This is a genomic window from Nocardia sp. SSK8, from assembly GCF_037034205.1.
Lineage (GTDB): Bacteria > Actinomycetota > Actinomycetes > Mycobacteriales > Mycobacteriaceae > Nocardia.
This window is the reverse complement of the sequence record NZ_JBAGKD010000011.1, coordinates 56615-219241: the sequence shown is the minus strand read 5'-3', so window position 1 is coordinate 219241 and position 162627 is coordinate 56615. Positions and strand designations below refer to the sequence as shown.

Sequence of the window (162627 nt, the reverse complement as noted above, 5' to 3'; positions counted from 1 at the left end):
CGTCCACGCGCACACCACGCCCGTGCTGGCTGACCCGCGACCGGCATCGACACCACTGCCGTCGGGCCGCGAGCCTTCCTCCGTCCGTGCGGCGCGCCGCCGCGCGGTCCACGCACACACCGTGCCCGTGCCGGGCTGACCCGCGACCGGCATCGACACCAACCGCTGTCGGGCCGCGAGCCTTCCTCTGTCCGAGCGGCACGCCACCGGCTGGCATCGGCACCGGTGGCCACTGCGGTCTGTGCCTACGCCCAGATACTGTCGTGCCCTGATCGTCACGGCCGAGCCGAGCTGACCTGTCCCGGCCATGACATCGGCGCTGTCGACCGCGACGTCTGGTGCTGTCACCCGGCCGACGACCGCGACGTCTGGCTCAGACTGCCCGACCAGCCGCCAGTCCGGCCGTGACATCGGCGTACCGCGGTCGCCAGCCCAATTCCTCGTGGGCCAGCGCGCTCGAGATCCGCATCGACGTGTCGACCATGAGCGCGCTCAGGTAGGGGACGGCCAGGCGGATGGCCCAGCCGGGCAGGCGGATCGGGCGGGGTGTGCCGTGGCTGCGGGCGACCTCGGTGAGGAAGCGCTCCCAGGTGATGGGGGTGTCGTCGGCGATGTTGTAGGCGCGGCCGGGGGTGCCGTGGTCGAGCGCGGCGACGGTGGCGGCGGCCGCGTCCTCGACGTGCACCCAGGTGTTCACCCCGCCCGGCCCCAGCGGACCGACCGGCACGCGCTTGCGCATCATCCCGGCGAACAGGTCGCTGAACGCGCCCGGCCCGTAGAACAGCCCGTACCGCAGCGCGATCCCGTCGACGCCTGCCGCGTCGAACACCAGCCGCTCCCCGTCGACGCACGCGCGCACCACCTCGTCGGCGACGCCGCCGTTGTACACGCCGAACTCCGCGCGCTCGGTGACCGGCTCGGTGCCGTGGTCGTGATACCCGTAACCCAGGATCAGCGACTGGGTGACGAAGCGCCGCGCGCCGGTCACCTCGGCCGCGGCCAGCAGGTTCGCGGTGCCGACCGTGCGCAGCAGCCCGGTGGGATCGTCGGCCGGAATCCGGCGCGTGGCCTTCACTTCGCGCAGCGCGGTGGCCTCGTGCAGTACGGCGTCGGCGCGCAAGCCGTCCACCGCGCGCAGCAGCCCGTCGCGGTCGAGCGCGTCGGCGGTGATCGGCTCGGCGCCCAGTTCGCGCACCAGGGGATGGGCCTCGGGGGAGCGCACGATGGCCGTCACCGAGTGTCCGCCCGCCGTCAGCGCGCGAATCAGCGGACGGCCGATGGCGCCGGTCGCGCCCGCCAGCAGAACCTGCATGATGATTCCCTTCCGGTTGTGCGTTGTCGTTGTGCACAGGACGGGTCACGACACGCGTTTGTGACGGCTTGTGACCCGCCTCACGTGCGATGTCACGGCGGGTCGACGGCGTGTCGGTGTGTATCGTGCGGCTCATGCGAGTCGACGGTCGGGAGATTCCGGTCACGGGAAGTCTCCTGCAGCCGCTGACCCGGCGTACCAGCGACATCGTCCGGGTCGCGCTGGCCGGGATCGGTGTCGCCGTGGTGATCGCGGGGTCGCTGATCACCCGGCCGGAGTGGCTGGCCCTGGAGCGTTCGGTGTCCAAGATCGTGGACTTCCTGAGCCCGGATCAGTCCACCCTGGTGTACTTGATCTACGGAATGCTCATCCTGGCACTGCCGTTCGCCATCCTCATCGAGTTGATGCTGCGCAGGCAGTGGAAGCTGCTGGCAGGCTACGCCGCCGCCGGACTGCTCGCGGTGCTGGCCCTGTCCATCACCGGTTCGGGCATCTCCACCCCGAAATGGCACCTACCCGTTCCCGACCGTTTCGACACCTTCCTCTCCCAGTTCCTCGACGACCCACGCTGGATCGCCATGCTCGCGGCCATGCTCACGGTGTCGAGCCCGTGGCTGCCGGTGCGGCCGCGGCGCTGGATGTGGTTCCTGCTGTTGATGTTCGCGCCGATGCACCTGGTGGTGAGTTCGGTGGTGCCCGCGCGGGCGATGCTGGGGCTGGTGGTGGGGTGGCTGGTCGGCGCGGTGATCGTCTGGCTGGTCGGCACGCCCGCGCTGGAGGTGCCGCTGGAGGCGGCGGTGCGGGTGCTGGCGGGGCGCGGCTACACCGTGCGCTCGTTCCACGTCGACCGGCCCGCCGGGCGCGGTCCGCTGCTGCTGGCCACCGAGGTCGACGGGCCCGAGTCCGAGATCGTCGTCGAGATGTACGGCAAGAATCAGCGCAGCTTCGGCGCCATCCGCCAGCTCTGGCGCTGGATCACCTTCCGTTCCAGCGAGACCGCGCCGCTGCACGGGTCCATGCACCGCGCCGTCGAGCACCGCGCGCTGCTCGGCATCGCCATCGGCGAGCTGGGCATGGCCGATTCGCACCAGGTCGCGGTGGCCGGGCTGGAACGCGGCTGGATGCTGTTCGCGCACACCGTCCCGCGCGGCACGCCGCTGCGCAAGCTCTCCGCGCAGGTGCTGCCCGGCGTGTGGCGTTCACTGCTGCGGCTGCACGAGAACCAGATCAGCATGGGCGATCTGCCGCCGGACTATGTGCGGGTCTGCCAGGGCGACACCCTCTTCGGCGGTTTCGCCTTCGCCGAGTTCGGCGCCTCCGACGCGCAGAAGCAGTCCGATATCGCCCAGCTGCTGGTGACCACCACCGCGCTGTTCGGCAAGCACGAGGCGGTGTCGGCAGCGATCGAGGTGCTCGGCGAGGCCGCGGTCGTCACCGCGGCCCGGCGGCTGACCAAATCGGCCATGCCCACCGGCATCCGCAAGTCGGTGCCGCAGTGGAGCAAGGTGGTGGCGACCGCGCGCGAGGAGGTGCGCGAGCAGACCGGCCACGACCGCATCCAGTCCGAGCAGCTCACCCGGTTCAACCGCAACCAGATCATCCAGCTGGTGCTGCTGGTCGGCCTGGTCTACGTGGCCTACCCGTTCTTCAGCCAGGTGCCCACCTTCTTCAGTCAGCTGCGCACGCTGAACTGGTGGTGGGCGCTGTTCGGCCTGGTCATCTCGGGCCTGACCTATCTGGGCGCCGCCGCCGCGCTCGGCGCCTGCGCCGACGGGCTGGTCCGCACCCGCGACCTGATCCTCGAGCAGCTGGCCAATACCTTCGTCGCCACCACCACCCCCGCAGGTGTCGGTGGTCTGGCGCTGAGCGTGCGGTTCCTGCAGCAGGCTGGCATGTCGACGTTGCGGGCCACCGCGGCGGTCGCGCTGCAGCAGTCCATGCAGGTGATCACGCACCTGGTGCTGCTGGTGATCTTCTCGGTGGTGGCGGGCACCTCGACCAACCTGGCCCACATCGTGCCCGACGCGACCGTGCTGTATCTGGCGGCGGGCGTGGTCGGCGGGCTGATCGGCGCGTTCATGTTCGTGCCCAAGTTGCGCCGCTGGGTGAATCATTCGGTGCGCCCGCAGCTCACCGAGGTGCTCGGCGAGCTGGGCGACCTGGCCAAGGACCCCAAGCGTTTCGCGATCATCGTCGCGGGCTGCGGCGCGATCACCCTGGGTCAGGCGCTGGCGCTGTGGGCCAGTGTCGAAGCCTTCGGCGGCGGCACCGATTTCGTGGCGGTCACCATCGTCACCATGATCGGCGGCACGCTGGCCTCGGCAGCCCCGACGCCCGGCGGTGTCGGTGCCGTGGAGGCGGCGCTGATCGGTGGTCTGGCGGCCTTCGGCGTGCCCGCCGAGATCGCGGTGCCCGCCGTGCTGCTCTACCGCGTGCTCACCTGCTGGATCCCGGTGGCACTTGGCTGGCCGATCATGCGCTGGATGGGCAACAAGCAGATGATCTGAGACCTGTCTGATCCAGACCGGCGGCGCTCATCGGCCGATCCGCGCGCCCACCGCGGCAGGTTGCGCGGGATTCCGGTGTTGCCGAGGGATTGCCGAACATGCTGTTCGGTTGGTTCCCGACCGTGATCGGCCAGCTGACGTGAACCATCCCACAGCGCCCGCTGGTGCGTGCGAGGTGCGGTTTCAGCGCCTAAACTGTCTGGGACGTAACCGGAGCATGATCGAAAGGTGTTTTCTCGATGGGATCCCGGACGGTGGTCGCCGACGTCGCCGATGAACTGGCGCGTCGTGTCGCCACCGGCGAGTACCGGCCCGGCGAGCTGATGCCCTCGGTGCGTCAGGTCGCCGACGAGTTCGGGATGAACCGGGCCACCGCGCAACTCACCCTCGGCAGGCTCGAGTCCTACGGCTTCGTCGAGGCCCGCCGCGGCAAGGGCTTCACCATTCGCGACGTGCGCGAAGAGGGCGGCATGGACTCCTACCGGCACCTGTTCCGGTTCTCCATCACCGCCCCGGCCGTGGCCGCCGAGATGTTCACCGACATCGTCGCCGTCGAGCGTGGCATCGTGCTCGACGCGCTACTCGCCTACACCGCCGCCGAGAAGGTGCTCGATCCCGGCGAGCTCGCCGCCGCCGTCGACGAGCTCGAGGCGATGGCCCGCAACGCCGTGCCCGACTATCCGCGCATCATCGCCACCGAGATCGCGCTGATCCGCCGGGTGCTGGGTGTGCTCGGGATGACCATGCAACGCGCGGTGCTCAATTCGATCGCCGACATGGTCGTCGAGGTGCCCGAGGCGGTCACCGCCTACTTCGCCGTCGCCGCCGACCTGCACGTCCTCGTCTGGCGGGCGTTGCTGGCGGTGTGGGACGCCGAGTCCGCGCCCAGCGAGGCCCAGCTGGCCCTGTTCGAGGACCTGTTCGCGCTCTACCACGAGAAGGTGATCGCCCGCTTCGACGAGCTGGTCGGCGTGCCGGGCGTCGAGGAGACCGCCGCGACCGCCTGACCTGCCGGTCAGCTGTCTGAGTCGGATTCGCCGCGTTTCGGCGGATGATGCCAGGGCAGATGCCTGCCCTGCGGCACCTGCCCGAGCGGGCTTATCCGTTGAGCTTGGTCAGGCGGTCGTAGGCGGTGACGTACTCCTCGACCAGGCGGTTGATCACGTCCGCGCTGCGCTCGACCTTGTTCATCATGCCGACCACCTGGCCGACCGGATTGAAGTTCACGTCCTTGGCGGCCTCGGGGTAGCGGTGGCCGCGCTTGACGCCGTCGAGGGCGACCATCATCTGCAGCGGCATGGGCAGCGGGTCGGGCGTCTCGGCCGATTCCCACGCGTCGGTCCAGTCGTTGCGCAGCATGCGGCAGGGCTTGCCGGTCCACGAGCGCGAGCGCACGGTGTCGTGGCTGGTGGCGCCGAGGTAGGTGTCCATCTGCGCGGGCGGCACATTGGCCTCCTCGACGGTGAGCCACAGCGACCCGGTCCACGCGCCCTGCGCGCCCATCGCCAGCGCGGACGCGACCTGCGCGCCGTTGCCGATGCCACCGGCCGCGAGCACCGGCATATCGCCGACGGCGTCGATCACCTGCGGCCACAGCACCAGCGAGGACACCTCACCGCAGTGCCCGCCGCCCTCGGTGCCCTGACACACCACGAAGTCCAGCCCGGCCGCCTTGTGGTTCATGGCGTGTTTGACCGAGCCGCACAGCGCGCCGATCACCCGGCCGGAGTCCTGGATGCGCTTGACCACGTCCTCGGGCGGGGTGCCCAGCGCGTTGGCGACCAGCTTGGCCTTGGGGTGGTTCAGGATCACGTCGACCTGCGGGCCCGCGGTGGTCGCGGTCCAGCCCAGCAGCTCGTTGTGGTGCTCGCCCTCGGGCAGTGCGGGCACGTCGTGGTCGGACAGGATCTGCTGGGCGAAGTCGCGATGCCCCTGCGGAACCATCTGCGCCAGCTGCTTTTCCAGCTGCTCGGGACTCAGGCCCTCGACGCCCTTGCCCTCGTACTTGGACGGGATCACCAGGTCGACGCCGTAGATGCCGTTGACGTGCTCGTCGAGCCAGGCCAGTTCCACCTCGAGCTGTTCGGCGGTGAAGCCGACCGCGCCGAGCACACCGAGCCCGCCCGCGTTGCTCACCGCGGCCACCACGTCGCGGCAGTGGGTGAAGGCGAAGAGGGGGAACTCGATGCCGAGCTGTTCGCAGAATTCGGTACGCATACCGAACTGTAACACGTTCTAGTTTATTCGAGAATGGGAATTTTCAGGTCGCCGCGTCCTCCAGCGCCGTCAACGAGTCCTCCAGATGATTGAGCAATCGGTGCAGGTCGGGCAGGGTGCGGCGGCAGCCGACCAAGCCGAAATCGAGATTGTCGCCGTGCGAGGTGAGGGTGATGTTCACGGCCTGGCCGTCCAGCGGGATGGACAGCGGATACCCCGCGTCCAGCCGCGCGCCGTTCCAGTACATCGGCTCGCGCGAGCCCGGCACATTCGAGATGACGATATTGAACGGCGGCGTCCCCAGCGCCGCGAAACCCGGCAGCAGCAACGCGGCCATCGGGCTGAGCATCAGCCCCGCCACCGCCAGGGTCTGGGCCGGGCTCAACGACCGGTAGACATCCTTGCTCCGCCGTGTCGACTCGCTCACCACCCGCAGCCGCTCCAGCGGATCGGCGATATCGGTGCCCAGATTGCACAGCAGCGCCGCGATCTTCACACCCTGGGTATCGGTGTCGTCGGCATCGCGCAGCGACATCGGCACCATCGCGATCATCGGCTTGTCCGGCAGCGCGTCCCGCTCGAGCAGATACGTCCGCAACGCCCCCGCCGACATGGTCAGCACCACATCGTTGACCGTGGTCCCGGTCGCCTTCTTCACCTGCTTGATCCGGTCCATCGACCAGGTGCGCACCGCGCACTTACGCGCCCCGCCGATCGGCACATTGAACAGCGTGGGCGGCGCCGCGAACGGCAAGGTCAACTGCTGTTCGAGCAGTCCGGTGCGGGCCGCGCGCAACAGCGCCGCGGTCGACGAACTCGCCGCAGACAGCCCGCCGAGCACCCCACCCATCCGCGAACGCGCTGGCCGGGATTCGGGCCGCTGCTTGCGCGGCAGGTTCCACGGCACGGTGACCCCGGCGTCCGGATCGGTGCTCAGCGTCCGGCGCAGCAGCCGCTGGGCGGAGACGCCGTCGATCAGGGCGTGGTGCATCTTCGAGTACAGCGCGAAGCGGCCGTCGGCCAGGCCCTCGACGAAATGCAGTTCCCAGAGCGGGCGATGCCGGTCCAGCAGCGCGCTGTGCAGCGCGGAGGTGTGATCGAGTAGCTGATCCATGGTGCCCGGCGCGGGTAAGGCGCTGCGCTGGACGTGGAAGTCCAGGTCGATGTCGGTGTCGTGGGTCCAGGCCAGCTGGGGCGCGCCGAGCCAGGTGGCCGGGCGCTTCCGGAAGGTCGGCCGCAGGGTGTCCTCGGCCAGCAGAATGTCGCGGAACTCGCGCAGATAGTCCGGCCCGGCGTCTTCCGGCGGCTCGAACAATTGCAGTGAGCCCACATGCATCGGGTGCTCGCGCGACTCCGCGAGCAGGAACAGCGCATCCAATGGTGCGATGAATTCCATGACAGATCGCCCCCTGACGAGAGTGGTTCGGTGCAAGTCTGTAGACGATCGACCACGCTGTCGGGTCGGCCCGGCGAAGAATCGCCTGCCACTGCCCAAGTTACCCGGCCGTACCCCTTCGCGTCAGGTGAACGGCCACCGCGAGTCAGACCTGAGCGGGTTCGGCCTGTCGCTGCTCGGCGGGCACGGCGACGGCCTCGGCGGGCGGGTTGTCCGGATCGGTGACCACGCGCAGCACGGCGGTGTGGTGTTCCTCCGGCGCGGGCGCCGGTTCCGGTTCGGCGACAACGGTTTCGGCGACCGGTGCCTCGGCGGCCGGTTCGGGCGCGGGCGGCTGCGGTGCCGGAACCGGCGGCGCTACCGGACCTTTCGAGGCGATCACGACCCCCAGCTCCAGCCGGGTGATCTCCACCAGCGCGCGCTCCTGCTCGGCGGCGTGCCGCATGGCCTTCTGCCACAGCGAGGCCATCTCCTCGAGCTCCTCGACGGTGGCCTCCACATCGATGTGCAGCTTGAGCCGCTGCATGGTGATGTGCTGGGCGGCGGTCAGCGTGCGCAGCAGGTCCTCGCACTTGTTCGGGATGCGACGGTGCGCCACCACGCGCAGCCGGGTCAGCATGCCGCCCGGGCGATCCCAGATCACCTTGTGGATCTGCGCGCCCACATTGTCGATCTCCTCGGCGGTGACCAGATCCCACTCCCCGCAGTTGGCCAGATCGGCGCGCACCGAGGCCGAGGTCTCCAGGATCGAGGCGACCGCGGCCAGCACCGCCTCACGCCGCCACGCCTCGTGATCGCGCTGGTCACCCACCATGTTCGACAGCTCGACATGGCGCTGCGCGGCATCGAGCGCCTGCCTGCCCCGCTCGTCTGCGGCCGCGATGCCCTCGCGGTGCGTGCGGTTGTTGGCGAACACGCCGACCAGAACAGCGCCGGCGACAGGGAGCGAGCCGAGGAGTGGGAGCCACTGAGTCACCAGCCGATCATTGCATCGCGGCAAGCAACAGTCACCATGATCGGCGCGTTGCCCGAAGATCGCACCGGGGTGTCGCGCCCGCCGCGCCCGCGCTGAACGGCTGATTCCGGGTGATTCGCGGGGCGGCTGTGCGATTCGCGGGCTGCGTGGATTCGCGGGGTTGCTGCGTCTCGGTTCCTGGGGCCGCGTGGATAGGTGGGCTGCCGCGTGGTTCGCGAGGCGGTTGTGTGAATCGCCGGGGGCTGTGTGGATTCGGAGGTTGCTGTGTCTCGGTTCCTGGGGCTGCGTGGATTGGTGGGCGGCCGCGTGGTTCGCGGGGCGGTTGTGTGAATCGCCCGGGGCTGTGTGGATCAGCTGTGGCGTGTGGATCAGCGGGTGGCGTGGATTCGCAAGGCCGCCGCGCGGTTCCGGGTGCTGCGGAGGACCGCGGATGCGTGCGGTGATGTCGGTGGATCAGCGGTGGCGCACAGCGAAGTCCCCGGTGCGGCAACCGGTTCAGCTGCCGCACCGGGGACTTGTGTTCTCGCTGTTGTCAGTTCGACGGCGTCGTGGTGGTCGGCTCGCCGGTGGTTGTGGTCGGGGCCGCCGTGGTGGTGGGGGCCGGGGTCGTGGTGGTGGTCGGCGCGGGGGCCGCGGCCTGGTTGGTCGCGGGCTCCGGAGCCGGGGCCGGAGTGGTCGTCGTGGGCTCGGCCGGAGTGGTCGACGGAGTCGTGGTGGACGGCGTCGTGGTGGTCGGCTCGCCGGTGGTTGTGGTCGGGGCCGCTGTCGTGGTCGGCGGCGTGGTCGAGGTGGTCGTCGACGGTGCGGTGGTCGTGGTCGACTTGCTCGTGGTGGTCGACTTCTTGGTGGTGGTCGTCGGCTTCGCCGTGGTGGTCGTGGCCGGTTTGGTCGGCGCGGCCAGCGCGGCGGTCACGTCCTCGTCGGCGGGCGCCGACTTCTTGTCCACCGGCTCACCGGCCTGGGCCTGCTTGGCCAGGTGGGTCAGCCAGGCCGCCGCGTACTCCGCCGAGGTCAGCGGCTTGCCGTTGGCGGCGTCGGAATCACGCCAGTAGTCGAAGTGGTGACCGGTGCCGTTGGGGCCCAGGGTGAGCTGGTACGGATCGCTCATCGCCACCGGAATGGTGTTCTGGTTGGTCACGATCAGCCCGACGATCTCGTTGAACACCTTCTGCGGCAGGTACGCCAGCGGCGAGACCTGCTCGGCCGCGATCGTGTCCGCCTGCGACGGCGCCGGGGTCTGGCCCGGCACGTAGTCCGGATCGGAGACCTTGAGCAGCACCTCGAGGAAGGTCTCGTCGCTGGCCATCCAGTTCGGGTTGGCGGCGATATCGGAGAAGGCGGCCATCGCGATGCGGCCCAGCGTGAAGGCCATGTCCTGGCCGGTGGCCGGGGTCAGGCCGTCGCGCTGCAGGTCGTCGATATTGATCTGGCGGCCGACATTGGCGGCCAGCTGCAGCAGCGAGATGTTCTCCGGCGCCGCGCAGGTCAGGTCGCCCTCGGAGCAGAACGAGGCGATCTTGCCGTTGAGCGCGCCGAAGTCACCGCCCGTGGTCACGCCCTTGCCCGAGATCGGGTCCACACCGTTCTGGTACTTCTGGTCGAAGCCGTCCGGGTTGGCGAAGGGGTCCTCGGCGCCGATGAACGGGCCGTCCCCGGCCGCGCGCCCGGCGTCGGCGAACATCACCACGCCCAGCACGTCGTCGGGGTCGACCACCGAGTAGCCGTCGGCCGGGTCGTCGTTGCCGATGCCCTCGGCGACGCGGCGCACCACATCGGCGCCCTCGCTGTAGCCGACGATGGAGAACTTGGTGTCCGGGCAGGCCGCCGAGATCTCCCGCATCACCTGCTGGGTGTTGGCGACGCCGGTGTTCACGGCGTCCTCGTAGGTGCGCATATCGGCCGGGTAGGCGATGTAGACCGCCGCGTACTGGCCGTCGGCCACCGCGCTGGCTGGCGCGTTCACCACCGGGTCCACCCAGACGCTGCTGTGATCGCCCGACAGCGCCGCGGGCAGCGGGTTGCCGTTGGCGTCGAGCAGCATGGCCGTGGTGCCCTCGACCGGGGTGTCGTTGCGCCCGGCCACCGAGATGGTCACCATCTCGCGGCACTCGGTCACCGAGGTGGTGAGCTCGTAGCTGGGGGACTCGGGTTGCTGCGACGTCACCGCGAACGACGCCGCGACGATCGCCGCGACGCCCAGGGTCGCCGGCGCGGCGACAGCCGATGCGATGCGATGTTTCGCAAGGAACTCACGCAGATTCATGTCATGATCCCGTTCGAATGACCTACAGGTGGGCAGGCCCCCCGACGGGCCGCGATGTCACGAACTCTGTCGTGGGCCACCTGCGGATCGTTACTAGCGCGAACGGGCACCCCGTGCCCCGGATTCCGGGGGCACGGCAGTCGGCAGGGGGGAAACACGCATGTCAGCGATGGTGAAGGGACAGAACGGGCCGGTCGGCACCGATGTGGTGGTCGTCTCGGCGCGGGTGAACGCGCCGGTCACGCTGGCGGCGCTGCTGGTCACCGAGCAGGGCCGGGTCCGCTCGGACGGCGATCTCGTCTGCGAATACCAGCCGTTCGCGCCCGGGGTGCGCTTGCAGGGCGGCACGATCTCGGTGACCCTGTCCCAGGTGCCCGCCGAGATCGCCCAGGTCAGGACGGTCATCGCGCTCGCCGACCCCGGCGGCGGCTTCGGCCGGATCGCGCCGCCGTCGGTGCGGCTCGCCGGAGCCGACGGGACGGCCATCTACGACTTTCGCATCGACGGACTCACCACCGAGTCGGCGGTGCTCGCGGTCGAGTTCTATCGACGTCAAGGAGCCTGGAAAGTTCGCGCGCTCGGGGCGGGGTACGCGGGTGGATTCGGCGCGCTCGTCAGTGATCACGGCGGACGGTTGATCGAGGCGCCACGCCCGGCGGCGCCGCAGTACCCGGCCGCACCTCAGTACCCGGCCGCGACGCCGTACCCCGCTGGTCCGGCGGCGGCCGGGTCGGGCTCCGCGGCAGGCGGAGGTTCGGGTGCGGCAGGTCCGGGGCGCGGCGCGTCCGCGGCTGGGTCGGGCGCCGCGGCGGGGAGGTCCACAGCGGGAGGGGGTCCGGGTGCGGCTGGGTCGGGCCCGGCGGGGTGGAATCCCGGAATGACCGGGAGCCCGGCTGCCGCCCCCGGCTTGCCACGTCATCGGCCCGTCAGCCTGGCCAAGGGCCAGCGGGTCACCCTCCGCAAAGACGGCGGCGCCGCCCTCACCTTCGTCCGCATGGGCCTGGGTTGGGACCCGGTCATGCGCGGGCGCCTGTTCGGCCGCCGCCCGATCGAGATCGACCTCGACGCCTCGGTCGCCATGTTCGCCGACCACACCCTGGTCGACCTCGTCTGCTTCGGCCAGCTCAGCTCCAAGGACGGTGCCATCCGCCACCAGGGCGACAACCTCACCGGCGAGGGCGACGGCGACGACGAGGTGATCCTGGTCGACCTCACGCGCGTGCCCGTGCACGTCACCACCCTGCTCTTCTTCGTCACCTCCTACCAGGGTCACACCTTCGAACAGGTCACCAACGCCTTCTGCCGCCTCGTCGACAACACCACCGACCGCGAACTGGCCCGCTACGCCCTCACCGGCGGCATGCCCTACACCGCCATCACCATGGCGAAACTCTCCCGCGCGGGCCGCGAATGGACCATGCAGGCCATCGGCGAACCCTTCCACGCCCGCACTCCCGGCGACGCCATCCCCCAGCTGGGCCAGTTCCTGCTGCGCTGACCTCACCCGCGCGCGGCGACCTCCCGCACCGAATCCGCGATCGCCCAGAAGTCCTTACGCAGAATGGCGCCGTGATTGCTCGACACCTTCGCCGCGACAAGGATGTTCGGCTTGCGCGAAGTCACCGCGTCGAGCCCACCGCGGATCTTCTCCTGCTCGTCCTTCTTGCTGCCGAACGAGGTCCCCGAGGCCACCACATACCGCACCGGCGCCGTGATCGCGTCCAGCACCGGCCCCAATTCCTCAGTGCGCGAGAGCGTCCCGAGCTCGATATTGCTCTCGGCCTGCTGCGCGGCGTTCATCCGCGGCACCAGCCCCGTCGGCCGCAACAGCGGCATGACCCAGCTCAGCCGCTTGAACAGCGTGCGAATCCGCTTCTCCATGGCCTCGTCGAGCCAGTCATACGGGAAGGCCCCGTCGACCAGCACCGCCCCGATCACCCGCTCCGGATTCCGCGCCGCCCAATGCGCCCCGACGACGGCCCCATAGGACCACCCCACGAGCACCGCCCGCTCCACACCCCGAGCCGCCAGCACCGCGTCCACATCCCGCACCGCCGCCTCGAACGAATAATCCGCCGACAACCCCGACTTCCGCCCCCGAGCCCGCTCATCGAAGGTGATGTGCCGAAACCCGTCCCCCAACTCGGCGATCGTCCTCCACCAGTACCCCTGCGTGGCGAACTGCCCGTTCAGATAAACCACCGCGATCCCGTCACCCCCGGTATCGGTGACGGCCAACGCCGTATCGTCGACGCTCACCATCCCAGTCCACGTGCTGGTCGGTTCGATGTGTCGCGCGGTCATGGAAACCACCCCTCTCGGTCGTGCTCGTTGATTGAGACCACTGTCCCGCCCGCACCTGACACCGCCCTGACACGTCCCTGATGCCCGCTGACGCCCGGAATCAGCTGTTCGAGCGATGCGTGTACCGGCGAATTCCGGGACAGTCGAATGCCAGGAAGGTGAGGCGATGGCCGACTGGGACGGCGCGGGCTACGCGCACATCAGCGGACTCCAACGCGCCATGGCCACCGACGCGGTGTCCGCGGTCCCGGTCGCGGGCACCGAGCGTGTACTCGACGTGGGTTGTGGCGACGGCTTCGTGAGCACATCGCGGCGGCCCTGGCACCCCACGGCCGGGCACTGGTGCAGTACGTCTGCGCAGGCCCGCGCCCGAGCATCGAGGACACCGCCATGGCCGTCACCGCCGACCCCACCGAAATCCCGCCCTTCGTCGCCGAAGTGGTCACCCGCTACGAATCCCTCACCGGCACACCAGGACTGTTCCGATTCCTCCAGCTCCGAACCGAATTGTCACACGCCACACCCGAATAGCCCCTCACCAGATATCAACCCACTGCGGCCGCGCCGCCACATCGAACCCAGCCGCCCGCCCCCGCACCAACATCGGCAACTCCGCCCCCACCGGAAACCGATCCATCAACGCCGAGGCCGTGGACTTCCGCAGTTCGTTGAAAGCGAACTCCTTCTTCATCCCATATTCCGCCCCGGTCGCCGGATGCGTGAACCGCACCTCGAGCCGAACCCGATGCGTCGACAACGGATTGTTCGACGACCGCGTCACCCGCCGCCCGGCCCCGACCACCGTAGCGACGACCGCCTCACCATTCCTACGCAGATAAGCCCGCCGACCCCGCCACACCACCCCCAACACGAACGGCCAACTCACCAACCCGAACACCAACCCGACAATGAGCGCCACCCCGATCAACGCCCCACCATCCCGCTGCCCCACCCACACCACCCCCCGCAACACCAACGAGAAATACCCCACCGCCGCCACCGCCGCCACCCAATACCCGAACACCACCGGGTTGACCAGCAATTTCATCTTCCCCGCCCCGCCCCCGATCCGACAAGCCACAACGATCGTAACCAGCCCTTCCGACAAGCAGCGTCGTCCGCGAAACTGTTCACAATGAAGCAAGAGTTGCGCGTCGCCGCTTACGCGGTGTGCGTCCGTGAATCCGAAGGCGTAGCCGAAATCCTGCTCGCCCGATGGATAGCACCGGACGGCAGTAAACAGTGGACCCTCCCAGGCGGTGGAATGCACCACGGCGAGAACCCGATCACCACAGCGATCCGCGAGGTCACCGAGGAAACCGGCTACACCGCCGAGCCCATCACCCTCCTCGGCATCGACTCGATGAACCGCCGATACCCACGCCCCCACGGCGAATTCGCCGACTTCCACGGCCTCCGAATCGTGTACGAAGCCCACATCACCGGCGGCGAACTACGCAACGAAACCAACGGCTCCACCGACCTGGCAGCCTGGCACCCGATCGCCGATATCACCCTCCTCGACCGCGTCGACCTCATCGACACCGCAATCGAATTGTGGCGAACCAGACCACCTCTCGGCCGCGCAAACGGCTGACCGATCAGCCTCTGGCCATATCCACGAACCGGCTCAGATGCAGCTGATGCGCCACGGTGATGGTGGCGGTCGGGCCGTTACGGTGTTTGCCGACGATGAGGTCGGCCTCGCCGCCACGCGGGTCGTCACGTTCGAACGCGTCGGGCCGGTGCAGCAGGATGACCATGTCGGCGTCCTGCTCGAGCGAGCCCGATTCGCGAAGGTCGGAGACCATGGGCCGCTTGTCGGTTCGCTGTTCCGGACCACGGTTCAGCTGCGAGATCGCGATCACCGGAACTTCGAGTTCCTTGGCGAGCAGCTTGAGATGGCGCGAGAATTCCGAGACTTCCTGCTGTCGGGATTCGACTTTCTTACCCGAGCTCATCAGCTGGAGGTAGTCCACCACAACGAGTTTCAGGTCGTGGCGCTGTTTGAGCCGCCGCGCCTTGGCGCGAATCTCCATCATCGTCAAGTTCGGCGAATCGTCGACGAACAGTGGCGCTTCGCTGATCTCGCTCATCCGGCGGGCGAGTTTGGTCCAGTCGTCGTCGCTCATCCGGCCCGAGCGCATGTCGCCCAGTTTGATCTTCGCCTCGGCGGAGAGCAGGCGCATCACGATCTCGGTCCGGCTCATCTCGAGCGAGAAGATGACGCTGGCCATTCCATGCTTGATCGAGCAACTCCGCATGAAATCCATGCCTAGCGTGGAATTGTGGGTCGGCACCATCGAGTGACCCGCGAGATACAGGTGGTCGGCATTGTCGACCTCGACGCAGCGGACCGGCACGGACTCGATCCGCCGAACATCTACGATATAGCGGGAATTCGACCGAGTAGTATTACGCGCTGCACGACGTTCCTTGTGTAGCAGCGCCTTTCGGTACAGCCCGAAGACTTCGTCGTCGGTGGCGAAGGTGAGGGTGAAGCAGGTCGACGTCTGCTCCGACCGTCCACGGACCCGCTTGGTGGAAACACCACAGCGATAACCCAAACTGACGACGAGCTCCCGCACATCGCGGAACAGCCGCTCATCGGTGACAGCGAACTGCACCGACCCGCCATGGGTGACGGTGCCATCGGTATCGAGGAGCCCGGCGAGCAGCGCCCGGCGCTGCGCCTCCGATCCACGCAGATAACTCATCGGAATGTGCTTGTCGCCGAGCACACCCAGCGTGCGTAACCTGGCCTGCACGCTGCCGACCGAATTACGGCACGACTGGCACAGCCGCAATCCGATCGACGGCCCGCCGCATTCGGCGCACGTTGGCGCGGGCACCGGCGCGGAAATGAACCGTGCACGACCGCCACAGGAGCGGCCGCAGGTGCGAACCTCGCTCGTGAAGGGAACGAACTCGGTACCGCACACCACGCAACTTCGTGCCTGGACCGGCTCGGGTGCCGGGAGAGTCAGCTGGAAGCGGCCGGGAGCCGACGGTGAGGGCGTGGCGATGATGCCTTCGCCTTCGATCCGCGCGACGATCTCCGGGTCGAAGCAGGTGAGCTGGGCGGCGGCGGAGGTGCCGTCGCCCAGCCAGGCGCCGAGGGTGTACGGCGGTACCAGCAGATCCTGGGTGGGCAGTTGCAAGGGCCGGGTGTTGGTGACCGAGTGGTTGAGGCGGCGGTCGGCGGTGGCGCAGCGGAGGGTGTTCGCGATCTCGGCGGTGGTGCGCACCCCCGGGGCGGTCGGGTTGCGGCGTGGGCGGCCCGCTGCCGCATCCTGGGCCGAGCGCCGGGATTCGCGGGTATCGGTGAGCCACTGGTGCTGTTCGTCGGCGACGAGCACGGTGCCGTCGGAGAATTCGACTTCGTAGCACGGCCGGTCGGTCATGACCTCGGTCGCCGCGACGACGCGCGTCGGCTGCCCGTCGGCATCGAGCAGTTCGTCGCCGACGCGCACCTCGCCCATCGTCGTCCACCCGGACGGCGTCGGCAGGGGGGTGTCGAGCGCGAGCGCCTTACCCACACCAGGTCGGGCGGCGACGATGATCATCTGGCCCGCGTGGAGGCCGTTGGTGAGTTCGTCGAGTTCGGTGAAGCCGGTGGGGACGCCGAGGGAGATGCCGCCGCGGGAGGCGATGGAGTCGATTTCGTCCATGGTGGGCTGGAGGAGTTCTTCCAGCGGGGTGAAGTCCTCGGTGGTGCGGCGCTCGGTGACCTCGTAGATCTCGGCCTGGGCGCGGTCGACGACCTCGGCGACGTCCTGGCCGTCGGCGCCCGCGTAGCCGAACTGCACGATGCGGGTGCCCGCCTCGACGAGGCGGCGCAGGATGGCCTTCTCGGCGACGATCTCGGCGTAGAAACCGGCGTTGGCGGCGGTGGGGACGGTCTGGGTGAGGGTGACCAGGTAGGGGGCGCCGCCGATGCGCTTGAGTTCGCCGCGACGATCGAGACCGGCGGCGACGGTGACGGGGTCGGCGGGTTCGCCACGGCCGTAGAGGTCGAGGATGGTGTCGTAGACGGCCTGGTGCGCGGGACGGTAGAAGTCGCCGGGGCGCAGCACCTCGACCACGTCGGCGATGGCGTCCTTGCTCAGCAGCATGCCGCCGAGGACGGACTGCTCGGCCGCCATGTCGTGCGGTGGCTGCCTGCCGAAGTCCTCGCCGGGCGGCTCGGGCGGGAAGTCCGTTTGCGCGCGGTCGCCGGTGGTGGTCACCAGACCGTCCTCTCTGCCCTCGTTGTACTCCCGGGCTCCGACACGAAGTCAGCAATCGGTTGCCTGCGTGATTCCCGGGGTCGCGCGCAGGGCAATGCGACGAACCTAGGCGACGTTTTCGGCAGGTGCCAAGCCGACATGTGCACACAACTGTGGATAACTTGGGGGTAGTTCACCCAGAGTTGTGCAGCTCCTGTGGAAAACATGGGGAAAACCCAGGTCAGTGCGGTGGAACGCCCTGCTAGGCCGGGTATTACCCGACTCTCGACCTGTGGATGAAAGAAGTTCCGGCGTGTCGGTCAAGGTGAACGGCCGGGCGTGTTGGGTTAACAGCACGCATGCACGGTATGACCGGAGTCACAAATGTGCCGGTCGGTTTCCGCGGTAATCCACAGGCGGAATAACGGGAGGTCAGCGAGTTGCCGACCGGAGGCCACCGGGGGAGGCCGTCACCACCCCGAAAGGCGGCTATCGGTCAGCTACCACTGCTGAAGGCAACGGAAACCACCCCCGTGCGAACACAGGGGTGGTTTCCAGCGAACTCAGTTCGCAGCAACCTCAAGGTTGAACTTGGCAGCCACATCGGGGTGCAGGTGCACCACGATGCCGTGCTTGCCGGTCGACTTGATGTGCGACTTCGGCAGCTCGATGCTGCGCTTGTCCACCACGGGGCCACCGGCGGCCTTGATGGCACCGGCCACGTCGGCGGTGGTGACCGAACCGAACAGCTTGCCGCTGTCGGCGGTCTTCACGGCCAGCGAGACCGACTCCAGGCCCTCGATGGCCTGCTTCAGCTCGTTGGCGTGGTCCAGGTCGCGCACCTTGCGGGCGTCCTGGGCGCGACGGATGCCCTCGACCTGCTTCTGGGCGCCACGGGTGGCCACGATGGCCAGGCCGCGGGGCAGCAGGTAGTTGCGGCCGTAACCGTCCTTGACCTCGACGAGATCGCCCGGCGCACCGAGGTTGTCGACATCAGCGGTGAGGATGAGCTTCATCTGTCTGACTCCCTTTCTCAGCGAGCGGTCGACACGTAAGGCAGCAGGGCCACCTCACGCGAGTTCTTGACGGCCACAGCGATGTCACGCTGGTGCTGCACGCAGTTGCCGGTGACGCGGCGAGCGCGGATCTTGCCGCGGTCGCTGACGTACTTACGCAGCAGCGTGGTGTCCTTGTAGTCGATATTGACGATTCCGGCCTTGGCTTCCTTGCAGAAAGCGCAGGCCTTCTTCTTCAGTACCTTTTCGCGCGCGGGCGCTTTAGGCATGGTCTTCTCTCCGTACTATGCGTGCCGTTCCTCAGAACGGCGGTTCGTCATCCATGCGGCCGCCGCCCCCGAAGGAGCCGGCCGCGGGCGCGCTACCCCACGGATCGTCGTTGCCTGCGTTGCCGCCGCCCGACTGTCCGCCGCCGTTGTTGGCGTTGTAGCCGCCTGCGCTCGCACCACCACCGGCATTACCGGAACCGCCACCGAAGCCGCCGCCTCCGCCGCCGCGACCGGCCTTGGAGACCTTGGCCGTCGCGTACCGGAGGGAGGGGCCGACCTCGTCGACCTCGAGTTCGACGACCGTGCGCTTCTCACCCTCGCGGGTTTCGTAGGAGCGCTGCTTGAGCCGTCCGCTCACGATCACGCGAGCGCCTCGGGTCAGGCTCTCGGCGACATTCTCCGCTGCCTCACGCCAGATGTTGCAGCGCAGGAACAGGGCCTCGCCGTCTTTCCATTCGTTCGAATTGCGATCGAACACGCGGGGAGTCGAAGCGACGGTGAAATTCGCCACCGCTGCGCCCGCGGGCGTGAAACGAAGCTCGGGGTCTGCCGTCAAATTGCCGATGACGGTGATGACCGTGTCGCCTGCCATGGGGGTTCCTCCTGCTCGGGGGTGCAGTCCGCATCTCGGGATTTGCGCTCGAGCCTAAAGCTAGGCTCTGACACGAAATTCGAGAAGTGGTTGCGGACTACTTGTCGTTGCGCAGAACCTTGGTGCGCAGCACCGTCTCGTTCAGGCCTAGCTGGCGGTCGAGCTCGCTCACGGTGGCCGGGGTCGCGGTCAGTTCGACAACCGCGTAGATGCCCTCGGCCTGCTTGGCGATCTCGTAGGCGAGCCGACGACGGCCCCAGATGTCGACCTTGTCGACCTTGCCGCCCTCGGTCTTGACGACGTTGAGCAGGTTATCCAGGGACTGCCCGACGATGCGCTCGTCCAGGCTGGGGTCGAGGATGACCATCACTTCATATTGACGCACGGACCAATCACCTCCTGTGGACTAGGAAACGGCCATGGACTTTCCATGGCAGGAGGGTTCGTTGCGTCAGCAACCCGACAAGGCTACCTGAGCGCCCTGGGTGCGACGAAATCGATCATGAGCGCGGGTTGACCGCCGGACAACAGCGCCTCGCCGCTTAGGGTGATTGCCATGACGAACGACCCGCTGTCCCGCGCGCGTACGGGCGCGGCGCGGGCCACGGCGCTGGCCTTCGTCGTGCTGCTGCTGTGCGGGCTCACCCTGGCGGTGGCGTACGCGAACAAGGCGCGCTGTGCGGGCGGACCGGTCGACGAATACGGCCGCAGCGAGGTCTTCGATATCCGCAAGGACCGCGATGTCTGCTATTCGGATATCCAATTCCTGTGGCAGGGAAGAGAAATCGACAATCACGTCTTCCCGTATGTCGACGGCGCGATCACCGATGACGGCGTGCTCATCGGCGGCGCGGTGGAGTATCCGGTCCTCAGCGGCCTGCTCATGTGGGTGGGCGCGATCGGCGTCGACAACGACGCCGACTTCCTCTGGCACTCGGCCCTGCTGCTCGCGCCGTTCGCGCTGCTGACCGCCTGGCTGCTGGCCCGGGTCGCGGGCCCGGCGGCGCTGCTCTGGGCGACCGGCCCGCCGCTGGTCTTCTACGCCTTCCACAACTGGGAACTGCCGGTGGTGTGCACGGCGGTGGCGGCGGTGGCGGTGCTCGCGCTGCCATCGCGCCTGTCCGTGCGCACCCGGGGGATCATCGCCGCGGTGCTGCTCGCGCTGGGTTTCTGCCTGAAGATCTACCCGGGCATCTTCGTGCTGCCGCTGGCGTTCTACGTGCTCACCGAGGGCGCCCCGCGCGGTACCCGGCGGTGGCGCGAACTCGATGTGGCGGGCGCGGCCCAGACTCTGCTGGCGGCGATGGCCACGGTGGCGGCGGTGAATCTGCCGTTCGTGCTGGCCGGGGTGGAGGGCTGGCGCGCCTCGGTCACCTTCCAGCGGCTGCGCCAGGCCGACATCACCACCAATTCCATCTGGTACTGGGGTCACCAGGCGATCTTCGGCCGCGCCGCCGAGACCACCCAGACCTGGCACGACTTCGTCGCGGTGGCCTCCCCGCTGCTCATGGCCGCCGCCTTCGCGCTGGCCCTGTGGCTGGGGACGCGCCGCTGGACCCCGGCCGCGCCGTACCCCTGGGTGGGCGTGAGCGCGGCGATGCTGGCCGGATTCCTGCTGTTCCACAAGGTGCACTCACCCCAGTACACCCTGTGGATCATTCCGTTCCTGGTGCTGCTCGAGGTGCCGTGGTCGATGGTCGCGGCCTATCTGGTCGCCGACGCGGCGGTCGGCATCGGCGTGTTCCGCTACTTCTGGACGATGGGCCAGGGCGAGGACTACGACACGCTGGAAGGGGTCGTGCAGTTCGGCGTCTGGTTGCGCAGCGCCCTGCTGCTCGCGCTGTTCTTCGTGTTCCTGCGGGCGCGGATGCGCGGCACGCGGGCACCGGAGCCGATCGGCCCGCCGCCGCGCGCGCTGCGACCGGTGGCCTGACAGACGACAACGGCGGCGAACCCCCGAAGGGATTCGCCGCCGTCGCGGAAGACGAACCGATCAGCTGACCGGCGCGGTCTCCTTGGCCTCGTCGACCTCGTCGGGCTCGGCGTTGCGGTTGCGGATCACGCTGGTGATCAGCGCCGCGCCGATGAACGCCACACCGATCAGACCGGTGATGAGCTCGTCGACGTGCACGCCGATCGAGATCAGCAGGATCGTCGCCAGCGCGCCGATCGCCCAGTGCGCGCCGTGCTCGAGGTACACGTACTCCGAGAGCGTGCCCTGGCGCACCAGGTAGACCGTGATCGACCGGACGAACATCGCGCCGATCAGGCCGAGGCCCAGCGCGATGATGATCGGGTCGGAGGTGATGGCGAACGCGCCGATCACGCCGTCGAAGGAGAACGACGCGTCGAGCACCTCGAGGTAGAGGAACAGGAAGAACGCGGCCTTACCGGTCGCCTTGACCAGCTTGGACGGGCCGCCGGACTCGAGATCCTCGGTGTGGAACATCGAGCCCAGACCGTCGACCAGGATGTAGACGATCATGCCGAGCATGCCCGCGACCAGCACGGTCGAGCGCTTGTCGTCGGTGGCGAGGAACTCCGCGACCAGCACCAGACCGGTACCGGCCACGACCACCGAGAGCATGTCGAGCTTGCCCGCCTTGGCCAGCGGGCGCTCCAGCCAGCTCAGCCAGGTGATCTCACGTTCTTCGAAGATGAAGTTCAGGAACAGCAGCGCGAGGAACATGCCACCGAACGCCGCGATCTGCGGGTGCGCGTCGGTGAGCAGGGTCTCGTAGCTGGGGCTGCCGTCGGGGAAATAGGCCGCGTCATCGGCGGGCGGGTTGAGGGCCAGGTCGAAGGCCTGCACCGGGTTGAGGCCCGCGGTGATCCACACGATGGCCAGCGGGAAGACCAGCCGCATGCCGAACACGGCGATGACGACGCCGACAGTCAGGAAGATCCGCTGCCAGAACTCACTCATCCGCTCGAGGATGGTGGCGTTGATGACGGCGTTGTCGAACGACAGCGACACCTCGAGGATGCCGAGGATCGCACACAGTGCCAGTGCCGTCGCGCCACCGTAGAGGTAGGCCACGACCAGCGAGGCCACCGTGATGAGGATGGACAGGCCGAAAATGCGCGTAATCACGCGGAGGACCTTTCTGTGTCACACGAACAGGGGGCCCGAAAGTGTCGAGCCCCCTATCCGCGATGGTGACTAGACGTTGACGCCGTAGTCGCGGGCGATGCCGGCCAGACCGGAGGCGTAACCCTGCCCGATGGCGCGGAACTTCCACTCGGCGCCGTTGCGGTACAGCTCGCCGAAGACCATAGCGGTCTCGGTCGAGGCGTCCTCGGACAGGTCGTAGCGCGCGAGCTCGGTGCCGTTGGCCCGGTCGACGACGCGGATGTAGGCGTTACGCACCTGGCCGAACGACTGCGCGCGGGTGTCGGCGTCGTAGATCGAGACCGGGAAGAAGATGCTCTCGATGGTCGGCGGGGTGTTGGCCAGGTCGACGTTGATGACCTCGTCGTCGCCCTCGCCCTCACCGGTGGTGTTGTCACCGGCGTGCTCGATGGCGCCTTCCGGGGACTTCAGGTTGTTGAAGAACACGAAGTGCTTGTCGGAGACGACCTTCTTGTCGGCGCCGGTGGCGATCGCGCTCGCGTCGAGGTCGAAGTCGGTGCCGGTGGTGGTGCGCACGTCCCAGCCGAGACCGACCGCGACCGCGGTCAGGTTCGGGGCCTCTTTGGTCAGCGAAACGTTGCCGCCCTTGGACAGACTGACACCCATGCGGGAATCCCTTCGGTTGGTCCGGTGTGTCGTTTCCCAGCATGTCCGAATCGCCGGGTACGGCTACGACAGTAATAGGTTTCGCGGATCTTGCGTAGGAACCGTCTGCAGCCCAGGTGAACCGGGGGAATCTCCTACCATCGGGCAGTGTGCGCCCGGCGACGGCGCACTGTTGGGGAAAGGACGTGACGGTGACACCTCGCAGACGCGGCTGGTTCAGGTCCGGGGCGGACCATGGCTGGATCAGTGGTGCGCGAGCCGCGACGTCGGCGGCGTTCCTGGATATGGATCGCAGGCAGACGGCGGCGGAGGCGGGTGTGGTGGCCAGCGAGCAGGTCTTCCCGGAACGTCGGGTCGAGGCGCTGTGGGAGCCGGTGCGGGCGCGCTGTTACGCGGCCGCGGGCGCCTATCTGACCTTCACCGACGAGCTCGACGCCGCTGAGGCCGCGGGGACGCCGGTGCCCGACGGCCCGGCTCGGGCCGAGGCGCTGGTCCAGCAGCTCACCGCGGCCGCGCGCGGGGTCGACGACTTCTATCACGCGCAGCGCGCGGGGCTCGAGCACGCGGCGAGCGTGCGGTCCTCGGTGCCGCAACTGCTGCGGCAGGTCCGCCAGGAGGGTGAGCAGGCGCTGGCCGCCGCGACCGGTTCGGGCTTCGCCGGATACCCCTCGATCGAGGCGGGCGTAAGGCGGCTGAATGAGGCTCTGGTCACAGCCTCCGCGGTGGATCCGCTCAGCGCGGTGACGGCCGCGCGCGAGGCCGCCGCGGGGGTGCAGCAGGCCACCAAGGATCTGTCGGATGCGTTGGCGCAGGCCCCTTCTCGCGCCGAGGCGGCGACCAAGGCGATCGCCTCGGTGACTACCCGGCTGGCCGCCGTGCGCAACCGCGGCGCGGCCCTCGGACCTGCCTACTCGGCGCTGCTGCGCGAGTTCAACGCTGCGAGTTCGGCGGATCTGACCAACAATGAGCGAGACAGCCGCCGCGACATCGACGCCGCAGACGTCGCGCTGGGGCAGGCGCGGGTCGCGGCCGCCGACCACGACCCGGAGACCGCCCTTGATCTGACCGCCACCGCGCGTGAGCACCTCGCCGAGGCCGAACAGCTGGTCGACGCCGTCACCCGACGGCTGGATCTGCTGCGCGGGGTGCGTGCCGATCCCGACGCGAAGGTCCGCACCGTACGATTCCGGCTGCGGGACGCGCAGATGCTCGCGGTCGACCGAGGGCTGGTCGCCGAGTGGGGTTCGGTGCTCGATGCGCAAGCCGAGCGCCTCGATCGCATCACTTCCGGACTGACGGGTCGTCATCCAGACTATTGGGCGTACGTGACGGAACTGGATACCGTCGCGACGTTCATCGCCGGGGTAGTCGACCGCATGAGAAAACACGACAGCACATAGGACCTTCAGTAGAGATGATCTGGCACGAATGAGGTGGGGGGAATGACCGCGGGGTACGCCGTAGCGTCGGAGGTTTGCCTGCACAAGCAGGTACCGCTGCGACACTTCCGGCAGTTGCAGGGCCCGCGCAGACGGGAACTGTTCCTGGTGGAACCGGAACCGCTGATCAGTTCCGAGGACCGCGAACTACTCGCCACCGCGCTGGGCGCGACGCTGTATGTGCCCGCGACCCGGCCCGACCTGGCCGACACCATCCGCAAACGGACCGCGCGCGGTGTGTGCTCGATGGTCATCGACCTCGAGGACGCCGTCGCCGATCACCAGGTGGAGGCCGCGAAGCAGCACGCGGTGGACACCTTGGACCTGCTCGCGCACAGCCTCGACCCCAACCCGCTGCTGTTCGTGCGGGTGCGTGACCCGCACACCGTGGTCGAGCTGGCCGAACGCCTCGGCCGTGGCGGCGAGGCGCTCACCGGCTTCGTCTTCCCCAAGTTCGACGCCGTCACCGGGCCCGCCTACCTCGACGCGCTCGACCTCGCGAGTCGCGTGCTCGGCCGCCGCGTCTACGGAATGCCGGTGCTGGAATCGGCGAGCCTGGTGCACCGCCAGACCCGCGACGAGCAGCTGGCCGCCATCGCCGAGCTGCTCGCCGCCCACCGCGAGCGGCTGCTGGCCGTGCGCATCGGCGCCACCGACATGTGCGCGACCTTCGGCATCCGCCGCGACCGCGACCTCACCATCTACGACGTGCGAGTGGTCGCCGATGTGATCGCCGACATCGTCAACTACCTCGGCCGCGCCGACGGCACCGGCTTCATCATCACCGGGCCGGTGTGGGAGTACTTCGCCGACCACGAGCGCATGTTCCGGCCGTTGCTGCGCACCGCGCCGTTCGAGGAGTCCGACGCGGTCCCGTTCCGCCAGTACCTGGTCAGCCGCGATCTGGACGGCCTGCTGCGCGAGATCACCCTGGACCGGGCCAACGGCATCCAGGGCAAGACGGTGATCCACCCCTCGCACGTGGCCGCCGTGCACGCGCTGTCGGTGGTGACGCACGAGGAATACGCCGACGCGCTCGACATCATGCAGGCCGATGTCGGCGGCGTCGCGGCCTCGGAATACCGCAACAAGATGAACGAGATGCGCCCACACCGCAGCTGGGCCCGCCAGACCCTGGTCCGGGCCCGCGCGTTCGGCGTGGCGAACAAGGGAGTGTCCTTCGTGGATCTGCTGACAGCGATGATCGCCGAATGAGTGCGGTCGAAACCCCCTGGGCCACCGCCCATCTGGGTATCGAACTCCACCACGGCGAGTCCTTCACGGCTGGCACCGCAACTGCTGGCGGAGCCGCCACGCGGGATGGAGCTGGTGCGCATGGCGATGTCGCCGTGCACGACGACGCTGCCGTGCAGGCTGAGGCTGCTGCGTGGGGCGGCGTTGTTGCCTCGCGCGACGCCGCTGGTGCGCGTGGCGGTGCGCAGCGTGACGCTGATGGCGCGGTGGGCGGGGACGGGCTGCTCGGCGAGTTCACGATTGGTGGGCTGGTGGTGCCGGGTCTGCGGCGCAATCCCCGGCGTGCGCATCTGCTGGTGTCGACGGTGCTGGGTAAGCATCTGCCGACCGATCCGCGCGTGGTGATCGGCGCGGGGGAGCGGCTGGCGGATCTGGTGTGCGAGAAGCTCGGGGAGCGCGAGCCGGTGGTGCTCGGGTTCGCCGAGACCGCGACGAGTCTGGGGCACTGCGTGGCCGCGCGCCTCGACGCCACCTGCTATCTGCACTCCACCCGCAGGCACGAGCCGCGCGCCACCACGCTGACCGGGTTCGAGGAAGGGCATTCGCACGCCACCTCGCATCTGCTCCAGCCCGCGCCCGCGAGCATCTTCGTCAACGATCGGCCGCTGGTGCTCGTCGACGACGAGATCTCCACCGGCGACACCGCCATCGACGCCGTGCGCGCCCTGCACGCCTTCGCCCCGCGCGCGCACTACGTGCTCGCCTCCCTGGTCGACATGCGCACCGCCGCCGACCGCGCCAAGTTCGAGGCCGTCGCCGCCGAACTCGGCGCCCGCATCGACACCGTGTGCCTGGCCGCGGGCCGCACCGAGCTGCCCGACGGCCTGATCGACACGGTCACCGCGCTACCTGACCCGCAGCTCAATCCGGTTGCGGCCCAGCGCGGTTCCGTAGACCGTATCGACCTGGCCTGGCCCGCCGAGGTCCCCGAGGGCGGCAGGCACGGCACCCTGCGCGCCGATGTCGACGCCTTCGACCTCGCCCTGAAATCGGCCACCACCGAACTCGGCGCGCGCCTGGACGCGGAATTCCCCGGCCGCCCGGTCATCGTGCTCGGCCACGAAGAACTCATGTACCTCCCGCTGCGCCTGGCCGCCGAACTGGCCGCCACGGGCACCCCCACCCGCTTCCAGACCACCACCCGCTCCCCGGCCTACGTCCTCGACGAACCCGGCTACCCCCTGCGCCGCGGCTTCCGCTTCACCGCCCCCGAGCCCGACCCCACCGCCGCCCGCTACCTCTACAACGCCCAGTGGCCCGACACCACCGAGCCCCCACTCCTCCTGTTCGTCCTCGACCCACCCGCCGACACCCCCGAACTGCACGCCCCCGGCGGCCTGGTCGACGTCCTCACCGCCTCCGGCGCCGACGTCCTCCTCGCGGTAGTCCCCGGCGCCGACCCCCGCACGCTCCACACCCACCGCACCCAGAACCCGACCACACCGGTCGAGAGCTCCGGCCCAGACACTCCCGTGTCTCCGGAGACCGCCACTGCGCCGACACGGACTGCCGCGCTGACGGGCCCCGTCGCACCGACCGCTGCCGCGTCGACCTCCGCCGCATCGACGGCTGCCGCGTCGACCTCCGCCGCATCGACGGCTGCCGTGTCGACCTCCGCCGCGTCGACTGCTGCCGCGCCGACACGGACTGCCGCGCCGGTGGCGGCCCCGGCCGCAGCAGCGATTGACGCAATGCGAACGGCTGGGGCAACCGGCGTGTCGAGCTCGGCTCCGGAGTCCCCGGGCGGCCGGTCGAGGTCATTGTCCGCCCTGCACGGCCCCGAATTCGGTTCCTACGCGGCCGCAGACGTCTCGTGGCTGCTCAAAGATCTCTCCGACGTGGACCTGGAAGCCGATGTGGCCGAACGCGAGCGGCGGATTCAGGCGGGGCTCGCGCACTACGCCGAATCGCTGCCGGTCGAGTTCCAGCCCGATGCCGAGTACCGCGAGCTGTTCGATCGTGTGCTGGCCGAGAGCGCCGAGCGGCTGGCGCTGGCGGTGGCGACTCTCGCCGAACTCGTTGTCGCCGAACGTGGTGAGGACATCGTGCTGGTGTCGCTGGCCAGGGCGGGCACCCCGGTCGGGGTGCTCATGCGGCGATGGCTGGCCAGTGGGATCGGTCGACGAGCCCTGACCGTCCCGCACTACGCGGTCTCCATCGTGCGCGCGCGTGGCATCGATGCGGCGGCGCTCGATTACCTCGCGCACCATCACGATCCGTCCTCGATCGTGTTCGTCGACGGCTGGACCGGCAAGGGCGCCATCACCCGCGAACTCACCGAGGCCCTCGACGCCTATCACGCGGCGGGTGGCGCGCGGTTCAACGACGAGCTGGCCGTGCTGGCCGACCCAGGCAACTGCGTCCGCACCTACGGCACCCGCGACGATTTCCTCATCGCCTCAGCCTGCCTGAATTCGACCGTCTCCGGCCTGGTTTCGCGCACCGTGCTCAACGACACCCTGATCGGCCCCGGCGAGTTCCACGGTGCCAAGTTCTATCGCGAACTCGCGCACGCCGATGTCTCCAACCGGCTGATCGATTCGGTCACCGCCGCCTTCGACACCATCCGGGAGCAGGTCCCCGGCGCGGTCGCCGCCATCCGGGAATCGGACCGCACCCCGGACTGGTCCGGCTGGGCCTCGGTGGAGCGGGTGCGGGCCGAATACGGCATCAGCACAGTCAATTTCGTGAAGCCGGGCGTCGGCGAGACGACCCGGGTGCTGTTGCGCCGCGTACCGTGGCGGGTGCTGGTTCGTGACGCGGATGCGCCGGAGCACGCCCACATCCGCCTGCTCGCCGCGGCGCGCAATGTCCCGGTGGAAGTGGTACCCGACCTGGCCTACTCCTGCATGGGCCTGATCAAGGAGCTACCCCAGTGACCGGTACGGCACTGTTCGCCACCGATCTGGATCGCACGATGATCTTCTCGCACAATGCCTTCGGCGGCGCGGAGACCATCGCGAAGGAATGCGTCGAGTACTACCAGGGCGAGCCCCTGTCGTACATGACCACGACCGCCGTGGACCGCCTGCGCGCGCTGGCGGCCCTGGCGCCGGTGATCCCGACGACCACCCGCACCATCGAGCAGTTCCAGCGGATCACCCTGCCGGGTGCGCCCTGGCGCTACGCGATCACCAGCAACGGTGGGAACATCCTGGTCGACGGTGTCCCGGATCCGGCCTGGCGCACCGCCATCGACGACCAGGTGCGCGCCTCGGGCGCCACCCTCGCCGAGGTGGGTGCCGAATTGCGTTCCCGTATCGACGATTCCTGGGTCACCAAGTACCGCGAGGCCGACGACCTGTTCTGCTACCTGGTGGTTCGGATCGACGCGGTGCCCACCGGCTTCCTGGCCGAGTGGGACGCCTGGTGCCGCGCGCACGGCTGGTCGGCCTCCCAGCAGGGCCGCAAGATCTACACCATGCCCGACGCGGTCTGTAAGAGCCTGGCCGTCACCGAGGTCCGCCGCCGCTTGCGCGCGACCGGCGAATTATCCGAGGACGCACCGCTGTTCACCGCCGGTGACGGCGCGCTGGACGCCCCCATGCTCGAGATCGCTGACGCCGCCATCCGCCCCCGGCACGGCGAACTCGAGGAACTGGACTTCACCGCCCCCGCGCTCACCGTCACCGAGACCGCGGGCATCCTGGCCGGTGTGGAGATCCTGGACTGGTTCCACGCCGCCGCCGAGCGCACCGCCCCGGTGGCCGACCCCGCCTGACCGGAAACCCGGGCGCCACAACGGCGTCCGGGTCACTCCTGCGGGAACAGCCCCTCGGCCAGCACCGGCCACGAGGTCTTGAAATCGTCCTGCCAGTACCCCCACGAATGGGTGCCGCTGTCGCGGAACACGAAGGTGCCGGGAATCCCGAGCTGGTCGAGCCGCGCGCGCAGGTTCTGCGCCGAGAGCCACACCGCGCCCTCGATCAGCGCGCCCAGCGCGACGGTCTTGGGTGTCTCCGAGGGCTTCTCCATCCGGAACGGCCCGCCGGGCTGATCGTGAATACCCGGAATGCCATTGCCCGTCGACACGAAAAGATGAGTGCCGCGCAGCTTCTCGGCGTTCACCAGCGGATCGTTGGCCGCCCAGCCGGGTCCGCCGAGCGGGCCCCACATATTGCGCACATCACCGCCGCCGTACATCTCGACGGTCATCTTCACCGCCTGCTGCCCGGCGGGATCGCTCACCTGGGTGAGCCCGCTGTACACCGCCGCGCTGCGGAACAACCCGGGATGCGCGATGGCCAGATTCAGTACCGGCACTCCTGACATCGACAGTCCGGCAATGGCATTGACGCCATTGGTGCCCAGCGCCGCGTCGATCAGCGGCGGCAGCTCCGCACCGATATAGGTCTGCCACTTGTTCACCCCGAGCACGGGATCGGTCTGCTCCCAGTCGGTGTAGAAGCTCCACGCGCCGCCGATGATCTGCACGACATTGACGTCCTTGTCGGCCAGGAAGTCCAGCGCGTCGGTGCGCAGCTGCCAGGACGCGCGGTCCAGACCGCCGCCCGCGCCGTTGAGCAGATACAGCGCGGGCTTGGGCGCGCTGGTGTCGGCTGGGCGCTGCACGTCGACCGGGAAGGTCCGGTCCATGGCCGCGGAGTGCACGTAAAGCCGCACGTGCCGGGCGTCGGTGACCTCCATCTTCTCGATGTAGGACCCGTTGGGCGCGGTGGCGGCGGCGATGTTCACACCCGGCGCGGTGGGCGGGACCGCGGACACGGTGGTCTCGCTGACGAACGACACGGTGACGGCGCACAGCGCGGCCGCCACGATCCGTCGGATGCTGCGACGCTGCACGGCGCCCACTCCTCTGATCGAACTCTCACCGGCGTGTTCCTCCCGGCGGAGCCCACGGTAGCGGTCGACCCACCGCCTCCGTCAGATTTTGGCGCGTTCTCGTTTCAGATCAGTAATGCTGCTGCTGACCAGCCAACTGCTGACTGATCACGCCGTGGATGCGCTGCAACCCGCCGACGCTGATCCCGCTCTGCAACTGGCCCTCGATCGTGCGCACCAGGGCGTTGTCGCTCATGATCTTCTCGGTCGACTGGATCAGCACCGTGCCCGCGCCGGTGAAGTCGAACTGGCGCTCCTCGCCGGAGTTGGCGCCCATCCTGGCCGCGCCCGCCGCCAGGAACCCGCTGATCCAGCCCTGGTCGTAGTGGTGGCTGGGGGAGGGGCAGTCGGCCCAGCCGACCAGCGATTCCGGATCCACCCGCAGCGGCGGCTCGGCGAAGATCACCGGGCCGTTGGAGGAGGCGAGGAACTTGCCGGTGCCGATCAGGGTGAGGAAGCCGGGCACGATCGACTGCTTGAGCGCCAGGCCGGGCTCGAAGGCGAGCAGGTTGGCCGCGCGGATGGTGAGGTTGCCGTCGTCGAGGTCGAAGGAATTGATGTCGTAGCCGCGGTCGCCGATGATCAGCTTTCCGTGCCCCTCGGCCACCACGTAGTCGCCGGTGAACAGCGGCGCGGAGAACTGGCTGCTCACCATGTTCATCAGGTGACCCTGCAGGCCGTGGGTGAGCAGCTGGAACTGGATCTGGCCGTAGTAGGCGATCATCGCGCCCTTGCGCATGAACCACGGGCCGGTCAGGTCGATGCAGTAGGCGTAGTCGTTGCCGGGGATGTTGTCGCTGGCGCCGAGCGTCATCGGGGACAGGATCTGGCTCATCGGTTCACAACTTCTCTTCGGAGGCCTGCACGTACACCACTCCCTGTCCGTGGCAATGCAATTGCATCGCCTCGCCCGCGCCGCGGCCCACCGCGTCGCGCCAGCTCATGGCGGCCTTGAGTTCGGTCTGCACATTGCCGTAGGCGGCGACGAACGCCTGCGGGTCGACGACGACCGGATTCGGCCCGCCCACTTGCAGTTCCAGGAAGCCACCGTGCGCCAGCAGCACCGCCGCGCCGTGCCCGCTGAGCTGGGTGGTGAACATGCCCTGCCCGGTCGCCACCCCGGCGGCCGCGCCGCGCAGCGCGCCCATCAGGCCACCGCCGCCACCGCCACCGCCGCCGGAACTGGCCACCGAGACCACCGAGGCCTGCAGACCGGCGGTGTTGGCGAGCAGCCGCGAGGCCTCCGCGCGCAGCACCGCGCCCTGCTGCATGTGCACCACGTGCACCTCGAGCCCCGCGAAACCGTAATGGACGACGCCGTTTCCGCGCGCGAGCATGGTGCGCTCGTGCTCTCCGGCCATCATCGCCCCGGCCATCCGCATCAGCCCGCCGCCGCCGGAGCCCGCGCCCGGGATCTGATGCGGCGCGAACGCGACCTGCCCGGTGTAGAACAGCATCGCGCCGGTCCGCGCGACCACGCCGCCCGCCTGCCCGACGTCGACCTTGACGACCTTGCCGTTGACCTTCTCGAACATCGCCCGCCTACCGTTCCGCCGGCTGGATCAGCACTACGCCCTGGCCGTCCCACCGCAGTGAGAACGCCTCGCCCGCGTCCTGCCCGACGACACTGCGCCAGGACACATCGGTGACGAAGGACTGATTGAGATTGCCGCGCGCCGCGACGAACGCGTCCGGATCCACGATCAGCGGATACTGCGGCGAGACCTCCAGATGGATCAGCGGCCCACCGGCCGACAGCAGCGCCACCTGACCCTGCCCGGACACCGTGGTGGTGAACAGGCCGTTGCCCGAGGACATCCCGCCGACCCCGGCGAACCGCACGTCGGTGCGCAGATTGCCCGCGAAGGCGAGCAGCTGCTGCGACTCGACCTGGAGTGTCTCGTTGTTGAGGTTCACCACGGTGACGTTCTGGCCGTTCACCGCGAAGAACACCCGGCCGTTGCCCGCGCACTCCATCAGCGACAGCTTCTCGCCGGTGGCGCGGCGCTTGAGCCCGGCGAGCACACCCTCGCCGCCGCCGAACCCGGCCGATTTGAACTGGACATTGCCTTCGTAGGCCACCATCGAGCCCGCGATCGCGCGCATACTCGTCCCCGCGAGATGCGCCTCGATCACCTTCTTCGACTGTTCGAACAATTGCGCCATGACCGGCCCTGATGCCCCTTCTCCGCTAGTGCGAGGCCACCCTAACCGATTCCGGCCGAACCTGCGGTGGCCGCGGAGCGCGGACGCCACCCGCCGCTTTCTCGTAGAGTGACTAGCAAGACCACCGGCAAGCAATAACGACAAGCGAAGGGTCAACCTTGTCCGCAACACTCGCCAAGGGCCAGAACGGACCACTGGCCGTCAGTGACGTCGTGATCTCGCTCCAGCTCACGGCACCGGCCGATCTGTCCGCACTCCTCGTCACCGAGCAGGGCAAGGTCAGGACCGACGCAGATTTCGTCTTCTACAACCAGCCCAGCGGGCCGGGTGTCGATCTGCGGCCGGGTCCGGCGGGTCAGCCCGCCTCCCTTGCGGTTTCGCTGCCGTCGGTGCCCGCCGAGATCGATCAGATCCGCGCCGTCATCACCCTCGACGACGCCACCAGCAACTTCGGCCGCTCCGCGCCGCCCACCGCGATCGTCTCCGACGCCGCCGGAAACCAGCTGTTCGAGTACCGGATCGAGGGGCTGAACTCCGAGTCGATCGTCATCGCGCTCGAGCTGTACCGCCGTCAGGGCACCTGGAAGGTGCGCGCGGTCGGCCAGGGCTACGCCGGGGGATTCGCCGCGCTGGTCACCGATCACGGTGTGCAGGTGGATGATTCGCCCGCACCGGCCGCCGCCGCGCAGCCGGTCGCGCCGCCGCCTCCGCCCCCGGCACCCCCGGCCTACCCGCAGCAGGCCGCCCCGAGCTACCCGCAGCAGGCCGCGCCCGCCTACGCGCCGCCCGGTGGGGGCTACCCGCCGCCAGCGCCGCCGCAGCAGCCGCCCGCCGGTGGCGGGTACCCGCCGCCGCCCGGGGCCGGGTACCCGCCGCCCACCCAGGCCCCGCCGCCGCCTCCGCAGCAGCCAGCCGGGGAGATCAGCCTGAGCAAGAACGGGCCGGTCAGCCTGCAGAAGGGTCAGCGGGTCACGCTGCGCAAGGAGGGCGGCGCCGCGCTGACCTTCGTGAAGATGGGCCTGGGCTGGGACCCGGTGCAGACGCGCGGCATGTTCGGCAACCGCACCGTCGATGTCGACCTGGACGCCTCGGTCTGCCTGTTCGCCGACAACAACCTGGTCGACGTGGCCTACTACGGCCAGCTGTCGTCCAAGGACGGCTCGGTGCGCCACCAGGGCGACAACCTCACCGGCGAGGGCGACGGCGACGACGAGATGATCCTCGTCGACCTGACCCGTATCCCCGCGCACATCTCCACGCTGCTGTTCATCGTGACCTCCTACAAGGGCCACACCTTCGAGCAGGTGCAGAACGCCTTCTGCCGCCTGATCGACGGCGGCAACAACGGCGAGCTGGCCCGCTACACCCTCGCGGGCGGCATGCCGTTCACCGCGATGGCCATGGCCAAGGTGTACCGGGTGGGCGGCGACTGGAAGATGCAGGCGCTCGGCGAGGGCTTCCAGGCCAAGCACCCCGGTGAGGCCGTTCCGCAACTGGGCCGATTCCTGGGCGGGAACTGAACGATCGTGATCCACCTCGAGGCGGGGCAGAACATCGGGCTCACCGCCGATATCGTGCGTTTCACCGCGCAGACCACCGGTGCCGTCGAGCTCGGCGCGCTGGTGGTCGGCGCGGACCTGCGGGTCCGGGACGAACTCGACCATGTGGGCGCGGCCCGGCCCGCGGCACCCGGCGTGCGCTACGCGGGCGACGCGGTGGAACTGACGCTCTCACAGGTCAGGGCCGACGCGCATGCCGTGCTGCTCTACGTCACGGCCGGGCAGGTGCTCGGCGCTGTCGCGGCCGCGCTGGCCGAGAACGGCAGTCCGGCAGCGCGATTCGCCATCACCCCGAGCGCCGGGGAGAGCGCGCTGATCTGCCTCGAGGTGTATCGGCGCGGCGGTGGCTGGAAGCTGCGCGCGCTCGGTCAGGGGTACGCGGGCGGCAGCGCGCAGCTGCTGAGCACGCACGGCGTGCCGGTGCCGGTGCCCGCGCAGGCCACCGCGCCGACCCAGACCGCGCCGCGTCCGGCCGCTCCGGCGGCGGGCATCCCGCTCGAGATCGACCACGGCCTGCAGCGCATGTGGATGATCTTCGAGGACGCCGCCCGCTCGGCCGCCGCGCTGGTCTCGGCCCGCGACTACGCGGCCAAGCGGCTCGATCAGGAGATGTCGGAGGCGGTGTCGAACCCGGCGACCCGCAACACCCCCGCCGCCGACGCCGCCCGCGACGCCGCCCAGCGCAGGCACGACGAACTGGTCGCGCTGGCCGACGCCGATCACCGGCGCGACAGCGATCAGCTCGGCCACGAGATCGGCGAGGCCGACGCCGTGATGCCCGCCGCGCTGGCCTCCTGGCTGGCACCGGCCTGGACCACCCGCGCCCAGCGCGCCGACGGCATCCGCCTCGGCGAGCTCTACGCGCTCGATCGCGGGGCGCTGCGGGTGCCGTATTGCGTTCCGGTGCCGCTGAATCGGCCGCTGTGGGTGGATACCGAATCCAGTGCCGCCGCCTCGCGGGTGGTCGGCGCCCTGGTGGCCCGGCTGGTCGCCGCACTGCCCGACAAGCCCACCCGGGTGGATCTGATCGATCTCTCCGGCGGTCTGCGCGGGCTCGCCGCCCCGCTGGCCCCACTGCTGGCGGGCCCGGTGATCAGCGATCACGGCGACATCTCCGCGCGCCTGGGCGAACTAGCGCACGCCGCCGAGCTGGCCGAAATCGCTTACCACAGTGGACAAGCCGTGCCACCGGCCGAACACCGCATCCTGGTGGCCGCCGATTTCCCGCACGGCTACCAGGCCAGCGATGTGGTGCACCTGGGTCAGCTCATGGTGCGCGGCGATCTGATCGGGCTGTCGCTGGTGGTCGTCGGCAGCGGCAGCGAATTCGCCGACGGGCCGCTGGCGCTGCTGTCGCAGTCCTGCCGTCATCTGCCGACCATTCCCGGCACCCCGCTGTTCGATCCGTGGACCGGCAACGCCTGGGAACTCGACCTGGACATGCTCCCGGCCGAACCCGAACTCCAGGCCCGTTACCTGCGGATGTAGCGGGCGCTACTCCAGCATGGAGGCCGGGCGGGAGCTGGTGCAGGCGTGCCGGGGCCGCAGGAACTCCGGCAGCCAGGCCAGCAGCGGGTCGGGGGCGCGGTCGAGGATGCCGCCCGCCGGGTCGTCGACGAAATCGCGGCGGACCAGGTCGTCGCCCGGTTGCAGGATCTGGTGCACGATCAGCGCGCACAGGCCGAGGACCGCGAGGTCGCGCAGGATCACGGTGCCGGTGAACCACTGTTCGGGCAGGCCCTTGGCGTCCTCGCCGAGGTAGTAGTACATCCGGGGCGCCCAGACCAGCGCGTCGATCGTCATCCAGGCCAGCAGGATGCGCCGGTGCGGCAGCGCGAGCACGGCCAGCGGCACCAGCCACAGCGAATACTGCGGGCTCCACACCTTGTTCGTCAGCAGGAACGCCGCCACCACCAGGAAGCACAGCTGGGCCAGGCGCGGGCGCCGGGCGGCGGTGAGCGCCAGGTAGGCGATGCCAGCGCAGGCCAGCGCGAACAGCAGCAGCGAGACCGAGTTGAGCACCGTCGGCGGCTGGCCGTGCGCGAGCTCGCCGTCGAAACCGCCCCAGCCGGTGAACGAGGTGATCACGTTGTAGATCGAGTCGGGGTCGGCGTGCCGGGTGGTGTTGAGGCGGAAGAACTCCCGCCAGCCCTCGGGATAGAGCACCGCGATCGGCAGGTTCACCGCGACCCAGGTGCCCACGGCGGCGAGCACGGTCAGCGTGGCGGCGCCGAGCGGGCGCAGGCCGAAAAGGTGGACGCGGGCGGGGGTTTCGCGCAGGTAGGTGCGCAGCGAGTCCAGGCTGTCGATCTCGCGCAGGCGCAGTCCGGCCTGGGCCGCGGGCAGCCGCCGCATCGGGTCAGCGCGCAGGCACAGCACCACGATCGGGCCGAGCAGCAGCAGCGGATACAGTTTCGCGGCGCCGCCGAGGCCGAGCAGGATGCCAGCCAGCACCGGTTTGCGCCGGGCCCAGGCCAGCAGGCCGGTCGCCGCGAAAGCCGTTGCCAGCGCGTCGAAATTGGTGAAGGCGTGCACGATCACCAACGGCGACACCGCGATCAGCGCGGCATCCCAGACCCGGCGCCCGGCTAGTCGCGAGGACGCCCACACGGTGATCAGCCAGCCCATCGCCAGCCCGAGCGCGACGATATTGAAGTACACCACCACCGACAGCGCGCCCGGCAGCGGCAGATGGTCCCAGATATTGGCGATCTGCGCCGCCGCGTACTGGTAGAGGCCCGAGAGCACCGGGTACTCCATGTACCGGGTCTCGGTGCCGCCGTCGGGGGTTTGCTCGATCCAGAACTTCTTGTACGGGAAGGCGCCCTCGTTGAGGCGCTCGGCGCCGTAGAGCGGGACCGTGTCCGAGTAGCACATGGCCACGTACTGGCGGCCGTTGTTCCAGTCGAGCATCAGCCCGCCCGCGCCGTCGTCGGTCTGCTGGATGCAGCCCGCCTTGGCGAACCAGCCCAGCGCCAGGAACACCACGGTGCAGGCGAACAGCACCCGCAGCGGCGTCCAGAACCGCACCCGGCCGATCAGCGCGTGCTCGCCGACCGGGCCGCCGACCACGCTCGACAGCTGGGCGGTCAGCGAATCGTTGCGGCTGGGCCGGTCGCGCGCGTCGACCGAGCGCAGGTCCGGGGCCAGCGCGGCGGGCGCGACGTACTGCACCACACGGCCCGGCCCGTTACCCCTGGAAGCCGGCGGGTCCGTGAGTTGCTGATCGGTCACGACATTCGAGGCTACCGGTGACTATCGCGAACGGGTCGGTGTGGCTCCCGCGCCGCTGTTCTCGTCGTCGTCACCGCCGCCGGGCCGGGTGCCCGGCGTGTTGCCGTTGTTGCCGCCGGTTCCGCCGTTGCCGGGCGAGCCGTCGGACGGTGCCACCGGCTGACCGGGCAGCGGGCCGGTGGTGGTCTCCGGCTCCTGCCGCGTCTGCGGCGTCGCGGGCTGCTGCTGGACACCGGGCACCGGGATCCGGACACCGGGGAAGATCTCCACCTCCGAGGGCACGATCACCGGCGGGGCGAAGGTCGGGGCGGTGGTGGAGGGCGCGGTGTAGGGCGCCGACCACTCCGGCACACCGGCCTGGCCCTTGATCGGGGCGGGCTTGGGGAACGACTCGTTGCTCGTGCCCGACAGTGCGCCGTCCATCGTGTCCTTCCAGATATCGGAGGGCAGACCCGAACCGTAGATGCTGCCGCCGCCGTAGTTGCGCAGCGGATCGCCCTGCTCGGTGCCGACCCACACCGCGGTGGACAGCGACGGGGTGTAGCCGACCATCCAGGCATCGCGGTTGTTGCCGGTGTCGCCGAGCTGGTGGGTACCGGTCTTGGACGCCGACTCCCGGCCACCGGCCAGGTTGTGGTTGCGCGAGTAGGCCGCGATCGGCTTCATCGCCGCGGTCACGTTGTCGGCCACGGCCGCGCTCACCCGCTGCTCACCGGCGGGCTCGCCGCGGTCGAGCAGCACCTGACCGTCGGCGGTCACCACGCGCTGCACGAAATGCGGGGCGTGGTAGACGCCGGAGGCGGCCAGCGTGGCGTAGGCGGAGGCCATGTCCAGCGGACGGGTCTGGTACTGGCCCAGCACGATGCCGTTGTTCGGCCCGGCGCCGCCCGGCTCGGTCAGCGTCTCGCCGATGCCCGGCAGTTCCTCGGGAATGCCCAGCTTGTAGGCCATTTCGCGGATCTTCTGCGGGCCGCCCTGCATATCCAGCTGCATGCGGTAGAAGCTGGTGTTCAGCGAGCGCTTGAGCGCCTCGGCGATGGTGCACATGCCACACGATTCGCCCTCGACATTGCCGATCTCGATGCCGTTGACGGTGATCGGCGAGCTGTCGTAGAGCTGCGAGAGCGGGATGCCCAGCTCGAGGTTGGCGGCCAGGCCGATCACCTTGAACGAGGAACCGGTCGGCAGCCCGGCATTGGCGAAGTCGAAGCCCTGACCGTCCTCGCCGCCGTAGTAGGCGCGCACGGCGCCGCTGCGCGGGTCGATCGAGACCACCGCGGTGCGCAGGTTCTCCGGTTCGCCCTCGAGGTTGCTCTGGGCGGCGCTGACCGCCGCCTCCTGCGCCTTCGGGTCGATCGTGGTGGTGATCTGCAGGCCCTCGGTGTTGAGCTGCTGCTCGCTGATGCCCGCGGCCGAGAGCTCCTGGAGCACCTGGTTCTTCACCAGGCCACCGGGACCCTCGTCGGCGTCGCCCTCGTTGAGCGAGGCCAGGGTGACCACCTGCGGGTACTCCATCGATGCGCGCTCGCCGGGGGCGAGGTTGTTGCCGCTGACCATGCCGTCGAGCACGTAGTTCCAGCGCGACTTGGCGCCCTCGGGGTTCTTCTCCGGGTCCAGCAGCGAGGGCAGCTGGATGGTCGCGGCCAGCACCGCGCCCTCGGCCACGGTCAGTTCCTGCACCGGCTTGCCGAAGTAGGCCTTGGCGGCGGCGTCGATGCCGTAGGCGCCGCGGCCGAAGTAGATGGTGTTGAGGTAGGCGGCGAGGATGTCTTCCTTGCTCCACTGGCGGGCCATCTTGGCCGAGATGACCAGCTCGTGCATCTTGCGTGTCATCGACCGCTCGTCACCGACCAGCGCGTTCTTCACGTACTGCTGGGTGATGGTCGAACCACCACCGGCGCTCTCCTTGCCCAGGATGTTGTCGCGGGCGGCGCGGGCGAAGCCCGAGACCGAGAAGCCGGGGTTGGTGTAGAAGTCGCGGTCCTCGGCGGCGATCACGGCATTGCGCACGTGCGGCGGGATCTGATCGATCGAGACCTCGGTGCGGTTGCCCTGCGGCGGGACCACCTTGCTGATCTCGGTGGTGCCGTCGGCGGCGTAGATCATGGCGACCTGGTTGGTCTCCAGATCGCCCGGCTTGGGCACCGACACTGCCGTGTAGGCGACCAGGAACACCGCGCTCGGCACGACGATGGCCAGCGCCATCAGGACGTAGAGGGTCCGGCGCACGCCCCGCCAGGGGAACTTCTTCTTGGTCACCGAACCATCACTACCGGAGCCGTCGTCGCCCCCGCCACCGTCGCGGCGGTTGCGCGGACCGGTCGGCGGCGGGGTGCCGCCGCTGCCGGTGGCCCGTCGTTCGCCGGTGGTGGGCCCGCCGGGACGGCGTCCGGCACCCGGACGCGCGGCGCCCGCGGCACCCGCGCGGGTGGTGCGGTTCACATCGTCGGCGCGCACCGCGCGGCCCGCGCCGGTCTGCCCGGAACGCACGGTCGGTTCGTCGGGGGTGCCGGGACGCGGCAGCTTCTGGGTGGCACCGGCCGCGGGCGCGGGGCGACCCGGCTGCGGCGGCCTGCCCTGGCCGCCCTGCGGGCCGTTCGGGCGCACGCGCTGCGTCGGCCCGCTCGACGGGTTGTTGACGCGCTGAGTCGGACCGCTGGCCGGACCACCGGCGCGCTGAGCCGGGCCGCCCGCGCGCTGGGTGGGATCACCGCCGGGCCGCGGGGCTGGCCCGCCGGGTCGCTGTGGGGGCGGGCCCTGGCGCCGCGGCGGCATTCCGCCCGGCGGCGGGCCCTGTTGCCGGTTCGGCGGCGGACCGCCCTGTGGACCGCGCGCGCCCGGCGCCGGTCCGCGTCCGCCCGGTCCGGGAGCGCCCTGGCCGGGTCCGCCCTGGCGCGGCCCGTTCGGCGGCATCGGCCTGCGCGGCGGCTGACCGCCCCGCGCGTCGTCACCGAAGGGGGAGGGCTCGTAGGGCGAACTCACTGACCAGATCTCCATAACTTGTAAGGTTCAACCGGCACACGACATCCGCGCCGGAGCACCGGCGCGGATACCTTGCACCCTGAACAGCAGTGCCTCACGGGGTGGTCATTCGGCGACCTGTCACTCGGCGACAGAACGCCGCCCCGCTCGCGAACTCGTCCGGCGCCGGGCCGGCGCGGGCGCCGATCCGAGCACATACGACTGCACCAGGTGGTTCCAGCTGCACGAGCGGCACACCTCGACGACGTGCACCGAGAACTCCTCGCTCGATTCCGCCATCCGGATCAGCTCCTCCGGTGTCCGCGCCGACCCGGCCGCCTGGCCGAGCCCGTCGCCGAACACCCAGGAGACCAAGGTCAGCTGCTCTTTCCGGCAGATCGGGCAGGTCACCTCACTGCCCCGGCCGTGGAACTTGGCGGCCCGGAGCAGGTACGGATTCGCATCGCACACCTCGGCGACACCCACCCGGCCCGCGTAGACGTCAGCCAGCAGCGACCGGCGCCGGAGCGCGTAGTCGACCACCTGCCGCTGAATTCGCACGATCACCAGAGTAGCGGGGTTTGATTTGCGCCGCCGTGGGCACCGCGTCATCGGTGCGCTCGTCGTACACTCCCGATACCGGGGAGTGCCCGGATGTTTCCGCAGGTGAGGCGTACCAGGGCAATGGCTGATTCCGGGCGGGCCCGCGGGGCCGCCGATTCCGCGCTGCGAGCGCGTGATATCGATCGCGCGCAGGTGTCGACCGTGCTTGACGCGGCCTACGCCGAAGGCCAGCTGGGCGCACACGAGTACCACGATCGCGCCGACCGTGCCCGCACCGCGAAAACCCTCGGTGAGCTGCGGCGATTAACCGCAGACCTACAGTCTCCCGAAGCCCTCGGCGCCCGACCTGTCCCACGAAAACCGTTGGGCCGCAAGCACCCCGGCGAATATCCACCCCACACCAGAGCGCGTGATTCCGATCGCGCCGCCATCCGGACCGTCCTGGACGCGGCCCGCGCCGACGGCCAGCTGGACGCCGAGGAGCACACCGCTCTGTCCGGCCTGGCCGAGGACGCGCGCACCCTGGGCGATCTCGCCACCCTGGTCGCCGAGCTGCAACAGCGCCCGGCCGCCCCGGTGAAACCCCGCGCCCGCCGCACCGCCCGCCTGGTCACCGTCGCCGCGGCGGCGCTGGTGGCGGTCGCCGCCTTCGCCTGGACGGTCCGCGACGACAACCCGCCCGTCCCCGATCCGGGCATCACCGCCGAGCCCGTGTCCATGGAACCCGTCGTCATCCCCACGCCCGACCTCACCACCGGCGCCGGATTCCGCCAGTTCCGCACCGACTACCTCGCCAAGTTCGGTGACACCCTCGTCGACGAGGCCGTCCTGCACGACGAGCACGCCTCGGTCGATCGCCGCGCTCCGGACAAGCCCACCTGGACCGTCGACTACACCTATCGCGGCGGTTTCGACCGGTCCACCTCGCAGCTCACCACCCGCGCCCGCGATGCCGTCGACATCGACCTGGCGCTGGTGGACGCCACGGCCCTCGACACCGCCTTACGCGAGGCCGCGACCACGGTCCGCGTCCCGGACGGCAAGGTCACCCACCTGCGGATCGCGAAGGACAGCTGGACGGGCGGCCACCCGGCCATCACCGTGTTCGTGCGCAACGAACTCGGCGAGGCGGGCGATTTCGTGCTCGCGCTCTCGGGCGAACTGCTCTCGATCGATCCGTACGAAGGATGAGCCCGCGATGAAGCCGAAGAACCTGCGGGCCACCGACGCCGACCGCACCGACGCGTGCGCCCTGCTCGACGCCGCCCTGGCCGACGGCCAGCTCACCGCCGCCGAGCACGACACCCGCACCGCCGCCGCCCTGCGCGCGGAGACCTTCGGCGCCCTGGACCGCCTGGTCGACGACCTGCAAACCCCCGCCGACCTGGCCGCCACCCCGCTGGCCAGGGGCATCCCCCGCGCACCCCGCCGCTGGTGGCTCCCGGTCGGCGCGGTCCTGCTGGCCGGGCTGACCGGTGCGCTCGCGGGCCTGCTCGGCCGTACCGTCGGCGACACCGTGGCGGCCGACCCGCTGCCCGACTTCACCACCGGCCCCGGATTCGCCCACTTCCTGGCCGATTACCGGGCCGAGTTCGACTCCACCCTCGTCGACGAGGTCACCGTCTTCCCCGACCGCGTCACCGTCCGCCGCGCGGCGGGCCCGGGCAAACAGGTCCACATCACCTACCGGGGCGATTTCGACACCGCCGGTTCGCCGACCTCGCGCCAGCCGAAGACGCCCACCCTCGACCTGGCCGAGATCGATGTGGCCAAGCTGTCGGGCTACCTCGCGGGCGCCCCGGAGACGGCGAAGGTCCCGGGCGGCGCGGTCTGGATGTTCGACATCGAGGTCGACGACCCGACCGAGAAGCCGCAGCGGGTCGAGGTGAGCATCCACGTGAAGAACGCGCATGAGGAATCGGGCCACTTCATCGTCTCGGCGGCGGGCGAGCCGGTCGCGGTGCATCCCTTCAAGCCCTGACCAGGGCATCTCACCTGGCACAACGCAGTGATGTGCGTCATTCGGCTATGCCTTGTTATATCGCTCCGATATAGTTGGTACTCGCATCCATCGGTTAGGTCTGTTCGGTCTGTCGGGCCGACATAGTGCAGGGAGTGAGGTCGGCAGTGCTCGAATTGGCGATTCTCGGCCTGCTCCTGGACGCACCCATGCACGGCTACGAGCTGCGTAAACGGCTCACCGGCCTGCTCGGCGCGTTCCGGGCCTTCTCCTACGGGTCGCTCTACCCCACGCTGCGCAGAATGCAGTCCGACGGGTTGATCGCCGAGGAGATTCCGGAGGGCGCGACCGCGCGCCGTGCGCGCCGCGTCTACCGGCTGACGCCGGTCGGGCGGGAACGGTTCAACGAACTCCTCGCCGACACCGGTCCGCAGAACTACACCGATGACGGCTTCGGCGTTCACCTCGCCTTCTTCAGCCGCACCCCTGCCGAGGCAAGGATGCGGATTCTCGAGGGCAGGCGACGTCAGGTCGAGGAGCGCCGAGAGGGACTGCGCGAGGCGATCAAACGGGCTTCCGGCTCGCTGGATCGCTACACGAGCCAGCTCCACCAGCTCGGATTGGAATCAAGCGAGCGCGAAGTGCGCTGGCTCAACGAGTTGATTGCGGCGGAGCAATCGACGAAGGCGGCACCACAGAAAGAGGGAAAGAGCGGCCATGAGTGATGTCAACAAGGTTGGGTCCGGCGAAGTTCGCGTCGCGATCGTCGGTGTGGGCAACTGCGCGTCGTCGCTGGTGCAGGGCGTGCAGTACTACAAGGACGCCGACGAGAACTCGACCGTTCCGGGCCTCATGCACGTCAAGTTCGGTCCCTATCACGTCAAGGACGTGAAGTTCGTCGCCGCGTTCGACGTCGATGCCAAGAAGGTCGGTTTCGACCTGGCCGAGGCAATCTTCGCCAGCGAGAACAACACCATCAAGATCTCCGATGTGCCACCCACCGACGTGACGGTCCAGCGTGGCCCGACCCTCGACGGCATCGGCAAGTACTACGCGCTGACCATCGAGGAGTCCGAGGCTCCCGCGGTCGACGTGGTCAAGGCGCTGAAGGACGCCCAGGTCGACGTCCTGGTCTCCTACCTGCCCGTCGGTTCGGAAGAGGCCGACAAGTTCTACGCCCAGTGCGCCATCGACGCGGGCGTCGCCTTCGTCAACGCGCTGCCGGTGTTCATCGCCTCCGACCCGGTCTGGGCGCAGAAGTTCGTCGACGCGGGTGTCCCGATCGTCGGTGACGACATCAAGTCCCAGGTCGGCGCGACCATCACCCACCGCGTGATGGCCAAGCTGTTCGAGGACCGCGGCGTGGTACTCGACCGCACCTACCAGCTCAATGTCGGCGGCAACATGGACTTCAAGAACATGCTCGAGCGCGAGCGTCTGGAGTCCAAGAAGGTCTCCAAGACCCAGGCCGTCACCTCCAACCTCAACGGCCCGCTCTCGGGCAAGGTGCACGACCGCAACGTCCACATCGGTCCCTCGGACTACGTGGAGTGGCTCGACGACCGCAAGTGGGCCTACGTCCGCCTCGAGGGTCGCGCCTTCGGTGACGTGCCGCTGAACCTGGAGTACAAGCTCGAGGTGTGGGACTCGCCGAACTCGGCGGGCATCATCATCGACGCCGTCCGCGCGGCCAAGATCGCCAAGGACCGCGGCATCGGTGGCCCCGTCATCCCGGCCTCGGCCTACCTGATGAAGTCCCCGCCGGAGCAGATCGCCGACGATGTGGCTCGGACGCAGCTCGAGGCGTTCATCATCGGGGCTGAGTAGGTTCTGACGTGAAGGCCGGTGGTTGCGAGATTTTCGCGGCCACCGGCCTTTTGTCTACATGTCCCCCGGGAAGTGGACGCTGTGTTTGTTGGAGCGCTGGCGCGCTTGAGTCGCGGCCCCTAGGGGCCGCCGGTCAGCGCTCGAGACTCGCGCCTGCGGCGCATGCGCTTCGAGCGCTGACCGGCGACCCGGCCGCGACCGGCCGACTTCGTCGGCCGCCGCTCCTCGGGGTCGCGGGTGCGGGGTTGGGAGTGCGGTCATGGCGGTGTTGTTTGGTGCGCTGGCGTGGGTGGGTCGGGGTTCCAGGGCTGCGGGCAGGCGATCTTGCTTGCTGGCCCTGCTGCTCCTCGGGGTCGCGGGCGGTCAAGGCCTTTCAGTCCAGGGAGACGTAGACCTCGACGCTGGTGGGGCCGGTGTAGCGCTCTAGTTCGGCGGTGTGGGAGCGGGTGATGGTGCCTGCGTTCTCGGCTTTGATCACTTGGGCCCAGGCGGTGCGTAGGAGGTCGTAGGGCTTGTCGGAGACGACGAACTTGGCGTAGCGGCCCGCGGGGATGCGGGTGAGTACGTCGCCCTCGTCGATGTCGTCGAGGCCGTCGACCTCGTAGCCGAGCACCGCGACGGCGTGGTCGTTCTGGCCGATGTAGGCGGCCGCGCGCGGCACGGACTTCTCCCGCGAGAGGTAGCGGTCCCAGGTGAAGTTCACCAGGTCCAGGTCGCGGGCGGTCACCTCGCGCCCGGCCAGCGGCACGGTCAGGCCCGCGATCAGCCCGTCGTCGAGGGTGACGATCTCGAAATCGACTGCCATGGTCACTCGGCGCCCTTCTCGTCGGTCAGCGACACGTAGATCTCCACCGAGTTCTCGTCCGGGTACTGCTCGTAGTCGCCCGCGTAGGCGCGGTCGAACTCGCCTGCCGCCTCGGCGTCCCAGATCTGGCGCCACAGCGCGACGATGGTGTCGCCCCGGTTCTCGCCGGTGGCGCTGAACACCGCGTAGCGGCCCGCGGGGATGCGGGCGAGGACGTCACCGACCTGCAGATCCGCGAGGGTCTTGCACTCGTAGCCGACGATATGGGTCAGGTAGGAGTTGATCTCCGCGGCGAAATCGACGTACCCGGTCGCGACCGGTCCCGGTAACTGCGGCCGCGCCAGCAGATGCCGCCACGCTTCCACCACTTTGGCTCGCCGCGGACCCTCGACGGCGAGCGCCGGGCTGCGGAGCACCGTGCCCGCGATCAGCGTCTCGGGACGGTCAACGACATTGAAATCCACCTGCGTAGCCCCTATGTCTAGTCTCGTCGTCGCTCGAGCGCGTCCATCTTCCCGCATCGCTACGACAGGTTCCGCGCCGGGCTCGTTCGCGCTCTGGCCAACGATGTTGCCATGTCCGCTCTAGCGCGGGGTCCCGGTGGCCAATCCGTGATCTATCGTCCCCCGCCACCGAGCCCGGGGAAGAGTTCGCCGGGCTGCGCGGGGGTGGGCGCGGGCGGGATGATGATCACCGGCGCGGGGGTGCGCGGCGTGTCGGCGGGCGGGTCGAACAGGCCGGGTGTCGAGGTCGGCGGGGTGGTCGGGTCGAGGATGCCGGGACCGGCCGCCGGTGGCGTGATGATCAGCGGCGGCGGACTGCGCCGGGACGTGGGCGGATTGAGGATGTCGTAGTCGCCGCCGCTGCGCGAGGGCGCGGGCACCACCGGATTCGACAGCGGTGGCACCTCGAACTGCTCGACCGGGGTGCCCGCCAGCGCGGTGTCCATGGTCTGTTTCCAGATGTCGGAGGGCAGCCCGGAGCCGTAGATCGCGCCGCCACCACCGGTCCGCAGCGGTTGCGGCTGCTCGGTACCCACCCACACCGCCGTCGACAGCGAGGGCGTGTAGCCGATCATCCAGGCGTCCTTGTTGTCCTTGCTCTCGCCCAGCTGCGTGGTGCCGGTCTTGGCCGCCGACGGCCTGCCCTCGGCCAGGCCGTGCCCGTTGGAGTAGTTCGCGATCGGCAGCATGGCCTGGGTGGTCGCGTCGGCGATGCCCGCGGTGATGCGCTGCTCGGGTTCCGGTGCCGAGCGGCCGAATCCGTAGTCCACCGAGCGATCCAGCAGCACCTGCCCGTCGCCCTTGGTCACCCGCTGCACGAAATGCGGCTGCCGGTAGACCCCGTGATCGGCCAGCGTCGCGTACGCCGAGGCCATATCGATCGGCCGAACCAGGTACTGGCCGAGCACGATTCCGTTCAGCGGCGGCCCACCGGCCTCGGTGAGCGTCTTCTCCTCCAGCCCGGGAATGTGTTCCGGGATCCCGGCCTGGTGCGCGGCGTCGGCGATCGAGCGCGGCCCGTCGGCCATGGTCATGGTGAGCCGGTAGAAACTGGTGTTCAGCGAGCGCTTGAGCGCCTCGGTCAGCGGGCACTGGCCGCAGGAATCGCCACCGTCGTTGGTGATCTCGGTACCGCGGTCGTGGATGGGGGAGCTGTCGATCGCCCTGGTCACCGGGATGCCCTGCTGCTGGGCCGCCACCAGCGCGAACACCTTGAACGAGGACCCGGTCTGCAGCGGCGCCTGCGCGAAATCGAAGCCGGTGCCGTCCTCGCCGCCGTAGTAGGCGCGCACCGCGCCGCTGCGCGGATCGATCGAGACCACCGCCGCGCGCAATTGCGGTGGCTGCCAGGACAATCGCTCACGCACCGCGTCGACCGCGCCCGCCTGGGCGGTGGCGTCGATGGTGGTGGTGATCTGCAGGGCTCCGGTATTGATGTCGGCGTCGGTCAGGCCAGCGGCGCGCAGCTCGCGCAGCACCTGGGTGCGGATGTGGCCCTCCGGGCCGAGCGCGGCGGGCTCGGCGGGCAGGTCGGGCAGCGGCAGGATCTCCGGGAACTCGGTGGCGTCGCGGTCGCCGGGGGCGAGCACGTTCATCTCGACCATGCCGTCGAGCACGTACTGCCAGCGCGCGCGCAGCTGGTCGAAGTGGGTTTCCGGGTCGAGCACCGAGGGCGAGCGGATCACCGCGGCCAGCACCGCGCCCTCGGCGAGGGTCAGCTCCGGAACCGGTTTGCCGAAGTACGCCTTGGCCGCCGCGGCGATGCCGTAGGCGCCGCGCCCGAAATAGATGGTGTTGAGGTAGGCGGCGAGGATGTCTTCCTTGCTCCACTGCCGCGCCATCTTCGCCGCGATGATCAGCTCGCGCATCTTGCGGGTGACGGTGCGTTCCGAACTCAGGAAGGCGTTCTTCACATACTGCTGGGTGATCGTCGACCCGCCGCCCGCGTTGTCGTTGCCGAGCAGGTTGTCGCGGGCCGCGCGCAGGAAGCCGCTGGTGGAGTAGCCGGGGTTGGTGTAGAAATTGCGGTCCTCGGCCGCGAGCACCGCGTCGCGCACCGGCACCGGCACCTCGGCGAGCGGGATCGGGATCCGATTGCCTTTGGGCGGAATGAATTTGGTGAGCACGGTGGTGCCGTCGGCGGCCAGCACGGTGGCGGGCTGCTCGACCGCGACCTCGGCCGGTTCCGGGATCTCCGCACTCCAGTAGATGGCCGCGAACAGCAGCGCGGGCACGCAGAAGAAGATGATGAACAGTGCCAGCAGCAGTCGCCGGATGCGTTGCGCGCGCGTGCGGGGCGGGCGGTCGGAGGGTAGCGGCGTGTCGTCGTCGGGATCGACGGCGGCCAGCCGGGCGGCCTGCGCGCGCCGGGCGGCGCCCTTGCGTGGCTGGTCGCGTGCTGCACCCTCGGAGGCCACGACCATCCCCTTCCCGCGCGAGGAGAACACCACCTGCCTAACGATGCAGGCGACTCTACCCGGCGGGGGCCGCCGAACCCGGGAACCGCGATGGGGGCGGCGAACGAGCCGCCCCGCCGCCCTCAGCTCTTCACACCACCCGCGGTGAGCCCGGAGATGATCCGGCGCTGGAAGATCAGCACCATGATCACCAGCGGCACCGTGACGATCACACCCGCCGCCATGATCGCCGCGTACGGCTGCACCAGCGGGTCGTTACCGGAGAAGCTCGCGATGGCCACGGTCACCGGCCGGGTGTCCTCCCCCGAGAGCAGCCGCGCCAGCAGGTACTCGTTGACCGCGGCGATGAACGCCAGGATCGCGGTGGTGAACACCGCGGGCGCGGCCAACGGCAGCATGATCAGCCGGAACGCCTGCGCCTTGCTCGCCCCGTCGATGCGCGCGGCCTCTTCCAGCTCCCACGGCAGTTCGGCGAAGAACGAGGCCAGGATGTAGACCGTCATCGGCAGCACGAAGGAGATGTTCGGGATGATCATCGCCTGGTACTCGCCGATCCAGCCCAGGTCGGTGAACAGCTGGAACAGCGGCGTCACCAGCACCACGGCCGGGAACATCGAGGCCGACAGGATCAGCCCCGATACCAGGTACTTGCCCGCGAAGGTCATCCGGGCCAGCGCGTAGGCGGCCAGCACGCCGAGCACCAGCGCGATCGCGGTGGTCGCCGAGCCGATGATCACGCTGTTGAGCAGCGCCTTGCCGAAGTCGTTGCCGCGGCTGGTGTCGAACGCGTTGCGGAAGTTCTCCAGCGTGAGATGGGTGGGCCAGGGCGTGGAGTCGAAGGTGTGCGCCGGATCGCGGAAGGCCACCACGGTCATCCAGTAGAACGGGCCGAGCCCCCACACCAGCACGATCAGCACGCCCAGATACATCCGGACGGTCCCGAGGCGCTTGCGCCACGACACCGGCGGCACCGCGACCTCCGCGCGTGCCACGTCGGGTTCCTTGGTCATCGAGATGCTCATCAGTGCGCCTTCCGCTGTTCTTCCTGGGTGCGGACAGCGTTGGCGCCCAGCACCTTCACCAGCACGAACGCGATGGCGAAGACCAGTAGGAAGGTGATCGTGGAGAGCGCGGCCGCGCTGTTGGGGCCCTGGCGCACCTGATCGACCACCAGGATCGACAGCGTGGTCGTGGCCGGGTTGGAGCCGGTCATGATGGCGGGCAGGTCGTACATGCGCAGCGCGTCCATGGTGCGGAACAGCACCGCGACCAGCAGCGCGGGCTTGAGCAGCGGCAGCGTGATGTGCACGAACCGCTGCCAGGCCGAGGCGCCGTCGACCTTGGCCGCCTCGTAGACATCATTGGGGATCACCTGCAGGCCGGCCAGGATCAGCAGCGCCATGAACGGCGTGGTCTTCCAGACATCGGCGAAGATCACCGCGAACCGCGAGGCCCACGGGTCCGAGGTCCACAGGATGTGGGTGCCGAGCACCCGGTTCACCACGCCGTCGTACTGGAACATGAACTCCCACAGCCGCGCGGTGACGGCGGTCGGAATCGCCCACGGGATGAGCACCGCGGCGCGCAGCAGGGCCCGGCCGCGGAAGGTCTTGCCCATCACCATGGCCATGCCGAGGCCGAGCACGGCCTCGAGCGTCACGGTCACCACCGTGAAGAACAGGGTGATGCCGACCGCGGCCCAGAACTGCGAGCCCAGCGTGCCGGTCGGGCACGACTCGGTGCCCGCCAGCGTGGCGCACTGCTGCAGCAGCCAGTGCGTGTAGTTGCTCAGCCCGGCGCTGCCGCCCTCGACGAACATGCCGGTGGCCGGGTCGATACCGGCGTCCTGCTGGAAGGACATCCAGATCGCCTGGAACACCGGATATCCGATGACCACCGCCAGCGCGACGAGCACCGGCGCGACGAACAGCCAAGCCTTGCCGGATCGTCGCAGTTCCAGCGCAAGCCCGCGCTGCTTGGCTCCCGAAGGATCCGACACCGTTAACTACTCTCCTACGGTCTGGTCGGGTCCGCTGCCTGCGCTACGAACCGGAACCGGCTGTCTCGATTCCCTTTTGCATCCCGGCCACCGCGTCGTCGACCGACTTGGTGCCGTTGAGGGCAGCATAGGCGTTGTCCTGGATGGCCTTCGACACCGCGGGATAGAACGGGGTCACCGGACGCGGCACCGCGCTGGCGATGGACTCCTTGAGCGCGGGCAGGTACGGCATCTTGGCGATCAGGGCCGGGTCGTCGTAGAGCGAGGCGCGCACCGGAGGCAGGGCGCCGGAGGCGATGATCTGCTGCGCCTCCTCGCTGATCAGGAAGCGCACGAAATCGGCCGCGGTGGCCTTGTTCTTGGAGAACGCGCTGATCGCGGCGTTGTAGCCACCGAGGGTGGAGGCGCCGACACCGGTGTTGCCGGGCAGCGGGGCAACGCCGAACTTGTCCTTCACCACCGAGGAATCGGCGTTGGCCTGGGCGTAGAGGTAGGGCCAGTTGCGCAGAAACAGCAGCTTGCCGGACTCGAACGCGCTGGCGCTCTCGCCTTCCTTGAAGGTGATGGCTTCCTTGGGGATGTCACCGTTCTGGTAGGCGTCGACGAGGACCTTCAGACCGGCCTTGGACTCCGGGCTGTTCACGGTCGGGGTCTTGCCGTCGGCGCCGACGAAGCTGCCGCCGTAGGCGTTGATGATCTCGGCGGTGTTCACGGTCAGGCCCTCGTAGGGGAACAGCTGACCGGCGTAGCAGCCGAGGTTGTTCTCGCGCGCGATCGGGCACTGACCGAGCATCTCGCTCCAGGTCTTGGGCGGGGTCGGCACCAGGTCCTTGCGGTAGTACAGCAGGCCACCGTTGGTGTTCTTGGGCGCCGCGTACAGCTTGCCGTTGTAGGTGGCGCTGGCCACGGTCGGCGCGAGCAGCGGAGTGGTGTCGATCGAGAAGCTGTCCTCGAGCGGCTGGATCCAGCCCTTGGCCGCGAACTCGGCGGTGTTGGGCACGTCGAGGGCGACCACGTCGTAGCCGTCCTGCTTGGCCCGGAAGTGCTCGGCCAGGTCGTCGTGCTGCTGGGTGCCGTCGGCCGACTGCTCCTTGAAGGTCACCTGCTCGTCCGGGTGCGCGGCGTTCCACCGGTCGATGAGCTGCCGGACCACCCCGGTCTCGGTGGTGTCCTTGCCCTCGACGTAGGTGATCGGGCCACGGCCGGTCAGATTCTGGCCCAGCGCGTTGCCCCCATTGTCGCTGGAGCAGGCGGTCGCGAACGACGCGGTCAGCAACGCGATCGAGGCAGCAGCCATCGCCGCTCTGGGGACAATCTTCAAGGCCATCGCAGACACTCCAGGGTCGAGACAGTGAGCAGCAGCACACCGTGCGGTGCAACAGGGAACATACATGGTGGGCGGTGTTCACGTCCGATCGTCCTGCCCAATCGCGTACTTTCGAGTCAGTTCCCTGATCCGGGCCTGTCGGTGGGGTGTCCTAGGCTCGTCGCGTGACGAGTCCATCGCCGTCGACGCCCGACCGGATGCTCACCCGGATCGGTGGTTTGCTGCGCAAGGCCGAGTCCACCGACAACGAGCACGAGGCCGAGGCGTTCCTGGCGGCGGCGCAGCGGCTGGCCACCAAGTCCTCGATCGATCTGGCGGTCGCGCGCTCGCATGTCAGCAGGCGCGAGCGCAGGTCGGTGCCGGTGCAGCGGATCATTCCGATCGGTGAGCCCGGCCGCAAGGGGTTGCGCACCTATGTGCAGCTGTTCGTGGCCATCGCCACGGCCAACGATGTGCGCTGCGATGTCGCCCGCAGCTCCACCCAGGTCTACGCCTACGGGTTCGCCGCCGATATCGACACCTGCGAGGCCCTCTACGCGAGCCTGCTCATCCAGATGGTGCGGGCCTCGGACCACTACATCAAGTCCGGCGCCTATCGCGCGGCCACCGTGGTCAAGGTGGTTACCGAGAAGCGTCTCGGCCGCACCGTGCGGCGCAAGATCGAAGCGCCCGTCGCCGGGGTCACCGCTCGCCTCAACTTCCAGATGGCCTTCGCCGCCCGCGTCGGCGCCCGCCTGGCCGAGGTGAAGGCCGAGGTCGTGGCCGAGGAATCCGCCACCGTCGCCACCGGCACCGCCCTGGCCCTGCGCGACAAGGAAGTAGCCCTCACCGACTTCTACACCGCCACCTCCGAGGCCCGCGGCACCTGGCGCGGCCCGCAAACCTCCACCGGCCATTCCGCCGCCGCCCGCCGCGCGGGTGACCGGGCAGGCCGAACCGCGCGCCTCGGCCCGTCACCCGAATTGCCCGCCGCGCGGGGAAAGCTGGACCGATGAGCGCTGCCCGCACGGTCGGCCCCGTCGCGAACAGCCTCCATACGGGCCGCCATGGGAGTCGGGTTCGGTCGCGCCCCGGCGCGAACAGTGGCCAGGCGAGCCGCCATGGGAGTCGGGTTCGGTCGCGCCCCGGCGCGAACAGCGGCGAGATGGGCCGCGACGGGGGCCAGGTCTGGGCGCGCCCCGGCGCGACGTGGGTCCATCGGGCGCGAAGGGTTTGGGCGGGCCGACGTGTCTGGTGAGGGGGTGCGGCGGGCGCGCGATACCCAGCGGGCGAAGGTGTACGACGCGGAGCACCTGGTGCGCGGGGTATTCGACCGCGCGGAGGAATTCGGGCACCGGGGTATCGATGCGTATGGCTCGCGATTGACCCTGCCGGTGGAGCGCAAATTCGCGTCGGTCGAATCAGTGCAGTCCTATACCGACAAAGTGCTGTCCCTGAATTGGGTTCGTACGCAATGGGATCGCGCGTCGATACCGATCATGGTCCGCGCGCGATCAGGCACTTCGGCCGCGCACTACGAGCCGGAAACAGCTGTCATGGCCGTCCCCTTACATACCGGCTCGACCGCCTGGGCCCTGCGCGAACTCGTCGTCCTGCACGAACTCGCCCACCACCTGGCCCCGGACGCTTCGGAGGCGCCGCACGGTCCCGAATTCTGTACCCGCTATGTGGAATTGGTCGATGGCGTGATCGGCCCCGAAGCAGCCTTTGTGGTCCGCGCGACGTTCAGCGGGTGCGGTGTCCGCTTCGGATGACAGATGGCGAGATCGTGCAATTCGACACCGCGCAGTCGAAATACCGACTGCGCGGCGGTGGGTTGCACGATCAGGCCGGAGTCGGCGGATCAGTCCTCCGCTACCCGTACCTCGACCTCGATATTGCCGCGGGTGGCGTTGGAATACGGGCACACCTGGTGCGCCTGGTCGGCGAGGGCCTGGGCCTCGTCGCGGGTCAGGTGGGGGAGCGAGATCTCCAGGGTGACGGCGAGTCCGAATCCGCCCTTGTCGTTCGGGCCGATCGAAACCTGGGCGCCGACAGCGGAATCCGCGATATTCGCGCCCGCCTTCTTCCCGACCAGGCGCAACGCGGAATGGAAGCACGCCGCGTACCCGGCGGCGAAGAGCTGCTCGGGATTGGTGCCAGCGCCATCGCCGCCCATTTCCTTCGGCGGCGCGAGCACCACATCGAGCTTGCCGTCGGTGGTGCGGGCGGTGCCGGTGCGGCCTTCGCCGCTGGCGAGGGCTTCGGCGGTGTAGATGACCTGCATGGGAGCTCTCATTTCTCGGTGAGGGTGTCGGTGAGTTTGCGCAGCAAGCCGCGCAGGGCGACGGCCTCCTCGCCGGTGAGCCCGGCGAGCTGGGCCATCTCGGCCGGAATCCGGCACGCTTCGGCGCGCACGGCCCGGCCGCTGTCGGTGAGCACGATGTCGACGCGCCGCTCGTCCACGGCCCCCCGCCTTCGCTCGATATACCCCGTCGCCTCCAGCCGCTTGAGCAGCGGCGACAGCGTGCCCGAGTCCAGGTCGAGCGCCGTGCCGAGCTCGCCCACACTGCGCCCGTCGCGCTCCCAGAGCGCGAGCATCACCAGATACTGCGGATAGGTCAGCCCGAGCCGTTCCAGCTTCGGCCGGTAGACCGCCGTCATCGCCCGCGAGGCCGCGTACAGCGGGAAGCACAGTTGCTCATCGAGGGTGAGTCCGTCGGTCATGCCAACAAGATAGCGCACAATTAAGTTGTGCACAACTAAAATGTGCGCGATGGCGCGCACGCGGGGATGCGCTTATTTCTCGTCGAGCAGTGCGCGCACGCGTTCGTAGCGCCGCATCCACCAGTCGACCCGCTCCGGGTCGGGATGGCGATACTTCGCCAGCAGTTCGGGTTCGGGCTCGGGTGGGGTAGTCGGGACCGGGAGCCAACCGTCGACGGGCAGTAGGGATTCCGCGACGAGGTCGCCCTCGAAGAGGGCGAGAGTGCCCAGCCCGCAGGCGAATTCGAGCGACGGCAGTGTCCCGGCCAGTGCCAGCTGAGCCGAGAGCCCGACGCTGGTCTCCAACGCCGACGACACCACCGTCGGCAACCCCGCCGCCTCGGCCACCGCGACGGCCCGCCGCACGCCACCCAGCGGCGTGCACTTGAGCACCGCCACATCCGCCGCCCCGGCCACCGCCACCCGCAGTGGATCCTCGGCCCGCCGGATCGACTCGTCCGCCGCGATCGGCACCGTCACCCGCCGCCGCACCTCGGCCAGCTCCTCGACCGTCGCGCACGGCTGCTCGACATACTGCAATCCTCCAGCGGCCCGGTCGATCTCGCTGATGTGCCGCACCGCCGTCTCCACATCCCACACCGCATTGGCGTCGACCCGGACGGCCCCGTCCCCGATCGCCTCCCGCACCGCCGCCACTCGCGCCAGATCCTCGGCCAGCGAATCCGGATGATCTGCGACCTTCACTTTCGCTGTCGCACAACCGGATTCCCGCACGATCCGCCCCGCCCGCACCGGGTCCACCGCGGGCACCGTGCAATTCACCGGAATCCGCTCCCGCACCGGCGCGGGCCACCCCACCTCCGCCTGCTCCACCGCGGTGGCCAGCCACCCCGCCGCCTCCCGATCCCCGTACTCGGGAAACGCGCAGAACTCCCCCCACCCCACCCGGCCCCGAATCAGCATCCCCTCGCGCACAGTGATCCCCCGAAACCGCGTCCGCAGCGGAATCGCATAAACCAACGTGTCAGCGCCCATTTCCCGATCGTAGAACGCCCCCGATTCCCCAAGGAGTCGCGGTGCGCGGCGGCCGGAACCGCCATGCACCATGAGTTCAGAGGCGTTCGTAGATGGTCGCGTTAGCCAAACCGCCTGCCTCACACATGGTCTGCAGCCCGAATCGCGCTTCCCGCTGATGCAGCGCGTGCACCAGCGTGGTCGCCAACCGGGCACCCGAAGCCCCGAGCGGAAATGACGGCGGTGAGCATGAGCAGCGGGTCGTCCCCGGCGACGGCGAAACTGTGCACCCGGGCCAGCGGCCGCAGCCCGAGCTGGGCGGCACGCTCGCTGGTCATGATGAGCACCGCGGGGCGCTAACTATCATTGACTCAAGTCAGAAATGGGTATGATGTCCGTTATGGCAGCCGTGATGGAAGGACCCCTGGCCGATCTGAACCGGTGGAACACCGAGGGCTGTTCCATCGCCAGAGCCATGGACCTCATCGGCACCCGCTCGGCCATGCTCATCCTGCGCGAGGCCTACTACGGCACCCGCCGCTTCGACGGCTTCGCCCGCCGCGTGGGCATCACCGATGCCGCCGCCGCCAACCAGCTCCGCAAACTCACCGCGGCCGGACTCCTGAAAAAGCGCCCCTACCAGGAAGAAGGCAAGCGCACCCGGCACGAGTACGTGCTCACCGCCATGGGCCGCGACCTGCTCCCCGCCGTCGTGGCGCTGTGGCAGTGGGGCGACACCTACCTCCAGCCCGGCCCCCCGCCGCTGCTGCGCGTCGACGCCGAGACCGGCGAGCCCGTCACCGTCGACCTGCGCACCACCGACGGCAAACCGGTCGACCTCGAACACCTGACCGTGCGCGTCAACGAGGACTACCTGCGCGCCCGCAAACGCCCCGAGAAATAGGAACGGCCCCCACGGCACTCGCCGCGGGGGCCGGACAGCTCAGCGCAACCGGCTGCCGGTCTCGGGATGGAAGAAGTACACGTGCTCGGGATCGGCGGTGAGCTCGAGCTGCTCACCCTTGGCCGGGGGATTGCGCCAATCCACCCGCGCCACAATGGATTCCCCGGTCTGCCCGCTGGCGTCGGCCGAGAGCGCGCGCCCGTAGACGTAGGCGTCGGAGCCGAGCTCCTCGACCACGTCCACCTCCATCCGTAGCCCGCCCGAGCCCACCTCGAGGTGCTCGGGCCGGATGCCCAGCACCACCGAGCCCTCGGCCGCGTCCACCGCCGCGCGCGGCACCTTGATCGGGTACCCGCCGATGGTGACCGCGCCGTCGGCCACCGGCAGCGTGAACAGGTTCATCGCGGGCGAGCCCATGAACCCGGCCACGAACATATTGGCCGGGTCCCGGTACAGGTCACGCGGTGACGCGCACTGCTGCAACAGCCCGTCCTTGAGCACAGCCACCCGGTCACCCATGGTCATCGCCTCGACCTGGTCGTGGGTGACATACACCGTCGTGGTGCCCAGGCGCCGCTGGAGCTGGGCGATCTGGGTGCGAGTCTGCACGCGCAGCTTGGCGTCGAGGTTCGACAGCGGCTCGTCCATCAGGAACACCTGCGGCTGACGCACGATCGCGCGCCCCATCGCCACCCGCTGGCGCTGACCGCCCGAGAGCGCCTTGGGCTTGCGGTCCAGGTACTGCTCGAGATCGAGCAGCTTGGCCGCCTCGAGCACGCGCTGCTCGCGCTCGGCCTTGGCCACCTTGGCCAGCTTGAGCGCGAAACCCATGTTCTCCGCCACCGACATGTGCGGGTAGAGCGCGTAGTTCTGGAACACCATCGCGATATCGCGATCCTTGGGTTCGGCGTGGGTCACGTCGTCGGCGCCGATGAGAATGCGCCCGCCGTTGACCTCCTCGAGGCCCGCCAGCATGCGCAGCGAAGTGGATTTGCCGCAGCCCGACGGCCCGACCAGCACCAGGAATTCGCCGTCGGCGATCTCCAGGTCCAGGGCGTCGACGGCGGGTCGGTGCGCGCCGGCGTAGAGCCGGGTCGCGCGATCGAAGGTCACGGTAGCCATGCGTAGATCAGTCATCCCATCCCGGCAGGAACGTGCCGGACGATCCGAGAACAGGGTCGTCACGGATGGTAGCGGTAACCTCGATGACGGCCCACGCCCGCGAGTGCACAGGAGCACGGATGAGTCGTCGCGTTCGAATCGGAGTCCAGCTGCAACCCCAGCACGCCCCCGACTACAGCCGCATCCGCGACGCGGTGCTGCGCGCCGAGGACGCCGGGGTCGACATCGTCTTCAACTGGGACCACTTCTTCCCGCTCACCGGCGACCCGAACGGCGCGCATTTCGAATGCTGGACCATGCTGGGCGCCTGGGCCGAACAGACCGAGCGGGTCGAGCTCGGCGCCCTGGTCACCGGCGGCGGCTACCGCAACCCCGACCTGCTCGCCGATATGGCCCGCACCGTCGACCACATCAGCGGCGGCAGGCTCATCCTCGGCATCGGCGCGGGCTGGTTCGAACGCGACTACACCGAGTACGGCTACGAATTCGGCACCCCCGGCACCCGCCTGAACCTGTTGAAGGACAGCCTCGCCCGCATCTCCGCCCGCCTGGGCAAACTCCAGCCACCCCCGCTGCGCCACATCCCGATCCTCATCGGCGGCAAGGGCGAGCGCAAAACCCTGCGCTTGGTCGCCGAATACGCCGACATCTGGCACTCCTTCTCCGACGTCGACGCCCTCGCCCACCGCAACCAGGTACTCGCCGCCCACGCCACCGCCGCGGGCACCGACGAATCCCGCATCGAACGCTCGGTCCAATGGCTCGGCCGCCCCGAGGCCGACGCCCTCCACGCGGCAGGCGTCACCCTGTTCACCGTCGGCGTCTCCGGCCCCGACTACGACCTGACCACCGTCCGCGAGGCCATCGACTGGCGCGACGGAGTCAACCCCGAACTCCTCGAGGGCCTGGCCTAGTCGTACTCCAGCCAGCTCTCGCGCTGGAAGTACTCGTCGTCGGCGTCGTCGTCCTCGGGGGTAGGTGCAGAACGCGCCGCCGCCGGGGTGGTGTTCCAGCCATGTTCGGCAGGTCGAGGCTGGGCCTGCCCGACGGTGTTCCAGCCGTGCTCGGCAGGCTGAGGTTGGGCCTGTCCGGTGGTGTTCCAGCGAGGTTCGGCAGGCTGGGGCTGGGTCTGGCCGGTGGTGTTCCAGCCGTGCTCGGCGGGCTGAGGCTGAGTCCGAGCGGCAGTGTTCCCGCTCTGCGCGGCGGGCTGAGGTCGGTGCGGTGTCGCGGGCTGCGGGGTCAGCGGGGACTGGGCTGACGGTGGCGCCTGGCCGAGCGCGTCGACGTATCGTTCGCGCCGGTCACGCAGGCGCGGGTCAGTCTCCAACCGCGCCACGGCCGCCATCACCGCCGCGCGCGACTCGGCCAAGGCCGCGGCGTGCAGGCGGACGATCGTCGCGACGAGCGTGTCCGGGTCCAGCCGCCGAGCGGCCTCGGTGAGGTGCACCGCCTCCAGCGCACCGTCCGCACCCACCCGCACCGTGGCGATATTCCCCGCCGCCGAGGCGCTGGCTGGCTGGTTCAGTCCGGCGTGCAGACGCCCGGTGTCGGCGTCGAGTGGATCGAGCGCGCCTGTCATCTGATGTCTCCCCTGGTCGATCATCCCGTTCCGCAATGCCATCTATAGATGGCATTGCGCGGTGGATGCAATCTATAGTTGGCGCAGTCGATAGCGGTGGGGTGCGTCGCCGACACCCCGTGGGGAGGGAACCGAGTGAGTCCGACGCCGAGTACCGAACAATTCGATCTGGACCCAGACGCGGTGCGCGCCCTCGCGGCGGGCATGGGCACCGCCGGTCAGGAAGTGCAGGTCATCGGCAAGGGCGGCGCCCTGGCTGACGGCGTCTTCGAGTGCATGCCCAATGGCGACGCCCCGCGGGCGTATCAACTCGCCGCCCGCCGCGCCGACAAGGCCATGGGCGCGGTCGGCACCGCCCTGGCCGAACTCAGCGGCAAGACCATCGCCGCCGCACTCACCTTCCAGCAGCAGGACGACGGCCTGGCAGGCGCGCTGAGCGGGGTGACCCCGCGATGAGCCAGCACCTGACCGTCTCCCAGGTCGAGTCGTGGAAACCGGCCGCCTTCGGCACCCAAGCCACCGAGTTCGCGCGCCAGGCAGCCGAATTGCGCACCAAGATCCAGGACCAGTACCTCGCCGCCGACGCCTCCCGCGACACCTTCCGCCGCGAAACCGGCGACGCCATGCGCACCCGCTTCGACGAGATCCACACCAAGGCCCTGCTCATCGCCGACGCCCTCGACCGCGGCCGCGACGCCGCCACCTCCGCCCAGTGGACAATCAGCTCCGCCCAGGGCTTCCTCGCGTCGAAGAAGTCCGACGCGCTCGCCAAGAGCTTCGAGGTCCGCGACGACGGCACCTGCGTGATCTCCGAAACCGCCAAGCAGCGCCTCTATTCCGCGATCGCGAGTCACACCACCGACCCCACCGAGGTCGCCGACAAATACACCGTCGGTATGGCCGCCCTGCAACTCGACGCCAACACCCACACCGCCGCCGTCCAGGGCGCGCTGACCGGCGCCATGAACGCCGACACCGCTGCCGAATCCGCCATCGAGTCCGCCTTCGAAAACCTGCCAACCCCAGACTCTTTCGGCAACGCGACCACGCCCGCGACAGTTACTCCGCAGCCCCCGGCCAACGGCACACCGCAGGAGAACCGGCGATGGTGGGACTCGCTGACCGCCGCCCAGCAGGCCGAGATGCAGGCCACTTCGCCGAAGATCATCGGCAACCTCGATGGATTGCCCGTCGAAGTGCGGGACAAGGCGAACCGGGCGACGATCCCGGACGAGCAGGCCCGCCTCGACGGCGAACTGACCAAGTATCAGGACGCCATGGTGACCGCCGCCGCCACGGGCGACATGGCCGGGGTCGCCGCGGCACAAACCGGGCTGGACCGTACCGAACAGAAACTGAAGGACCTCGCGGCGGTGAATACTGCCATCGGGCAGAGCGCCACCGCGACCGACCCGCCGCGCTACCTGATGGCGCTGGATATGGAGTCCGGCCGCCAGGGCCGCGCGGCGGTATCGGTCGGCAATCCCGATACGGCAGACCACATTTCGGTGACAACGCCAGGTCTCGGTTCCAACCTCGACGAAACCCTGCTCGGTGGTGGGGAACCGAAGAATCCCAACGGGGGAATGGTCGGCGAGGCACAGAATCTGATCAGAACCTCTGAGGCGCAGCTGGAGTCGGCCGGTCGGGGCGGCGAGCAGATCGCGTCGATCGCGTGGTTCGGCTACGACCCGCCACAGGGTGGCATGTCCAGTTGGTCCGACCTCGAGCCGGACACGATCAATGTGCTCAACGAGGGCAGGGCACAAGAGGCAGCACAACCACTGTCGTCGTTCTACGCGGGTCTCGACGTGGCCAGTGCGAAAAACGACCCGCACATCACCGCGCTGGGTCATTCCTACGGCTCATTGGCGACGAGTCTCGCGCTGCAGGAAAAGGGCGGCGGAGTCGACGATGTGGTCTTCTACGGCTCACCCGGATTGGGCCGCGAGATACCGATGCACGGCGCCCTGGCGCCCGTTCCGGCGATTCTGGCGGAGGCAGGTGTCAACGACACCGTCTCCGGTGCCAGCGATCTCGGCTTGTCCGACAACCATGTCTACGAGATGACCGAACACGGCGACCCGGTCGCCAATATCGATGGATTCGGCCGCAGCCCGCACAAGATGGACTGGGTCACCCACCTGAGTACCGACCCGATCACGGTCGGCGGGCAGCATTACGAGAGCGGCGCCGACAATCCGCATTCCGAATACGGGCGCTCGGGGTCGAACGGCAATCTGAACCGCTCCGGATACAACCTGGCCGCCGTCGTCGCCGGTCTTCCCGAATTGGCCACCGATCCGAAGACCGACCGGTGAACCGGCGCCGGACCGGCCCGAAGGTCGCAGTGTCGATCTGCTGTTTGGCCGGGATGGTCGCGCTTTCCGGGTGTGACGCCGCGCGCACCCACCCGGCGATCACCGGGCCGGAGGAAACCGCCGCCGCGACACAGCGATTGCGTGAACTGCCCGGTATGGAAACAGAATTCACCGCGATGCGCGCGGTCGCGGTGGAACTCGGCGCGGTCGCCGCCGAACTGGTGCCAGGGGTCAGCTTCGAGTGGTCGAGAAGCGATTCTCTCGATAGCAGGCAATGCCCCGCACCCTACGACCAGACCGGCGGGCAGACCATCGGCCTCGAGCCCTATCGGTCCACCGATCCGGTCGCCGTTTCCGACGAAGTGTGGCAGCAGTTCACCCGTCGAGCCGGGACTGTCGTCAGCCGGGTGGGTGCGACGCCCAGCGACCCCGCGCCGGATCCGCGGGCGAGTAGCCAATCGTTCGGAAGCGCGGAGACCGGCACCACGATCTCCGTGAGCAGAGGCAGCGTCATCTCGATCGATGCCCACATCGGTTGCCGCCTGTCCCAGGCGGACCTCACCGGCGCCGCGCAACCGGATGATCCGACAGGTCCCGAAGAGACCGCCGCCGCGGAACAACGCCTGCTGGAGCGTCGCGACCTCGAATCCGAACTGGCGGAAATGCGGTCCGCTGTCGAGGAGATCGGCGCCGCCGCCGACGGTTTCCTGCACGCCGAGAAGTTCGCATGGGAGCCCGGGAACTCCTACCAGCCGAAACCTTGCCAACGTCCCTACGACCAGACCCAGGGAACGGCGCTCGAGCTCGAGGAATACAAGGTCGACGTCGTCTTCCGCTCCGACATTCCCGACGCCGGTTGGCAGCAGGTCACCGATCGCGCCCACGATGTCGCGGCCCGCTTCGGCGCGGCCCTGCCCGCGATCAGCGTGATGCCCGGCAACTACTTCCAGAACTTCGTCAACGACGAGGACGGTGCCCGCCTCACCGTCCGCAAAGACCAGAACACCGTGACGATCTCGGCCCGCACCGGCTGCCGCCTCGCCCACGATCCCCACCTGCGCAGCTCGGAACTGTCCCCCACCGCGGCACCCATCCCGTACGCGACCCCCGTCCCACCACCGGCAACCCCGACAGGACAGCCGCGATGATCAACGACACCTCCCCATCCGGTCTCTGGCAGGCGGCCTGCGAGGGACGATTCCGGCTCGACGCCGACGCGGCCAAGGAATGCGCGGCGCACTACGCCTGGCTGGCCGATCAGTTGGAGGCTCGGATCAACGAGACCGAACGGCTCAATTCCCTCGGCGGATTCGGCGGGTTCGTCTCGGCGCAACAACTGCAGGACGGCTTCGCGAGCAAGGCCGATCAAGGTGCCGACGCATTGCGAAGCATCCAGCAGGAAGTGCTGGAGTTGCAGGCAGCGGTGCTGAAGGCTGGTGCGGTTCTCGTCGAGACCGACTTGGCTGTCGCCGCACGGATTCTGCACGAGGCGTCTCGGGTGGCGTCATGAGCTGGATCAAGCGGTATCCGATTCCGGCTGTGTTCGTGATCGGCCTGACGGTTGCTGGATGTACGGGCGCGGAACCTGCAGATCCACCGTCGGCGACGGGTGCGGGCGGCTCACCGGCGGAAAGTTCCAGCACGGTCCGCCCGACATTGACCGACGCGAAGCTGCAGCCCCCCTCTCAGGACAACAAGTACACGAAGGCGGGTGGGCGCCCCGCAGTGGTGGTCGACCCCTGCACCTGGATTCCTGATGACACGATCCGCGCACTGAACCTCGATCCAGCGACTCGAAAGCGGGGTCGCGACTTGATCGCTGAATATTCTTTCCTTACCTGCGATTTCGCCGCGAACCCACCGCAGGAGAAGTGGCGACTTCGAGTCGATTCCGGCAACGTGACGCTCGATGAGGTCCGGCAGAAGTATGCCGGGAAGTACGAGAACGTCGACGTCAACGGCCGGGAGGCGGTGCGAACCGTCAAGAACGGCGATCCGACGTGCGCCATCGATATCAAGACAGCGGTCGGATACTTCGGTATCGAAGTCGCCGATGTGGCTGGTTCCGGCTCGGCGACACCCTGCGACAAAGCGATGGAATACGCCCGCGCACTCGAACCAGTGATCGGCGATGACAACTGACATGTTCCAAGCGAAGGGTGGGGACCTGTGACAGGGGAGATTCCGCTGATCCCGGGCGTGATCGGGATGACGACCGCGCAGCAACCGGCGTCGACGGCCGAGGCGGCGGTGGCGTTCGACGCGGCGACCGCGTCGCAGCGGAAGGCCACGGAGCTCGGGGTGGGGGCGGCGGGGGCTGATCCCGCCTATATCCGGACGATGGAAGAGTTCGCCGCCATGCCCCATGCGGAGATCTACCGGCGTGCGCAGGAAATGCAGCCGGGGGTGATGACACAGACGGCCGAGTCGTGGAAGGCGATCAGTACCGCGCTGACGGGCAATGTCATCGGGATCAACGCCAAAGTGAACGCGACGATCGCGCAGGGGTGGGAGGGGCAGACGGCGCAGGCCGTCAGCGCGGCCACGCGGCTGTTGACCGGGCGGTTGACCGAGTTGCAGAACGTGACACAGGTGGTGGCGTGGCGGGTGGACGCCGCCGCGCGTGGCGCCGAAACGGTGAAGGCGCAGATCCAGCCGCCGCCGGTGACGGTGCCGGGGCCGACAGTGCTCGGGGCCGAAAACCCCGTCGGCGCGGTCGGTTCCACGCAGGCGCAGTCCGATGCGTGGCAGGCGGCTATCTGGACGATGCGCAACAACTATCAGCCCACCTACGAACCCGCGGGGCAGGACGTCCCCGTGTTCCCGATATCGAATGGGTTGGGCGGCAACGAGATTCCGACGGGCACCGGATCGCCCGCACCGAACGGAGGCGGCACCGATACCGATCCGGTGGCATCCGGCCCGGTCCAGCCGACCGGCACAGACGACAGCCCGGCTACCGGTGACACGGCCGAGCAGGGGGCGACCTCCACCACCGGCGATACCACCGGCACGGACACCTCGACAACCGGCGACGACACATCCGGCACAGACGACCAGTCCACCGACGACGACACCACCGCCGCCAGCACCCAACAGCCATCCACGTCCGGCACCCCTTCGGGTAACCCGAAGGGCACCGGTTCGCCCGGTACCGGCGGCCCAGGCGGCGCGGGCAATCCGGGCCCCGGCGGTCCCGGCGCCGCAGGCCCTGGCAACCCGGGTCCCGGCGCCCCGGGAACCCCGATCAGAGGTGGCTCCCCGATCGTCGCGGGCGCCCCGGGCAATCCGGGCAGAACCGGTGTACCGGCCGCCGCGTCCACCGGCACCAGGAGCGCGGCGGGCATGCACGGTATGCCCGGCATGGGCGCGCCCGCCGCGGCCCGTCAGAACCAGAAGGGCGACGACGAGCACCAGGGACGCCCGGAGCTGCGCATCCACCCCCGCAACCGCGTAGACCTGGTCGGCCCACCCCAGGGCACTGTCCCCCCGGTGCTCGGCGCCCAGTCCCCCGAGCGCCGCCGCCCCACCGATCGCGAGCTGTAGTGCGGTGGGAATTCACCGCCGACGAGTTCCTCTACGTCTGGGGCGAGACCGGCCTCGATCGAATTCCCGCGCCCCTGACCGTCGTGCCGTCGGTCCGGTGGCGGCACGAATGGGATGACCTGGCGGCGGAGCTGCGCGTTCGGCTTCCGGTCGCGCGGGACCCGGACCTGTCCGCGGTATTGCGGCTGGCCGCGGCACCGGAACTCGCGGTCACCGTGGTCGGCGCGCGCAATGACAAGTCGATCCGGCTGTACTGCGCGGTGACGCATCGCAGCGCGGTGGCGCTCGCCCAGCTGCCCGGCTCATCGGCGGGTCGCACCGTGGTCGTCCGCACCGGGAACCCCGAGTCCGTCCCGGTATGGGTTTCGCTGTTCGCCGGGGAGCGACGAGCCGGTACCGCGCCGCCGATGACGGAATCGGTCGATGCGCTCACGACCCCGACGCAGGCCGTGACCCTGGACTACGGGGAGGCGTCGACCGCCGACCGTGTGCACGATCTACTCGCGGCACCACGTTCCGGCGCCGGGCATGTGGAGGTGGTGCGGGGCAGGCCGGGATCACCCGGTGGTCGGTACCTGAGTTGGTTCGATGTGGCCGAGGACGGCCGCTACGCCTACCGGTACCGGCACGGTGACCTGATGATCGAACCGTGCTCGACCACCAGGTTCGAGAAGATCCTCGCGCGGATGACGTGCACGCGCTAGCCGCGACGTGACCCCGGCGACACGAGGCTTGCCCGCGTGTTGCCGCTCACCGCCCAGGCGCGTGTACCCTGCGCCGCGCGAGGTAGCGGCTAGGGTCTATCGCCATGGCGAAGGTGCGTGCTGTCCGGACCCGGGCGCGGATCGCCGCGCTGCTCCTGCTCGTCGGCGTGGCCGCGACCGGCTGCGGTTCCGGCGACGACACCGCGAACCGCGACCTGTGTTCCCCACCGGGACCCGCCGCGGCCGCCGCCGCCCCGACCAACCTGGCCGCGGGCGAGACCGCGGGCGCCGACCGCTACACCACCGCCACCACGGTCCCGCTCGACTCGATCGACACCGCCGCGCTCGGCCTGCTCACCCCGGGCAAGCTCAGCGTCGGCACCCTCTCCGACGCCCCGCCCAGCATCTGCGTCGACAGCTCGGGCAGCTTCACCGGCTTCGACAACGAACTGCTGCGCGCGATCGGCGCGAAACTCGGTCTACAGGTGGAGTTCTCGGGGACCGAGTTCGCGGGGCTGCTGGCCCAGGTCTCGGGCAAGCGCTTCGACGTGGGTTCGTCGAACATCACCACCACCGATGCCCGGCGCGAACTGGTCGGCTTCACCAACGGCTACGACTTCGGCTACTTCTCGCTGGTGGTGCCGCAGGGCAGCGCCATCACCGGCTTCGACGACCTCGGGCCGAGCAGCCGGATCGCGGTGGTGCAGGGCACCGTGCAGGACGAATTCGTGGTCAACCAGCTGCATCTGGACCCGGTGAAGTTCCCCGACTACAACACCGCCTACGCGAATCTGAAGTCCGGCCAGGTCGACGCCTGGGTGGCGCCGTCCGCCCAGGCCGAGGGCGCCATCGCCCCCGGCGACGGAATCACCATCTCGCAGAACACCTTCAGCCTCGACAACTTCGTCGGCTACGCCGTCGCCAAGAACAACCAGCCCCTCATCGACGCGCTCAACGCGGGTCTGGACGCCGTGATCGCCGACGGCACCTACGCGCGCCTCTACACCGACTGGGTGCCGCGCGAACTCCCGCCCGGCTGGAAGCCCGGCTCCAAAGCCGCACCGGTACCGCAACTTCCGGACTTCGCCGCGCTGGCCGCCGAACGCGGCCCGGAGGAGGCCGCGCAGTTCGCGCAGAAGTCCACCTTGCAGCAACTCGGTGACACCTTCTTCGATTGGTCGCTGTACCGCAAGGCCTTTCCCGACCTGATCAAGACCGGCCTGCCCAATACCCTGATCCTGGCGGTGGTCTCGGGCGTGCTCGGCACCGTGCTCGGCATGATCCTCGCGGTCATGGGTATTTCCCGCACCCGCTGGCTGCGCTGGCCCGCCCGCGTCTACACCGATATCTTCCGTGGCCTACCCGCGGTGGTGATCATCCTGCTCATCGGTCTCGGGGTCGGGCCGGTGGTCCGCGATATCACCGGCGGCAACCCGTACTGGCTGGGCGCGGTGGCGCTGGCGCTGCTGGCCTCGGCCTATATCGGCGAGATCTTCCGCTCCGGCATCCAGTCGGTGGAGCCGGGCCAGCTCGAGGCCGCGCGCGCCATCGGCTTCGGCTACCGCCAGGCCATGACGCTGGTGGTGATCCCGCAGGGTGTGCGCCGGGTGCTGCCCGCGCTGATGAACCAGTTCATCGCGCTGATCAAGGACTCCTCGCTGATCTACTTCCTCGGCCTGCTGGCCTCCCAGCGCGAGCTGTTCGCCGTCGGCCGCGACCTCAACGCCCAGACCGGCAACCTGTCGCCGCTGGTCGCGGCGGGCCTGATGTACCTGGTGCTGACCATCCCGCTCACCCACCTGGTGAACTACATCGACCGGCGGATGCGCACCGGCAAACCGGCGCCCGCCGCCCCCATCGACCCGGTCGAGACGGCCGTCATCACGGAAGGGCGCTGATGAGTGCATCTTTGACCGGCTCCGGGCTTAATCTCACCCTGGGCAACAACCACATCCTGCGCGGCGTCGACATCCATGTCGAGGCGGGCCACGCGACCACCGTCATCGGCCCGTCCGGTTCCGGCAAGTCGACTCTGCTGCGGGTGCTCAACCGCCTGCACGAACCCGATTCCGGTGACGTCCTGCTCGATGGCAAGTCCGTCCTGCGCGACAACCCCGACAAGCTGCGCCAGCGCATCGGCATGGTGTTCCAGCACTTCAACCTGTTCCCGCACAAGACCGTCGCCGACAACATCGCGCTGGGCCCGCGCAAGCTGCGCGGCCTGTCCGCCGAGCAGGCCAGGGCGCTGGCCGTCGAGCAGCTCGAGATCGTCGGCCTCGCCGACAAGGCCGACGCGCGGCCGGGCGCGCTGTCGGGCGGCCAGCAGCAGCGAGTGGCCATCGCCCGCGCGCTGGCGATGAAACCCGAGCTCATGTTCTTCGACGAGGCCACCTCGGCGCTGGACCCGGAGCTGGTCAAGGGCGTGCTCGCGCTCATGGCCGACCTCGCCGCTGGCGGCATGTCGATGATCGTGGTGACCCACGAGATGGGCTTCGCCCGCAGCGTCTCCGACAGCGTGGTGTTCATGGATCAGGGCGTCGTGGTGGAGACCGGCACACCCGACGCGCTCTTCGACGACGCCCAGACCCCGCGCCTACGCCGCTTCCTCGACCAGGTCCTCTGACCAGGTACGACGGGGTCGCGGCAACCCATGCGCAACTGCTAATGTCGGCATCGTTCCAGCTCCACTGACGAGTACAGGAGAGCACGATGACCACGGCACACGCCGAACATCTCGAACATTCCCATATCCACGGTCCCACCTGCGGACATGTCGCCGTTCCCCACCAGGATCACGTCGACTACGTCCACGACGGGCACCTGCACCGCGAACACGACGGTCACTTCGACGAATGCGAGCCCGCGGCACACGTCGAGCACACCGCGCACGACCACGAGCACGGACCCGGCTGCGGTCACGTCGCGGTCCCGCACGGCGACCACGTCGACTACATCCACGACGGTCACCGTCACGCGGCCCACAACGGCCACTACGACGACCACTGACCGACCTGTAGGACCCCGCGGCCTCGACCACCCGCCCGGCGTGACCACCGCGTCGCCCGGCCGGTGATCGAGGCCGTTCGCTATCGGCGCGCGCCTTGCGTGGAGCTCGGCCGAGTCGCCGCTGACGATCGTCTGCCCGCAACGCAGCAGCGCACCGAGACACACCGACCGGCGGGAGCGCGGCGGCACGTCTCATGGGTCATCCGGTGCGCGGGGGCCTGCTCGATCCGGCGCGGTCGGCTCGGCTGCGGAGGCGCTCAGTCGCTGACGGTGGCGAAGGCCGCCCAGAGCAGGGGGGAGTTCGCCGGGATCGGGTCGGCCTGCCAATCCGCCAGGCGGGCGCGTTGCCAGGCCAGCAGCGTGGGGATGGGTGTGGATGTCTCGTGAGCGGCGTCCACGGCACAGACCGCGGCCTGGAGCGGATGCGTGGTGGTGGCGGTGAGGGTGTGGAAGGCTTGGTCGGTGGGCAGCGGCCAGCGGGTCGCGGTGACCAGTTCGGCACCGGCGGCCAGTGCCGCGTTGGTGAGGCCGAGCGCCTCGGTGAAGCGCAGGTCACCGCCAGTTTCGCAGGCGATGAGCGCGACCCGGCTCGGCATCGGCCACAGCTCGCGGCCCGCCACCGGCGACGCGTCGATGGTGTGGGTGCCCAGCAGCAGGTCCTTGGCCGAGAGCGACCGGTGCGTGCGTTGCGCGGCGGCGAATCCCCTGGTCTCGGCGGTGCAGCTCAGATGCAGTTGCGCGTGTTCGCTCTCGCCGGCGGCGGGCCCGGTGACGTGCCCGACGTAGACGAGCCTGCTCGCCCCGGCCCGCAGCGCCGCCGAGAGCCACGCGCGGTCGGTGTCGGCGCGGCGGAACAGGTCGACCGGATCGTGCGCCGTCGGCATCAGCCGGTCCCCGTAGCTGGCGAAATGCCGGGTCACCGCGCTGTCCGCGTTCGGTCTGCCCAGCACCGAGCCCAGCTCCGAGTCCGCGCGAAACCCCGGCACGCGCGGGTCGAGCACCGCGACCACCGGCAGATCCCGGGTCTTGGACCAGCGGCGCACCGTCCGGCCCTGCGCGCGCACCACCGACACCGGCGCCAGCAGACTCACATCGGCGATCTCGAGCAGCCGCACCCGCGGATCGGGCGCGATGATCTCCCATGGCACCCGGGCCAGCCGGGGCGAGGGCTGGACGCGCAGGTGCGGGCGGATGCCCCGCTGCCGCATCTCGGACAGCTGCACGGCCAGGCCGTAGGGCAGGAGTGTGCGCGAAAGGCGCTGCGCCAGCGCATGTTCCGACACCGGGTCGACGAGCGCACCCTGTGTCATGATCCGCCGCAGTTGCTCGGGGCGCGCGGGATCGGGAACGGCGGCGGTGAGCTGGCGGAGGGCTTCGCGCACCTCGTCACGGGGGAGTGTCGCCACTCCGCGTGCGGCCAGGTCGTCGACCCAGCGCCAGGACACGTAGACATCCCCCGCGTCGGCCATGCGCAGGAGCGCGGTCGGAACCTCGCGATGCGCCGTGCCGCGAGTGCTTCGCATTCGACCAGGTTAACGGCATCGGCGCCCGATCCACCGCGCGGAAATCCGTAACACGTACCGTCGAGGCAAGCCCTGCCGGTCAACGCGTGATGACCCAGTTTTGGTCGGGCGTTCATCTTCGCGTTCCCGGCGCCTCGCCTGGGCTGCTTACCGTGCCGGAGTCCGCACTACCCGGGAGTCACCGTGAGTCCGAAACCGCTCGCCCTGTTCGTCACCCATGACGGGCAGTCGGCACGCGCCGCCCTGACCTGTGAATACAAGTGCGGCAACGCCTGTTTCCACGAGCCGCCGAACACCTCCGACGGCGCCTACTTCGGTGACATCGTGAGCAGCCTCAACCGCCGCGGCCTGATCAAGGGCGGCGCTGCCGCGGTGCTGGCGGTCGGCGCGGCGAGCGTGCTGGCGGCCTGCGGGGACGACAGCTCCGGCGGCGGCGACACCCCGACCGCCGCGGGCACCCCCGCCACCGGCACGGATTTCCCGGCCGTCGCCCCCAACAAGGACGACGCGCTGGTCATCCCCGAAGGCTACGAGCAGCAGGTCGTGCTCCGCTGGGGCGACCCGCTCTTCGCCGACGCCCCCGCCTTCGACTTCGACAAGCAGACCGCCGCCGCCCAGCTGAAGCAGTTCGGCTACAACAACGACTTCGCGGCCCTGCTGCCCATCGAGGGCCAGCCCAACAGCTTCCTGCTGGTGGTCAACCACGAGTACACCACCGGCCCGATGATGTTCCGCGGCTACGACAAGGACAAGCCGTCCGACGAGCAGATCGCCATCACCAAGGCCGCGCACGGCCTGACCGTGGTGGAGGTGAAGGGCGAGGCGGGCAGCGGCAAGCTGACCCCCGTCTTCGGCAAGTACAACCGCCGCATCACCGCCGACACCGAGTTCGTCCTCACCGGTCCCGCCGCGGGCAGCGAGTTCACCCGCACCGGTGCCGACTCCTCCGGCGCCAAGGTGCTGGGCACCTTCGCCAACTGCGCGGGCGGCGTAACCCCGTGGGGCACCATCCTTTCCGGCGAGGAGAACTTCAACGGCTACTTCGCCAACGGCGACAAGGCCGACGACCCGAAGGGCCGCCTGAAGCGCTACGGCCTCACCGAGGGCACCACCGCCAACCGCTGGGAGCGCACCGACAAGCGCTTCGATCTGGCGCAGGAAGCCAACGAGGCCAACCGATTCGGCTATGTGGTCGAGGTGAATCCGTGGGATCCCGCCTCCACGCCGATCAAGCACTCGGCGATGGGGCGGCTCAAGCACGAGGGCGCCTCGATCTATGTCACCGCCGCCGGTGATGTCGTCTCCTACACCGGCGACGACGAAAAGTTCGACTACATGTACAAATTCGTGTCCAAGCGCAAGGTGCAGCCGGGCACCGGCGCCGCCGCCATGCGGCACAACCTGACCATCCTGGACGCGGGCACCCTCTACGTCGCCAAGCTCACCGGCGATCACGCCGATCAGATCGACGGCAGTGGGAAGGTCCCCTCCGACCAGGGCTTCACCGGTAAGGGCCAGTGGATTCCGCTGCTCGAGACCGGCGAGGACGGCCAGGCCAAGTCGCTGGTCGAGGGTCTCAGCGCCGCCGAGGTGGCGGTGTTCACCCGCCAGGCCGCCGACAAGGTGGGCGCCACCAAGATGGACCGCCCCGAGGACTTCGAGGCCAACCCGTTCACCGGCAAGGTCTATGTGGCGCTGACCAACAACGACAACCGCGCCAAGGACGGCAAGCCCGGCGTCGACGAGGCCAACCCGCGCAAGCTGAACAAGAACGGCCAGGTCCTCGAACTCACCGACAACCACACCGGCACCGACTTCACCTGGTCGCTGCTGCTGGTCTGCGGTGATCCGGCCGCCGCCGACACCTACTTCGCTGGCTTCGACAAGTCCAAGGTCAGCCCGATCTCCTGCCCCGACAACCTGGCCTTCGACCCGCACGGCAACCTGTGGATCTCCACCGACGGCAATGCGCTGAAGACCAATGACGGCCTGTTCTCGGTGACCCTCGACGGCCCCCGCCGCGGCGAGACCAAGCAGTTCCTCACCGTGCCCAAGGGCGCCGAGACCTGTGGTCCGATCGTCACCGAACAGCGCGTCATCGTGGCGGTCCAGCACCCCGGCGAGGACGACGAAGCCACCCCCGACAACCCCCAGTCGCACTGGCCCGACGGTGGTACCAGCCAGCCGCGCCCGGCCATCGCGGTGGTCTGGAAGCAGAACGGTGGCCGCATCGGCATCTGATCCGTCCGGCCACGAAACCGCTACTCGACTGGGCGAGTAGCGGTTTCGCGCTAGCTGCTGCCGAACAGGCCGGACATATTGGCGAAGCGCGCGAAATCACCCTGGGCGCCGCTGTAGACATTCACGTCGGTGGCGCCGCCGATGCCGGGGACGCTGCCGCGGTCGGTGGTCTGCCAGAAGGTCCAGGTGGGCCAGCCGCCGGGGACCTCCGGGTGTTCGTTGCCGCTGTAGTCGGCGATCCAGAGGGGATAGCGGGTGAAGGCGGTGGAGTCGGCCATGGCCGTCTTCCAGAAGTTCGGGTAGGTGTAGATGATCGGGGTGCGGCCGGTCAGCGCCTGGAGGGCGTTGAGGTAGCGGTGGGTCCACTCGACCAGGGCGGTGGGGGTCAGGCCACCCGAGGCTTCCAGGTCCAGCACCGGGGGCAGATCCAGCGGGCCGTTCTGCCCGAGCACCGTCGCCGCGTACAGCGCGGCCTGCGGTTCCGGCGGCAGTTCGGGCCGCGCGTAGTGATAGGTCCCCCGCGCGACGCCCGCGGTCCGCATCAGCACGCTGTCCGGCACGAAGTACGGATTCACGTAGTGCAGCCCCTCGGTGGCCTTCACCATCGCGAACTGATGCCCCGCCGCCCGCACCGCGTGCCAGTCGATCATCCGCCCGTCCACGTGCTGCCACGACGACACATCCGGCCCACTCGGCACCGCCTGCGCCACCACCGGCACCATCGCGCCCACCGTGACCACCGCCATCACGGACCCCCGCCGAACCGCCGCCTTCCACCGCTTGGTGTCCATGAGCCACGACCGTAGGTGATCACCGCACCCCTGACCAGCGCCTCGCCGGGGTGTCTACGAATCGAGTCACCGCAGGTCGGCATACTCGCCCTGTGCCCGACGAACCGATCGCCACGGACGACGACCGACGTGTACCGAATATCGGCGGCTATCGCAGCGACAAGCCGCTCTCTGCCGAGGAAATCGACCGGGAACTCCGAACCGCTTGGGCTGATGGCCCGCACCGAGACGATGTCGATCGAGCGTAGTTATGCCCGGTAGATATCGCGACGGTGGTTCACGTCGACGACTGTCACGACCATGCGTTTGTCATCGATGCGATAGATCACGCGGTATGTCCCTCGACGGGCCGAGAAGCGGTCGTCCAGCGGGGGCTGGAGGCGTTTGCCGACGCGGTAAGGATCGTCGACCAACGGGCCGGTCATGAATTCGAACGCGGCCACGGCCACGGTTTCCGGAAGCCGCTCGGTGAGCATGCGGCGAACTGTCGGGCCCGGCTGGTCGACTGAATCAGCCGAGCCAGTCCAGGACCGAGGCGGCGGTCCAGGATTGCTGCATGCTGCCCAGGGGGGCGCCGGTGAAGGGCTCGTAGTATTCGGCGAAGCTGCCGTCGGAGGCTTGGCGCAGGCCCTCGGCGCGCAGCATGTAGGAGCGTTCGGCCCAGCCTCGGCGGGCGAAGGCCCAGGAGAACAGCCAGCTCATCACCGGCCAGACGGGGCCGCGCCAGTATTCGCGGGGGCGGAAGTCCTTGGCGACAGGGGAAGTAGAGGGCGGCAGGGCGTAGCGCAGGTCGGGGTGGCCGCAGAAGCGGGGGCCCTCGAAGGTGGTGAGCAGGGCGCGTTCGGCGGGGCGGGGCAGGCCGCCGGAGAGCAGCGGGGCGAACATGGCCAGGGTCTCGGTGCCGATCCAGCGGCGCAGGCGCACGTCGTAATCGCGGGCGGCGCCGGTGCGTTCGTCGGTGGTGGCGACCACGCCCGCGCGGAAACGCTCGGCCCACTGGTGCAGTTCGCGCACGTCGGCGTGCGGCTGCTTGTACTCCTCGCCGATATCGGCGAGCACCTCGCAGGCCAGCGCGAAGATGGCCGAGACGAACACGTCCTCCACGGCGAAGCTCATCACCGAGGTGAGCTGGAAGTCGTCGTAGTTCGCCCGGCGCATCTGCTCGACCAGCCACAGGTAGCGGTCGTATTCGCGGTCGCTCGGGCGCTGGGTGGGATCGGAGATGATCGCGGTGTCGGCCCGGCGGTACGGCGGAAGATCCGCGCCGGGAACCACATTGGCGTAGGCGCGGTCCCAGCGCGGCGAGTTGTCCATCCCGGATTCCCAGCCGTGGTACAGCGTGATCCGGCCGTTCTCTTTGGGGTCGCGGGCGTGCGCGAGCCAGCGATGCCAGCGCACCAGATCCGGCCAGCGCCGGTTCAGGAACTCCTCGGCCACGGCTCGGGTGGAGCGGCCGTGCCTGCGGGAATGGTCGAGAATGCGCTGCACGGCGATGGCGTGCACGGGCGGCTGGGTGATGCCGGAGGTGTCGGGGCCGTCGGGCGCGTTGGCGGCCAGCTTGCGGCACTCCCAGCGCGCGGGCCCGGGGAAGTAGCCGTCGACGCCGTTGGCGAAGACGATGTGCGGGATCATCCCGTTCTTCCACTGCGCCGAGAGCAGCGTGTCGAGCTCCACCACGGCGCGCTCCACGCTCAGCGGCGCCAGCCCGACCGCGACGAACGCCGCGTCCCAGCTCCACATGTGCGGGTAGAGGCGGGGCGCGGCGCTGGTCATCGTGCCCAGGTCGTTGCCACGCAGCAGATAGGCCGCGCGCGCCGCGAGCTGCGTGGGGGTGAACCCGGGGTCGGTCATCGCTCTATTCTGCGGCCGACCAGGCCGGACGGCATCCCGGCACGGCTGTGACGGTCAGTACCCCGGCCGGGAATCATCGTTCTGGGCGGCCGCGCCGACCGAGCTGAGCATGGTGGTTATGCACAGGCCGACGAGCAGATTGATCACCGCGGTCGCGATCTTGGCGTCCATATCGGCGACCAAGGTGAACGGCAGGATCACCGCTACCGCCGTCACCAGCAGGCAGATCCAGGTGAAGAAGGTCAGCGGGCTGGGCATGGCCAGCAGCAGCACCATGAGCAGCGCGGTCGCCAGCAGCGCGGCCCCGGCGGCGGCCATGGCGTAGGAGGTGGTGGACACCGTGCCGTACGCGCCCGCGCCCTCCGGCGAGAGGATCGCGATGCCGAGCACCCCGCGCACGAGCATGATCGCCACGACGACGAGTAGCGCGGCCACGACGGCGGTGCCGATCCCACCCGCCCAGAGCTTGCCGATGTTCACCGCCGGTTTGGGCGGCTGCTGCCCCTGATTCTGCGGATACTGGGGATTCGCTGGATCGTAGTTGTACCGAGGATCGGTCATACCCCGACGGTACTAGCGACCACCCGTGATCAGCGTCGAAACCACCCAGGTGTCACCCCCCGAATACCCGTATCGCCGGATTTGCCGGAATCCTCCACTCCGGCCGGGTTGGACATGTGATCACCACGCTCTGATGACGGCATCGCCCGAGCGGCCGCCGCCACCAGCGCGTGATGATCTTGATCGAGGCGTTTAGCGTGGGGGCATGACGGTGACCAACACGCCTGCCGCGACGGCCTTGATCACGGGTGCGAGCCGGGGGCTCGGTGCGGCGATCGCGCGGGAACTCGCGCCGACGCACGAGCTCTTGCTCGGCGCGCGCTCGGCCGACGCACTCGCGCCCATCCTCGCCGAGCTACCCGACGCCACCGGCTGGCCGGTGCCGCTCACCGATTACGCGGCCGTCGCCGAGGCGGCGGGGCGGCTCGAGCGGCTCGATGTCCTCGTGCACAACGCGGGGATCGCCGATCTCGGGACGGTCGCGCGGTCCTCGGTCGAGCAGTGGCGAAACACCCTCGAGGTCAACCTGATCGCGGTGGCCGAGCTCACGCGGGTGCTGCTGCCCGCGCTGCGTCGGGCGAACGGCCATGTGGTGCTGATCAATTCGGGTGCCGGGATGCGCGCGCATCCGGGTTGGGGTTCCTACGCGGCGAGCAAGTTCGGCCTGCGCGCCTTCGCCGACGCGCTGCGCCAGGAGGAGCCCACGCTGCGGGTCACCTCGATCTTCCCCGGCCGCATCGACACCGATATGCAGCGTGAGATCGTCGCGGGCGAAGGTCGCGAGTACCACCCGGCGGAGTTCCTCACTCCGGAGACGGTGGCGGCGGCGGTCCGCAACGCGGTGGACACCCCGCGCGACGCGCACCCGACAGAGATCGTGCTCCGCCCGGCGTAATCGTGCGATCGGCGCCGCGAACCGGCGAATACTGATTGGAACGGCATCGATTGCACGAATGTGCCGGGCGCCGGGCCCGGTCGCTCCTCCCGAGTGTTGTGGCCCGCGCCGAAAGCCCTGGTCGGCTAGCCTCGCGCAGGTGGACAGACGTCGAATGCTGGCATTGCTCGCCACAGGTGCCGTGGCGCTGACGGGCTGCGCGACGGCCGAGGGCGAGACGGTCGAGGCTGGTTCCGGAGGCGAGATCCCCGTCCCACCGCCCGCTCCGGCCCCGGCGATGCTGCCGCCTCCGCCCGGCGGTCCCCGGTCGATCATCCCGCCGGGCACCATCACCGCGCTCCCCGGTCACAGCACCAGCATGGCGCTCACCGTCGACGACGGTGCCAGCCCGGAGGTGGTCGGCGCCTACATCCAGTGGGCCAGGGATACCGGCGCCCGCTTCACCTTCTTCGTCACCGGCTACTACGAGTCCTGGACCATCCACCGCGACGCCCTGCGCCCGCTGGTCGATTCGGGCCAGATCCAGCTCGGCAACCACACCTGGGACCATGCCGCGCTCACCAAGCTGAACGCGAGCGGCGTCGCCGACCAGCTCGGCCGCACGAAGACATTCCTGCACAACACCTTCGGCGTCGACGGCACCCCGTTCTACCGCCCACCCTTCGGCTACCACAATGCCGCCGTCGACAAGGTCGCCGCCGACCTCGGCTACACCGTCCCGACCATGTGGTACGGCTCGCTCTCGGACTCCGGGCTGATCACCGAGGAGTACCTGATCGAGTGCGCGCGAAAGTATTTCGCGGCCCAGGCGATCGTCATCGGGCACGCCAACTTCGCCCCGGTGACGCGCTGCTACGGACAGCTCGTGGACATCATCCGCGAGCGCAATCTCTCCCTGGTCACCCTGAACGACGTGCTCGAGGTGCGCACCTGACGCTCAGCGCCGCCAGTGGAACAGGCGGTAGAGGTTCACGTCGTAGCCCCAGCCGAACGCCTTGGGCGTGAACACGCGGGGATCATCGGGATTCCACGACCGGGCCTTGATTCGCGCCCAGGTGGGGCGGCGCCAGTCGTAGGGCATGCCCGCGAGCTTGCCCTGGGGTTCGGGCACCCGCTCGCCGTCGGATTCAGTCATCGGTGCTGCTCCTCACGTCGAACGGGTTTCCCCTGGTCAGGGGACGATATTGACCATCTTGCCCGGGACAACGATCACCTTGCGCGGCGCTTGACCTTCGAGCAGGGCGACGATCTTCTCGTCGGCCAGCGCGGCGGCCTCGATGGCGGCCGGGTCGGCGTCGGCGGGCACCTGGATACGGCTGCGCACCTTGCCCTTCACCTGGATCGGGTACTCGACCGAGTCGGCAACCAGCAGGGCCGGATCGGCGATCGGGAAGGGGCCGTGGGCCAGGGAAGCGGTGTGCCCCAGGCGTTCCCACAGTTCCTCGGCGATGTGCGGGGCCAGCGGAGCCAGCATCAGGACCAGCGGTTCCACGGCGGCGCGGGGGGCGCCGTCGGGGTAGGTCTTGGTCAGATGGTTGGTCAGCTCGATCAGCTTGGCGCCTGCGGTGTTGTCGCGCAGCGCGGCCAGATCCTCGTCCACACCGGCGATGGTGCGGTGCACCAGGCGCAGGGTCTCGTCCGAGGGCGCGGTGTCGGTGGCCTTCGCCGCGCCGGTCTCCTCGTCGACCACCAGGCGCCACACGCGCTGCAGGAAGCGGTGCGCGCCGACGACATCCTTGGTGGACCACGGGCGCGAGGTGTCCAGCGGGCCCATCGACATCTCGTAGAAGCGGAAGGTGTCGGCGCCGTACAGATCGCACATCTCGTCTGGCGAGATGGCGTTCTTCAGCGACTTGCCGATCTTGCCGTACTCCTGGTTCACCTCGATCTCGACGCCGTCGGCGCCGGTCCAGAAGAACGTGCCGTCGCGCTCGACCACCTCGGCGGCGGGCACGTACGCGCCGCGCTCGTCGGTGTAGGCGTAGCCCTGCACGTAGCCCTGGTTGTACAGGCGGCGGTACGGCTCGTTGCCCGAGACGTCACCCAGGTCGAACAGCACCTTCTGCCAGAAGCGCGCGTACAGCAGGTGCAGCACCGCGTGCTCCACGCCGCCGACGTACAGGTCGACGCCACCCGGATCGTTCGGGCCGTGTTCGGCCGGACGCGGGCCAAGCCAGTACTTCTCGTTGGCCTCGTCGCAGAACGTCTCGGTATTGGTCGGGTCCGCGTAGCGCAGCTGGTACCAGGACGAACCCGCCCAGTTGGGCATGACATTCGTGTCGCGGCGGTACTTACGCGGCCCGTCGCCCAGGTCCAGTTCCACGTTCACCCAGTCGGTGGCCTTGGCCAGCGGTGGGGACGGCTCGGAGTTCGCGTCGTCGGGGTCGAAGGTGACCGGCGCGAAGTCCGCCATCTCCGGGAGTTCCACGGGCAGCATGGATTCCGGCAGCGCGTGCGCCACACCGTCTTCGTCGTAGACGATCGGGAACGGCTCGCCCCAGTAGCGCTGACGCGCGAACAGCCAGTCGCGCAGCTTGTACTGCACGGTGCCGGTGCCGTGACCCTCGGCCTCCAGGTGACCGATCATGGTCGCCTTGGCCTCATCGACCGAAAGCCCGTTCAGGAAGCCGGAATTCACCAGCTCACCCTCCCCGGACCAGGCGCCCTCGGTGATGTCGCCGCCGGAGATCACCTCGACGATCGGCAGACCCAGCGTGGTCGCGAACTCCCAGTCGCGGTGGTCGTGGCCGGGCACCGCCATGATGGCGCCGGTGCCGTAGCCGCTCAGCACGTAATCGGCGATGAAGATCGGCACCTGCTTGCCGTCGGCCGGGTTGGTCGCGTAGGAGCCAAGGAAGACGCCGGTCTTCTCCTTGTTCTCCTGACGCTCCAGATCCGACTTCGCGGCGATCGACTTGCGGTAGGCCGCGACGGCTTCCGCCGGGGTGGCCGCGCCGCCGTTGGTCCAGCGGGCCTCGGTGCCGTCCGGCCAGGCGGCGGCGGTCAGCTGGTCGACCAGCTCGTGCTCGGGGGCCAGCACCACGTAGGTGGCACCGAACAGGGTGTCGGGGCGGGTGGTGAACACCTCGATGGTCTCGTCGCCGGGCGCGTCGAAACGCACCTGCGCGCCGCGCGAGCGCCCGATCCAGTTGCGCTGCATGGACTTCACATTGTCCGGCCAGTCCAGCGTGTCCAGGTCGTCGACCAGGCGGTCGGAGTACGAGGTGATGCGCATCATCCACTGCCACATGCGCTTACGGAACACCGGGAAGTTGCCGCGCTCGCTGCGGCCGTCGGCAGTGACCTCTTCGTTGGACAGCACCGTGCCCAGACCCGGGCACCAGTTCACGATCGAATCCGACTGGTACACCAGGCGATAGGAGTCGATCAGCGCGCCGCGCTCGGTGGCGCTCAGCGCGTTCCAGTCGCCCTCGGGCACCGGGCGCGCGCCGGAGGCGAACTGCTCTTCCAGCTCGGCGATCGGGCGGGCCCGACCCGCCTCCTGGTCGTACCAGGCGTTGTAGATGCGCAGGAAGATCCACTGCGTCCACTTGTAGTACTCGGGATCGGTGGTGGCGAAGGAACGCCGCGGATCGTGGCCCAGGCCCAGCCGGTCCAGCTGACGCTGCATGGTGGCGATATTGGACTCGGTGGTCACCCGGGGGTGCGCGCCGGTCTGCACCGCGTACTGCTCGGCGGGCAGGCCGAAGGCGTCGTAGCCCAGCGCGTGCAGCACATTGCGGCCGTGCATGCGGTGGTAGCGGCCGAACACATCGGTGGCGATGTAGCCCAGCGGGTGGCCCACGTGCAGGCCCGCGCCCGAGGGGAACGGGAACATGTCCTGGATGAACAGCTTGTCCGCGGGCGTGTCACCGGCGAGCGGCCCGACCGGGTTGGGCGCGTGGAAGGTGCCGCGCTCGGTCCAGTTCTGCTGCCAGCGCCGCTCGATCCGTCCCGCCAGCTCGGCGTTGTACCGGTGCTGAGGTACGTCACTCTCGGTGATACGAGTGTCCTGCACGGTCCTGCCTTCTTGTTCTCGCCGATCCCCGGTAAACATCGTCTAACAGGGTAGATCGTCGGTGCCAGCCGTTTTCCCACGACCCGCGCGGTGTGTGGGCGGTCACCTCGGTGGGGAGCGCTCGATCCGGGGGTGGCGCGGGTGCGCTAGCCTGCAGGAATGGTCGTCGTCGTCGCTCTCCTGTTGTTCGCGCTGGCCGCGGTCGCCATCGTGACCGGTGTGCTCGGACTGCTCGGCAAGCTGCCCCGCAACCGTTTCCTCGGCGTCACCACCGAGGCCGCCCTGCACAGCGACGACAACTTCCGCATCGCCAACCGCATCGCCGCCCCCACCTCGGTCGGCGCGGGCGCGCTGCTGTTCGCCGGTGGGCTGGTCGCCCTGATGGCGGGCGGGCTGGCCGCGGTCGGTGTCGCGGTGGTCGTGGCCGTGATCGCGGTCTTCACCCTCGGCGCGGGCGCCAACGCGGCGGCGCGGGCCGTCGAGCCGCTGCTGCCCCCGGCGCCGGTCGGCGGTTGCGGCTCCTCCTGCGGTGGCTGCTCGCTGCGGGAGACCTGCGCCCCCGCCAACTGATCCGCCTTCCCCGGGCCACCTGTTATCGGTGGCTGATCAGGCTGGTCTTCGGGTACAACGGAGACAGGTATCTGAACGGGGGAAGTTCATGAAGATTCTCATTGCGTCGGTTGTCGTCGTGGTGCTCGTGGTGGTCATCAATCTCGTGCCACCCGCTGTCGGGGGTCTGATCCTGCTCGGCGTGGCGGTGCTGCTGCTCGCCGCGGGCGTGTGGGCCGTCATCCAGTACAAGCAGCGGCCGAAGACGCGGCGGCAGCGCTGGCGGGCCGGGTCGGGGGCCGCGGGTGGGACCGGTGCGGCCGCGAGCGGCGGCGGGTTCCTGTGGTTCGGCGGCGGTGGCGGCGACAGCGGTGACAGTGGCGGCGGAGGTGGTGGCTGCGGCGGTGGCGGGGGCTGCGGTGGCGGCGGCTGACGCGCCGTGGCGGATGGTCCGGCCACCCGCCACCGCTCGGGTCAGCGGGTGCCGAGGTACTCGATGTAGCCGGTGCCGCTGATCTCGATCAGACCTACCGCGGGGGCTCGGAGTGGTGGGGTGTGGTGAGGGCGGTGTGGACGGCTCGGGTGGCGGTGGGGGTGCCGATGGCTATGCGGACGCTGCCGTCGGGGTAGGGCTTGGCTTTGATGCCTGCGCGGCGGAGGGTGGTGGCGGTGCCGGGGCCGGGGATGTAGAGGAAGTTGGCGTGGCTTTCGGGGGTTTCTATGCCGGTGGCGCGCAGGGCGCTGCGGAGGCGGGTGCGTTCGTGGGTGATGCGGGCGACGCGGTCGAGGAGTTCGGGTTCGGCGGCGTAGCTGGCGCGGACGGCGGCCACGGCGGCGGTGGGGACGCCGAAGGGGAGTTGCTGGTGGCGGATGCGGTCGATGAGGGGGGAGCGGCCGAGGCAGTAGCCGATGCGCAGGCCCGCCAGGCCGTAGGCCTTCGAGAAGGTGCGCAGGATCAGCAGATTCGGGTGTTTGCGCAGCAGTTCGTGGATGTCGAGGCGGGCGGTGGGGGCGAGGAATTCGACGTAGGCCTCGTCGAGCAGGACCGGGATCTTGCGGCCGACGGCGGACAGGAACGAGCGGACGGCGGCGGCGTCGAGCAGGGTGCCGGTGGGGTTGTGCGGGCGGCACACCACCACCAGCTGGGTGCGGCGGTTCACCGCGCGGCGCATGGCGGGCAGGTCCTGGTTGCCCGCCGCGTCGAGGGGTACGGGGACCAGGGTCATCCCGGCCATGTCCGCCAGCACCGCGTAGCCGTCGAAAGTCGGTGTGGCACTGACCAATTCGCCAGTTCCCAGCGCGCGCATCACCTGGAGGGCGACCCCGGTGGCGCCCGCGCCGACCACCACCTCGTCGGGGCTCATACCGAGATGCTCGGCGATGAGTCGCGGTAGCTGCTCGGGCAGGAACTCGGGATAGCGATTGGCCGATTCCAGCGTTTCGCGCACCGCCTCGATGACGGAAGGCAATGGCGGAAACGGGTTCTCACTGAGGCCGAGGTCGAACCGGGTACTCCCGGCGGCGAAACGCCGTGACGGGATGGTGGGTTCGGCGAGCAGAGTCATCGGGCCGCTCCCCACCGCACCGCCGCCGCACCGGCGAAATCGCCCGCGTGCGCGAAGGCCGACATCAGCACCACCGAGCCGTTGCGCAGACGGCCCGCCCGGTTCTCCACGTCGAGGGTCACCGGAATGCCTGCGGCGAAAAGGTTTCCGCACTGATCGAAGGTGTCGGGATGCCGGTCGGCGGGGAGTTCGAGCGCGTCGGTCCAATTGCGCAGGAACAGCCGGTTGGGCTGATTGGTGACGAAGGTGTCGATATCGCGGCCCTTCACCCCGATGTGCCCGCACACCGCCAGCGCCACCTCCGGGACCAGGCGATTGCCGCGCGCGAACACCTTGGTGATCTTCGATTCGGTGAAGCTCACACAGCCCTGGCCCTCGCCGGGCTCCCAGTACTTGCGCGGGCCGTTGGTGGAGAAGTCCATATCACCGGCGAACTCGGGGTAGGTGCGGCATTCGATATCGAGGATCGGTGCCGAATCATCCTTGCGCAGCAGGCCGATACCGCAGCCGTCGCCCGGCACCGGCGCCTGGGCGAGCTTGCGGATCTCGGGCTGGGTGAAGACCGGACCGGCGCAGTTCTGGGTGGCGACGATGAGCGCCGTCTTCGCCTCGCTGGTGGCCATCATCATCCGGGCCAGTTCCATCATGTGCACGAAGGCCGCGCAGCCGCCGTTGTGCACGTCGAGCACATGGGTGGGGTGCGCGCCGAGGCGCCGGGCCAGCTCGGGGCCCGCGCCCATGACGGGATTGTCGGGGAGCTGGGTGTGCGTGATGAGGATGTCGATCTCGGCCGCCAGGCCGTCGCCGTGCCGCTCGCGCAGCGGGGCGTAGGCGCGTTCGGCCAGGTCGACGGCGGTGTCGTCGCGGGAGATGTGGTGACGCCCGGTCGGCGAACGGAACATCACGTTCTTGGCCATGCGCTCCGACCGCGAGTACTGGGTGAAGTAGTCGGTCGGGACCGGGTCGCCGGGCAGGTAGCTCGCGACATCGACCAGGCTGACCGTCGGCATGTTCACTGCATCCACTCCGGCTTGACGGGCAGCCCGTGGGCCGCGCGGTATTCACAGATGGCCTTGAGGTTGTCCAGCTCGAGCTGGTGCCCGGCGGAGAACATCTCCCAGAAGTCGCCCACCCACACCGGGCGCTTGGGCGGCGCCGTCTCGGGATAGCCGTTCTCGTCGTAGAACGGGTGGCGGCAGTTCACCCACAGCACCACCGAGCCCGGCTTGTTGAACACCACCTGCGCGTCGACCACCCGCATCAGATAGATCATCCACAGGTGTTCGGACTGGTCCCAGGCGCAGTGGTAGTCCACGGTCATGGCCTCGGGATGGGCGACGGTGCGGGTGTAGCACTTGGTGGTGTCGCCGAGCCGGTCGTAGGACAGCCACAGGCCCGGCTCGTCGGTCTCGGTGAAGCCGCGCAGGCTGTAGGTCCACTCCTCGAGCGAGCGGGTATCGGCCAGGTACTCGAAGACCTCCCGCGGCGGCGCGGCGATATAGGTCTGCACCGGGCAGTACTCGCCGAAGATCTGGTCGTGCGGATACACCGACCGCAGCATGTCCATGATGATCGGCGTGGTCGCCTCGCGGTCGGAGTTCTCGATGCGCAGCACACCGGGCACCACCTGGTCGGGGATGTCGCTGAGTGCGGGCAGGGCGCTGGTCGTCACGGTGTTCTCCTCGCGGATTCGATGGTCGACAAGAAGGGCTGGAACGGCGGGACTTCGTCGGGGTCGCAGAGGATTTCGAGGAAGGCGGGTCCGTCGGCGCCGAAGCCGTCTCGCAGGGCGTCGGCGAGATCGTCGGCGTGCTCGACGGTGTGGGTGCCGAGCCCGGGGAACATAGCGGCGATGCCCGCGCCGATGCGGGCCGGGCGAAAACGGTTGAAGCTGTAGCGGTCTCGATAGAACAGCTGTTCGCGGGTGACGCACATGGCGTGCGCGTTGTTGTTGAACACCACGAAGGTGATCGGCAGTTCGTGCTCGACGGCGGTGTGGATCTCCATGCCGTGCATGAAGAACGCGCCGTCCCCGGCGATCACGACGGTGCGGTGCTTGCCGTCGCGGCGCGCGAAAGCGGAGCCGATCCCGGCGCCGAACGCGTAACCCATCCCGCCCATCCCGAGCGCCACCACGAAACGCCCGCCGTCGGGGACTCGCAGATGATGGACGACCGAGGCACCGGTATTGCCCGCGTCGGCGAAGACATCGGCGCCTGCGGGTAGCGCGGCCTGGATCGCTTCCACGACCGTGCGATAACGCAGGCCCGGGCCGTGAGATTCGGGAACCGGGAGCGGTGTGGGCCCGCTGGGTCCGGGGGTCGGCGATGGGGCTGGCCGCACGCGGCGGCTGTCGAGGCGGGGGAGGAGTTCGGTGAGGGTTGCGGCGAGGTCTGTGCTGGTCAGGTGGGTTGCTGACAGGAATGGAGGGAGGGCGCCGATGCTCAGCAGGGGGAGGTCGGCGAGGGCGGATTCGAGCCCGGCGCGGGTGGTCACCGGGAGGCGGGTGCCGATCAGCAGGCAGACGCTCGCCGATCCCAGCGCCTCGAGGAGACCGGGATGGCCCATGCTCCCCGCCACGCCGCGATACCCGGGGTCGGTGTTCGGGTAGACGTCCTTGGCATCCGGAGCCAGCCCGATCGACGCGCCGAGAGCGTCCACGAGGGCGGCCAGTTCGCGGCGGGCATTGTCACGGGCGACCTGGTCACCCGCGATGACGACGACTGACCCGCCGAGCAATCGGTCGACGAAAACACTGTCGATGCGGGGGCCGACAACCGTGTCCCGCGAGCGAGCCGCCCGCCCAGATCCCGCGAATCCGCCTGTGCTGTCGAGCGGAGCACGGCCGTCGATCGGCGTGACGTTGGTGGGCGGCTGCTCCCGGTGCGTGTCGATGGTCGAGGCTCGCGAGAGCGTACTGGTGGACTGTCCGAGGTCGGCGCCGTTTCGGTTGACGGCGGGCGGTATCGGTTGCTGTTGAATATCCTTCGGCAGTAGCAGGACTGCGGGTCCGCCTGTCTCGGCGGCGGTGATGGCGGCAGCGAGCTGGGCGGGTAGGGCGGCAGGGTCGGTGACCCGTGCGCAGTAGCGGGTGATGGTCGCGAAAAGTGCTTGTGCGTCCAGTGATCCGGCCAATCCGCTCGAATCCTGAAATGCCCCATGCCCTTCCAGCGCGGTAGGCGCCTGGCCGATCAGCGCGAGGACCGGTACCCGGGACGCGTATGCCTCGGCCAGTCCGGCCACCAGGTTCATCGCCCCGCCGCCGGAGGTGGCCGCGACCACGCCGAGGCCGTTGGTGCTGCGGGCGTAGCCATCGGCCATGGTGGCGGCGGAGAACTCGTGTTTGGCGACGATGCCCTCGGGGCGGCCGCCCGCGTCGAAGAGCGCGTCGTAGAGGTCTTCGATATTGGCGCCGTCGACGCCGAAGATCTGGGTGATTCCCCGGTCCGCCAGTTCCCGTACCAGGTAGTCCACCACTCGGTCCGGCATTCGGCACTCCCTCACGCGGCGACTCTCGGACGGCCTGTGGGCCGCCTTCATCGGGTACTACGGGCCGCGCGCGGGGGTGGTTCACCGGGACGAGGAGAATTCACCTCTTGTGTGTACGTATACATCTACGTATAGTCATGGGCATGCCCAACAAGACGATCTACGTGGCCGACGACGACCTGCCCCTGTTCCAGCGGGCGCAGGAACTCGTCGGCGGCAATCTCTCCAGCACGGTCGTCACCGCCCTGCGCAAGCTGATCCACCTGGAGGAAGGCCGCGAGGCCGGTTTCGAGGAGATCGTCTTGCAGGTGGGCCGCGACGGCGTTCGCCAGGTGCGGTTCCAGGGCTCACTGCTGGGTGAATGGCAGGAGATGAGCGACAAACAGGTCCGTCAGCTGGCCGTCTACCGCAGCCGCAAAGGCAAGATCGTGCTGCACACCCACACCGCGGTCTGGACCGACTATCCGACCGGCCCTGCCGCTGGCGACATGACCGAATGGAAATACTGGCGCCGCTTCTTCGGCATCGGTGACCGCGCCTTCGACTGGGGCGACTACGAATACGAGATCCTCGACGACGTCGCCGCGGTGAAGGATCGCATCCCCGACAAGCTCTACCGCAAGGTCGCCGACATCGTCGACCACCCGCAGATCGAGGAGCTCGACATCTAGCTCCCCGCACCCGACAACCCCACCACGGCCCCCGAGGGGGCACGTGTCGATAACTCATGCACTTATTCGCAGCTATGAATGTACTTCTCTGGAACTGGAAAGGGACGACCATGGTCAACTCGGCCATCACCGCACGGGGTCTGCGCAAGACCTACGGCGACCACACGGTCCTCGACGGCATCGATCTCACCGTCGCCGAGGGCACAGTCTTCGCCCTGCTCGGCCCCAATGGCGCGGGCAAGACCACCACCGTGCAGATCCTCACCACGCTCATCGGCGCCGATGACGGCCGGTGCGCGGTCGGCGGCCACGATGTGGTGGCCGAGCAGGCGGGCGTGCGCGGGCTCATCGGCGTCACCGGGCAGTTCGCCGCCGTCGACGAACTGCTCACCGGCCGCGAGAACCTGCACATGATGGGCGATCTCCACCATCTGCCCCGCCGCGCGACCCGCGAACTGGCGACCGACCTGCTGACCCGCTTCGACCTGGTCGAAGCCGCCGACAAGCCCGCGGGCACCTATTCCGGCGGCATGACCCGCAGGCTCGACCTGGCCATGACCCTGGTCGGCGAGCCACGGGTGATCTTCCTAGACGAGCCGACCACCGGCCTGGACCCGCGCAGCCGCCGGGCGATCTGGGAGATCATCCGCGGCCTGGTCGACGACCTGGGCGTCACCGTCTTCCTCACCACCCAGTACCTCGAGGAGGCCGATCAGCTCGCCGATCGGATCGCGGTGCTCGACCACGGCCGCATCGTCGCCGAAGGCACCGCGGCGGAACTGAAACGGCTCGTCCCCGGCGGCCACATCCGCGTCGACTTCGCCGACCGGGCCGCGCTGGACGCGGCGCGGCACGCGCTCGGCCCGGCCGCACGCGTGCTCGACGGTGGCGACGGGCTCACCCTCGCCGTGCCGAGCGACGGCGGCGTGCGCTCGCTGCGCGCGGTGCTCGACCGGCTCGACGCCGAGAACATCGAGGCGGGTGGCGTTTCCGTGCACACACCGAACCTCGATGACGTTTTCCTCACCCTCACCGCCACCGAACAGGAGTCCCTGGCATGAGCGTCCAGACCCTCACCCCGAATCACGCCCTCGCCGACACGCTGACCATGTTGCGGCGCAATGTGATCCACGCCAAGCGCTACCCGAGCATGGTCTTCGGCATCCTGGTGATGCCGACCGTGCTGCTGCTGGTGTTCAACTTCGTCTTCGGTGGGGCGCTGGAGAAATCCTCCGGCGGTGAGTACATCGACTATCTCGCCCCGGGCATGCTGCTGTTGCTGCCCGCGTACATGACGGTGTCGGTGGCCGTCTCGATCGCCACCGACAAGAGCAAAGGCATCGTGAATCGCTTTCGGGTGATGGCGATCTCGCAATCGGCCATGCTCACCGGGCATGTGCTCGGCGCGCTGGTGCAGGCACTGGGCGGCATGGCGATGATGACCGGTGTCGCGCTGCTGATCGGCTTCCGGCCGAACGCCGACCCGGTGGAATGGATCGCCGCCCTCGGCCTGCTCACGCTGGTGACCTTCGCCTTCAGCTGGCTGGCCATCGCGCTCGGGCTGCTCTCGCCGACCCCGGAAAGTGCCAGCAACACACCGTTTCCCATCGTGATGATGCCGTTCCTCGGCAGCGGCCTGGTGGCCACCGACACCATGCCGGTCGGCCTGCGGCAGTTCGCCGAGTACCAGCCGTTCACGCCGATCACCGAGACGCTGCGCGGGCTGCTGATGGGCACCGAGATCGGCGCCAACGGCTGGGTGTCGCTGGGGTGGTGCGCGGTGATCGCCGGTGGCGGGTACCTCTGGTCGAAGTCCATCTTCCGTAAGCAGACCGCCTGACCGAAGCCGAGTCCGGTCGTCCGTAGGGCGACCGGACTTCGCGCGTTCAGATCTCGGCCAGCAGGATGGTGCGGCCGGAGTCCATCGAGGTGATCTCGACGGTCTCGATCGACTCCGGGGCCGCGTCGATCGTGCGCTCGACGGTGAGCTCGGTGCCGGGCCCCGCGGGCCACTGGTCCAGCTCCAGCCGCTGTTCGCCCGCGGTGACCACCAGGCCGTAGGTCCAGGTGTAGCCGGAGCCGTAGGCGCTGGGGGCGTAGCGGCAGGTGAGCACCAGGCGGGTGCGGTCGCCGTCGCGCAGCAGTCTCATCTCCGCGCTGACCGGGGTCTGCTCGACGGGCCGCAGCTGCTGGGCGGCCACGACCTGCGCGGTGGACGGGTCCGAGCGCGCGACCGTCATGGTGACCGGCACGGCGATGGCGACGGCGGCCGCCGCGGCCGCGACCGCGCTGCCGATTCCCAGCCACCGGCGGCGCTGCCGCTTGCGCTGCGCGGCCGCCGCCAGCGCGGGTAGCAGATCGGGGACCTGGGTGGGTGGCGGTTCGGGGGCGATCATGGCCAGCGCGGTCTCGCGCTCGACCAGGGCGAGCATGCCTGGCAACCCGGACAGCTCGGCCACGGACTGCTGGCAGTGACCGCAGTCGAGCAGGTGCGTCTCGTACTCCCGCCGTTCGGTGGCGCCGAGCGAACCGAGGACATAGGCGGCGTCCCAGGTGCTGTACTCGTCGGCGAGATCGGTCATCGGTTCGTCACCCCCATCTCCTGTAGTGCCAGGCGCATCGCGCGCATCCCGTAGTGCAGGCGCGACTTCACCGTGCCCGGCGGAATGCCCAGCTCGTCGGCGATCTGCCGCATGCCGAGGCCGCGGTAGTAGGCCCGCACGATCACCTCGCGATGGTCGACGCTGAGCGTGCTCAGCGCGTCGGCGACCAGCCAGCCGTCCAGGGCGCGATCGGACTGGTCGGGGCTGACCTGCTCGGGCGGGGTGTCGGTGCCGAATTCGCGGCGGTGCCGGGCGCTGCGATGCTCGTCGACGGCGAGATTACGGGCCACGGTGAACAGCCACGCGCGCGGGGAGGTCTCGGTCTGCTCGAGCACCGCGGGCCGCTGCCAGGCGCGCAGCAGGGTCTCCTGCACGATGTCCTCGGCTCGGCCGGGATCGCGCACCAGGCCGAGGGTGAAGCGCCACAGCGCGGGCGCGTGCTCGGCGTAGAGCGCGCGCATCAGTTCGTCGCGACCGTCGTCCATCGCCGGTCCGGGTCACTGCTCGATATTCATGGGGTCACTCCGCTCTGTCGATGGAGTAACGGGTTCAGTTGCGTTCGAGTTCAATCGGGTGGGTGGCCAGCAGGGCCAGCGGCAGCGGCTGGCGGCGCAACACGCTCGCCCACAGATCGTGCTGGTCGGTGGCCAGCGGGTCGCCGGGCAGGGCCGAGACCACCAGCCAGTCGTCGTTGTCGAGCTCGCCGCCGAGCTGACCCATCGACCAGCCCGCGTACCCGGCGAAGATCCGGATGCCCTCCACCAGCGGGCCGATCTCGGCCGGATCGGCGTCCAGATCCACCAGCACCACCCGTCCGTCGACGCGGCGCAGCCCGCGCACCTCGCTGATGTCGGCGCCGGTGCGCAGGGTGGCCAGGCACAGCGCGGCATCGCGTTTCACCGGGCCGCCGATGTAGAGATCCGTCGGGGAGGCCGCCAGGTCGGCCCAGTCGGGCAGCACATCGGCCACCGGGGTCTCGCTGGGGCGGTTGAGCACCACACCGAGGCTGCCCGCGTCGTTGTGCTCGATCACGTACACGACGGTGCGCCGGAAGGTCGGCTCGACCAGGTCGATCGCCGACACGAGCAGATTGCCCGCCCGGACGCCCCGCGCGGGCTGTCCGGGTCGCCGGTCGTCCCCGCGCCCGTCGCGCGTCCGGCGTTCGTCCGGGTCGTCTCCGCGTGCCACCGAGCCATCATCGCATTGCCACGGTGGGTCGCGCTTCCCACGGACCGGTCGGAACGGTAAAAATTCTGGTCCGGAGCCGCTCCGGCCGCGCCCGGTAGGGTCGCGTCATGCATGTGCCCGAAGTTCTGCTCGAAGACGACGCCGCCGTGTACGACTACTACCTGCGACATCAGCAGAACCGGTGGCAGGCGCTGGCCTCCTACGCGGTGCTCGCCCGTCGTTACCGGCCCCGGGTGTTCTTCGCCGAGGGCGCCAAGGCCGGGCTGAAGGCGCTCATGCGCAGTGGACGACCGGTCATCTACGCGATCAACCACCTGTCCACCAGCGATCCCTACACCGTCGCCGCCACCGCCTGGCGCTCGCCGCTGCGCGGCAAGATCGGCCGCGTCCGGGTGCTGGCCAAGGACGAGCTGTTCCTCGAGCCCGAACAGCGCCGCAAGGTGGACATGATGGGCGGGATCCCGGTCTTCCGCGGCAAGGACCACGGCATCCGCGCGGTCAACGCCGCCGGTCAGCGCATGATGGACGTGTGCGCGCAGCGGCTCTCGCGCGGTGACCACCTGGCGATCTTCCCGGAGGGCACCTGCAACGACGTCGACCCGGCGGCGGTGCAGTCCATCGGCAGCGGCATCGGCCACATCGCCTTCCGCGCGGCCAAGCTGGACGCGCCGCCCGCGCTGGTCGCGCTCGGCATGAGCTACGGACCGCGCCCCGACCCGAAGGTCGAACCCAGCGGCGCCGAGGTGGTCTCGGCCGCGGTCTACTTCCGGGCGCCGGTCGCCGAGCTACCCCAGCGCCCCGGCGATATCGCCCGGTTCGTCAAGGAGGAGTTGCAGCACGCCGTGGACGGCGCGGTCGCGCGCTACTGAGGCAGCCCGAACAGCTCGCGCGCCCGCTGCGGCACCAGCGAGATGTAGCCGGGATGGGTCTCGACGAAGTGCAGCACCACCGCGCACAGCGGCAGCACGCTGAACCCCTCGGTCCGGCTGGCCGCCAGCGCGGCCTCGACCAGCACGTTCGCCAGGCCACGGCCCTCGAAACGGGGATAGATCTCGGTGTGCACGAGGGCGCGTTCGGCCCCGGTGTCCTGGTACTCGATATAACCGGCGGGCTGCCCGTCGGCGGTGAGTTCGAACCGCTCGAGCGCGGTGTTGTCGCGGACCTCGGTCGCCATGGGTCGAAACTACCCCGCCGACCGGTCGTGGACTGTGTATGGCGGGTTTCGGTCCGAGCCCGGACAATGGCCAGATGACCATCGGACCGCGCGTGGTGCTCGCCCCGGACAAGTTCAAGGGTTCTCTCACCGCCGCCGAGGTCGCCGAGGCACTGGCGACCGGAATCAGCAGGCGCAGGCCGCTCGCGGACGTGCGCCGGGTGCCGGTCGCCGACGGTGGCGACGGCATGGTCGACGCCTTCGTCGCCGGGGGCTGGCAGGCGGTGCCGGTGGCGGCGCCCGGCCCCACCGGGGAGCCATCGACGGCGGTCTACGCCCGGCACGGGGACATCGCGGTGGTCGAACTGGCCGCCGCGGTCGGCCTGGTGAAACTGCCAGGGGGCAGGTTCGATCCGCTCGGCGCCGACACCTTCGGGCTGGGTGTGGTGGTCGCGCACGCGCTCGACCACGGCGCCCGCGACATCGTGCTCGGCCTGGGCGGCAGCGCGTCCACCGACGGTGGCGCGGGGTTCCTGCGCGCGCTCGGACTGCGCCTGCTCGACGGTTCCGGCCGTGAATTGGGTCTGCGGTCGGCGGGGTCGAATGTCTCGGCGCTGCTGGCCGAGGTGGTCACGGTCGACCGGGCCGGGCTGCATCCGGCCATCGCGCGGGCGCGGTTCACCCTGGCCTGCGATGTGGACAATCCGCTGCTCGGCCCGTTGGGCGCGGTCGCGGTGTACGCGCCGCAGAAGGGCGCGAGCCCGGCGCAGATGCTGGAACTGGAAGCGGCCTTGACGAATTGGGCCGCCGTGCTGGGCACCGGGTACGCCGAGATCGGCGGCGCTGGCGCGGCGGGCGGCACCGGATTCGGCGCGCTGGCGGTGCTCGGCGCGCAGGTGCGCAGCGGGATCGATGTGGTACTCGAGCTGCTCGAGTTCCACGCGCTGGTGGACGGCGCGGCGCTGGTCGTCACCGGGGAGGGCTCGCTGGATCACCAGAGCATGCACGGCAAGGCGCCGGTCGGGGTCGGCGCGGTGGCCAAGGCGGCCGGGGTGCCGGTGGTGGCGGCGGTCGGGCGAACGTTGTTGTCGCCCGGGGAGATCCGGGCCGCCGGGTTCCGGCGCTGCTATCCGCTCAGCGATCTGGAATCCGATCCAGCGCGCTCGATGGCCGACCCGGTGCCGCTGCTCGAGCGCATCGGCGAACGGATCGCGCTCGAGCACCTCTAGGAAGCGACTCGCGGGCTCAGTTCGGCGCGGTGCTCGTTGCCCCAGGTCTCCAGCGCGCCCAGGGCGGTGCGCAGGGTCTCGCCGAGCGCGGTCAGCGAGTACTCCACCCGGGGTGGGATCTCCGGATAGATCTCGCGGTGCACCACGCCCGCGGCCTCGAGCTGGCGCAGGTTCTCGGTGAGCACCTTCTCGCTCACCCCGTCCAGCAGCCGCCGGATCTGCCCGAACCGCTGCGGGCCCTCGCCGAGCACCCACATCAGGTGCATCTTCCACTTGCCACCGACCACGTCGATGGCCAAGCTCATGCCACAGATGGCGTGATCTACGTCACCATTCATGCTCCGCGCACCTCTCCCGACCGTATTTCGGACCTCCAGGTAAGCAACCACACTCCCACGTGCGCTCTTCCCGCCGCTGCCCGCGCCGCCCACCATGGAGTCCGGCGCCGAACCCATCCAGCATCGAGAACCGAAGGGACACCTGATGTCCGAGCAGAACACCCCCCGATCCGTCTCCGTCCTGGGTCTGGGCCCGATGGGCCAGGCCATGGTGCGCGCCTTCCTGGCGGCCGGTGTGGAGGTGACGGTGTGGAACCGCAGCAGCGCCAAGGTCGACGCCATGGTCGAACTGGGTGCCAAGCGCGCTGCCACCGTCGCCGAGGCGCTGACGGCCAACGAGGTGGCGGTCCTGAGCCTGACCCACTACGCCGCCATGTACGACGTACTCGGCCAGGCGCCGGAAGCCTTGGCGGGCAAGGTGATCGCCAATCTGTCCTCCGATTCGCCTGCGCAGGCGCGGGCCGGGGCGGCCTGGGTGCGCGAGCGCGGCGCGCAGTTCCTCTCCGGCGGCGTGATGTCGGCGGGCGACAATATCGAGCACCCGGCCTCCTACATCTTCTACAGCGGGCCCCAGGAGGTCTTCGACGCGCACGCCGCGCTGCTGCGCCCGCTCAGCCCGCAGGAATACCTCGGCACCGATGACGGCCTGGCCCAGATCTACTACCAGGCCCTGCTGACGGTCTTCCACCCCTGGCTGCTGGCCTTCGACCAGGCCACCGCCATGATCGCCCGCTCCGGCCACGACATCACGCGGTTCCTCCCCTTCGCGGTGCGCTCCAGCGAGGCCTACCCGTACTTCATGCAGGAGTTCGCGGAGGCCAACCAGCAGGGCGGCTGGGCCGACCTGGCGAGCCTGAAGATGATGGTCGCGGGCGCTCAGCACATCATCGACGCCAGCGAGGAGGTCGGCGTCGACGCCGCGTTCTCCCAGCTGTCCCAGACCTACTGGCGCAAGGCCGTCGCCGCCAGCGAGAAGGCGGGCAAGCCGGTATCGACCTTCGAATTGATCGGGGGCACAGCATGATCCACGCACGTCGCCGTCCGGCACCGGGGGGTGCCGGACGGCGGGGTCATGCGGTGCCGGTGCCGAGGCGGGGAAACGGTTCGACGGCGAACACCACCTCGACCGCCACCTCGAAATAGGCCGCGATGCGCAGGGCGAGGTGCAGGCTGGGGCTGTATTCGCCCCGCTCCAGATAGCCGACGGTCTGGTAGTGCACGCCCAGCGCCTCGGCGAGGTCGCGCCGCGAGATGCCGCGCTCGGCGCGCAGCATCGCGATGCGGTTGTAGATGACCTCAGAAGGCACGCTGCATCGCCTTTTCCCTTCGCTGTGCCATGGCGGCGCCGGACTCGTGTTCGGCCATCCGCCGCAGGACGATCGGTGCGATCGCCAGCCCGGCGACCGCCCAGATCCCCAGTACCGCAGCCGTTTCCAGATGCCGCCAGGACTGGTCGAGCTCGATGACCACGGCCTCGCCCGGCAGCAGGGCCGAGCGCATGCCAAGGCCGAGCCAGTACATCGGGAACACCTGGGCGAGCGTCTGCAACCAGCCCGGCAGCGCGGTGATCGGGTAGAAGATGCCGGAGATGGCGATCAGACCCATCAGCGGCATGGTGAGCAGAAAGGCGGTGCGGGTATCGAGCACACTGCCGAGGATCGCACCGAAGGGCAGCACGGCCAGCATGCCCAGCGCCAGCACCCATAGGAAGGTCGCCACCGCGCCCGCCCCGCTCAGCGAGGAACCTCCGATGATCAGCATGCCCACACCGAGCACGATAACCACCTGCGCGACCACCGCCCCGGAGGTGGCGACGACCTTGCCGACGACGTAGGCGCCCATCCCCTTCGGCACCGCCTTGGCGCGCAGCAGGGTGCCGTCCTCCCGGTCGAGCACCAGCACGTTGAGAATCGCGTACATGCCGTTGAACGCGATGATCGAGCCGAGCAGACCGGGCAGGGCCAGTTCGGCGATCGAGAGCTCGCCGCCGTCGTACCTCCGGTCGCGCAGCAGGTAGAGCACCCCGAGAGTGATCGCGGGAGTGAGGAACTGCCCGATCAGGTCGGGGGCGTTGGTGTAGGCCTGGCGCAGTTCGATCAGGCCCCGCCGGATACCTTGCCTGCTCATCGGGTGACCTCCGCGAGAGTGTGGACGGGCGCGCTGTCCTCGCCGGATTCGGCGCGCCGGACCAGGGTCATATAGGTGTCTTCGAGCGAGGCGCGGCGCACCTCGAGCTCCCCGATGGCCTCGCCGTGCTGCTTGAACAGCTCGTGCACGAACTTGGTCGACTCGGCGGTGGTGTGCACGAAGCGCTGGTCGTCGACGGTCCAGCTCACCTGGGCCTCCCCGGCGATGGCGCGGGAGAGTTCGTCGGGCGAGCCGTCGGCGATGATGCGCCCGCCAGCCAGGATGAGGATCCGGTCGGCCAGCTTCTCGGCCTCGTCCAGGTCGTGCGTGGTGAGCAGGACGGTGGTGTCCTCCAGATCGGCCAGCCGGTGCACCAGGTCGTGGAAATCGCGCCGGGCCGCCGGGTCGAAACCGGCGGTCGGCTCGTCCATGAACAGCAGGTCGGGCTTGCCGACGACGCCGATCGCCACATCCAGCTTGCGGCGCTGGCCGCCGGACAGCGTCGCGATCTTGGCCCCCGCCTGCTCGGTGAGCCCGACCAGGGCCAGCAGCTGGTCGATGTCCCACGGCCGCTCGTAGTACGAGCCGAGATGCGTTAGCAGCTCGCGCACCCGCCATTTGGCGTGGTCGCGCCAGGATTGCAGGACAACGCCGATGCGCGCGCGCCAGGACTCGTCACCGTGTTCGGGATCGGCCCCCAGCACGTCGACGCGACCGGCCGACCTCCTGCGGAACCCCTCGAGGATCTCGATCGTGGTGGTCTTGCCCGCGCCGTTGGGCCCGAGCATGACGAGTACTTCGCCGCGCCTGGCCTGAAATGTCACCTCGTGCAGCACGTCGATGTCGCCGTAGCGCATCTGCAACCGCTGGACATCGAGAACGACGCCGTTCTTCGAAGTCATGATTCCTCCCAGTCATCGACCTTCGATGATATGTAGCATATGTACTACATTTCATCGCGGCAATACTTCTGGGCGAAATCGCATTTTCCGAAAACGAGAGCACTGCTCTTGACAAGCCGTCGGGTAGCGCGCATGCTTGTACACAACAGAGAGCAGTGCTCACAGTTCAGGAGTGATCAGCATGGACAACGCCACCCGCTACCTCGGCCCCACCGGCATCGACCCGATCATGAACAAGGTCCTCAACTGGTTGCCCCGGCTCGGCATCAGCGTCGCGGGCGGACGGCTGCTGGCCGTGCGCGGCCGCAAGAGCGGCGAATGGCGCACCACCATGGTCAATCCGATGACCGCCGCCGACGGCGCGCGCTACCTGGTCGCCCCGCGCGGTCACACCCAGTGGGTGCGCAACCTGCGCGCGGCCGGTGACGGCGAACTGCGCCTGGGCCGCAAGGCCGAACCCTTCACCGCCGTCGAGATCGCCGACGCCGACAAGATCCCGCTGCTGCGGCTGTACCTGGAGAAGTGGGGCTGGGAGGTCGGCCGCTTCTTCGAAGGGCTCGACAAGAACGCGACCGACGCCGAATTGGCCGAGATCGCACCGGGTTTCCCGGTCTTCCGGATCGCCTAGGCCAGCGCGAGAAACTCGATCGCCGCCGCGTAGCCCTGGATGCCCATCCCGGCGACGACCGCGACGGCGATGGGCGAGACGAAGGAGTGGTGCCGGAACTCCTCGCGCGCATGCACATTGCTGATATGCACCTCGACGATCGGCACCTCGGGAATCACCAGCGCGTCGCGCAGCGCCACCGAGGTATGGGTCAGCCCGCCCGGATTGATCACGATGGCCGACACCTCGCCGCGCGCCGCGTGGATCCGATCGATCAGCGCGCCTTCGTGATTGGACTGGAAGGCCACCACCTCGCGCCCGAACCTCGCGGCCGTGCGCTCGCACAGCGCGATCACGTCGTCGAGGGTGTCGGACCCGTACACCTGCGGCTGACGGGTACCGAGCATGTTCAGGTTCGGCCCGTTGAGCACGAGAATCGGGCCGGTGGCCTGCACGGTATCTGCCATGCAGGCCACTCTAGGTCACAGCCCGGTCGGGCCCTCCGAACGCAGGTCGTCGACCTTGCGCATGGCCTCGCGCAGTTCGGCGAGCCAGCTCTCGGCGTGCTTGCCCGCCAGTTTCACCGTCCAGGCCAGCGCGTCGGCGCGGGAGCGGGCCACGCCCGCGTCGATGAGGGTGTCGAGCACCTGGCGTTCGGGCTGGCGCAGGCGGGTCATCACCGGGACCGCGAGGTGGGTGAACAGGATTCGCTTGCCGTCGAGATTCACGCCCCAGGCCACGCTGCGGCCGTAACGGCGCTGGGCCTCGTCGGCGATCTGCATGCGGGCCGGGCGGGTCGCTTCGCGCCAGCGGGCCAGTGCGCCCTCCCTGGTCGCCGTCGAGGCGCCCTCGGTGTCGGGCAGCACGCCGACGACCACGATCTCGTCGCGGTCGATCTCCAGCTCCGGCGGGCCGGTGAACCAGTCGTCGGGCAATCGTCCGGCGAACCAGTCGGCGGCGTCGGCGGGATCGGGGAGATCCGCTTGCTGCCAGCCGCCCGGGCGGCCGAATCCACGTTCGCGATGGCCGTTGCGCATGGCGATCACCTGCTCTCCGCGTTGCATGTATTGCGCTGATTACAAGATTACGCCCATTCGGAACTGCCGGATTCCGCTCTGCGAGAACGGTCGCGGAATCGCCGTGCGCGCGGCGGCGGCCAGAGGTTGGCTGTCGGAGGCGGTGGGTACCCTCGGGTTGAATCGCCGGACAAATGCGAGATCCGCACAACTGCGCGTGCCCGCCGGTACCGTTGGTGCGCCAGATGTTGCCACTGGCTGGGCGAGGTTCGAAATGTAGTCCTCATCGGGCGAGATTTCGGGCACAATCAAGGTGCTGAGGTCGAGTAGCGTCCCGTGTTACCGGGGCATCGGAGACGGGTCAACTTCCGGTACGGTGGAATTGTTACCGGAGTGGCAAGAGTGAAGAGTGGGCGATATGGATGTGTGGGGATCCCGCCGCTTTCGCGTCCGGGGCGCAATGGCGATCGCGGGGGTTGCGACCCTCGCCCTCGCGTTGTGCTCGTGCGGAGTGGGTGGGAAGCCGAGTGCGGCGGAGTCGGTTGTCCAGCGGTTCACCGACCTGCTCGACGATCAGGACTACGCCAAGGCCGCCGACCTGACGTCCTACCCCGCCGCCGCGTCCGCAACCATGAAGCAAATGTTCGAGGGGTTGCGGACGGGCACCGTCGACTACGAGAAGTCGCAGGTCATCGATCTGGACTCGCAGTCGGCTATCTTCAGCATGGATGTCGGCTGGAACTTCGGGGAGCGCAAGGACTGGACCTACACACTCCAGGGCACCGTGCGAAAGCTCGCCATCGGCTGGCGCATCTCCTGGGACCCGGCCGTGGTGATGCCGCAGCTGGCCGACAATCGCACCGTCAAGCTCGTGCGCACCACGGCCACGCCGCCGCCGAAGGTCGTCGACCTGTCCGGTGAGCCGCTGATGACCGAGCAGACCATCAATGTCATCAAGATCGACCCGAGCCGCACCGGCGACCTGGTGGCCTCCACCAACGCGCTGGCCGACGCCATCGAACCGGTCGCGCCGCTGATCACCGGGCCCTCGCTGATGCAGAAACTGGCCGCCGCGCAGGGGCAGCCGGTCGTCGCGGTGAACCTGCGCGAAGGCGATTTCGCGATCCTCGAGCCGCGCATGGCCAAGGTGCCCGGCGTGGTGATGGAGAAGCAGCCCAAGCTGATCTCCGCCGACCGGCGCACCTGGTCGCCCATGCTGGACGCGCTCACCAAGGTGTGGCAGTCCAGCCAGGAGGCCACCGCGGGCTGGGGCGTGCAGATCTTCGAAGCCGACGGCAAGTTCGTCAACCAGGTGGCGGGCTACCAGGGCCCGGCCGGGCCGGATATCGCCGCGACCATGGACCAGCGCCTGCAGCGCGCCGCCGAGGACGCGGTGGTCAGCGTGGGCACGCCCGCCAGCGTGGTGGCGATCCAGCCGTCCACCGGCGCGGTCGTCGCCGTCGCGCAGAACTCCTACGCCTCGGAGAAGGGGCCCATCGCCTTCACCGGGCTGTTCCCGGCAGGCGGCACCATGGACCTGTTCCGCGCCGTCGCGGCCGCGAAGCTGAAGAAGGCGCCGCAGGACGTCACCGAGCAGGAAGCCGCCGACGCGGCGACCGCGCTGGGTGTCGGCGTCGACTTCAAGGTGCCCGGCCTCGACGAGGTCACCGGGCGGATCAGCGCCCCCGGCCGCAATACCGAACAGGTGCGCCAGGGCGCGGGTTCGGACGCGGTGCTGGCCAGCCCGTTCGGGATGGCGATCGCCGCGGCCGCCATCTCGCGCGGCTCGGTGGTGCCGCCGATGATCGAGGCCGGTCATCCGAGCACCACCGACACCCCGATCCCCGCGCTCGAACAGCCCGCCGTCGACCGGCTGCGCGCCATGCTCCAGGAGGGCATCGGCAAGCCGGAAACGGCTGCGCTGCGCGGCTTCCGCGATGTCACCGCCTTCGCGGCGACCGGCGGCACCGACGGCTGGCTGCTGGCCACCATGGGCGATCTGGTCTTCGCGGTGCACATCGCCGATGTCGACAGCGGCGACGCCACCTCGCGGATGGCCGCGGTGCTGCTGAAATCGCTGGCGACGCCGGAGCCCTGAGCCGCTCCGCGGTGGCATGAACACTGGTCAGTGGGTATCGACCCGATCTCGATCTAGATCAACAACGGTTACGCTGCTCGGGTGAGGAGATTCGCGCCGCTGCTCGTCGATGCCCTGTTGGTGATCGTCTTCTGCGCGATCGGGAGGCGCAGCCACGACGAGGCGGTGCTGGCCGGACTGCTGAAAACGGTGTGGCCCTTCGGGATCGGGCTGCTGCTCGGCTGGGCCGTCGCGTACGTACTGGCCCGCGACTCGCGCTTCGACGCGACCAGCCTGTGGCCCAGCGGTCTGGTGATCTGGGTGTGCACGCTGGTCGGCGGGATGGCGCTGCGCGCGGTCAGCGGGCAGGGCGTGGCGGTGAGCTTCGTCATCGTCGCCGCCTGCGTGCTCGCGCTGTTCCTGCTCGGCTGGCGGGCGGCCATCAGCGCGTTGCGGTGATATTGGCGGCTGGTGCCGCGGTTCTTCAGCCGCAACTAGATTCGTCGCTGTTTGAACTCCGCTTCCAGCGCTTCGTCGTCGTCGTGCGGGGTGCGGAACAGGAACGCGAAGACGATCCAGCCCACGATCGCCACCAGGATGAAGCTCACCAGCCGGTAGATGAACGCGGCCGCCACCGCCTGCGAGGCGGGTAGGCCCGCGCCTGCGGTGAGGCCGTAGATCAGGGTCGCGTCCACGTAGACGATGCCGCCCGGCGCGAACGGGATCGAGCCCACCGCCTTGCCCGCGGCGAACGCGATGAGCAGCCCGGACAGCTTGGGATCGGCGCCGATCGCGAAACAGGCCGCGCCCAGGCAAGCCACATCGGCGAAGCGGTGCACCAGCGCCCAGACCCCGACCAGGCCCGCGTCCTTCTTGCCCAGATCCACCGACTCGAGCTGGTCGCGGATCTCGGCCAGCTTGGCGATGCCGTGATCGGCGGGCTTCTTGCGCCACCGGTTGACCAGCGCGAGGATCCGGCGCAGCAGCGCCTCCAGCGTGCCGGGATGCCGGGCCAGATAGTTGCCCACGAACAGCAGCACGGCCAGCGCCACCAGCGAAGCGATCAGATTGAACCCGATCCGGTTGCCCACCAGCGCCGCCCCGGCGATGCCGAGCAGGGCCAGCCCCGCCGTGGCCACCACCCCGGAGAACACCAGCTGCCAGGACGCCACGATCGGGCTGGCGCCCCAGCGGCGGGTCTGGCGGTAGGTGAAGGCGGTGGAGAACACCTGGCCCGCGGGCAAGGTCAGCGACATGGCCGTGGCGCCGTAGACCACCGACACCGACTTGCGCTGGCTGACATCCACCCCGCCCGCGTGCAGCAGCTGCTTCTGCACCCGGCCGAAACCGCTCATCGACACGGCCTGCAGGAAGATACACAGGACCAGCCAGCCCCAGTGGATCTCGGTGAGCGTGCGCCAGGATTCGTGCAGCCGGGGCCAGAGATAGGCGCCCTCGCCGATCAGCAAGGCGAGCAGGGCCGTGCCGAGCACCCACTTCACCCACCGGAACCGGCGGCGGCGCTCGGCCACGGGCAGCGCGGGTTCGCCCGCTAGGTCGCCGTCGGCCGTCACGATCTCAGCCTAACGAACGAACCTGTTCCCCTGGCTGCGCGCCGAGCTCGGTGGTCACGCTCTTCGGCCAGGCCAGCCGGGTTTTTCTGCGTCTGCCACGCAGCTGGACCTCGTCGCCGGTCTCCCAATGGTCTTGCTCGCTTTCGTCGGCGAAGTACAGCGCGCTGCCCGAAGCGAGGACGCGGCCGGGATGATCTTTGGCCAGTTCGGTGAGTCGCGACGCCTCGTTGACGGGGTCGCCGATCACGGTGTATTCGAAGCGGTTGGCGGCGCCGATATTGCCCGCGACGGCCAGCCCGGCCGACACGCCGATACCGACATCGAGGCTGGTCACCTCGCGCAGGGCCTCGCGCAGATCGCGCGCGGCCGCCAGGGCGGCGCCGGGTGCGTCGGGGCGGTCCAGCGGCGCGCCGAAGATCGCCAGCGCCGCGTCGCCGACGAACTTGTTGACAAAGCCGTGGTGGCGGTCGATCACGTCGACCACCACCCGGAAGAACTCGTTGAGCAGGCTGACGACCTCGGTCGGCGGGCGTTCGGCGGCCGCGGCGGTCGAGCCGACCATGTCGACGAACAGCACCGCGACGAACCGGGTCTCACCGCCCAGCTCGGTGCCGTAGTCCAGCGCGCGCTGGGCCACGTCCTCGCCGACGTGCTGACCGAACAGTTCCTGCAGCTTGCGCCGCTTGGCCGCCTCCTCCATCATCCGGTTGAAGCCCACCTGCAACAGCCCGATCTCGGAGCCGTCGTAGACCTCCACCTGCACGTCGCGCGCGCCGCCCTGCACCCGGTTGATGGCCTGTGACAGCTGCCGCACCGGGTCGGAGATGGACGAGCCGGTCAGCATGGACAGCGCCAGCGCCTGCATGATCACCACGCCGCACAGCAGCAGGATGGAGATGGCCAGCGAGTTGGCCGAGAATTTCACGTCCGAGGAGATCTGGGTGACGCACAGCAGCACGATCGCGATGGTCGGCGCGAAGGTGCCCATGCCCCAGGTCATCGCCATGCGGGTACCGACCCCGGGCGTGAGCGTGTGGTCGAAGGTGCCCTCGGTGAGCGCCTCGGCGGCCACCGGGCGCAGGATGCGCTCACCGAGCATGTAGGTGAAGCCGAACACGATGGTCGCGGCCATACACTCGGTGACGATCACCGCGCCGCCCAGCTCGGGCGATTCGGCGATGATCAACCCGGCCAGGATGCCGCCGCCGATGATCCACAGCACCAGGTGCACGATCGACTGCCGCAGCGGCACGTGCAGCGCCGCCATCTGCTCCCGCCTGCTCGGCGGACCCCCGCGCATCTGCCAGCGCATCACCGGCCGCAACATCAGCGCGGCGGCGACGATACTGAGAATCGCCGCGATGCCGAACACCAGCACCGGCGCCAGCAGCCCCGTCTGCCGCACCCCCGTCGGGTCGCCCTCCGGCACCGGCAGCCCGTACTGGATGAACGCCCAGACGAGTACGGCGCCGAACGCGTTGGCCAGCAGTATCGACGTCAGATACAGCGGCCAGCGCGTTCGCATGGTCTGTTTGACCGCTTCCAGAGGCGCCGACACGACCACCAATCTAGCGTTCGGACCGATAGGCTCTCTCGAGTGACCGTGTTCCGCAGCTCAACGCCCCCGTCAGCCGGGGCTGAGCCGGTTCATAGCTCACTGCTATTGTCGCCGCGTGCAGTTGAGATATCAGTTTCGTATCGAGCCGACCGCCGAGCAGCGCGTAGCGCTGGCACAGGCTTTCGGCTGCGCGCGGGTGGTATTCAACGATTGTCTGCGTCTTCGGCAGCAGGCATACGCCGGAGGGTCGATTCTCTCCGATACCGAACTGCAGAAGCAGGCTGTCACCGAAGCGAAGCGAACACCTCAGCGTGCCTGGCTGACCGATGTGTCCTCTGTGGTCCTGGTCCAGGCGTGTCAGGACGCGCACCGATCCCATCGGAACTGGCTGGATTCGATCTCCGGCAGGCGCAAGGGACGCACGATGGGTGCTCCGCGTTTTCGCTCACGCAAGGACAACCGCCAATCCATCCGGCTGACCCGGAACGGGTTCAGGATTCGGGCCAACCGCAAGCTCTACCTGGCGAAGATCGGCGAAGTGGCGGTGCGGTGGTCTCGGCGCCTGCCCAACGATCCGTCGAGCGTCACCATCGTTCGGGACGCGGCAGGACGATTCTTCGCCAGCTTCGTGGTCGAGGTGTCACCGGTTGTGCTCCCGGCGGCCGACTCGGAGGTCGGGATAGACCTGGGTCTTACCACCTTCGCGGTGCTGAGCGACGGCACGACGATCACGTCGCCGAAGTTCCTCCGGCGGGCGGAACGAAAGCTCCGCAGGGCACACCAGTCGCTGTCGAGAAAGCAGAAGGGCAGCAGAAATCGCGCTGCGCAACGTCTCCGGGTGGCGCGTGCGCACGCCGCGGTTGCCGACGCACGCCGGGATTGGGCCCACAAGCAGTCAACGAAGATCATTCGCGAGAACCAAGCGGTGTTCATCGAGGATCTGCCCGTGCACGGGCTGGCGCGTTCCCGGATGGCGAAGTCGGTGCACGATGCCGGGTGGGGCATGTTCATCCGCATGCTGGTGGAGAAGGCGGCGCGTTATGGCAGAGTCCTCGGCAGGGTGGACCGGTTCTACCCGTCGAGTCAGATCTGCTCTTCGTGCGGGGCACTCGACGGACCCAAGCCGCTCTCGATCCGGATCTGGCAGTGCGCGTCCTGCGGTACGGTTCACGACCGCGATCTGAATGCAGCCAAGAACATCCACGCCGCCGGACGGGCGGAGTGGCTAAACGCCTGCGGAGAGTCGGTAAGCCTGTCCGCCTAGCGGGGAGCGCGACTCTGTGAAACAGGAACCATCCGATGCGGCGCCCGGCGTCGCCACGGGAAACCAGGTCGTTCGCGACCGAGGGGACGTCAACGACCAGAAGGTAGATTCGGGGACCGCGTCGGCGCTGTGGCGTGGGGATGCCGAGGCGGTTCATCCGCTGGTTCGTAAGGCGGCGGCGTGGAGCTGGCGGCTGCTGGTCATCTTCGCGGCGCTGCTCGCGGTGGGGATGCTGGTGCAGAAGTTCGCGACGGTGGTGATTCCGTTGGCGATCGCGCTGCTGGCGGCCGCGCTGCTGGCGCCGCTGGTGGACTGGATGCAGCGGGTGGGGATTCCGCGCGGGCTCGGCGTGTTCGTGGCGCTGGTCGGCTCGATCGGGTTGCTCGCCGGGATCATGACCTTCGTCGTCGAGCAGTTCGTCGACGGTGTGCCGGGGCTGTCCAACGAGGTCACCAACAGCGTCCACAAGGTGCAGGACTGGCTGATCAACGGCCCGCCGCATCTGAGCGATCAGCAGATCCGCAATGCCGGTGACACCATCGTGCGCACCATCCAGGACAACCGCGAGAGCCTTACCAGCGGCGCGCTCACCACCGCCACCGTGATCGGGCACATCCTCACCGGCGCGTTCCTCATCCTGTTCATCCTGATCTTCTTCCTCTACGGCGGCGACCAGATCTGGCACTTCGTCACCCGGATCATCCCCACCGCGCACCGGGACAAGGTCCGCACCGCCGGGGAACTCGGCTTCGGCACCCTGGTCGGGTTCGTGCGCGCCACCGTCGTGGTGGCCGCGGTGGACGCGATAGGCATCGGCGCCGGATTGGCGATATTGCACGTGCCGCTGGCGCTACCGCTGGCCTCGCTGGTCTTCATCAGCGCGTTCATCCCGATCATCGGCGCGTTCTTCGCCGGGTTCGTCGCGGTGTTCATCGCGCTGGTCACCAAGGGCCTGGTGACGGCCCTGATCGTGCTGGGCATCATCATCGCGGTGATGCAGCTGGAAGGCCATGTGCTGCAGCCGTTGCTGCTGGGCCGGGCCGTGAGCATCCACCCGCTGGCCGTGGTGCTGGCCATCGCCGCGGGTTTGGTCGTCGGCGGGATCGCCGGTGCGCTGCTGGCGGTGCCGCTGATCGCGGTGGGCAATACCGCGATCCGGTATCTGCTGGCCGACAGTCCCGAGGAGGTCTACGGCGAACTCGCCGGTGGTGAGGACCGGCGCCTGTTCTCGGCCGAGCCGGACAAACCCGAGCCCGGCCGCTTCGACCTCTACCGCACCCTGCGCAAAGACGAAGAGCGCGAGTCCGGCGATGCGGACCCACACAGCTGAGCTGAGCAGTGCCGACGCGGCGACCGCGCCCCTGTGGCGGGCCGCCCAGGCGTTCCGGCTGGTCACGCTGCTGTACGCGATCGGTCAGCAGATCGCGTCGGTGCCGTACTACCAGCATCCCCGGCTGAGCTGGGTGCTGATCGCGCTGATGGCGATCTGGTCGGGCGTCTCGGCGCTGCTGCTGTCGCAGTGGTACTTCCCCACGGCCACCGGCCGGATCCGCGGCTGGGTGGTCTTCGGCGACCAGGTGGTGACGATCCTGCTGATCGCTTCCACCCGCCTGGTCGCCGATTACGGCTGGTACCACGGACATCAGACGCTGCCGACCACGCTGTGGATCGCCAACGCGGTGATCTCGATGGCCATCCTGCGCGGCCCGGTCGCGGGAGTGCTTGCTGGACTTGGCATGTCGGCAGTGGTGGTGACGGTGCGCGAGCAGTGGGGTCAGGACGTGTGGGGCGATGCCACCGCGCCGGTGCTGGTCTCGGTCGGCCTGGCGCTCGGCCTGGCGGCCAATACCGCGCGGCGCGCGCAGGGCCAGCTGGAACAGGCGCTGCGGATCACCGCCGCCGCCGAGGAACGCGAACGGCTCGCCCGCGAGGTCCACGACGGGGTGCTCCAGGTGCTCGCGTTCATCAAGCGGCGCGGCGGTGAGATCGGCGGTCCCGCCACCGAACTCGCGCAGCGCGCCGGGGAGCAGGAGGTGGCGCTGCGCGTGCTGATCTCCGAGCAGGGCGCGCGGCCCGATGCCGGGGCGGCGGAGGTGGATGTGCGGCCGCTGCTCACCGTGCAGGCCACGCCCGCGGTGTCGGTGGCGACGCCAGGTGACCCGGTGCCGATCGGACGGGCCGCCGCGCACGAGATCGCCGCCGCGGTGGGTACCGCGCTGTCGAATGTCGAGTTGCATGCCGGTCCGGGCGCAAAAGCCTATGTGCTGCTGGAGGACACCGGTGACATGCTGGTGGTGAGTGTGCGCGACGACGGGGTTGGGATTCCGGTGGGACGGCTTATGGCCGCCGAAGCCGAAGGGCGGATGGGGGTGTCGCGCTCGATCGTCGGCCGGATCGCCGCGCTCGGCGGCACCGCCGAATTACTCACCGAGGGTGAGGATTTCGGCACCGAATGGGAGTTCCGGATCCCGCGCCGACCGGCGCGCTGAGAGGAGAGCTGATGGACGAGCCCATCACCGTGATGGTGGTCGACGACCATCCGATGTGGCGCGAGGGCGTCTCGCGCGATCTCACCGAGGCCGGGTTCGCGGTGTCCGCCACCGCCGACGGCGTCGGCACGGCCACCCGCCGGGCCGCCGCCGTGCAACCCGACGTGGTGCTGATGGACATGCAGCTCACCGACGGCAACGGCGCCACCGCGACGGCCGAGGTGCTGCGGGTCTCGCCCGGCAGCCGGGTGCTGGTGCTCTCGGCCTCGGCCGAACGCGACGACGTACTCGACGCCATCAAGGCCGGGGCCAGCGGATATCTCGTCAAGAGCGCGTCGGCGGCCGAGCTGATCGAGGCGGTGCGGGCGACCGCGGCCGGTCAACCCGTGTTCACGCCCGGGCTGGCCGGGCTGGTGCTCGGCGAGTACCGCCGGATGGCGACCGCGCCCGCCGTCCCCGACGAGCCGCACCGGCCCTCGCTGACCGAGCGGGAGACCGAGGTGCTGCGGATGGTGGCCAAGGGGCTCTCGGCCAAGCAGATCGCGGCGCGGCTGAACCTGTCGCACCGGACGGTGGAGAACCATGTGCAGGCCACGCTGCGCAAATTGCAGCTGGCCAACCGGGTGGAGCTCACCCGATACGCCATCGAGCAGGGGCTGGAATAGGGGTTTGCCCTGATGTGTAGGGGCGGAGTCGTCGCTACCCTCGATCACATGGGCGGTCCCGAATCCCTCTCCGTACCCGGCGCCCCGACGGCCGGTCCCGTCGGCGACCGTGACCTGCGCGTCTCCGACGCCGAACGCGAACACGTCGGCCAGCTGCTGCAACGCGCCGTCGGCCTGGGCATGCTCTCGCTCGGCGAGTTCACCGAACGCATGGATACCGCCCTGGCCGCCAAGACCCGCGGCGAACTCAACGCCGTCCTGATCGACCTGCCCGGCATGCGGGTGGCAGGCGCGCCCCAGCCCGCCGCCATGCCCCGGCCCAAGCACGTCCCCGTGCCGCCCGGCGGCGCCGACCCGGCGATGATCCGCAGCAGGCTCTCCGGCGTGCACCGCCGCGGCCCCTGGCAGGTACCGCCGGTGCTGCACCTCAACAACCTCATGTCCGGGGTCACCCTGGACTTCACCGAAGCCGTGATGGAGACCCAGATCGTCGAGATCCAGGTCGACGACTACTGCACCGGCATCACCCTGCTCGTCCCCGCCGCCGCCACCGTCGACCTCAACGGCCTCGACCTCATCGGCTCCAGCGCCAACAACAAGGTCCGCACCGGCCCACCCATCGGCCCCCTGCACCTGGTCGTGCACGGCCGCATCCGCTTCGGCTCCATCACCGCCAAATACCCCCTGATGGTCCAATGGCGCCGCTTCCTCGGCGCCTGACCACCGTTTTCAAGTAGGAACCGGCCCCCACCCAGGGGTTTCTACTCATGTCCCACGCCCGCCCCGCGCCGACGATGAACACATGAGCCGCACCACCATCGACCCCACCCTCATCGCCCGCCTGTCTGCCGACTTCACCACCCTCGGCGCCCATATGGGGCGGTTGGGTGATGATCTGGATGTGCTGCGGGGGCAGTTGCAGGGGGAGCTCGCCCGCCAATCGAGCGAATCCTCCGCCGATCCCGGTGTGCGGGCGGACGGGCCGTCCTGGGTGACCGGGCGCGCTGGCAGCGATGCGTCGCTCTCCGGTGGCGAGCCCTCGCCGGGCCCTGAGGTGGCCAGTGCGGCGCGGGCGGAGTCGGGTTCGAGTGCGGATGTCGGAGCGGCGGCAGTGCGTGCGGAGTCGTCGGCCGAGATCAGTGCGCCCGCAGTGAGCGCGGCCGTTGGAGTGGACGCTGAATCAGGTGATGGCGGTGGTGGTGTAGGCCGCGTGGCTCCCGGTGGCCAGGCGCATGAGGGAGGTGCCGCGTTGGGGGCGGCTATTGCCAGGTCCGCAGAGGCGGGGCGGCCGCCGGTTCCGGGGTTGGCGGGCGTGCCGCCGCAGCCGACTCCGGGATGGGTGGGTGGCGTTGCCGGGCGCGGGGGTGCCTGGATGGCTCCGGGCGTGCCGGGCGTGCCGGGCGTGCCGGGTGTGCCGGGTGTGCCGGGCGTGCCGGGTGTGCCGGGCGTGCCGGGCGTGCAGGGTGGACAGGGTGGACAGGGCGTGCCCGGTGGGCAGGGTGGACCGGGAATGCCTGGTGGGCCGGTGCCGGTCGGGCCGGGCTGGGTGCCGGGGGCGGGATGGCCTGCAGGAGGCGGTGTTTGGAGGGCTCCGGGTGGGGTGCGGCCGGGGTCGCGGCCTGTGGGACCCGCTGGTGGCTGGGCGGTACCGGCTGGGGTGGCCGGTCAGGGTTGGGGGCCGGGTGCCGGGCGGCCCGGTGGGCAGGGGGCGGGGGAGCGGACGCCGTGGTGGCAGCGGGAAGGGGTGATTTCCCGGGTGCTGGCGGTGGCTGGGGTTGGGGTCACCTTGATCGGGGTGTTGATGTTGTTGGTGCTGGCCGCGCAGGCGGGGTTCTTCGGTCCGGTGGCGAGAGTTGTTGCTGGTGGCATGCTTTCGCTGGGGCTGGTCGGCGCCGGATGGCGGGTATTCGGGCGGCCGGGCGGTCGGGTCGGCGGTATCGCGCTGGTGGCCACCGGTATCGCGGGGGCGTATCTGGATGTTGTCGCGGTGACCGGGTATTACGAGTGGGTTCCGACGGGTGTCGGGCTCGCCGTGGCGCTGGGCGTCGCGCTGGCCGGTGTCGGGATGGCGGTGCGGTGGCAGTCGCAACCACTGGCGGTGGGCGTGGTGCTGGGGGCCGCGGTCCTCTCGCCCGCATTGACCACCGAGCTGTCGCTGCTCGGATTCCTGGTGGTATTGCAGGCGGCCGGGGTGCCGGTGCAATTGCGACGGGTGTGGCCGGTACTGCACGTCGCGCGCACCCTGCCCATGGTCCTCGCGACGCTGGCGATGATCGCGGTGACCGGCCTCGACGCGGCGATCTCCGGAACCGAGGCGACCAACACGATCGGTCTACTGATCGCCGCCCTCGCATGCGCCCTGGTCGGCCTAGTCGGCGCGGTACTCGCCGTGCGGCACCGTCCCACCGACATCACCGCGAGCATCACCATCGCCCTCACAGCCCTGCCCGTCCTCGCGGCGGCGATGCTGTTCGACCGCCTACCCGCAGTGGTCATCACCAGCGGATTCGCCGCCATCCTCCTCGGCCTCGCCGCGACAGCCCTCGTTCGTGGCCCCGCCGTCATCGCCGCCTCGCCTGGCTCCACCGCGACTGGTCCCACCGGGCCTGATCCCGCCGTGCCTGGCTCCGCCGCGTCCGGTCCCGCCGCGTCCGGTCCCGTCGTGCCTGGCCCCGCCGCGTCCGGTCCCACCATGTCTGGCTCCGCCGTGCCCGGTCCCGTCGTGTCCGGCCCGACATCGCCCGGTACCGCCGTCCCCGGCCGCGCCCGGCTCGGCATCCCGCCACACACTGCCCTGGTCAGCGCACTGACCGGCGCCGTGACCCTCCTGCTGACCTGCGTCATCGGCACCGGCGCCCACCTGCACCTGCTGCCGACCGCCCTATCCACGGTCGCCCTGGCCTTCCTCGCCGTCGCCGCGACCACCCGCAACCGGGTCAGCGCCGCCCTCGGCACCGCTTTCGCCCTGTTCGGCGGCCTGGCCCTGCTGACCATCGCCTCCCCGGAAACCCTGGGCCTGCACCGCCTCGCCGACCAGGACCTCGACCTGGCGACCGCGCTCGCCGCGGTGGTCGGCGCCGCGACCGCCGCCATGACAGCCTGGACCGTCGCCCGCCTCCCACGCGGCACCGACACCACACTCGTCACCGCCGCGTGGGTCGTGGCGAGCCTCGCCGGGCTGTACTACGTCCTGGTCACCGCCGTCTCGCTGGGCGTCGCCCTCGGCACCCCCGACGGCTTCATCATCGGCCACAGCCTGGCCACCATCATCTGGATGATCGCCGCCACCACCGCCGTCTTCTACGGCCTCCGCCGCCTCACCACGTCCCCCACCACCGCCAAGGTCTACCTGGTCACCGGCCTCCTGGTAGCCGCCGCGGCCCTGGCCAAACTCTTCCTCTTCGACCTGGCCACCCTCTCCGGCATCATCCGCGTAGCAGCCTTCCTGGCCGTCGGAATCCTGCTCCTGCTCACCGGAACTCGCTACGCGCGAGCCTTCGCCGACTCCACTCCCACCGAACCCAGGCGATAGATGCGTGCGGTCGCCGATTCGAGTTCAGCGATTGTCTTGTAGAACTGGCGAAATGGCGGAAACCCTGCGGCGAAGAACCGGGCCGACCGATCTCGGTCTCCCCACGTGAAGGCACGATCGCGGGACTGCGCGCGCCGACCAGCAGGCGCGGTCGGTCAGCCGACGGGGAGTCGCTGATCCAGCGGCAGCTCGAGCGTGACCAATTGCGTGAGCTCATCGACGACGCCGAGATCGAACACGGCCCGGTGGACAACGCGACCGTCGAAGCCAAGCGGGCAGTTCTCCGCTCGGCGCCCGCTGGTCCGGACGACGCCACATGAACGGCACTCAGGTACCTGACACCGTGCCGAAATAGTGGTATCTAGCTGCTGTGATGTATGAGCATCTTTCGAAATGATGCTATGATGTCCTCATGCGCACCACGGTAACTCTCGACCCCGACGTCGCGGCCCTGCTCGCGAAGCGGATGCGCGAGACCGGGGCGTCGTTCAAGAAGGCGCTCAACGACGCCCTCCGCGCCGCGTTGTCGCCGCAGCAATCACGCCCCGAGCTCCGCTTGCCGACCCGCGACCTCGGCACACCGACAGTCGACCTCGTCAAGGCGTTACAGCTGGCAGCTTCGCTCGAGGACGAGGAGATCGTCCGAAAGCTGGAGCTGCGTAAGTGAAGATCGTCGACCTGAATGTGCTCCTGTACTCGGTCAACACCGCATCGCCGCACCACGCCGACGCGCATGGCTGGTTGACGAAGGCGCTCAACGGCCAAGAGCCGATCGGCTTCTGCTGGGCAGTCATCCTCGGCTACGTCCGGATCAGCACGAACCCCCGCATCTTCCCGAACCCCGCCACATCGGCAGAGGCGATCGAAGACATCCGCTCCTGGCTCAGCAGTGAGATGTCTGTCGTCGTAAGCCCCGGCTCCGGTCACCTGGATGTGCTCGACGGCATTCTGCAACGCTGCGGGACCGCGGGAAACCTCGTGACCGACGGCCATATCGCGGCTCTCGCAACCGAACTGGGAGCCGAAGTGGCCACCTTCGACACCGACTTCCACCGGTTCGACGGCGTCCGGGTCTTCCGGCCTGCCGGATGACGAGCCAAGGTCACGCCTTCAGCGCCTGAACCATTCGCACCAACGTTTCCGCACCCGAACGCGCCGCACTGTCGGTTCCACCCATGAAGGTCAGCTCGCCAGCCCAGTCGTCAATGGCGACGTTCAGCGTGTATGAGGGATGTGCGGTCTCCGGGTCCATGTACACAGGAATTTTATTAATGTATACGGCGACAGCGTGCTGACCAATTTGAATATGACTGGAGGGTTCACCTTCTGCAGTTGACATCGATCCTTCGCCGCCGTTCCACCAGATCGATGAGGTTCCGAGAAAACCCTGCCGCGTGTCCGAGTTGGCGGAGTATGAACATCCATTGCCATAATGTATCGGAGATTCCACTGGCTTAGTTATGATAACGCTAGTGGCTATCTCTTGCACGTTGAACTTCTCCTGAAAGAAGTGCAGCGGAAAGTCGCACAGTTCCCTGAGCCTGTGGCTGCTTGAGTATTGGTTGATGTCGGGCGCTGGGTTTCCGCAGCTGGTGAGCAAAATTGCCAAGATAACTGTGCTGCCGATCTTCGTCCTCAACGTGCCGACCACTTCTCATCGTTCGGTTTGTCTATATTCAGTTCGTCGGCTCCGATTTCAGGCCATTTGTCCTTGTGGAATGTTCGGGGGTTATCTATGTCGCTACTCATATTTTTGATCGCCAGCGCCTGTACCATCAGAACTGCGCCAAGCTTGACGCCGTAGTCCATGACCTTTTTGATGATTGCGGCAAGGGCGTCGATGACATCACTGATTCCTATTGGTGCCGCCACTCCAGTCGCAATCTTCGTAAGCGCGGCAGTGAAATCAACGAAGAAGGACACAAGGTCTGCAGCTACGTTAGAATAGAATTCCCATGCGGCATCGGACACAATTCCCAGCTGGTTGCTTACTGATCCGCAGATCTCGGACGCGGTATCGGTTGCTGCAATCTGGAGCTGCATCTTTCCGAGATATGCCTCAGCTGCCCCTCCGCTCCAAAAGCCGCGAAGTTCAGCTTTGGTGAGAATCCAGTTCCTTGCTTCGTTCACCTGTGTCTGAACGTTGGTCCATTCCTTGCTGGTATTGAGGAGAGCGATCGGGGCCTGTAGTGCATCGATTGCGCCCTGCAGCTCTGTAAGGAGGTCTGTAATTTTAGATTTCACCTCCTTCTTGTCTCTTTCCATAACGAGGGCTGTGCCGATGCCGCTTGCATTCCCGAGTAGATTGGTGGCGGCCATAGCGATCTGCGCCTTGCGGAAGGCCTTATCCACATCGCTGGGCGAATTTCGAATCTTCTCGACTTCTGTGGAAAAGTCCGCTAGTGCTGTATTGATGTCGTCGAGTGTTTTTACTGCGCCCATCTCGCTGCTCCTCTACATCTCCAGGCTGAGTAGGATGCCTGCGAAGTTTGCATCCTGTTCAAGCAGGACTTTTCCCACATGGTTGAGGGTGACGGCCATCTCGTCGGTTTCTGTTTGCCCCTCGGTGAGTCGAGACTTCATGTATTGAATTGCCTTGAGGTGTGCGTCCCAGGTGTCCTGGAAGATCGACCAATTGATATTGGTGTTGCTGTATTCTACTTCCTGTGCCTTCTTCGCTCCCTGTGAAAGGTCGTTGGACGCGCAGTTCCATACCCTGGAAACCTGCATCAGCTTGTTTATATCGGCCTTGAAATCTGGCATTATTTCGATCCCTTGAGGTAGTCTCGGTACTTCCGGAGTTCGGACTCGAGGTCGATGTCGGAATGGATTGCCCATGTGCTGGTTTGGTCGAACTTGGGCCGCTGCTCTCGAATCGATTTGGTGCAGGAAATTAGGTCCGCGCTAATATGCCACGGATCGGCCTGTGCTGCCCACTCCTCCGAGATTTCGATTCGTGTGATCCACGATAGGTTCGCATGCAGAGCCATGGATGGTGCTCCGGTATGCGTAATGGGACCATCCGCCTTGAATGTGCTGCGGCCTGCGAAGGCATTCTCAAGAGTTTCGAACTCTTGAAGAGATCTCGTCTCGAGCAGGCTGATCATCTGTAGTCTATGGGATTGCTGGGATCGGAGATCGGATAGTGCGCCACCTCGTTGCAGTAAAGGGATGGCGCGATCCCATATCGCCAGCTGATATCCAGTCGTCGCGGCCTCCGAGTATCCGGTCGTCGAAATCCTGTTGTGGATGTTTCGATCGACGTGCACTTCGGTTGGCAGATTGTCGGCATCGAGCTTCATCTTTATTAGATTGCTCCCGGCAAAGGCGGACTCCGCACTATCGGCAATAGTTGAGTGACCTTGGCCGCTAGCATTCTCGGTAGCGGAGGCGGGAAAATATGCCGCTCCTATGGCACGTTCTACCGGTTGTTCCCGGTGTGGAAATGCTGTTTCCATTCGGTGGTTCGAACCCGCGTGGGGTGGATCGTCCCAATACTCGTCGTCCGGATCGTCATAGTGGTTGAACCACCCTTGCGTTGACATATGTTTACTTCTCCCGGTGTTCCTGAACGGTGTTTCGGGCCGATCGTCTACCAGATTTCCCTGGACTAATAATCCGAAGTTGGGACTTGCCCGGTTGCCTCGTCGATCCACACGCTGAACCTTCCTGCTTGATTCTGGGCTGTCGCGGGGGAAACGGTGAGATCCCCATACTTGCGGATGAAGTTGTAACGCCCGTCGTCGGTGAAGTCGCGCCATTCGAGGGTGTGGGTGGGGGTGGGGCGGTCGAGGATGGTGCCTTGGTAGAGGGCTGCGGAGCCGCCGCCGTGGGTGGGGCGGTTGATGAAGCGGCGGTAGCGTTCGTGGGGGGAGTTGTGGGCGACGTCTTCGAAGTAGGTGTCGTGGCTGGGTTTGGTGTCGCGGGTGGGGAAGGTGACGGCGGGGTGGGTGCCGGGGGCGAGTTTGGGGAGGTAGGTGGTGAGGCGTTGGGGGAGGTTTTCGGGGCGGCCGAGGTGGATGGTGATGGGGCCGTCGTGCCCGTTGCGGATGATCTGGTCGAGGATGACGGCTTGGTAGCCGTTGTGGGTGGCGTGGATGCGGTATTGGGCGGTGGTGTTGTCGCGGGTTTTGGTGGTGCTGCCCGAGATTTCGATGTGCCAGGTCGCGGTGGTGACGGTGTCGATCGCGCGGCGGATTTCGATGAGGTCGTCACGGGTGTAGCTGTCGAGGAGTCGGGCGCGGTGGTTGTCGAAGTCTTGTTGGTACTGAAACCGGGACAGGTAGTGCAGGGGGCGGGGGAAGCGGTCTACGGCGTCGCTGTACCAGTGGGCGGCGAAGTCGTCGGGGTCGAGAGTCCAGGCGGTCATTGGGCCCCGCCTTCGGGTTCGACCGGCCGGGTTTGAGCTGCGAGAAATCGCGAACCGAGCGCTTGGGGGGTGGCCTTGGCGATCTCGCCGAGGAGTTCGCGAGTGTTCTCCTCGTTGATCAAGTACTCCGGAATCTCGTGGGTCGACTCGTCGTCCTTGCCGCGGCCTGCGCCCGCGCCGCCCATCATGCCCGGTGACATCATTCCGCGTCCGCCGGTAGCACCTGTGGTGGTCACGCCGGTGACCGTGGTGGGTGCGATGGTGGTGGGCATGCCGGGGGTTACGCGGCCGGGGTTGAGGGTGGTGCCGGGGGTGCCGCCCGCTGGGGTGCCGCCGCCGGGGCTGCTGGGTGAGCCGGGGGAGCTGGGTGTGGTGGGTTTGGTGTCGGGGGTTGTGGCCGGGGTGGTGCCAGCTGGTTGGGTGCTGGCCGGGTTGGTGTCGTCGTCAGCGTCGTCGGTGGAGTCGTCGTCGCTGCTGTCGTTACCGTCGTCGCTGGTGTCGTCATCGTCGGTGGTGTCGTCGGCTGTCTCGTCGTCGCCGTCATCGGTCGGGTCTTGCGGGGTTTCGTCGTCTCCGGTGGTGGTGTCGTCACCGTCGTCGGTGTTCTGGTTGGGTTTTCCGCCGCCACCGGTGTCGTCGTCATCGCCACCTCCGCTGGGGACGTAGGAGTCGTCGATGAGGCTGGTGGGGTGGTCGAGGATGGGCAGGCCGTTGTCGATGGTTTCGAAGGGGGCGACGTAGGCGGCGGCCATGATCGCTTGGGCTTGTTCTTCGTCGTCGTCGCGTCCGCGTTCGAACTCGTCGTTGTTGATCCAGCGGTCGTTGATGTCCCAGATGTCGGGGTCGTCTTTGCGTGGGGGCAGTGATGTTTTGGTGTTGGAGGCGGCCAGGACCGAGTCCGAGATCAGGCGGGCGACGGTTTCGAAGGTGCCGGTGAGGGTGTCGGCTTTGGTGGTGTAGGTGTTGATCGCGGTTTTGGAGGCTTCGGCGGCGTTGCCTTCCCAGGCTTGGGCGATGGCGGAGTTCATGCGCTGCCGGAAGGTTTCCAGGCCGATGGTCCAGTCGGTTTTGGCTTGCCAGTAGACGGCGACGGCGTCGAAGGCGGGGTCACCGTTGATCGGGGTGAACCGGTCGATGATCTCGTTGTGTTTCAACGCTTTCGGGCGTTCGGTGTTCGGGGGGATCTTCGCGCCCTCGGTCCCGGCCATCAGTGGGCTCCGGGAAGCTGGTCCAGGCGTTCGGTTTCGGCGGTGAAGCGGGCGGCGAATGATTCGTCTTCGGCGATGAAGCGGTCGCGGATGGCTACGTGGAGCAGGCGGATGTCCTCGACAGCGTTCCAGTGTTCTTGCAGGACGGTGTGGAAGTCGTTGCCGTCTTCCTGGCCTTTGGATTTCTTGCGGAACCGGTCGGCCATGGTGGTGGCGGAGGTGAGCTGCGAGCCGTCGTGGTCACCGAAACCCCAGGTCTGAAGTGCGGACAGATCGCCGATCTTCGTCTGGATCTGCTTGATCGTGGTCTGGAATGCTGCGCATTCGTATTCGATCTTGGCGAACTCTTCGGGGTCCATGCGGACGGTGAGGCTGCCGTTCTTCGCTTCGGTGATCAGCGGTGCCAGTGGTGTGTCGGCCATCGAGTAGTCCCCCTTGTGTCGATCCGGTGTTCAGTTTGAGAAGTCAGGCTCCGGCGGGGATGGCCGGTGCGATCTTCTCGGCCAGAGTCCGCGCGATGGTGCAGGCCGGAATATGCGCGGTCGCGGGTGACGACTTCTTCGGGTTCGTAACCGCGATGTCGAGGCTGCCGCCATCCATCTGTATGTTCGCCGTGCAGCTGTCGTCCAGTTCGGGCACCGCGGCATCGCTGGCTCCCTGCCGAGAGACGATCGCCGAACGGTCGCCCGAGACGACGAACTCTTCGGCATCGGCGAAGTTGCGCGCGCGGATCATCTCAAGAGTGAGGTTTGTCGTGCGAATGGCCGTGCCGTAGCCTCGTCCACCCTTGTAGACCCATCCGCAGCCGCGCCAATACGGCCTACCCGGTCCGCCAAGCGTCGACTCCCCGGTCGAGACCAGGTTCTCCGACTTGATCACCTCATCGGGGATCTGTGTGCACGGATCGAACCCGGTCGGCACCTCCGCCGCGTAGGTCGGAGAAGTGTTGGCTGGTGCTGGTTCGTCCTCGGATGGACCGCACGCGGAAACCATCACCACGGCACCAATCAGTGCGATGAGCCCGCCCCCACGCGTCTTCGCCGCCCCCACCCATAGCCCTTCGATTGGCAGCCCCACCCGGGCTGATGCCGGACGAAGTTATCAATTTCATCGGGGGGGGGTCAAGCTTCCAGGGCGGGAGCGGTCAGATGGTCGCGTGGTAGAAGTCGATGCCGGAGTCGGGGTCCTCGATCAGGCGTTGGGCGAGTTCGGCGTCGGCGATGAATTGCCGCATGGCTGTGAGCAGGGGCGATGGTGGCATGCTGGCGGCGAGTTGGCGGAACGGCGCGATCAGGTCGATACCGAAGCGCTGGCATTCGGAGATGATCGAGGGGATGCCGGTGTTCTCTGCGCCGAGTTCGGCGCGCATCCTCGCGATTGCTTCGCCTTGGACGGTTTCGCGTTCGCGGACAAGGTGAACGAGCCTGGCGTAGAGCTGGATTCGTCGGCGTTCGACGGACTCCGGGTCGGTCCCTCGGGGGTGGTCTGGAAGTGCGATCAGGCCGCTCGGCGTCAGCTCGAAGCCTTCGGCGACAAGGGTTTCGGCGAGGTCGGCGAGTTCGCCGGTCTTGTCGGCCATGAAGGCCATGGCCTCGCCGAGGGTGCACAGCATCGCGGCCAGCCGTTGTCCGACCTGGCGTGCGGTGTGCTCCCGTTCTTTCAGCCGTGCGGAGCGGTCGCGGAGTTCCTGTTGGAGCCAGCGGGTGATGTGCAGTGCGGTGCCGAGCAGCCAGCGGTGCTCGGTGTCTTCGGAAAGTCGTTGTCCGCTTTCCTGATCCAGGAAGGTGTTCCAGACTCGCAGCTGGGCGATGATCGTGGCGTTGTCGACCTCAGCGCGGCAGTACCTGTCGCGGAAGTCCAGACCAACCTGTTCAGGTGTCAGTGCGCGGATACGTGGATCGAGTTGCCGGTGGTTGTCCCCTCCCATCCGGTCATCATGGCACGCGGGTTTCACGATCTGAATCGGATGCCTGCGGCGCGGCCTTGAACCGATCGGAGCACCCAGGGGTGCCGGTGTCGTAACCCCCTGCCCCGGACTCCCGATCGCCATGCCCCGATAGACCCTCTCGGCCAACACTTCTGGCCCCGCGTCGGAATCGGCGCGTGGCTTGGTTGGACCGTGTCGAAGGTGTGCACTCCCGGGCCGACACGGTGCGTACGTGCGAGGCGTACGACGGTGGTACTCGCAGACGGCTGAGTAGTGGGGTGTTTGTGGATCCCCCTGGTCGGGCTCGTCGATGACGACCATCGAACGGCCGGGGCCCGGGGTGGCGAGACAGCGGGTCATCTCGACCGCGTGGGCGGTCACTCCGCGGGAAGTGCCTGGTCCGAGAGTGAACGTCTGGTGCGGGAGCCGTGGGGCTCGTGGATGACGGCTCGGCCATGGAGACGCCGAGGTGTTGCAGGGTAGGGTGTCCCCTACGGTGCGAACAGGTGGTGCTGTTTCGTACCCAGGCCCTCGGAGAGTGTTGGACGCACTCCCGGGGGCCGATCTATGTGCGCGACAGTACACCTCGAGTAATCGATCGGCAAATAGGGTGGCGCGGTTGGCATCTCGATTGTTCGAGGTAGACGAGTCGTGGCGGCGCGACTGGGAGTTGCCGGACATTTCGCGGTGCCGGTTGCGTACTGCGAGAGAGGGACTCGCGCCTGGCCCTCAGAACGCGAGAGCCGACCAGGGGATGTCTATCGGGAACGGGTAGGCGAAGGTCACGGCGGAGTCGTCGGTTGGCGTCCATTCGCCGACGATCAGGTAGTTCGCCGGACGCAACGGCGTGACCCCCTGCGGTAGTTCGGCATGACCGGTCTCGAGCGCGTACGCGCGGATCTGGGCGATCGAGCTCGTCTCGCGGTGTAGGCCGACCTCCCAGTACCAGGGAATGCCCGCGCCCGCGTAGCGCGCCTTCTTCGCTTCCATGTCGGTCTGGGTGTTCGACGGGGAGAGGACTTCGCCGACCAGGACTGTATCGCCCGCTCGCACATCGGCGAACGGTGGCAGGCACCGGTGCACGAGAAAATCCGGCGTCAGGAAATCGGACTTTCCGGCTGCGCCGAGAAAGACGTTGGTCTCGGATTCGACTTCCCAGCACTGCTCGGGGCGGGCCGTGGTCTCATCGCGAGCGCACCGCTCGATCTCGTTCGTGAGTCTGCGGGTGAACTTCTGGTGCTCGCGCGGGCCACGCGGCAGCCACACGACACGCCCATCCCAGAGCTCGATCTGATCGGCGAGGTGCTCAGGCAGCAGTTCGAGCTCTTCCCAGGTCATGTACTCGGGGAGCTCATCATCCTCGGCGTTCTGCCTGGACATGCTCCTAGGCTACCCGCCCGCAGGTCTAAGGCTAGTCGGAGTCGTCCTCGCGGCGGCGGAGGAGTTCGTTCACGCTGACGGTGCGGCCCTCATTGCCGGTGTGGCGGCCTTCGTCGGCGGGGGTGCCGCGGCGGGAGGAGCGGAGCTGGGCCATCCAGTTCTCGATCTCGTTGCGGTTGTCGGACTGGGGGTCGTCGGAATCCGGTGTGGGGGTGGCGGATTCATCGTGGGTGCCGTTGGTGGCGGATTCCGCCGGGACCGCGGTGAAGCCGTCGGGGGCCTGCCAGTGGGGTGTCCGGTCCGGATCGGGGCGCCGCACGATCGGGTCGGTTGGCTCGCGGGGCGGGGCCCAGCCGACCGGGCCCTGTGGCGGGGTTTGGGTGCGGCGGGTGGGTGGGGTGCCGAGGGAGCCGCGGGCCGGTTCGGAGGCGCCGTGCCAGGTGGTGGACGGGGTGTCGTCTGTGCTGGTGGGGGCGTTGTCCGGTCGTGCGGAATCGGCCTGCGGGGCAGCGAGATCCGAGGCGTTGTTCGCGGTTGAGCCGGTGTCGACGGTGGGGATCGTCGGCGTCGCGGACTCGCTGTCGGTGCCGGGATCGGTGGCGGCCTCGGTCGGGGTGACCGGGGTGAACGGCGAGGTGACCGGGGAGAAGACGGGGTCCGACGCGAAGGTGTTGTCCGCGAAGGACGCTCGCGCGCTGCGCCGGTCGTCGTCGGTCGCCGGAGCGCCCGTGGGGAACGACTGGGTTCCGTTGGGGGAACCCGGAATGTCGATGGCGGGGGTGGTCTGACTCCGGTCGGTGGACTGCGGGTTGTCGGCCGGAACGCGTCGTGGCGGACTCGACTCCCCACTGAATGCCGAGGCGGAACCCTCGGTCACCGGAGGCTGCTCAGCTGCCGACAGGCTGTCAGCGGAGGTGTGCGACAGGGGATGCTGCTCACCGCTCGGTGCGGCAGAGGAGTCGGCTGGGAAGTTCGGCTGCTCGGGGGAGATCTGCCCTGGGGCGGTGGACTGGGTGGTGTCGGAGGGGATGCGCCGTGGGCGATTCCGCTCGCTGTCGGTGTCGTCGCCGAGGACGACCGGCCGGACCGGCGGAAGTGTCGGCTCGCCGGGGGTGACCGGGGTGAAGATCGGGCCCTGGTCGGCCGTCGGGGTACCGGTGGTCAGGGGGTCCTGTGGTTCGACCGGGACCGGAGTGCCGAAAACGTCTCGGGCGGCGGGGGTTTCCGGGGCGCCGTGGGTTCGCGGTGTGGTCGGCGGGGTGACCAGCGAAGGCATGGACGGCGGCGGTGTGGCCGGGGCCTCGGCGCGGTGGGCGCCGGGTGTCGCCGAGAGGTCGGTGGCCGGGGGGATGACCCCGGAGTCCGACTCGCGGGTGGGCTCTTCGTCGTCCGCCGGGCGGGCGCCGAAATCGTGATCCGGCGTCGGCAGGGGAGTGAAGCCGCTGAAGGTGCCACCGGCGGGGGGCTCAGTGGGGCGCGGCTGGGGGGTGATCATGCTCGGCCGCGACGGGTTGACGATGCCGGGCGGGTTGACGATGCCGGGGGGCGGCGAGCTCAGCGTGCTCGGGCGCGTCGGGGTGACGATGCTGGGTCGCGGCGTCGGGTCCTCGCCGAAGCCACTCGTGTCTGGCGTGGAAACCTGCGGTACGGACGGGGATTCGCCGCGCGCGGGAATGTACCCGCTGGGCGGCTGCACCCGCTCCGCTCCGCGCGGCGCATCGGCACCGGCATCACGCTGCCCCGCGGCGCCGGGGTCGCGCGGCGGCAGGCCGCCGCTGCCGAACCCCTCCGCGCCAGCGGACGGGTCGACGGGAGACCCGATCACGCCGGGAACATCATTCGGGCGGTGACCGGACCCGATCACACCATCGTTGTCCGGGGCAGCGGTCCCGCCGCCGATGACACCAGCGCCACCGGCCGATCCGAGGCCGCGACCACCGGCGAGGCCGCGTTCCGCGGCACTGAAGCCGTCGGTCGCGCCGTTGCGCCCACCGGAATCCGCACCGCCACCGGAACGCGGCACCGGCCGACCCGGCAGACTGATCCGGCTCTCGCTCGGCGAACCGGCGCCGGGACGACCCGTGCTCCCGGGCAGATCGAGACCGGTATCGCCCGAGGTGTCCGCCTCGGAAGTGGGCGCGGAACCATCCGTATCGGGCAGATCCAGACCGGACGACCGTGAATCATCCTGCCCCGCAGAACTTTCCGGAGCATCCGGCTTCACCACCGGCAGAATCTGCGTCGGCTCACCGGAATCGGGCGCCTGCGCACCGGGCTTGACCACCGGCAACGTCCGGGTCGGCTCGTCGGCGAGCATCGACGCGCGCGGCCGGGTGGGATCGGGCGACTTGGCCATGCGCGGGCGCGTGGGCTCCGACTCGCCTTCGGTGATCTTGGTGATGTGCTGGGTCGGCGCCTCGGCCTCGATCTCGGCGACCGTGCGCGGGCGGCGCGGGGTCTTGGCCAGCTTGCTGTCGGGGACCGCCGTCATCTGCATGGTCGGCGGGTCGGTGATGGGGGTGGTCTTCACCAGGTCGACCACCGCGCCCTTCTGCGGGCGCTCGTCGTCGAGGATGGGCTCGCCGAGACCGATCTTCTCCTGGATGCGCTTCATCCACTTCGGCGCCCACCAGCAGTCGTCGCCGAGCAGCTTCATGATCGCGGGCACCAGCAGCATGCGCAGCACTGTCGCGTCGATGAACAGCGCCGCGATCATGCCGTAGGCGATGTACTGCATCATCACCATGTCGGAGAACGCGAACGCGCCGGTCACCACCAGCAGGATCAGCGCGGCAGCGGTGATGATGCGCCCGGTCTGGGCGGTGCCGATCCGCACGGCCTCGGTGGTCGAGGCGCCCTGGGCGCGGGCCTCCACCATGCGCGAGAGCAGGAAGACCTCGTAGTCGGTCGACAGGCCGTAGATGATCGCGATGATCAGCATCAGCACCGGCGCGCTGATCGGCTGCGGGGTGAAGTTGAGAATCCCGGCGCCGTTGCCGTCGATGAAGATCCAGGTCAGGATGCCCAGCGTCGAGCCGAGGCCGAGCGCGCTCATCAGGGCGGCCTTGATCGGCAGCACCAGGGATCCGAAGGTCAGGAACATCAGGATGAACGTGCTGAGCAGCACGATCAGGATCATCCACGGCATCAGTTCGAGCAGCGTGTCGATACTGTCGGCCATCAGCGTGGGCTGACCGGTGACATACATCGTCACGCCGTCGGGGATCTCGATCGAGCGCAGGTAGTCGATGGTCGGTTCGGCATTGCCGGTGGGGTCGACCAGGGTCGCCGAGGTGCGGAACACCTGCGGGTCGCTGGGCGATTTGACCGGCACGTCGAACGGGCCGACCAGCCCGGGCGCCTGATTGGCCGCCTTCCAGACCTGCCCGATCGCGGTGGTGTTGTCGGAGACGAAGACCAGCTGGATCGGGTCGGTCTTCTTCTGCGGGAAGACCTCGTAGAAGTGCTCGAGCGCGACGCGGGTCTCGTTGTCCGGCGGCAGGTACTTCTCGTTGATACCGCCGAAGGCCAGGTTCTTGACCGGGATGATCAGCAGCAGCAGACCCACCGTCACCGGGATGGCGATCTTGAGCGGGTGCTTCATCACCCAGCGGGTCAGGCGGCCCCAGAAACCGTTCTCGATCTGCTCGGCGGTCTTGGTCTTGCGGAAGCGCTTGAGACCGAGCATGTCCACGCGCGGGCCGAGCACGGCCAGCATGGCGGGCAGGATCGTCACCGCGGTGAGCGCGGCCAGCGAGACCGTCGCGATGGTGCCGTAGGCGACCGACCGCAGGAAGCCCTGCGGGAACAGCAGCACGCCGCCGAGGCTGGCGATGATCATGGTCGCGGAGAACACGACCGTGCGTCCGGCCGTCACCACCGAGCGCCGCACGGCGGCTCTGGTGTCGTAGCCCTCGGCCAATTCCTCGCGGAAACGGCTGACTATGAACAGGCCGTAGTCGATGGCCAGACCCAGGCCGATCATCGAGACGACACCGGTGACGAACGAGTTGACCTCGGTGAAGTTGGTCAGCACCATCACCAGACCGGTGGCGCCGACGATGGTCAGACCACCGATGATCAGCGGCAGCGCGGCCGCGACGATGCCACCGAAGATGAAGAAAAGCAGCACGGCCACCGCGGGCAGCGCGAGGACCTCCATGCGCTTGGTGTCGTGCGCGATGGTGTCGTTGAGCGTGACCGCGAGCGGCTGCAGGCCCGAGACCTCGACGTCGACGCCGGGGATGTAGAAGATGTCGGCCACGGCCCGGTAGTTGGCCATGATCGTGGTGTCGTCGTCGCCGACGATGGCGATCGAGGCGAACGCGTGTTTCTTGTCCTTGGTGCCGAACGCCGAGGGCACGGCGGGCGCGTCGCCCACCTTCCAGTAGGTGCCGTTGATCTTGCCGATCTGGTCGGGGTGCTCGGTGACGGCGGCCGTCAGATTGTCGACGATCTGCTGGCTGAACGCCGGGTCGTCGATCGTCGTGCCCTCGGGGGCGTTGTACATGACGATCACGTCGGCCATGTGGTCGCGCCCGTAGGAGGCGTCGGCGATCTCCGCGCCCTGCACCGACTCGGAGCCGGGGTCGAACCAGCCGCTCTGGGTCAGCCGGTCGCCGAGACCGGTGCCGTAGGCGCCCAGCGCCAGCAGAGCCGCGCCGACCACACCGATGACGGCGAAGCGGAACCGATAGACCAGATCGCCCCAGCGGGTGAACACTTAAGCGACTCCTTGACCAGGGCGAGAAGTGAGCAGCGCCGACAGCGGCCGGAACGGCTGCAGCCAGGCGCCCTCGTCGGGCAGCGAATCGAGGCTCACCCGCGGCAGCGGTTCCCGGAATACGCCCGGGATGTCCTCGAGATCGACGAACTCGAGAGTATCGGAAGTGACGGCCCAACTCGCGTGCTCGCGGAATCCCAATACCTGAGCTGGGATTCCCTTGGCGGCGATGGCTTCCAGCGGCTCCCGGAACGCCTGTCCGTCGGCGGAGGCGACCATGATTCCGGCCAGCCCGTCGTGATCGCGCATGGCGATGTGGGCGAGCATGTCGGCGTCGACGTCGGAGTCCTCGTCGATCTTCGGCTTGGCGAACACCGCGAAACCGACATTGCGCAGCGCCTCGACCCACGGGCGGACCACGTCGGCGGTGCCGGGCGCGATATTGGTGAAGACGGTGGCCTCGGGCTCGACCCGGCTCTTGGTACCGGCCGAGAGTTCGGCGGTGCGGGCCAGCAGCCAGCGGCCGAGCGCGTCGAAACGGGGGCGATAAGCGGCGGTAGGACGCCCACCGAGGATGGCGCCGAGTCCCATGTCGAGGTTCGGTGCGTCCCAGACCAGCAGGACGCGCCGGACCTCGGCGCCGGAACGGGGCGCCTCGCTGCCGGTTCCCTGGGCGATATCCGGCATCTCGGTGGCGATCTCACTCACGCTCATCTGTCGATCTTCCCCCATATGAACTCGTTGATGGCGCTACCGGCACGCAAGCCTTTGCCCTCGAACTTGGTGACGGGCCGTTCGAAGCCGATCGGCGCGGTGACGCGGTTGGCGGCGCTGTCGCCGCCGGTGGTGTCGTTCAGGCCGGTGAGCAGCGGTTCGGCCGAGCCTACTGCGAGGATGTGCTCGGCGTAATCGGCGTGGTCGGTGGCCACGTGCAGCACGCCGCCCGGCTTCAGCCTGCTGGCGATCAGCGCGAAGGTCGGCGCCTGCAGCAGCCGCCGCTTGTGGTGGCGCGCCTTGGGCCACGGGTCGGGGAAGAAGACGCGCACGCCGGTCAGCGACTCCGGGGCAACCATGTTCTCCAGCACGTCCACGGCGTCGCCGCGCAGCAGCCGGATGTTACCGATCTCCTCGCGCTCGATCTGCTGGACGAGCTGGGCCAGGCCGGGCTGGTAGACCTCGATGCCGATCAGGTTCAGGTGCGGTTCGGCCTGGGCCATCGCCGCGGTGGCGGTGCCGGTACCGCAGCCGATCTCGATGACCAGCGGGGCGCTGCGGCCGAACCACGAGTCGGCGTCGAGCTGCTCGTTGGCGACATCGCGGCCGATCACCGGCCAGGTGCGGGCCCAGGAGGTCTGCTGGTTCGGCGTCAGGGCGCCGCGGCGGGAGCGGAAGCTCGTGACGCGCGGGTACAGCCGGGAACCGGTGGTGGAGCGGCGGCCCGCCTCGTTCGGCATCTCGGAGAGTTCGAGGTGCTTCGAAGCGGTGGACGGCGGCTCCGGAACCGACTCGACAGGGTGGTTGGCAGCGTCGTTCACGTCGTCCATTGTCCAGCATGCGCGCGGGTGCGCCGCAGCCGAGTGCTGCGCCGCGAACCCGGCACCGCAGATCGGCGGGTCGCGGGCGGGTTGTCGGCCCAGGTGGGCTCCCGGTTCTCCGCCAGCCGCCATTGCGCCGATCTGACAGAATGCCCTCTCGACAAGGGGGTGCAGAATGCCGACAGCCACCGAATCCGTGCAGACACGGTCGCCCGACCAGCTCGACCAGCTGATCTCGGCGCTCCGATCGGGCCGGGGCGGTGATCCGGCGACCGCCGACCGGCTCGCCGCCGCCGTCGCGCGCAGGCGCAGGCCGCTGAAGATCCAGGTCGCCGGGCGGGCCCTGAGCGGTCGCACCACCGTGCTGCGCGCGCTGGCCCTGCTCTCGGCCGAGGAGACCGCGCCCGTCGACCAGCCCGAGCTGCCCGACCCGGTGCTCGACGGCGATCTGGTGATCTACGTGCTGGCAGGCGCGCCGCAGGCCGCCGACCACCGCCTGCTGGCCACCCTGCCCGCCGGGCGCGGCGTGGTGGTGCTCAACAAGGCCGACGCGGTGGGCGCGCGCTGGGGCGAGGCGGTCGCGGCCGCCGAGCGGTACGCGCAGGAACTGAAGTTGCCGATCATTCCGGTGGTGTCCTCGCTGGCCGCGCGGACCAGGGCGGGCGCGGTCGACGCGACCGACCTGAGCGATCTGCGCACGCTCGCCGAGAGCGCCGAGGTGCCCTCGGTGCTGGCCGCCGAGCTGTTCATCGGCACCGGCGCCGACCAGGACACGCGCCGCAGACTGATCGAGAACTGGGACCTCTACGGCGTGGACTGCGCGCTCGCCGCGCTGCGCGCCGACCCAGAACTGCCCGCCGCCGCGCTGATCCAGATCCTGCACTCGGCCAGCGGCATCGACCCGTTGCACCGGCTGGTGCACCGCCGCTACGAGCAGGTCGAGGCCGTGCGCGGCGGCGAACTGCTCGACGAGCTGGTCCGCCTCGCGGCCGCCGCCGTCCCGCTCGACGGTGCCCGCGGGCGCGAGATGATCGAGCACTACCTCGCCGGTGACGAGGCCCTGTGGGCCGGTCTGTGCGCGGGCCTGGCCTGCCCGGCCGTGTCCCACCTGGCCGCGGGCTACCCATCCCCGGCCCCCGCCGACGCCGACGAGGCCCTGGCCCGCGCCACCCGCTGGCGCGCGGTCGTCTCCAGCGATATGCCCCCCAACGCCCGCCGCGCGGCCCTGCGCGTGCACAACGGCTACATCCGCGCCTGGGAACGGATGAGCAGTGCCGGACTCTGACCAGCCCGACATCGCCCCGTCGCCCGAGGTCGAGGCCGTCATCGAGCGCTGGAACCCGCAGGGCGTGGCGCTGCTCCGGGCCATGGAGCAGACCGGCACCGGCAACCAGGTCGTCCTCTACGCCGTGGACGACGCCAATACCACCCTCGTGCGCACCGAGTTGGCCCGCTTCGAACCGCGCATCGATCTCGCCGATCCGGCCACCTTCACCCAGGTCGACGAGCCGCCCGCCGCGCTGATCCTGTTCGACGCGGGCAGCGTGCTCGGCGCCGACGTGCTCGCCCTGATCGAACGGCTGCGCGCCGCGAAGCAGCCGATCCTGCTCGCCATGAACGGCTTCCACGCCTATCAGGACTGGCGGGCCACCCGCGAACGCAGCCTCGCTCTGCTCGCCACCCGCGGCATCACCGACCTCGACGTGCTCGCCGTGTCCGCCAAGCTCGCCGCCGCCGCCCGCGCCGCCGACGACTCGGCCCTGCTCGACCGCTCCGGCCTGGCCGGGCTGCACGCCGCCCTCGCCGCCGCCACCGCCGCCGAACCCACCGACGGCGCCCGCCGCCGCAATGCCGTGCTGACCCGCGTCCTCACCGACACCAGGGCCCGCGTCGAGGAACAGATCGCCACCCTGCGCGCGGGCACCGAGTCGCAGCGGATCCGGGAGGAGCGGGTGGCCCTGCTCGCCGGGCGCGACGGCGGCCGCCAGACCGGGCTGTCGGCGGTGCGCAGTCAGGTGCAGCTGGCCCGCGTCGACCTGACCACCGAACTCGGCGGCCTGGTCCGCACCCTGCACACCCGCTCGCGCGCCGAACTCGACCGCTGCGACCGCACCGAACTGCGCGCCTACCCGCGCCGCCTCCAGCAGGCGACCAGCGAACTCTCCGTCGCCGTCGACGCCGCCATCGACGAGCGCGTGGCCGAGACGGCCCGCCGGATCGGCACCGCCGCGCCCGAGCCGCGCAGACGCGATCCGGCGCCCCGTGTCGGTCCCGATCCCGAACCGAGACACCGTGGTGTCGAAGATCACCTGATGATCGCGCTCGGCGCGTCGGCCGGTGTCGGCCTCGGCAGGCTGATCGTGGCACCCCTGTCGCTGGTGCCCACGCTGGACGTCGCCAGCGTCCCGGTGACGCTGCTGCTCGGCGCGGGCGCGGCCGCCTGGGTGGTGCGCGCGCGGGCCCAGCTGGCCGAGCGCAACCACATGTCGCAGTGGGTCGCCGAGGCGCTGGTGAATGTGAAAGCCCAGCTGGAGCAGCGTGTCGCGGCCGCGCTGGTGGATGTGGAGGCCGAATTGGCCGAGCATGTGGTCACCGAATCGACGGCCAGGGCGGTGGCCGTGGACCGGCGTGTCGCCGAGCTCGACGCCTTGGCGCGTCGGCTCGTCGCGGAGCGTCCGGCGCAGCTGTCGGCCTGTGAGCGCGATGTCGCCGTGCTCGATCGCTTCGACGCCACGATTGCCTGAGCGACCTGTGGGTAATCGGAAACGAACCCGATTCCGTCCCAGTCGTCATATCGCGTTAACCTGGAGGCAGGAACCTGGGCGTCCGCTCCGTGCCGGCTGATGCGCGGCCCCCGTCCGTGGACGGTGCTGTACACCGTCCATTTGGGGTTGTGCGGTGGTTAGCTCGCTGCGGACGTCTTCCCGCCCTTGGGGGAACCACCCATCTCAGGAGAGTTTTCATGACCTCAGCGACCATTCCTGGTCTTCGTGGATCCGACGGCACCGCGCCGACAGAGCACAGTGAACTGCTCGCCTGGGTACAGGAAGTCGCAGAGCTCACGCAGCCGGACCGCGTCGTCTGGGCCGACGGCTCCGATGCGGAATGGGATCGCCTGACCGCCCAGCTGGTCGAGGCGGGCACCTTCAAGAAGCTCGACGAGAAGAAGAAGCCGAACTCGTTCCTGGCGCTGTCGGACCCCTCCGACGTCGCCCGCGTCGAGTCGCGCACCTACATCTGCTCCAAGACCGAGGCCGACGCCGGTCCGACCAACAACTGGGTCGACCCCGCCGAGATGCGCGCCACCATGACCGAGCTGTACCGCGGCTCGATGAAGGGCCGCACCATGTACGTGGTGCCGTTCTGCATGGGCCCGCTCGGCGCCGAGGACCCCAAGCTGGGCGTGGAGATCACCGACTCCGAGTACGTCGTCGTCTCGATGCGCGTGATGACCCGCATGGGCCAGGCCGCCCTGGACAAGCTGGGCACCGACAAGCCGTTCGTGAAGGCCCTGCACTCCGTGGGCGCCCCGCTGGCCGAGGGCCAGGCCGACGTGCCGTGGCCGTGCAGCGACACCAAGTACATCACCCACTTCCCCGAGGACCGCGAGATCTGGTCCTACGGTTCGGGCTACGGCGGCAACGCGCTGCTCGGCAAGAAGTGCTACTCGCTGCGCATCGCCTCGGCGATGGCCCACGACGAGGGCTGGCTGGCCGAGCACATGCTGATCCTCAAGCTGATCTCGCCCGAGAACAAGAACTACTACGTCGCCGCCGCGTTCCCGAGCGCCTGTGGCAAGACCAACCTCGCGATGATCCAGCCGACCATCCCCGGCTGGCGCGCGGAGACCCTGGGCGACGACATCGCCTGGATGCGCTTCGGCGCGGACGGCCGCCTCTACGCGGTGAACCCGGAGTTCGGTTTCTTCGGTGTCGCGCCGGGCACCAACCACAGCTCCAACCCCAACGCGATGGCCACCATCGAGGCGGGCAACACCGTCTACACCAACGTCGCGCTCACCGACGACAACGATGTGTGGTGGGAGGGCCTCGAGGGCCAGCCCGATCACCTCATCGACTGGAAGGGCAACGACTGGGTCGAGCGCGAGACCGAGACCCTGGCCGCGCACCCCAACTCGCGCTACTGCACCCCGATGTCGCAGTGCCCGATCCTGGCCCCCGAGTGGGACGACCCGCAGGGTGTGCCGATCTCGGCGATCCTGTTCGGCGGTCGCCGCAAGACCACCATCCCCCTGGTGACCGAGTCCTTCGGCTGGGAGCACGGCGTGTTCATGGGCGCCACCGTCGGCTCCGAGCAGACCGCCGCCGCCGAGGGCAAGGTCGGCACCGTGCGCCGCGACCCGATGGCCATGCTGCCGTTCCTCGGCTACCACGTGGGCGACTACCTCAACCACTGGATCAACGTCGGCAAGAACGCCGACGCGGACAAGCTGCCGAAGATCTTCTACGTCAACTGGTTCCGTCGGGGCGAGGACGGCCGCTTCCTGTGGCCCGGATTCGGTGAGAACTCCCGCGTGCTGGAGTGGATCGTCGGCCGCATCGAGGGTCGCTCGGGCGCCGAGGCCACCGCGGTCGGCAACGTTCCTTCGGCCGCCGACCTCGACCTCGAGGGCCTGGATGTCGAGGCCGCCGATGTCGACGAGGCGCTCGCGGTGAACGCCGAGGAGTGGCGCAAGGAGATCCCCTCGATCGAGGAGTGGTTCGAGTTCATCGGCGACAAGCTGCCCTCGGGCATCCGCGACGAGTTCGAGGCCCTCAAGGAGCGCCTGGGCTGATCCCCACCCGAACAGCGAACCGCCCGTACCGTTCTCGGTACGGGCGGTTTCGTCGTTCAGGTGCGGGGCTCACACCCTCGGCGTATCGCCGCGCCCGTCGTCGATGAGTCGCGGTCGGTTCGAGGCGAGGTTTTCGGACTGCGAGTTTCCCGAATCGATCTCCGGCGGACGATTTCCCGGCTTGTCAGCGGGTACCTCGGTAGATGTCAGAGAGTCGTCCACACCGGAGAGTCATCGTCACTTATATTCCTCTCAGCTCCCGAGTACGTCGCATCATCTGAGCTGACTCCCTTTTCGATCCGCCGACGTGGACCACGATGAGATCGACGCTGAGAGGTGATTGACGCATGACCGATCTGGTGACCGGATTCGAGTCCGACACCTACTCGAGCACACCGCTGCAGCGGGTAGCGGGCCGCTTGCAGCGCGCCCTGCCCCCGGGCTGGCAGGTCGACGTGGTCGACCTACCAGCCAAGGGCGAAGTAGCCGCGCAACCGGTGCTGCGCGTCCAGATGCCGGAGGACTAGCCGGTCCATCCCATTGGCATCAGCACCGACTTCTGCTCGCAGAACGCGTCGAGCCCCTCCGGACCGTTCTCGCGGCCGATGCCGGAGTTCTTGTAGCCACCGAACGGCGCGGTCGGGTCGAAGGCGTACCAGTTGATCGCGTAGGTGCCGGTGCGCACCCTGGCCGCGATCTCGGCGCCGTGCTCGATATCGGTGGTCCACACCGACCCGGCCAGGCCGTAGTCGGAGTCGTTGGCGATGGCGACGGCCTCGTCCTCGGTGTCGTAGGGGATCACCGACAGCACCGGCCCGAAGATCTCCTCCTGGGCGATGGTGCTGGAGTTGTCGACGTCGGCGAAGATCGTCGGCTCGACGAACCAGCCCTTGTCCAGCCCGGCGGGCCGCCCGCCGCCGAGTACCAGCCGGGCGCCCTCGGCCTTGCCCTTGGCGATGTAGCTCTCCACCCGATCGCGCTGCTTCTCGCTGATCAGCGGGCCGAGCTGGGTGGCGGGGTCGCCGGGGTCGCCGGTCTGCATCGTCTTGACGTGCGCGACCAGCGCCTCGACGATCTCGTCGTAGCGGCTGCGCGGGGCCAGGATGCGCGTCTGCGCGACACAGCCCTGCCCGCTGTTCATCAGCCCGGAGAAGGCGAGCACGGGAATGCTGGCGGCCAGGTCGACGTCGGGCAGCACGATCGCGGCCGACTTACCGCCCAGCTCGAGCGAGACGGTCTTGAGCTGCTCGCCCGCGATCGCGGCCAGCTTGCGGCCCACCGCGGTGCTGCCGGTGAAGGTCACCTTGTCCACGCCGGGATGGCTCGCCAGGTATTCGCTGGCCTCGGCCTCGGCGGGCAGGACGGAGAGCACGCCGTCGGGCAGCCCGGCCTCGGTGAAGATATCGGCGAGCAGGTTGGCGGTGAGCGGGGTCAGCGGTGACGGCTTGAGCACCACGGTGCAGCCAGCCAGCAGCGCGGGCCCGAGCTTGTTCGCGGCCAGGAACAGCGGCACGTTCCACGCGGTGATCGCCGCGACGACGCCGCGCGGTTCCCGTGAGACGCGCGAGGTTCCGAACAGGCCGACTCGAGTCTCGTTCCATGCGAACGTCTTCGCGAGCGCGGCCCACGCGTCGAGCGCGGCGACCGCCGGAATCTGATTGAGTGTCAAGGCGGCTGACGCGGGCGCGCCCATCTCCGCGGTGAGCGCGGCGAGCAATTCGGGCGAACGCTGCTCGATGAGCCGAGCGGCCTTGCTGAGTACCTCGGCTCGTTCCAGTGGGCTTGTCGATGGCCACGGTCCGCTGTCGAACGCGTCGCGGGCCGCGGCGACCGCCGCGTCCACGTCGGCATTCGTTACCGCGGGCACGCTGCCGACGGTCTCCTCCGTTGCGGGTGAGACCACGGAAATGCGGTCACTACCGGCCGGGGTGGTCCACTTCCCGCCGATGAACAGACTGTCGTAGTGCATAAGAACACGTTACAGTTTTGCCGCCGGATTGTCTGCAACATGTTCTAATTCGCTGTCCCGCAACGACTGTGAACAGGGCGAATTCCAACCTGTCGGTTCGCTTTTCGGGTAAACGCACTATTGCGTTCTGTTGGTGAAAAGGGGATGCTTTAGCTACTGATCAGCTCGCTCGATTCATCGGACCTTTACAGCGAATTGGGGAGACCGACTCATGGCTGTGCAAGTGATCGGCCGATCGTTGATGACCAGCGACCAGACCGACCATCAAGCGAAGAGTGTGGGCAGCGGGGGATGGGTTGTGTCATTCCTGCCCGGCCGCACACTCACCATCGAGCAGGCAACTGCCGCCATCCAGGCCGCTGAGGCGGTCGCGCAGGTGGGAATGCTCGCCGATCAAGTCGGCTTGACGACACTGGAGACAGTGGGTCTCGCCATCCAGGAATCGCCGTGGGCGAGCGCGCTGCCCGCGCCGGTGCGCCGCACGCGGCGGCTGAGCTGGCTGGCCTGAACGCTACTTGGTCGCCACCACGACGAGATTGCTGACGAGTAGCTCGCGCAGTACCGGAACGCGGACCAGCCACCACGCCCAGCGCGGGTGGTAGCGCGGGAACACCGTGCGAACATCGGCTGAAGTCGTTGCCGCCCAGCGCAGCCCGTCGGCCGCCGACACCGCGAACAACGACCGGCCGAACCTGTTCTTCGGTTCGTATCCGTGCTTGCGCCGGTACCGACGCGCCGCGTACTCGCCACCGAGGTAGTGCCAGAGCCCGGTCTCGTGACCACCGAAGGGCCCGTGCCACACCGTGTACGAGAACACGATGAGGCCGCCGGGCTTGGTCACCCGCACCATCTCCTCCGCCATCACCCACGGATACGGCACGTGCTCGGCGACATTGGACGAGAAGCAGACGTCGAAGGCGTTGTCGCGGAACGGCAGTGCCATCCCGGAGCCGCGCACCGAGCCTGCCACCCGCAGGCCCGCTGCGTGCATCTCCGAGGGGTCCGGCTCCACCGAGACGTAGCGGGCGCCCGCGGCGCTGAACTCGTCGGCGAAGTAGCCGGGGCCGCCGCCCACGTCGAGCACCACGGTGCCGGTGAGGTCGCGGCCGGTGTTGTCGGCGTAGAAGTCGCCGATCAGCTCCGCGCTGTCGGTGGCGATGCCGCCGTAGAACCGGCCGGGGTCGGACTGCTCGAACCGGAAGCTGGTGAGCAGGCGCAGCGAGCGGCGCAGGGTCGCGCGGCGGGCGAAACGCGACGTCTCGCGTCGCTGGACGGGCTGCGCGGTTCTCGGCAGTGATGCGGTCGGCACGGCAGGAGTTTAGGGGCTCGCCGCGCGGGGCTCACCGCCGGACACTCTGCGGCGATAGTGGCCGCGCATCTCTGTCGTGCAGAACACACTCCGCTAGGGTGGGGGCCGACGTCTGTCCGAAACCGACCCGAAGGCGAGCCCGACCGTGCGTGAAGTCCTCCTGCTGTGCTGGCGTGACACGGGGCACCCGCAGGGCGGGGGCAGCGAGCGGTACCTGGAGCAGGTGGGCGCCCAGCTGGCGGCCCGCGGGGTCAAGGTCACCCTGCGTACGGCCGGTTATCCGGGTGCTCCGCGCCGCGAGCGCGTCGACGGGATCGACATCAGTCGCGCGGGCGGCCGCTTCACCGTCTACCCGCGCGCGCTGGCCGCCATGCTGGCCGGTCGACTGGGGATCGGCCCGCTGCGCGGCATCCGGCCCGACGTGGTCATCGACACCCAGAACGGCATCCCCTTCTTCGCCGGTGCCACCGGCGTGCCCTCGGTGGTGCTGGTGCACCACGGGCACCGCGAGCAGTGGCCGGTGGCGGGCAAGCTGGTCGGGCGGATCGGCTGGTGGATCGAGTCCAGGCTGTCCCCGCGCGTGCACCGCGACCACCAGTACCTCACGGTGTCGCTGCCCTCAGCCGAGGAACTGGCCGTGCTCGGGGTCGACCGAGAGCGCATCGCTGTCGTCCGTAACGGCGCCGAGCCGGTGCCCGCCGAGGTCACCCCCGGTGACGCCACCACCCGCGCCACCCACCCCCGCGTCGCGGTGCTGTCGCGCCTGGTTCCACACAAGCAGATCGAGGACGCCCTCACCGCCGTCGCGCACCTGCGCGAGCAGTTCCCCGACGTGCACCTCGACGTCATCGGTGACGGCTGGTGGGCCCCCAACCTGCGCGAATGCGCCGCCACCCTCGGCATCGCCGACGCCGTCACCTTCCACGGACACGTCGACGAACGCCGCAAGCACGAGATCCTGTCCACCGCGTGGGTGCACGTGATGCCCTCCCGCAAGGAAGGTTGGGGCCTGGCCGTCATCGAGGCCGCCCAGCACGGCGTCCCCACCATCGGCTACCGCAGCTCCCGCGGCCTCACCGACTCCATCGTCGACGGCGTCACCGGCCTGCTCGTCGACGACGCCCCCGCTCTCGCCACCGCCGCCGCCGACCTCCTCGCCGACCCGGAAACCCGCCAGGTCATGGGCGAGAAGGCCCGGGCCAGAGCCCACGAGTTCTCCTGGGAACAAACCGGCTCCGGCGTCTACGAAGTCCTCTCCGCGGCCGCCACGGGCACCTTCAAGACCGGTCTGGTAGCTCCTCCCGCCCAGCACTGACCCTCAGTTGCTGAACAGGTCCTCCACCGTCCGGGCCGTAATCGCCCTGCTGAGCCACCCAGCACGGCATCAGCCCGCCGCTCGATCGGTTCGATCTCGGTGAGGTCGACCGACAACTGCTCGACTGCTATCGCACCGGTGTTCTGCTGGCTCGGCAATGTTCGGTGACATGCGGTGGCGCACCGGGGGAGGGCACGCCGTTTCGGGGTCAGCGGCGGCGGAGGGTAGTGGTGAGTAGGGCGGTGAGGAGGAGGGTGACCCAGAGGAGGTGGGCCGCAGTGGAGAGGTGCCGTTGGGTAGGCGTGGCGGTGTCTCGGAGGGTGGGGGTGGGGACGCGGTAGAGGGCGAGGTCGTCGTCGGTGTGGACGAGTTGGGTTGCGGCCAGGGTTTTCTCGGCGTCGCCGAGGGGGCCGGGGGTGGTGCGTTCGACGAGGATCCAGCCGACGCCGAGGTCGGCGAGGGTGGTGGGTGGGGCACCGGCGAGGAGGGCTTCTTCGACGGTGCGGGCGCGGTTGCCCTCGCCGTTGACGGCGTAGCCGCGGACGCGGAGTTCACCGGTTTGCAGGACGTCGTTGGGGAGGATGCGGGGGGCGGGGTCGAGGACGGGAGCTGTTCCGCTGTAGGGGAATCGGCGGAACATGCCGCCGGGGAGGACGGCTACGTCGCCGGGTCCGTCGATCTTCTCGACCGCCTGTGCCCAGCCGCCGGGGTAGCGCACGGGACGCATCTCGTTGCCGACGCCCCACGCGAGATCGGCCAGGGGAAGGATGAGCAGCGCGATGAAAAACGCTGCGACCAGCGAGCTTTCGTCCTTCGATGGCTGGCCGTCGGCGCTGCGCCGGATGAACCATCGGCCACCCGACTGACATGCCGCCGCCGCGCACAGCGCATACGCGGGCATCGCCAGCGCCACGTACTTCTGCGTATCCCGCAGCAACCCGGCCCCGGGCACATGCACCACCAGCCACTCGCCCACCGCGAGCCCCCACGGCGTCGCGCCGAGCGCGGGCAGCACGATCGCCACCACCGCGATGATCAGCAGGGTCCGCCCGTCGCGTCCGCGCGCCCACACCGCGCGCACCCCGAGCGCCACGATGGCGAGCAGCAGAACGGTCGCGACCAGCGCCAAGGGCGTGGTCCGGCTGGCGGGCACCGCCTCGCCGTTCCAGATCCCGCCCAGTCCGGCCAGGCTGCCCAACGTGCCCAGCCACGGTTCGGCCCGCGCCGCGAACGCCGCGACACCGGCGGGATCGGACGGTTCGGCCCCCGAGCCGAGGGCGGTCGCGGTCAGCCACGGCGCGCAGCTCACCAGCCACAGCGCGATGGCCGGAACCAAGGCCCGGCGACCCACCAGCGCCAGCCCGATGATCGCCGCCAGCAGCGACCCGGTGGGCGTCAGCCCCGCGGCGGCGAAGCTCGCTGCCAGCGCGGCCCAGGCCCCGAGCCGCTCCGGTGCGAGGGCCCGCCGCACCCGCACCGCCGCCAGCACGGTCCACGGCAGTGCCGCGTACCCGGCCAGCAGACTCCAGTGACCTTGCAGAAGGCGTTCGGCGACAAAGGGATTCCACAGCGCGAGGGTCGCGGCGACCAACTGCGCGGGCACCGCCGCGTCGAGAAACCGGCGGACCAGCACGGCCGCGCCATAACCCGCCGCCCACAGCGCGACGATCAGAATCGCCTTGACCAGAATGCCGCCATCGATCACCGGCGACAGCACCGCGAGCAGCGCGTCCTGCGGAACCGCGCGCGGCGCGGCGGCGCCGAGCCCGAGCGCGGAGTCGGTGAGATACGAGCGCGGCGTGCTCACCGCGTCGCGCAGCAGCAGATACCCCGAGCCCGCCAGCGGCCCGACGATGATCAGAGTGAGCAGCGCACAGTATCCGGCGACCCAGGCCCTCGCGCGCGAACTACTCATCACCTGCACCTTACGTCCCGCCCCGCGGCGCGCAGACCGGGGGCGACCCGGCTGGGTCTGGTGATCGCGTCGATCGGGCGGCTGTATTGGATGCCGGTTCGAGCGGCGGACACGCCAGGGTGAGTCCGGTCGGACTCACATTTTCGGGGTTGTCGTACCGCCACGCGCGAGCAGGTGCGACGATGAGGCGTGTCCTCGGTCCGTCGCCCCCCTGTCGTTGCTGATCTGACGTGGGTGACGGCTGGCGCGATGACCGCCAACGTCGCCGGTTACCTGCTGCAACTGCTGGCCGGGCGCTGGCTCGGCGTCGCGGGCTACAGCGAGTTCGCCAGCCTGTTGGCGGTGCAGCTGCTGTGCGCGGTTCCCGCCCTGGCCATGCAGAACGTGGTCGCCCGCGAGGTCGTGCGCGGGGCGAGTCTGTCGGCGGTGCGCGCGATGCAGTGGCGCTGCGCCGCGCTGGTCGCCGCTGTCGCGGTGGTGTTGATCCCGGTGGTCGCCGGGGTGCTGCACGTGGGGGTGTGGGCGGCCGCGGGTGCGCTTGGCGCGGCACCGGCGCTGGTCATCCTGTCCGGCGAACAGGGAATCCTGCAGGGCAGCAACCGTTTCCGTCAGCTGGCGGTCGTCCTCGCCATGGCAGGCACCGCCCGTGTCGCCCCGGCGCTGGTCGCCCTGGCCCTCGGCGGCGGCGCGGCGGGAGCCCTCTGGGCCGGGGCCGCGGGCATCATCGCCGCCGCCGCCCTCGCCGCCCGCATCGCCCGTGCCATCCCCACCAGCGCCGACACCCCTGCCCGCCGTCCGGCCATCGGCGTTCTGCCCGTCCTGCGCGCGGTCCAGGTCCAGGCCGCCCTCATGGCCCTGTCCTCCGCCGACCTCATCGTCGTGCGCATAGTCCTCGACGACGTCGACGCCTCCCGCTACTCCCTCGGCACCATCGCCACCAAGATCGCCTTCTGGCTCCCACAGGCCGTCGGTGTGGTGCTGTATCCGCGCATGGCCCAGCCCGCGCATTCTTCGCGCGCCATCCGCGACGCGCTGTCGGTGCTGTCGGTGATCGGCATCGTCGCGGTGCTCGGTGCCGCGGTGGCCGCGCCGCTGGCACCGCTGTTCGCCGGGCAGGACTACGCGCCGATCCAGGGCCTGCTGTGGATGTTCGCCCTGCACGGCGCCATCCTGGCGGTACTCCAGGGCGCGCTGCTCTCGGCCATCGCCGTGGAGCGGACCGCGCTGGCCGCGGTCACCTGGGTGGGGCTCGCGCTGGAAGTGGTCCTCATGCTCGCCTTCGCGCGCTCGATCGGGACGCTGATCGGCACCGCCGTCTCGGTCGCCGCCGTCACCACGACGATCGTCGCGGTGGTCGTCCTGCGCACCGCCGCGCGCGTCACTCCGCGCGAACCGGTCACCGCGTAATCCCACTTCAGCAATCCACAACCGGCACCCTGTGGACAACCGCCTGTGGATAACTCCAGTTCATCCACAAACCCCCAGTTGGGGCCGGAGGACACCCCGCGCGACCACCCGCGGACCCTTCATCCACACACCATCCCCCGAACCCCTGTGGATAACCTGCAAACCGCGAGCGCAACCAATCCGCTGCCCCGGAAACGCCGACGGCCCCGGTCATGAAGACCGGGGCCGTCGGGTTGGCAGAGGCGTCAGGGACGCTTGTTGGTGTCGATCTGCTCGGTGGGACCGTCGTAGTCGCCACGCGGGAACTGCGTGGTCGGCGCGTCGTCGTCATCCCAGCTCGACGCGGCCGTCTCGGGCTCCGGCGCCGGGGTGGGCGCCGGGCGACCACCGCGCGGGCTGGCGTGCGCGGGCGTGCCGCCCCCGCCGCGCAGGCCGAGGAACAGACCGGCCAGCAGCGCGATCACACCGAGGATGCCGAACACGATCGGCACGATCCGGCCGAACAGCGAGAGCTTGTCGGTGTTCTCCTTGGCGATGGCGAGCTGCGACTCGATGGTCGCCTCGTCGAAGACGATGTGCGACTTGAGCGCGGTCACCTCGGGCTTGTCCGCGGTGCGGGCGTAGAACAGGTGGATCGACTCGCCGCCCTTGACGACGGTGCCGGTCTGCGGCTCGACCCACAGGTCACGCACATTGGTGTAGTAGCGGGTCATGGTGACCGGGGTGTCGTCGTCGCCCACGCCCCACTTGTTCGCGGGCAGGGTCAGCCGGTTGGTCGGCGACTGCACCACGTCCCAGGTGCTGGTGACCGGCGCGATCATCTGGAACCGGTAGACCTTCGTGCTGTTGATCTCGGTCTCTTCGATGAAGTTGGCGTCGAAGGACTTGCGCACGTTGATGTCGAAGTACGGGTAGGTCTTCTTCTCGGTGCCGATCGGGAAGCGGTAGCCCAGGCCGGTGTGCTGCACCGGCTCCATCACGCTGCCGTTCTTGTCCACGGTGACCGCGATCGAGCCGTTGGGGTCGGCCGCGACCGGCTCGCCGGTGGTGCGCGAGATGGTGACGCGGTCGACCATGGCGCTGAGCAGCCCGGTGTCGCCCTGCACGTCGGTGCGGCGCAGCGTCTGACCGGCCTGCAGCGTCATCTCGTCGGCGTCGGAGGGCTCCTCGACCGTGACGAAACGCTGCGAGATCAGCGGCACGTCCTTGTTCACGACGGCCGGACCGTCGCCGGTGGTCAGCGACTTGGAGTCGAGCACGAGGCTCTCCTCACCCGGCTGGTTCTCGGCGATGGTGGTGATCTCGAGGTCGAGCGGAGTCTTGGCGACCTTGCTCACCGTGTAGGTGGGGATCATCAGCGCGGCGACGAGTAATGCCGCGCCCAGACCCACGAGCACGCAGGCAACCGTCCTTCTGGTTCCGGCACTCAGTGCCATGCAAACTCTCCTCGTCGTTCGAACACGGATCATCCGGCGGTCTGGTAGTGCGACCACAGGCCCTCGTGAGCCCCGACACTAACAGCCCACACCCACAGACCGGGGCCCTGCGCCCGGTAAATCGCCGACACGCTCGCCCAGGGAATTACCGACACGGCAGACTGGACCTCGATGACGATCGCCACAGCTCCCGCTCCGCCGCCGCGCGCCTTCATTCCGGCTCTGGAAGGAATGCGCGGGATGGCGGCACTCGGCGTGCTGCTGACGCACGTCGCGTTCCAGACCGGCAGCGGGCACATCCCCGTGCTCGGCCCGATCCTGGCACGTTTCGACATGGCGGTCGCGGTGTTCTTCGCGCTGTCGGGGTTCCTGCTGTGGCGCCCGCACGCGGCGCTCGCACACGGGTTCGGCACCGCGCCGACGGTCGGGCGCTACCTGCTGCACCGCTTCGCGCGGATCATGCCCGCGTACTGGGTCGTGGTGGTGTTCGTGCTGGTCCTGCTGCCGAGCGCGGCGCAGTCGGCGAACCTGCGGGTGTGGGTGTCCAACCTGTTCCTGCTGCAGGTGTTCGTCCCGCTGACGCTCACCGACGGCCTCACCCAGATGTGGAGCCTGTCGGTGGAGATGGCCTTCTATCTGGTGCTGCCGCTGCTGGCGTGGATGTTCGTGCGACTGCGCGGCCGCGCGGCGCGCTGGCGGGTGCCGGTGCTCGGCGTGCTCATCGCGGTGAGCCTCACCTGGAATCTGTGGCCGGTGCCGACCCCCGACGCCATCCACGCCGACAACTGGCTGCCCGGCTATCTGCCCTGGTTCGGCGCGGGCATGGTGCTCGCCGAGCTGATCCACGTGATCGTGCCCGCCTCGCGCTGGGGCCGTGTGCTGTCGAATCAGCTGCTCATGTGGGGGATCGCGCTGGCGGCGTTCCTGGTGGCGGCGACCGAGTACGGCGGCCCGGCCGGGCTCGAACGCGCCGAGCCGTGGCAGTACGCGGTGAAGATGCTGCTCGGCATGATTCTCGGTTTCGGCCTGCTCGCACCCTTGGTTCTGCGCACCGTCTCGCTGAAACCGCACCGCTGGCTGGAATCACGCACCGCCGCGCTGCTCGGCCGCTGGTCCTATGGCATCTTCCTGTGGCACCTGGTGGTCCTCACCATGGTCTTCCCCGTTTTCGCCATCCTGCCCTTCAACGGCCACCTGACCTACGTCCTCATCCTCACCGTCCTCGGCACGCTCCCCCTGGCCGCCGCGAGTTACGCCCTCATCGAGGACCCGGCCCGCCTGTGGGCCCGCCGCGTGGACAAGCGCGCGGCCGAAGCCAAGGCCGCCCGCCGCGCCCGCACTTCGTCGCCCACGCCCACCCACTGACCGCTGGCCGCCCTCTCACCGCGTCTGACCAGCGGATTCTCCGCGCCGGACCGGTCTGGGGTGCCCGACTCACGCTCTCCGATTCAGTCCCGGCGGCGGGGGAGGGCCGCGACCCCGACCGCGATGACGGCGAGGACCGCGGGCGCCTGGGCCCAGATGGATCCACCCATATAGGGAGTTCCGGAGCGCCAGGTACCCGTCGACAGCGCCGCCGCCGAGATCAGCGTGCCCGCACCCGCGATCCACGGCAGCGTCCGGGCGGTCACCGCGCCACGGAAGTGGCTGCACGCCAGGGCGATCAGGGTGAACGCCGCGCCGATCGGCCCGCTGATGACCGAGATCGCGGCCGTGAGCCCGACCGCGCCGATCCAGCGCACACCCCAGGTGGTGGGGGGCGGGCCGTAGTCGGGGAGTGGGCGTCGGCGGGGAATCGCCAGCAGCACAAGGGGAATCAACAGCAGCAGGCCGCCGAAGATCGACAGGCGGTACCACCGGTCGGCCGGGAACGAGACGGTGATCTCCCCGGTGGTTCCCTCGGGGATCAGCCAGCCCTGCTGCCACCCGTCGACGACCACCGGCTCCAGTTCGGTCCCCGAGGCGGTCCGTGCTTCCCACCCGACATTGGTACTGAGTGGCAGCACCAATAGCTGTGTCCCAGAGGCATTACTGATGGGGGCGCGCTCTGGGGCTCCGGAGGAGTCGCCGGGTAGGTCCGGGCCGGTGGCGCCCTGTGCGGGGAAATCCGCGCGAGCCTGGTCGTCGGCAGCGGGCGCACCGGGATAAGGATCGGTGCGCGGGAGCCGCAGACGGTCGACCGTGAACAGCTCCGTGGGGACGACGGTGAGATCGGGGTGCCCGGGCAGCAGCTCGATATCGGCGGTGTCGCTCTCGCAGGGGCGCGCCGAAACCGGTGCACCGGAACGAAGTTCATCGGCAGTGGCGGTGATGGTGGTGTGCACCGCACGCCCACCGACCGCGATCACCGGCCCCTGCTCACACCCGATGGTGACCAACCGGTCGCCGGGCGCCGGAGCCGGATAATCGGGACCGAGCACCTCGACCTCGGCGAGCCCGGGCGGTTGAGTGAGCACGAACCCGAGCGCCGTGCGGTCGAGGACCTCACGCCAGGTCCGGATGCTGATCTCCACCCGATCGGTGACGGTCGGATGCAGCGAGATCCGAGCGGGCTCACCGTGTTCGCGCTCGGGCAGCTCGCGCACCTGCGGGCCATTGCCGAGGTTCACCACGACGCTGGTCGCGGTGGCGGGCAGGCCGCCGAGCGCGGTGGTGATGTCGAGGCCGGTGACCAGCGCGGGTTCGGGCAGTTCCAGTACCAGGGTCGGTTTGCCGCCGAGCGGTTCGCGCACCGTGGATTCCGGTGCTGTCCAGGTGGTCTTCGGGTCGCCGTCGGTGGCCGCGAAGGCCGCGCCGCGCAGGTCGGCGACATCGGCCTTGCCCCGGGCGACCGGCCGGTCGGGGTCGGTGAGCAGGGCCTCGAGTGCCGGTCCGGGACGGGTGCGCACGGTGAGATCGGTGCCGACGGTCAGCGGTTCCGGCACGGCCAGCGTGCGGGTGAATACGCCGGGCTCTTCGGCGGGCAGGCCGAGTCCCTTGCTGCAGTGCACCCGTCGGGGTCCGTCGAAACAGTTACTGCGCCCGGGGAATTCCTGTCCGAGATCCCAGCTGGTCGGCACCGTGCCCGCGGGCACGTCGGGCAGCACGATCCGGTGCCGGATATCCACCCGCACCGGCGCCTCGCGCACCGAATAGTCGTCGAGGGTGAGCTCGCTGATCCCGAATTGCCCACCGGCCGTGCCGGTCTCGGTGCGCGCGGCGGTGATCATCACCCATTCGGTTGACCCGGCGGGCAGCGGAACCGCCACCGGCTCACCGGGTTCGGTGATCCGCGCCGACACCGTGCCGCGCGGCGTGCGCACCTCGACCCACTTCACCGGATCACCCAGCGCGGCCGCGGTGGTGGTGAAACGCAGCGAGCCGGAGGTGATCGGCTGATCCAGGTCCATCCGGATCCATTGGCCGAGCGCGGGTTCGGAGCCATTGCTGATCCACGCGGTGCTCGGATCGCCGTCCACGGCGGCGGCGGTGGAACTGCCGGGCGCCGCGCCGCCGATCTGGGTGGCGTCGGCGGCCGAACTCGACGCGGTCACCTTCGCGCCCGACCATTCGCCCTGCACCAGGCCCGCGCCTTCGACGGGATAGTCCGGCACCAGGTTGTGGGTGCGGCGCGCGTCGTCGGCGGAGCGCACGGCGGAATTGTGATTGTCGACCCGGCCGAAATCGGCTTCGCGATCCATCGGGGTGTCGGTGAGCAGCACCGGGCGCGGGGGGAGCCCGGCGCGGCGCGCGTCGGCGTCGAGAAGTACCGGCGCGGTGGGGTTTCCGGCATCCCGGCGGACCCGCTCCAGCACCTCGGGGCCGCCCTTGACCACGGGAACCTGGTCCAGCGGCACGGTGTAGGCACCGGGGAAGGCGGCCGGCGCGCCGGTGCCGCTACGCACTTCGACCGGCGTGCCGGGCCCGGGCACCTCGACCCGGTAGATCTCGATCGCCGGATACGGCGGGAGCAGGTCGTTGTCGACGACCAACCCCTCGTCGGACGCACGCGGCCCGATCGGCGCGCCGAACTCGGCGACCTTCGACAGGCCCGGTGACCCCTCGATGGCGGCGTGCGCGAGCATCGGCCGGGTCGAGCGCGAGGTCTCGGGGTCGAGGTCGTTGCGCAGCACCAGCACACCGATGCCCTGGTCGGCCAGGGTGGCGGCCAGCCCGGTCGACGGGCGGCCGTCGGCGATCAGCCGCTGCACGGAATCCATCGCGCGGATGGTGCCCGGCGGGTTGAGCGGCACCGAATCCCGGACCGCCCAGGGGGTTTCGGCCAGGGCTTGCAGCGGTTCGTCGCGGGTGAGTCCCCAGATCTGGCTGCCGAAGGGCGCGCCGGGCACGATCAGCGCGCGGGTGTCGGCGGCATTGTCGGCCAGCCACTGCGCGGTATCGGTCCAGTACTGCGGCACCTCGTCGTAGGCGCCACGCGGCGCGAGTCTGCCGGTCCAAGCGAGCGAGGTCGCCAGCGTGAGGGCGGCCAGCACGAGCGCGGACACGGCGACGAGCCGATCGCGCTCGGGATGGGCGAAGGCCGCGCGGCACTGGCGCAGCGGCGCCGAGGCGGGCAGAGCCACCCGGCCGAGCAGATGCGCCAGGCCCAGCACCAGCGGCAGCCGGATCAGCGGCTCGAGCTTGTGCACATTGCGCAGCGGCGCGCCGCCCGCGTCCAGGAAGACCCGCACCGATTCGGCGAACGGGCCACCCATCGTGCCGACATATCCCGCGCAGATCCCCGCCAGCCCGACGCACAGGATCAGCACGATCCGGCCCCGGTACGGCATGGACTTGCGGGCCAGCCCCGCCATGCCCGCCGCCGCGAGCAGCCCGGTGGCCAGCACCGCGGCGGGCTGGGTCACCAGCACCGCGCCCGCGATGCGCTCGGGCGAGACGAACGGTGTCCAGCTGTCGGTCCCGCGCAGCACCTCGCTCAGCGAGGCCCACTGCGTGGTCACCCCCGAGGACTCGATGTAGTCCAGGAACGGCGGACTCACCTTCCCGAGCAGCAGCAGCGGCACCACCCACCAGAACGTGGCCAGCACCAGCAGCGGAATCCACGCCCGCGTGAACTTCCACCACGCCCGATTCGGCCGATACGAGGCCCACCACAGCGCCGCGGGCAGGAACGCCGCCACCGTCGCCACCGCGTTCACCGACCCCATCAGCGCCAGCGCGAGCGCGCTACCGGCGGGCGACAGCGCCCCACCGCGCCGGGGCGAGGGCTCGTCGTCACCGCCCTGCCCGGCCGATTCGCGCCCCGCCCCCACCGTGACGGTTCCGGCCGCCTCGCCCGGCACCGCCGAGCCACTGGAAGTCGACGGGACGGCCCCGGCCGATTGGCCCGGTACCGCGCAGCCCTGCGCGATCTGCGCCGCCCCCGACGTGCCGACCTCGCCAGGTGTCTCAGGCGATGTGCCGCCGAGACTGTCGTCCGCCGCCGCTATGTCCCGGGCACGCGCGCGCAGTGCGACGCCCAGCGCGGCCGGGGCCAGCAGCACCCACGGCGCCAGCATCATCGGCAGCGTTTCCGAGGAGATCGAACCGAGTGTCGTGAGGACCCTCGGCGACAGCGCGAAGGTGATACCGGCGATCACCCGCGACCCGCGCGCGCCGATCCCGAGCGTCTCGCACAGCTTGACGATGCCCCAGAAGCCCGCGAGCAGCAGCAGCGCCCACCAGATGCGCTGGGTCACCCAGGCGGGTAATTGCAGCAGATGACCGGCGGAGAAGAAGGTGCCGTGCGGGAAGAAGTAGCCGTACGCCTGGTTCTGGACCTGGCCCATCGGGGCCTGGCTGTTCCACAGATGCGAGGCCCGCGCGAGGAAACCGAGCGGGTTCTGCGCGAGATCGTATTTGGTGTCGGCGACGGTGAGGCCGGGCGCCTGCGCGAAGGTCAGTACGAAGGCGGCTACCACCGAGCCGACGAACCAGCGCCAACCCAGTGGCGCCTTGTTCAGGTGCCCCGAAGCGGGGCGCGACGCGCGGGCGTCGGACTCAGCGGCTGCCGTATTCAGGGGCGTTGAGCAGCGAGGAGTCCTTGTCACCGCTGCGGTCGATCGAGGGTGCCGTGTTCTGCTGCACCGCGGCCGTGATCGCGAAGACGGCGATTGCGCTCAGCAGGGCGCCGCCGACCGCGCTGGCAACAGCCGGAACAGCAAACTTCATCGCGCACTCCAATACGCTCGACGTCGGGCCTTTCCGGCCAACCTAGCAGGTGTGCGGCCGTTGGTCAGTCTTCGGGCGCGTGGCAATGCAGCGCGCCGAGCAGCGTGCGGAGTTTGGCCGTGGTCTCGGCCAGCTCGGCCGCCGGATCCGAGGCGGCGACGATCCCACCGCCCGCGCTCGCCCGCAGGTGGCGCCCGTCGGCCGACAGCTCACCACCGCGAATCGCCACCAGCCACTCGCCGTCCCCGTCGGCCGCACACCAGCCCACCGCGCCGCCGTAGAACCCGCGCTGTTCGTCGGCGGTGATCGCGGCGAGCGCGTCGTCGAAGGGGGTGCCGTTGACCGCGGGCGTCGGATGCAGCAGCAGGGCCAGCTCGAGCGCGGTGGTCGACGGGTCGCGCAGCACGCCGCGAATGGGCGTGGCCAGGTGCCAGACCTGCTCGGTGCTCATCAGCTCCGGCGAGTCCGGGATGTGCAGCTCCGCGCACACCGGCGTCAGCCGCTGCCGGATCCACTCCACCACATACCCGTGCTCTTCCTGATTCTTGCTGCTGGACAACAGCTCTCGCGCCTGCGCCGCGTCCGCTTCCGGATCGGCGAGCCGGGGGAGCGTCCCCGCGAGCGGATGCAGCGACACCCGATCCCCGTGCCGCTCGACCAGCACCTCGGGCGTCGCCCCGAGCAGCGTCTCTCCGGGCCGCCCGGCCACGGAGAGATCGCAGGCATAGATATTCGCCCTCGGATGCGCGGTGAGTAGATGCGCCGCAACGACTTCCGGCTCCAGCGGCGCCACCGCCTCGGCGAGTACCGAACGTGCCGCGACCACTTTCACCAGCGCGTTGTCCGGTGCGGCGAGCTGCTCGACGAGCTTGATAACCCGGACCACATGCTCTGCCGCACTGGGTGTTTCGGCGACGACCCGCACGCTGGGCAACTCCGGCACCGCGGCGGGCCGCCACGGCCCCGCGGTGTGTTCGACGGTCTCCGGCTGCCACAGCGCGGCAGGCTCGTGCGGATCGAAGGGCAACGCACCGACGATCACGCGCGGCGCTCGGTCCGCGTCGTCACGTCCCGGCCTATCGCTACCCCCGATCGTGCCGTCACGCTGCTCGTCGGCTGGCTCGGTCGCGGCGGTGCGATCGCATGCCGGAGCCGAGCCGGTCCGCACCGCCGCGTCCGCTCCGCCATCGACGTGTGCGATCGCGTCGGCCCCGACGGCCGCCGTCGCCCCGGGTAGCGCCGGATCGCCCAGCCGCTGCCACGAGCGCAGCGCAGCGACCGCCTGCCGGGGATCGGCGAAACTCGCCACCGCCCCCGACGCGCGCAGCACCGAGTCGGGTCGGGCGAGCAGGAACCGGTTCATAGTCTGTCGACCCTAACGCCGCCTGGCGCCCCGGTCAGCGACGTAACTCACTGCGGGGGCGGCGGCACCAGGAACACCGGCCGATGCCCGTGCTTGAGCACCGCCTCGGCCACACTGCTGTGCAGTAACGCCCGCAGCCCACTCGCACCGCGCGTCCCCGCCACGATCACGTCCACATCCAGCTCGTCGGCGCAGTCCACGATGGCGTTCCAGATGGTGGTGGTGCATTCGGCGGTGCGCGCCTCGGCGCTGATCCCGGCTAGTTTCGCCAGGTGCACGCCCTCGGCGTTGATCTTGCGCGCCTCGACGTAGGCGATGTCCTCTAGCTCCTCGTCAGGCACCCAATCCGGCTGCATCACCCCGGCCAGCCCGGAGATGCGGGCGGCCTGGCGCACCATCGGTTCCCAGGCGGTGAGCAGGATGGCGCGCTCGGCGCTGAGGAAGCGACCCGCGTACTCGATGGCCCGCTTGGCGTGTTCGGAACCGTCGTAGGCGATGAGCATCCGATCGCAAGCCATGACGACCTCCTGCGCGGGTCCGGCGTCTTTGGCCCCAGATTACCCCCGCCCCGACCGGTTCAATCGCAAGCTGTGCCCAACCTGTTGCGGTGTGATCGCGGCATCGCGGGCTACCGTGGAGCACATGCGGAAATCGCCTGTGGTCGTGTTCGCAGTCCTCGCCGCCGTCGCCACCGCCTGTTCGGGAGGGTCGTCCGAGACGACGCCCGCGGCGAGCAGCGGCGCCCCGGCCTCCGCCGCCCCGGGCGACGCGAGCCCGGTCGCCCCGGTCCCCAAGGACTGCGGCGCGGACTATCTGGCCCAGTTCACCCAGCGCGAGAAGCTGGCCCAGCTGCTCACCGTCGGCATCACCGGCGCCGACGACGCCTCGAATGTGGTGAGCTCCGAGCAGGTCGGCGGCATCTTCGTCGGCAGCTGGACCGACCCGAGCCTGCTGGACAAGTCCCAGCTGGATTCGGTGAAAGCGCTGGCCAAGGCCCCGCTCATGGTGACCATCGACGAGGAGGGCGGCCGGGTCTCGCGCGCGGCGAACCTCATCGGCGCCATCCCCTCGGCCAGGGAGATCGCGCAGACCGAGACGCCCGAGCAGTACTACCAGGACACCCTGGCCCGCTCGAAGGCGCTGAAGGACCTGGGTATCACCGTCAATTTCGCCCCTGATGTCGATGTGAGCAGCCAGCCCGACGACAGCGTGATCGGCGACCGCTCCTTCAGCGACGACCCCGCGGTGGTCACCAAGTTCGCCGACGCCTACATCCGCGCGTCCAACGAGGTCGGCCTCGGCTCGGTGATCAAGCACTTCCCCGGCCACGGTTCCGGCTCCGGCGACTCGCACACCGGCGCGGTCACCACCCCGCCGCTGTCGGAACTGCAGGACAAGGACCTGGTGCCGTTCCGCGATCTGATCGGCTCCGGCGCCGCCGTGATGGTCGGCCACCTCGACGTGCCCGGCCTGACCGATCCGGGCGTGCCCGCCAGCATCAGCCCGGCCGCCATGTCGCTGCTGCGCGAGGGCACCGGCTACGGCGCTGCCCCCTTCGACGGCCCGATCTTCACCGACGATCTGGGCGGTATGGCCGCCATCACCGCCCGCCTCTCGATCGAGGAAGCGGTCGAGGCCGCCCTGGTCGCGGGTGCCGACAATGCCCTGTGGATCAGCACCAGCGCGGTGCCGCAGGTGCTCGACCGTTTGGAACAGTCGGTGGCGAGTGGCAAACTGCCCGCCGACAAGGTCGACGCGTCGGTGCTGCGGATGGCGCGCTACAAGGGCGCATCGCTGCCCTGCTGAGCGGCGTGGCGACTGTGCGGCAAATGGGCACGGGTGAACTTACCTTCGAGTAAGATAGAGGTTCACCCTGCGGTAGGAGTAGTGGATGGCGGGCGGAACGAAGCGACTTCCCCGTGCGGTTCGCGAGCAGCAGATGCTCGACGCCGCCGTCGAGGTTTTCGCGCGCAAGGGCTTCCACGACACCTCGATGGACGCCATCGCCGCCGAGGCCAAGATCTCCAAGCCCATGCTCTACCTGTACTACGGCTCCAAGGACGAGCTGTTCCGCGCCTGCATCCAGCGCGAGGGCCTGCGCTTCATCGAGGCTGTCGCGCCCGCGGGCAACCCGCAGCTGACCCCGCACGAACAGGTCCGCACCGCGCTCGAGGGTTTCCTCGATTTCGTCGACCGCAACCGGCAGTCCTGGCAGGTGCTCTACCGTCAGGCAATCGGTCAGCAAGCCTTCGCCTCCGAGATCGAGAACGCCCGCGAGCGCGTCATCGAGCTCACCGCCAAGCTGCTGGAATCCAGCGCCAGGCACGCCGAGCCCGGCACCAATTTCGAGGTGGTCGCCGCGGCGGTGATCGGCGCGGGCGAGGCCATCGCCGATCGGGTCGCCGGTGGCCGCATCGAAGTGGCCGAGGCGGTCGATCTGCTCGACGATCTGGCCTGGCGCGGCTTGGCGGGCCGCAAGAAGAACGATTAGCGCTTGCCACCGCCCCGTCGGCCTGCGAAGGTGCTCCGCTAGGAGTTTCTCGACAGACGGGGTGGGAAGTGTTCGGCATGTTGAAGCCGTGCGCGCATGGCGCGGCGAAATACGGCATCGATCCGGGGCAGTGGCAGGCGCACATGTGCGGCCTGTGTCTGGGCCTGCGCGACGGTCACGGCCAGTTGGCCCGCACCGCGACCAATACCGACGCCATCGTGCTGAGCGTGCTCACCGAAGCGCAATCCGCCGCCGCCGATACCCGCACCACGGCCGGACCCTGCCCTCTGCGCGGGATGCGCCGGGCCTCGATCGTGTCCGCGAACGCCCCCGGCGTCCAACTCGCCGCCACCGCGTCATTGCTGTTGGGAGCGGCCAAGATTCGCGACCACGCCGACGACGGTGACGCCGCCGCCCTCGCCCGCCGCCCCATGCGCAGGATGTCGACTACCTGGACCACGCATGCCGTGCGCCAAGCAACGGAGATCGGTCTCGACGTCCAGCCCCTGCTGACCGCCATCGCCGACCAGCCCCGGCTCGAGGCGCTGGCAGTGCGGACCGTGCTGGACCGGCACGCGGTCCAGCAGGCGATCACCCTCGACGACCTCACCGGCCCCACCCAACTCTGCGCGTCGACCCTCTTCGGCCACACCGCCGTCCTCGCGGGCCGCCCGGAAAACGTTGCCGCCCTGGAGAAGATCGGCCGCCACGTCGGCCGCATCGCCCACCTCGCCGACGCCATCGAAGACCGCGAACGCGACCTCGCCCGCGGCCGCTTCAACCCCCTCGAAGCCACCGGAACCGACATGCCCCGCGCCTATCAGCTGGTGCGCGAGAGCGAGCGGATCATCCGCCGCACCGCCGCCGAGGCCGAGCTCGACCAGCTACCGACCGTGCGCTGGGCACTGCTCGACCCGCTGACCGCCCTGCTGCGGCGCATCGGCACCGGCCTGGGGATCGCGGTGGGTCACGCCTGCCGCACTTCCGCTGCGGCCCAGCCGCATTCCGCACACCAGGTGCCGCAGCGCCCCGGCCCCACCCGTCCCGGATCATTCAAGGCGGGCGGGGTCATCCTCGGCCTGTACTGCACCGGTTTGGCCTGCTGCTTCGACCACACCAGCCCGTGCTCGGGCGAGCACCGGGAGGCGTGGATCAAGCGCTGCGACTGCGGCAGCTGCTGTGACTGCGGCAGCTGTTGCGGCGACTGCTGCAGCTGCTGCGGGGACGACGGCTGCTGCGGCGACTGCGGCTGCGACTGCTCCTGCTAGGAAACCCTCACTCGCACTTGACCACCGGGATCGGGTCGTACTTCACCGTGCGGGTGTGCCGCGACACCTGGGCACCGGTCTTCTGATCGGTGATCACCCGGGTGTCGGAGATGGTGAAGCCCGGCGCGCCCTCGGTGGCGATGCAGTCCTTGCCCTTGGGCAGGGTGATCTCGGTGGGCTCGGTCGGCTTGGTCTTCTCGCCGGTGATCGACTCCACGGACACGGTTTTCGTGCCCCACAGGCGCACGGTGATGTCGGAGCCGGTGGCCACGGTCTGGATGTAGACGCCGGTCTCGTAGTTGTTGCGGAAGGCCAGGTCGATCGCGCCGTCGAACACGGTGGCCTCGCGCGCCGCGGGGTAGCGCGAGATGTAGTAGCTGTGCTCGGTGTGCCCGGCGTCTTCCATTCCGGCGAAGTAGGCGGCGTTGTAGAGCGTGGTGGCGAACTGGCTGATGCCGCCGCCGACCGCCGTGCTCGGCCTGCCCTTGTCGATGATGCCGGACTCCACATAGCCCTCGGCCGCGGTGCGCGGACCGGTGAACTCGTTGAGCGAGAAGGTATCTCCCGGCTTCACCACCGCGCCGTCCACCTTGGCGGCGACGGTGCGGATGTTCACCCCCGATGGACCACTGAAGCCACCGGTGGTGAACTCGCCGATCATCTCGGTGACGCCGAGCCCCTCGGCGGCCTCGGTGGTGAGCTTGGGTTCGATCCGCTCGTAGACCACCGGCGCGGTGCGCTCACCGGTCAGGCTCAGCAGCGCGGGCAGCTGCTCGAGCGTCTTGGCCCAGTCGACCTTCTCGCCGACGATGGCGGGCACCACGGTCGGCTTACCCGCGCCGACGGTGAACGTCGCGTCCTTGGGCTCGATCTCCGAGGGCGCCAATTGCGGTGCGAGCGCGGCGATCACGGCCTCGTTGTCGATCTTCGGGGCCAGACCACCGTTGCCGTCGGGTACGAAGCTGAGCACGCTCGCGATCTGCTCGGGCGTGAGTTCGGCGCGAATATCCTTGCCGGACAAGATGATCGGTGCGGCGACCGCGGGCGTGGCGATCTCCTGCAGCGCCGCCTGCACGGCCTCGATCCGCACCGCCACCGGCGCCGCCACCACGGGCAGGTCCAGCGGGTTGCCCTCGGCCCAGTGCGCGGTGATCTCGGTGCGCGCGGCCTCGGTGTCGAGCACCCGGCCCGGCACCGGCGCGACCGCGACCGGCGTGCCGCCGTCGAAGCGGACGGTGCCCTCGACGGTCGGGTTGTCGTGTGTGCGGAACTGCGCGAGCTGCGCGTCGAGCGCGGCCGCGTCGACGGTGCTGGCCACCTGCACCTCGCGGCTGCCGAACACCGAGACCAGCCTGCTGAACGGATTGAGCGGCTGGTCGCCGACCGCGTCCCAGGTGCCGTCCCAGTCCACCTGCAGGCCCGCCGTGGCGGGCACCATGCTCGACTGCACGTCACCGATGCGCACCGCCAGCGGCTGCTCGACCCGCGGGCCGAGCTCGTCGTGCAGCAGCGCGTCGGCCTCGGCCTTGTCCATGCCGCCGACGTCCACCCCGGCCACGACGGTGCCGCGCGGCACCTCCCCGGCGCTGAGGGCCAGATCGGCCAGGTAGGCCGCGGTCCCCACGGCTAACACGGCGCCCACCGCGATGCCGATCCGCTTGACCAGCTGCTGCTGGTTGCCCGGCTGGGCCGGGGGCTGCGCGCCCGCCGGGGGCCGGGCGCCCGACCAGCGGTCACGGGTCACGGTGCTGAGGGGCATGGTGGGCAGGGCGGTGGTGTCGGCATCGAAAGTGCGATTTGCTTCGAGCAACTTGCGTAGTCCGACCTCGCCCCTTCGGTCGGCCGGTTGTCCGGCGGTCGACTCGGTGGGCACGGAGGTCCTTCCGTCGAATTGTTCGGCTCCCGATGTTTGCGGGGCCCCGGCCAAGGGTAATGCGCGTCGGCATTCCTGGCAGCCCGGCGATCGGGGGCAGACGTACAAAGGCCCCGTGTAGTTGCCGGGTCGGGGGTCTGGCAACTACACGGAGCCGATCTGTTTATCGGCGCCCGATCCGGGGCGTTACAGCCGTTTCGAAGGAATTTCCGCCACGGTTGCGGACGCCGCCCACCGGCGGCGGGGGCCCGCGCGCGACAATCGGGGGTGAGACTCGCCACCACGGACCGGACAACGAGGGAGAACTGATGCAGCTGGGAATGATCGGCCTCGGCCGGATGGGTGCCAATATCGTGCGCCGCATCGTGGCCGACGGGAACACCGCGGTGGGCCACGAGCGCCATCAGGGCCACATCGACGAGCTCTCCAAGGAGCTCGGCGACAGCTTCCAGGGCAGCACCGACCTGAAGGAGTTCGTCGGCATGCTCGACGCGCCCCGGGTGGTCTGGGTGATGATCCCCGCGGGCGCCACCGGCGCCGCGATCGACGAGCTGGCCGAGCTGCTCGAGCCCGGCGACATCATCATCGACGGTGGCAACAGTCGCTACCACGAGGACATCAAGCGCGCGAAAGCACTGGCGCCCAAGGGCATTCACTACCTCGACATCGGCACCTCGGGCGGCGTGTTCGGCCTGAAGCGTGGCTTCTGCCTGATGATCGGTGGCGAGGCCGAGCAGGTGCGATACCTCGAGCCGCTGTTCCAGTCGATCGCCCCCGGCGTCGAGGCCGCGCCGCGCACGCCCGGGCGCACCGGCGAGCCGACCCCGGCCGAGCAGGGCTGGCTGCACTGCGGCCCGGCCGGCGCGGGCCACTTCGTGAAGATGGTGCACAACGGCATCGAGTACGGCGCGATGTCGGCCTACGCCGAGGGCCTCAACATCCTCCAGCACGCCAACATGGGCGCCGGGCACGGTGACGGCGAGCACTCCGCCGAGGAGACCCCGCTCGAGCACCCCGAGTACTACCAGTACGACCTGGACATCCCCGAGATCACCGAGGTGTGGCGACGCGGCTCGGTGGTCGCGTCCTGGCTGCTCGACCTCACCGCGGGCGCCCTGTTCGCCGACCCCAACCTGGACTCGTTCAGCGGCCGGGTGTCCGATTCCGGCGAGGGTCGCTGGACCATCGACGCCGCCATCGACACCGCGGTCCCGGTCCCGGTGCTCTCGGCGGCGCTGTTCCAGCGCTTCTCCTCGCGCGGCGAGGCGCTCTACGCCGACAAGATGCTCTCGGCCATGCGCAAGGCGTTCGGCGGCCACAACGAGCTGCCGGAGAAGTAGGCCGTCCAGCGGCCTTGACGATCGCGACCGGCCCGCCGTCCCCGGACGGACGGCCGGTCGCTGCGTTTCCGGCCCGTTCCGGGTGGAGCGAAAAATTCAGCATGCTACCTGCGACAACGCCGCCATGAGAGTAAAACGATGATGTTCCACAAAAGTGAGAACACGTTCTTGTTTTCCCGGACAACCGTCCAGTCCGGCCGCTACGGTGTCGCCAGAAGGGGGATGAACCACCCGATGAGGAACTCGCCCCGGCCGCTGTCGCCGGGGCTTTGGAGGAAAACATGATCCGGACTTCGCGTCTCGCCGCGGGCGTCGCCACCACCGCGCTCATTGTCGCCGGGGTCGGCGTCGGCCTCGGCACCGGCGTCGCCACGGCCGCGGGCGACTGCTCGGTCAGCAGCCACGCGACCAAGAAGGACGCCAGCACCGTCGGCGTCACCCACGTCTACGACAAGGTCGCCAGCGCCGAGCAGATCGGCGTGGGCACCACCGTCACCTACAAGGTGATCGTGGGGACCACCGGTATCGGCAACCCGTACGTCAACACCATCACCGACTTCCCGCCGACCGGCTTCGGCGCCCCGATCAAGACCACCATCACCGCCTACCACGCCGTCGGCGGCCAGGTCACCGAGGACGTGACCCCCGTGCCCAACGCGGGGGGCTGGAAGGTCACCAGCACCGGCTGGTTCGTGAATTCCGGCAACCCCGTCACCCTCACCATCACCTACCCGGTGCCCGACAGCGTCAAGGCGGGCCAGCAGGTGACCAGCGGTGGCGTGGGCGTCGCGGGCACCGTGGGCGTCGGCAACGAGATGCCCAACCTCACCGCCTGCTTCACCGCCCGCCCGGCCAACCCCGGCGAGACGGTGATCGGCAGCCTGGGAGACAACGGCCTGGGCTCCTCGGATGGCCAGCTGAGCTCCACCGGCTCGGTCTCGGACATCCTCTCCGACGTGCTGCGCAATCTGATCGGTAGCTGATCGCGTAGCACCTGGCCGCCGGGACGATTCGCGCTGTCGTCCCGGCGGCTCGGCCGTATCCATCCGCTGTAAGGAATCATCGCCGTGCTCCTCCGTGCCCTGGCCGCCGTCGCGGCCGCGCTGCTGTTGTCGACCGGAACGGCGGGCGCCGACGCGTCGCGCCTGGACCACATCGACCGGCCCGGCCAGCGCCAGCAGACGCTGTACGTGTACTCCGCGGCCATGGACCGGGTGATCCCCCTGCAGGTCATCACCCCCTACGACACCAGCGCACCGCGCCCGACGCTGTACCTGCTCAACGGCGCGGGCGGCGGCGAGGACATCGCGAACTGGTACAACCAGACCGATATCGTGCAGTTCTTCGCCGACAAGAACGTCAATGTGGTGACCCCCGCCGCGGGCAAGTTCTCCTATTACACCGACTGGCAGCGCGACGATCCCAAGCTCGGCCGCAACAAATGGCAGACCTTCCTTACCGAGGAACTCCCCCCGATCATCGACGCCACCTTGAACACCACCGGCGTCAATGCCATTGCCGGACTGTCGATGTCGGCCACTGCGGTCCTGAACCTGGCCATCGCCGCCCCCGAGCGCTACCGCGCCGTCGGCGCGTACAGCGGCTGCGCCTCGGTCGCCGACCCGATGGGCCGCGCCTACGTCGACCTGGTCTTCGCCCGCGCGGGCGCCGATCCCGCCAATATGTGGGGCCCACCCGGCGACCCCGCCTGGCGCGCCAACGACGCCTACCTCAACGCGGAAGGCTTGCGCGGCAAGGCGATCTACCTCTCCAGCGCCACCGGCCTGCCCGGCAGCGCCGAAGCCATCCCGCCCGGCGCGAGCCCCGGCAAGATCATCGGCCTCACCGACCAGATCGTGCTGGGCGGCGCCATCGAGGCCGCCGCGAACCTGTGCACCCAGCGCCTGGCCGCCCGCCTGCACGAACTGAACATCCCCGCCCAGACCGTCTTCCGCCCCGCGGGCAGCCACACCTGGCACTACTGGGAACAAGACCTGCACAACTCCTGGCCGCTGCTCGCCGACGCCATCGGCGCGAGCTAGTCAAGCCCCCGAAAGTTATGCGGAACAACAACTTCGAGTCCCCCGATGTGTTGATTAGCTCTGCAAAGCTCTCGAAAGGCTCGTCAATGCACCGTCGTATGGCCCGAATCCTGCTCGCCACCGCCGCGGTCGTCGGCATCGCGGCGGGTGGCGTCACCCCCGCGCTCGCCGCCCCGGCTCCCGCCGCCCCCGCGGTCATCGCCGAATCCGGCTCCGCGGGCACCGGTTCCGCCCTCATCGACCTCCCCCTCGGCTTCCTCAAGCTCCTGATCTGCGGCCCGTGGGGCGCCGCCGAGCCCCACCCGAACCCGATGTGCCGCTGAGCGGCCCCCGCTCGCTGCCCTTCTGCGGCAGCTGACCTGAAAAAGGCCGCGGCGGCACCCGTCATCGGGTGCCGCCGCGGCCTTTCGCTGTGGGTGACTACCGCTCGATGATCGCCACGACGCCCTGGCCGCCCGCGGCGCAGATGGAGACCAGCGCGCGGCCGGATCCCTTCTCCGCCAGCATCTTCGCGGTCGAGGCGACGATGCGGCCGCCGGTGGCGGCGAACGGGTGGCCCGCGGCGAGCGAGGAGCCGTTGACGTTGAGCTTGCTGCGGTCGATCGAGCCCAGCGCGCCGTCGAGGCCGAGGCGCTCCTTGCAGTAGGCGTCGGACTCCCACGCGGCCAGGGTGGCCAGCACCACGGAGGCGAAGGCCTCGTGGATCTCGTAGTAGTCGAAGTCCTGCAGCGTCAGGCCATTGCGGGCCAGCAGGCGCGGCACCGCGTAGGTGGGCGCCATCAGCAGGCCGTCGGGGCCGTGGATGTAGTCGACCGAGGCGACCTCGGAGTCCACCAGGTGCGCCAGCACCGGCAGGTTGCGCTCGGTGGCCCACTCCTCGCTCGACAGCAGCACCGCCGACGCGCCGTCGGTGAGCGGGGTGGAGTTACCCGCGGTCATGGTGGCGTCGCCCAGCTTGGTGCCGAACACCGGCTTGAGGGTGGCCAGCTTCTCCACGGTCGAGCCAGGACGCAGGTTGTCGTCGCGGGTCAGGCCCAGGAACGGCGTGATCAGGTCGTCGAAGAAGCCACGGTCGTAGGCGGCGGCCATGTTCTTGTGCGAGAGGTAGGCCAGCTCGTCCTGCGCCTCGCGGGCGATGCCGAACTCCTTGGCGGTGATGGCGGCGTGCTCACCCATCGACAGCCCGGTGCGCGGCTCGGCGTTGCGCGGGATCTCGATGCCCAGCATCGAGGGGCGCAGCTGCCCGACCAGCTTGAGCCGGTCCTTGTTGGTCTTGGCACGGTTGGCGGTGAGCATCCACTCGCGCATGTCCTCGCTGACGCCGATCGGCGCGTCGGAGGTGGTGTCGGTGCCGCCGCCGATGCCGGACTCGATGCGGCCCAGCGCGATGGCGTCACCGACGGTCGCAATGGACTGCAGGCCGGTGCCACAGGCGAGCTGCAGGTCGTGGGCGGGGGTGTAGGGCGAGAGCTTCGAGCCGAGCACGCTCTCGCGGATCAGGCTGTGCTCGCCGACCTTCTTGAGCACAGCGCCACCGACGACCATGCCCAGTCGCTCGCCCTGCAGGCCGAACCGGCTGACCAGTCCGTCCAGGGTGGCGGTGAACATGTCCTGGTTGGAGGCCTTCGCGTAGGCCTTGTCGGACCGAGCGAAGGGGATGCGGTTACCACCAACGATGGCGACCGGGCGCGCAGTCTTCGCGGTCTTGGCGGTGGTCTTGGCCTTGGCCGTCGCCGAGCGGGCTTTGCTTGTCACTCGAGTTCTCCATGGTCTCGTCGGTTCCGGGTACGCCGGGCGTATCGGTTTACATTAAACTTACTCTGGAGTAAGTTCGTTGTCGACACCGTACCCGCAAATGTGATTCACACGGGGGACACTGGGCGAGCACGGTCATACAACACGTCGAGCACAGAGAAGGTAGGAAAAGTGGCAGCCAAGAGCAAGGGTGCACCCAACCTCTACGGATCCTTCATCCACTCCGCCCCCGGCGCGTTCCTGGCGAGCAAGCTGGGCCTGCCCCAGCCAGCCGAGCTGCGCCGCTACCGGGTCGGCGAGCCCGCCCTGCCCGGTCCCGTTCTGCTGGGTGGCAAGGGCCGCCTCGCCGAGCCGGTCCGCGCCCTGCTGGCCGACGGCTACACCGTCGCCGATTCGCTCGATTCGGGCACCAAGTACGGCGCGCTGGTCTTCGACGCCACCGGCATCGACTCCATCGAGGGCCTGTCGCAGCTGTTCGAATTCTTCCAGCCCGCCATGCGTAACCTCGCACCTTCGGGGCGTGTCGTCGTCCTCGGCACCACCCCTGAGCTCGTCGGCTCGGTCGACGCGCAGATCGCCCAGCGCGCGCTCGAGGGCTTCAGCCGCTCGATCGCCAAGGAGCTGCTGCGCGGCGCCACCGGCCAGCTGGTCTACGTGCACCCCGAGGCGGGCGCCGCGGCCACCGGCCTCGAGTCCACCCTGCGCTTCCTGCTCTCGGGCAAGTCGGCCTTCGTCGACGGCCAGGTCATCCGGGTCGGCAAGGACGACTCCACCGCCCCCGCCAGCTGGGACAAGCCCCTCGCGGGCAAGGTCGCCGTTGTCACCGGTGCCGCCCGCGGCATCGGCGCCACCATCGCCGAGGTCTTCGCCCGCGACGGCGCCACCGTCATCGTGGCCGACATCCCCGCCGCCGGCGAGGCCCTGTCCGAGACCGCCAACAAGGTCGGCGCCACCGCCCTGGCCCTGGACGTCACCGCGCCCGACGCCGCCGAGCGCCTGGCCGAGTTCGCCACCGAGCGTTTCGGCGGCATCGACATCGTCGTGCACAACGCCGGTATCACCCGCGACAAGCTGCTCGCCAATATGGACGAGGGCCGCTGGAACTCGGTCATCAACGTCAATCTCGCTGCCCCGCACCGCATCACCTCCGGCCTGGTGGCCAAGGGTGTGCTCAAGGAGGGCGGCCGCGTGATCGACGTGTCCTCGATCGCGGGCATCGCGGGCAACCGTGGCCAGACCAACTACGGCGCCTCCAAGGCCGGTGTCATCGGCATGGTCGACGCCGAGGCCCCGCTGCTGGCCGAGAAGGGCATCACCATCAACGCGGTGGCCCCCGGCTTCATCGAGACCGCCATGACCGCCGCCATCCCGGTCGGCACCCGCGAGGCCGGTCGCCTGATGAGCTCGCTGCTGCAGGGCGGCCAGACCGTCGACGTCGCCGAGACCATCGCCTACTTCGCCAGCCCGGCGTCGAACGCGGTGAGCGGCAACGTGGTTCGCGTCTGCGGTCAGAGCCTGATCGGCGCCTGATGACCCAGACGATCACCCTGTCCGAGGTCCCGAAGAACGGCGGCCTCTACGCGAAGGCGGCCCTCGGCGCCGTCCCGCTGCCCGGCCCGCTCTCGGGTCGCAAGCCCACCCTGCCCGACCGCCGCATCGTCCTCGACGGTTTCCAGGTCGACCCCGATCACCTGGCCGCCTACTGCCACGCGACCGGCCTGCGCTTCAGCGACACCCTGCCGCTGACGTACCCGTTCATCCTGTCGTTCCCGCTGATGATGGAACTGCTTGTGGCACGGGACTTCCCGTTCACCGCGGTCGGCTCCGTGCACCTCGAGAACGTCATCGAGCGCACCCGCGAGATCTCCGTCGCCGAGCCGCTCGACTTCACCGCCCACATCGAGAACCTCCGGGAACACCCGAAGGGCCTGCTGATCGACGCGGTGACCGAGATCCGGGTCGGCCGGGAACTGGTGTGGCGCCAGGTCTCGACCATGCTGCACCAGCAGCGCACCTCCCTCTCGGGCGGTCCGAAGTCGGCGCCCCCCGCCGATGAGGTTCCCCCGCCCCCGCTGCGCGTGCAGCGCGTGGATCAGAAGATCATCAACCGCTATGCCGCCGCCTCCGGCGACCGCAACCCGATCCACATCTCCACCCTCGGCGCCAAGGCCATGGGCTTCCCGCAGACCATCGCCCACGGCATGTGGTCCTCGGCCGCCATCCTCAGCACCGTCGAGGGCCGGATCCCCGAAAAGACCACCTACGCGGTCAAATTCGGCAAGCCGATCTTCCTCCCGTCGTCGATCAACATCTACGCCGACCAGGCCGGTTCCGGCTGGGACCTCTCCATCCTCCACCCCAAAAAGGGCTTCCCCCACCTCACCGCCACCCTGCGCTGAACCGGGCCGACAGGGCCGCACATCCACCCGATGTGCGGCCCTGTTCGCGTTGATCACCGCCCGTTCGCCGCGGCCCACGCGGGATCCTGGAGCATTGCCTTGAGCTGGGTTTCGTTCAGCGTCTTCCTGATCTCCGGGTTCTCGTGGAGGCAGATGAGTGTCGAGAGCAGGGAGGAGACGGACGCGCCCCAGTGGTTTGCTGGAAACTCCCACTCCGGGCCGGTGCGGCCGATACTGAACCCCCGGGTCTTCTTGCGCACCGTCATGCCGTCGTTCGCGTACGTGATCAGGACGGTGTCGATGCCCGGGCGGTGGTCCGACGCCCGAATCTGGCACACATTCTCCCACCCGCATTCCACATCATCGAAGAAGGTGGTGACGCGAATCGAGTCGGGGCTGAGGTGTAAAAACGCATGCTTCCGGTGGAGCAGAGCGATCCACGGGATCATCACCGTGAGTACCACCCCGACGATGCCTCCCAGAACCGCCTCTGGAAGATAGTTCTGATACCCGATGACGATCGTGGGCGGGGAGAAGACCAGAAATGTCAGGAAGGTAGGCACGGTGGCTACGGAGCGGTGACGGAGCGAGAGTGCCCCGGGTTCCGCGCTCGTGGTGACCACCGGACGGCTGAGTACTCGCACGCTGATCGAATACGACAGTGCGATGGTGCCGAGCACAACGAACATCAGCCCGAGACCCAGCACGTCCTCGGCACCGAGCAGGTATCCGATCGCCGCGACAGCGAGCGCGGCGACCAGGAACCCGATGGTCGCTGGAAGTCGCGATCTCCCAGGTGTTTCCAGGGTATGCCGCACCCACGTGTAGGACGGTGGAGAGCCGTCGCCTCCAGGTCCGGACTCGTGGATCCTCATCAATAGTTCCTGCCTGTGAAGCCCGAGCGGATGCCGGTGAGATCGAGCAATATCTCGGTGTTTCGTTTCGGCGCACCGGGGAACTTCTGAACGGTACGCGGAGTACACGTTGGCGCATCGTTAATAGCGTTATGGCCCAATCGGTTACGCCGAGCAATTCGTTACAGCTATTCGACGTGATATCAATCATGGTGTAGCACAGCGGTTAGCTGGCAATTCACTTGTGTTGGCCACCGAAAGTAGGGGGTTGCGACGGCGGCCTCCTCCACCGCCAGCTCCAGGCCTCCGCGAAATCCATCATGTGCACTGCGGTGATAGCGGTATCGCACCGGAATACGATCGGCGGCTCGATGCCCGAAGCGAGCATCGATGTGAAATCCTCGCCCGGAGACAGGCACGGCGCAATCTACCGGCAAATCTTCAGCTTCCGCTCAGCGAATGCCCCAAAAACAGACGGCTGGGTACGTCTCCGAGGCGCATGTTAGAAAAATTCAGGCCGACAAACAGTCGGCAATCATGGTTCTTACCAAGGGGTTTCACTTCATGAAGAAGATTCGCACCGTCGGCCTCGGCATCGTTCTGGCGACGGGTCTGGCCATGTTCGGCACCGGCATCGCCCACGCCAACGTCACTGCCCCGGCCGTGGTCGTCATCGCCGATGGCGACGGTGCCGACGCCGGTGACGGTGGCGCCGTCGAGGAGCCGAGCACCGGTTCCGCCGACGGCCTGGCTGCCCTGCTCGAGGCTCT

At 69.1% G+C, this 162627-nt stretch carries 150 protein-coding genes and 1 pseudogene (1 of these 151 running past the window's edge); 71 read left to right on the top strand and 80 right to left on the bottom strand.

Going from position 1 to position 162627, the window contains the following annotated elements; genetic code table 11:
• Positions 1-373: 373 nt before the first annotated feature.
• Positions 374-1312 (bottom strand): NAD-dependent epimerase/dehydratase family protein, encoded by a 939-nt coding sequence (locus WA675_RS20925; protein ID WP_336086364.1) that lies wholly within the window; start codon positions 1310-1312, stop codon positions 374-376.
• Positions 1313-1446: 134 nt separating this feature from the next.
• Between WA675_RS20925 and WA675_RS20920 the strand changes: the two genes are divergently transcribed.
• Positions 1447-3819: a lysylphosphatidylglycerol synthase transmembrane domain-containing protein gene (locus tag WA675_RS20920; RefSeq protein WP_336086362.1), complete on the top strand. Its 2373-nt coding sequence runs from the start codon at positions 1447-1449 to the stop codon at positions 3817-3819.
• Positions 3820-4058: 239 nt separating this feature from the next.
• A complete protein-coding gene (locus WA675_RS20915) occupies positions 4059-4826 on the top strand; it encodes a GntR family transcriptional regulator (RefSeq protein WP_336086361.1) in 768 nt (255 codons plus the stop codon).
• 91 nt (positions 4827-4917) lie between these two features.
• Here WA675_RS20915 and WA675_RS20910 read toward each other — a convergent pair whose 3' ends face one another.
• From WA675_RS20910 to WA675_RS20895, 4 genes are all read right to left on the bottom strand, one after another.
• Positions 4918-6036 carry an NAD(P)H-dependent flavin oxidoreductase gene (locus WA675_RS20910; protein ID WP_336086360.1) on the bottom strand — a complete coding sequence of 373 codons (1119 nt, stop codon included), beginning with the start codon at positions 6034-6036 and terminating at the stop codon, positions 4918-4920.
• A gap of 43 nt (positions 6037-6079) precedes the next feature.
• Positions 6080-7432 carry a WS/DGAT/MGAT family O-acyltransferase gene (locus tag WA675_RS20905; RefSeq protein ID WP_336086358.1) on the bottom strand — a complete coding sequence of 451 codons (1353 nt, stop codon included), beginning with the start codon at positions 7430-7432 and terminating at the stop codon, positions 6080-6082.
• Between the two features lie 145 nt (positions 7433-7577).
• Complete coding sequence (locus WA675_RS20900) at positions 7578-8408, bottom strand: hypothetical protein (RefSeq protein WP_336086357.1); 831 nt, start codon at positions 8406-8408, stop codon at positions 7578-7580.
• 532 nt (positions 8409-8940) lie between these two features.
• Positions 8941-10671 (bottom strand): cutinase family protein, encoded by a 1731-nt coding sequence (locus WA675_RS20895; protein WP_336086356.1) that lies wholly within the window; start codon positions 10669-10671, stop codon positions 8941-8943.
• A gap of 160 nt (positions 10672-10831) precedes the next feature.
• On the opposite strand from WA675_RS20895, the gene WA675_RS20890 reads away from it, so the two are divergent.
• Positions 10832-12169, top strand: a complete 1338-nt coding sequence (locus WA675_RS20890; RefSeq protein ID WP_336086355.1) for a TerD family protein — start codon at positions 10832-10834, stop codon at positions 12167-12169.
• 2 nt (positions 12170-12171) lie between these two features.
• On the opposite strand, the gene WA675_RS20885 is transcribed toward WA675_RS20890, so the two are convergent.
• Complete coding sequence (locus WA675_RS20885) at positions 12172-12933, bottom strand: alpha/beta fold hydrolase (protein ID WP_336086387.1); 762 nt, start codon at positions 12931-12933, stop codon at positions 12172-12174.
• 324 nt (positions 12934-13257) lie between these two features.
• On the opposite strand from WA675_RS20885, the gene WA675_RS20880 reads away from it, so the two are divergent.
• A complete protein-coding gene (locus WA675_RS20880; RefSeq protein WP_336086354.1) occupies positions 13258-13506 on the top strand; it encodes a hypothetical protein in 249 nt (82 codons plus the stop codon).
• Positions 13507-13510: 4 nt separating this feature from the next.
• Here WA675_RS20880 and WA675_RS20875 read toward each other — a convergent pair whose 3' ends face one another.
• The gene (locus tag WA675_RS20875) at positions 13511-14023 is read right to left on the bottom strand and encodes a hypothetical protein (RefSeq protein ID WP_336086353.1); all 513 of its coding nucleotides are present in this window, start codon (positions 14021-14023) and stop codon (positions 13511-13513) included.
• Between the two features lie 87 nt (positions 14024-14110).
• Here WA675_RS20875 and WA675_RS20870 point away from each other — a divergent pair, with 87 nt between their 5' ends.
• Positions 14111-14572, top strand: coding sequence for an NUDIX hydrolase (locus tag WA675_RS20870; RefSeq protein WP_336086352.1), 462 nt, complete (start codon positions 14111-14113; stop codon positions 14570-14572).
• Between the two features lie 4 nt (positions 14573-14576).
• Here the strand turns inward: WA675_RS20870 and dnaB are convergent, their stop codons facing one another.
• From dnaB to rpsF, 5 genes are all read right to left on the bottom strand, one after another.
• Positions 14577-17204, bottom strand: a complete 2628-nt coding sequence (gene dnaB, locus WA675_RS20865) for a replicative DNA helicase (protein WP_336086351.1) — start codon at positions 17202-17204, stop codon at positions 14577-14579.
• A gap of 542 nt (positions 17205-17746) precedes the next feature.
• Positions 17747-18199 (bottom strand): 50S ribosomal protein L9, encoded by a 453-nt coding sequence (gene rplI, locus WA675_RS20860; protein WP_336086349.1) that lies wholly within the window; start codon positions 18197-18199, stop codon positions 17747-17749.
• A gap of 17 nt (positions 18200-18216) precedes the next feature.
• Positions 18217-18468: a 30S ribosomal protein S18 gene (gene rpsR / locus WA675_RS20855; RefSeq protein ID WP_278261020.1), complete on the bottom strand. Its 252-nt coding sequence runs from the start codon at positions 18466-18468 to the stop codon at positions 18217-18219.
• A 31-nt stretch (positions 18469-18499) separates the two neighbouring features.
• Entirely contained in the window at positions 18500-19060 is a 561-nt protein-coding gene (locus WA675_RS20850) for a single-stranded DNA-binding protein (RefSeq protein ID WP_218718404.1), read from the bottom strand.
• Positions 19061-19157: 97 nt separating this feature from the next.
• Entirely contained in the window at positions 19158-19445 is a 288-nt protein-coding gene (gene rpsF / locus WA675_RS20845) for a 30S ribosomal protein S6 (protein WP_278261022.1), read from the bottom strand.
• Positions 19446-19616: 171 nt separating this feature from the next.
• Here rpsF and WA675_RS20840 point away from each other — a divergent pair, with 171 nt between their 5' ends.
• On the top strand, positions 19617-20993 hold the full coding sequence (locus WA675_RS20840; protein WP_336086347.1) for a hypothetical protein: 1377 nt from the start codon (positions 19617-19619) through the stop codon (positions 20991-20993).
• Between the two features lie 60 nt (positions 20994-21053).
• On the opposite strand, the gene WA675_RS20835 is transcribed toward WA675_RS20840, so the two are convergent.
• Positions 21054-22154, bottom strand: coding sequence for a DUF475 domain-containing protein (locus WA675_RS20835; RefSeq protein ID WP_336086346.1), 1101 nt, complete (start codon positions 22152-22154; stop codon positions 21054-21056).
• A 69-nt stretch (positions 22155-22223) separates the two neighbouring features.
• Entirely contained in the window at positions 22224-22799 is a 576-nt protein-coding gene (locus WA675_RS20830; protein ID WP_336086345.1) for a TerD family protein, read from the bottom strand.
• Between the two features lie 284 nt (positions 22800-23083).
• On the opposite strand from WA675_RS20830, the gene WA675_RS20825 reads away from it, so the two are divergent.
• From WA675_RS20825 to WA675_RS20810, 4 genes are read left to right on the top strand one after another with little or no spacing between them, the layout of a single operon-like run.
• Positions 23084-24199, top strand: a complete 1116-nt coding sequence (locus WA675_RS20825) for a hypothetical protein (protein ID WP_336086344.1) — start codon at positions 23084-23086, stop codon at positions 24197-24199.
• 42 nt (positions 24200-24241) lie between these two features.
• The gene (locus tag WA675_RS20820; RefSeq protein WP_336086343.1) at positions 24242-25453 is read left to right on the top strand and encodes an HpcH/HpaI aldolase/citrate lyase family protein; all 1212 of its coding nucleotides are present in this window, start codon (positions 24242-24244) and stop codon (positions 25451-25453) included.
• On the top strand, positions 25450-28371 hold the full coding sequence (locus WA675_RS20815) for a phosphoribosyltransferase (RefSeq protein ID WP_336086342.1): 2922 nt from the start codon (positions 25450-25452) through the stop codon (positions 28369-28371). The genes WA675_RS20820 and WA675_RS20815 overlap by 4 nt, the downstream gene beginning before the upstream one ends.
• Positions 28372-28409: 38 nt before the next feature.
• The gene (locus WA675_RS20810; RefSeq protein ID WP_336086386.1) at positions 28410-29213 is read left to right on the top strand and encodes an HAD family hydrolase; all 804 of its coding nucleotides are present in this window, start codon (positions 28410-28412) and stop codon (positions 29211-29213) included.
• A gap of 32 nt (positions 29214-29245) precedes the next feature.
• Here WA675_RS20810 and WA675_RS20805 read toward each other — a convergent pair whose 3' ends face one another.
• The 4 genes from WA675_RS20805 to WA675_RS20790 form a co-directional block, all read right to left on the bottom strand.
• On the bottom strand, positions 29246-30295 hold the full coding sequence (locus tag WA675_RS20805) for an alpha/beta hydrolase (RefSeq protein WP_336086341.1): 1050 nt from the start codon (positions 30293-30295) through the stop codon (positions 29246-29248).
• Between the two features lie 109 nt (positions 30296-30404).
• The gene (locus tag WA675_RS20800) at positions 30405-31169 is read right to left on the bottom strand and encodes an AIM24 family protein (RefSeq protein WP_336086340.1); all 765 of its coding nucleotides are present in this window, start codon (positions 31167-31169) and stop codon (positions 30405-30407) included.
• Between the two features lie 4 nt (positions 31170-31173).
• Entirely contained in the window at positions 31174-31869 is a 696-nt protein-coding gene (locus WA675_RS20795; RefSeq protein ID WP_336086339.1) for an AIM24 family protein, read from the bottom strand.
• 7 nt (positions 31870-31876) lie between these two features.
• Positions 31877-32500, bottom strand: coding sequence for an AIM24 family protein (locus WA675_RS20790; RefSeq protein WP_336086338.1), 624 nt, complete (start codon positions 32498-32500; stop codon positions 31877-31879).
• 158 nt (positions 32501-32658) lie between these two features.
• On the opposite strand from WA675_RS20790, the gene WA675_RS20785 reads away from it, so the two are divergent.
• Together WA675_RS20785 and WA675_RS20780 are read left to right on the top strand one after the other, a co-directional pair.
• Positions 32659-34020: a TerD family protein gene (locus WA675_RS20785; RefSeq protein WP_336086337.1), complete on the top strand. Its 1362-nt coding sequence runs from the start codon at positions 32659-32661 to the stop codon at positions 34018-34020.
• A 6-nt stretch (positions 34021-34026) separates the two neighbouring features.
• On the top strand, positions 34027-35547 hold the full coding sequence (locus WA675_RS20780; protein WP_336086336.1) for a TerD family protein: 1521 nt from the start codon (positions 34027-34029) through the stop codon (positions 35545-35547).
• A gap of 6 nt (positions 35548-35553) precedes the next feature.
• Here the strand turns inward: WA675_RS20780 and WA675_RS20775 are convergent, their stop codons facing one another.
• The 3 genes from WA675_RS20775 to WA675_RS20765 all read right to left on the bottom strand — a co-directional run bounded on the left by WA675_RS20775 (position 35554) and on the right by WA675_RS20765 (position 40815).
• Entirely contained in the window at positions 35554-37233 is a 1680-nt protein-coding gene (locus WA675_RS20775) for a glycosyltransferase family 87 protein (RefSeq protein WP_336086385.1), read from the bottom strand.
• An 81-nt stretch (positions 37234-37314) separates the two neighbouring features.
• Positions 37315-39498, bottom strand: coding sequence for a transglycosylase domain-containing protein (locus WA675_RS20770; RefSeq protein ID WP_336086384.1), 2184 nt, complete (start codon positions 39496-39498; stop codon positions 37315-37317).
• 897 nt (positions 39499-40395) lie between these two features.
• On the bottom strand, positions 40396-40815 hold the full coding sequence (locus WA675_RS20765) for a DUF5318 domain-containing protein (protein WP_336086335.1): 420 nt from the start codon (positions 40813-40815) through the stop codon (positions 40396-40398).
• 123 nt (positions 40816-40938) lie between these two features.
• Between WA675_RS20765 and WA675_RS20760 the strand changes: the two genes are divergently transcribed.
• From WA675_RS20760 to WA675_RS20745, 4 genes are all read left to right on the top strand, one after another.
• Complete coding sequence (locus WA675_RS20760; protein ID WP_336086334.1) at positions 40939-42009, top strand: DUF1707 SHOCT-like domain-containing protein; 1071 nt, start codon at positions 40939-40941, stop codon at positions 42007-42009.
• A 7-nt stretch (positions 42010-42016) separates the two neighbouring features.
• The gene (locus WA675_RS20755; protein ID WP_336086333.1) at positions 42017-42799 is read left to right on the top strand and encodes a DUF1707 SHOCT-like domain-containing protein; all 783 of its coding nucleotides are present in this window, start codon (positions 42017-42019) and stop codon (positions 42797-42799) included.
• Positions 42800-42945: 146 nt separating this feature from the next.
• Entirely contained in the window at positions 42946-43503 is a 558-nt protein-coding gene (locus WA675_RS20750) for a PadR family transcriptional regulator (RefSeq protein ID WP_278261035.1), read from the top strand.
• Positions 43496-44605 (top strand): inositol-3-phosphate synthase, encoded by a 1110-nt coding sequence (locus WA675_RS20745; RefSeq protein ID WP_336086331.1) that lies wholly within the window; start codon positions 43496-43498, stop codon positions 44603-44605. The genes WA675_RS20750 and WA675_RS20745 overlap by 8 nt, the downstream gene beginning before the upstream one ends.
• A 373-nt stretch (positions 44606-44978) precedes the next feature.
• Here the strand turns inward: WA675_RS20745 and WA675_RS20740 are convergent, their stop codons facing one another.
• The 6 genes from WA675_RS20740 to WA675_RS20715 form a co-directional block, all read right to left on the bottom strand.
• Positions 44979-45410: a GyrI-like domain-containing protein gene (locus WA675_RS20740; protein ID WP_336086382.1), complete on the bottom strand. Its 432-nt coding sequence runs from the start codon at positions 45408-45410 to the stop codon at positions 44979-44981.
• Positions 45411-45412: 2 nt separating this feature from the next.
• Positions 45413-45874 carry a GyrI-like domain-containing protein gene (locus tag WA675_RS20735; RefSeq protein WP_336086328.1) on the bottom strand — a complete coding sequence of 154 codons (462 nt, stop codon included), beginning with the start codon at positions 45872-45874 and terminating at the stop codon, positions 45413-45415.
• 152 nt (positions 45875-46026) lie between these two features.
• Positions 46027-48336 carry a transglycosylase domain-containing protein gene (locus WA675_RS20730; RefSeq protein WP_442945687.1) on the bottom strand — a complete coding sequence of 770 codons (2310 nt, stop codon included), beginning with the start codon at positions 48334-48336 and terminating at the stop codon, positions 46027-46029.
• Positions 48337-48452: 116 nt separating this feature from the next.
• A complete protein-coding gene (locus WA675_RS20725) occupies positions 48453-49259 on the bottom strand; it encodes a carbohydrate ABC transporter permease (RefSeq protein ID WP_278261199.1) in 807 nt (268 codons plus the stop codon).
• 92 nt (positions 49260-49351) lie between these two features.
• Complete coding sequence (locus WA675_RS20720; RefSeq protein WP_336086327.1) at positions 49352-50329, bottom strand: carbohydrate ABC transporter permease; 978 nt, start codon at positions 50327-50329, stop codon at positions 49352-49354.
• Between the two features lie 43 nt (positions 50330-50372).
• Positions 50373-51656 (bottom strand): ABC transporter substrate-binding protein, encoded by a 1284-nt coding sequence (locus WA675_RS20715; RefSeq protein WP_336086326.1) that lies wholly within the window; start codon positions 51654-51656, stop codon positions 50373-50375.
• A 197-nt stretch (positions 51657-51853) separates the two neighbouring features.
• Here WA675_RS20715 and WA675_RS20710 point away from each other — a divergent pair, with 197 nt between their 5' ends.
• Both WA675_RS20710 and WA675_RS20705 read left to right on the top strand, forming a co-directional pair.
• Complete coding sequence (locus WA675_RS20710; protein WP_336086379.1) at positions 51854-52651, top strand: DUF2786 domain-containing protein; 798 nt, start codon at positions 51854-51856, stop codon at positions 52649-52651.
• Between the two features lie 246 nt (positions 52652-52897).
• The gene (locus tag WA675_RS20705; RefSeq protein WP_336086378.1) at positions 52898-53410 is read left to right on the top strand and encodes a TIGR04338 family metallohydrolase; all 513 of its coding nucleotides are present in this window, start codon (positions 52898-52900) and stop codon (positions 53408-53410) included.
• A gap of 89 nt (positions 53411-53499) precedes the next feature.
• Here the strand turns inward: WA675_RS20705 and WA675_RS20700 are convergent, their stop codons facing one another.
• From WA675_RS20700 to WA675_RS20685, 4 genes and pseudogenes are all read right to left on the bottom strand, one after another.
• Positions 53500-53922 carry an organic hydroperoxide resistance protein gene (locus WA675_RS20700; RefSeq protein ID WP_336086325.1) on the bottom strand — a complete coding sequence of 141 codons (423 nt, stop codon included), beginning with the start codon at positions 53920-53922 and terminating at the stop codon, positions 53500-53502.
• A gap of 8 nt (positions 53923-53930) precedes the next feature.
• Positions 53931-54362 (bottom strand): MarR family winged helix-turn-helix transcriptional regulator, encoded by a 432-nt coding sequence (locus WA675_RS20695; protein ID WP_336086324.1) that lies wholly within the window; start codon positions 54360-54362, stop codon positions 53931-53933.
• 72 nt (positions 54363-54434) lie between these two features.
• Positions 54435-55397, bottom strand: a complete 963-nt coding sequence (locus tag WA675_RS20690) for an o-succinylbenzoate synthase (RefSeq protein ID WP_336086323.1) — start codon at positions 55395-55397, stop codon at positions 54435-54437.
• A gap of 76 nt (positions 55398-55473) precedes the next feature.
• A pseudogene (locus WA675_RS20685) lies at positions 55474-55726 on the bottom strand (steroid 3-ketoacyl-CoA thiolase); the annotation flags it as partial.
• A 38-nt stretch (positions 55727-55764) separates the two neighbouring features.
• On the opposite strand from WA675_RS20685, the gene WA675_RS20680 reads away from it, so the two are divergent.
• Positions 55765-56280: a winged helix-turn-helix transcriptional regulator gene (locus tag WA675_RS20680; RefSeq protein ID WP_336086322.1), complete on the top strand. Its 516-nt coding sequence runs from the start codon at positions 55765-55767 to the stop codon at positions 56278-56280.
• 39 nt (positions 56281-56319) lie between these two features.
• On the opposite strand, the gene WA675_RS20675 is transcribed toward WA675_RS20680, so the two are convergent.
• Positions 56320-57402 (bottom strand): ABC transporter ATP-binding protein, encoded by a 1083-nt coding sequence (locus WA675_RS20675; RefSeq protein WP_336086321.1) that lies wholly within the window; start codon positions 57400-57402, stop codon positions 56320-56322.
• Positions 57403-57521: 119 nt separating this feature from the next.
• Between WA675_RS20675 and WA675_RS20670 the strand changes: the two genes are divergently transcribed.
• On the top strand, positions 57522-58316 hold the full coding sequence (locus WA675_RS20670) for an LLM class F420-dependent oxidoreductase (RefSeq protein ID WP_336086319.1): 795 nt from the start codon (positions 57522-57524) through the stop codon (positions 58314-58316).
• Here WA675_RS20670 and WA675_RS20665 read toward each other — a convergent pair.
• Complete coding sequence (locus tag WA675_RS20665; protein WP_336086318.1) at positions 58313-58981, bottom strand: hypothetical protein; 669 nt, start codon at positions 58979-58981, stop codon at positions 58313-58315. The genes WA675_RS20670 and WA675_RS20665 overlap by 4 nt on opposite strands.
• A 135-nt stretch (positions 58982-59116) precedes the next feature.
• Between WA675_RS20665 and WA675_RS20660 the strand changes: the two genes are divergently transcribed.
• The 10 genes from WA675_RS20660 (at position 59117) to WA675_RS20615 (ending at position 68558) form a co-directional block, all read left to right on the top strand.
• Positions 59117-59437: a hypothetical protein gene (locus WA675_RS20660; protein ID WP_336086317.1), complete on the top strand. Its 321-nt coding sequence runs from the start codon at positions 59117-59119 to the stop codon at positions 59435-59437.
• Positions 59434-61302, top strand: coding sequence for an alpha/beta hydrolase (locus WA675_RS20655; protein ID WP_336086316.1), 1869 nt, complete (start codon positions 59434-59436; stop codon positions 61300-61302). Before WA675_RS20660 ends, WA675_RS20655 begins: the two co-directional genes overlap by 4 nt.
• Positions 61303-61355: 53 nt before the next feature.
• Positions 61356-62450, top strand: coding sequence for an LppA family lipoprotein (locus WA675_RS20650; RefSeq protein WP_336086315.1), 1095 nt, complete (start codon positions 61356-61358; stop codon positions 62448-62450).
• Positions 62447-62812 carry a hypothetical protein gene (locus WA675_RS20645; protein ID WP_336086314.1) on the top strand — a complete coding sequence of 122 codons (366 nt, stop codon included), beginning with the start codon at positions 62447-62449 and terminating at the stop codon, positions 62810-62812. The genes WA675_RS20650 and WA675_RS20645 overlap by 4 nt, the downstream gene beginning before the upstream one ends.
• A complete protein-coding gene (locus WA675_RS20640; RefSeq protein ID WP_336086313.1) occupies positions 62809-63444 on the top strand; it encodes a DUF3558 domain-containing protein in 636 nt (211 codons plus the stop codon). The genes WA675_RS20645 and WA675_RS20640 overlap by 4 nt, the downstream gene beginning before the upstream one ends.
• Before the next feature lie 66 nt (positions 63445-63510).
• Entirely contained in the window at positions 63511-64848 is a 1338-nt protein-coding gene (locus WA675_RS20635) for a WXG100 family type VII secretion target (RefSeq protein WP_336086312.1), read from the top strand.
• The gene (locus WA675_RS20630; RefSeq protein WP_336086311.1) at positions 64848-65552 is read left to right on the top strand and encodes an ESX secretion-associated protein EspG; all 705 of its coding nucleotides are present in this window, start codon (positions 64848-64850) and stop codon (positions 65550-65552) included. Before WA675_RS20635 ends, WA675_RS20630 begins: the two co-directional genes overlap by 1 nt.
• A gap of 104 nt (positions 65553-65656) precedes the next feature.
• Positions 65657-67450 carry an ABC transporter substrate-binding protein/permease gene (locus tag WA675_RS20625; protein WP_336086310.1) on the top strand — a complete coding sequence of 598 codons (1794 nt, stop codon included), beginning with the start codon at positions 65657-65659 and terminating at the stop codon, positions 67448-67450.
• A complete protein-coding gene (locus WA675_RS20620) occupies positions 67450-68175 on the top strand; it encodes an amino acid ABC transporter ATP-binding protein (RefSeq protein WP_336086309.1) in 726 nt (241 codons plus the stop codon). Before WA675_RS20625 ends, WA675_RS20620 begins: the two co-directional genes overlap by 1 nt.
• Positions 68176-68261: 86 nt before the next feature.
• Positions 68262-68558, top strand: a complete 297-nt coding sequence (locus WA675_RS20615; RefSeq protein WP_336086308.1) for a hypothetical protein — start codon at positions 68262-68264, stop codon at positions 68556-68558.
• Between the two features lie 257 nt (positions 68559-68815).
• Here WA675_RS20615 and WA675_RS20610 read toward each other — a convergent pair whose 3' ends face one another.
• Positions 68816-70081: a CHAT domain-containing protein gene (locus WA675_RS20610; protein WP_336086307.1), complete on the bottom strand. Its 1266-nt coding sequence runs from the start codon at positions 70079-70081 to the stop codon at positions 68816-68818.
• Positions 70082-70264: 183 nt separating this feature from the next.
• Here WA675_RS20610 and WA675_RS20605 point away from each other — a divergent pair, with 183 nt between their 5' ends.
• Positions 70265-72322: a PhoX family protein gene (locus WA675_RS20605; RefSeq protein ID WP_336086306.1), complete on the top strand. Its 2058-nt coding sequence runs from the start codon at positions 70265-70267 to the stop codon at positions 72320-72322.
• Positions 72323-72372: 50 nt separating this feature from the next.
• Here the strand turns inward: WA675_RS20605 and WA675_RS20600 are convergent, their stop codons facing one another.
• Complete coding sequence (locus WA675_RS20600) at positions 72373-73113, bottom strand: glycoside hydrolase family 25 protein (RefSeq protein ID WP_442945685.1); 741 nt, start codon at positions 73111-73113, stop codon at positions 72373-72375.
• Positions 73114-73205: 92 nt separating this feature from the next.
• Here WA675_RS20600 and WA675_RS20595 point away from each other — a divergent pair, with 92 nt between their 5' ends.
• Positions 73206-73361: a hypothetical protein gene (locus WA675_RS20595; protein ID WP_336086305.1), complete on the top strand. Its 156-nt coding sequence runs from the start codon at positions 73206-73208 to the stop codon at positions 73359-73361.
• Here WA675_RS20595 and WA675_RS20590 read toward each other — a convergent pair whose 3' ends face one another.
• From WA675_RS20590 to WA675_RS20580, 3 genes are read right to left on the bottom strand one after another with little or no spacing between them, the layout of a single operon-like run.
• The gene (locus WA675_RS20590; protein WP_336086304.1) at positions 73362-73589 is read right to left on the bottom strand and encodes a type II toxin-antitoxin system RelE family toxin; all 228 of its coding nucleotides are present in this window, start codon (positions 73587-73589) and stop codon (positions 73362-73364) included.
• Between the two features lie 34 nt (positions 73590-73623).
• Positions 73624-74964: a glucosylglycerate hydrolase gene (gene ggh / locus WA675_RS20585; protein WP_336086303.1), complete on the bottom strand. Its 1341-nt coding sequence runs from the start codon at positions 74962-74964 to the stop codon at positions 73624-73626.
• Positions 74965-75018: 54 nt separating this feature from the next.
• A complete protein-coding gene (locus WA675_RS20580) occupies positions 75019-75525 on the bottom strand; it encodes a DUF6069 family protein (RefSeq protein WP_336086302.1) in 507 nt (168 codons plus the stop codon).
• A gap of 205 nt (positions 75526-75730) precedes the next feature.
• Here WA675_RS20580 and WA675_RS20575 point away from each other — a divergent pair, with 205 nt between their 5' ends.
• Positions 75731-76420, top strand: a complete 690-nt coding sequence (locus WA675_RS20575; protein ID WP_336086301.1) for an SDR family oxidoreductase — start codon at positions 75731-75733, stop codon at positions 76418-76420.
• A 154-nt stretch (positions 76421-76574) separates the two neighbouring features.
• Positions 76575-77354, top strand: coding sequence for a polysaccharide deacetylase family protein (locus tag WA675_RS20570; protein WP_336086375.1), 780 nt, complete (start codon positions 76575-76577; stop codon positions 77352-77354).
• Between the two features lie 3 nt (positions 77355-77357).
• Here the strand turns inward: WA675_RS20570 and WA675_RS20565 are convergent, their stop codons facing one another.
• Both WA675_RS20565 and leuS read right to left on the bottom strand, forming a co-directional pair.
• Positions 77358-77555: a DUF5808 domain-containing protein gene (locus WA675_RS20565; protein ID WP_336086300.1), complete on the bottom strand. Its 198-nt coding sequence runs from the start codon at positions 77553-77555 to the stop codon at positions 77358-77360.
• Between the two features lie 36 nt (positions 77556-77591).
• The gene (leuS, locus tag WA675_RS20560) at positions 77592-80438 is read right to left on the bottom strand and encodes a leucine--tRNA ligase (RefSeq protein WP_336086299.1); all 2847 of its coding nucleotides are present in this window, start codon (positions 80436-80438) and stop codon (positions 77592-77594) included.
• Between the two features lie 159 nt (positions 80439-80597).
• Between leuS and WA675_RS20555 the strand changes: the two genes are divergently transcribed.
• Entirely contained in the window at positions 80598-81008 is a 411-nt protein-coding gene (locus tag WA675_RS20555) for an SdpI family protein (protein WP_336086298.1), read from the top strand.
• An 88-nt stretch (positions 81009-81096) separates the two neighbouring features.
• Positions 81097-81420: a hypothetical protein gene (locus WA675_RS20550; protein WP_336086297.1), complete on the top strand. Its 324-nt coding sequence runs from the start codon at positions 81097-81099 to the stop codon at positions 81418-81420.
• 94 nt (positions 81421-81514) lie between these two features.
• On the opposite strand, the gene WA675_RS20545 is transcribed toward WA675_RS20550, so the two are convergent.
• From WA675_RS20545 to WA675_RS20530, 4 genes are read right to left on the bottom strand one after another with little or no spacing between them, the layout of a single operon-like run.
• Entirely contained in the window at positions 81515-82552 is a 1038-nt protein-coding gene (locus tag WA675_RS20545) for a pyridoxal phosphate-dependent aminotransferase (protein ID WP_336086296.1), read from the bottom strand.
• The gene (locus tag WA675_RS20540; RefSeq protein ID WP_336086294.1) at positions 82549-83562 is read right to left on the bottom strand and encodes a 3-oxoacyl-ACP synthase III family protein; all 1014 of its coding nucleotides are present in this window, start codon (positions 83560-83562) and stop codon (positions 82549-82551) included. The genes WA675_RS20545 and WA675_RS20540 overlap by 4 nt, the downstream gene beginning before the upstream one ends.
• 2 nt (positions 83563-83564) lie before the next feature.
• Complete coding sequence (locus WA675_RS20535; protein WP_336086293.1) at positions 83565-84224, bottom strand: SRPBCC family protein; 660 nt, start codon at positions 84222-84224, stop codon at positions 83565-83567.
• Complete coding sequence (locus WA675_RS20530; RefSeq protein ID WP_336086292.1) at positions 84221-86041, bottom strand: thiamine pyrophosphate-binding protein; 1821 nt, start codon at positions 86039-86041, stop codon at positions 84221-84223. The genes WA675_RS20535 and WA675_RS20530 overlap by 4 nt, the downstream gene beginning before the upstream one ends.
• Before the next feature lie 143 nt (positions 86042-86184).
• Between WA675_RS20530 and WA675_RS20525 the strand changes: the two genes are divergently transcribed.
• The 3 genes from WA675_RS20525 to WA675_RS20515 all read left to right on the top strand — a co-directional run bounded on the left by WA675_RS20525 (position 86185) and on the right by WA675_RS20515 (position 88552).
• Positions 86185-86712: an EXLDI protein gene (locus tag WA675_RS20525; protein ID WP_336086291.1), complete on the top strand. Its 528-nt coding sequence runs from the start codon at positions 86185-86187 to the stop codon at positions 86710-86712.
• A 74-nt stretch (positions 86713-86786) separates the two neighbouring features.
• The gene (locus tag WA675_RS20520; RefSeq protein WP_442945684.1) at positions 86787-87773 is read left to right on the top strand and encodes an ATP-binding cassette domain-containing protein; all 987 of its coding nucleotides are present in this window, start codon (positions 86787-86789) and stop codon (positions 87771-87773) included.
• On the top strand, positions 87770-88552 hold the full coding sequence (locus WA675_RS20515; protein ID WP_336086290.1) for an ABC transporter permease: 783 nt from the start codon (positions 87770-87772) through the stop codon (positions 88550-88552). Before WA675_RS20520 ends, WA675_RS20515 begins: the two co-directional genes overlap by 4 nt.
• Before the next feature lie 46 nt (positions 88553-88598).
• Here WA675_RS20515 and WA675_RS20510 read toward each other — a convergent pair whose 3' ends face one another.
• The 3 genes from WA675_RS20510 to WA675_RS20500 form a co-directional block, all read right to left on the bottom strand.
• Positions 88599-89294 (bottom strand): zf-HC2 domain-containing protein, encoded by a 696-nt coding sequence (locus WA675_RS20510; protein WP_336086289.1) that lies wholly within the window; start codon positions 89292-89294, stop codon positions 88599-88601.
• Positions 89291-89800 carry a sigma-70 family RNA polymerase sigma factor gene (locus tag WA675_RS20505; protein WP_336086288.1) on the bottom strand — a complete coding sequence of 170 codons (510 nt, stop codon included), beginning with the start codon at positions 89798-89800 and terminating at the stop codon, positions 89291-89293. The genes WA675_RS20510 and WA675_RS20505 overlap by 4 nt, the downstream gene beginning before the upstream one ends.
• A 64-nt stretch (positions 89801-89864) precedes the next feature.
• Positions 89865-90503, bottom strand: coding sequence for a YqgE/AlgH family protein (locus tag WA675_RS20500; protein ID WP_336086287.1), 639 nt, complete (start codon positions 90501-90503; stop codon positions 89865-89867).
• A 107-nt stretch (positions 90504-90610) separates the two neighbouring features.
• Between WA675_RS20500 and WA675_RS20495 the strand changes: the two genes are divergently transcribed.
• Positions 90611-91372 carry a lysophospholipid acyltransferase family protein gene (locus tag WA675_RS20495; RefSeq protein ID WP_336086286.1) on the top strand — a complete coding sequence of 254 codons (762 nt, stop codon included), beginning with the start codon at positions 90611-90613 and terminating at the stop codon, positions 91370-91372.
• Here WA675_RS20495 and WA675_RS20490 read toward each other — a convergent pair.
• Positions 91366-91677, bottom strand: coding sequence for a GNAT family N-acetyltransferase (locus WA675_RS20490; protein WP_336086285.1), 312 nt, complete (start codon positions 91675-91677; stop codon positions 91366-91368). The two genes, WA675_RS20495 and WA675_RS20490, sit on opposite strands and share 7 nt — an antisense overlap.
• A 74-nt stretch (positions 91678-91751) precedes the next feature.
• Between WA675_RS20490 and WA675_RS20485 the strand changes: the two genes are divergently transcribed.
• Entirely contained in the window at positions 91752-92885 is a 1134-nt protein-coding gene (locus tag WA675_RS20485; RefSeq protein ID WP_336086284.1) for a glycerate kinase, read from the top strand.
• Here WA675_RS20485 and WA675_RS20480 read toward each other — a convergent pair.
• Entirely contained in the window at positions 92882-93223 is a 342-nt protein-coding gene (locus tag WA675_RS20480) for a winged helix-turn-helix transcriptional regulator (RefSeq protein ID WP_336086282.1), read from the bottom strand. The genes WA675_RS20485 and WA675_RS20480 overlap by 4 nt on opposite strands.
• 145 nt (positions 93224-93368) lie before the next feature.
• Between WA675_RS20480 and WA675_RS20475 the strand changes: the two genes are divergently transcribed.
• Positions 93369-94247: an NAD(P)-dependent oxidoreductase gene (locus tag WA675_RS20475; protein ID WP_336086281.1), complete on the top strand. Its 879-nt coding sequence runs from the start codon at positions 93369-93371 to the stop codon at positions 94245-94247.
• 46 nt (positions 94248-94293) lie between these two features.
• Here the strand turns inward: WA675_RS20475 and WA675_RS20470 are convergent, their stop codons facing one another.
• The 3 genes from WA675_RS20470 to WA675_RS20460 are packed head-to-tail and all read right to left on the bottom strand — an operon-like array spanning position 94294 to position 96252.
• Positions 94294-94530 (bottom strand): helix-turn-helix transcriptional regulator, encoded by a 237-nt coding sequence (locus WA675_RS20470; RefSeq protein ID WP_336086280.1) that lies wholly within the window; start codon positions 94528-94530, stop codon positions 94294-94296.
• A complete protein-coding gene (locus tag WA675_RS20465; protein ID WP_336086279.1) occupies positions 94520-95350 on the bottom strand; it encodes an ABC transporter permease in 831 nt (276 codons plus the stop codon). The genes WA675_RS20470 and WA675_RS20465 overlap by 11 nt, the downstream gene beginning before the upstream one ends.
• A complete protein-coding gene (locus WA675_RS20460; protein WP_336086278.1) occupies positions 95347-96252 on the bottom strand; it encodes an ABC transporter ATP-binding protein in 906 nt (301 codons plus the stop codon). Before WA675_RS20460 ends, WA675_RS20465 begins: the two co-directional genes overlap by 4 nt.
• 181 nt (positions 96253-96433) lie before the next feature.
• Here WA675_RS20460 and WA675_RS20455 point away from each other — a divergent pair, with 181 nt between their 5' ends.
• A complete protein-coding gene (locus tag WA675_RS20455; protein ID WP_336086373.1) occupies positions 96434-96880 on the top strand; it encodes a nitroreductase/quinone reductase family protein in 447 nt (148 codons plus the stop codon).
• Here the strand turns inward: WA675_RS20455 and aroQ are convergent.
• Entirely contained in the window at positions 96877-97326 is a 450-nt protein-coding gene (aroQ, locus tag WA675_RS20450; RefSeq protein WP_336086277.1) for a type II 3-dehydroquinate dehydratase, read from the bottom strand. The two genes, WA675_RS20455 and aroQ, sit on opposite strands and share 4 nt — an antisense overlap.
• A 15-nt stretch (positions 97327-97341) precedes the next feature.
• Positions 97342-97896 carry a hypothetical protein gene (locus WA675_RS20445; protein WP_336086372.1) on the bottom strand — a complete coding sequence of 185 codons (555 nt, stop codon included), beginning with the start codon at positions 97894-97896 and terminating at the stop codon, positions 97342-97344.
• Positions 97897-98386: 490 nt separating this feature from the next.
• Between WA675_RS20445 and WA675_RS20440 the strand changes: the two genes are divergently transcribed.
• Both WA675_RS20440 and WA675_RS20435 read left to right on the top strand, forming a co-directional pair.
• Complete coding sequence (locus WA675_RS20440) at positions 98387-99973, top strand: NTF2-like N-terminal transpeptidase domain-containing protein (protein ID WP_336086276.1); 1587 nt, start codon at positions 98387-98389, stop codon at positions 99971-99973.
• Positions 99974-100054: 81 nt separating this feature from the next.
• Complete coding sequence (locus tag WA675_RS20435; RefSeq protein WP_336086275.1) at positions 100055-100411, top strand: DUF3054 domain-containing protein; 357 nt, start codon at positions 100055-100057, stop codon at positions 100409-100411.
• Between the two features lie 35 nt (positions 100412-100446).
• Here WA675_RS20435 and WA675_RS20430 read toward each other — a convergent pair whose 3' ends face one another.
• Together WA675_RS20430 and WA675_RS20425 are read right to left on the bottom strand one after the other, a co-directional pair.
• The gene (locus WA675_RS20430; protein WP_336086274.1) at positions 100447-101526 is read right to left on the bottom strand and encodes a lysylphosphatidylglycerol synthase transmembrane domain-containing protein; all 1080 of its coding nucleotides are present in this window, start codon (positions 101524-101526) and stop codon (positions 100447-100449) included.
• A gap of 4 nt (positions 101527-101530) precedes the next feature.
• On the bottom strand, positions 101531-103051 hold the full coding sequence (locus tag WA675_RS20425; protein WP_336086370.1) for an adenylate/guanylate cyclase domain-containing protein: 1521 nt from the start codon (positions 103049-103051) through the stop codon (positions 101531-101533).
• A 148-nt stretch (positions 103052-103199) separates the two neighbouring features.
• On the opposite strand from WA675_RS20425, the gene WA675_RS20420 reads away from it, so the two are divergent.
• The 8 genes from WA675_RS20420 to WA675_RS20385 all read left to right on the top strand — a co-directional run bounded on the left by WA675_RS20420 (position 103200) and on the right by WA675_RS20385 (position 112126).
• Positions 103200-104348: an RNA-guided endonuclease InsQ/TnpB family protein gene (locus WA675_RS20420; RefSeq protein ID WP_336086273.1), complete on the top strand. Its 1149-nt coding sequence runs from the start codon at positions 103200-103202 to the stop codon at positions 104346-104348.
• 127 nt (positions 104349-104475) lie between these two features.
• On the top strand, positions 104476-105678 hold the full coding sequence (locus WA675_RS20415) for an AI-2E family transporter (RefSeq protein WP_336086369.1): 1203 nt from the start codon (positions 104476-104478) through the stop codon (positions 105676-105678).
• On the top strand, positions 105659-106837 hold the full coding sequence (gene macS, locus WA675_RS20410) for a MacS family sensor histidine kinase (RefSeq protein WP_336086272.1): 1179 nt from the start codon (positions 105659-105661) through the stop codon (positions 106835-106837). The genes WA675_RS20415 and macS overlap by 20 nt, the downstream gene beginning before the upstream one ends.
• Positions 106838-106848: 11 nt before the next feature.
• A complete protein-coding gene (locus tag WA675_RS20405) occupies positions 106849-107502 on the top strand; it encodes a response regulator transcription factor (protein WP_336086271.1) in 654 nt (217 codons plus the stop codon).
• A 48-nt stretch (positions 107503-107550) separates the two neighbouring features.
• Entirely contained in the window at positions 107551-108222 is a 672-nt protein-coding gene (locus WA675_RS20400; RefSeq protein ID WP_336086270.1) for a DUF1707 SHOCT-like domain-containing protein, read from the top strand.
• A gap of 790 nt (positions 108223-109012) precedes the next feature.
• Positions 109013-111034: a DUF2339 domain-containing protein gene (locus tag WA675_RS20395; protein ID WP_442945686.1), complete on the top strand. Its 2022-nt coding sequence runs from the start codon at positions 109013-109015 to the stop codon at positions 111032-111034.
• A gap of 412 nt (positions 111035-111446) precedes the next feature.
• A complete protein-coding gene (locus WA675_RS20390) occupies positions 111447-111701 on the top strand; it encodes an antitoxin (protein ID WP_336086268.1) in 255 nt (84 codons plus the stop codon).
• Positions 111698-112126, top strand: coding sequence for a type II toxin-antitoxin system VapC family toxin (locus WA675_RS20385; protein ID WP_336086267.1), 429 nt, complete (start codon positions 111698-111700; stop codon positions 112124-112126). The genes WA675_RS20390 and WA675_RS20385 overlap by 4 nt, the downstream gene beginning before the upstream one ends.
• 10 nt (positions 112127-112136) lie before the next feature.
• Here WA675_RS20385 and WA675_RS20380 read toward each other — a convergent pair whose 3' ends face one another.
• The 13 genes from WA675_RS20380 to trmB all read right to left on the bottom strand — a co-directional run bounded on the left by WA675_RS20380 (position 112137) and on the right by trmB (position 126095).
• Entirely contained in the window at positions 112137-112685 is a 549-nt protein-coding gene (locus WA675_RS20380; protein ID WP_336086266.1) for a hypothetical protein, read from the bottom strand.
• Positions 112670-113476 carry a hypothetical protein gene (locus WA675_RS20375; RefSeq protein ID WP_336086265.1) on the bottom strand — a complete coding sequence of 269 codons (807 nt, stop codon included), beginning with the start codon at positions 113474-113476 and terminating at the stop codon, positions 112670-112672. Before WA675_RS20375 ends, WA675_RS20380 begins: the two co-directional genes overlap by 16 nt.
• Before the next feature lie 12 nt (positions 113477-113488).
• Positions 113489-113797 (bottom strand): hypothetical protein, encoded by a 309-nt coding sequence (locus WA675_RS20370; RefSeq protein WP_336086264.1) that lies wholly within the window; start codon positions 113795-113797, stop codon positions 113489-113491.
• On the bottom strand, positions 113797-114336 hold the full coding sequence (locus WA675_RS20365) for a hypothetical protein (RefSeq protein WP_336086263.1): 540 nt from the start codon (positions 114334-114336) through the stop codon (positions 113797-113799). Before WA675_RS20365 ends, WA675_RS20370 begins: the two co-directional genes overlap by 1 nt.
• Positions 114337-114644: 308 nt before the next feature.
• Positions 114645-115403 (bottom strand): ESX secretion-associated protein EspG, encoded by a 759-nt coding sequence (locus WA675_RS20360; protein WP_336086261.1) that lies wholly within the window; start codon positions 115401-115403, stop codon positions 114645-114647.
• Positions 115400-116611 (bottom strand): hypothetical protein, encoded by a 1212-nt coding sequence (locus WA675_RS20355; RefSeq protein ID WP_336086260.1) that lies wholly within the window; start codon positions 116609-116611, stop codon positions 115400-115402. The genes WA675_RS20360 and WA675_RS20355 overlap by 4 nt, the downstream gene beginning before the upstream one ends.
• Complete coding sequence (locus tag WA675_RS20350; RefSeq protein WP_336086258.1) at positions 116611-117033, bottom strand: hypothetical protein; 423 nt, start codon at positions 117031-117033, stop codon at positions 116611-116613. Before WA675_RS20350 ends, WA675_RS20355 begins: the two co-directional genes overlap by 1 nt.
• A gap of 43 nt (positions 117034-117076) precedes the next feature.
• Complete coding sequence (locus WA675_RS20345; RefSeq protein ID WP_336086257.1) at positions 117077-117661, bottom strand: DUF3558 domain-containing protein; 585 nt, start codon at positions 117659-117661, stop codon at positions 117077-117079.
• A gap of 94 nt (positions 117662-117755) precedes the next feature.
• Entirely contained in the window at positions 117756-118538 is a 783-nt protein-coding gene (locus WA675_RS20340; protein WP_336086255.1) for a hypothetical protein, read from the bottom strand.
• A gap of 729 nt (positions 118539-119267) precedes the next feature.
• The gene (locus WA675_RS20335) at positions 119268-119918 is read right to left on the bottom strand and encodes a Uma2 family endonuclease (RefSeq protein ID WP_336086254.1); all 651 of its coding nucleotides are present in this window, start codon (positions 119916-119918) and stop codon (positions 119268-119270) included.
• A gap of 31 nt (positions 119919-119949) precedes the next feature.
• Positions 119950-124641 (bottom strand): MMPL family transporter, encoded by a 4692-nt coding sequence (locus tag WA675_RS20330; protein WP_336086253.1) that lies wholly within the window; start codon positions 124639-124641, stop codon positions 119950-119952.
• Positions 124642-125328, bottom strand: a complete 687-nt coding sequence (locus tag WA675_RS20325) for an NYN domain-containing protein (protein WP_336086368.1) — start codon at positions 125326-125328, stop codon at positions 124642-124644.
• A gap of 23 nt (positions 125329-125351) precedes the next feature.
• On the bottom strand, positions 125352-126095 hold the full coding sequence (trmB, locus tag WA675_RS20320) for a tRNA (guanosine(46)-N7)-methyltransferase TrmB (protein WP_336086367.1): 744 nt from the start codon (positions 126093-126095) through the stop codon (positions 125352-125354).
• 256 nt (positions 126096-126351) lie between these two features.
• On the opposite strand from trmB, the gene WA675_RS20315 reads away from it, so the two are divergent.
• The 4 genes from WA675_RS20315 to WA675_RS20300 all read left to right on the top strand — a co-directional run bounded on the left by WA675_RS20315 (position 126352) and on the right by WA675_RS20300 (position 131498).
• Positions 126352-127461: a hypothetical protein gene (locus tag WA675_RS20315; protein ID WP_336086252.1), complete on the top strand. Its 1110-nt coding sequence runs from the start codon at positions 126352-126354 to the stop codon at positions 127459-127461.
• Positions 127448-128920, top strand: coding sequence for a hypothetical protein (locus tag WA675_RS20310; protein WP_336086251.1), 1473 nt, complete (start codon positions 127448-127450; stop codon positions 128918-128920). Before WA675_RS20315 ends, WA675_RS20310 begins: the two co-directional genes overlap by 14 nt.
• Positions 128921-129138: 218 nt before the next feature.
• Complete coding sequence (locus WA675_RS20305) at positions 129139-130971, top strand: phosphoenolpyruvate carboxykinase (GTP) (RefSeq protein ID WP_336086250.1); 1833 nt, start codon at positions 129139-129141, stop codon at positions 130969-130971.
• A 347-nt stretch (positions 130972-131318) separates the two neighbouring features.
• A complete protein-coding gene (locus WA675_RS20300) occupies positions 131319-131498 on the top strand; it encodes a hypothetical protein (protein ID WP_336086249.1) in 180 nt (59 codons plus the stop codon).
• On the opposite strand, the gene WA675_RS20295 is transcribed toward WA675_RS20300, so the two are convergent.
• Entirely contained in the window at positions 131495-132940 is a 1446-nt protein-coding gene (locus WA675_RS20295) for an aldehyde dehydrogenase (protein ID WP_336086248.1), read from the bottom strand. The genes WA675_RS20300 and WA675_RS20295 overlap by 4 nt on opposite strands.
• A 298-nt stretch (positions 132941-133238) precedes the next feature.
• Between WA675_RS20295 and WA675_RS20290 the strand changes: the two genes are divergently transcribed.
• Positions 133239-133448, top strand: a complete 210-nt coding sequence (locus tag WA675_RS20290) for a hypothetical protein (RefSeq protein ID WP_336086245.1) — start codon at positions 133239-133241, stop codon at positions 133446-133448.
• A gap of 3 nt (positions 133449-133451) precedes the next feature.
• Here the strand turns inward: WA675_RS20290 and WA675_RS20285 are convergent, their stop codons facing one another.
• Positions 133452-134249 carry a class I SAM-dependent methyltransferase gene (locus tag WA675_RS20285; protein WP_336086244.1) on the bottom strand — a complete coding sequence of 266 codons (798 nt, stop codon included), beginning with the start codon at positions 134247-134249 and terminating at the stop codon, positions 133452-133454.
• Between the two features lie 145 nt (positions 134250-134394).
• On the opposite strand from WA675_RS20285, the gene WA675_RS20280 reads away from it, so the two are divergent.
• A complete protein-coding gene (locus WA675_RS20280; RefSeq protein ID WP_336086243.1) occupies positions 134395-135564 on the top strand; it encodes a glycosyltransferase family 4 protein in 1170 nt (389 codons plus the stop codon).
• Positions 135565-135772: 208 nt separating this feature from the next.
• Here WA675_RS20280 and WA675_RS20275 read toward each other — a convergent pair whose 3' ends face one another.
• On the bottom strand, positions 135773-137479 hold the full coding sequence (locus tag WA675_RS20275) for a hypothetical protein (protein WP_336086242.1): 1707 nt from the start codon (positions 137477-137479) through the stop codon (positions 135773-135775).
• A gap of 249 nt (positions 137480-137728) precedes the next feature.
• Here WA675_RS20275 and WA675_RS20270 point away from each other — a divergent pair, with 249 nt between their 5' ends.
• Positions 137729-138886, top strand: coding sequence for a polysaccharide biosynthesis protein (locus WA675_RS20270; RefSeq protein ID WP_336086241.1), 1158 nt, complete (start codon positions 137729-137731; stop codon positions 138884-138886).
• Positions 138887-139131: 245 nt separating this feature from the next.
• On the opposite strand, the gene WA675_RS20265 is transcribed toward WA675_RS20270, so the two are convergent.
• Positions 139132-140322: a DUF3068 domain-containing protein gene (locus WA675_RS20265; RefSeq protein WP_336086240.1), complete on the bottom strand. Its 1191-nt coding sequence runs from the start codon at positions 140320-140322 to the stop codon at positions 139132-139134.
• Positions 140323-140493: 171 nt separating this feature from the next.
• Here WA675_RS20265 and WA675_RS20260 point away from each other — a divergent pair, with 171 nt between their 5' ends.
• A complete protein-coding gene (locus tag WA675_RS20260) occupies positions 140494-141687 on the top strand; it encodes an acyltransferase family protein (protein ID WP_336086239.1) in 1194 nt (397 codons plus the stop codon).
• Positions 141688-141770: 83 nt separating this feature from the next.
• On the opposite strand, the gene WA675_RS20255 is transcribed toward WA675_RS20260, so the two are convergent.
• The 4 genes from WA675_RS20255 to WA675_RS20240 all read right to left on the bottom strand — a co-directional run bounded on the left by WA675_RS20255 (position 141771) and on the right by WA675_RS20240 (position 148353).
• Positions 141771-146264: an alpha-(1->3)-arabinofuranosyltransferase gene (locus tag WA675_RS20255; protein ID WP_336086366.1), complete on the bottom strand. Its 4494-nt coding sequence runs from the start codon at positions 146262-146264 to the stop codon at positions 141771-141773.
• A gap of 37 nt (positions 146265-146301) precedes the next feature.
• The gene (locus tag WA675_RS20250; RefSeq protein ID WP_022566695.1) at positions 146302-146472 is read right to left on the bottom strand and encodes a DUF2613 domain-containing protein; all 171 of its coding nucleotides are present in this window, start codon (positions 146470-146472) and stop codon (positions 146302-146304) included.
• Between the two features lie 64 nt (positions 146473-146536).
• Positions 146537-147835 (bottom strand): isochorismate synthase, encoded by a 1299-nt coding sequence (locus tag WA675_RS20245; RefSeq protein WP_336086237.1) that lies wholly within the window; start codon positions 147833-147835, stop codon positions 146537-146539.
• 47 nt (positions 147836-147882) lie between these two features.
• A complete protein-coding gene (locus WA675_RS20240; RefSeq protein ID WP_336086236.1) occupies positions 147883-148353 on the bottom strand; it encodes a universal stress protein in 471 nt (156 codons plus the stop codon).
• 124 nt (positions 148354-148477) lie between these two features.
• Between WA675_RS20240 and WA675_RS20235 the strand changes: the two genes are divergently transcribed.
• The 3 genes from WA675_RS20235 (at position 148478) to WA675_RS20225 (ending at position 151594) form a co-directional block, all read left to right on the top strand.
• Positions 148478-149641 carry a glycoside hydrolase family 3 N-terminal domain-containing protein gene (locus WA675_RS20235; RefSeq protein ID WP_336086235.1) on the top strand — a complete coding sequence of 388 codons (1164 nt, stop codon included), beginning with the start codon at positions 148478-148480 and terminating at the stop codon, positions 149639-149641.
• An 85-nt stretch (positions 149642-149726) separates the two neighbouring features.
• Complete coding sequence (locus WA675_RS20230) at positions 149727-150326, top strand: TetR/AcrR family transcriptional regulator (RefSeq protein ID WP_336086233.1); 600 nt, start codon at positions 149727-149729, stop codon at positions 150324-150326.
• Positions 150327-150403: 77 nt separating this feature from the next.
• Complete coding sequence (locus WA675_RS20225; protein ID WP_336086232.1) at positions 150404-151594, top strand: DUF5685 family protein; 1191 nt, start codon at positions 150404-150406, stop codon at positions 151592-151594.
• 7 nt (positions 151595-151601) lie between these two features.
• Here WA675_RS20225 and WA675_RS20220 read toward each other — a convergent pair whose 3' ends face one another.
• Complete coding sequence (locus tag WA675_RS20220; protein ID WP_336086230.1) at positions 151602-153467, bottom strand: VanW family protein; 1866 nt, start codon at positions 153465-153467, stop codon at positions 151602-151604.
• Between the two features lie 308 nt (positions 153468-153775).
• On the opposite strand from WA675_RS20220, the gene gnd reads away from it, so the two are divergent.
• The 4 genes from gnd (at position 153776) to WA675_RS20200 (ending at position 157172) form a co-directional block, all read left to right on the top strand.
• Positions 153776-154807, top strand: a complete 1032-nt coding sequence (gnd, locus tag WA675_RS20215; RefSeq protein ID WP_336086229.1) for a phosphogluconate dehydrogenase (NAD(+)-dependent, decarboxylating) — start codon at positions 153776-153778, stop codon at positions 154805-154807.
• 281 nt (positions 154808-155088) lie between these two features.
• Positions 155089-155790, top strand: a complete 702-nt coding sequence (locus tag WA675_RS20210) for a hypothetical protein (RefSeq protein WP_336086228.1) — start codon at positions 155089-155091, stop codon at positions 155788-155790.
• A gap of 84 nt (positions 155791-155874) precedes the next feature.
• Positions 155875-156849, top strand: a complete 975-nt coding sequence (locus WA675_RS20205; RefSeq protein WP_336086227.1) for an alpha/beta hydrolase — start codon at positions 155875-155877, stop codon at positions 156847-156849.
• Positions 156850-156935: 86 nt separating this feature from the next.
• Positions 156936-157172, top strand: a complete 237-nt coding sequence (locus WA675_RS20200; protein ID WP_336086226.1) for a hypothetical protein — start codon at positions 156936-156938, stop codon at positions 157170-157172.
• A gap of 97 nt (positions 157173-157269) precedes the next feature.
• Here the strand turns inward: WA675_RS20200 and WA675_RS20195 are convergent, their stop codons facing one another.
• On the bottom strand, positions 157270-158604 hold the full coding sequence (locus WA675_RS20195; protein WP_336086224.1) for an acetyl-CoA C-acetyltransferase: 1335 nt from the start codon (positions 158602-158604) through the stop codon (positions 157270-157272).
• A gap of 171 nt (positions 158605-158775) precedes the next feature.
• On the opposite strand from WA675_RS20195, the gene WA675_RS20190 reads away from it, so the two are divergent.
• Positions 158776-160134 carry a 3-oxoacyl-ACP reductase gene (locus WA675_RS20190; RefSeq protein ID WP_336086223.1) on the top strand — a complete coding sequence of 453 codons (1359 nt, stop codon included), beginning with the start codon at positions 158776-158778 and terminating at the stop codon, positions 160132-160134.
• The gene (locus WA675_RS20185) at positions 160134-161003 is read left to right on the top strand and encodes a MaoC/PaaZ C-terminal domain-containing protein (RefSeq protein WP_336086221.1); all 870 of its coding nucleotides are present in this window, start codon (positions 160134-160136) and stop codon (positions 161001-161003) included. Before WA675_RS20190 ends, WA675_RS20185 begins: the two co-directional genes overlap by 1 nt.
• 53 nt (positions 161004-161056) lie before the next feature.
• Here WA675_RS20185 and WA675_RS20180 read toward each other — a convergent pair whose 3' ends face one another.
• Entirely contained in the window at positions 161057-161878 is an 822-nt protein-coding gene (locus WA675_RS20180) for a hypothetical protein (RefSeq protein WP_336086220.1), read from the bottom strand.
• 543 nt (positions 161879-162421) lie between these two features.
• On the opposite strand from WA675_RS20180, the gene WA675_RS20175 reads away from it, so the two are divergent.
• Positions 162422-162627, top strand: partial view of a hypothetical protein gene (locus WA675_RS20175; RefSeq protein ID WP_336086219.1) — the 5' end (the start) only. It continues 400 nt past the right edge of the window; 206 of the gene's 606 nt are visible here — the first part of the coding sequence; its start codon is at positions 162422-162424; the stop codon falls past the right edge of the window.

Excerpts from the sequence above, each read along its gene's own strand:
- WA675_RS20800 (WP_336086340.1), bottom strand. The coding sequence starts at position 31,169 with ATGAGCCAGATCCTGTCCCCGATGACGCTCGGCGCCAGCGACAACATC.
- WA675_RS20925 (WP_336086364.1), bottom strand. The coding sequence starts at position 1,312 with ATGCAGGTTCTGCTGGCGGGCGCGACCGGCGCCATCGGCCGTCCGCTG.
- WA675_RS20745 (WP_336086331.1), top strand. The coding sequence starts at position 43,496 with ATGAGTGATGTCAACAAGGTTGGGTCCGGCGAAGTTCGCGTCGCGATC.
- WA675_RS20695 (WP_336086324.1), bottom strand. The coding sequence starts at position 54,362 with ATGACCGACGGACTCACCCTCGATGAGCAACTGTGCTTCCCGCTGTAC.
- WA675_RS20690 (WP_336086323.1), bottom strand. The coding sequence starts at position 55,397 with ATGGGCGCTGACACGTTGGTTTATGCGATTCCGCTGCGGACGCGGTTT.
- WA675_RS20545 (WP_336086296.1), bottom strand. The coding sequence starts at position 82,552 with ATGACTCTGCTCGCCGAACCCACCATCCCGTCACGGCGTTTCGCCGCC.
- WA675_RS20675 (WP_336086321.1), bottom strand. The coding sequence starts at position 57,402 with ATGGCTACCGTGACCTTCGATCGCGCGACCCGGCTCTACGCCGGCGCG.
- WA675_RS20600 (WP_442945685.1), bottom strand. The coding sequence starts at position 73,113 with ATGGACACCAAGCGGTGGAAGGCGGCGGTTCGGCGGGGGTCCGTGATG.
- WA675_RS20240 (WP_336086236.1), bottom strand. The coding sequence starts at position 148,353 with ATGGCTTGCGATCGGATGCTCATCGCCTACGACGGTTCCGAACACGCC.
- WA675_RS20235 (WP_336086235.1), top strand. The coding sequence starts at position 148,478 with ATGCGGAAATCGCCTGTGGTCGTGTTCGCAGTCCTCGCCGCCGTCGCC.
- rpsR (WP_278261020.1), bottom strand. The coding sequence starts at position 18,468 with ATGCCTAAAGCGCCCGCGCGCGAAAAGGTACTGAAGAAGAAGGCCTGC.
- WA675_RS20505 (WP_336086288.1), bottom strand. The coding sequence starts at position 89,800 with ATGGACGACGGTCGCGACGAACTGATGCGCGCGCTCTACGCCGAGCAC.
- WA675_RS20740 (WP_336086382.1), bottom strand. The coding sequence starts at position 45,410 with ATGGCAGTCGATTTCGAGATCGTCACCCTCGACGACGGGCTGATCGCG.
- WA675_RS20570 (WP_336086375.1), top strand. The coding sequence starts at position 76,575 with ATGCTGGCATTGCTCGCCACAGGTGCCGTGGCGCTGACGGGCTGCGCG.
- WA675_RS20460 (WP_336086278.1), bottom strand. The coding sequence starts at position 96,252 with ATGACTTCGAAGAACGGCGTCGTTCTCGATGTCCAGCGGTTGCAGATG.
- WA675_RS20770 (WP_336086384.1), bottom strand. The coding sequence starts at position 39,498 with ATGGCGCTGGCCATCGTCGTGCCGAGCGCGGTGTTCCTGGTCGCCTAC.
- WA675_RS20275 (WP_336086242.1), bottom strand. The coding sequence starts at position 137,479 with ATGAGTAGTTCGCGCGCGAGGGCCTGGGTCGCCGGATACTGTGCGCTG.
- WA675_RS20650 (WP_336086315.1), top strand. The coding sequence starts at position 61,356 with ATGGTCGCGCTTTCCGGGTGTGACGCCGCGCGCACCCACCCGGCGATC.
- WA675_RS20590 (WP_336086304.1), bottom strand. The coding sequence starts at position 73,589 with ATGCTCACCGAGCGGCTTCCGGAAACCGTGGCCGTGGCCGCGTTCGAA.
- WA675_RS20400 (WP_336086270.1), top strand. The coding sequence starts at position 107,551 with ATGGGCGGTCCCGAATCCCTCTCCGTACCCGGCGCCCCGACGGCCGGT.
- WA675_RS20635 (WP_336086312.1), top strand. The coding sequence starts at position 63,511 with ATGACGACCGCGCAGCAACCGGCGTCGACGGCCGAGGCGGCGGTGGCG.
- WA675_RS20615 (WP_336086308.1), top strand. The coding sequence starts at position 68,262 with ATGACCACGGCACACGCCGAACATCTCGAACATTCCCATATCCACGGT.
- WA675_RS20325 (WP_336086368.1), bottom strand. The coding sequence starts at position 125,328 with ATGCCGGATATCGCCCAGGGAACCGGCAGCGAGGCGCCCCGTTCCGGC.
- WA675_RS20370 (WP_336086264.1), bottom strand. The coding sequence starts at position 113,797 with ATGCCAGATTTCAAGGCCGATATAAACAAGCTGATGCAGGTTTCCAGG.
- WA675_RS20335 (WP_336086254.1), bottom strand. The coding sequence starts at position 119,918 with ATGTCCAGGCAGAACGCCGAGGATGATGAGCTCCCCGAGTACATGACC.
- trmB (WP_336086367.1), bottom strand. The coding sequence starts at position 126,095 with ATGCCGAACGAGGCGGGCCGCCGCTCCACCACCGGTTCCCGGCTGTAC.
- WA675_RS20525 (WP_336086291.1), top strand. The coding sequence starts at position 86,185 with ATGCCCAACAAGACGATCTACGTGGCCGACGACGACCTGCCCCTGTTC.
- WA675_RS20395 (WP_442945686.1), top strand. The coding sequence starts at position 109,013 with ATGCCTGGTGGGCCGGTGCCGGTCGGGCCGGGCTGGGTGCCGGGGGCG.
- WA675_RS20305 (WP_336086250.1), top strand. The coding sequence starts at position 129,139 with ATGACCTCAGCGACCATTCCTGGTCTTCGTGGATCCGACGGCACCGCG.
- WA675_RS20425 (WP_336086370.1), bottom strand. The coding sequence starts at position 103,051 with ATGCGAACGCGCTGGCCGCTGTATCTGACGTCGATACTGCTGGCCAAC.
- WA675_RS20520 (WP_442945684.1), top strand. The coding sequence starts at position 86,787 with ATGAATGTACTTCTCTGGAACTGGAAAGGGACGACCATGGTCAACTCG.
- WA675_RS20250 (WP_022566695.1), bottom strand. The coding sequence starts at position 146,472 with ATGAAGTTTGCTGTTCCGGCTGTTGCCAGCGCGGTCGGCGGCGCCCTG.
- WA675_RS20265 (WP_336086240.1), bottom strand. The coding sequence starts at position 140,322 with ATGGCACTGAGTGCCGGAACCAGAAGGACGGTTGCCTGCGTGCTCGTG.
- WA675_RS20870 (WP_336086352.1), top strand. The coding sequence starts at position 14,111 with ATGAAGCAAGAGTTGCGCGTCGCCGCTTACGCGGTGTGCGTCCGTGAA.
- WA675_RS20910 (WP_336086360.1), bottom strand. The coding sequence starts at position 6,036 with ATGCGTACCGAATTCTGCGAACAGCTCGGCATCGAGTTCCCCCTCTTC.
- WA675_RS20455 (WP_336086373.1), top strand. The coding sequence starts at position 96,434 with ATGGACAACGCCACCCGCTACCTCGGCCCCACCGGCATCGACCCGATC.
- WA675_RS20485 (WP_336086284.1), top strand. The coding sequence starts at position 91,752 with ATGACCATCGGACCGCGCGTGGTGCTCGCCCCGGACAAGTTCAAGGGT.
- WA675_RS20565 (WP_336086300.1), bottom strand. The coding sequence starts at position 77,555 with ATGACTGAATCCGACGGCGAGCGGGTGCCCGAACCCCAGGGCAAGCTC.
- WA675_RS20790 (WP_336086338.1), bottom strand. The coding sequence starts at position 32,500 with ATGGCGCAATTGTTCGAACAGTCGAAGAAGGTGATCGAGGCGCATCTC.
- WA675_RS20555 (WP_336086298.1), top strand. The coding sequence starts at position 80,598 with ATGGTCGTCGTCGTCGCTCTCCTGTTGTTCGCGCTGGCCGCGGTCGCC.
- WA675_RS20270 (WP_336086241.1), top strand. The coding sequence starts at position 137,729 with ATGACCGCCAACGTCGCCGGTTACCTGCTGCAACTGCTGGCCGGGCGC.
- WA675_RS20815 (WP_336086342.1), top strand. The coding sequence starts at position 25,450 with ATGAGTGCGGTCGAAACCCCCTGGGCCACCGCCCATCTGGGTATCGAA.
- WA675_RS20920 (WP_336086362.1), top strand. The coding sequence starts at position 1,447 with ATGCGAGTCGACGGTCGGGAGATTCCGGTCACGGGAAGTCTCCTGCAG.
- WA675_RS20875 (WP_336086353.1), bottom strand. The coding sequence starts at position 14,023 with ATGAAATTGCTGGTCAACCCGGTGGTGTTCGGGTATTGGGTGGCGGCG.
- WA675_RS20350 (WP_336086258.1), bottom strand. The coding sequence starts at position 117,033 with ATGGCCGACACACCACTGGCACCGCTGATCACCGAAGCGAAGAACGGC.
- WA675_RS20730 (WP_442945687.1), bottom strand. The coding sequence starts at position 48,336 with ATGGTCGTGGCCTCCGAGGGTGCAGCACGCGACCAGCCACGCAAGGGC.
- WA675_RS20700 (WP_336086325.1), bottom strand. The coding sequence starts at position 53,922 with ATGCAGGTCATCTACACCGCCGAAGCCCTCGCCAGCGGCGAAGGCCGC.
- rplI (WP_336086349.1), bottom strand. The coding sequence starts at position 18,199 with ATGAAGCTCATCCTCACCGCTGATGTCGACAACCTCGGTGCGCCGGGC.
- WA675_RS20825 (WP_336086344.1), top strand. The coding sequence starts at position 23,084 with ATGGATCGCAGGCAGACGGCGGCGGAGGCGGGTGTGGTGGCCAGCGAG.
- WA675_RS20295 (WP_336086248.1), bottom strand. The coding sequence starts at position 132,940 with ATGCACTACGACAGTCTGTTCATCGGCGGGAAGTGGACCACCCCGGCC.
- WA675_RS20895 (WP_336086356.1), bottom strand. The coding sequence starts at position 10,671 with ATGAATCTGCGTGAGTTCCTTGCGAAACATCGCATCGCATCGGCTGTC.
- WA675_RS20465 (WP_336086279.1), bottom strand. The coding sequence starts at position 95,350 with ATGAGCAGGCAAGGTATCCGGCGGGGCCTGATCGAACTGCGCCAGGCC.
- WA675_RS20725 (WP_278261199.1), bottom strand. The coding sequence starts at position 49,259 with ATGTATCTGGGCGTGCTGATCGTGCTGGTGTGGGGGCTCGGCCCGTTC.
- WA675_RS20360 (WP_336086261.1), bottom strand. The coding sequence starts at position 115,403 with ATGACCGCCTGGACTCTCGACCCCGACGACTTCGCCGCCCACTGGTAC.
- WA675_RS20620 (WP_336086309.1), top strand. The coding sequence starts at position 67,450 with ATGAGTGCATCTTTGACCGGCTCCGGGCTTAATCTCACCCTGGGCAAC.
- WA675_RS20810 (WP_336086386.1), top strand. The coding sequence starts at position 28,410 with ATGATCTTCTCGCACAATGCCTTCGGCGGCGCGGAGACCATCGCGAAG.
- WA675_RS20200 (WP_336086226.1), top strand. The coding sequence starts at position 156,936 with ATGCACCGTCGTATGGCCCGAATCCTGCTCGCCACCGCCGCGGTCGTC.
- WA675_RS20445 (WP_336086372.1), bottom strand. The coding sequence starts at position 97,896 with ATGCGCAACGGCCATCGCGAACGTGGATTCGGCCGCCCGGGCGGCTGG.
- WA675_RS20655 (WP_336086316.1), top strand. The coding sequence starts at position 59,434 with ATGAGCCAGCACCTGACCGTCTCCCAGGTCGAGTCGTGGAAACCGGCC.
- WA675_RS20405 (WP_336086271.1), top strand. The coding sequence starts at position 106,849 with ATGGACGAGCCCATCACCGTGATGGTGGTCGACGACCATCCGATGTGG.
- WA675_RS20820 (WP_336086343.1), top strand. The coding sequence starts at position 24,242 with ATGACCGCGGGGTACGCCGTAGCGTCGGAGGTTTGCCTGCACAAGCAG.
- WA675_RS20475 (WP_336086281.1), top strand. The coding sequence starts at position 93,369 with ATGTCCGAGCAGAACACCCCCCGATCCGTCTCCGTCCTGGGTCTGGGC.
- ggh (WP_336086303.1), bottom strand. The coding sequence starts at position 74,964 with ATGACCGACCCCGGGTTCACCCCCACGCAGCTCGCGGCGCGCGCGGCC.
- WA675_RS20490 (WP_336086285.1), bottom strand. The coding sequence starts at position 91,677 with ATGGCGACCGAGGTCCGCGACAACACCGCGCTCGAGCGGTTCGAACTC.
- WA675_RS20760 (WP_336086334.1), top strand. The coding sequence starts at position 40,939 with ATGGCTGATTCCGGGCGGGCCCGCGGGGCCGCCGATTCCGCGCTGCGA.
- WA675_RS20180 (WP_336086220.1), bottom strand. The coding sequence starts at position 161,878 with ATGAGGATCCACGAGTCCGGACCTGGAGGCGACGGCTCTCCACCGTCC.
- WA675_RS20510 (WP_336086289.1), bottom strand. The coding sequence starts at position 89,294 with ATGACCGATCTCGCCGACGAGTACAGCACCTGGGACGCCGCCTATGTC.
- WA675_RS20575 (WP_336086301.1), top strand. The coding sequence starts at position 75,731 with ATGACGGTGACCAACACGCCTGCCGCGACGGCCTTGATCACGGGTGCG.
- WA675_RS20230 (WP_336086233.1), top strand. The coding sequence starts at position 149,727 with ATGGCGGGCGGAACGAAGCGACTTCCCCGTGCGGTTCGCGAGCAGCAG.
- WA675_RS20540 (WP_336086294.1), bottom strand. The coding sequence starts at position 83,562 with ATGCCGACGGTCAGCCTGGTCGATGTCGCGAGCTACCTGCCCGGCGAC.
- WA675_RS20365 (WP_336086263.1), bottom strand. The coding sequence starts at position 114,336 with ATGAAGCTCGATGCCGACAATCTGCCAACCGAAGTGCACGTCGATCGA.
- WA675_RS20530 (WP_336086292.1), bottom strand. The coding sequence starts at position 86,041 with ATGCCGGACCGAGTGGTGGACTACCTGGTACGGGAACTGGCGGACCGG.
- WA675_RS20850 (WP_218718404.1), bottom strand. The coding sequence starts at position 19,060 with ATGGCAGGCGACACGGTCATCACCGTCATCGGCAATTTGACGGCAGAC.
- macS (WP_336086272.1), top strand. The coding sequence starts at position 105,659 with ATGCGGACCCACACAGCTGAGCTGAGCAGTGCCGACGCGGCGACCGCG.
- WA675_RS20610 (WP_336086307.1), bottom strand. The coding sequence starts at position 70,081 with ATGCGAAGCACTCGCGGCACGGCGCATCGCGAGGTTCCGACCGCGCTC.
- WA675_RS20185 (WP_336086221.1), top strand. The coding sequence starts at position 160,134 with ATGACCCAGACGATCACCCTGTCCGAGGTCCCGAAGAACGGCGGCCTC.
- WA675_RS20915 (WP_336086361.1), top strand. The coding sequence starts at position 4,059 with ATGGGATCCCGGACGGTGGTCGCCGACGTCGCCGATGAACTGGCGCGT.
- WA675_RS20210 (WP_336086228.1), top strand. The coding sequence starts at position 155,089 with ATGATCCGGACTTCGCGTCTCGCCGCGGGCGTCGCCACCACCGCGCTC.
- WA675_RS20715 (WP_336086326.1), bottom strand. The coding sequence starts at position 51,656 with ATGGCCTTGAAGATTGTCCCCAGAGCGGCGATGGCTGCTGCCTCGATC.
- WA675_RS20645 (WP_336086314.1), top strand. The coding sequence starts at position 62,447 with ATGATCAACGACACCTCCCCATCCGGTCTCTGGCAGGCGGCCTGCGAG.
- WA675_RS20755 (WP_336086333.1), top strand. The coding sequence starts at position 42,017 with ATGAAGCCGAAGAACCTGCGGGCCACCGACGCCGACCGCACCGACGCG.
- WA675_RS20885 (WP_336086387.1), bottom strand. The coding sequence starts at position 12,933 with ATGGTGAGCGTCGACGATACGGCGTTGGCCGTCACCGATACCGGGGGT.
- WA675_RS20665 (WP_336086318.1), bottom strand. The coding sequence starts at position 58,981 with ATGACAGGCGCGCTCGATCCACTCGACGCCGACACCGGGCGTCTGCAC.
- WA675_RS20640 (WP_336086313.1), top strand. The coding sequence starts at position 62,809 with ATGAGCTGGATCAAGCGGTATCCGATTCCGGCTGTGTTCGTGATCGGC.
- WA675_RS20300 (WP_336086249.1), top strand. The coding sequence starts at position 131,319 with ATGACCGATCTGGTGACCGGATTCGAGTCCGACACCTACTCGAGCACA.
- WA675_RS20905 (WP_336086358.1), bottom strand. The coding sequence starts at position 7,432 with ATGGAATTCATCGCACCATTGGATGCGCTGTTCCTGCTCGCGGAGTCG.
- WA675_RS20550 (WP_336086297.1), top strand. The coding sequence starts at position 81,097 with ATGAAGATTCTCATTGCGTCGGTTGTCGTCGTGGTGCTCGTGGTGGTC.
- WA675_RS20375 (WP_336086265.1), bottom strand. The coding sequence starts at position 113,476 with ATGGGCGCAGTAAAAACACTCGACGACATCAATACAGCACTAGCGGAC.
- WA675_RS20680 (WP_336086322.1), top strand. The coding sequence starts at position 55,765 with ATGATGTCCGTTATGGCAGCCGTGATGGAAGGACCCCTGGCCGATCTG.
- WA675_RS20340 (WP_336086255.1), bottom strand. The coding sequence starts at position 118,538 with ATGGGAGGGGACAACCACCGGCAACTCGATCCACGTATCCGCGCACTG.
- WA675_RS20580 (WP_336086302.1), bottom strand. The coding sequence starts at position 75,525 with ATGACCGATCCTCGGTACAACTACGATCCAGCGAATCCCCAGTATCCG.
- gnd (WP_336086229.1), top strand. The coding sequence starts at position 153,776 with ATGCAGCTGGGAATGATCGGCCTCGGCCGGATGGGTGCCAATATCGTG.
- WA675_RS20390 (WP_336086268.1), top strand. The coding sequence starts at position 111,447 with ATGCGCACCACGGTAACTCTCGACCCCGACGTCGCGGCCCTGCTCGCG.
- WA675_RS20515 (WP_336086290.1), top strand. The coding sequence starts at position 87,770 with ATGAGCGTCCAGACCCTCACCCCGAATCACGCCCTCGCCGACACGCTG.
- WA675_RS20625 (WP_336086310.1), top strand. The coding sequence starts at position 65,657 with ATGGCGAAGGTGCGTGCTGTCCGGACCCGGGCGCGGATCGCCGCGCTG.
- aroQ (WP_336086277.1), bottom strand. The coding sequence starts at position 97,326 with ATGGCAGATACCGTGCAGGCCACCGGCCCGATTCTCGTGCTCAACGGG.
- WA675_RS20710 (WP_336086379.1), top strand. The coding sequence starts at position 51,854 with ATGCTCACCCGGATCGGTGGTTTGCTGCGCAAGGCCGAGTCCACCGAC.
- WA675_RS20245 (WP_336086237.1), bottom strand. The coding sequence starts at position 147,835 with ATGAACCGGTTCCTGCTCGCCCGACCCGACTCGGTGCTGCGCGCGTCG.
- WA675_RS20225 (WP_336086232.1), top strand. The coding sequence starts at position 150,404 with ATGTTGAAGCCGTGCGCGCATGGCGCGGCGAAATACGGCATCGATCCG.
- WA675_RS20890 (WP_336086355.1), top strand. The coding sequence starts at position 10,832 with ATGTCAGCGATGGTGAAGGGACAGAACGGGCCGGTCGGCACCGATGTG.
- WA675_RS20830 (WP_336086345.1), bottom strand. The coding sequence starts at position 22,799 with ATGGGTGTCAGTCTGTCCAAGGGCGGCAACGTTTCGCTGACCAAAGAG.
- WA675_RS20670 (WP_336086319.1), top strand. The coding sequence starts at position 57,522 with ATGAGTCGTCGCGTTCGAATCGGAGTCCAGCTGCAACCCCAGCACGCC.
- WA675_RS20840 (WP_336086347.1), top strand. The coding sequence starts at position 19,617 with ATGACGAACGACCCGCTGTCCCGCGCGCGTACGGGCGCGGCGCGGGCC.
- WA675_RS20260 (WP_336086239.1), top strand. The coding sequence starts at position 140,494 with ATGACGATCGCCACAGCTCCCGCTCCGCCGCCGCGCGCCTTCATTCCG.
- WA675_RS20355 (WP_336086260.1), bottom strand. The coding sequence starts at position 116,611 with ATGGCCGGGACCGAGGGCGCGAAGATCCCCCCGAACACCGAACGCCCG.
- WA675_RS20315 (WP_336086252.1), top strand. The coding sequence starts at position 126,352 with ATGCCGACAGCCACCGAATCCGTGCAGACACGGTCGCCCGACCAGCTC.
- WA675_RS20795 (WP_336086339.1), bottom strand. The coding sequence starts at position 31,869 with ATGTTCGAGAAGGTCAACGGCAAGGTCGTCAAGGTCGACGTCGGGCAG.
- WA675_RS20480 (WP_336086282.1), bottom strand. The coding sequence starts at position 93,223 with ATGAATGGTGACGTAGATCACGCCATCTGTGGCATGAGCTTGGCCATC.
- WA675_RS20495 (WP_336086286.1), top strand. The coding sequence starts at position 90,611 with ATGCATGTGCCCGAAGTTCTGCTCGAAGACGACGCCGCCGTGTACGAC.